The organism is Hydrocarboniphaga daqingensis, assembly GCF_900129825.1.
GTDB classification, from domain to species: domain Bacteria; phylum Pseudomonadota; class Gammaproteobacteria; order Nevskiales; family Nevskiaceae; genus Hydrocarboniphaga; species Hydrocarboniphaga daqingensis.
Genome location: NZ_FQWZ01000005.1, coordinates 114,844 through 343,651, shown reverse-complemented (window position 1 = coordinate 343,651; position 228,808 = coordinate 114,844). Strand labels below are relative to the sequence as shown.

Here is a 228,808-nt window from a genome sequence, read left to right as displayed (position 1 = left end):
CTGAGCTAATCGCGCTAACGTACCGACTCTAAACGAAGATGCGCCTTGCATCCTGCGAACTGGACGGCTATCGTTCAAGCGTTCTGGCCGGAACTTCCGATGCGTCATCTTTCTTTTATTGCTCTGATGGTCTGCTGTCTGCCGACGGTCATGGCAGCGGAGCTGCGCGACCTTCGGGTTTGGGAAGGCCCCGAGAGCACCCGCGTCGTGGTCGATCTGAGCGGCGCGCCCGACCACAAGGTCTTCACGCTCGGCAATCCAGACCGGATCGTCATCGACTTGGCCGGCATGGCCAAGGCCAATACCCGCGTTGTAACCAAGGCAGCGCCCAAGGGCGTCGTTCGCAAGCTGCGAGCGGGCCCGCGTGACGACGGATCGCTGCGTATCGTCCTCGACGTCAGCGAGTCGGTGAATCCAAAAAGTTTCGTGTTGCCGCCGCACGGCCAGTACGGCGACCGACTGATCGTCGAGCTTTACGGCCGGACACCGACGCTGGACGAGTTGATGTCGCAGGGCGAGGTGCCGTCGTCGGTGCCGCCCCCGAGTCCGGATATCGGCGACCTTCCGGTGGTCGCAGCACAAGCAGCGTCTGCTGCGTCCTCGCCGCTGCCGGCCCGTTCCAAGGTGCCGCCTGCCGATGAGATCCGGCTGGCACCCAGCATTCGTTTCGGCGACAAGCCGATTGTGATTGCGGTCGATGCCGGCCACGGCGGCGAAGATCCCGGTGCGATCGGCCGCAGCGGGCTGCGCGAAAAAGACGCGGCGTTGTCGATGGCGCGGCGGCTGGCGAACCTGATCAATCAGCAGCCTGGCATGAAGGCGGTACTGACGCGCGACGGCGACTACTTCATCGAGTTGCGCGAACGCACCGTCAGGGCCAGAAAAGCGCAGGCCGACATGTTTGTGTCGATTCACTGCAACGCCTACAAGGATCGCAGCCTGCGCGGCAGCGCCGTCTATGTATTGTCGGATCGCGGCGCCACTAATGAGCAAGCGCGGTGGCTGGCGCACAAGGAAAACTCGGCGGACCTCGTCGGCGGTCTCGACATCGGCGCCAAAGACAACGAGCTGGCCGCGGTATTGATCGACCTGTCGCAAGCTTCGTCGATGGAGGCCAGCTTTGACGTCGGGGCGCGCGTGTTGCAGTCGCTGGGCCGGGTCAATCCGCTGCAAAAGCCGGTGGTCCAGCAAGCGGGTTTCATGGTGCTCAAATCGCCGGATATTCCCTCGGTGCTGGTCGAGACGGCATTCATCACCAACGATCAAGACGAGAAGCTGCTGGCTGACGCCCGCTATCACGACAAGATCGCGCAATCGGTGCTCGACGGTATCCGCGGCTACTTCGCCAGCTACCGCCCGCAGCAACAGACTCCCCAGCAACAGATCGCCGACGATCAGCCACGCCTCCAGAAGGTCGGCCACGGCACCGAGGCCAAGCGCAGCCGGGCCGGCATCGTCGAGTAAGCGCCGCCGGCTTTATTTGCGCGGCGGCATCGTGTCGGGCAGTGCCGTATCCTTTGCGGCCTGCTGATTTCGTCAATCGCTCGTGCCCATTCGTTTACTGCCCGACACGCTGGTCAACCAGATCAAAGCTGGCGAAGTCGTCGAGCGTCCCGCTGCGGTCGTCAAAGAACTGGTCGAGAACGCGCTTGATGCCGGCGCGACGCGGATCGAGGTCGAGGCCGAACAGGGCGGTCTGGGGCTGCTGCGGATTCGCGATAACGGCCACGGTATTGCCCGCGACGAACTTCTGCTGGCCTTGCAGCGTCATGCGACCAGCAAAATCCTGAGCCTCGAGGATCTGGAGGGTGTCTGCAGCCTCGGCTTTCGTGGTGAGGCATTACCCAGCATTCTGTCCGTGTCGCGGCTGAGCCTGACGTCGCGGCGCGTCGACGAAGACCATGCGTGGCGCGTCCATGGCGATGGCGACGTGATGGTGCAGACGCCGGAACCCGCTGCCTTGGCCGGGGGCACCGTGGTCGAGGTTCGTGATCTTTTCTACAACACGCCGGCGCGCCGAAAGTTTCTCAAGAGCGACGGCACTGAGTTTCGGCACGTCGACCAGGCGCTGCGGCGGCTCGCATTGGCCCGGCGCGAGGTGGCGTTCAGCTGGTCGCACAACGGCAAGCGGGTGCTGGACCTGCGTCCCCTCGACGTACTGGGGAACGGCGAGGAGCGGGTGCGCGAGGTCTGTGGGCCCGACTTCATCGCCAATGCGCTGCATGTCGATGAGGAGCGAGTCGGCCTGAGGTTGCATGGCTGGCTCGGGTTGCCAGCGTTTTCGCGATCGCAGCCCGACCTGCAGTACTTGTACGTCAATGGTCGCGCGGTTCGTGATCGACTGTTGGCAGGCGCGTTGCGCCGCGCATTTGCCGACGTGATGCATTCGACGCGGTATCCGGCGTTCGTGCTGTATCTGGACATCGACCCGCGCGGCGTCGACGTCAACGTTCATCCGCAAAAGACTGAAGTCCGTTTCCGCGATGCGGCGCGCGTGCACGAAATGTTGTTCGGCGTCGTGCACCGGGCCTTGCGTGACGTGCGTCCTGATCCGCAGCAGCATCACCGTGTGGGCGCCGCCGAAGCGGGGAGCTTCGTGCCGACGAGTTTGGTCACTCAGACCCGCCTGCCATACCCGGCCGCGCCTACGTCGACCTCGGCCCCGTGGCGGATTGCCGAGCCGCGTGCCGCGGACTCGGTAGACCAAACCGGTTGGGCCTTGCTGGACGCTGCTCGGTCTGACGGACTAGGAACGCCGGCTCCTGCTCCTGCTCCGGTCGATCCAGTACGCAGTGCACCGCTGGGGCAGGCAGTGGCGCAGTTGCACGGCATCTACATCCTGGCGCAGAACGAGCGCGGGCTGGTTCTGGTCGATGCCCACGCCGCCCACGAGCGCGTTTTGTACGAACGACTCAAGCAGCAGTTGGCTCAGGGACCGATCCCATCGCAGCAGTTGCTGGTGCCAGCCGTTCTCAAGTTCGCAGAAGATCAGGCCGATGCACTGGAGCGACAGCGTGATGCGCTTCGCGACTTCGGTCTTGAATTTGACCGCATGGGGCCGCAGGCGCTTGCGCTGCGTGCGGTGCCACCCCTCCTGGCAGGAGCTGATTTGGAAGCGTTGTTGCGTAGTCTGGTCGACGACGAGAGCCAGGCTCATGTCGATGAAGTCCGCAATGCCCAAGAACGGGTGCTGGCCGAGATGGCGTGCAAAGCGGCCATCAAAGCGCACCGCAGCTTGAACCTTCACGAAATGAATGCCTTGCTTCGTGACATGGAGCGCACCGAGTTTGCCAACCAATGCAATCACGGGCGGCCGACGTGGGCGCAGCTGGACATGAACGAGCTCGACCGGCTGTTTCTTCGTGGACGCTGAGCGCTCCTCGTTGGCGCCTGTGCTGATCATGGGCGCGACGGCCTCGGGCAAGACCGGGCTGTCGCTAGCGCTGGCCGAGCGCGAACCCTGCGAGATCATCAGTGTCGATTCGGCGCAGGTTTATCGCGGGATGGATATTGGCTCGGCCAAGCCGGACGCCGCCATGCAGGCGCGTGTGCCCCATCACTTGATCGACATTCTGGATCCCGCCGAGGCCTATTCAGCCGCGCGCTTCGCCAGTGATGCATTGCAGCTGGTGGATCAGATCCAGTCTCGTGGCAGAAGGCCGCTGCTCGTGGGCGGTACGATGCTGTACTTCCGCGCATTGACGACAGGGCTTTCGGACCTGCCGACCGCCGATCCTGCGCTGCGGGCTCAGTTGGAAGCCGAAGCGCAATTGATCGGTTGGCCGGCGATGCACGAGCGACTCCGCTCGCTCGACCCGGCGACGGCCGAGCGCTTGCATCCCAACGACCAGCAGCGCATCCAACGGGCGCTCGAAGTCATCACGCTCGGTGGCCGTCCGATGGCCGAGCAGTTCGAACTGCGGTCGGCGACGCTGCACCCGCCGTACTTGACGGTCGTACTCGAATCACCCGATCGAGCGCGCTTGCACGAGCGCATCGAGCAGCGTTTCATGCAAATGATGGCGCAGGGTTTTTTGAATGAGGTCGAGCGCTTGCGATCGCGCGGGGATCTACATCTGCAGTTGCCAGCCTTGCGTGCGGTGGGCTACCGGCAGCTGTGGCTGCATCTGGACGGGCAGTGCTCGATCGAGCAGGCGATTGCCCAAGGCGTCGCGGCAACCCGGCAATTTGCCAAGCGTCAGCTGACTTGGTTGCGAAATGAGAAGGGCGCGCGGTTCGACCCCGATGACCCGCAGCTGGTAGCCAAAGTGGTTTCCGCAATGGATTGCTTGCCGTCGCTGACCGCGTGCTAGACTTTTGTCAAGTCTCGCTGTTGGGCCCGGTATTCGGGCGCGGTCGGGATGGATAACTATTAAAGGAAGCAGCGATGTCTAAAGGTCATACGTTACAAGAACCGTTTCTCAATGCCCTCCGTAAAGAGCGCATTCCGGTGTCGATCTATCTGGTCAATGGCATCAAGCTGCAGGGACAGATCGAGTCCTTCGATTCCTTCGTGGTGTTGCTGAAGAATAGCGTCAGTCAAATGGTGTACAAGCACGCCATCTCGACGATCGTTCCGGCGCGCCCGGTCCGCGTCTACGACCCCAGCGAAGGCGAGCCCAGCGACGAAGCGCCGGGCAACAAGTAAGCAATTCAAGCGAGCATCTTGGCATCGACCACGACGTTTGACCGGTCACCGCAGCGGCAGAAAGCGGTACTGGTGCATCTGGATGTCCACAACACCGCGGGTAGCTCGGGCCACGGCCAGGGCACTCGTCACGCCGCGGGTGCATCCGACTACGAAAGCGATCAGCGCGAGTTCGAGGACCTGGCCCGATCGGCCGGTGCTGACGTGCGCGCGATCATCGGGGGATCGAGGCAGCGCCCTGATCCCGGTCTGTTCATCGGCAGCGGCAAGTCTGAAGAGGTGGCCGCGGCCGTGGCAGCCGACGAGGCTGACCTTGCGATCTTCAATCACGATCTGTCACCGAGTCAGGAGCGCAATCTTGAGAAGTTGCTCAAGTGCCGCGTTCTCGACCGTGCCGGGCTGATCCTCGATATTTTTGCATCGCGCGCCCGCTCTCATGAGGGCAAGCTGCAGGTCGAGTTGGCGCAGTTGCGCCACCTGCGGACGCGGCTGGTGCGAGGCTGGACTCACTTGGAGCGGCAGAAGGGCGGTATTGGCATGCGCGGCCCCGGCGAGTCGCAGTTGGAGACCGACCGCCGATTGGTCAGCGAGCGCATCGACACGCTGCGTCGCAGGCTGGAAGAGGTGCGGGCCCGCCGGGCTCAGAATCGCGGAGCGCGCCGACGCAGCGAGATTCCGACCGTGTCCCTGGTCGGCTACACCAATGCTGGCAAGTCCAGCTTGTTCAATGCGTTGACCGGCGACGATACCTTCGCATCCAACCAGCTGTTTGCCACGTTGGATACGACGGTGCGTCGGCTCGACATGCCCGAAGGCGAACCCGTGGTGCTGGCTGATACGGTCGGTTTCATTCGCGACCTGCCGCATGACTTGATTGCGGCCTTCCGCGCGACGCTAGAAGAATCCCGTGATGCCGCACTGCTGCTGCACGTGATCGATGCCGGCGACGGTGAGCGGATGGCGCGGATCGAGCAGGTCAACAGCGTGCTCGCCGAGATTGAGGCCGACGGCGTGCCGCGGCTGCAGGTGTTCAACAAGATCGACCTGCGTGACGACGAGATCGCGCGGATCGAGCGCGATGACGATGGCGTCGCGGTACGCGTCTATGTGTCGGCGCGTGAACGTCTTGGTCTCGACTTGCTCAAGACCGCCATTGCCGAGCGTCTGCGACCGGGAGTCCCCGATTTCGAGATCACGGTGCCTCCGCAGGCCGCGCGGTTGCGGGCTCAGTTGTTCGAGTTGCGCGCGGTTCGTGGCGAGAGAATCGACGACGATGGGGTCGCGCATTTGACGGTACGCCTGCCGTACGAGCGTCTTCGCGGTCTTTGCAGGGCAGCTGGCGTCATCCCGCCGCCGGAGCCGCGTGTGTTTGAGGAATGGGAAACCGCAACCTAGAATCGCGGTCCGAGCTGGCGGCCGCCCCTGGAGCGGCGGGTCTTGCAAGCTGACAGATCATCGCCATTTACCTACATCGTTCTGTTCACCGACTGGAGTATCAATGGCTTGGAATGAGCCTGGGCCGAATCGCGACCCTTGGAATCAGGGGCCTGGAGGCGGCAAGCGGGGTGGCGATGGGCCGCCTGATCTTGACGAGCTGTTGCGTCGGTTAAAAGCGCGGCTCGGCGGCAAAGGACCGCGCCCGCCGTCTGGCGGTGGCGGCGCCGGTCTGCCGGCCGGGCTGCTGGGCGTTGCGATCGCGGTCATCGCCGCGTTGTGGCTGTTCACCGGCTTCTACGTGGTTGACGAACAGGAGCGCGGCGTCGTGATGCGCTTCGGCGCCTACAGCCGTACCACGGTCCCGGGCTGGGGCTGGCACGCGCCGTGGCCGGTCGAGAAAGTCGAGGTCGTCAACGTGACCCAGGTTCGCCAGGTCAATGACCGCGCCACGATGCTGACCAAGGACGAGAACATCGTCGACGTCGAACTGACCGTGCAGTACCGCGTGTCGTCGGCCGAGCAGTATCTGTTCTCGGTCGACGACCCCGACATGACGCTCCGCCAGGCCACGAAGTCGGCGGTGCGCGAGACGGTGGGCCGCAGCGAGATGGATTTCATCCTGACGGAAGGGCGCGAGGCGATCGCCGATCGCACCAAGCAGTTGCTGCAGGATCGTCTCGATGCCTACAAGTGCGGCCTAATCGTTACCGAAGTCAACCTGCAGCAGGCCCAGCCGCCTGAAGCCGTGCAGTCGGCATTTGCCGATGCGATCAAGGCCCGTGAAGACCAGCAGCGCATCAAGAACGAAGCCGAAGCCTACGCCAACGATCGCCTGCCGCGCGCTCGCGGTGCGGCAGCGCGCCAGCTCGAAGAGGCGCAGGCCTATCGTGATCAGGTGATCGCCCGCGCTGAAGGTGATGCGTCGCGTTTCAGCCAGCTGGTGGCCGAATATCGCAAGGCGCCCAAGGTCACCCGTGACCGCTTGTACCTCGACACGATGAGCACGGTGCTGTCGGGCAGTAGCAAGGTGCTGGTCGACACCAAGTCGGGCAGCAATCAGATGTTGTATCTGCCGCTGGAGCAGCTGATGAAGTCCGTTCCCAAGACGGATGAAGCGCCTGACTACTCGATGCCGCAAGGCATGGCAGGGCGTAGCGGCATTTCTACGCCGGTGGATCCGGCGCGTACGCGCGAGCGGGGTCGCTGAGCAATGAAGAACTCACAGATGTTGGGAACGGCGCTGCTGGCGCTGGTGGTGATGTTGATCGGCGGCTCGTTCTTTGTTGTCGACCAACGTGAACGCGTCGTGCTCTTCCAGTTCGGCGAAATCCAAGGCACCGACTATCCGGCGGGTCTGCATTTCAAGGTGCCGTTCATTCAGAACGTGCTGCGCTTCGATGGCCGCATCCTGACGCTCGACAATCAGACTGAAAACTTCCTGACGGTCGAGAAGAAGAACGTCGAGGTCGACTACTACGTCAAGTGGCGCATCGCCAACACGACGACCTACTACCGCGCGACCGGTGGTCAGGACATCGTGGCGATGGACCGGCTGTCGGCGATCATCAATCGCGGTCTGCGCGACCAGTTCGGTTCGCGCACGGTTCAGCAGGTGGTGTCCGGCGAGCGAGACGAGATTCTGCAGTCGTTGCAGAAGAACGCCCGTGATGCGGTCGAGGACCTCGGCATCGAGTTGGTCGATGTGCGCGTCAAGCGCGTCGATCTGCCCAAGGACGTCAGCGATTCGGTGTACGAGCGCATGCGCGCCGAGCGCACCCGCGTCGCGTCCGACTTGCGCGCACGCGGCGCCGAAGAGGCGGAAAAGATCCGAGCCGAAGCAGACCGCGAGGCGCAGACCGCACAGGCCAATGCCTACCGCGACGCCGAAAAGCTCAGAGGCGAGGGCGATGCCCGCGCTTCAGAAATCTATTCGGCCGCTTACGGCCAGGACCAGGAGTTCTACAACTTCTACCGTTCGCTCGGCGTGTACCGCGACGCGTTCGGCAAGAACAAGGACATCATGGTGCTGCAGCCCGATAGCGACTTGTTCAAGTACTTCAACAAGGGTTCTGCGCCGTAACGATTGCGGCCACCCCGATGTGGAACGACCTCGGGCGCGCGGTGGCGTTGATGCTGGTCATCGAGGGGCTGATGCCCTTCGTGTCCCCGCGTCGATTCCGCCGCTCGCTGCTCAACTTTGCCGCGATGGAGGACCGCTCGATGCGGCTGCTCGCGCTGGCCAGCATGGCCGCCGGCTTGGTCGTTCTGCATTTTCTGACCCGTTGAGAGCGGTCTGGCCTGCCAGGCGGCTGGCTTTGCTTGGCTCAGGCGACGACAATAGCCGCCGCTGAACGGCCGCCCGCGGCGGTCCCCCACCTTTCGTTAACGATCCGAACATGGCCATCAAACGCTGGATGCTGCCCGATGGCATGGAAGAAGCGCTGCCGCCGGTGTCCTGGCAACTCGAGGACCTGCGACGCAAGCTACTCGACCATTATCGGGCGGCCCGCTACGAGCTGATCTTCCCGCCGATGATTGAGCATCTGGACGCGCTGCTGACCGGTGCCGGCAGCGACTTGGAGCAACAGATCTTCAAGTTCACCGACCCGGCCAGCGGTCGGCTGCTCGGCTTGCGCGCCGACATGACGCCGCAGGCGGCGCGTATCGCCGCACGCCGCTACGCCGATCAGGACTCGGTGCGCCTTTGCTATCTGGGTACGGTGCTGCGCACGTCGCCGGATAGCCAGGGTGGGCCTCGCTCACCGCGACAAGTCGGCTGTGAGCTATTCGGTGAGCCGGGCATCGAAGCGGATCTCGAAATCCTGCGGCTGATGCTCGACACCATCCAGCTCGCGGGCGTCGCCAATGTGCACCTGGACTTGGGGCATGTCGGAATCTATCGGGCGCTCGCGTCGAAGCTCGCGCTTGACGAGGATGAGCAAGCGACCTTGTTCGATATTCTGCAGCGCAAGTCGCACCCTGATCTCGCTGAGTTCGCAGCGTCCAGCCAGCGGCTCAATGGGCTGGCACCGACATTCTCGGCCTTGATTGATCTCAACGGCGACGTCAGCGTGCTCGAGCGCGCGCGTCATGCGCTGGTCGGTGCCGACGATGGGCTGGCTGACGCGCTGGCCACGCTGCAGAAAGCCGCTAGCGCACTGCAGGCGCAGTTTCCAACGGTCCCGGTGCACGTTGATCTCGCCGAGTTGCGTGGCTTGCAGTATCACACCGGGCTGGTGTTCGCGGCCTTTGTACCGGGCCATGGTCGCGAGATTGCACGAGGTGGGCGCTACGATGGCGTCGGCCATGAGTTCGGTCGTCCGCGCGCGGCCACCGGCTTTTCGGCCGATATGAATGAACTGATTCGACTCGGTGCTTGATCGCACCGAATCCTGCGCCGCCGTGGCGCCGTAACCGCAGCTGAGTAGAGAACTCGCATGGGCAAGTCCGTTGTAGTGATTGGAGCGCAGTGGGGCGATGAGGGCAAAGGCAAGGTCGTCGACCTGCTGACCGATCGCGCACAGGCCGTGGTTCGTTTCCAGGGAGGCCACAATGCGGGGCATACCCTGGTTATCAACGGCATCAAGACCGCGCTGAACCTGATTCCCAGCGGCATCATGCGGCCCGATGTTGCCTGCCTGATCGGCAACGGTGTGGTGCTGTCGTTGCCTGACTTGATCAAGGAAATCGAGAAGGTCGAGGCGACCGGCGCCTCAGTACGCGGACGCCTGAAGATTTCCGAAGCCACGCCTCTGGTGCTGCCGCCCCATGTCAAGCTCGATCGCGCGCGCGAAATCGCTCGTGGCGAGAACAAGATCGGGACCACCGGCAAGGGCATCGGCCCGGCCTACGAAGACAAGGTGGCGCGCCGCGCGATTCGCGTTGGCGACTTGTTCCATCGCGACCAGTTGGCGGCCAAGCTCGGCGAGTTGCTCGCGTATCACAACTTTGTGCTGACCAATTACTACAAGGAAGAGCCGGTCGATTTCCAGACCACGCTCGACGAGTTGCTCGGCTATGCCGAAGTGATCCGGCCGATGGTGGCCGACGTAACGGAACTGCTGCGACTGCATATCAAGCGCGGCGACAACGTGCTGTTCGAGGGAGCGCAAGGCGCACTGCTCGACGTCGATCACGGCACCTATCCTTACGTCACGTCCAGCAACACGACCGCTGGCGGCGCTGCCACGGGCAGCGGTGTGGGGCCGCGCAACCTCGACTATGTGCTGGGTATCGTCAAAGCCTATGCCACGCGCGTGGGCAGCGGCCCGTTCCCGACCGAGCAGGAAAACGAAATCGGGCAGCACATCCGTGACAAGGGTCAGGAATACGGCACGGTTACCAAGCGGCCGCGCCGCTGCGGCTGGTTTGACGCGGTCGCCGCACGACGCTCGATCTTCAACAATAGCGTCACCGGTCTGTGCGTAACCAAACTCGACGTGCTCGACGAACTCGACGTGATCCGGATTTGCGTTGGTTACCAGGCTGACGGCGTGCCGGTCGAAGTGCCGCCGATCGGGGCCGAGGGCTTTTCGAAGATCGAGCCGATCTACGAGGAGCTGCCGGGCTGGAAGACCAGCACTTACGGCGTTACTCGTTATGACGCCCTGCCCGAGGCGGCGCGCCGCTATCTGGAGCGGGTCCGCCAGGTGACGGAGACCGAGATTGCGATCATCTCGACCGGCCCGGACCGCGAGCACACAATCGTTTTGCACAATCCCTTCGATTGATCGTTGAAGCGATATCGAGCCGGCTGCTCCCGACGATCACGTCGCTCGGGGCGGCCGGTACCGGTTCGGTGCCGAATTCGGGCGCACAAACAAAAAAACCGGCTCAGGGCCGGTTTATTTGTTTGGTGCCGAGAAGAGGACTCGAACCTCCACGGTTTTACCCGCTAGTACCTGAAACTAGTGCGTCTACCAATTCCGCCATCTCGGCTTTGCTTGCAACCCCGCTACTGTGTTTCCGCAGCAGCGAGGGCGCGAATTGTGGCGATGAGCGTATGCTTTGTCAATGAAACGAAAGAACCCAACTCAAAATTCTCGAAAGACCTCCGCTACGACCGCTGACTGGCAGTCCCGCGACCCCAACTACACTGCAGAGCAGGGCCGTTACGAGGACCCGGTTCCGTCCCGCGCGCTGATTCTGGAAACGCTGGCGGCACACGAAGGGCCGCTGACGGTCGATGACCTGATCGGCCATTTCGGTCTGAGCAAGCTCAATCAGCAGAGTGCGCTGGAAAAACGGCTCGGCGCGATGATTCGCGACGGCCAGCTGGTGCAAAACCGAAAGGGAGCCTTCGGTCCCGTTGCGCAGATGAATGCCATCGCCGGCGTCGTCCAGGCACATCGCGACGGTTTCGGCTTTCTGATCCGGGACGAGGGCGGTCAGGACGTGTTTCTGCCGCCGCGCCAGATGCGCTCGTTGATGAACGGCGATCGCGCACTAGTGCGCATCACTGGCACTGATTTCAAAGGTCGCCCGGAAGGCTCGTTGGTTGAGGTTCTGGAGCGGGGATCGCGCGAGGTCGTGGGCCGCATGCACGTCGACCAAGGTATTGCCTACGTGATCCCGGACAATCCACGGGTGCAGCAGGATCTGCTGATTCCGCAGGACGCCACGCTCGGCGCGCGGCACGGGCAGATGGTCGTTGCCGAAATCATTGCGCCGCCGGGCAATCGCACGTTGCCGGTAGGCAAGGTGCTGGAGATTTTGGGCGATCACTTGGCGCCGGGTATGGAGATCGAGGCTGCCGTGCGTGCGCACAGCTTGCCTAACGAATTCCCGGACAACGTGCTGGCCGAAGCGGAGGCGATCCCTGACACGGTGCAGCCAGCGCAGATCAAGGGGCGCGTCGACCTGCGCGACCTGCCTCTGGTGACGATCGACGGCGCTGATTCGCGTGACTTTGATGATGCGGTCTACGCCAAGGCCATGCGTAAGGGGCCCTTCGGTACCGGCGGTGGTTGGACGCTGTGGGTGGCGATCGCCGACGTGGCGGCTTACGTGCTCCCGGACTCGCCGCTGGACCTCGAGGCGGCGGCGCGAGGCAATTCGGTCTATTTCCCGCAGCGTGCGATCCCGATGCTGCCCGAGAAGCTGTCCAACGGCTTGTGTTCTCTCAACCCGAATGTGGACCGCTTGTGCATGGTCTGCGAGATGCGCGTCAAGCCCGATGGCAGCGTCGCCAAGTCGACGTTCTACGAGGCGGTCATGCGTTCGCAGGCGCGGTTGATCTATGAGGACGTCGCCGCGATCCTGGCCGATCCATCTGGCCCTGAGGCGTCGAAGGTGCCGCATGTGGTGCCGCATCTGCAGGCATTGGAGCAATTGTTCCAGGCACTGTTCAAATCGCGTGAAGCGCGCGGTGCGATCGACTTCGATACCAATGAGACCAAGATCGTATTCGGCACTGATCGAAAGATTGAACGGATCGTGCCGATCAAACGCAACATCGCGCACCGGATCATTGAGGAGTGCATGGTGGCGGCCAACGTCGAGTCGGCCAAGCGCGTCGCCAAGATGAAGATTGCGGCGCCGTATCGAGTCCATGAAAAGCCCGATGCGATGAAGGTGCAGGCCCTGCGTGAGTTTTTGACGGAACGCGGTCTCAAGCTCGGCGGCAGTGATCGGCCTGAAACCGAAGACTATGCGGCGATGCTGGCGCGGACCAAGGGTCGCCCCGATCAACCGCTGATCCAGACGGTCATGCTGCGATCGCTGATGCAGGCACGCTACAGCGCCGAGAATCTCGGCCACTTCGGGCTTGCGCTGACCCATTATTCGCACTTCACGTCGCCGATTCGCCGCTACCCGGATTTGCTGCTGCACCGGGCCCTGAAGCACTTGATCCACAAAAAGGCACCGAAGGACTTCATCTACACCGTCGACAGCATCGAGAAGAGCGGCGCGCACTGCTCGATGACCGAGCGCCGTGCCGACGAAGCCACGCGCGACGTCGCGACTTGGCTCAAGTGCGAGTACATGAGCCATCGCGTCGGCGAGGAATACGACGGACTGGTGGCCGGCATTGCGCCTTTTGGCTTGTTCGTCGAACTCAGTGGCTTGTACGTCGAAGGCCTGATCCACGTCAGTCAGTTGAAGAACGACTACTACAAGTTCGAGGCTCGCCATCATCGGCTGATCGGAGAGCGCAGCGGCATGGCCTATAATTTGGGCGACGCCGTGCGGGTCAAAGTGGTCCGGGTCAACCTCGACGAACGTAAGATCGACCTTGAGTTGATACAGTTGAAATCGAGCGGGTCACGTTCATCCAAAGTTCAGGGATCGGACACAGAATCGCGCGCACTTCCCAGCAATAAAAAGAAGCGGAGATCCAGATGAAGGTCATCAAGACGGCGTTGGTGGCGGTGGTAGTCCTGAGCGTCGCGGCCTGTGCCGACGACCCCAACCGCAACGCCAAGCGCGGCACCGGAATCGGCGCCGTGATCGGCGGCGTCATCGGCAACAACGTCAGTGGTGCGCGTGGTGCGCCCATCGTCGGCGCCGTCGTCGGCGCACTTGCCGGTGCGGCGGTCGGTAACTACATGGACAAGCAGCGCCGCGATGTCGAGCAGCAAATGGCCCCGGAGATTCAGCGCGGTGAGTTGAGCACGACCACGCTGTCGGACGGCTCGCTCAAAGTCGCCATCGCCTCCGATGTCAGCTTCGACTTGGGCAGTGCCACCCTTCGTCCCGATGCGATGGATGCCTACGCCCGTATCGCAGCCATTTTGCGTAACTACGACAAGACCGTGATCCATGTGGTCGGCCACACCGATACCAGTGGCACGTCGGACTTTAACCAGGGCCTGTCCGAGCGCCGTGCCGCGGCGGTTGGCAGCTTCCTGGCTTCGCAGGGCGTGCCGGGTGCTCGTTTGCGCCAAGAGGGTCGCGGCGAGCGTGAGCCGGTGGTCCGCACCGGCGACAACGTCAAGGAAGCGCGCAACCGCCGTGTTGACATCGTGATCAAGCCGGTGGTGGAAGGTAACGAGAATTCAGCTTGGGTGCCGCCGCCGTATCTCGGTGGTTGATTGCCGGTTGGATGAAGAACAAGGGCGCTTCGGCGCCCTTGTTCATTAATGTGCTTACACTAGCGAGATGGCTGATCAATATATCGGCGGCTTTCATGCCGTCATGGCGGCGCTCGAAGACGGCGCCGAAAAACCCCACGAAATCCTGCTGGCCGATACCCGGGCCGACGAACGCGCGCGACGCTTGTTGGCGGCCGCTCAAGCGCTGTCGATTCGCGTCCGTCAGGTCAGCCGTAGCGACTTGGATATGTACGCGCCAGGGCTTCGCCACCAGGGCGTTCTGGCGCTGATTCCCGAGCGGCAACTCAGCGGCGAAGACGCGCTGGAAGCGCCCGCGACGCCCGATCGCCTGTTTCTGGCACTCGACGGCGTACAGGACCCGCATAACCTCGGTGCCTGCTTGCGCACGGCGGAGGCGGTCGGCGCCACGGGCGTCATCATCCCGAAAGATCGAGCTGCGGGCCTGACCGCTGTCGTCATGAAGGCAGCCGCGGGTTCGGCCGAGCGCGTTCCGGTGATCTCGGTAACGAACCTGTCTCGGACGCTCGGACTGATGAAAGAGCGCGGCTATTGGCTGACCGGACTCGCTGGCGAGGCCGAGGAGACGCTGTTCGAGGCAGATCTGACCGGACCATTGGTGCTGGTGATGGGAGCAGAAGGTGCGGGTATGCGTCGGTTGACGCGGGAAACCTGCGATCGGCTGGTCAAGATCCCGATGCTCGGCAAGACCGAAAGCTTGAATGTGTCGGTCGCCGCTGCCGTTTGCTTGTACGAAGCGTTCCGTCAGCGTCAGCCGGCCAAGCGCCGGTAGGCGTCGGCTTCCACGCCCTCACTGATCGGGCCGGGCTGACGGCAGGCGCGCCTGCCAGGGCGGCACGCTTCAATTCACTGCCAACCAGCGTCCGCCTGATGCGTCGGTGCGACGTGCCGGTCTGCTGGTTTGATACCCGGCAGCCGATCCTATAAGCTGCGCGCCCTCTCGAGGCTGCCGTTTCGGCCGAAGAGCGCTGTCCCACCGCCCGACCGTTTCCGGCGGGGGACTGTCCCGGCCATCCCCGTGGTGGCCGACATCCATAGACAGGAGTAATCCATGCGTCACTACGAAATCGTAGTCATGGTGCATCCGGACCAGAGCGATCAGGTCCCGGCCATGACTGAGCGTTACAAGGCAATGGTGGAAGGCGATGGCGGCAAGATTCACCGCCTCGAAGATTGGGGCCGTCGTCAGCTGGCCTATCCGATCGCCAAGCTTCACAAGGCTCACTACGTTCTGTTGAACGTCGAGTGCAGCGACAAGGCCCTGGCCGAACTGGAAAGCGCGTTCAAGTTCAACGACGCCGTGATCCGCAAGCTGGTGATTCGCAAGGATGCCCCGGAAACGGCGCAGTCGCCGTTGTTCAAGGCGCCGGAAGAAGACAAGAAGCCCGAATACAAGTCCCGCCGCGATGACGCGGCTGCGTCCGATAATGCGGATGCTGACGAAGAAGCCACCGAGGAGAACGTCTAATGGCATTCGAACGCAAAGAAGGCGGCGGTGGTGGCTCCGGTGGCCGTTTCTTCCGCCGCAAGAAGTCGTGCAAGTTCAGCTCCGACAACGCCGCGCCGATCGACTACAAGGATTTGGCGATGCTGAAGGGCTATATCGGCGAGAACGGCAAGATCGTGCCGGCCCGCATCACCGGCACGCGCACCCGTTATCAGCGTCAGCTGGCGGTTGCGATCAAGCAGGCCCGCTTCTTGGCCTTGCTGCCGTACACCGATAAGCACGAATAAGAGCAGGAGCCCGCAAACATGAACGTGATTCTGCTGGAACGAGTCAAGAACCTCGGTGACCTCGGCGACACCGTCAAGGTGACCCCGGGTTACGGCCGCAACTACCTGCTGCCCAAGGGCATCGCGCTGCCGGCGACCGAAGGCAACCGCAAGGTCTTCGAAACCCGCAAGGCCGAGCTGGTCAAGAAGTCCCAGGACAGCCTGAACGCCGCCAAGATTCGCGCCGAGAAGATCGGTGGCAAGTCGGTGACGGTCAAGGCGCTGGCCGCCGAAGAAGGCAAGCTGTACGGTTCCGTCGGCCCTGCCGAGATCGTCCGCGCCGCTGAAGCCGCGGGCATCGAAGTGCATAAGGCCGAGCTGGATTTGGTCGACGGCCCGATCCGCTCGATTGGCAGCTACGACGTGATCGTGCGCCTGCACGGCGAAGTCGAAACCAGCCTGACCGTGGTCGTGGTTGAAGAGAAGGCTGCCTAAGCGACCCGCTTAGAGTCTTCTCCGCTAGACTTGACGGCCCGCTTCACGCGGGCCGTTTTTGTTTGACCTCGAGTTTTATCGCCCAGCGAGCCCCATGTCGGACCCGAAGCAACCTCCGTATTCGATCGAAGCCGAGCAGTCCGTGCTGGGCGGGTTGATGCTCGACAACCGTGCCTGGAACGAGTTGGCGGACCGTCTTGCCGAGACCGATTTCTACCGTGCCGACCACGGTCTGATCTATCGCGCCATCTGCGATCTGATCGGCGCCAACCGGCCCTGCGACTTCGTCACGCTGTCCGAGCACTTGCGCGCTCAGAACAAGCTGGATGAAGCCGGCGGTCTGTCGTACCTGGGTACGCTGGCAGCCGATACGCCCAGTGCAGCCAACATCGTCGCTTACGCCGATATCGTCCGTGAGCGATCGATCTTACGCAGCTTGATTGCGGCAGGTCAGGACATCAGCGACCTGGGCTTCCGTGCCGATGGTCGTGCTCCGCAAGAGCTGATCGACATGGCCGAACAAAAAGTGTTCGGCATCCGTGAACGCGGCATGCGCACTCAGGGCGGTGCGGTGGGCATGCAGCAGATCATGGCCGCGGTGTTTGATCGTATCTCCAGCGTGCGCGACAACCCGGGTGGTTCGGCGGGGCTGGCGACCGGTTTCACCGAGTTCGACAACAAGACCAGCGGCTTGGGCGAGGGCGATCTGATGATCCTCGCGGCGCGCCCATCGATGGGCAAGACGACGCTGGCCGTCAATATCGCTGAGTACGTTGCGTTTGAGCGCAAGGAGGCCGTCGCGATCTTCAGCATGGAAATGTCGGCCGAGCAGATCGGCTATCGCGTGATCTCGTCACGTGGTGGCATCCCGATGCAGAAGCTGCGCAGCGGTGAGTTGTCCGATCAAGAAATGGATCAGCTGACGTGGACGATCAATCGACTACGCGAGGCGCCGATGTTCATCGACGAAACCGGTGCACTGTCGCCGAATGATTTGCGCGCGCGCGCTCGCCGCTTGTCGCAGAAAGAGAAAATCAAGCTGATCGTCGTGGATTACATTCAGCTGATGCAGGTCCCCGGTACCAAGGACAACCGTACCTCCGAAATTTCGGAGATCTCGCGTAGCCTCAAGGCGCTAGCCAAAGAGCTCAAGCTGCCGATCATCGCGCTCTCGCAGCTCAACCGCGGCGTCGAACAGCGCGACAACAAGCGACCGCGCATGTCCGACTTGCGTGAATCGGGCGGTATCGAACAGGACGCCGACTTGGTGGTGTTCATTTATCGCGACTGGGTCTACAACAAGACCAGCGATGAGACCCAGGCCGAGATCATCATTGCCAAGCAGCGTAATGGTCCGCTGGGTAGCATTCCGCTTGAGTTCCACGGCCAATACACCCGTTTCGAGAATGCGCGCATCCCGTTCGCGGGTGGCGAGTACTCCGAGTAGCAGTCCCGAGGCGCTATGAGCGATCGCGTCACCGCGACGGTGGATCTGGCAGCCATTCGGCACAATCTGCGGCAAGTTCGACGGCGTGCGCCGGGCGCTCGCGTGATGGCGGCAGTCAAAGCGGACGCCTATGGCCATGGAGCGGTTCCGGTCGCGCGGACACTGGAGGCGGCTGGCGTGGATGCCTTGGCGGTGGCCTGTATCGAAGAGGCGCTGACCCTGCGCGAGGCGCACATCCGCACCCCGATCACCTTGCTCGAAGGCATTCTGAGCGCCGAGGAGGCCAACTTGGCCGCCTACGAACGTCTCCAGATCGTGCTCAACGACTTTTGGCAAGTGCAGTTGCTGGAGTCGATGCCGGCCAGTGCCAGTCTGCAGGTTTGGTTCAAGCTCGATAGCGGGATGCACCGGCTCGGCTTTCCATTGTCCGCGGTGCCGCGGTTGTCTGCGGTGCTTGAACGCAATCCGGGATGGCAATTCTGCGGCTGGATGACGCATCTCGCCTGCGCTGATGAGATGGACAATCCGATGACGCAGCGCCAAATCGAGGATTTCGACGCCGCTCTACTGGGCCTCCCCGGCGCGCGTTCGATCGCGAACTCGGCCGGGCTGTTGGGGTGGCCGTCGGCGGCGCAACGTGACTGGGTCAGGCCGGGGTTGGCCTTGTACGGAGCTAGCCCTTTGCCGGGCAAGGTCGGTTTGGACCTCGGCCTGCAGCCAGCATTGACGCTGACCAGTCGGCTGATCGCCCGCCGGGATTACGAGGCGGGCGCTGGTATTGGCTATGGAAGTGCTTACCGTTGTCCGGAGCCGATGTCGATTGGTGTCGCCGCGGTTGGATACGCTGACGGAATCCACCGCAGCCTGTCGTCTGGCGCCCCCATTTTGGTGGGCGGTCAACCGGCCCGTATCGCGGGGCGGGTGTCGATGGACATGATCACGCTGGATTTACGTGAGGCGCCTGCCGCCGTTGTCGGTGACGAGGTCTTGCTCTGGGGCGCGGCGCTGCCTGCAGAGCTGTTGGCGGCTCACGCCGGTACGTTGGCTTACGAGCTGTTCTGCGGGCTGACGAATCGGGTGCGCTTTCGCTATGTTGATTCAGCGGGCAGTCGGCTCGACCTGCGATAAAGCGAAGCGTGAACCGGTCCGCAGATTGGCTTGGAGCGTGTTGAAGTCGGCTATCAATTTTGCGGCGAACCCCTTATAACGATTAGAGTTGCTGCCGCTGTTGCGATGCAGCAATCGTGATTATTCACGGGTATTCGCAGCTCGCGTTCGGCTCAAGGGTGCCATCGCTTCAACAGGCATTCTGGATTGGTCGCGCAGCAATATTGGAATTTAGGAAGAAACGAATGGCTGATGCGGACTTCGAGACAACGTTTGCCGAGACGGCGGTTGTCGATGCGGACCCGTTACTCAATGCAGTATCGACAGGTGCGCTGGCATCGCTGAAAGCATCGGTTCGCGACGGCGCAAAGCGGCTGTCCGATATCGTAGGCGCCATATTGCTTGCCATTGTGTTTTCGCCGTTGATCATCGCCATCGTCGTTGTGATTCGGCGTGGTGGTGGCGATGTGTTCTTTCCGCATGAACGCGTCGGTCTCAACGGACGCAGCTTCCGCTGCTACAAGTTCAGGACGATGGTGCCCGATGCCGAGCAACGCCTGAAAGCCCTGCTCGATTCCGATGCGGCACTGGCGGCGGAATGGCAGGAAGTGCGCAAGCTCCGCAACGACCCGCGGATCACGCCGATCGGGCGATTCCTGCGCCGTACCAGTCTCGACGAGCTGCCGCAGATCTGGAATGTCCTGGTAGGTGAGATGAGTTTGGTCGGCCCACGGCCGATCGTGCGCGACGAATTGCATCGCTACGGGCGCAATCTTGGAACTTATTTGGGAGCGAAGCCGGGCCTGACCGGCCTGTGGCAGGTGACCGGTCGCAGCGATGCCAGCTATCGCCGGCGCGTTGCAATGGACGTCTATTACGCTCGCAACCGGAGCCTGCTGCTCGATCTGTCGATTCTGCTGAAAACCGTCAGGGTCGTCGTGGCGGGTAACGGCGCCTACTGAGGCGCCATCGTCAACTGCTGAATCAGTGCGCTCGAGCGGATAGCCATCGACGCAGCCGGTGATGCCACCGGTCTAACGATTCCGTTGATTCGACACGCGCGATGGCCACGGTCACGTTGTCGTGACCGCCAGACGCCAGTGCTTGGTCGACCAGTTGTCGGGCCAAATCTGACGCTGCCATGCGGGGCTGATCCAGAATGCAGCTGATGGTTTCATCGCTGAGCATGTCCGTCAGGCCATCGGAGCAGATCAGAAAAAGGTCGTGCAGACGCACGTCCTCATTTAGGACGTCGATGCGGACGCTGGCCTCAACGCCTAAGGCGCGGGTCACCAGGTTTTTTCGAACCAGACGACTTGCCGTTTCGCGATTGTAGAGACCTTGCTCAATCAGTTGTTCGATTACCGAGTGGTCGCGCGTCAGTTGCGTCAGCCGGTGATCCCGGAGTCGATACGCTCTGGAGTCGCCAATGTGCGCAATCGTCAAGCGATCGCCGTAGATCAGACAGCAGGTTGCCGTGGTGCCCATGCCCGCGCAGTGTTCCGCATCGCCGATGGCGCGCTCGCGGATCCGCTCGTGCGCCGTTCGAAGCGCTCGCTCTAACAGCAACGCGCGAGCCGCGGGCTTTTGTTCTGGCTGTAGTTCGGGGTCGTGCCAGTAGTGACGTACGACTTCCACTGTCGCGTGCACGGCAATACTGCTGGCCACTTCGCCGGCGTTGTGCCCACCCATGCCATCGGCGAGGACAATCAAGCCGAGTTCGGGTGCCTCGGCGACGCTGTCCTCGTTGTTGGTCCGCACTCGACCGGTATGGGTCGCCAATGCGGTCGCCAAGCGTGGTTTCGATTGCATGTGCGCAGTCTAGGTGACTGCGTCGGTGTCGTCTGCGGCCTTGCTGGAATGCGCTTGCGCGTTCAACGTGCAATCCGGGCAGGCCGGCTCGGCAGTCGGCGCGGGCAGGCTTCATACTGACGTCTATGGCAAAGATTTCGAGCAAGCGTTCGGTGCGTTATGTATGTCAGGCCTGCGGGGCGGAATCGCCGAAATGGGCTGGACAATGTGCGGATTGCGGGGCGTGGAATACGCTGATTGAATCGGCGGGTGAGGCGACCACCCCGGACCGGCGCGCCGCCATCGCCGGCGAGGCCCGGATCGAGCGCCTGCACGAGGTCGAAACCGAAGATGCGCCGCGAGTTGCTTCGGGGCTGCCCGAGATGGATCGAGTGCTCGGAGGCGGTATCGTACCGGGCGCCGTCATCCTGATCGGCGGCGATCCTGGCATCGGCAAGTCCACGCTGCTGCTGCAGGTGCTGGCGGCACTCGAAGGGCGACTCGACACTTTGTACGTCAGTGGCGAAGAGTCGTTGTCACAGGTGCGGCTGCGGGCTAGTCGTCTGGGCCTGCCGCGACTCGATCTGCCTGTGTTGGCCGAGACCGGTGTCGAGCGGATCATCGATCAGCTGACCCGGCATCGGCCAGGGCTGGTCGTCATCGACTCCATCCAAACCTTGTACACCGACGCCCTGGACTCGGCGCCCGGGTCCGTGTCGCAGTTGCGTGAATGCGCCGCACGATTGGTCCGGCATGCCAAGGCGAGCGGTACGGCGGTGATTCTGGTGGGACACGTTACCAAGGAAGGCGCCATCGCCGGCCCGCGTGTGCTCGAGCATATGGTCGACACGGTGCTGTACTTCGAGCATGACGCCGGCAGTCGATTCCGTATCGTCAGGGCCGTGAAGAATCGTTTTGGCGCCGTCAACGAGCTCGGCGTGTTCGCTATGACGGATGCCGGCCTGAAGGAAGTCAGCAATCCGTCAGCGCTGTTTTTGTCGCGTCATGACCAGCCGGTCGCCGGAAGCGTCATTACCGTGACCCGTCAGGGCAGTCGCCCGCTATTGGTCGAAGTCCAGGCTCTGGTCGATGCAAGCCACGGCGGCAGCCCCCGGCGTGTCACGCTCGGTCTGGAAAGCAACCGTTTGAATATGCTGCTGGCCGTTCTGCACCGCCACGGCGGGGTGTCATTGGCCGACCAAGATGTGTTCGCCAATGTGGTGGGCGGCATGCGCATTCAGGAGCCTGCTGCCGACTTGCCGTTGCTGCTGGCGGCACTGTCGAGTTTTCGTGGGCGGCCGGTCGCCCATGACACCGTGGTGTTTGGCGAGGTTGGGCTGGCTGGCGAAATTCGCCCGGTCCAGAACGGCGAGGAGCGCCTGCAGGAGGCGGCCAAGCATGGTTTCAAGCGGGCGATCATTCCGGAATCGAATCGGCCGCGTAAGGCAGCCAAGCTCGACATCGAGATCGTGGCCGTTGCCCGGATCGAGCAGGCGCTCGATCAGGCACTGTAGCGTCCCGATCGCTAGAGCAAGCTGGCGACGGCGGCAGGCAGCTTGAACTGCTTGTCGGCCAGGCGCTGGTTCAACGCCACGCCGATCCATTCTCGCGAGCTACTGAAGCTTTTCAGTCGAATGAAGCGCTCGTCACCGATGCGCTCCAATTCATAACGCTCAATCGCCACGGTAATAGGCTCGAGTTCGCCCTTGAGCCGCAGCCGCAGTTGTACACGAGCGCCGGCAGTGTCGACTTGGCAGTCGTCGATGGCGCCGTACTGCGACAGCTTCTCGTTGGCAAAACTTCTGATGAATAGCGCGATGGCGCCATCCTTCATGCCTTTCAGCTTGTTGAGCATCGGCGCGTCTCTACAGCACGTCAGACGCGTAAGCCGCCAGGCGCGATCGCTCACCGCGTGCCAGGGTTACGTGCCCACCATGAGCCCAGCCGCGAAAGCGGTCAACGACATAGGTCAGGCCTGATGTGGTCTCGGACAGATACGGCGTATCGATCTGACCCAGGTTACCGAGGCAGATCATCTTGCTGCCTGGGCCGCAGCGCGTGATCAGCGTCTTCATTTGCTTGCTGGTCAGGTTCTGCGCTTCGTCGATGATGATCAGGCGATTCAGGAACGTGCGTCCGCGCATGAAGTTGATCGACCGGATCTTGATGCGCTTTGATAACAGATCGTTCGTCGCCGCGCGCTCCCAATCGCCCGCACTGCTGGTCTGGGTCAGGACTTCCAGATTGTCCATCAGAGCGCCCATCCAGGGCGTCATTTTTTCTTCTTCGGTGCCCGGCAGGAAGCCGATGTCATCACCCAGCGGGACGGTGACCCGCGTCATGATGATTTCGCGATAACGCGTTTCATCGAGCACCTGTGCAAGGCCGGCGGCGAGCGTCAGCAGCGTCTTGCCGGTGCCGGCGGTACCCAGCAACGTGACGAAATCGATATCGGGATCGAGCAGCAGATTCAGCGCAAAGTTCTGCTCTCGGTTTTTGGCGTGGATGCCCCAGACCGGCGTCTTGCCGGCACGATAGTCACGAATCACACGCAGCTTGGCGGTGTCGCCGTCGATGGATTGCACCATCAGCTCCAGGCCGCGCTCGTTTTCGTCCGGCATAAACACGAACTGATTGACGTGCCAGTCTTTGACGTTGGGGCCTTGCAACTTGTAGCAGGCACGGCCGCGCTCATCCTGCCAGCTTTCCATCTTTTCGCCGTGCGTCTGCCAAAAGTCATCTGAAAGCTGGGCATAGCCGCTGGGCAGCAGATCGAGATCATCGAGAACCTGATCGTTGTGGTAGTCCTCGGTGTGGACTCCGACGATCGCGGCCTTGAGCCGCAGGTTGATGTCCTTGCTGACCAGTGTGACGCGGCGGTTCGGCTGCTGGCCTTGCAGTGCCAAGGCGGTCAACAGAATGCTGTTGTCCGGCTTGTTGCCCGGGAGAATCCCGGGCAACGATGTGGCCGTCGGTTGCGTCTGGAAGAACAGCTTTCCGCTGGCCGGCTCGCCGTGGCGGCCGCCGTTGGGGCCGTTATGCCGCTGCAGGCCCGTCGGAATGCTCAGGCCCTTCTCGATCTGAGCGTGATCCTTTCCGGCAACCAGATCGTCGAGAAGACGGCTGACTTGCCGCGCTGTCCGCGCTGTATCGGTGGTGCCCTTTTTGAGTCCGTCGAGTTCTTCCAGCACCACCATTGGAATGAACAGATCGTGTTCCTCGAAGCGGAACAGACTGCTCGGATCGTGCATCAGCACGTTGGTGTCAAGCACGAAGATTTTTTTCTTCACGGGGTCCTGTTGCGGCGACGGATGGACTGCAGCGCTGCCGTCCTGGCAGCGGCGGTGATGCGGCCCCGGTAGCGCCTACAGCGCTTGCACCGCGGCGAGCACTTCTTCGGCGTGACCCTTGACCTTCACCGAGCGCCATTGGCGTACGAGCTTGCCTTTGGCGTCAAATAAGAAGGTGCTGCGGTCAATGCCCATGTACTTGCGGCCATACAAGCTCTTTTCGACGATGGCGCCAAACGCATTGCAGAGCGTTTCGTCCGCATCCGACAGCAGCGCAAACGGGAAGCCGAACTTGCTACAGAAGTTGTCATGGGCGCGGACGCTGTCTTTGGATACCCCGACGATATCCGCCCCTGCCTTCTGGAACTCGGCATAAAGTCGGGTGAATTCCTGACCCTCCAGCGTGCAGCCTGGCGTGTTGTCCTTCGGATAAAAATAAACCACCAACTTCTTGCCCTTGTAGGCCTTCTTCAACTCGATGGTGCTACCACCGCTGGCGGGTAGTGCCAGATCGGGAAGGGCGTCGCCGATGACGATACTCATCGTGGCTTGGTTCTCGTTTGGGTTCAGGTTTTGATCGGATCGAGCATGCCGTCGGCGTTCAAGTCGTCGCAAAGGTCCATGAATGACTCACGTAGCGCTTGAGGATGCTGGTTGACCGGTACGTGTAGCACCATTTGGACGCTGCACATTTCGGCACCGGTGTAGTTCGATGCGTACTTCTGCGTCGAAATCTCCGCCACCTCGACGTCCTGGCTGGCGAAGAACTCCAATAGATGAACCAGAAGGTCGGGCTGCTGCGGCGCGATCACGTCGGCTGCGTACGGACGGAACTCCGGGTTCTGTTCGCGCGGGCCGCAGCGTTCGAATCGGACCTGCAGATCGAGTTTCTGGGCGATGCCGGGTAGGGCGGTTTCAAGACGGCCCAATGCACTCCAGTTGCCGGACACGACCAGATTGGCCGCAAGACGATCGCCGATGGGCGCGATCCGACAATCTTCGACCTCGCAACCTCGCTCTCTGATGGCGCGGAACAACTCGAGCGGGATATTGGCGCGGGCCCGGGCGAGTACGGAGATGGAAAGCAGGCTGTCTTGGGCGGACATCGTGTCGCAGGTAGGACGGATGGTCGAGTTTAGGCAGGGGCTACCCAAATGTCGAACCTGCGCCGTGCCGGTCGAATCCAGCATTGCCGCCGTCGTTTGAGTGACGTCAGCGGGTATACTGCCGCGCCGTCCGGCTCGCTTCCGGACGTCCTCATCCGCCATCAATTCAGCGCAAATCATGATCAAGGGCAGTCTCGTCGCTTTGGTGACCCCGATGGATGCTACGGGCGCCGTCGATTTTGCGAGCCTCGATGCTCTGGTCGAGTGGCACATCGAGCAGGGTACCGATGGCATCGTCGCAGTCGGGACGACAGGCGAGTCGGCCACGCTGGATCTGGACGAACACCTCGCGGTCATTCGCCGTGTCGTCGACGTGGTCGCCCGGCGTATCCCCGTTATTGCGGGCACTGGTTCGAATTCGACGACCGAGGCCATTGAGCAGACCGTGGCCGCCAAGGCGATCGGCGCCGATGCCGCATTGCTGGTCACCCCGTACTACAACAAGCCGCCGCAACAGGGCTTGTACCTGCATTACCGCAAGATTGCCGAGTCGGTCGATCTGCCGTTGATTCTTTACAACGTGCCGGGACGCACGGGCTGCGACATGCTGCCCGAAACAGTACGTCGTCTGGCTCAAGTGCCCGGCATCGTCGGGCTTAAAGAAGCCAAGGGTGATCCCGAGCGTACGCGGGATCTGCTGGCTTTAGGGTTGCCGGCGGGTTTTGCCCTCTACTCCGGCGACGATGCCACGGCGCGTGAGGCGATTTTGCAAGGTTTCCATGGCGACATATCGGTTACCGCGAACGTTGCTCCGCGATTGATGCACCAACTCTGCGCCGCTGCACTCTCGGGTGATGCCGCGACCGCCGAGCAGATCGACCGCCAACTGTCCGCACTTCACCGCGATTTGTTTGTCGAACCCAATCCAATTCCGGCGAAGTGGGCACTGCACTTGATGGGCCGCGTTCCCGCGGGCATCCGGCTGCCGCTCATTCCGCTGGATCCTGCGCATCACCACACTGTCAGGGCTGCGTTGAGCGCGGCCGGAGCCATCTGACCATGAAGCGGCCGTCGATTTCTTTGCTCTTGATCTTCTCCGGCGCACTCGCGCTTCAAGGGTGCGCCGCCAATCGGTACTGCATTGGCGAACAGCCTTATCAGCGAGCCGAAGACCGTCCGATGTTGGTCGCCGTTGAGGGCCTCAAACTGCCGGAGTCGACCAATGCGCTTCGGATTCCTGCTCAGCCGCCCGCGATCGTTCCGTTCGGCACCCGTGATGCCAAAGGCGATGGCGTCTGCCTCGACAAGCCGCCAGGCATGCCCAAGATGCCATCCTGAAGCTGAAACTGACTTAAAACACTAGCCCGCGGTGACGGGCGTGCCGCTATAATGCGCGCCCGCTAAGCAGGCATCAGCGGAGAGATGTCCGAGTGGTTTAAGGAGCACGCCTGGAAAGCGTGTATACGGGTCAAACCGTATCGCGGGTTCGAATCCCGCTCTCTCCGCCATTTAAGCGAACCGCATCAAATTGATGCGGTGCGATCCGATGGGCCCCAATTTTCCGGGCACGTCTGCGCTGGGCGATCAAACCGCGAGCGCCGCCGATTGTGGTCACGCCCCAGTTTTCGCCACGGCTTCTTCGAATGCCACACGACGTGTGCCTACCGGCTCAACTGCTGCCCCGTTCGGTCTAATTCGGGTGGGATGGCGCGCCCGGCAGGATTCGAACCTGCGACCACTCGCTTAGAAGGCGAGTGCTCTATCCAACTGAGCTACGGGCGCGTACCGACATTTTAGTGGAAGCAAGCGAGTGATGTGGCGAGTCTTGCTTTCCGCGCTAACCCTGAGACGCGATGAATTGCTCACGTCGCCTTGCCGTTCAGGTCCGGTAAATGTGGCTGGAAATATTCATTAAATGGGTAGGATAAGGCTGAGCGCGCAAAGGGTTGGCAACAACTGAGCTTTTAAGTAGAGTGGCAGGCAAGACGTCGTTTCAGGCGTGTTTATCTCTGGAGATCGGAATGAAGAAGCTGCTGGCAGTCGCAGTTGCAGGTATGTTGATCAACGGTAGCGCGATGGCTGCGGAGCAGGGCGCCACCGGTGTTGCTGGCGGTGCGAGCACGGCGGCCACTAATGTCGGCTTGACCTTGGGCGTTGCAGCCGCCACCGCTGCCGCGATCGGCGTGGCAGTGAACGCCGCTGCCGGCGACGACACGGCTGATCTGCCGGCCGGCACGCTGCCGCCGGTGGTCAACCCGCCGACCACGTCGACGAGCACGTCCACGAGCACGGCGACTCGCTAACCTGCGTAAGGCCTCGGATCTCCGAGGCTTGATGTGAAGAAGGCCAGCTTTGCGCTGGCCTTCTTTGTTTACAGAAGTTAGCGGTCGACCTCAGTAACAGGTCGCCGTGCCGGTAAATACTTTGATGCAAGCTGGTCGGGTTCAATGGATTCGGGGGTCATAGGATGAGGGTTGTAGTCCGTTTGCTGCTGTGGTCCCTGATCACGATGATCGGATACGGCAGCCCGGTGTTGGCTCAATCGTCGTTGATCGATCCGTCGGTTCTGTCGCAACTCAGCGACGAGGAGAAAGCCCGTTTACTGGGTGGTCTAGGTAACGGTGATGCCGGGTCTATCGATCAGGATCGAGAGTTGCAGAATCCACAGGTGGTTCGGCCGCGCTCACCCAGTGGCAGTGGCTCGCCGGTTTCCAATGACGACCTCGACTACGACGATGTTCTCGTCGACCGCGAGTCCACGACTGGCTACGCAACCGGCGTCGATGGAGCGGAGTTTGATCGGGGTTCCGTGTCTGCATCAGGACGTGATACGCGCACGGAGTCTGATGCCGCTAACGCTGACCTGGATACGCAAAGCAATCGAATCAGAACCCAGGATCGAGACCGGCCCGCGTTGACTCGGTCGGGCGCAAATCAGCGGCGCCGTGACTCAACGGTGTCGGCTTACGCAAACGACGGCTCTCGAGTCCGCAAGCCATCCCTGAAGATGGAGGGGCGGCTCAAGCCGAGGCCGTTCGGTTACGAACTGTTTGCTGGAGTCCCCAGCACGTTTGCGCCGGCAACCGATATCCCGGTGCCAGGCGACTATGTAATCGGCCCGGGCGACAACGTTCGCGTCCAATTGTTTGGCAACCAAAACCAGACTTTCACATTGCTCGTTTCCCGCGATGGTACGGTCAATTTTCCGAAGCTGGGCCCGATCAGTACCAACGGGATGCGATTCGATGAATTGCAGGCCTTGCTTGAGAATCGCGTCAGCAAGGAGATGATCGGAACCACCGCTAGCGTGACCTTGGGGCGTCTGAGGTCGATGCGGGTGTTCGTGCTGGGCGACGTAACACGTCCGGGCTCGTACACGGTGTCGTCCTTGTCGACAATGACCCATGCGCTGTTCGTCAGCGGCGGCGTTACTGCGGTGGGTTCGTTGCGGCGGGTTCAGCTGAAGCGCTCCGGTGAGTTGATACAGACGCTCGATCTGTACAAGTTCCTTCTCGGTGGTGATTCCAGCGACGATGTTCGCTTGCAGCCTGGCGATGTGATTTTCGTGCCGCCGGTGGCAGCGCGGGTGACCGTTGAGGGCGAGGTCAAGCGGCCCGCGATCTACGAAATCGGGGGCGAGCGGACGCTCAGCGATCTGATCGCGCTGGCTGGCGGCCGGCTTGCGTCGAGTGATCAGACCTATATCGAGGTCGAGCGCGTCACCCGCGATGCACAGCGCCGCGTATTGAACTTCGACATGTCCAAGGCGGCCGACCTTTCGTCGCCCATCCAGGATGGTGATGTGGTTCGCGTGCGCCGCATCGCGCAACAGATTGCCAACGAAATTCGTGTGATCGGGCACGTGAAGTACCCTGGCAGTTATCCATGGGCCGACGGCCGCGACCTGCGGACCGTGCTGGATCAAGCGGGCGTTCGTTCGTCGGACATCGAGACCGAGGTGTATCTGCCGCTCGGAATCATCGAGCGTTCAAGCGAGTTGACGGGCATCCGCCAGTTTGTTGCATTCAATGTCGCGGAGGCGCTTTCGGGAGCGTCTTCGCCGTTGGCGTTGCAGCCTAATGATGTCGTGGTGGTCTTCAGTCGTGACGATGTCGACTACTTGAACTCCTATGAAGTCGAGGCCGTCCTGGGTGGCAAGCCAATCGCCGCGGGTAACCGCTGTGAAGCGCTTTCCGAGCTCGACGAGATGGTCAATAGCCAGCGAGCGGTGCGGTTTCTGCGCGCGCTGTCATCCGAGAATCATCGCTTGGAAAAGACCAGCCGGCGGCGAATGAGCTGCCCTGAAATATTCGAGACGGTTCCACGGGCGCTGCCGTTCCTGTTGGACAAGAGCGTTGCGGTCTATGGCGAAGTCGTGCGTCCGGGAATTTATCCGGTGGCCGATCAGACCGAACTCGAGTTGTTGCTTCGGGCCGCTGCCGGCGTTACGGGTGAGAGCGATTCCCGCAACGTGGAGTACCTGTCGTATGCCGACTCCGTCCGCGATGGCAAATCATCCTATCGAACGCTGGATCTGACGATCGATACGACCCGCAAACAAGCAGTGGCGGCGGGTGACGTGTTCAACTTCCGCCCGGTCTACCTGGACCAAGAGATCGGTTCAGTCCGCTTGATCGGCGAGGTTCGCTTTCCTGGCACGTACGGATTGATTCGGGGCGAAACCTTATCCCAGATGATCGCCAGAGCTGGTGGGTTGACCACCAGCGCCTTCCCCTATGGCGCCGTGTTTACTCGCGACAGTGCTCGCGCCGCCGAGACGGCGTCGTACAAGCGTGCCGCCGACGAGTTGCAGGAGGCCGTGGTCACCATCATGACCAACGGATCGCTGACCGGCGATGTGTCGTCGGTTGCCGCCTTCCTGGATGGTGTCGTCAAGCGCTTACAGAACGCCAAGGCGACCGGCCGTGTTGTGGTCCAGGCCGATCCCGCACTGCTGCGTCTACGGCCGGAACAGGACGTGATTCTGGAATCCGGCGATGCTTTGCTGATTCCCAAGCGGCCTACATCGGTCAGCATTGCGGGGCAGGTACTGAACCCAGGTTCGCAGTTGTTTGTTTCGGGGGATACCGCCGATGACTACCTGCGTCGAGCGGGTGGCGTCGGTGAAGCCGCCGACAAGGACCGGGCTTTCATCATCTACCCCAACGGTGAAGCGCGTCCGCTGAAGCTGGGCGCCTGGCAGTTCCAGAAGCCGGACGTACCGCCCGGCAGCTTGATCATCGTCCCGCGTGATGCGACGCCGCTGAACAAGCTGGTACTGAGTGAACGTCTGCTGTCGATCTTCTCGAACCTGGCGATCTCGGCTGCCGCGTTGGTCACGATCGGAAACAACTAGGTTGATCTCGACAAACGCGCTTTGCGCCGTAATTGCAGCGGCATCGATGGCCTTGGTCGTCGGTGCTGCCTCGGCGCAAGACGCGTCGGTAAACGACTTCGGTGCGGTTGGCCTGATGCAGACACCATCGGCCCGGATGTCGGACGACGGGACGTTCAAGGCGGGTCTTTCGATCGTTCGGCCCTATAACCAGTTGTTGCTTGGCGTGCAGCTATTTCCGTGGCTGGAAACGCAGTTTCGATATATCGAGGTCGATAACCGTCTCTACGGTCCGGTGGATTTCAGCGGCGATCAGACTTACAAGGATCGCGGCATCGACTTCAAAATCAGGCTGGTGGACGAGGGCGCTTACCGACCGGCCCTGGCGCTGGGTATGATGGATATCGGCGGTACCGGGCTGTTTTCGTCCGAGTATCTGGTGGCGAGCCGCCGCTACTACGACCTCGATTGGTCGATCGGCATCGGTTGGGGGCGCCTTGGCGCTCGCGGTGATATCGACAATCCCTTGTCGTTGCTGTCGAGCCGCTTTGATGATCGCGGCACCACCGAAATCGGAGACGTCGGAACCAACCGGATTTTTCGCGGCCGCCAGGTTTCGATCTTCGGTGGCCTGCAGTGGCAAACCCCGCTTCCAGGTATCAGCCTCAAGCTCGAGTACGACGGTAACGACTACCGGTCCGAGGCAATGGACAATGACCAGCCGGTACATTTCCCGGTAAACGCGGCAGTCAACTGGCGCCTCTGGGACTCGATGGATCTGGCGATGGGAATCGAGCGGGGCGATACGGTGATGTTCCGCTGGTCCGCGTTCACCAATTTCAACGAGCAACGCGGTCCGGCCAAGGTGCTGGATCCGCCGCCGAGTTCGTCGACGCTAAAGCGCCCTCCGGTCGAAACCGTTCCTTCGTCCGCACCGATGCCGGCGGCGGTGGATCAAGCACTGCTGACGGCGTTGCGTTCAGAGTTGGGCCGTCAGCGCATCACGCTGATTGCGCTGGATGCGAGCCAAGAACGTCGCGCGGTGACGCTGTGGTACGCGCAGAACTTCGCGCAGGATCCTCACTATGCATTGGGTCGTGCCGGGCAGTCGCTCGCGATGATGATGCCGCCAGGCTACGAGGCATTTACATTGGTCAATGTCGTCGGTGACTCGGAGACGTTTCGGGTCACGCTGCCGCGGCAGCAGATCGACAAGCTGATCGACTTTACCGGCAGCGCCGAAGAGATCCGCGCGACGGCGTTGCTCGACGTGCCGCAGCCGCCGTCGGCGATGCAGCAGGCCGCATTCGGCGACTACATCCGCTACCCCGGATTCTTCTGGGGCATGGGCCCGGCGCTGCGCCAGCACGTTGGCGGCCCCGACGATTTTTACTTCGGTCAGTTGTGGTGGCGCGTCAACGGAACGGCGGTGCTGAGTCCGCGCTGGTCGATGTCGACGACGTTGGGCGCCAATCTGTACAACAACTTCGATGGCTTGGTAGTGCGCGATACCAGCACACTGCCGGAAGTCCGCAGCAATGTCGTTCAATATTTGAAGGAAGGCGAGAACAACCTCGTCAAGCTCGAAACCAACTACATCTGGTCGCCGTCAACGAACCTGTCGACCCGACTGTCGGCCGGCATCTTCGAAGAAATGTACGGTGGCGTAGCGGGCGAAGTGTTGTATGCCAAGCCGTACTCGCGTTGGGCCGTCGGCGTCGACGGCGCTTGGGTACGCAAGCGCGATTTCGACCAGCGCTTCAGCTTCCAGGACTATGAGACGTTCACCGGGCACGTCACCGCCTACGTCGATCTGCCGTTCGGAAACCTGCACGTGAACGTCAGTGCCGGACGGTACTTGGCGAAGGACCTTGGTGCGACCTTGGAAGTGTCGCGCCGCTTCGAAAGCGGCGTTGTCGCGGGTGCCTTTGCAACCAAGACTGATGTTTCTGCCGCCGACTTCGGCGAGGGCAAGTTCGATAAGGGCTTGTTCCTGTACCTGCCGCTCGACATGTTCTTTGCACGCTCGACGCGTCGTTCCACCAATCTGGTGTTCCGGCCTTTGACCCGCGACGGCGGGCAGAAGGTCCGCAACGGCGTTCCGCTGTATGGAGTCTACGAGGCCGGTCGCTTCGATCCAGATGCCGACTGGGCCCAGATCACGCACTAAGCGAGTGGGCGCGCCAGCGGACGCACCCACTCGCTAATGTATTCGTCGGTCGGTCGTTAAGCCGGGCGTTTCAGAACTTCGAGTTCGAGCGGTGGTTGCCCCGGTGTCACGTGCTGAACGCTGCGCCAGGCCAGCGCGCTGCGAAGGCTGAGCCAGTAGCGATTGGTTTGACGCCACTGGCGGTCGCTCGACTGGAAGTCTTCCCGGACTCGCATCGTTTCCACCGCCTGATCCAGGATCGTGATCGTCTCGGTGCCTTCGATCGTGAAATCCGACGTGACGGAGATGCCGAAGCGAGTCCCCGCATCGACGCTGCGCCTCAGCCGTTCCAGCGGCCGATCGGGCCGGGTATGGTTGTACTGCTGCAGCAGATCCGGGCCAAATGACTGCGATCCCGTCATATCGGTCGGAAGACCGACGGTCTTGACGATGCGGCCGTGCATGACGCTCAGCATGATGCGGTTGGCGGATAGCCACTGCAGTTCGTCGCCCTGCTGCTGCGATAGCACCATGATGCCGCGGCTGCCTCGGCCGATGCGGACGCCAAGTTGGGCGTAGGGCGTGTCTTCAACTTGCTGACGCGTACGCGGATAGCCGTCCCCGGTGCCAAGTGTCACGGCCATCGTGTCGCGAACCAGTTCCAGCGTCGGGGTCTGGCTGCACGCCGCCAGCGGAACCGAAGCCGCTGCCAGCAGCAGTTCGCGACGGGATAACAACGGGGCCACGATAGGCGACGACATGGGGTTACAACTCCTTGGTTTGAAGACGACGATCGAGTGACGCCAGGATTGTGCCGTGAATTCAGGGGGCGGCGGTGACGTTGAGAAGTCACCTTGATGGTCGTAGCGCGACCCAGCTCTCGCCGTTGGCGACCAAAATCTCAAGGTCTGGTCATAGGCTGGCGGCCGTCGGTACAATCGGCGGGTGAGTTCCCTATCTATTGTGGCGTTTCCAACGGGGTTTTTGAGTGAACGAAAAGATTTTGAACGAGACTGCGCGCGCGATGGTGGCACCGGGCCGCGGCATCCTGGCGGCCGATGAATCCACTGGCACCATCAAGAAGCGCTTCGACAAGATCGGTATCGACAATGTCGAGGCCAATCGGCAGGCCTATCGCGACATGTTGTTCAACACGCCCGACTTCGAGAAGTACACCTCCGGCGTGATCTTGTTTGAGGAAACGCTGTTCCAGAAGAGCCTCTCCGGCGTTCCGTTCCCCGAACTGCTGGCCTCCAAGGGCGTCATTCCCGGCATCAAGGTCGACCAAGGTGCCAAGCCGCTGTTTGGCGGCGGCGCTGAAGAAACCATCACCGAAGGCCTCGACGGCTTGCGTGAACGCCTGCAGAAGTACAAAGCTGCGGGCGCCCGCTTCGCCAAATGGCGCGCGGTGATCGTCATCGGTGATGGCACGCCGTCCGACTACGCGATCCACACCAATGCTCATGCGCTGGCCCGTTATGCCGCGCTGTGCCAGGAAGCGGATATCGTTCCGATTGTCGAGCCCGAAGTGCTGATGGACGCCGACAACTCGATCGAGATCTGCGAATCGGTGACCGACCGCACGCTCGAAGCGGTGTTCCACGAACTGTACCTGCAGAAGGTGCTGCTCGAAGGCATCGTGCTCAAGCCGAATATGGTGGTCTCGGGTGCCAAGTGCCCGACCCAGGCCGGCGTGCAGGAAGTCGCCGAGCGCACCCTGAAGATCCTCAAGCGTCGCGTTCCGATCGCCGTGCCGGGCATCGCGTTCCTGTCGGGCGGCCAGAGCGACCAACTCGCGACCGCTCACCTCGACGCGATGAACAAGATCGGCGGCTTCACGTGGGGCCTGACGTTCTCGTACGGTCGAGCCCTGCAGGCTGCTGCGCTCAAGGCGTGGGGTGGCAGCAATGTCGAAGCCGGCAAGGCGGCGCATTTGCACCGCGCCAAGATGAACGGCCTTGCTTCGCTTGGTAAGTGGGACAAGTCGCTCGAAGCGGCTTGATTGTTCGCGATGCGGGCCTTCGCAGGCTCGCCGCTTGATCGACGCCCTCGGTGGAGGCGAGTTTCTCGCACTCCCCGAGGGCGTCGCTACTTTGGCGCCCGATCGGCGCGCCACACTCACGAGGGCGATCGATGACCGACATCTCAGGCAAGGTGGTTTGGATCACCGGAGCATCCAGCGGCATCGGTGAGGCAATGGCGATCGACGCCAGCCGGCGCGGCGCGCGGCTGGTGTTGTCGGCGCGGCGAGCACCTGAATTGGAACGCGTCCGTGCGGCCTGTACGAATCTGTCGCAGGTTGCCGTACTTCCGGTGGATCTGACGGACTTCAACGCCGACGACGTCGCTGCACGCGCGGCTGCGTTCTTCGGGCCGGTGGATGTGCTCGTCAACAATGCCGGCATCTCGCAGCGCAGCTCGGTGTTGCAGACCTCTATGGACGTCTACCGCCGGATTTTCGAGCTCGACTTCTTTGCGCCGGTGGCGTTGACCAAGGCGGTGCTGCCGGCGATGGTTGAGCGCGGTGGCGGGCATGTCGTCACCATCTCCAGCGTCGTCGGTTATGTCGGTACGCCGCAGCGCTCGGGTTACGCGGCGGCCAAGCATGCCGTGCAAGGTTTCTTCGACGCGGCACGTGCCGAGTTGTGGCGCGAGAATGTTCGCTTCACGACCGTCTGCCCGGGCTATATCCGGACCAATGTATCGATGAATGCGATCACCGCCGACGGCCAGGCGCACGGTCAGATGGACCGCGGTCAGTTGCGAGGCATGGACGCGGGCGTGTGTGCCCGCAAGATCTGGAATGCAGTAGCGGCCGATCGCGACGAGATCGCCATCGGTAAAGAAGCGCTGATCATCTGGGCCAAGCGCTTCATGCCGGGCGCGGTGGCGTATGGCTTAAAGCGGGCAAAGGTGACCTGATGCCCGTCAGCTTGGACGGCAAGCTGGTCGTGGCGCTGTCGTCGCGCGCGCTGTTCGATTTCGAAGAAGAGAACCAAGTCTTCGAAGGGCACGACGATCGGGCCTATATGAGCGTGCAGCTCGAGCGCCTTGACCGTATCGCCAGACCGGGCGTTGCGTTTCCACTGGTGCGAAAGCTGCTGGCGTTCAACACCGCCGAGGCCAGCCGGGTCGAGGTCGTGATTTTGTCGCGGAACGATCCGGTGTCCGGGCTGCGTGTCTTCCGATCGGCGCGTGCGCATCAGTTGTCGATCGAGCGCGGCGTATTCACTCGCGGACGGCCGCCCTTTCGTTATCTCAAAGCACTGGGCGCCGTATTGTTTCTGTCAGCCAACGAGGCGGACGTCCGCGATGCGCTTGATGCGGGTTTCCCTTCGGCACGCGTCTATCCGGAATCGGCGCGCAATGCCGAACAGTATCCAGACGAAGTTCGCATCGCCTTCGACGGCGATGCCGTGCTGTTTTCCGATGAGGCCGAGCGCGTTTATCAGGCCAACGGTCTGGGTGCGTTCACGACCCACGAAACCGACAATGTCGCGTCTCCGCTGCCGCCTGGACCGTTCAAGCCGCTGCTCCAGGCGCTGCATCGTTTGCAGCAGGCGAGCGAGGGACCGGCTCCGATGCGCTTGCGGACCGCACTGGTCACAGCGCGTAGCGCGCCGGCTCACGAGCGCGCCGTCCGCACGCTGATGCAGTGGGGCCTGGAAGTCGACGAGGCGATGTTTCTGGGTGGCTTGGACAAAGGCGCGTTTCTGCGCGAGTTCGAGCCGGATTTTTTCTTCGACGATCAAACCGGGCACTGCGAATCGGCATCGCAGTTCGTGCCGACCGGCCACGTGGCGTCGGGTATCTCCAATCCGGTCAAGCTCCGCGACTGAGCGACGGGCTCAAGCAGCGCAACGCAGCAGTTCGATCACCCGCGGTTCGGTCCAGGCGTTCAAGGCCCAGTCCTCGATAAAGCCGCAGTGCCCACCGCGGAGTAGGCGATCGTATGCGAGCACCGACCCGGTGGCCCGCAAGCCGTCGAAGTCTTGAATCGGGATCACGCTGTCGTCAACGGCGGTGATCACCGCCAGCGGCGACGCGGCATTAACCAGCATTGCCGGCGTCAGCGTGTAGCGCTCGAAGTAGTCTTCGAGCGTTTCGTACTCGGTGTAGTCCTCTACGAAACGGCGGGTCAGTTCGACGAAGTTTCGCAGCGGCCGATGGGTACTGAAGTCGTAACGACCGGGCCAGGCTTGCGACTTCAGTTCCATCGTCAAGCGCCACTTTTCGAGAAAGTAGCCGTGGAACAGTTTTGGGCCTGCGTCGATCGCCTCCAGCGTGTGCCGGGGATGAATTGCAGGCGAGATGCCGATCGACAGCTTTGGATGTACGCCGTTCTCCGGGCCGTATAGGCCGACGCGCAGTGCAAAGTTGCCGCCTAACGAGAACCCGATGACGAACAGATCGTTGCTGGCATCAAGCTGCCGCGCCGCGCGTATCGCGCCGAGTACCTCGCCGATTCTTGCCGAGTGGAACATCTGCTCGTTGAGCGCATGCGTGCCGGCATGGTCGCGAAGATTCAGCCGAAATACGGCGTACCCTTCGCGGTGCAGCGCGCTGGCCATCGAATATAGATAGCTCGATTCATGGCTGCCTTCCCAGCCATGAATCAGTACGACCAGGCCGCGTGACGATGCATGCGGCGTCAGCATGCCGGTCAATCGCACACCGTCGCCGCAGTCGAGCACGTGCGAGGTCGAGAGCGGTACAAGGTCGATACCGCGGCGGGCCCACAAGCGGCGCGCGGGACGCTTGGTGGCCAGAATGGTCTGCATCAGCGTGCTGCGCAGTCCTAGAGGCGGTTCGAATGCTGGCGTCGTCACGGCCAGCAGCGACTCCCGATCGTGACGGGCGTCGTCCATGTCAGCGGAGCAACCGTTGCAGGATGCCCTCGTAGACCGACGACAGCTTGGCCAAGTCACTGATCTTCACATGCTCGTTGAGCTTGTGGATGCTGTCGTTGATCGGGCCGATCTCGACCGTTTGCGCGCCCCATGGGGCGATGAAGCGGGCATCGGAAGTGCCGCCACCAGTAAAGAAATCGGGCTTGATACCGACTGCGGACTCGATGCTCGCCACCGCCGCATCGATCAATTCGGCTTGAGCGGTCAGGAACGGCTCACCCGACAGCCACCAGTCGGCGTCATAACGCGGGCAGTGTCGATCCAGCACCGCGTGTACCCGAGCCTTGAGTTGTTCTGCCGTGGACTCGGTGCAGTAGCGGAAGTTGAACACGACGTCGGCTTCGCCTGGAATCACATTGTTGGCGCCGGTTCCGCTATGAAGGTTGGATATCTGGAACGAGGTTGGTGGAAAGTGCGCATTGCCGTTATCCCACTGTGTGGCCACCAATTCGGCGAGGGCCGGCATCAATCGGTGAACGGGATTGTCTCCCTTGTGGGGATAGGCCACGTGGCCCTGCTTGCCATGAACGCGCAGGTTGCAGCCCAGTGAGCCTCGACGCCCAACCACAATACGATCGCCGAATGTTTCGTTCGACGATGCCTCGCCCACGATGGCGTACTGCGGCACGATCCCGCGGGCCTTCAGCACCTCGACGACATGCCGTGTGCCATGGCGCGCAGCACCTTCTTCGTCGCTGGTGATCAGAAAGGCGAGAGTGCCCTTGTGCTCGCCGGCGGCGATGAAACGCTCGACAGCGCAGACCATCGCCGCAATGCCGGACTTCATATCCGCTGCGCCGCGGCCGTAGAGAACGCCGTTGCGTACCGTCGGAGTAAATGGATCGCTATCCCAGCGATCCAAAGGACCGGTCGGCACGACGTCGGTGTGCCCGGCGAGAATCATCAAGGGCGCGCCGCTGCCGCGCGTCGCCCACAAATTGGTGATGCCACCGGCGTTGATCCACTCGGCGCTGAATCCGAGCGGCGCCAAGCGCGACATCAGCAATTCGCAGCAACCTCCATCGTCCGGCGTCAGCGAACGGCGTGCGATCAACTCGCAAGCAAGCTCGAATTCCGGCCCATATTCCGGTGTGTTTCCGTCTGCCGCCATGGTCGTGCTCAGTCGTCGCGCAACAGGGCGTTGATACCCACTTTGGCGCGGGTTTGTGCGTCGACGCGTTTGACGATGATGGCCGCGTTGAGGTTGTAGCGACCGTTGTCCTTCGGCAAAGATCCTGCGACGACAACCGCACCAGCGGGAACGCGACCGTAGCTGATCTCGCCGCTGGCACGATCGTAGATGGGCGTGCTCTGGCCGATGAACACGCCCATCGAAATGACGGCACCTTTCTCAACGATGACGCCTTCGACGATCTCGGATCGCGCGCCGATGAAGCAGTCGTCTTCAATGATGGTCGGACTGGCCTGCAAGGGCTCGAGTACACCGCCGATGCCGACACCACCCGACAGATGCACACGCTCACCGATCTGCGCGCAACTGCCAACCGTGGCCCAGGTGTCGACCATCGTGCCGCGGCCAACGTAGGCACCGATGTTCACGTAGCTCGGCATCAGGATGGCGCCCGGTGCAATGTAGGCGCCTTTGCGAACGGCCGCCGGCGGCACGACGCGCGCGCCGAGCTTGCGGAAGTCCGCGTCGGTCCAGCCGTCGAACTTCAGCGGTACCTTGTCGAATCCGCTCAGCTGGCCCATCTCGATCGGAACGTTGTCGTGCAGACGAAAGAACAGCAATACGGCCTTCTTCAGCCAGTCGTTGACCTGCCAGCCCTTGTCGCCCGGTTCGGCAACACGTGCCTGTCCGCTGTCGAGCAGATCAATTGCGGCGATGACAGCGCTGCGGGTTGCCGAATCGGCACCGCTGAGGGTGTCACGGCGTTCCCAGGCATGTTCGATGATGACGCGTAGTTCGAGAAGATTCATGGTTTACGGATTGAAGGTAGCGGGATCAGTACGCGGCGCTGTGGTCTAGCGTCCGTACCAGCACTTCGCGCAGTTCGTCGAGCAGCTTGTCCGATATCGGATTGCGGGCTGAGTCGGTGATGAAAAACACATCCTCCGCTCGCTCGCCGATCGTTCCGATCTTGGCTGCGTCCAACAGAATCGAGCGCTTGTGGAAAACACGGCCGATCATCGACAGCAATCCCGGACGATCGGCGGTGACGATTTCGAGAATCGTCCGGTTGCGGACATGGTCGCGGCTGAAGCTGACGTTGGTCGGTGTGCTGAAATGCTTGAGCTTCTGCGGCATCCGACGGTTGACGTCGACGATCGAGATCGTCGGATCGCCTAAAACTTTCTGCAGCGAATCACGAATCTCGTCGAAGCGGTGCGGCTGGTTGATCGGCGTGCCGTCACCTTCCATGACGACATAGGAGTCGAGTGTGAAGCCGTCGGCCGTCGTATTGATGCGCGCGTCGAGAATGTTCAGGCCCAGCCGCGCCAACACGCCGGTCGACAACCCGAACAGGTGGTCGCGGTCGCGCGTGTAGACGAACACGGTCGTCTCGCGGCCATCGAGCGCACGCACCAGAATCAGCGGCAGATCGGTTTCCTTGGCGTGGACGATCTCCGGGAGATGCCAAGCCAACTCTTCAGGCGAATGGCGCAGGAAGTAGTCGTCTTCGAACCGAGCCCACACTTGCTGGGTCTGCGCGGCTGAAATGTCACCGGTCGCCAGCAGCTCCAGTGCCCGCGCCTTGGCTTCGGCCGCCATATCGTCGCTGCGCAGCGGATTGTCGAGGCCTCGTTCGAGCGCGCGTGCCGTCGACCGATAAAGCTCGGTCAGCAAGGACTCGCGCCAGCTGTTCCACAGCGCAGGGTTGGTCGCTCGAATATCGGCGACGGTCATCAGGAACAGGTAGTCGAGGCGATCGGGCGTGCCGACCTTGCGGGCAAAATCGGCGACGACTTGCGGGTCGCTGATATCGGCGCGCTGCGCAGTCAGCGACATCATCAAGTGGTGCTGTACCAGCCAGCTGATCAGCTCGGCGTCAGCATGCGACAAGCCGTGATTCAGGCAGAACTGCGTGGCTTCGACGGCACCGAGCTCGGAATGGTCGCCGCCACTGCCCTTGGACATGTCGTGGAAGAAGCCAGCGATATACAGCAGTTCCGGCTTTGAAAGCTTCTTGAACAGTTCGCTGCAGAACGGAAGCTCGTGCTGGAATCGCGGCAAGGCCATGCGCCGTAAGTTGCGCAGCACGTAGAGCAGATGCTCGTCGACGGTCAGCGTGTGGAACAGGTCGTATTGCATCAAGCCGACCACCTTGCCGAACGCCGGCAAGTAGCGACCGAGTACCCCGTAGCGATTCATCCGCCGCAAATTGCGTGTAAGGCCGGCGCCTTCACGGAACATTTCGATGAAGAAGGCGCGAGCGCGAACGTCGTTGCGGACATCCGCAGTGATCAGCCGGTTGTCGCGGACCAGCAGCCGCACGGTCTGCGCCGAAATGCCTTCGATCTTCGGGTGCTGTTGCAGCAGCAGGAAGATTTCGATCATCGAGGCCGGATGCTTGCGGAACAGTTCGTCGTCCCGCGCCTCGATGTACTGGCCGCGCATCTGGAAGCGCGAGTTCAAAGGCTGGATCGGCTGGGTCTGGTCGCCATGAATGATCGCGTCGTCGAACAACTGCAGCAGCATGTCGTTCAGGCACGACAGCGACTTGATCGTCCGGTAGTAGAGCTGCATGAACTGCTCGACCGCGCGATTCAGATCGCCGTCCACGTAGCCAAACAGCGCCGCAACTTTGATCTGATGGTCGAACAGCAGCCGGTCTTCGCGCCGCCCTGTGATCATGTGCAGTGCAAAGCGTACCCGCCACAGGAAATCCTGGCCGGCAAAAAGCTCATCGCACTCGGTCTTGGTCAGGAAGCCACGGTCGCGCAGCTCGTGAAGCGTCTGAGCACCGAAGTGCCGCTTGGCGACCCAGCCGACCGTATGGATGTCGCGCAGCCCACCTGGACTTTCCTTGACGTTGGGTTCGAGCTTGTAGCCCGTGTCGTCATACTTTCGATAGCGCGCTGCCTGTTCGTCCCGCTTGGCGCGGAAGAAGTCCGCAACCGGCCAGACTTTGTCTGGTGTCAGAGCGGACTGCATTTGCGCATACAAGCTGGCGTCGCCGATCAACAGCCTCGACTCGATCAGGTTGGTAATGACCGTGATGTCTTTGGCGGCTTCGCTGACGCAGTCGTCGACGGTGCGGACGCTTTGCCCGACTTCCAGGCCGATGTCCCAAAGAAAGGCGGTGAAGCGTTCCAATGCACCGCGGTACTGCTCGAGCGAGCCGGGTACGTGCAGCAGCAGAATGTCGATGTCCGAATGGGGCAACAACTCGCCACGGCCGTAGCCACCGACGGCAACCAGCGTCACCCCGGCCGGCGCCTCGGGTAGCACGCGGAGCCAGGCTTCGCGCAGCACCTCGTCGACGATATGCGAACGAGCGTGGACCAGCGAATCGGCCGGCGCGCCATCGTGGAACAAGCTGTAGAGCCGGTCGCGACCCCAGGCCAGCGTGTCGCGAAACGCGGTGACGGGCTTGAGCCCGTCGGCGCGCAAGCGGGTGCGGATCTTCCGCGCGGAAAACACCGCGGCGGCTTCGTCTTCGGCTAGATCGAGTTCGGCGCCCATCGTAAGGCTGTGGCTGCAACCGTGAGGATGACGGGCGATTGTCTCATGAGCCGACCACGATGGGGCGATCGGCGTTGGCCGCTACTGCGCCCGCTACAAGGATTCGTCGCTGCGCCGTGTCAGGACCTCGACGCCGTCGGCGGTAACCAGCACGGTGTGTTCCCACTGCGCTGACAGCGAGTGGTCCTTGGTGACCGCGGTCCAGGCATCGGGCAGCAGCTTGGTTTCCGGACGTCCGGCATTCAGCATCGGCTCAATCGTGAAGCACATGCCGGCCTCCAGCACCGTACCCGTGCCTGCGCGGCCGTAATGCAGCACTTGCGGTTCTTCGTGGAAGACCTTGCCGATGCCGTGGCCGCAGTACTCGCGTACGACGGAAAACCCCCGCGGCTCGGCGTACTTCTGTATTGCGCTGCCGATGTCGCCCAGCGTGGCGCCCGGGCGCACCTTTCGGATGCCTTCAAGCATCGCCTCGCGCGTGGTCTCGACCAAACGTCGGGCAAGGATGCCCGGCTCGCCCACGTAAAAGGTCTGACTGGTGTCGCCGTGCCAGCCGTCCTTGATCACCGTGATGTCGACGTTGACGATATCGCCGCGCTTGAGCGCTTTGGGTCCCGGGATGCCGTGACAGACGACGTGGTTGATCGAGGTGCAGATCGACTTTGGAAACGCAGGGCGACCTGGGGCCGCACCGTATCCCAGCGGGGCGGGGACGCAGCGCAGGTCGTTGACGATATACTCATGGCAGAGTCGGTCCAGCTCTTCCGTCGTCACACCCGCTTTGACGTGCGGTGCGATCATTTCGAGCACACTGGCGGCGGCACGGCCTGCGGCGCGCATGCCCTGAATTTCATCCGGTGTCCGCTTCAGCGAAATGCCGGAATGCTTGCCAGTCGAATCCATGCCAGTTACGTCCATCCGGATTGTCTCTGCGGGCCGGGCATGATATAAAGCCGCGCTTTTTTAAGCAACGAATCAGGCTGTGAGCCATTGCGCTTGGCCCACTCCTGACCATCCCATCCGTGCCGATCTTGGGTGAGCTATCACTACGGCGCGGTTTGATTAACCCAAGTCCTTTGGAGTTCTACATGTCCAGCATCACCATGCGCCAGCTTCTCGAAGCCGGCGTGCATTTCGGTCACCGCACCCGTTACTGGAACCCGAAGATGGAGTCCTACATCTTCGGCAGCCGCAACAAGATTCACATCATCAACCTCGAGCACACGCTGCCGATGTTGAAGGACGCCTGCAATTACGTCGGCAAGCTGGCCGCCAACGGTGGTCGCGTTCTGTTCGTCGGCACCAAGCGCGCCGCCCGTGAAGCCATTGAAGCTGAGGCAACCCGCGCCGGCATGCCGTTCGTCTCGCAGCGCTGGCTCGGCGGCACGCTGACCAACTTCAAGACGGTCAAGGGCTCGATCAAGCGCCTGCACGAAATGGAAAAGCAGCTGGAAGACGGCACCACGGCCCGTCTGTCCAAGAAGGAACAACTGCTGTTCACGCGTGAGCTGGAAAAGCTCCGCAAGTCCCTCGGCGGCATCAAGAACCTGCCGACGCTGCCGGACTGCCTGTTCATCGTCGACACCGGCTACGAAAAGATTGCCGTCGCCGAAGCTCGCAAGCTCGGCATCCCGGTCGTTGCGATCGTCGACTCGAACAATGATCCGCAGGGCATCGACGTGGTCATTCCGGGTAACGACGACGCCACCCGTGCGATCAAGGTCTACACCCAGTGCATCGCCGACGCGATCATCGAAGCACGCGCCGCCAATCCGGTTCCGTTCCGCGAAGCGCCGCCGGAAGTGACCCGCGAAGAGCGTCCGCGTCCGCCGCGCCGTGCCCCGCGTGGCGGCAAGCCGGGCGACCGCCGCGGCGAGAAGGCCGAGGCCTGATCCCGATGGCCGGAGCGTGCTCCGGCCATTCGTTGCATCTTCCCCCATCAACAGCGACCCCTGTGCTCGAACGAGGACACGGGGTCGTGATTCATTGAGGACCCGATTATGAGCACCCCGATTACTGCCTCCCTGGTAAAGGAGCTGCGCGACCGCACCGGCGCCGGCATGGGCGACTGCAAGAAGGCGCTGGAAGCGGTTGGCGGCGACATCGAAAAGGCGGCCGAAAAGCTGCGCATCGACGGCATGGCCAAGGCCGACAAGAAGGGCAGCCGCACCGCCGCCGAAGGCGTGATCGCCACCGCCAGCAGTGACGAAGCCGTCGCACTGGTGGAGGTCAACTGCGAAACCGACTTTGTCGCCAAGGGCGACGATTTCAAGGCGCTGGGCGAAACCGCCGCCAAGCTGGCGCTGAAGCACCGCCCGGCTACGGTCGAGGCTTTGCTGGCGCTGAAGGATGGCGAGCAGACGCTCGAGGAACTGCGTCGCGTGTTCGTCGCCAAGGCCGGCGAGAACACGACGATCCGTCGTTTCGAAGTGGTCGAGAAGTCGGGCGGGGCGATTGCTCAGTATCTGCATGGCGCCCGCATTGGTGTGGTCGTTGCGCTCAGCGCCGGCGACGCCGACCTGGCCAAGGACATCGCGATGCATGTTGCAGCGTCCAGCCCGCGGTACCTGGATGCGGCCGCCGTTCCGGCTGATGTGATCGATGCCGAGCGCAAGATCATCGAGGCCCAGAGCGCGGAGCAGGCAGCGGGCAAGCCGGCCGACATCGTCGCCAAGATGCTGGAAGGCAAGGTTCGCAAGTTCCTTTCTGAAATCACGCTGGTCGGTCAGCCGTTCGTCAAGGATCCAGACCAGACGGTCGAGAAGCTGCTCAAGTCGAAGAATGCCGGCGTTGCCCGCTTCGTTCGGCTCGCGGTCGGTGAAGGCATCGAAAAGAAGCAGGTGGATTTTGCGGCTGAAGTCGCTGCGGCCACTCAGGTTTGAACATCGGCTGAGTTAAACTGTCAGTAGATCAGTCGGATACAGAAGGCCCCGGAAACGGGGCCTTCTGTCGAATAAGGTCGACAACGTCAAACTGCCACCGAACCGTGAGTAACCCGCCCATGCCTGCCCAGCCCGCCTTCCGCCGCATCCTGCTCAAGCTGTCCGGCGAGGCGTTGATGGGCAAGATGGATTTCGGTATCGCGCCGGACGTGATGGGCTTCTTGGCCCAGGAGTTGAAGGCCGTCGTCGGGCTCGGCGTTCAGGTTGCGCTGGTTGTCGGTGGCGGCAACATCTTCCGTGGGGAAGGCTTGGCCCGCGCCGGAATGGATCGGGTTACCGGCGACCATATGGGCATGCTGGCGACGGTGATCAATGCGCTGGCGATCCAGGACGCGGTTGAGCGCGTCGGCTTGGAAGCCCGTGTTCAGTCCGCGATTCGCATCAACGAGGTTTGCGAGGACTACATCCGGCGCCGTGCCGTGCGTCACCTCGAGAAGGGACGTGTGGTGATCTTCGCTGCCGGCACCGGCAATCCGTTTTTCACGACCGATTCGGCTGCGGCGCTGCGCGCCGTCGAAATGAATGTCGACCTGATCCTGAAGGCGACCAAAGTCGACGGCATCTACACCGCTGACCCCAAGAAAGACCCGACCGCGACCCGTTATGCCGAACTGACGTATGACCAGGCACTGGACCAGCGCCTGGGCGTCATGGACCAGACTGCGATGGTGCTGTGCCGCGATCACAAGATGAACCTTCGCGTCTACGACATGGATCGTCCTGGCGCGCTGATGAGTATCGTCACCGGCGATCTGTCGATCGGCACCCGCGTCCACGTCTGACGCCGCTATTCCGCAGACCTTCCCCGAATCTGGAGCCGCCATGCTGAACGACATCAAAAAAGAAGCCAGCGATCGCATGCAGAAAAGCATCGACGTACTGAAGACCACACTGACCAAGATCCGTACCGGCCGCGCTAGCACGGCGCTGCTCGACCACCTGACGGTCGAGTATTACGGGTCGGAAGTGCCGCTGTCGCAGGCGGCGCAGATCACGGTCGAGGACGCGCGTACGATCTCGATCACGGCTTGGGACAAGAACATGATCGGCCCGATCGAAAAGGCCATCTTGAAGTCCGACCTGGGTCTGAACCCGAACACCGCGGGCACGATCATCCGCATCATCATGCCGCCGTTGACCGAGCAGCGGCGCCGCGACTTGGTCAAAGTCGTCAAGGGCGAAGCTGAAACGGCCAAAGTAGCGGTCCGCGCGGTGCGCCGCGACGCAAATCAGGACATCAAAGACCTGGTCAAGGAAAAGCTGATCAGCACCGACGACGAAAAGCGCGGCGAGCAGGATATTCAGAAGCTCACCGACCAGTTCGTCGCCAAGATCGACGAAGTGGCAGCGCTGAAAGAAAAAGAACTGATGTCGATGTAACGCCGTCCCAGTCGCCGTACGCTCGTGACGCAGCTTCCACCGCTGGTAGTGGCCGACAAGGTGCCCGTGCATGTCGCGGTCATCATGGACGGCAACGGCCGCTGGGCACGGCAGCGACTTCAGCCACGCGCGCTGGGGCATCGTGCCGGCGTTCGCAGTGCACGCAAGGTGGTTCGTGCAGCCCACAAGTGTGGTGTTCGCTATCTGACTTTATTCGCGTTCAGCCAGGAAAACTGGAAGCGCCCCGAGCTTGAAGTGCGGCTACTGATGAAGCTGTTCATCAGCACGCTGACCCGCGAGGTCGATGCACTGCACCGCAATCGGGTCCGGCTGCGGTTCATCGGCGATCACCGCGAGTTTCCGTCGGAACTGCGCGAACAGATGCGCCGCGCCACTGAGTTGACCCGCGACAACGATGGCCTTCAGCTTCAGGTGGCCGTCGGTTACGGCGGGCAGTGGGATATCGTCCAGGCTGCTCAGCAGGTCGTGGACGCCGGGCTGCCGGTCACGATCGAGAATCTGGAAGCGCGTCTGGACACCGCCGGTATCCCGGCTCCGGACCTTTTGATTCGTACCGGTGGCGAGTCGCGCATCAGCAACTTCTTGCTGTGGCAGCTGGCCTACACTGAGTTGTACTTCTGCGACACGCTGTGGCCCGAATTCGTCGACGAGCATTTTGCCGCGGCACTGGCTTGGTTTGCCGACCGTGAGCGCCGCTTTGGTCGCGTCGTTGATGTAGCTTGAACCCCTTTTGCTGCCTGCGTATCGCGCTGATGCTTTCCACCGAGACCTTTCCATGTTGATGCAGCGAGTACTGACCGCGTTGGTACTGCTGCCGCTGCTGCTGGCGGCGGTCTGGCTGTTGCCGACGGTTCAGCTCTACGCTGTGTTCGCGATCGTCGGCGTGCTGATCGCCTGGGAATGGGCTGCGTTGATGAAGCTGTCGGGACGTGCCCGCTTTCGCTATGCCCAGTTCACCGCTTTGTTCCTGGCGTCGGCGTGGCTGCTGAAGGATTACTGGCTCTGGCTGTGCTTGGCCTCGGTGATGTGGTGGATCGTCGCCGCGGTGCTGGTTCGCGGTTACCCGGATAACTTCGAGCGCTCGGCGCCGGGGCTCCCTGCGATGGCGCTGATCGGTCAATTGCTGATCTTGCCGACGATCCTGGCATTGGCGGTGATCCATGCCGGCGGGTCACCGACGCAGGCGCATTCGGGGCCGCTGCGGCTGCTGTTCGTGTTCTTCCTGATCTTTGCAGCCGACACCGGCGCCTATTTCGCAGGCCGGCGGTTTGGCCGCCGCAAGCTCGCGCCGGCCGTTTCGCCGGGCAAGTCGGTCGAGGGTGCGATCGGCGGCTTGTTGCTTTCCGCAGTCTGGGCCGTCACGGGTGGCGTGTTGATCTTTTTCGAAGGCAACTACGGGCAGTTGGGGCGCATTGCCGCGTTCGTTGCGCTGTCGATGCTGGTCGCCGTCGTGTCGATCCTCGGTGATTTGACCGAAAGTTTGTTCAAGCGCGCGGCTGGCGTGAAAGACAGCGGCACGATCCTGCCGGGCCACGGTGGCATCCTCGACCGTACCGACAGCTTGCTGGCCGCGGCGCCGCTGATGGCGCTCGGCTTGTACCTGCTGCAGATCTGATGCGTCGACTCGTCGTCCTGGGCGCCACCGGCAGCGTCGGCCGCAGCACGCTGGACGTGGCGGCGCGACATCCGTCGCGATTGCAGGTTTGGGCGCTGACGGCATGGCGCGACGTGGCGGCGATGGCCGAGCTCTGTCGCACGCATCGTCCCGCGATCGCGGTCATGGCCGATGCAGGCCACGCCGATGCGCTTCGCAGCGCATTGCGTGCCGACCGTATCGACACCGAAGTGCTTGGCGGGCCTGATGCCCTTTGTCAGGTTGCAGCAGCCCCGGAAGCTGATCTGGTGATGTCGGCCATCGTCGGCGCGGCTGGTTTGCTGCCGACGCTGGCGTCGGTACGCGCCGGCAAGCAGACCTTGATCGCCAACAAGGAGCCGCTGGTCATGGCCGGCCGCTTGCTGATGCGCGAAGCCCGGGCCAGCGGCGCCTGCATTCTGCCGATCGATAGCGAGCACAACGCTATTTTTCAGTGCCTGCCGCCTGCTTACCGTTGCGGCCAAGAGCCGCTGGGCGTACGCAAGTTGGTGCTGACGGCGTCGGGAGGCCCGTTTCGTGAGTGGAGCGCGGAGCGGATTGCCGCGGCCACGCCGGCCGAAGCGGTTCGTCATCCGAACTGGAGCATGGGCCAGAAGATCTCGGTCGACTCGGCCACGCTGATGAACAAAGGCCTGGAGTTGATCGAAGCGGCGACCTTGTACGGCATGAGCGACGCTCAACTCGACGTGGTGATCCACCCGGAAAGCGTGATCCATTCGCTGGTCGAGTACGTCGACGGCTCGCTGCTGGCCCAACTCGGACAGCCGGATATGCGGATCCCGATCGCCCATGCGCTGGCATGGCCGGATCGCTGGGAGTCGGGCGTTGGTGGCCTGGATCTGGCTGCCCTGGGCCGCTTCCGCTTCGAAGCGCCCGATCTGGCCCGCTTCCCGTGCCTGGGGCTGGCACGCGCGGCCTTGCGCGACGGTGGACACGCTGCAAATTTATTGAACGCGGCAAACGAGATTGCGGTCGAACGCTTCCTGAACGGCCAGATCGGCCTGATGCAGATACCCGCCATGATTGCTGACTGTGTCGACGCGGGTCTCGGTCACCACGCCGCCGCCGACGACGATCTCGAAACCACGTTGGCCGTCGACGCTTGGGCACGCCAATGGTGCCTTCGCGAACTGCCACGGTACGCCAGCGCTTCTCAACGGAGTCCCAACCCTCATGCCTGACATCGTCTGGTCCGTCGTTGGCTTCATCGTCGCGATGTCGGTCCTGGTTTGCTTCCATGAGTTTGGTCATTACTGGGTCGCGCGCCGCATGGGCGTCAAAGTGCTGCGCTTCTCGTTGGGCTGGGGCAAGCCGTTCAAGACCTTTGTGACCCGTGATGGCGTCGAGTGGTCGATCGCGCCGCTGCCGATCGGCGGCTACGTCAAGATGCTGGACGAGCGCGAAGGCCCGGTCCCGGCTGGGCTGCGCCACCTGGCATTCAACAACCAGTCAGTCGCCAAGCGCGCGGCGATCGTCGCGGCGGGCCCGGTGTTCAACTTTGCGCTGGCGATCGCGCTCTACTGGCTGGTGTTCATCGTCGGCGTACAGGGACTCAAGCCGCTGATCGCCGAGCCGCCTCCGGGCAGTGCGGCAGCGGCGGCGGGGCTGCACGAAGGCGATGAGGTGCTGGCCGTCGACGGCGAAGCGGTTCAAGTCTGGTCCGTGCTCGGTACCGAATTGATCGACCGCGTGCTCGACGGAAAGTCGCTGCAGTTGACGGTACGGGACAAGGGCGAGGCACCTCGCGAGGTCCGGCTCGATTTGACCGGCGTCAGGGTTGATCCGGAGGTGTTGTTTGACGACCTGGGACTGGCGCCGTTCGAGCCCAAGGCCGCGCCGATTCTGCGCGGCCTGGAGCCGGGCATGCCGGCCGAAGCCGCAGGGCTGCGCGACGACGATCGCGTATTGTCGATCAACGGCGAGGTCATCAATGGCGCTGCCCAGCTGGTGAAGTGGGTCAGGGCACGTCCTGGCGAAGTCGTCCAGATGCAGATCGACCGCGGCGGCGAGCGGATCGAGCGCCAGGTGGTATTGGCCAGCGCGGTCGCCGACGGCAAAACCTACGGCCGCCTCGGGGCCGGCGTGGCGATGCCCCCTGACTTGTGGCAGGATTTGCGCGCTGAACGTCGTCTGGATGCGGTGGCGGCGGTTCCAGCGGCGGCCGAGCAGACGTGGCGCATGAGTTGGCTGACGTTGCGCATGCTGGGCCGGATGGTGATCGGTGACGTGTCGGTCAAGAACGTCAGTGGCCCGATCCAGATTGCCCAGGTCGCCGGCGATTCGGCCCGAATCGGTCTGGTCTCGTTCCTCAGTTTCATGGCGATCGTCAGCGTCAGCCTCGGTGTGCTGAATCTGTTGCCGGTGCCGGTACTCGACGGCGGGCATCTGCTGCTGTTTGCAATCGAATGGGTCAAGGGCCGCCCGTTGTCTGAGCGTGCCGTGGCGGCGAGTCAGTACTTGGGCATGGCTTTTATCGGCATGCTGATGGTGCTGGCGTTCTACAACGACATCATGCGTCTGATCTGACGCGACGATTAGGTAAAGACCCAAGAAATGGGCGTCATTCAACATCGCTTCAAGATGAAGCTGATCGCGGGCACCGCAGCGATGATGTGGCTCCCGGCCGCATTCGCCTTCACTCCGTTCACCGTCAAAGAAATCCGCGCTCAGGGACTGCAGCGTCTGGAAATCGGCACGGTGCTCACCTATCTGCCGCTTTCGGTCGGCGACCAAGTCAACGAGCAGACGTCGCGCCAAGCGATGCGGGCGCTGTATGGATCGGGCCTGTTCGAAGACGTGGCGCTCGAGCGGGACGGCGACACGCTGGTGATCAAGGTCAAGGAGCGTCCTGCGATCTCCGGCTTCAAGATCGACGGCAACGACAAGATTGGCGGCGACGACCTCAAGAAATCCTTGACTGAGGCTGGCCTGGCCGAAGGCGAGCTGTTCAAGCGCGACCTGCTCGAGCAGGTTGGCCAAGAGCTGCAGCGTCAGTACTTCGCCAACGGCTACTACGACGTCGAGATCAACACCGAGGTCAAGCCCGAGCCGAACAACCGCGTCAACCTTGAGATCAAGGTCATCGAGGGCAAGGTTACCAAGATCAAGGACATCAACTTGATCGGCAACAAGGCTTTCACCAAAGAAGAATTGCTGGAAGCTTTCAAGCTCAAGCGTACCAATTGGGTTCCGTTTCAGAAGACGGATCGCTACTCCAAGCAGCAGCTCGTCGGCGACCTTGAGTCGCTGACCTCGTACTATCAGGATCGCGGCTACCTGAAGGCCAACATCCATTCGGTACAGGTGCAGCTGTCGCCCGACAAGAAAGACATCTACATCACGGCCAACGTCGAAGAAGGCCAGATTTACACGATCAAAGAAGCGCGGTTCTCAGGCGAGACGGTGCTTCAGACCGACTTCCTGTCACGGCTGCTGTCGACCCGCAGCGGCGATACGTTCTCGCGCAAGCTCGCCACAGAGAGTGCCGACCGCATCGAAGCCGCGCTGTCGGACATCGGCTATGCATTTGCCGAAGTCCAGCCGCTGCCCGAAGTCGACGAGGACAAGCGCGAAGTCAGCCTCAATTACGTGGTACAGCCGGGCAAACGCACCTACGTGCGGCGAGTCAACTTCACCGGCCATGGCGACACGCACGACGACACCTTGCGTCGTGAAATGCGTCAGCTCGAAGCGGCGCCGTTCTCCAAGAGCGCGGTCGAGCGGTCGCGAGTCCGTCTGGCTCGATTGCCATTCGTCGAAGAAGCCGAAGTCGACACCCAGCCCGTGGCCGGGACCGACGACTTGGTCGACATCAACTTCAAGATCAAGGAGCGCGCTCCAGGTTCGGTGCAGTTCGGTGTCGGCTTTTCGGGATCGGCCGGCTTCCTGATCACCGGCAGCCTGACGCACACGAACTTCCTTGGCACCGGCAACCGCGTCAGCCTGGAACTCAATCGAAGCCAGATTTCGCGAGTTGCGAACATCAGTTGGACCGATCCGTACTTCACGGCCGACGGCATCAGCCAGACCGCATCGGTGTTCTATCGCAAGTCCGACTCGGTCATCCGCTTTAGTTCCGGGTTCAATTCGAACATCGTCGGCTTCAACCTGACCTACGGCATCCCGCTTTCCGAATACACCAGCCTGCGCGCTGGTTTCGGTGTCGAGCAGACCGCGCTGGAAGCGTTCCCGGGCGGCACGTCCGACGAAGTGCTGCAGTTCATGCGCGACAACGGCTCACGTTTCAATACGTATCAGCTGCGCACCGGCATCGCCCGCGACACGCGCAACAAGACCTTCTTTGCCACGCGCGGCTCGCTGCATCAGTTCTTCGTCGACGCCAGCGTTCCGGGTAGCGATCTGAACTACTTCACGGCGACCTATCGCGGCGAGCAGTACATCGGCCTGCCGTACAAGTTCGTGTTCACGACCACGGCCAACATCGGCGTGCTCGACAACTACGGCGGCGGCAAGAACGAAGTACCGCCGTTTGAATACCTGTTTGCCGGCGGCGCGCGCACCGTGCGCGGCTACGACGACGGCTCGCTTGGGCCACGCGACACCCCGTTCAACAACCCCTTGGGTGGGCGAGTGCGCGGCACCATCCAAAACGAGCTGATCGTGCCGCTGCCGGTGGAGTCCGACCAGAAGTCGACCCGCCTGAGCGTTTTCTATGATGCGGGCCAGGTCTACACCAGCCCCAACGATGTCGATCTCGCCGAGATCCGCACCTCGGCCGGCTTGGCGTTCCAGTGGTTTACGCCGTTCCTCGGGCTGTTGCAGCTGAGCTACGCTTTCCCGCTGAACGAAGAGCAGACCGACGACACCCGTCGCTTCCAGATCACGTTCGGCAGCGGCTTCTGATTCGCGCTGCCGGGATTTGCCGCCGTACACTTGCCCCAACAACCACACGAGTATTTGTGACCGCTATGCATAACGTTTCCAAGCTGATCGCCTCTGTGCTCGCCGCCGGCCTGATGCTGGCCGCCGGTTCCGCCCATGCCCAGAGCGGCAAGTTCGCCACCATCCGCGCTGCCGAGCTGGTGCAGAACTCCCCGCAGTTCAAGCAGGGCCAGGTGCAGATGAAGTCGGAGTTCGACAAGCGCAAGAGCGACCTCGAAACCGAAGCCAAGAAGCTCGGCGAAGATCTGCAGAAGTTCAAGCGCGAGCAGGACGTGATGAGCGCCGAAGCCCGGTCCAAGATGGAAAAGGACCTGAACACGCGCAAGATCGACTTCGACTACAAGCAGCGCCAGTTCGGCGAAGACTTCCAGAAGCGCGATCGTGAGCTGACCGAAAGCATGATGGCCAAGATCAAGGAAGTGGTCGTTGCCGTCGCCAAGGAAAAGGGCGTCGACGTCGTGTTGCAGGATCCGGTCTACGCGACCGCCGGCATCGACATCACCGACGACGTGCTCAAGAAGTTGCAGGCCACCGGCAGCGGCAAGTAAGCCGTTCGCTTCAACGGCGTTCCCGGCACGATGGCCTCACCGATGTCATACACGCTGGCCGAACTGGCCGAGCGTTTCGGACTTGAAGTCGTCGGTGCTGGCGATACGCGGATCGACGGGGTTTGTACGCTGTCACCGGGCGTTCCCGGGCGGATCGGCTTCCTAGCCAACCCACGCTATCGTGCGGCACTCGCTCAGACCCGCGCCGGCGCCGTCGTCGTCGGCCGGCGCGATGCCGCCGGTTTGACCGGTCCTGGCCTTGTTGCCAAGGACCCTTACCGGGCGTTTGCTCAAGTGGCCCGGCTGTTCGACCGCAATCGTGACTTCGGCGCCGGCATTCATGCCAGCGCCTGTGTCGATCCCGGTGCCACGATCGGCGAGGGCGTGCATGTCGGGCCGCAAGCGGTTGTCGAGGCCGGTGCCGACATCGGTGCCGGCAGCTACATCGGGCCCGCCTGCATCGTGGGTTCCGGTGCGAAGATCGGTGCCGGCTCACGGCTTGAGGCGAGGGTCTACATCCACGCGGGCGTGCAACTGGGTTTGCGCTGCCAAGTGCAGCCGGGCGCCGTCATCGGCTCGCGCGGCTTCGGCAACGTGATGGGGCCCGGCGGTTGGGAAGAAGTGCCGCAACTGGGCAGCGTCGTCGTCGGTGACGACGTCGAGATCGGCGCCAATACGACGATCGATCGCGGCGCGATCGACGACACCGTGATCGCCAACGGCGTACGCCTCGATAACTTGATCATGATCGCCCACAACTGCCGTATCGGCGAGCACACGGCGATCGCGGCTTGTACCGGCATTGCCGGCAGCACCACGGTCGGCGCGCGCTGCATGATTGGCGGCGCGGTCGGAATCAACGGCCACATCCAGATCGCCGACGACGTGGTCGTGCTCGGCCGGGCGATGGTGACGCAGTCGCTGACCGAAAAAGGGGTTTACGGGTCTGGCCTGCCGATTGCGCCCGCGCGTGAGTGGCGAAAGACCGTGGCGCGGGTGCGGCGCCTCGGTAAACTTGAAGACCGCGTGCGCCGGGTCGAACAGACGGTCGGAATCAAGACCCAGGATGAAGGGGACGATGGACAAGAGCAGCTTTGACATCAACGACATCATGGGGATGCTGCCGCATCGCTATCCCTTTCTGCTGGTCGACCGGATCATGTCAGTGGAGCCGGGCAAGTCGATCGTCGGCTTGAAGAACGTCACCTACAACGAACAGTTCTTCACCGGGCATTTCCCGACGCTGCCGACGATGCCGGGCGTGCTGATGCTTGAAGCGCTGGCCCAGGTCAGCGGCATTTTGGCGGTTTTGCAGTCGGGCCTTCGTCCTGATGCGGGGCTGATTCTGTACTTCGCAGGCATCGACGGTTGCCGCTTCAAGCGGCCCGTCGTGCCGGGTGACCAAGTGCTGCTGCACAGCGAATTGATCAAGCACAAGCGCGATTTGTGGAAGTTTGCGACGCGCGCAATGGTCGGCAATGAGCTCGCGGCCGAGGCCGAGATGATGTGCGTACTCAAAGACACCTCGCGTAAGCCGGCCGCGACCAGCGAGCCCATCGTCACGTGAGCGAGCCGCTGATTCATCCGACTGCGATCGTCAGCGCCAAGGCGCAACTCGACAGCAGCGTCCGCGTAGGGCCGTACAGCGTGATCGGCGACGGCGTGTGCATCGGCGCGAATACCGTCATCGGTCCGCATGCGGTACTGGCCGGGCCGATGACCATTGGTCGCGACAACCAAATCTTCCAGTTCGTCAGCCTCGGCGAGATTTCGCAGGACAAAACCGCAAAGGCCGACGATCCGACGTCGGTCGTCATCGGCGACGGCAACGTGATCCGCGAGTTCGTCACGATTCAGCGCGGCACGATGAAGGAGTACGACACCAAGCGCGGCGAAACCCGCGTTGGTGATCGCAACCTGCTGATGAATTACTGTCACGTGGCCCACGACTGCGTGATCGGCAGCGACACGATCTTCGCCAACAACGCGAGTCTGGCCGGCCACGTCGAGATTCAGGACTGGGTGATTCTTGGCGGCTATACGCTGGTGTACCAGTTCTGCCGGATCGGCGCGCATGCCTTTACGGCGTTCTCGGCGGGTGTCGCCGGTGATATCCCGCCCTATGTGATGGTGCAGGGCAATCCGGCCGAACCGCGCAGCATCAACAAGGAAGGCTTGCGCCGCCGCAGCTTTGCTTCCGACGACATCGCCGAGATCGAGCAGCTCTACAAGCTGATCTATCGCTCGGGCAAGCTGATGGCCGAGGTCAAAGCGGAGCTTGCCGAGCGCGCGCCGGCGTCGGCCTATGCGCGGCAGATGCTCGACTTCATCGTCGCCGGCAAGCGCCCGCTCGCCCGCGGCTGATCGCGACCTGCTCGTGGCGAGGCCGCCGCTGCGCTTTGCGCTGATCGCCGGCGAATTGTCTGGCGACTTGTTGGGCGCGGCGCTGATCCGCGGACTCCAGGAGCTGCATCCTGATGCCGAGTTCTATGGCGTCGCCGGCCCTGCGATGGTCCAGGCCGGCTGTCGGCCTCTGGCATCGATCGAAGCGCTGTCGGTCATGGGGATCGCCGAAGTGCTGCCCGCCTTGCCGCGCCTGTTCCGGCTGCGTGCCGACCTTCTGCGTCGTCTCACCGGCGGCGAACGCCCGGACATCGTGATCGGCATCGACGCGCCCGACTTCAATCTGGGTCTTGAACGCCGGCTGCGGGATCGCGGCTTGCTCACGGTGCAGGTGGTCAGCCCATCGGTTTGGGCTTGGCGTCGCGGTCGTGTCCGCGGCATCGTTCGCGCCGTGGACCTGCTGTTGTGCCTGCTGCCTTTCGAACCGGCGTTCTACGACGCGGAGATCCGACGTCACGCGCTGGCAGGCCGTGGTCGCCAGCGGTTTCAGGCCCGCTACATCGGGCATCCGCTGGCCAACGAGCTGGATGATTCGGTGTTGCCCTCACAAGCGCGCGCGCGGCTCGGCCTGACCGCCGATGGCCCGCTGTTGGCAGTGCTGCCGGGAAGCCGTGGCAGTGAAATCGAGTATCTGTCGGACACATTCGTGCAAGCGGCAGCCTGGCTCAGAGTCCGTCTTCCAGGGCTGCGGCTGATAACGCCGATTGCCAAGCCGGCACTGCGGGCCCGTTTTGCGGAGGCCATCGCAACGCATGCTCCGCAGCTCGACTGGACCGTGGTCGATGGTCAGTCGCGCGATGTAATGCGCGCCGCCGATGCCGTGTTGCTCGCGTCGGGTACGGCGACGCTGGAATGCCTGTTGCTCGGGCGGCCGATGGTGGTCGCGTACAAGGGTTCGCCGCTGACCGCGTGGCTGATGCTCAACGCGGGGCTGCTGAAGACCCGCTACGTCAGCTTGCCGAACCTGCTGAGCGCCGACCCGTGCGTGCCGGAGTTGCTTCAGCAGGCCGCGACGCCGGCGGCGCTCGGCGCGGCCCTGCTGCCGCTGCTGCGCGACACGGATGCGCGCCAGCGCCAGCTGCGACAGTTCGACGCCGTGCGCGCCGAGCTTCGGCGCGATGCCGGCGCGGCGGCAGCGCAGGCGATCACCGAGCTGCTGCCGCCTGGTTGATCGAGCGCCGTTGCAGGCGATCGAGCTGTCAAGACTGTGACATTGCGCGCAAGCGCCTAAAATCAGACGGCCGATGAAACGCCGAATCCAACCGTCTTCGTATCCTGTGTCGCTGGTTGCCGGTGTCGACGAGGCAGGGCGAGGCTGCTTAGCGGGGCCGGTCTATGCAGCGGCGGTAATACTCGATCCCGGACACGGCATTCGCGGGCTCGAGGATTCCAAAAAACTCAAAGCGGCGGAGCGAGACGCTCTGTTCGACAAGATCCAGCGTCGCGCGCGCGCCTTTGCGATCGCTCGTGCCGAGTTGCATGAGATCGAAACGCTGAACATTCTGCATGCCTCGATGCTGGCGATGCAGCGCGCCGTTTCGCAACTGCAGCCGACACCGCAGCTTTGCCTGATCGACGGCAATCGCCTGCCGCGCGACTTGCCATGCCCTGGGCAAGCCGTGGTCGGCGGCGACGGTCTACATGCGGCGATCATGGCCGCGTCGATCCTGGCCAAGGTTGCGCGCGACCGTGAAATGCAGCGGCTCGACGTGGAATATCCCGGCTACGGGTTTGCCCGGCACAAGGGGTACGGCACGCCGGATCATTTGAGCGCGTTGCGGCGGCTTGGGCTCAGCCCCTTGCACCGGCTCGGATTTGCGCCGTGCCAACCCAGCTTGTTCGACAGCGCGCTGCCGCTATCGGCGGATGTGACCGCATGAACCCGAACTCGCCGCGCGACTTCGTTCATCTGCGTCTGCACAGCGAGTATTCGCTGACCGACTCCATCATTCGCGTCGAACCGCCCAAGCGCAAAGGCGGCGGTAGCGGTGCGACGCTGACCCAAGCGGTGGCCGCACACCGTCAGCCAGCGGTCGCGCTGACTGACCGGATGAATCTGTTCGCGATGGTCAAGGTGTACAAGGCGGCCGAAGCGGCTGGCATCAAGCCGATCGTCGGTGCCGACGTCTGGATCGCCGAGCGCGCCAAAGGTGATGGCCACGAGCGCATTACCTTGTTGGTGCAGAACGACGCCGGCTACCGCAACCTGACACGGTTGCTATCGCGTGGTTACACCGAAGGCCAAGCGCGTGGTACGCCGCTGGTCGAACGGGCCTGGCTAGCGGAGACCAGTGAGGGACTGATCGCGCTGACCGGCCGCGATGGCGCCGCCTTCCGTGCTGCGGCTGCCGACAACGTCGACGCGGCGCTTGCGGCAATCAATGAGCTCAAGCTGCTGTATCCGGGCCGGTTGTATCTGGAGATATCGCGCTGCGGCCGTCCCGGCGATGACGCCTGGGTTGATGCGGCCGTCGCGCTGGCGCGCCATCGCGAACTGCCGCTGGTGGCGACCAACGACGCGCGCTTCATCGCCCGCAAGGATTTTGCCGCTCACGAGGCGCGCGTCTGCATCGCCCAAGGACGCGTGATCAACGACGACAAGCGGCCGCGCGACTACACCGAAGAGCAGTACGTCAAAAGCACCGAGGAAATGCTGGCCTTGTTCGCCGACCTTCCCGAGGCGATCGACAACACGCTGCAGATCGCGCGACGCTGCACGCTGTCGCTGAGCTTTGGCACGTATTACCTGCCGGACTATCCGGTTCCCGACGGCCACGACACCAATTCCTGGCTCAAGCTGCAGGCGCATGAAGGTCTGACGAAGCGACTGCAGCAGATCACGCCGGCGCAGCCCGAATCGGTGTATCGCGAGCGGCTCGACTACGAGCTGGGCATCATCGAGAAGATGAAGTTTCCAGGCTACTTTCTGGTGGTGGCGGACTTCATCCAGTGGGCCAAGGCCAATGGCTGCCCTGTCGGGCCGGGGCGTGGTTCCGGCGCTGGATCGCTGGTGGCGTACTCGATTGGTGTCACCGACCTGGACCCGTTGCCGTACAACCTGCTGTTCGAGCGCTTCCTGAATCCCGAGCGCGTATCGATGCCGGACTTCGACATCGACTTTTGCATGGACAATCGCGACCGCGTGATCGAGTACGTCGGCCGCAAGTACGGCCGCGAGCGCGTCGGACAGATCATTACCTACGCGACGATGGCCGCGCGCGGCGTCGTCCGCGACGTGACCCGCGTGCTCGGTCACGGCTACGGCTTCGGCGACCGCTTGGCCAAGCTGATTCCCGGTACGCCAGGCGCGACGCTGGCGGATGCGGTCGATGAAATCCCCGAGCTGAAAGCGGCGTACGACTCGGAAGAAGACGTGCGCGCGGTGCTCGATCTGGCACTGGAACTGGAAGGCGTGACCCGCGGCGTCGGCGTGCATGCCGGCGGTGTGGTCATCGCGCCGCGGCCGTTGACCGAATATGCGCCGCTGCTGTGCGAACCCGGCGGCGCCGGCATGCGCACGCAGTTCGACATGAAAGACCTTGAGTCCATCGGCTTGGTCAAGTTCGACTTCCTTGGCCTGAAGACGCTGACGGTGATTCAGGAGGCGGTCGACAACATTGAAAAGAGCCGGCAAGAAAAGCTCGACGTCCTCAAGCTGCCGCTGACGGATGCGCGCACTTACCAGCTGTATGCCAGCGGCGACACGACCGCCGTGTTCCAGATGGAATCGCCGGGCATGCAGAAGGCCTCGCGCGACCTCAAGCCCGACACGTTCGAGGACATCATCGCGCTGGTGTCGCTGTATCGTCCCGGGCCGATGGACCTGATCCCGGAGTACTGCGCGCGCAAGCGCGGCGACAGCGAGGTGAAGTATGCGCACCCGTTGATGGAGACGGTGCTGCAGCCGACTTACGGCATCTTCGTCTACCAGGAGCAGGTGATGCAGATGTCGCAGCGCCTAGCCGGCTACACGCTCGGCGGCGCCGACCTGCTGCGGCGCGCGATGGGCAAGAAGAAAGCCGATGAGATGGCGCAGCAGCGCGCGATCTTCACCGAGGGCTCGAAGAAGAATGGTATCGACGAAGCCGTCGCCACCGAAGTCTTCGATCTGATGGAGAAGTTCGCCAACTACGGCTTCAACAAGTCGCATGCGGCCGCCTACGCGCTGGTCAGTTACCAGACCGCATGGCTCAAGACACATTATCCGGCTGAGTTCATGGCGGCGGTGCTGTCCTGCGAAATGGACCACACCGATACCGTCGTGACGATGCTCGATGAATGCCGGCGGATGAAGCTGACCGTGCATCCGCCGCATATCAATCGCAGCTTTCTGCGCTTCACGGTGCCGGCACCTGGTGAAATTGCCTATGGCCTGGGCGCGATCAAGGGCGTGGGCGAGGGCGCGGTCGAGGGTATTCTCGCGGAGCGCGCGGCCCGCGGACCGTTCACCGATCTGTTCGACTTTTGCAGTCGCATCGATATCAAGCGCGCCAACAAGCGAGTGCTCGAAGCGCTGATCTGCTCGGGCGCGCTTGACGACTTCGGCTTGAATCGGCCGTCGCTGATGGCCACGTTGCCCAAAGCGCTGCAGATCGCCGAGAAAGCCGCGCAAAGTGAAAGCTCCGGTATTTTCGACTTGTTCGGGCTGGGCGACGCCGGTACCGCGGTACAGGATCAGGTGCAGGCCGAGCAGTTGCCGGATTGGTCGCAGCACGAGTTGCTCAATCGCGAGCGCGAGACGCTGGGTTTCTACCTGAGCGGCCATCCGATCGAAGCCTGGCAGGACGTGATCGGCCCGGTCTGCTCAGGCACGATGCGCGAGCTGATCCACCTTCATGCGCAGCCCGCACCGGTCAACGCCGAAGGCAAGACCCAGTGGCAACCGCGCACCAAATGCCTGTTCGGCGCCTGGGTCACCGACCTGCGCTTCTTCAAGGGCGACGGCAAGTTCAGTCGTGCCAGCTACAAAGTGACGCTCGACGATCGCAGTGCCCAGTTGTCGACCTGGATCGACGCCGACAAGTGGGCGCGCTTCCAGAACATCGTCAAGGTCGACAGCCTGATTTTCGTGGTGGCCGAGATCGGTCTGTCGCCCGGCAAGGAGGGGCGTGAGCCCGAGCCGAGGATGTACAACCCCGAGTTCTACTCGCCGGCCCAGTTGATGAACGATTACGCCACGCGCCTGACGCTCAGTTTCAATCGGAGCGCCCGCGACGTGATCGAAATGCGCAAAATGCTGACGCCGTTCCGCAGTGATCGCGGTGCCGCGGTGACGGTCGAATATGCCAACATGCGGGCGCGAACCGTGCTCGATTTTGCCGCCGACTGGCGGGTCCGGGTCGAGCCGGGCAGCCTGGAGCCCTTGCAGAAGCTGCTGGGCTTGGATTGCGTTAAAGTCAGTTACAAGCGCTACATCGCGCCGGTACCCGAGCGTCGCTTCGACAGCAGTCGCAGCTTCGCCGGCGCCGCTGCCGATGACGAGTAAAACCGAACGACCCGAGTGATGGCCGCATGAATCTGAACTACCTGGATTTCGAACAGCCGATAGCCGATCTGCAGCAGAAGATCGAAGAGCTGCGCTTCGCCACCGCTGGTAGCGAAGTCAACCTGACCGAAGAAATCTCCCGCCTCCAGTCCAAGAGCGAGGAGCTGACCCGGCGTATTTTCAGCCAGCTCAACCCCTGGCAGGTGGCCCAGCTGGCGCGGCATCCTCAGCGCCCCTACGCGCTGGACTACATCAAGACCCTGTTCACCGAATTCGAGGAACTGCACGGCGACCGGCACTACATGGATGACCCGGCGATCGTCGGCGGCATGGCCAGGCTCGATGGCCGCGCCGTGATGGTCATCGGTCAGCAGAAGGGACGCGACGCCAAAGAGCGCGTCTACCGCAACTTCGGCATGCCGATGCCCGAGGGCTACCGCAAGGCACTGCGCCTGATGCAGATGGCCGAGCGTTTCAACCTGCCGGTGATCACGTTCATCGACACTCCGGGAGCGTTCCCCGGCATCAGCGCCGAGGAGCGCAACCAGTCCGAGGCCATCGCTCGCAATCTGTTCGAGCTATCCAAGCTGCGGACGCCGGTGCTGGCCACGGTGACCGGCGAAGGTGGATCAGGTGGCGCGCTGGCGATCGGTGTGGCCGACCACGTGATGATGCTGCAGCACAGCATCTACTCGGTGATTTCGCCGGAAGGCTGCGCGTCGATCCTGTTTAAGAGCGCCTCGCGTGCATCCGAAGCGGCGGAAGCCATGCGGATGACGGCCAAGGACCTCTACGAGTTCAAGCTGATCGACGAAATTATTCCGGAGCCGCTGGGTGGCGCGCATCGCGACTACACGACGACGATGGCTTCGGTCAAAAACCGCCTCGTCGCCAATCTGGAGCGTCTGCGGGCGCAGCCGATGACCAAGCTGCTGGCCGACCGCTATCAGCGTTTGATGTCCTACGGCGCCTACGAAACCAAACACTGATACCGGGTCGCGATCGCGGTCACTGGGGCGGCGCAAGCCGGTCCAGTGCGCCGCGCATCTGTTCCAAGGTCATCTGCTGACGCAGTTCGCCGACCTGCCGACCGTTGCGGTCAACCAGGGCCAGCCAACCGGTTGCCGTGTTGTCCATGTACAGCGACAGGATGCCCAGCTCGCGTGCACGTTGTTGTGAATGCGCTTTGCCAGCAGCGTCGGTGACGTCGAGTTTGACGAAGTCCACGCGTGCTTCGTAGTCGGGCTGGACGGCGGCGATCTTCGGCGAAATTAGCTTGCAGTTCATGCACCAATCTGCGTAATACCAAACGGCCATCGGTCGGTCGGCCGACAGCACGCCTGGGCTCCAGACGAGCCCTGATCCGAACAAGGCGACGGTTCCCAGCAGTCGGTACCACCATGGGCGCTGTGCGCGGAGCAGCGCGCTCATTGGCTTCGTCACGATCGGAATCCTGTGGTCGGGCGGTACGGCAAATCGCCGCCGCTTATGATGCACCGATGGACTTCGCCCCGGCATTGATCGACGACAGCGTATTGCCCGCATCGCAGTCGGGACGCTGGTGCGTCGCCTTCAGCGGCGGGCTCGACTCGACCGTGCTGCTCCACGCGCTGCATCGACGCCAGCGGTTGACCGGCGTGCCAGGTCAGTTGCAAGCCTTGCATGTGCACCATGGGCTGCAAGCGGCAGCGGACGACTGGGTGCGACATTGCATGGAGCAAGCCGCCCATCTCGACATACCGCTGCAGGTCTTGCGGGTTGACGTGGCCCCGCACGACGCTGCCGGCCCCGAGGCGGCAGCGCGTTACGCTCGTTACCAAGCCTTGCAGAGCGCGATGCAGCCGGGCGACGTGCTGGTGACCGCGCACCATCTGGACGATCAGGCCGAGACGTTTCTGATGCGGGCCTTGCGGGGTGCGGGCACGCGTGGCCTGGCTGCGATGTCGGCCTTACAGCCGTGTTCGCCGGGTTGGTTATGGCGGCCGCTGCTGGCTTTCGACCGACCGGCGCTCGCGAGGTACGCAGCGTCGGAGCGCTTAGGCTGGGTCGACGACCCGCACAACCAGCATCCGCGCTACGAGCGGTCCTGGCTGCGCACGCAGGTCATGCCGCTGCTGCATCAGCGTTGGCCGAGTGCCGCGCGCAGCCTGGCCCGCAGTGCTCACTGGTCGGCAGACAGCCGCAGCCTGCTCGACGAGCTGGCACGGATCGACGATGCGACCTGCAACCGCGGTGAACGGACCCTGGACTGCGCCGCGCTGGCCGCCTTGTCGCCCGCCCGACGTGCCAATCTGTTGCGGATGCGGATCGAACAGGCGGGCTTGCCGACACCGCCACACCGCGCGATCGAGCAGATCGACAGCCTTCTCAGTGCGGCCGACGACGCACAGCCGCTGCTGACGTGGCCCGGTGCCGAATTGCGACGCTATCGAAGCCAGCTATGGCTGCTGTCGCCGTTGCCGCCCGAGCCATCGGATTGGTCGAGTACCTGGGACGGAACCGGCAGCTTGGCGCTGCCCGAAGGCTGCGGCGCCCTGGAGGCACCGGCCGATGCAGTACCCCGGTCACTCTGCGTCCGTTTCGCCCGCGGTGGCGAAAAAATCAAAGCCCGACCCGACGGCCCGCACCGCTCGCTGAAAAATCTGTATCAAGAGCAGGGCGTCCCGCCATGGCGTCGCCGCCGCACGCCGCTGGTGTTCGAAGCGGGCGAGCTAAGGTGGGTTGGTGCGCTGTCGGGCATGGGTGGCGCAGACTCGCTGTACCAGCGGCTACGCTGGAAGACTGATGGAGATTCGGAGACCGACGTGGTGAGCGGTCCCGATCTATAACAACGCAACGGACTGCACAACAAAAGACGACGAGGAGCTTGCATAGATGAGAGGACAGATGATGGAACAGGCGCTGTTGATCAGCGGCCTGTTGAAGCACGCGGAAAACTGCCATGCCGACACCGAGATCGTCAGTCGGCGCGTCGAGCCTGCCGAGGGCGCTGCGCGTTTTCACCGCAGCAACTGGCAGCAGATCGGCACGCGCGCGCGCCAGATGGCCAATGCGCTGACGCAGCGCGGCATGCAGAAGGGCGACCGCATCGGCACGCTGGCTTGGAACGGCTATCGCCATCTGGAGTTGTACTACGCAATCAGCGGCGCCGGCGCCGTGATCCACACGATCAACCCACGGCTGTTTCCGGAGCAGATCGCCTGGATCATCAACCACGCCGAAGACCGTGTGCTGTTCTTCGATATCAACTTGGCGCCGCTGGTCGAGAAGATCGCCCCGCTGTGCCCGGTCGTGCAGACCTGGGTGGCGATGACCGATGCAGCTCACCGGCCGTCGCAAGCGATTCCGAATCTGGTCTGCTACGAGGACCTGATCAACGAACAGAGCGACGACTACGTCTGGCCCGACCTTGATGAGCGCGATGCGGCCTGCCTTTGCTACACCTCGGGTACGACCGGCAATCCCAAGGGCGCGCTGTACTCACACCGCTCCACGGTACTGCACGCCTTCAGCTCGGCGCTGCCCGACGTGATGAACGTATCGGCCCGTGATGTCGTGCTGCCGATCGTGCCGATGTTCCATGTCAACGCCTGGGGCATCCCATATACGGCGCCGCTGGTTGGCTTCAAGCTGGTGCTGCCGGGTGCTGCGCTCGATGGCGCCAGCTTGTGCGAGATGTTCGCCAATGAGGGCGTGACCTTCTCGGCGGGCGTGCCGACTGTATGGCTCGGCATGATCAATCATGTGCGTGAGCACGCCATCAAGCTGCCGGCACTGCAGCGCTGCCTGGTCGGCGGCTCGGCTTGCCCGCCTGCGCTGTTTGACGCGTTCGAGCGCGAACTGGGCGTCAAGCTGCAGCCGGGCTGGGGTATGACCGAAATGTCGCCGCTGGGCGCGGTCAATTCGCTGAAGAAAAAGCATCTGGATCTGCCGGAGGCTCAGCGCAAGGCGGTGGAGCTGAAAGCCGGCCGGCTGGTCTTCGGTGTCGAGGCCAAGATCATCGATGGCGACGGCAAGGAGTTGCCGCATGACGGCGTCGCGTTCGGTGACTTGCTGGTGCGCGGCCCATGGGTGATCGACCGCTACTACAAGGTCGACGCCAGCCCGCTGGTCGACGGCTGGTTCCCAACCGGCGACGTCGCGACGATGGATCCGGACGGTTTCATCGGCATCACCGACCGGTCCAAGGACGTGATCAAGTCCGGCGGCGAGTGGATCAGCTCGATCGACCTGGAAAACATCGCGATGAGCCATCCGGCGATCGCCGAGGCCGCCGTGATCGGCGTTGCCCATCCGAAGTGGGACGAGCGGCCGCTGCTGGTCGTCGTCAAGCGGCCGGGCCAAGACGTCAGCGCTGCCGAGTTGATCGCGCATTACGACGGACGTATCGCCAAATGGTGGACGCCGGACGATGTCGCCTTCGTCGACGAGCTGCCGCATACCGCCACCGGCAAGGTGCAAAAGCTGAAGTTGCGCGAACAGTTCCGCGATCACCAGCTGCCCGGCTAAACCCGGCGCGCGGGTAGGGCGCGACCCTCGCCGTCATGGCGGGGGCGCGCCCCATGCCGTAAAATCGCGGAAACCCCCTGACTAAATTCCTCATGCCCAGCGTGAGTTCGACGCGTTTTATTTTCGTGACCGGTGGCGTGGTGTCCTCGCTCGGAAAGGGCATCGCCGCCGCCTCGCTGGCCGCCATCCTCGAGTCCCGCGGCCTCAAGGTACGGATGATCAAGCTCGATCCGTACATCAACGTCGACGCGGGCACGATGAGCCCGTTCCAGCACGGTGAAGTGTTCGTCACCGAAGACGGCGCCGAGACCGACCTCGACTTGGGCCACTACGAGCGCTTCCTGCGTGGCAAGACCACGCGCCACTCGAACGTGACCACCGGCCAGATCTACCGCAACGTGCTCGAAAAGGAGCGTCGCGGCGAATACTTGGGCCGCACGGTCCAGGTGATTCCGCACATCACCGACGAGATCCAGGCCAACATCCGCAAGGGTGCCGAAGGCGCCGACATCTGCATGGTCGAGATCGGCGGTACCGTCGGTGACATCGAGTCGCTGCCGTTCCTCGAAGCGATCCGTCAGATGGGCTTCGAGCTGGGTCGCGAAAACGCGATGTACATGCATTTGACGCTGGTTCCGTTCGTCAAGGCATCCGGCGAGTTGAAGACCAAGCCGACCCAGCACTCGGTCAAGGAACTGCGCGGCATCGGCATCCAGCCCGACCTGCTGGTCTGCCGTTCCGAAAAGGCACTGCCGGATTCGGAAAAGCGAAAGATCGCGCTGTTCACCAACGTGCCGTACAACGCGGTGATTTCGGCGATCGACCTCGACGACATCTACAAGATTCCCGCCTGGCTGCATCAGCAGGGCATGGACGATCTGGTCGTGCAGCACTTCGGCCTCGACGCCCGGCGCGCCGACCTGTCGAGCTGGGAGCGCGTCGTTGAGGCGCGCGAGCAGCAAGATGCCGAAGTCAGCATCGCGATGGTCGGTAAATACGTCGACCTGGCGGACGCCTACAAGTCGCTGAACGAGGCGCTGTACCACGCCGGCCTGCACACGCACACCCGCGTTCGCATCCGCTACATCGAATCCGAAACCCTTGAGCAGCAGGGCACTCGCGTGCTGCAGGGTAATGACGCGATCCTGGTACCGGGCGGCTTCGGCGAACGCGGTATCGAAGGCAAGATTCTGGCGGCGCGCTACGCCCGCGAGAACAAGATCCCCTACTTGGGCATCTGCCTGGGCATGCAGGTTGCCGTCATCGAATATGCACGCAATGTCTGCGGCCTGACCGGCGCGCATTCGACCGAGTTCAACCCGTCGAGCGCCCATCCGGTGATCGGTTTGGTGACCGAGTGGATCGACAAGACCGGCAAGGTCGAGCGCCGCACCGAGAAGTCCGATCTCGGCGGCACGATGCGTCTTGGCATTCAGAACTGCCGCCTGCGCAGTGGCAGCCGGTCGCGCGCGCTGTACAACGCCGAAGTCATCGCCGAGCGTCATCGGCATCGGTACGAGTTCAACAACAACTACCGCGACCAGCTGACCGGCAAGGGTTTGGCGATCGTCGGCGTATCCGAGAACGAAGAACTGGTCGAGATGATCGAGCTGTCCGACCATCCGTGGTTCGTTGCTTGCCAGTTCCACCCGGAGTTCACATCGACGCCGCGCGATGGTCATCCGCTGTTCGAAGGCTTCGTGAAGGCCGCCCGTGAGCAGCACCAGGCTCACCAGTCCAAGGCAGCCGCCTCAGTCTGAGTTCAGAGACCGCCGCCGGCGGCGTGTGCCGGTGTAGCGGGGCCGCTGTTGAGGCGCCATCGCCACATCGCAACCGGTACCCAGATGCCCTCGCCACGGCGAGGGCATTTTTTTGCCCGCGTCGCGGAACCGATTGGCGACACGCCTGATCGGGCCCGCGCCGGTGGTCGAATGTCACGGCAGGCGTTTCGGGCCGCCGCCGTGACCTACGGACCACCGCTTGCGGCTAGGCGCGCCGGCGCCGGCGCAGTCCGAATCCGGCGAGCAGCGGCAGCAGCAGCGTGGCGCCAAGCGCACCGCCGCCGCTGTTCTGCGTGACGGGAACTTCGCCACCCGTGCTGCCGCCGCCGGTTCCGCCACCGGAGCCGCCGCCACTGGAACCACCACCGCCGCTGCTACTGGATACGGTGATCGTTCGTGCGTTGATCGCGCTGACCTGGCCCTTGCTGTCGATCACCGTCAGCTTGGCCGCGAACGTGCCGGCCGTCGTGTAGGTGTGGGTGACGGCGGCACTGCTAGCGCCGCTGGCGAAGTCGCCGGTCGCCGACGGCGTGGCATCGCCGAAGTCGAGGCGATAACCGGCGGCGCGGTCGCCGGCATCGGCATCGGTGCCGGACATCGTGAAGTTCACCGTCAGCGGCGCCGTGCCGCTGACGATGCTGGCCACCAGGCTGGCGATCGGCGCCGTGTTGACGGGCGCCGTCAGCGAGCAGAAGCCCAGGCTGAGGTCGTCGACAAACCAACCCACGTTGCCACCGCAGCCATCGTTGCCGAACTCCCAGCGGAACTTGATCTTCGCGTCCTTGGCAGCGCCAAGCTTGGCAATGTCGACGATCGTGGTTCCCCAACTGCCGGTGGCCTCGCCCTGATCGGCGCCCGACCACGCAGCCTGGCCCGCCAACGGGCTGGTGTTGTTACCTCCCAGGCCGACGGGGTCCGGGATGCCCGGTATCAGCGGCGCGTCGGTGAAGGTGCTGCTGTGGGCGTTATAGGTGAATGCGTCCTGCGGAACGATGGCGAACTCGCTGCCGTTGACGCTGTACTTCAGGTTGCCGCCGTCATAGCCGGCCTCGGCCTGCATGAAGTGGGTGAAGCTCAGGTAGCTGGCATCGTCGGGCACATCGAGTTCAGGCGAGTCGAGCCAGAACGAGCCCGAGATATCGCCGCCGGCGGCGCAGGTTCCGCCGGTTTCATCGATCGCGAACGCTGCCTTGCCGGAATGCGGCGCTGGCAGCGCACTGCTGATCTGCCAGTCGTAGACGGCCGGCGTCGTATCACCGGTGGTCAGATGCGCCGTGGTCCAGCCCGACGGAATCGCGCCCGACTCCCAGTTCTCGCTGAACGTTGCCGTCGGGAACTTGCCGGTCGGGCAAAGGGCAGGCGTGGACGCTTCGGGCTGCAGCACGGGAACGTAACCGCACTTCTGTGCGACGGTGGTCGTCTCGGTGTTACGGAACTCGACCGCCAGCGTTGCTTCACGGACGGCCGCGCAATCCTGCGCGGTGATGACTTGGTCGGATACCTTGCCGAACACGTCGTTCAGTGGCATGCCGATCAAGTCGCTGCACGACTGTTCGATCGCATCGGCGTGCTGCGGATAGTTGGTCGTCGGCGTCTGATACACCGTCTCGGCGCGGAAGTAGATGTGCGCGGCCTTGATCAGGCCGATCGCAGGAATCGTGCGGCCGTTGAACTCCTTGCCGTCGACCAGCATCGCGAACGCGTGGTTCGACACGCCCGAGTTGGTGTGCACGCCGCCGTTGTCGCCGGTGTCGCAGTAGTAGTTTTCCGACGTAATGACGCTGCCCGGTGATGGGGTCGGGAACGTGTCCGGGTCCCACATGTCGCGCAGCAGAATCGCAGCGGCCACTTCGCTTAGGTCTTCGCCGACGACCCAGCGGCTGCCGCGATTGTTGTAGGTGGTGCCCTCGGTCAATGTGACGCCCAGCGGGCCTTCAAGCCCGTTCACGAGGTCATACATCTCGCCGAAGATGTCCGAGTAGCTCTCGTTCAATGCACCTGACTGGTACTGGTAGACCAAGCCGTGCGTGAACTCGGTGTATGCGTGGCTCCACTCGTGGCTGACGACATCGTCCGCGTCGAAGCCGGGGCAGTAGTTGGTCGAGGTGCCGTCCCAGTACGCGTTCGGGCAGTTCTGATTGACCAGATACACGCTGCGCTGGATCTGGTTGGCCGCCTCGATGGCGCCGTCGTCATAGCCTTCGCGACCGAACAGATTCTTGTAAAGGTTGTAGGTGCCGCCAGCGAAGATGTACAGATTGTTGGTCGGCAGGTCGAGGCCGCGGCGCGATGCCGGATTCCCTTTGGTGTCGCCTTGAAACTCGGGGTCGGCCGGTGCCAGCAGGCTGCCTTCGGTGAGCAGCGGCGGCACGTCCATCGTCGGGGTGTAGATCGCGCGGTTCAGGACCGCGTGGATTTCATTGATCCGGTTCAGCACGGCGCCGGTGTTCGCGTTCAAGATCACCCGCTCGCGCACGGCGGCGCCGGCTGCGCCGCGCACGATCACCTCGTAGGCCAGGAAGTCTTTGCCCTCGACGCCCTTCAGCAAGCCGCTGCGGTAAATCATCAGTCGTGACGATTCCACGGCCAAGTCGGCGTCGGGATGCAGCTTGCGGGCAGCGGCGAGTGCGCGGTCGCGCAACGACGCGACGCTCATCTGCGGCGTGGTCGACAGCGCCAGATCCTTGAGGAAGACCCCATTGGTACCGGTGATGCCCTGGTCGTTCATGTGCACGACCACTCGGGCGCCGTACACCGGCAAGCCACGGTAATACTGGTCGAGGTGGACATGGCTCGCGCCGGCCGCGTCGCGGGTCAAGCGTTTCTGGCGCAGTTCGGCAATCGGGTCCTGGACGCCGAGCACTGCACCGTAGATCGACAGAAAGTTTTGCGCGCGCTGCAACGGCGTGCTGGCGGCTCCATCGGCCATCAGCACTCGGCCGGGCGCGGCGCTCTGCACGGTCGCGTAGGAATCGTTGAGTCGCTGGTTGCGGGTCAGCTGGCCAGCCGTGTTCAGCGACAGCATCTGCAGCGCTTCGGCAGCCGTTGCCGCTGGACGCGCCGGTACCGCATCGGCGGCGCTCGGGACCGCCGATACCGCCAGGCCGGCGGCAAGTAGCAGACGATGACGGCGTGCAGTGCGCCACGATGACAATGAGGACATGGGCTGGGAAGGCCGGTGGGAGAGGAGGCGAATCGAGTATCAGTTTTTCGGTGGTGCGGTCGAAAGGGTAGAAATCCCCTATCGGCCCCCTCCAAAAGCGCCAAAGCCTGCCGCAACCGTTTGCGTCGGACGCTTTTTGTCCGCAGGCCCGTTTGTCCCCTACAATCCGGGGCTTGGCCCCCAAGTCTTACAAGTTCAGGACGCATGTCGAAAATCACGCAAGTCTCCGCTATCGAAATCATCGATTCCCGTGGCAATCCGACCGTGGAGGCCGAGGTGGTGCTGGAGTCCGGCGCGGTCGGCCGGGCGGCTTCGCCGTCGGGTGCATCGACCGGCAGCCGCGAAGCGGTGGAACTGCGCGACGGCGACAAGAAGCGCTACATGGGCAAGGGCGTTCTGAACGCCGTGAACAACGCCAACACGCTGTTGGCGCGCGCTGTCGCCGGGCTTGACGCTCAGGATCAGGCACTGGTCGATCAGACGCTGATCGACACCGACGGCAGCGCCAACAAGGAACGCCTCGGCGCCAATGCGATCCTCGCGGTGTCGCTGGCCACGGCGCATGCGGCGGCGGCGGAGAACGGCGTGTCGCTGTTCCGTCATTTGGGCGGCCTGCAGGCCGACACGCTGCCGGTGCCGATGATGAACGTCATCAACGGCGGTGCGCACGCCGACAACAACATCGACATTCAGGAATTCATGATCCTGCCGGTCGGCGCTGCCAGCTTCTCCGAAGCGTTGCGCTGCGGCGCTGAAATCTTTCACACGCTGAAGAAGGTGCTGAAGGAAGGCGGCCACAACACGGCCGTTGGCGACGAAGGTGGCTTCGCGCCGAACCTGCCGTCGACCGAAGCGGCGCTCAAGTGCCTCGTCGAGGCGATCGACAAGGCCGGCTATCAGTGCGGCAAGGACGTATTCCTGGGCTTGGACGTGGCGTCCAGCGAGTTCTACAAGGATGGCTTGTACGACCTCGAAGGCGAGCACAAGAAGCTGACCTCGGCGCAGTTCACCGACTATCTGGCCGACTTGGTCAATCGCTATCCGATCATTTCGATCGAAGACGGCTGCGCGGAAAACGACTGGGAAGGTTGGGCGCTGCTGACGCAGAAGCTTGGCAAGCGCGTGCAGCTGGTCGGCGACGATCTGTTCGTGACCAATACCAGCATCCTGTCGCGCGGCATCAGCCAGGGCATCGCCAACTCGATCCTGATCAAGCCCAACCAGATCGGCACGCTCAGCGAAACGCTGGCGGCGATCCGCATGGCGACCGACGCGGGTTACTCGGCCGTGGTGTCGCATCGCTCCGGTGAAACCGAAGACGCGACGATCGCCGACATCGCCGTCGGCACGGTTGCGACGCAGATCAAGACCGGCTCACTGTGCCGCTCGGATCGCATGGCCAAGTACAACCAGCTGCTGCGCATCGAGCGCGAGCTGGGCAGCCGCGCCCGTTATCCCGGTGCTGCCGCGTTTCCGGTCAAGATCGGCTAGCATCCACGCATGTCCCCCGTCCGCCTTGCCACGGTTTTCTTTGCCGCGCTACTGGCCGGCTTGGGTTGGCGGCTGTTCCTGGCCGACGGGGGTATTGCGCAGAGCCAGCGGCTGCGCATGCAGATCGCTGACGCCTCGGCGGAGCTCGACATCCTGCGCGTGCGCAACGCAGCGCTCGATGCCGAGGTTCAGGACTTGAACTCCGGCAAGGCGGCGATCGAATCACGGGCCCGGATCACGCTGGGCATGATCAAGCCCGAAGAAACCTTTTATCTGGTCGTCGAATAAACCAAGCCCGGTTACATCGCCCAGGCTGACCTGCTTGATTCAACACCGCGCATGACGTCTTCCGGGCGCAGCAGCAAAGCTGCCTCAACGCCTCGTTACTGGGCCGTTGTTCCGGCTGCCGGTGGCGGCTCGCGGATGGGTATGTCGCGGCCCAAGCAGTACCTGCCGCTGCGCGGTCGCACGCTGATCGAGTGGAGCTTGGCGCCGTTTCTCGATTGCGGCTGGATCGACGGAATCGTGCTGGTTTTGGCTCGATCGGATACCGAGTTTGCTCGGTTGCCGATTGCTCGGCATCCCAAGCTGATCCTCACTCAAGGCGGCGCCGCACGCGCCGAGTCGGTGCGGGCAGGGCTCGACGTGGTGGCAGCGGCCGCCCAAGGCTTCGCCGACGTGAACGTGCTGGTCCACGATGCGGCTCGGCCCTGCCTGAACTGGGCTGACTTGGAACGCTTGCGTGACGAAGCCGGCGACGAACACGGTGGACTTCTGGCCGTTCCGGTCATCGATACGCTCAAGCGGGCGAAGCAGGGGGTGCGCGTCGAGGCGACCGTCGATCGCAGTCTCTATTGGCGCGCGCAGACGCCACAGCTGTTCCGTCTCGACCTATTGATCGCGGCGCTGCGCGATGCCAGCGCTCGCGGCATTGATATCACCGACGAGGCCAGTGCGATGGAATTTGCCGGCTATCACCCACGCCTGGTGCGCGGGCGTGAGAGCAACCTCAAAGTCACCTATGCCGAAGACCTGGCTCTGGCCGACTTCTGGTTGCAGCAGCAGGCGGGATCGCTGTGAGCGGCCTGCCGTTTCGGGTCGGCCACGGCTTCGATTCGCATCGACTCGAAGCCGGGCAGGGCATGCGCCTGGGCGGGGTCTGGATCGATTGCCCATGGCGGCTGGTAGCACATTCGGACGGCGATGCGCTGATTCATGCGCTGTGCGATGCGCTGCTCGGCGCGATCGGCGGTGGTGACATCGGGCGGCTGTTCCCGGATACCGACGCGCGTCATCAAGGCCAGGATTCCAGCGTGTTTCTGCGCGAGGTGATGCGCCGGGTGCACTTGGCCGGCTACGCGGTCGGCAATGCCGATCTGACGCTGATTGCCCAGGTGCCCAAGATGGCGCCGCACGCACCGGCCATCGTCGAACGCTTGGCTGACCTGCTGAGCGTCGACGTGTCGTGCGTCAACCTGAAGGCCAAGACCAACGAAGGCATGGGCCATCTGGGACGCAAGGAAGGCGTCGCGGCTCACGCCGTGGTGTTGCTGCTGCGCGCAGACCCCGCGCCATCAGCTTGAATCCGCGAGATTTCCGACGGACGTAACTTCAGGGCACCGGTTGTACTGACTATAATATAAGGATGCCCAACCCTCTCCTTAAGTCTGGCCGGCGACGTCCCATCCGGGGCGGCCGCGATACGCGCGAGGAGATCCTGGTAGCAGCCGAGGAGTTGTTGCTGCGGCGGGGGTTCAACGGCTTCAGTTACCAGCACATCGCGGTGCGCCTCGGCATCCGCAACGCGGCGATTCATTACCACTTCCCGACCAAGGAAGACCTCGGCGTGGCGCTGGTGCGCCGCTATCGTCTGAGGTTTCTGGCGTGGACTGACGAAGCCGCTCAATGCGCGTCGGCATTCGACCGGTTGGTGGCCTACTTCCAGACCTACGTCGATCACCTCGATGGTCGCTTGCAGATTTGTCCGGTCGGCATCTTCGGCGCCGAATTCGACGCGATTCCCGACCGCATGCAGCGCGAGGCGCAGATGATGATGCGCGACGTCTATGAGTGGATGGTCCGCACGCTGCACGACGGGCTTGGCGACCGGTCGGTGGTGTTTTCTGGCGATGCCCATGACAAGGCGATGGAAATGGCCGCTGCGATGCAGGGCGCGCTGCAATTCGCCAGTATCGCCGGGCGCGAACGCTTCGAGCAGGTCTTCCGCCAGATCACGCTGGAATTGCGGCCGGCATCGGCCGCCGGCGACACCGGTCCGGCAATCGCCGCCTAGCGCGGCCCTGGGGCTGTCCGGCGCTACAACCGCCGCAACAGCACGTAGACCGCGCCGGTGCCGCCGTCCTCGGGGCGGGCGCTGGCGAAGGCGAGCACGTCGCGGCGCTTGCGCAGCCAGCCGTCGAGCAGCCGCTTCAATACCGGTCCCGAGTTCGGTGATCCATTGCCCTTGCCGTGGATGATCCGCACGCAGCGATGGTCGCGTGCGGCGCAGGTCGCCAGGAATTCGACGATGGCGCGCTTGGCGCCGTCCCGATTGAGCCCATGCAGGTCGAGCACCGCCTGCTGTACGTAGCCGCCGCGCCGCAGCCGCTTCCAGACCGTGTCCTGAATGCCAGGGCCGCGATAGGTCAGCGTGTCGCCGCTTTCGAAAGTTTCCGGGTCGGGGCCGTCGAGCATTTCGGCGAGCACGGCCAGATCGTCGAGTTGCCGTTGCACCGGTTGCGTCGACGGCAGGCTGCGGTGCAGGGGCACATGCTGCGGCGGCGGCTGCAGGCGAATGCCGGCCATCGCGGCGCGGAAGGACAGGCGGTCGTCGCCTTCGTCAGTCGGTCGGCTCATCGGGTTCAAGTCGTGTCGTGGGGCTGCGTTTTAAGTCAGCGGCGGCATCGGTTGCACGGGTACACTAGCGGCTCTTTCGACCTCTTTCGAGGCCCATGCGGATTCTCCTTTCGAACGACGACGGCTGCACGGCGCCAGGCTTGCTGTGCCTGCGCGACGTGATCGGCGCCCACCACGCGGTCACCGTCGTGGCCCCGGATCGCAACCGTAGCGGTGCCAGCAACTCGCTGACGATATCGAACCCTCTGCGCGTGCAGCGGCATGCCGACGGGGTGTTGTGCGTCGACGGCACGCCGGCCGATTGCGTGCACTTGGCGCTCAACGGCCTGCTCGATGAATTGCCCGAGATGGTCGTGTCGGGCATTAATGCCGGCGACAACCTCGGCGACGACACGCTGTACTCGGGCACCGTTGCCGCGGCGATGGAAGGCCGCTGGCTCGGTTACCCGGCGATTGCGATCTCGATGACGGCCGGCTCGCCGCAGCATTACCCGACCGCCGCCCGCGTTGCGCTGGCGCTGGTCGAGCGGCTGCGCGCCAACCCGCTGCCGAAGGACACGATCCTGAACGTCAACGTGCCGGACGTGCCGTTCGAGGCGCTGACGGGCTATGAGGTGACCCGGTTGGGGCAGCGGCACCCAGCGGAAGCGGTCGCGCAGATGAAGGACCCGCGCGGTCGTCCGCTGTACTGGATCAACGCCGCTGGCGCCGGTGCCGATGCGGGCCCGGGCACTGACTTTCATGCGATCGCCCACAACCGCGTCTCGATTACGCCGCTGCTGGTCGACCTGACGCGGCATAGCGCGATCGAGACCTTGCGCGGCTGGGTCGCTGAACTGTGACCGGCATGCGGCACCATCATTCGCGAGGGCTGGGCCTGACCTCGTCGGCGGTGCGCCACCGGATGGTCGATGAGCTGCGCTCGCTGGGGATCGTCGACGAGCGGGTGCTGGCGACGATCGGCCGTATCGCGCGGCATGAGTTTGTCGAAGAAGCCCTGTCGTCGGAGGCCTACCGGAACCGCTCGCTGCCGATCGGCCATGCGCAGACGATTTCGCAGCCCTACATCGTGGCGTTGATGACCCAGGCGGCCCTGGCGGGCGCCGCCCGTCTGACGCGCGTGCTTGAAGTGGGCACCGGCAGTGGCTATCAGACCGCCGTGCTGGCCGAGCACGCGGAAACGGTGTTCACGGTCGAGCGGCTGCGGCCGTTGACCGAGTCTGCGCGGCTGCGTCTGCAGCGGCTCGGTTATCGCAACGTGCACTTCGGCTACGCCGACGGCATGCAAGGCTGGCCGCCGCACGCGCCCTATGACGCGATCGTCGTCACCGCAGCGGCAACGGTCACGCCGCCGGGCTTGGCGGATCAGCTGGCGCTCGGCGGGCGGTTGGTGATTCCGGTCGGTCCCAGCGGCGCGCAAGAGCTGCGGCTGATTGAGCGCACGGCCAGCGGCCTGCGCGAGCGCGTACTGGCATCGGTGACCTTCGTGCCGCTGCTGGCGGGACGTGCATGACAGCGGCGTTCGGTTTATGGCTGCAACAGCTCGTCAGCCAGCTGGGCTATGCCGAAATCGTGCTGCTGATGGCGCTGGAGTCGAGCCTGTTTCCGGTGCCGTCGGAGCTGGTAATGATTCCTGCCGGCTATCTGGCGGCGCGCGGTCAGCTCGACCCGCTGCTGGCAACGCTGGCCGGCGCCGGCGGTTCGCTGATCGGCGCCAGCGCGAACTACCTGCTGGGCCGTTACGTCGGGCGCGCGTTCTTGTTGCGCTTCGGCCGCTACCTGCTGATCGATCAAGCGCGCTACCACGACGCCGAGGCGCTGTTCCTGCGCAATGCGCTGTTGGCCACCTTCGTGGGCCGATTGATTCCGGTTGTGCGACACCTGATATCGCTGCCGGCCGGCGTTTTCGGCATGGGCTGGCTCGCGTTTGCGGTGCTGACCACGCTGGGTGCGGGTCTGTGGTGCGCGGTGCTGGTGGCGCTGGGCTACTACTTCGGCGAGCCGGTGGTTGCGGTGGTCGCGGCCTACACCCATGAAGCAACGCTGCTGGCGGTTGCGGCGCTGCTGCTGTTCGTCGTCTGGTTCATGTTCAAACGGCGCAAGACGCCGGTGCAGGGTGCTTCGCAATGATCAGGACGTGCTTACGCGGTTTGTCGCTGTCCGGGCTGCTGTGTCTCGGGGCTTGTTCCAGCCTGGTGACTTGGGAGCCGGGCCGCGGTACGCCAGAGGTCTCCGTGCAAAACGTCGAGCCACCCGCGCCGGCGCCGGCGCGCGAAGTCGAGATCCCGACGCGTCCCTACGGACCCAACGACCACATGGTCCGCAAGGGCGACACGCTGTATTCAATCGCCTTCCGTCGCCAGCTCGATTACCGCGATCTGGCGCGCTGGAACAACATCGGCCCGGATTACCGAATCTATCCGGGCCAGGTGCTGCGGCTCAGCGCCACGTCGCCGCTGACGCCGCGACAAGGGCAGATCGCCTCGCAGGGCGTCGATCTGAATGACACCGACAAGCCGACCGCGCTGTCGACCCAGCCGATGCCGGTGGTGGCGGGTGCGCCGATGCCGCTTCCGCCGCCGTCTGTGTCGCCGGTGGCTCCTGCCGTTTCAGCGGCGTCGACGCCGGTCATCGATACGCCGGCCGGCGGCGGCGGGCAGCCGGGCTGGCGCTGGCCGGTCAACGGCACTGTCGTTCGCGGGTTCAACATGGATGCCGGATCGCGCGGGCTCGACTTCACCGGGACGCTGGGCCAGCCGGTGGCGGCCGCCAACAGCGGCAAAGTGGTCTACAGCGGCAGTGCGCTGAAGGGCTATGGCGAGCTGGTGATCATCAAACACGACGACCTGCGCCTATCGGCCTACGGCTACAACCAGCGACGTCTGGTCAAGGAAGGCGACGCCGTCAGCGCCGGCCAGCAGATCGCCGAGATGGGCAATGGTCCCGAAAACAAGCCCTTGCTGCATTTTGAAATCCGCGAGCGCGGTAAACCGGTCAACCCGGTGCCGTACCTGCCGTCACGCTGACGGCGGTGGCTGAATCCCGCGTGCCATACTCGGTCCAACCTGCTGCGGCATCCCTTTGCATTCGAACGACACAGGACGCATGAGCGACCATCCTTCGCAGAAGAAATCTCTGATTCGACGCTTTTTCGGCGGCGTGTGGTCGCTGATCGTCAACCTGTATCGCGGCGTCATCATCATCGGCTTTTTCCTGCTGCTGTTTTCGCTGTACTCCGCGTTCACCGGTGGCCCGGCCCAGCATGTCGAATCCAATGTCGCGCTGGTGCTGTGGCCCAGTGGCGCGCTGGTCGACCAGCTCGACAGTGATCCCAGCCAGCGCTTGATCGAGCAGTTCTCGGGCGAGCCGCCGTCGCAGACGCGCTTGCGCGACCTGACGCAGGCACTGGAGGCGGCGGCAACCGACGCGCGGATCTCGGTGGCCGTGCTCAAGCTGGACAACCTCAGTGCGGCCAGCATGCCGCAGCTCGAAGAGTTGGGCGATGCGATGCGCAAGTTCCGCGCGGCGAATAAGCCGATTTACGCGTACGGGCCGTCGTTCGACCAGATCAGCTACTTCGTCGCGTCACAGGCCGATGATGTGTCGATGGACCCGATGGGCAGCATCCTGCTCGAAGGCCTCGGCGTCTATCAGAACTACTTCAAGGACGGCCTGGACAAGCTCGGAATCGAGATCAACGTGTTCCGCGTCGGCGAGTACAAGTCGGCCGTCGAGCCGTTCTTGCGCAATGACATGTCCGAAGACGCCAAGGCCGCCAACCGCGAATGGCTCGGCGACCTGTGGACGCACTACGATCAGACGATCAGCGCCCACCGCAAGCTCGAAGCAGGGTTCTCCAACCGCTACGTCGCCAGCTTCACCGAGCAACTCAAGGTGCATCAAGGCGATACCGCGAAGCTGGCGCTGGATGCCGGTTTGGTCAATCGCCTCGAAACGATCGCCGAGTTCCGCAAGCGGGTTGCCGAGAAAGTCGGTGAAGACGACGAGCACGGCAGCTTCCGCCAGATTCACTTCCACGACTATCTCGGTGCCATCGAGCATGAGAAGCGCAGTGGCGACGCCCACGGCGACAAGAGCCAAGTGGCGATGATCGCCGTGCAGGGCGAGATCGTCGACGGCATCGGCGAACCCGGACAGGCGGGGGGCGACACCATCTCCGATCTGCTCGACGAGGCACGCCGTGACGATGAGGTCGCGGCCGTCGTGCTGCGAGTCGATTCTCCGGGCGGCAGTGTCTGGGCGTCGGAGCAGATCCGCCGCGGCGTGCAACAGTTACGCGCCGACGGCAAGCCGGTCGTTGTGTCGATGTCGTCGGTGGCCGCCAGTGGCGGCTACTGGGTCAGCATGGATGCCGATCGCATCTACGCTCACGAATCGACGATCACCGGTTCGATCGGCATCTTCGGGTTGATCCCGACGCTGGAAAAGCCGCTCGAAAAGCTGGGCATCCACACCGATGGTGTCGGCACGACGCCGCTCGCGGGCGCATTCCGGCTGGATCGCGCGCTGTCCGACGAGGTCAAGGCGATCATTCAGTCGCAGATCGACCACGGTTACCGCCGCTTCATCGAAGGCGTCGCCGCCGGCCGCAAGCTTGACGTTGCCAAGGTCGACGAGATGGCGCGCGGCCGCGTCTGGAGCGGGCTCGACGCGAAGAATCTCGGCCTGGTCGACGAGTTCGGCGGGCTCGATGCCGCCGCAGCCGACGCGGCCCAGCGTGCCGGACTGATCGATGGCGAGTGGAGTTTGGAGCCGTTTGAGCAGGCGCCTTCCGGGCCGCTGTCGATGCTGAGCCGTTTCTTCGGTTCGGCGCAGATTTCGTTGGCTTGGCTGCCATCGAGCGTCCAATCGCCGTTGCGGCAGTGGCTGCAGCAAGGCGACGCCAACCGCGCGCTGGCGCTGCTGACCGACCGCCGCTCCATGTACTCGATGTGCTTCTGCGAGCCGACGCTGAGCAGCCGCGCGCCGCGCTGAGCCGGCGCGCATCGGGCCAAGCGGCATGAACACGCAGCGCCCGATTGGCGTGTTCGACTCCGGCGTTGGTGGCTTGTCGGTGTTGCGCGAGATTCGCGCGCTGTTGCCCGACGAGTCACTGATCTACTACGCCGATAGCGGCTACTGCCCCTATGGCGGCAAGTCGCAGGCCGAGATCCAGGCGCGCAGCGCGGCGATTACCGAGGAGTTGATGGCGGCTGGCGCCAAGCTGATCGTCGTCGCCTGCAACACTGCGACGATCGCAGCCGTCGAGTCGTTGCGCGCGACTTATCCGCTGCCCTTCGTCGGCATGGAGCCGGCGGTCAAGCCAGCGGTCGCTGCGACCCGCACCGGCGTCGTCGGTGTACTGGCGACCGGCGCTGCGCTGGGCGGCAACAAGTTTCACCATCTGCTGGCCCAGCACGCGCGCGACGTTCGCATCATCACCCAGCCCTGTCCGGGCTTGGTCGAGCATGTCGAGCGCGGTGATCTCGATAGCGCCGCGCTACGGCAACGTTTGCGCGGCTATGTGCAGCCCCTGCTCGATGAAGGCGCCGACGTGCTGGTGCTCGGCTGCACGCATTACCCGTTTCTACGCGCTGCCATCGCCGATATCGCAGGCCCCGAGGTCCGTTTGCTCGATACGGGGACCGCCGTTGCGCGGCAGACCCGGCGACTGCTGGAGCGCGAAGGTTTGCTGGTCGCGGCCGGCGAGGGCAGCCCGTCCATCGAATGGCGTTGTAGCGGAGACCCGGATCGGGTTCAGCCGGTCATCAACCGGCTCTGGGGCTGATCCCGCCGAGCCCGCTGGCGCTGCTAGTGGAATCAGCTGGCGCTGATCGCGTCGAACAGCGCGATGTATTCCTTGGTGACGCGGTGCGAGGCGTCGAGGTAGATCATCGGCTTGTGCTGCTCGTGGCTTTCCTTGACGCGGACCGAACTCGACAGCGTCTGGTCGAGCAACGGCCGGCCCTCGGCCTTCAGTTCTTCGACGACGCGTGCCGGCATCCGCGAGCGCGGCTGGAACTGGTTGACGACGATGCCTTCGACGCTCAGGTCCTCGTTGTGATCCGCGCGTAGTTCGTCGATGTTGTCCATCAGCGTATAAAGCGCCTGACGCGAAAACTCGTCGCAGTCGAACGGGATCAGCACGCGATCGGCAGCAATCAGCGCCGAGCGGGCGTAGAAGTTCAGCGCCGGCGGGGTGTCGATAAAGATCGCGTCGTAGCCCTTGAGCTTCTTCAGCGCGTCGCGGAACTTGTAGATCTTCTGCTTGGCTTCGAGCTTGACGGTCAACTCTTCGAGCCGCGGATCGGCTGCGACGACATCGAGGTTGTCGAACGGCGAGTTGGTCGCATAGCTGACGAACGGCGGCGCCTGTAGTGAAAACGACAGTGTCGCTTCGAAGAAGTCGGCGACCGTGCGGTCAGGCTTGGTCGCGCCATTGCCCAGCAGGTACTGCGTCGAGTTGCCTTGCGTGTCGAGGTCGATCACCAGCGTGCGCAAGCCGCGCGACGCGGCGATGGCCGCCAGGTTGCAAACGATCGTGGTTTTGCCGACGCCGCCCTTCTGGTTGAACACGACCCGCTTGATCATCTGCCTTCGTCCTGTGTGATAACGCCTGAAGGCGATATTGTCGCCCGGCGCCGCTGCTTTGTAACGCAGAAACCTTGCCGCCTCGGGACAATGACGGGCGGCGATGCAACAATCGCTGAATGACCGACATGCCCTCCGCCACGCCGTCCGATCCGGTCCTTGCACTGCCCTGGGATGTTGATGCGCCGTTCACGCAGCGCGTCGTCGTCGGGCCCGAGCATCTGGACTTCTTCCAGCACACCAACAACGTCGTCTATCTGTCATGGCTCGAGCAGGTGGCTTGGGGCCATTCGCAGAGCTTGGGTCTGGGCATCGACGACTACCGTCGCCTCGGCGCCGGCTGTGTTGCGCGCCGTCACGAGCTGGATTATCTGGCGGCGACCTTCGAGCACGACGTGCTGCATCTGGCCACCTGGATTGCCGAAACCGATGCGCGCGTGACGATGTGGCGCGCCTATCAAGTGATCCGCGAGCAGGATCGGCGCACCGTGTTGCGCGGGCGCACCCAATGGGTTTGTGTCGACATGGATACTGGCCGCCCCAAGCGCATGCCGCCGGCCTTTGTTGAGGCCTACAAGGTGACGGTGACGCCGGTCAGCCGTTGAGCCACAGCAGTCGCGGCGCCTCGCCGACGCGCGCGGTGACCAGTGCGTTTTGATAAAAACGCTCGCCCATGTCCATGACCCAGACGCGGTCGGCATCAACCAACATGAAGCCAGGTTCGTCGGGCCATTCGCCCGACGGGTCGCAGTTCAGCGCCTGGAACCAGATGCCGCTGCGCGACTCGACTTCGTAGCGAAGCTCGTTGAAGTAGTACAGATTCAGTTCCGAGCGGGCCTGTTCACTGCGCGGATTACACGGGGTGATGATGTACCACTCGCGCTTGAGTCCGGTGGCCCGCTGGATCAGCTGTTCGGCATCGGCGTCGTACTGGCCGATACGCAGCGTCAGCGTGGTGTCGTCGAGCATCAGCTTGTATTCGGCCTTGCGGTAGACCGATTCCCAGCGATCGCGGACGGTGTCGTTCATGGCGTGGTGGCCTTCATGGCGCGATCGAGCAGGGTGCCGAATACCTGGCCCAGTTCCGGCAAGCGGTCGTTGAGCGAGTGATCCGAGGCGAGCAAGTGTAATGCCGCACGGTGGCGTTCGGCGAAGCGCAGTGCGCGCTCGACTGGCACGATGTCGTCGTCCCAGCCGTGCACGACCTCGCACAGCGCAGGCACCTGTTGCGGTTCTTCGTCGAAGCCGGGGAAGTAGAGCGCCGGCGCCATCAGAAACAGCGCGGCCGGACGCAGCGCGGCACAGGCCTGCGCCGACACGTAGCCCCCCATGCTCGAGCCGGCCAGCACCAGCGTGTCGGCCTGCGGGGCCAGCGCCAGCAGATCGGCCAAGCGCTGCCGTGGGTCCATCGTGTGACTATAATCGGGACTCATCACGTCGAAGCCGCGCTGACGCGCCACCTCGGCCAGGTAGGTGATCTTGGTTCCCCAGGGTCCGCTCTCCTTGCCATGGGCAAAGCACACCAGCAGTTTGGGAGTCATGCGCTTGATCGAAAGGGCCAGGGGTGAACGCGCCACATGATAACCAAACGCACTCAGCGCACGGCGCGTCCGCCGGCTCCTCCGCTGGACGTGAAGTTGACGGTGGCCTTCCGCTTTGGCGATGAGCCAGGCGACCGTGTCACCGTGATGAATGATCGTTCGATCCCGCTGGTCGGCACCGTATTCGAATCACGCGACCGGATCCTGCGCGGTTTTACCAAGCTGCTGTTCAAGGCCGCCGCGGTACAGCCCAAAGTAGCCTCCGAGCTGCTGCCCGCCTTGAAGCTGATCGGCGGCTTCGGTCGTCAACACCAGAAGCCGGCCGCAAGCGCGGCCAAGCGCAAGAGCCCCAAGACACGATGAGAAGCCTGCTGTTGATTGCCGACGGTGCGATTGCCGCACTAAGCCTGACGATGGCGCTGGTTCAGGCCGTGGTCTGCGTGCTGTACACGTTCGTGCTCGACATGAGTCCGTCGCTGCCCAAACAGTTGCCGACGCTGGTTGCCAGCACGCTGATCTTTGCCGTCGTCGGCACGCTGTTTCTGTTGGCGCTGCTGCGGATGATCCACCGTCGGCCGAGCCGTTGGTGGCTGCAGGGTGCCGCGGTGCTGAGCTTGATGCCGGCCGCGCTGGTGCTGATCCAGCTGATGACCTGATTCGCTTCTCCCCCTTTCAATAACCGGCCGCTGCGCGCGGAGGCTTCATGTCGATGCAGATTGCGACACCCCGACAATGGGAATGGCTGGCGGCGATTCCGCTTCTGGCGGGACTGTATGCGCTGGCCTCGCACCAGGGATTTCTGTGGTGGTTGCTGGCAGGCGTGCCGGGCACGCTGGTCCTCGGCTCGGCTGTCGCGCTATTGCTGATGCCAGGCGATCCGCGGTCAACGGCCTACATGAGCTTGGCTTCGGTGATCGGCTTGGTGCTTAGCGTGCCCTTGATCCTGGCCGATGGATTCGGCGCCGCCTTGGTTGCCGCACTGCTCTTTGCCGGGTCGTTCCTGGTGGCCGGTCGGGCAGGGCTGCGCAACGAACCGGTGTATGAAGGCGCCGCCGACCTCCATCTGGACGTGCGGATGGACGCCAAGGCGGCGTTGGACGAGGCGGTGCTGGGCTACTTCCTGATCTCGGCCAGTGTTCCCAGCGGCGAGTTGGCGCAGCGCATGTGCGACGACGCGGTCAAGCTCGAAGCCTTGCTCGATTCCAACGGCTGGCAGCAGGACCCGCAAAGCTTCCATAAAGACCCGCCGCCGCCAGAGCGCGTGCAGGTGGTCCGTCAGCGACGCTTTGGCGTTGACTACGAACGGGTCACGTTCGATAGCGGCTTTACGTTGCCGCCCGAGTTGCCCGGCGCCCAGACTTGGATGGGCTACGAAAACAACAACCGTTGCAGTGCCAACATGCTGCGCCACCCCGGTGCGCCGCGTCCCTGGCTGATGTGCATCCACGGTTACCGGATGGGCGAGCCCTGGACCGACTTCGGCCTGTTCTCGCCGGGCTACCTGCATCACCACTTGGGTCTGAACGTGCTGATGCCGACGCTGCCGCTGCACGGCTCGCGCAAGATCGGCCTTCGCACGGGCGACCATTTCCTCGACGGTGATCTGCTCGACCTGCTGTACGCCGAGTCGCAGGCGCTGTGGGATCTGCGCCGCTGGCTGCACTGGCTGCGCACGCTCGAAGAGCGGCCCGCGATTGGTGTCTACGGCATCAGCCTGGGCGGCTATAACGCCAGCTTGCTGTCGACGTATGCCGAAGGCCTGGACTTCGTCGTCGCCGGCATCCCCATTGTCGATCTGGCCGGCGGCTTGTGGCGCTTCGTCCCGGCGATGCACCAGCGCTACCTGAGCTGGCGTGGCCTGGACCAGCAGCGCTACTACGACATCCTGCGGGTGGTGTCGCCGTTGCGGCTGCCGTGCAAAGTGGAAGCCAAGCACCGCCATATCGTCGCCGCGATCGGTGACCGCATCGTGGCGCCGCGCAACCCGGTGCTGCTGTCGCAGCATTGGGACGTGCCGGTGACGTGGTATCAAGGCTCGCATCTGTCGATCCGCGACCAGCGCGAACCGCGTCAGGTGCTGGAAGAGGCGATGAGCCGTGCCGGCTGGCGCTCCAGCGCTTACGCCACGGTGTGAAGCCTCGGCCCGCTACACTGCCAACAACTTTCTGGACAGATCTGCGATGAACTCAGCCCCGACGTCGGTCAGCATCAGCGGTACCGGCCTTTTCACCCCGACGCAGTCGATTTCCAACGACGAACTGGTCGCCTCGTACAACGCCTACGTCGCCGAGTTCAATGCGGCCAATGCCGCGCAGATCGCCGACGGCAGCGTGGCCGCACTGGCCCCGTCGAGCAGCGAGTTCATCGTCAAGGCCTCGGGCATCCAGGCGCGCTACGTCGTCGACAAGCAGGGCGTGCTCGATACGCAGCGCATGCGTCCGCAGATCCGCACCCGTACCGACGAAGAGCCGTCGCTGATGGCCGAGATGGGCGTCGCCGCCGCGCGCCAGGCCTTGGCTGCGGCGCGTCGCGAAGGGCATGAGATCGACTGCCTGCTGGTCGCTTGTTCGAACATGCAGCGCGCGTATCCGTCGATCGCCGTCGAGATCCAGGGCCTGCTCGGTGCGGGCGGCTTTGCATTCGACATCAACGTCGCCTGCGCGTCGGCCGCGTTCGGTGTGCAGTCCGCCGTCGATGCGCTGCGCAACGGCAGCGCGACGCGCGCGCTGGTGATCAGCCCTGAAATCTGTTCGGGCCATCTGAACTTCCGCAACCGCGACTGCCATTTCATCTTTGGCGACGCCGCCACCGCGATCGTCGTCGAGCCAACGCAGACCGCTCGCGGCGAGCGCAACTTCGAAGTGCTCGGCACGCGTCTGCAGACGCAATTTTCGAGCAACATCCGCAACAACGCCGGCTTCCTGAACCCGGCCGAAGTGCCGCCGCGGCCGTGGAACGATATGTTGTTCCGACAGGAAGGCCGCAAGGTGTTCAAGGAAGTCGTGCCGATGGTGTCGGAGCTGATCGCAGGTCACTTGGCCGACCTTCAGCTGGCGCCAACGCAGATCCGGCGCTTCTGGCTGCATCAAGCCAATCTGTCGATGAACGAATACATCGTCCGCAAGCTGCTCGGCCGCGACGCCGAGCCCAGTGAGGCTCCGGTGATCTTGAACGAGTACGCCAATACCAGCTCGGCTGGGTCGGTGATCGCGTTCCACAAGTACCAGCAGGACTTGCTACCCGGCGACTACGGCGTGCTGTGCGGCTTTGGCGCTGGCTATTCGGCCGGGTCGGTCGTCATGCGCCGCATCTGATCGCGTACGGCTCGGGCCAATGGCGGCGACAGCAGCAGCAAATTGACGGTCGACGCATAGATGCGTCCCGCCTCACGCCAGCGGGCGATCGCCGCGCGATCGTCGTCGTGATGCAGCACCTGGTAGTCGCGTCCTTGAGTCCATTGCGTTTCGATCCGCTTGAACGCGCGGAACGCGCTGCCTTTGGCGCAGCACTCGGCCTGGTCCAGTTCACGCAGCGTCAGCCACGCTGCGGGCGATCGGTCGTCATCGAGTTCCATCGCAGCACGTTAAGGCATCCACCGCGATGAAAGACAGTGATCGCCGCATCGACGGCCGTTCGGGCTGGGAGCGTCGCTTGCGCGATGCGCTGGCCGATACCAGCGACGCCGAGCCGCGGCCGATGAGCCGCATGGAACTGCCGCTGAATATCGACAAGCTGATCGAGAGCGAATTCCTGACCACGCTGCGCCGCGCTGCGGTGCTGGTGCCGATCGTCGATCGTCCCGACGGCGCGACGCTGGTGCTGACGCAGCGCTCCGAACAGCTGCGCAGCCACAAGGGGCAGATCAGCTTCCCCGGTGGTCGCTGCGATGACGGCGATGCCGATGCGGTCGATACCGCGCTGCGCGAGGCCGACGAAGAAATTGGCTTGCCGCGCCGCGCGGTCGAGGTGATCGGCTATCTGGACGATTACCCGACGCTGTCGCGTTACCGCGTGACGCCGGTGGTCGGCATCATCCGCGAGCTGCCGCCGCTGCGGATCGATGCGGCGGAGGTGGCCGCCGCGTTCGAGGTGCCGCTGTCGCGCGTGCTCGATCCCGACGCCTACGAGCAGAAGCAACTGCTGCGCGGCGCGGTCAAGCTGCCGTTCTACGAACTGCAGTGGCAGCAGTATCGGATTTGGGGAGCAACCGCCGGCATGCTGTGGGACTTGTGCTGCAAGTTCAACGGCCGCGACGAGGCGGGGGCATGAACACCGACGTCCTGCGTCAAGCCGAGCGTCTGCAGCGCGATGCGGCGCTTCAAGGCTTCGATTGGACCGCGCTGGCCGATTTGTGGCCCAAGCTCGACGAGGAGATCGCCGAGTTGAAGGAGGCGGTTGCACAAACCGCCGATCGCCAGCTCGATGAACTTGGCGACTTGCTGTTCATGGTCGTCAACATCGCGCGGCACTTGGGCCTGGACCCGGCCGATGCGTTGGCGGCTGCCAATGCCAAGTTTGCGCGCCGTTATGCCTACGTGATGGCCGACGAGGCGACGCTGCCGCCGCTGGGTGATCCAGCGCGACTCGACGCGATGGAAGCGCGCTGGCGCCAGGCCAAGCGCGAGCGGCCCTGATCGACGCTGGCGCGGTGACGGTCGCCCGCGCATCGAGCGGTCGCAGGCGGGGCCCCGCAGCGCGCATCAGGCGCTAGCGGGCTGTTGGCGCCGGGATCCGCCGCAGGCAGATCGAAGGCGCATCAACGCGCTGGCTATCGCCTTGCCCGGTTTTTACGTCTTTCGGTGCCAGCTGATCACATGGGTCGCGTCAGCTGGATTGACCAACCGGTGTCATCGCGGGCGCGGCGGCAGATGGGCAGCGGCAGGCGACTTGCCTACACTCCGCGTCCCTTCGACGAGATGCCGCCATGACCCTCCCGACCCAGATCGCGATTCTCGGTGCCGCCGGCCGCATGGGCCGCGCCTTGATCGACGCGTTGCCGGCGCACCCGTCGCTGCGCCTCGGTGCCGCTTTCGACCGCGCCGAGGCGGTCGCGACCGGCCGTGAAGCCGCACCGGGCGTGCCGCTGAGCAGCGATCTGTCGTCGCCGTCGGCGAGCTTCGACGTGCTGATCGACTTCACGCGGCCCGAGGGCACGCTGGCCGCGCTCGACGCCTGCATCGCCGCCGGCCGCGGCATCGTGATCGGCACGACCGGCTTCACTGCCGAGCAACGCAGCGCGATCGACGCCGCCGCGCAGCAGATTCCGATCTGCCTGTCGGGCAACTTCAGCATCGGCGTCAACCTGTGCTTGGCTTTGGTCGAACACGCGGCGCGCGTGCTCGGCGGCAGCGTCGACGTCGAAGTCGTCGAGACGCATCACCGGCACAAGGTCGATGCACCTAGCGGCACCGCGCTGATGCTCGGTGAGGCTGCCGCGCGCGGTTTGGGCACGACGCTGGATCAGAGCGCGGTCTACACCCGCCACGGTCACACGGGCGCGCGCGCCGCTGGGACGATCGGTTTCGCCACGCTGCGCGGCGGCGATGTCGTCGGTGATCACAGCGTGCTGTTTCTGGGCGACGGCGAGCGCGTCGAGATCACGCATAAGGCCAGCAACCGTGCCAATTTCGCCAACGGCGCGCTGCGTGCTGCGGCCTGGCTGCACGGTCGCGCGCCCGGCCTGTACGCGATGAAGGACGTGCTGGCCTGATCGGCGGCACCGGCGTCGTTAGAGCCTACGACGCGTCAAATTGACAGGCGCGCCGTTGGCGGCAACGCTGCAGCTTCGTCCCTGTGCCCGATCGAGCCCGCCATGAAGTTCGCCCTGCGCCGTCTGCCGGCCTGCCTGTTCACCATCGCCGCGGCCTCAATCGCGGCGCCCGTGCTCGCTGCATCGGACGCGGCTGCTTTGCAGCAGCGCATCGACCGCGCGACGGCTGACATCGACGCCAAGCTGATCGCTGACCGGCGCTGGCTGCATCAGCACCCGGAGCTGAGCAACCGCGAAGCGCAGACCGCCGTCTACCTGACCAAGCGGCTCAAGGCGCTCGGCTTGAAGCTGCAGACGGGCGTCGCCCACAACGGCATCGTCGCCGTACTCGAAGGCGGCCAGCCGGGGCCGGTCGTTGCGCTGCGCGCCGACATGGATGGTCTGCCGGTGGTCGAGGAGGTCGATGTGCCGTTTAAGTCGACCGTCAAGACCACGTTCGACGGCAAAGACGTCGGCGTGATGCACGCCTGCGGACACGACGGGCACATGGCGATCCTGCTCGGTGTGGCCGAGGTGGCATCGCGGATGAAGGCCGACTGGCCCGGCACGCTGAAGCTGATCTTTCAGCCGGCGGAGGAGGGTGCCCCTGATGACGAGGAAGGGGGTGCGGCACTGATGATCAAGCAGGGCGTGCTCAGCAGCGCGCCCAAGCCCGAAGTGATCTTCGGCCTGCATTTGTTTTCTCAGTACGACGTCGGCCAGATCGGCGTGCGCGCGGGCGGGGCGATGGCCAGCTCGGACGACTTGGACATCATCGTGCGCGGACGCCAGACGCATGGCGCGCGACCTTGGGCCGGTATCGACCCGATCGTGGTCAGCGCGCAGATCATCGAGGGCTTGCAGACGATCACCAGCCGGCAGATGGATATCAGCCAGGCGCCGGTGATCGTGACCATCGGCAAGATCGAGGGCGGCGTGCGCAGCAACATTATTCCCGACAGCGTGACGATGCGCGGCACGCTGCGCGCGCTGGATACCGGCATGCAGGCCGATCTCCATAAGCGCGTACGCCGCACCGCCGAGAACATCGCCGAGAGCGCTGGGACGACGGCCGAAGTGCATATCGGCGAAGGCCACGCGTATCCGGTGACTTACAACGACCCGAAGCTGACGCAGGCGATGCGGCCGACGATCGCGCGCGTGGTCGGCGATGCCGGGTTGATCGACGTGCCCCCGATGCTCGGCGCGGAGGACTTTTCGTTCTTTGCCCGCGAGATTCCGGGTCTGTTCGTATTTGCCGGTGTGCGCACGCCGGGCGAACCGGCCGATGCCTGGGCGGCCAACCATTCACCGCGCTTCCGCATCGACGAGCGCGCACTCGGTGTCGGGGTGCGCACGCTCAGCCATCTGGCGCTCGATTACGCCCTGGCGCATCCGCCGCGCTAGCCTCGGCGTAGAGGGAGGCTCAGGTTATCGGCGGGGGAGCCGATAAGCGGCCGTGAGGGCATCTGCCAGCACGGAGCGCTCGCTGTCGCCGCGGGCCTTTCTTCACTGACGTTGCCTTGCCTCGGTCGCCGGGGCCGACACGTCGTTGCGTCCGATATACAGACCAAACCGCATGAGTGGGTCCAATCAAGATTCAAAGCCGCCACAACCGCTATCTCGGTGGCTGTGGAGATCGTTTTTGCGCTCGGCCCTGCTGCCGGTGCTGGCCATCGAACTGGCGTTGTTGGCTGCCTACTGGGGCAGTACCTACATTACCTATCAAAACAATCTGGCCGTCATCAGTGCCGTCTCGACTGACGACTTCTCTCGAATGGCGCAGCGTGAAGCCCAGATTGTCGGGTCGCGTCTGGAGTCGATTGGGAGAATGACCCGGCTCTTCGCCGACCAGTCTCTACTGGCGCTGCAGTCGCCCGCGACGGTCGGCGCTGCTGAGCGTCAGCGCTACCGTCTGCTCGACGACGGCCGTTACGTCACCACGCAGGACAATGGCGGTGCCGCTGCGTTCTACAGCGGCGTCGTACCGGTCGGACCGGTTCAGATCGACAAGGCACTGCGAACGGCGCAGCTCGATCCGCTGATGAAAAGCATCGTCAGCGCCGATCCGCTGATCCGGCAGCTGTACTTGAACACCGACGACAGTTTCAACCGGATCTATCCGTACCTCGATGTCAGCACGGCTTATGAAGCCGGCATGCGCATACCGGACTACAACTTCTATTACGAGGCCGATGCGGCCCACAACCCCGGGCGCGACGTGGTCTGGACCGACGTCTACGTCGATCCCGCTGGCGGTGGCTGGCTGCTGTCGTCGATCGCCCCGGTCTACGAAGGCGAACGACTTGAAGGCGTCGTCGGCATCGACGTTACGATCCGCGATCTGGTCAATCACGTGCTCGCGCTAACGCTGCCCTGGAAGGCCTACGGCGTCTTGCTGAGCCGCGACGGGACGGTGCTGGCGCTACCCGAGGCCGGCGAGGCCGATTGGGGTCTGACCGGCAGTGGCGACTTCGATTACCAGCAGGCGATCCTGGCGGATACGTTCCGGCCGGACGACTACAACGTGCGTAAACGCCCCGATCTGGCGAATCTGGCTGCCGCATTGGCGCGGCAACCCGACGGCGGAACCTACGACGATTTGACGATGGCCGGCACGCGCTTGCACGCAACCTGGGCGCGTGTACCCGGTCCGGGTTGGACACTGCTGCTGCTGGCTCCCGAGTCCGAAATCATTGCCGAAGCGGGCAAGCTCAATCAGCGGTTGAACTTCATCGGCGTGGTGATGATTGCGTCGCTGGTGTTGTTCTACATCGTGTTGTTGCTGTGGCTGCTGCGTCGCGCCGCCGTACTCAGCAGCGAGCTCACGCGGCCGATGGTGAGCATCGCCGGGTTGTTGTCCGAGATTGGACGCGGTCGTTTTGTTCAAGCTCAGCCGGAGTTGGCGATCGCCGAACTTGACTCCGTCGGCGGTCAGGTTGTCGGCATGGGTCGCAAGCTCGGTGAGGCCAACGAGGCGTTGTTGCAGGCGCAGAGCCGCCTGACGCAAGCGCTGCTCGACGAGCAGCGTTTGAGCGAGTCGCAGCGTCAATTCATCAGCATGGTCAGCCATGAGTTCCGCAATCCCTTGTCGATCATCGACAGCACGGCGCAGACGCTGGCGCGCCGCGGTGACCGCATGGACCCGTCAGCCCTCGCTGAGCGCGCTGGCGATTTGCGTGCGGCCGTGCGGCGTCTGATGGAAGTGATCGACAGTGCGCTGGTTTTTGCCCGCACCGAATCGGCCGGTGCCACCGGCGAGCATCACTTGGTGGCGTTGCTCGACGGCGTGCGCCTTAATTCGCTGGCGCAGCACCACGGTCGTGGCATGGACCTGGAGCTGGAACCGACGATTCCGGATCACCCGGTGCGTTGTGATCCGTCGATGCTGCGCGTGCTGTGCTCGATTCTGGTCGACAACGCGCTGCGCTCTACCGTCGCCGGCACACCGGTCCGGATCGGGGCGTCGATCTCGGCTCGCGAGTATCGCGTCTGGGTCAACGATGCAGGCCCCGGTTTGGACCAAGCGACGATCGATCAACTGCGGCGATCGCCCCAGGACGCCAGCGGCAGCGTCGGCACCGGATTGAGGCTCGCGCGTGTATTTGCCGATATGTACGGTGGCAGGCTGGACATCGACAGCAGTCCGGGCCAGGGCTGTCACGTCAGCGTACTGTTGCCGGTTAAGCGTCAGGCTGCTGGTCGCGAGGTGTCGCCATGAGCCTGGGCGCTTGCGTGCTTTGCATCGAGGACGAACCGTCGCTGCGTCGCGATTTGGTCGACGAGCTGCGCGACGCCGGATACCGCGTCATCGAAGCGGCCGACGGTTTGCAGGGTTACGACATGCTGGAGCGCGAGCAGCCGGATCTGGTGCTGTGCGACATCTCGATGCCCGGTATGAACGGGCTGGAGTTGCTTCAAAAGCTGCGCGGCTCGCAGCTGGCCAATGCGCAGGTGCCATTCGTATTTCTGACCGCGCACGGGCAGAAGCATGAGTTGATTCGCGGCCACGATCTGGGCGCGGACGACTATCTGGTCAAGCCCGTCGACTTCGATCTGTTGCTGAGCTTGCTGCGCTCGCGACTGCGCGGTGTGCGCCGCGCGCGTCACGACTTGTACTCGGAGCTGCAGTTGGCACTGGAGCAGGTCGATACGCTGAGTCGCGTATCGCTGGCCGAGCGCAGCGATCCGCGTATCGACCTGGACACCGTGCTGGAGCATGCCGTTGCACCGGTGGAACTGCTGCTGGCGGTATCGACCGAGCGCGGTTTCGGCTCGTCGGATCATGCGCAAACCGAGGCCGCCAACGCACTGCTGGCCGCGCTTCCGCCAGCCGAGGCACTGGCCGACCCGCGCTGCTATCGCTTGCCCAGCGGCGCGCTGGCGGTGGTGCTGATGCGTCCGGCATCAGTGGCCCCCGGGGGCGCCGATGAGGCGACACGTTTATTGCGGCTCCAGGCAATGGCCACGTCGTTGCAGAAGACGATCGTACTGGCTCCACTGGTGCCCGGAACCGGTGTTTCGATCTCCGTGTTCGTCGACGAGGCGATGATGGCGCTGCACCAGGCTGTCCGTGATCGCATCAGCGAGTTGCTGGTGCTGACGCCCAGTGCGTCAGACCGGCTGCGTCTGGAGCGGCACATCGAGGCCTCCTTGGTACAGGCGATCGAGCGTGGCGAACTGTTCCTGCAGTACGAGCCCAAGGTGCGGTTGGCAGACCGCCAGGTGCTCGGTGTCGAAGCGCTGGTGCGCTGGCGCTGCGCCGACTTTGGCCTGATCGCGCCAGGCTTGTTCATTCCATTGATCGAGCGCAGCGGTCAGATCGGGCTGCTGACCGACTGGGTCCTCGACGAAGCGCTGCGCGAGCTGGCCGTGTTGCGTCAGCAGAACCAGCCGTTGCTGATGGCCGTGAACATCTCGGCATCGGACCTGAAGGGCAACCTGCCGGCGCGCATCGATGCCGCGCTCGAGCGGCACGGGGTGCCGCCATCGTCACTGGAAGTGGAGATCACCGAGACCGCAGTGATCCGCGACATCGAACGCGCCGCGGACGTGATGGCGCAGCTGCGCCAGCGCGGTGTGCGGGTGTCGATCGACGACTTTGGCACTGGCCACGCCTCGCTGACCTACCTGCGTACCTTCCCGATCGACAGCATCAAGATCGATCGGCTGTTCGTGCAGCACATCGACGCCCAACCGGTGGACCAGGCGATCGTCCGCGGCGTCCTGTCGTTGGCACAAAGCCTGGGTCTGCGGGTGGTTGCCGAAGGCGTTGAGGACCGCAGTCAGCTCGACCGGCTCAGAGAACTGGGCTGCGAGCAGGCCCAGGGCTATTACTTCTCGAGGCCGATGACCGCCGTTCAGCTGGAACACTATCTGCGCAACGACGCCGACGGCGCCGACTGAATCCGTCGGCGCCTGCTCGGGCTAGTCGAGCGCGTGCGCCAGCGGCAGCTCGACGGTGACGCGCGTACCGAGACCGGGCACGCTTTGCAGGTCGATCGTGCCACCGTGCAGCTCGGCCATCTGGCGGCAGATGTACAAGCCCAGGCCGGTACCGTGGATCGCCAGCGTCGTGCTGGCTCTGAAGAAGCGCTCAAATACCTGGCTTTGCTCGGCCAGCGGAATGCCGAGCCCCTGGTCGCTGATCGTCAGCCTCAGACGTTGCTCGACGATCCGTGCGTCGACGCTGACCGGCGTGCCGTGCGGCGAATACTTGACTGCGTTGCCGATCAGGTTGACCAGGATCTGCTCCAGCAGCTGCGGATCCCCAAAGAACTCCTCGGGCAGCAAACCGCGCTGAAGAAAGATCGGGTTGGCCGTTGCCAGTTCCTGCTGCTGCTGGACGATGCGGCCCAGCCACTCGTCGAGCTTGATCGCCGTCGGCCTGAACGGAATGCGGCCTTCATCCAAGCGCGCTGCGTCAAGCAGGCTTTCGCTGAGCTTGGACAGCTTTTGAACCTTGTAGCGCAGCTGCTCGAGCCGATTGTCGATCTCGTCTTCGCTCCAGACGCGCGCGTGGCGGCGCAGCCGTTGCACCGCCGAGTCGATCACCGCCAACGGGGTGCGCAGCTCGTGCGATACGACGGACACCAGCTGCTGCTGGACCCGATTGAGCTCGCGCTCGCGGTCAAGTGCCTCGCTCAGGCGCTGTTCGGTGACGTGCAGTTCTTCCACGTCGAGCACGGACAAGATCATCGCCGGCTCGCTGTCGAACTCGATCAGCCGGCCGGTCAGCATCATGGCGCGACTGTGATCCGGCGTCAGATGCGCCCGAATCTCGATCGGGCCGTAGCGGGTCTCGGTTGCCAGCGCCGACCGGGCCTGTGCGATCGTTTCCCGGTTCAGCGTCACCAGCGTCAGCGCATCGTCGGCGATGCGCTCGGGCGTCGTCGCAAATGCCGTCATCGCCACGGTATTGGCGAACAGCAATCGCTCGCCGATCAGCGAGATGATGATGATCGGGACCGGAGCCGCTTCAAGCGCATCACGCAAGCTGGCGTTGCTGTGATCGGCGCGCTGCTGCAGTTGCCGGAGTTCGCTCAGGTCGGTGAGGTTGATCACCGCGCAAGCGTCACCGCTGACCGGGTCCAGCGTCAGCCGCAGGTTGGCCAGGAACCACGCATGGCGATCACCGCACCGCAGCGCGACCTCGGTTTGACAGCCGGCACGCGACGTACGGGCGATCAGGTCCTCGGCTTCGGCCGGATTGACCAGCACGTCCGAAAGCCGGGCGCTCGGTGCTGCCAGCTGCGGCAGCGTTGCCGATGCGGCCGGGTTGCACAGCAAAATTCGTCCGTCGAGCGCCACCATCAAGGTCAGCGCCGTGGATTGCCGGAAGCTCTCCAGCGAGCGCAGATCGGCCGGCGACAGCGGCGCCGCGTCGTTGCCAACCACCTCGACCATCAGTCCGGGGCGCCCGCCGTCGAGCGGCCACAGCGACAGTGCAACGCGCTCGGCGCGGGCCTGGCCCAGCGGGTAGAACGTCCAGACTTCCTCGATCGACGCGCCGTCCGCCAGCATGCGGTTGTAGTCGACCAGACGCTGGCGACTGCTTTGCGACTGTGGCGCGAAGTCGCGTGCGCGCAATGCGCCGAGCGACTCGGCGCGCCAGAAGCGCAGTCCGGCCGCGTTGGCCCAGACCATGCAGAAGCGGTCGAGGTCATAGATCCAGATCGGCGCGCGGACGCGGCCGGCGGGAATGTCAGATTGCCAGGACATCCCGTTGCAATCGTTTGCACCAATTTCTGGGATCGCGGCGGGTTTGGTTGCCATGCCGCGGATTATCGACCGTAGTAGTTGAACCTGAAAGCCGTCTGTGTGGATTGTTCAACCCATATCCGGTTCATCGGCAGCGCCCGCACCGCCGATTGCGGTTGCGTCATGGACGCATCGCCGACGGGTCGGTAAACTATTCGCCTAATCACGCGAGGGGGGCGAAAGCCCCCTTTGCTTTGTCTGCAACCCGATTAGCGCAACCCCCTGTACCCCTACGAGAGCCGATGACGAATCACAGACCGGCCCTGCTTGCCCTCGCCGACGGCAGCGTTTTTAAAGGTGTTTCGATTGGCGCCGACGGTCAGACCGTCGGGGAAGTCGTTTTCAATACGGCGATGACCGGCTACCAGGAGATCATGACCGATCCCTCGTACCGCGAGCAGATCGTCACGTTGACTTACCCGCATATCGGCAACGTCGGCAGCAACGCCGAAGACTGCGAGTCTGACCGCGTTCACATTGCCGGCCTGGTGCTGCGAGAAGTTCCGCGCAAGGCGTCGAGCTGGCGCTCGCAGCTGGGCTTCAGCGAATACCTGCAAGCCAACCGTGTGGTGGCGATCGCCGATATCGATACGCGCCGGCTGACCCGGCTGCTGCGTGACAAGGGCGCGCAAAACGGTTGCATCGTCGCGGGCGACGCGATCGACGAGGCGGCGGCCATCGCGGCCGCGCGCGGCTATCCGGGTCTCAAGGGCGCTGATCTGGCCAAGGTCGTGTCGGTCAAGCAGGCCTACACCTACACCACGGGTTCGTGGGCGCTGGAGACCAATCGGGAAGTCCCGCTGCAGGTCGAGCGCTTCCATGTCGTAGCGTATGACTTCGGCGTCAAGCGCAACATTCTCCGGATGCTGGTCGACCGCGGCTGCCGGATCACGGTCGTGCCGGCCCAGACGTCGGCTGCCGATGTGCTGGCGCTCAAGCCTGACGGTGTGTTGCTGGCCAATGGTCCGGGCGACCCCGAGCCCTGCGACTACGCAATTGCCGCGGGTCGCGAGTTCATCGCGCGGAAGCTGCCGGTGTTCGGTATCTGCTTGGGCCACCAGATTCTCGGCCTTGCGGCCGGTGCCCGTACGCTGAAGATGAAGTTTGGTCATCACGGCGCCAACCATCCGGTGCAGGACGTCGACACCGGGCGGGTCTTGATCACCAGCCAGAATCACGGCTTTGCTGTCGACGAAGCCAGCTTGCCGCCGAACGTCGTGGTCACGCATCGGTCCTTATTCGACGGCTCGAACCAAGGCATCCGCTTGCTCGATGCGCCTGCGTTCAGCTTCCAGGGGCATCCGGAAGCGAGCCCAGGGCCGCACGACGTGGACTATCTGTTCGACCGCTTCGTGCAGTCGATGACGCCGACTGCGGCGCTGTCCACCTAGGGCTGCAAGTGAATAGCTTCGGCCTCGTCGACCTGCCGACCTACTTGCTCGGCACGTTGATCATCGTGCTGCTGCCCGGTCCAAACTCGCTGTACGTGCTCGGAGCAGCAGCGCGGCTTGGAATCGCCGGCGGATACCGCGCGGCCTGCGGCGTGTTTGTCGGCGATGCCGTGTTGATGGTTCTGGCGGCGGGCGGCGTTGCCTCGCTACTGCGCGCTTACCCCGCGGCTTTCGTTATCTTCAAGTGGGCTGGTGCGGCCTACTTGGCCTGGATCGGTCTGAATCTGCTGCATGGCGCCCTGCGGGCCTGGCAGGCGTCCGGTGCGGAGGTTGCCAGTGGCGCCGCAACCGCGCGCGCCGAGCTTGGCGCAAGCAGCGAACGTCCGTTTCGCCGAGCGCTGGTCATCAGCCTGCTGAATCCGAAAGCGATTCTGTTTTTCATGGCGTTCTTCATCCAGTTCGTCGATCCGGCATACGCGCATACCGCGTTGTCGTTTGCACTGCTCGGCCTGATCGCGCAAACCATGAGTTTCCTTTACCTGAGCACGCTGATCGTCGCCGGCGCTCATCTCGCCGCCGCGTTTAGCCGCCGCCAGCGTCTATCCGCTGTGTTGGGCGGCGGCGCCGGGACCCTGTTTCTGGGGTTCGGCGCCAAGCTTGCGACTGCCAGCCTGAACTAAGAAGCCCGATGCCTAAACGTACAGACCTCAAAAGCATTCTGATCATCGGCGCCGGCCCCATCGTCATCGGCCAGGCCTGCGAGTTTGATTACTCCGGCGCCCAAGCCTGCAAGGCGCTGCGCGATGAGGGTTACCGGGTCATTCTGGTGAACTCGAATCCGGCGACGATCATGACCGACCCGGATATGGCCGATGCCACCTACATCGAGCCGATCCGCTGGCAGACGGTGGCCCGGATCATCGAAGCCGAGCGTCCGGACGCAGTGCTGCCGACGATGGGCGGACAGACCGCGCTCAACTGCGCGCTCGATCTGGCGCGCAACGGCGTGCTGGAGAAGTACGGCGTCGAGATGATCGGTGCCAACGAGCACGCGATTGACCTGGCCGAAGACCGGCAGAAGTTCCGCAACGCGATGGATGAGATCGGCCTGGGCTCGGCACGCTCCGGTGCGGCGCATTCGATCGAAGAGGCGCGCACGATCCAGCAGCAGATCGGCTTTCCGGTGATCTTGCGGCCCAGCTTCACGATGGGCGGCTCCGGCGGCGGCATCGCCTACAACATCGAAGAATTCGAAGAGATCATCGCGCGCGGCCTGGATTTGTCGCCGACCAAGGAAGTGCTGATCGAAGAGTCGCTGCTCGGCTGGAAAGAGTTCGAGATGGAGGTTGTCCGCGATCGCAAGGACAACTGCATCATCGTCTGCTCGATCGAGAACTTCGACCCGATGGGCGTGCACACCGGCGACAGCATTACCGTTGCGCCGGCGCAGACACTGACCGACAAGGAATACCAGCTGCTGCGCGATGCCAGTATCAAGGTGCTGCGCAAGATCGGTGTCGATACCGGCGGCTCCAACGTGCAGTTCGCGATCAATCCGAACGACGGCCGCATCATCGTCATCGAGATGAATCCGCGCGTGTCGCGCAGCTCGGCCCTGGCGTCCAAGGCCACCGGCTTTCCGATCGCCAAAGTCGCTGCCAAGCTCGCGGTCGGTTACACGCTCGACGAACTGCGCAACGACATCACCGGCGGTGTCACGCCGGCGAGCTTCGAGCCGAGCATCGACTACGTCGTCACCAAGGTGCCGCGCTTCACGTTTGAAAAATTCCCGCAGGCCGATTCGCGGCTGACCACGCAGATGAAGTCGGTCGGCGAGATCATGGCGATCGGCCGCAATTTCCAGGAATCGCTGCACAAGGCGATGCGCGGCCTGGAGACCGGCTCCGACGGCTTCGATCCGCAGGTGCCCGATTTTCGTGCCAGTAATCTGGCCAAAGTGCGCGAGGAACTGATCACGCCGCGCGGCAAGCGCTTGTGGTTCGTCGGCGACGCATTCCGCGCCGGCATGAGCGTCGACGAGGTGTTCCAGCTGTCGAAGATCGACCCTTGGTTCCTGGAGCAGATCCATGAGCTGATCAGCGTCGAATCGCAGATCGCCGCGTCATCGCTGGGCGACATCGACGCCGCGGTGCTGCGCCGCTACAAGCGGCTCGGCTTTTCCGACCGCCGTATCGCCAAGCTGACCGGCACGCACGAGAACGAAGTCCGTGCACGACGCCATGCGCTCGGCGTTCGGCCGGTGTACAAGCGCGTCGACTCCTGCGCGGCCGAGTTCGCATCGTCGACCGCTTACATGTATTCCAGCTACGACGAGGAATGCGAAGCCAAGCCATCCGACCGCAAGAAGATCGTCGTGCTGGGTGGCGGTCCGAACCGGATCGGGCAGGGCATTGAGTTCGATTACTGCTGCGTTCATGCCGCGCTGGCGCTGCGTGAAGATGGCTTCGAAACCATCATGGTCAATTGCAACCCCGAGACGGTGTCGACCGACTACGACACCTCGGACCGCCTGTACTTCGAGCCGCTGACGTTCGAAGACGTGATGGAGATCATCGATCTCGAAAAGCCGGTCGGCGTGATCGTGCAGTTTGGTGGCCAGACGCCGCTGAAGCTGGCGCGACAGCTGGAGGCGGCCGGTGCCCCGATCATCGGCACCACGCCGGATGCGATCGACCTGGCTGAAGACCGTGGCCGCTTCCAGAAGCTGGTCGACGAGCTCGGGCTGCTGCAGCCGCCCAACGGCATTGCCACGTCCGAAGCCGAAGCGATGGCCGTTGCTGCGCGCGTCGGTTACCCGCTGGTGGTGCGTCCCAGCTACGTGCTCGGCGGCCGCGCGATGGAAATCGTGCACGACGACGAAGATCTGCTCCGCTACATGACCGAAGCGGTCAAGGTCAGCAATGATTCGCCGGTGCTGCTCGACCGCTTTCTGAATAACGCGATCGAAGTCGATGTCGATGCGCTGGCCGACGGCCAGGCCGTCGTCATCGGCGGCATCATGGAGCACATCGAAGAAGCGGGCGTGCACTCCGGTGACTCGGCTTGCTCGCTGCCGCCGTACTCGCTGCCGGCCAAGGTGGTCGATGAGATCCGGGTGCAGATGGCCAAATTGGCCCGTGCGCTGAACGTGGTCGGCTTGATGAACGCGCAGTTCGCCGTGCAGGACACGACGGTCTACCTGCTCGAGGTCAACCCGCGTGCGTCGCGTACGTCACCATTCGTGTCCAAGGCCACCGGCCGGCCGCTGGCCAAGATCGCGGCCCGCTGCATGGCGGGCCAGAGTCTGGCCAGCCAGGGCGTCGAGCACGAGATCATTCCGCCTTACTTCTCGGTCAAGGAATCGGTGTTCCCGTTCGGCAAGTTCCCGGGCGTCGATCCGCTGCTGGGCCCCGAAATGCGCTCCACCGGCGAAGTCATGGGCGTTGGTCGACACTTCGGCGAAGCCTTCAACAAGGCGCTGTTGGCGGCCGGCATGGAAGTGCCGCGCCAGGGCGCCGCGTTCATTTCGGTCCGCGATTCTGACAAGTCAAAGGCGATTGAATTGGCCCGGTTGCTGGCGGCCAAGCAGTTCCGAGTGACCGCCACCCACGGAACCGCCGCCGCGATTCGCGCCGCCGGCATCCCGTGTGAAGGCGTCAACAAGGTCAAGGAAGGCCGGCCGCATTGCGTCGACATGATCAAGAACGGCGAAATCCACTTCATTGCCAACACGACCGAAGGCAAGACGTCGATCGAGGAGTCGCGTTCGATCCGGGCGGCGGCGATTCAGCACAAGATCTGTTACTTCACGACGATTGCCGGCGCGGTCGCGGCAGCGATTGCGATGGATCATCTTGATGCGCTCGACGTCAATCGACTGCAGTCGCTGCACGGCAGCCTGTCCAAGGCCTAACTTCCCAGCGCCCCGTCGGCTGATGCCGACGGCATTGCCGGCGCATTCATAGGTATCACGCCACACCATGAGCAAGACTCCTCTTACCGTTCGCGGCGCCGACAAGCTCCGCGAAGAACTGCGCCGGTTGAAGACCGAAACCCGACCCCAAGTGATCGCGGCGATTGCCGAGGCGCGTGCTCACGGCGACCTGAAGGAAAATGCGGAGTACGCTGCGGCGCGAGAACAGCAGAGCTTTGTCGAAGGCCGCATCAGCGAGCTCGAGGGTAAGCTTGGCGACTGCCAGATCATTGACGTCACCAAGCTTGATGCCGGCGGGAAGGTGGTCTTCGGCTGCACGGTCACGTTGGTCGATACCACCAGCGAAGACGAATCGCGCTATCAGATCGTTGGCGAGGACGAAGCCGATTCGAAGGCGGGGCTGATCTCGTACAACTCGCCGATCGCGCGGGCGCTGATCGGCAAGCTCGAGGGTGACGTGGTCGAGGTGCGTGCTCCCGGCGGAGCTCGCGAGCTGGAAATCATCAAGGTCGAGTACCTCTAGGTTCCGTCGGAGCTCATCCCATGTCCCAGAAGCGCAGCAACAGCAGCTCGCGCTGGCTGGCGGAACACGAGGCGGATGAGTACGTACTCAAGGCGCGCAAGCTTGGTTACCGATCACGCGCCAGTTTCAAGCTGCTTGAAATCCAAGAGAAAGACCGGCTGATCAAGCCGGGTATGGTCGTCGTCGACCTGGGTGCGGCTCCTGGCGGCTGGAGTCAGATTGCCCGACCGCTGTTAGGCTCCAAGGGCCGGTTGATTGCGCTCGACATCCTGCCGATGGAGCCGCTGAAGGATGTCGAGTTCATCTTGGGCGACTTCCGAGAAGAGGCTGTGCTGCATCAACTCGAAACCGCGGTTGGCGAGCAGGCGGTTGACCTTGTTTTATCCGACATGGCCCCCAACATCTCCGGCATAGGGGCGGCGGATCAGGCGTCGTCTCTATATCTATGCGAACTGGCACTCGACTTCTGCGCCGCTCACCTCAAGAAGGCCGGGGTGTTGGTCGTAAAGGTGTTCCAGGGCGAAGGATTCGACGCTTACCTGAAAGCCGTACGCGACCGATTCGACAGCGTCACGATCCGGAAACCGAAAGCTTCGCGGCCCCGTAGTAGAGAAGTCTATCTGGTGGCGCGAAGTTATCGTCGGGTGTAAGGTTCGAATGCATCGGTTTGTGCGTGTCCGCCGAATAACGTTATGAACACGTTGATGGATAAGGAAATAGCTTGAACGATCTGACCAAAAACCTCCTGCTTTGGGTGGTCATTCTCGTCGTGCTGATGAGTGTGTTCCAGAGCTTCGCTGGCCGTGGACGCGCCTCGCCAGAAATTCGATATTCCGAATTTCTCGATCAGGTCAAACAAGGCAACGTTTCCGAAGCCAAAATCGCAGGCGACCAGATTCAGGGCGAACTCAAGGGCGGCTCGCGGTTCGTCACGACCAGCCCCGAGACCAATAACTCCGGCTTGATCAAGGATCTGATCGAAAATCGCGTCGATTTCACCGGCGAGAAGCCGCGTGAGCCGAACGTCTTGATGCAATTGCTGTTCAGCTTCGGTCCGATCCTGTTGCTGATCGCGGTCTGGGTTTACTTCATGCGCCAGATGCAGGGCGGCGCGGGTGGCCGTGGTGCGATGAGCTTCGGCAAGAGCCGCGCTCGCATGCTGAACGCCGATCAGGTCAAGATCACGTTCAACGACGTCGCCGGTGTGGAAGAGGCCAAGCAGGAAGTATCCGAACTGGTCGACTTCCTGAAGGATCCGGGCAAGTTCCAGAAGCTTGGCGGCAAGATTCCGCGCGGCGTGCTGATGGTCGGCTCGCCCGGTACCGGCAAGACGTTGTTGGCCAAGGCCATCGCCGGTGAAGCGGGCGTGCCGTTCTTTACGATCTCCGGTTCTGACTTCGTCGAAATGTTTGTCGGCGTCGGCGCCAGCCGCGTTCGTGACATGTTCGAGCAGGCCAAGAAGCACGCGCCCTGCATCATCTTCATCGATGAGATCGACGCTGTCGGCCGTCATCGCGGCGCCGGTCTCGGTGGCGGTCACGACGAACGCGAGCAGACCCTGAACCAGTTGCTGGTCGAGATGGACGGCTTTGAGGGCAGCGAAGGCGTGATCGTCATCGCCGCTACCAACCGCCCGGACGTGCTCGATCCCGCGCTGCTGCGTCCGGGTCGTTTCGATCGGCAGGTTGTGGTGCCGCTGCCCGACGTCCGTGGCCGCGAGCAAATCGTCAAGGTCCACATGCGGGCGCTGCCGCTGGCCGAGAACGTCAAGCCCGAAATTATTGCCCGCGCAACGCCCGGTTTCTCGGGTGCCGACTTGGCGAATCTGGTTAATGAAGCGGCTTTGTTTGCCGCTCGCGCCAACAAGCGTCTGGTCGACCACGACGACTTCGAAAAGGCCAAGGACAAAATCATGATGGGCGCCGAGCGCCGGTCGATGGTCATGTCCGAGAGCGAGAAGAAGCTGACCGCGTATCACGAGGCCGGCCACGCGATTGTGGGATTGACCGTTCCTGATCATGACCCGGTTTACAAGGTCACGATCATTCCGCGTGGTCGCGCCCTCGGCGTGACGATGTTTCTGCCGGAAGAGGACCGTTACAGCTACACGCGGGAGCGGCTCAACAGCCAGATCTGCTCGCTGTTTGGCGGACGTATTGCCGAGGAGATCATCTTCGGCATGGACAAGATCACCACGGGTGCCTCGAACGACATCGAGCGCGCGACCGAAATCGCCCGCAACATGGTCACCAAGTGGGGTATGTCCGACAAGCTGGGTCCGCTGGCTTATTCCGACGACAACGGCGAAGTGTTTCTGGGCAAGAGCGTGACGCAGACCAAGAACGTGTCCGACGACACGGCATACGCAATTGATCAGGAAGTTCGTGGTGTTATCGAAAGCAACTACGCCCGTGCCAAGACGATCCTCGAAGACAATCTGGGCAAGCTGCACATCATGGCCGAGACCTTGCTGAAGTACGAGACGATCGACAGCGAGCAGATCGCCGCGATCATGGCCGGCCGCACGCCGGGTCCGCCGGAGAGCTGGACTGACGGCGGGCCGCGCTCCAACCCACCGCCGCGTAGCAGTGGTTCGGGCGCCAGTGCGATGCCGCCGTCAACGACGCCGCGGCCGGCGGGCTCGCCCCCGTAAGTCGTTTTTGCTGTCGTCGTTAGAGAGGCCGGCCCCGAGCCGGCCTCTTGCTTGATGGAGTCGGTCTACTTGCCGCAGAACAAGCCGCTGCAACTGGTATCGCGCGAACGGGTGCTGGACCTCGCCGAGCCTGTGGTCATGGGCATCCTTAACTGCACGCCGGACTCGTTCTCCGATGGCGGTCGCTTCGTTTCTGTCGACCTGGCGCTGGCGCAAGCAGAGCGGATGATCGGCGAGGGCGCTTTGATCATCGATGTTGGTGGCGAATCGACCCGGCCTGGAGCGTTGCCGGTGTCGGTTTCCGAAGAGATTGATCGGGTTCTTCCGTTGATCGAACGGCTCCGCGGGACTCATCCCGTCTGGATTTCGATCGATACGCTGAAGCCTGAAGTTATGGACGCCGCCTGTGCTGCTGGCGCCGACATGATCAACGATGTGCGAGCGCTGTTGGCGCCGGGTGCCGTCGAGGTCGCCGCGCGCCACCGCGTCGCGGTTTGCTTGATGCACATGAAGGGCGAGCCCCAGACGATGCAACAGGCGCCCTGTTATCAACACGTCACCACCGATGTGCGTCGGTTTCTGCAACAGCGACTCGATACCTGTGTCGATGCCGGTATTCCGGTTCAGCGCATCGTGCTGGACCCCGGTTTTGGTTTCGGCAAGACGTTGGAGCACAACCTGCAGTTGCTGGCCGAGCTGCCGGATCTGGTCGAACTTGGCCCGCCGTTGCTTGCCGGCCTGTCGCGAAAATCGATGTTTCAGCAGTTGCTGGGCCTGAATGTCGGCGAACGTCTGCATGCCAGCGTTGCCGCCGCCACGCTGGCAGTCTGGCAAGGAGCGTCTATCATTCGCGCGCACGATGTACGCGCGACGGTCGAGGCGGTAAGGTTCGCCTCCGCCGTAACCCGAGCGACACAAAAGGCAGGATGAGCAGACAGTATTTTGGAACCGATGGCATTCGTGGCCACGTCGGCAAATCGCCGATGACGCCCGAATTTGCATTGAAGCTGGGTTGGGCGGCGGGTCGGGTGCTCGCACGCGACCCCGGCGCTCATGTTCTGATCGGCAAGGACACGCGCCGCTCGGGTTACATGTTCGAGTCCGCTCTCGAGGCTGGTCTGTCGGCCGCCGGTGTCAGGGTCAGCCTGCTGGGTCCGTTGCCGACGCCGGCCGTTGCGTTTCTGACCCGCGACGTAGGGGCTCAAGCGGGCGTTGTGATCAGTGCGTCGCACAATCCGCATCGCGACAACGGCGTGAAGTTCTTTTCTGCCGATGGCGACAAGCTTAGTGATGCCATCGAGCATGAGATTGAAGACTGGCTGGAGCGCGACCTACAGTGTGTTGAGCCCGAGTATTTGGGTCCGGTGCGCCGCTTGGTTGATGCCTCGCAGCGCTACGTTCGCTATTGCACCGACGGGTATCGTGGAGGCGACCTCACCGGCCTGACGATGGTGGTCGACTGCGCCAACGGCGCCGCCTACCAGGTCGGTCCTGAGGTGCTGCGGAAGCTCGGTGCCACCGTGCACGTGATCGGCGACAAGCCAGACGGACTGAACATCAACCGCGACTGTGGCTCGACCCATTTGGCGATGCTGAAGTCCGCGGTGGTCGAGCGTGGCGCGCATCTCGGTATTGCGTTCGATGGCGATGCCGACCGCTGTTTGATGGTCGACGAACACGGGCAGGCCGTCGACGGTGATCAGATTTTGTTCGCGATCGCACGTCACCGGCAGTCTCGTCAGGTGCTAACGGGGCCTGTGGTCGGCACACTGATGAGCAATCTGGGGCTTCAGCAGGCCCTGGCCGCTCTCGGCATCGACCTGCTGCGGGCCAAGGTTGGAGACCGATACGTGCTCGAGCAGATGCGTCGACACGGTGCCTCGCTGGGCGGCGAGACGTCGGGCCACACCCTGTGTCTGGACGTCTCCAGCACCGGGGACGGCATCATCACGGCCCTGCAGGTTCTCGCGGCGATGCGCGACTTCGGCGTGCCTTTGTCCGAACTGGTCGCCGGGCTGCACAAGTGTCCGCAAGTGCTGATCAATGTTCCCGTAACGGGCAAGGCCGCACCGGTACTTGAGCGCGATGATGTACGCCACGCCGTGCAGATCAGTGAAGCCCGGCTCGGCGAGTCTGGCCGGGTTCTGCTGCGGGCTTCGGGCACCGAGCCGTTGATCCGCGTGATGGTCGAAGCCCGTGACGCGAGCGCCGCTCAGTCAGAGGCCGACGCGATTGCCGACAGCGTGCGCAAAGCTTGCAGCGTCTAGTCACAACTTATTGTTTTAACTCATACGGAACTTCAATGACTCGCCAATATCTCGTTGCCGGCAACTGGAAAATGAACGGTTCCCGTGCGGCCAATGCGGAACTGCTTAGCGGCATCGCGGCTCGTGTCGGCAGTGTCGATCGTGTCGAACTGCTGGTGTGCCCTCCGGCGGTCTACTTGGATTCGGTTCGCGCCGCGTTGCCGGTCGGCGTGAGTCTGGGTGCCCAGAACCTCAGCGAGCAGATTAAGCCGGGTGCATTCACCGGTGAAACGCATGGGGCCATGCTGACCGAGCTTGGCTGTCGTTATGTATTGGTGGGTCACTCAGAGCGCCGTTCGTTGTACGGTGAAACGAATCAGCTCGTCGCCGATAAATTCAGCACGGCACAGGCTCTGGGGCTGATCCCGATCCTGTGTATCGGCGAGACCTTGGAACAGCGTGAAGCGGGGCAGACCGAGGCCGTTTTGCGTGAGCAATTGGCTGCGGTCATCGCCAGATGCGGTATCGCATCGTTCGGGGCTGCCGTCGTGGCCTACGAGCCGGTATGGGCGATCGGCACTGGCAAGACGGCGACGCCGGCCCAGGCCCAGACGGCTCACGCGTTCATTCGTGGTTTGCTGGCGGCCCAGGATGCTACCATCGCGGGCTCGACCCGGCTGTTGTATGGCGGGAGCTGCAAGGCGGATAACGCGGCCGAGCTCTTCGCCGGCGCCGACATCGATGGCGGCCTGATTGGCGGCGCTGCTCTGAAAGCGTCCGACTTCATGGCGATCGCGGATGCTGCGCAGGCCTTGTCCGCGTCGCACCGGCCCTAACTCAAGCAGTCAGTTGTCCGCTCCGGCGGACCTTCAGGATGGATCTTTAGCATGCACACGTTTCTCGTTGTCATTCAGGTTCTTGTCGCGGTGGCGCTGATCGGCTTGGTGCTGATCCAGCACGGCAAGGGCGCCGATGCCGGCGCTGCGTTTGGTAGCGGCGCTTCCGGCACCGTGTTCGGTTCCCGTGGAGCGGCCAACTTTCTGTCACGTGTCACGGCAGGGTTGGCCTTCGTGTTTTTTGTGTCCAGCCTTGCGCTGGCCTATTGGGTTGGCGGTCGCGGAACCGCTCCGGCGAGCGTTGTCGACACGGTACCGGCCCAAGCCGAGCCGGCTCAGGTCAGCATTCCGGACGAAGCACCGGTAGCCGCGCCGGCTGGCGATAGCGCTCAGCCCGAGGGCCCGAAGGTTCCTGAGTAAGCGATTTGCAGTCCGCGAGCAGCGGCTCGTCGTCGCTGCTGGCTCAAAGTTTCAAGTTTGATAAAAAAGCCGAGACAAACCGGTTTTGTGACGTTAAGATGCGCGCCCTCACCGGTCCGTGCCGACGTGGCGGAATTGGTAGACGCACTACCTTGAGGTGGTAGCGGGGAAACCTGTTCGAGTTCGAGTCTCGACGTCGGCACCAAGATTTGGTTGAGGTTTGGTTCGCGATTTGGGTCGTATGCTGGTGTTTCAAAGCGGTTTTCAGATTGCAGTGTCGAGCACAAGGCTCTATACTAGTCGTCTGTCTGGTGCGGGGTGGAGCAGTCTGGCAGCTCGTCGGGCTCATAACCCGAAGGTCGTAGGTTCGAATCCTGCCCCCGCTACCAATTTATTGTGTTGGAGCCAGGCCCCTTGTGGGCCTTTTTTTATTTTGACGTCTGGAACATGTGGTGAGGCGTCCTCGTGACGCAGGAGAGCGGGTTTGCTGAGAGATCGTCTGCAGGAGCTTCTGGAACCGGTCATCACGGATCTGGGTTACGAGCTGGTGTTGCTGGAGTTTGCTCCGTCGACCGGCTACGCAATGTTGCGCCTGTTCATTGATTCTCCTGAAGGCATCACCGTCGAAGACTGCACGGCCGTGAGTCGTGAAGTGGCGGGCGTCCTCGATGTCGAGGACCCGATCAGTTCGCCCTACCAGCTAGAGGTCTCGTCTCCAGGGCTGGACCGTCCGTTGACACGTCCGGAACATTTCGTCCGTTTTGCGGGCGAGGAAGCGCGGGTGCAACTACTGGCTCCCGTCAACGGTCGCAAGCGCTACACCGGAGTGATCGCCGGTTCCAGCGATGAGGCCGTCACTCTTACCACCGAACTTGGCGACGTCGTGCTGCCGTACGCGACGATCGAACGAGCCCGACTGATCCCGGATTTTGACAAGGGGAAGCCGTGAACAAAAACATCCTGCTGATGGCCGACGTCGTCTCGAATGAGAAAGGCGTCGATAAAGAGACCATCTTTGCTGCACTTGAGGCAGCCTTGTCGTCGGCGACCAAGGAGCGTTACGGCGATGAGTCGGACGTTCGCGTGTCGATCGATCAGAACACCGGCGACTACGAGTCGTATCGCCGCTGGACGGTGCTTGAGGACGATAGCGAAGACTTCGAGTTCCCCGAGCGTCAAATCAAGCTGAGCTATGCCCGCAAGGACTATCCGGATATCGAGCCGGGCGAGGTCATCGAGCAGAAGATCGATTCAATCGACTTTGGCCGCATCGGTGCACAGCGCGCCAAGCAGGTCATCGTGCAGAAGGTGCGCGAGGCTGAGCGCGCCCAAGTGGTGGAAGCCTACAAGCATCGCATCGGCGAGCTGTTGACCGGTCTGATCAAGCGCCTCGAGCGCGGGGCTGTGATCGTGGATCTTGGTGGCAGCGCCGAGGCCATCATTCCGCGCGAGCACATGATTCCGCGCGAGCCGGCCCGTCCAGGCGACCGTATCCGTGGATATCTGTACGACGTCGGACCCCAGGTCCGCGGCCCGCAGCTGTTCATGTCCCGCACCTTGCCGCAATTCCTGATGGAGTTGTTCAAGCTGGAAGTGCCGGAAATCGCGCAGGGGCTGATCGAACTCAAGGGCGCTGCTCGTGATCCCGGGCTGCGCGCCAAGATTGCCGTTCAAGCCAAGGACAAACGCATCGATCCAGTCGGCGCTTGCGTCGGCATGCGTGGATCGCGCGTTCAGAGTGTGTCCAACGAATTGGCGGGCGAGCGCGTCGATATCGTGCCGTGGGACGAGAATCCCGCGCAGTTCGTTATCAACGCGATGTCGCCGGCTGAAGTGGAAAACGTGGTCATCGACGAAGACGCGCACAGCATGTCGATCGGTGTTGCCGAGGACAAGCTGGCTCAGGCCATCGGACGGGGCGGCCAGAATGTCCGCTTGGCATCCGAGCTGACCGGTTGGACGCTGAACGTGATGACGACCGGTGACCTGGAATCCAAGAAGGACGAAGAGAACCGCGGCATCCTCGATATCTTCATGCAGGAACTCGATGTCGATGCCGAGTTGGCCGGTGTGCTGGTCGACGAAGGGTTCACCAGTCTCGAGGAAGTGGCCTACGTGCCGACCGAAGAGTTGCTGAAGATTGAAGAATTCGACGAATCCATCGTCGAGGAACTTCGCAACCGTGCGCGTGACGTGCTATTGACCAAGGCCATCGCCAAGGCCGAGCGCGCCGCCTCGGTCAAGCCGGCTGATGATCTGCTGGCGATCAACGGTATGGACGAAGAAACCGCCTACCTGCTTGCCGAGGCCGGCATCATCACCGCCGAAAACCTAGCCGATCTGGCGACCGACGAGCTGCTCGAAACCGTGCAGCTCGACGAGAACCGCGCCCAAGCGCTGATCATGGCCGCACGTCAGAAGCTGTACGCCTGACCTGGCGCACCCGATACGAGACGAGGATTCATGTCCATTACCGTTCAAGATTTCGCAGATGAGCTGAAGCGGCCGGTCGCCGAGTTGCTCATGCAGTTCAAGGAAGCGGGCGTCTCCGTCGACAACGCCAAGTCGCCGATCAGCGGCGCCGACAAGCTGGCGTTGCTGGGCTATCTGCGCACCAAGACCCGGGCACCCGTAGGAGCGCCGTCAGTCGGTGCCAGCGGTTCCGCGGTGCCGGGCGCACCGCGTCCGTCGATCACGCTCAAGCGTAAAGAAACCACCGAGCTCCGCCTTGGCGGCGCCCGCGGCGCACCGACGAAAACCGTCAGCATCGAAGTTCGGAAGAAGCGGACGTTCCTTCAGTCGGATATCGAAGAAGTCAGCTCGTCGCACGTTGCCGGTCCAATCGACGAAGCGGTGCAGACTGCAGTTGACGAGGTCGCGCACTCTGACCATCCGACTCCGATCGACGATGTTGCGGTTGCGGCGGACGAGGCGGTTGTTGAAGTCCAGCCGGAGTCCGAGCCCGCTCCAGTAGAGGACCCGGAGGCCAAGGCGCGAGCCGAAGCCGAGGCCGAGGCGCAGAGGATTGCAGCGGCTGCGGCGGAACAAGCCCGTATCGAAGCGGCAGCCAAGGCTAAGGCCGAGCAGGATGAAGCGGAACGCGTCCGCCTCGAGCACCTGGAACGGATGAAGTCGGACCCGATCTACCGTGCCCGCATGGACGCTGAGAATTCACGGCGGCGTGCGCAGGAAAATATCGCCCGTGCGGCCGAGGCGGCGCGTTTGATGGCGGCCAATCCGCCTCCGCCGCCGGTCGCGGCTCCGACAGCGGCTGTGAAGAAAGTGGCCGATCGACCGGCGCCGACGACAACCACCAGTGATCGCGATCGTGATCGCGGTCGCGGTCGTACGGAGCTGCACATTGCAGAAGGCAAGGGCGGCAAGCGCGATAAGAAGAAGCGCAAGCCTACTGGACAGGTGCGCGTCGATAATGCGCATACGTTCGAGCGGCCGATGGCGCCCGTGGTTCGCGAAGTCGAAGTGCCAGAAGCGATCAGCGTCGGTGAGCTCGCCAACCGTCTGGCGGTCAAGGCGACCGAGCTGATCAAGATCATGATGAAGAACGGCGTCATGGCCACGATCAATCAAACGATCGACCAGGACACCGCTGCGCTGATGGTCGAGGAACTCGGCCACAAGGTCCGGCTCAGCAAGGCCACCGATATCGAGGACAGCCTGGTGCAGGCCGTCGCCGGCGTGCAGCTGGACGTACCGCAGGTGATTCGTGCACCGGTGGTGACGATCATGGGGCACGTCGACCACGGCAAGACGTCGTTGCTCGACTACATTCGCAAGACCCGTGTTGCTGCAGGTGAGGCCGGCGGCATTACGCAGCACATCGGCGCATATCATGTGAAGACCGAGAAAGGTGTCATCACCTTCCTCGACACTCCGGGTCACGCCGCGTTTACCCGCATGCGTTCTCGCGGCGCGCAGATCACCGACATCGTCGTGCTGGTCGTTGCGGCCGATGACAGCGTGATGCCGCAAACGCGTGAAGCGATTCAGCATGCGCGCGCCGCAGGCGCGCCGATGGTCGTGGCGGTCACCAAGATCGACAAGCACGACGCCAAAATTGACCGCATTAAGAATGACCTGTTGAAGGAAGAAGTCGTCTCCGAAGACTTCGGTGGTGACGTACAGATCGTCGGCGTTTCGTCGATGACCGGTCAGGGCATCGATGACCTGCTCGACGCGATCCTGTTGCAGGCCGAAGTGCTGGAACTGAAAGCGCCGATCGACGTGCCCGCTCGCGGCACCATCGTCGAATCTTCATTGGAGAAGGGACGGGGTCCGGTGGCGACCGTGCTGGTGCGTGCCGGCACGCTGAAGCAGGGCGACGTGATTCTGACCGGCCCGCACTTTGGCCGCGTCCGCGCAATGTTCGACGAAGCGGGGCGCCCCGTTAAAGAGGCGGGTCCGTCGATTCCGGTTGCCGTACTCGGTCTGTCGGGCGTGCCCGATGCCGGCGACGACGTCGTCGTGGTTGCCGACGAGCGCAAAGCCCGCGAGCTGGCGTTGCTGCGCGAGTCGAAGATGCGCGAGCAGAAGCTGGCCTCGTCGCAGGCGGTGCGCATGGATCAGATCTTCGCGCAGATGGGCGACGGTGCAGGCCCGGATGCCAAGCAGCTGAACCTGATGATCAAGACGGACGTGCAGGGCTCGGCAGAAGCCTTGTCCGACGCGCTGCGCAAGCTGCCCAGCGCCGAGGTCAAGGTCAACGTGCTGACCTCGAGCATCGGCGGCATCAGCGAGTCTGATGTCGATCTGGCGCTGGCGTCCAAGGCGATCATCATCGGCTTCAATGTCCGTGCCGACAGTCAGGCTCGTAAGCGCATTCAGGATTCCGGCGTCGATGTCCGCTACTACTCGATCATCTACGAGGTGATCGACGACGTCAGCAGTGCGATCGCGGGCTTGCTCGGTACCGAGACGCGCGAGCAGATCGTTGGCATCGCCCAGGTTCGCGATGTGTTCCGCAGCTCGCTGCTCGGCAACATCGCCGGCTGCTTGGTCATCGAGGGCTCGGTGCAGAAGAGCCTGCCGATCCGCGTGCTGCGTAACCAGACGGTGGTGTACGAGGGTGTGCTCGAGTCGCTGCGCCGCTTCAAGGATGACGTTCAGAAGGTCGAAGCCGGTACCGAATGCGGCATCGGCGTGAAGAACTACAACGACGTCAAGGCGGGTGACCAGATCGAGTGCTTCCAGCGCATCGAAGTCCGCCGCACCGTCAAGGCCGACGCTTGAGCTGTACGAACCAGATCTGAGTCGAGGGCCGGTGCCGAAGGAATACTCCCGAAAGTCGCGAATCAACATCCAACTTCAGCGTGAGCTGACGGGGTTGATTCGTGACGAGCTGACTGACCCGCGCGTTAGCAACGTCACGGTGACTCGCGTCGACTCGTCGCCCGACATGCGCAACGCCAGCGTGTTCATCAGCGTGATGGGCGAAGACGAGCGCATTCCGGAAGCGGCCAAGGTGCTGAACCACGCGAGCGGGCGTCTGCGTTTCGGCTTGGGGCGTCGTCTGAAGCTGCGACATATCCCGGCTTTGCATTTCGTCGGCGACATGCAGCTGGTGCAAGCCACGCGTGTGAGTCAGGTCATACGAGAAGCGATTCGGAGCGATGAGGGCAATGCCCGCAATCGCGACGGCGAAGACAACAGCGACGCGTGAATCGGCGGCGGGTTCGATCCAAATGGCGGCGTATCGACGGCATCCTGCTGCTCGACAAGCCGTTGGGCCTTAGTTCCAACGAGGCTTTGCAGCGCGTCCGCAGGCTCTACAACGCAGAGCGCGCGGGCCATACCGGTAGCCTCGACCCGCTCGCGACGGGTCTGTTGCCGGTCTGCTTCGGGGAAGCCACCAAGTTGTGTGGCTTGCTGCTCGACGGTGACAAGCATTATCACGCCAGCGTCGTACTCGGTGTCAGCACGACGACCGGCGACGGCGAAGGACAGGTCAGGGAGCAATCCGACCCGTCAGACGTAACGCTCGAGCATATTCAAAATGTGCTTCCGCGGTTTCGCGGCCCGATATCGCAAGTTCCGCCGATGCACTCGGCGCTGAAGCATCAAGGCCAGCCGCTTTATCATCTGGCGCGTGCAGGGCAAGAGGTCGACCGGCCGGCGCGCGAGATCATGATTCATCGCCTGGACGTCATCGACTACGCTTCCGGGCGATTGGACCTGGATATCGTGTGCTCCAAGGGCACCTATATCCGCACGTTAGCGGAAGACATTGCGGCTGCCGTCGGACAGCAGGCGCATCTGGGGGCGTTGAGGCGCATCGGCGCCAGCCCGTTTGCGGCGCCGACGCCGATGCTCAGCTTCGAAGCACTGCATCATGCGGCAGAGCAGGGGCAGTCGGCTTTGGATGCGCTGTTAACGCCGCCGTTGGCCGGTCTTGCCGATTGGCCGCGCTGGCAGGCTGACGAAACCCAGTTGGCGCTGCTGTTGGGAGGGCGTCGCTTGCGGATTCCCGGGCTGTCGCCGGGGCGGATCGCGGTGGTTGACGCACGCGACCGACTTTGCGGAATGGCGCGCGTCCTTGATGATGGCCTGCTGGCACCAGAGCGCTGGCTGCTGCCGACACCTGATTAACGCCGCGACTTGTGACTGCCTCCCAGGGAGGCTACAATTACGGACTTTGTTAGAGCTTTAGACACGTTTTCGGAGTTTTTTAGAATGACCCTCAGCGTTGAACAGAAAGCCAGCGTCGTCGAGAAGTACGCGCGCGGCAAGAGCGATACCGGCTCCCCGGAAGTTCAGGTGGCCCTGCTGTCCGCCCGCATTGCCGACCTCTCCGGCCACTTCGAAAAGAACGCGAAGGATCATCATTCCCGCCGCGGCCTGCTGAAGATGGTCAACCAGCGTCGTAGCCTGCTGGATTACCTGAAGCGCAAGGACGAAGCGCGCTACACCAAGCTGATCGGTGAACTGGGCTTGCGCCGCTGATCCAGCCGGTCGCGTTCCCGCTTCACCCGTGGGGTCATGCGATGCCCGGTCCGCAAGGCGAGTCCATCGCCGCGGGCTGGCATTGCGCATGACCCCATTGTCGTTTCCGCAGTTCCTGGTCGTCCCAGCAGGCGCAGCGCAATGCGCTCCTGAGCTTTCAAACTAGAAAAGTGAGCACTCCTATGGCGATTCCCGCCACCCCCGCGACACCGATCAAGAAGAGCTTCAAGTACGGCTCTCACAATGTGACCATCGAAACCGGACACGTTGCTCGTCAAGCGACGGCCGCCGTGACGATCAATGTCGACGACACCGTTTTGCTGGTGTCCGTCGTTGCCAAGAAAGAAGCCAAAGCCGGTCAGGATTTCTTCCCGCTGACGGTTGACTACATGGAGCGTACCTACGCCGGCGGCCGTATCCCGGGTGGGTTCTTCAAGCGCGAAGGTCGCCCGACCGAGCGCGAAACGCTGACGTCGCGCTTGATCGACCGTCCGATCCGTCCGCTGTTCCCCGAGGGTTTCTACAACGAAATCCAGATCGTCGCGATGGTGATGTCGCTCAATCCGGAAGTCGAAGGTGATATTCCGGCGATGCTGGGCGCATCGGCGGCGCTGGCGTTGTCGGGTGTTCCGTTCCAGGGCCCGATCGCTGCAGCCAAGGTTGGCTATGCCAACGGTCAGTACATCCTCAATCCGACGGCCACGCAGCTCAAGACCTCGGAGCTGGAGTTGGTTGTGGCCGGTACCGCGACGGCCGTGATGATGGTGGAGTCCGAAGCCAAGCAGCTGCCGGAAGATGTGATGCTCGGCGCCGTGTTGTTCGGCCACGCTGAAATGCAGGTCGCGATCAATGCGATCAACGAGCTGGTCGCCGAAGCCGGCCGCCCCCGTTGGAACTGGCAGCCGGCCGCGGAAGCGACCGAGCTGACCACCGCGATCAACGCTTACGAGGCGCGTGTCGTCTCGGCCTACGCAGTCACCGACAAGTCGGCCCGTCACGACGCGGTGGACGCGGTGCGCAAGGACATCATTGCTGCGCTTTGCTCGGGTGACAACGCTCGCTTCGAGGAAGGCGCGGTCAAGGACGCGTTCTTCAATCTGGAAGCGCGCGTCGTTCGCAACCGCATCATCGGCGGCCATCCGCGTATCGACGGCCGCGATACCCGCACGGTCCGTCCGATCAGCATCGGTGCCGGCGTGCTGCCGCGCACGCATGGTTCCGCGCTGTTCACGCGTGGTGAGACGCAGGTGCTGGCGGTCGCGACGCTGGGCACTGGAAAAGATGCCCAGCTCGTCGACAGCATCGAAGGCGAGTGGCGCGATGCGTTCATGCTGCATTACAACTTTCCTCCGTACAGCGTCGGCGAAACCGGTCGTCTGAATGCGCCCAAGCGCCGCGAAATCGGCCATGGTCGGCTCGCCAAGCGTGGTGTTGCCGGTGTGATGCCCGACCTCGAGACGGATTTTCCGTACGTGGTGCGCGTCGTGTCCGAAGTGACTGAATCGAACGGGTCATCGTCGATGGCATCGGTGTGCGGCTCGTGCCTGGCGCTGATGGATGCGGGCGTGCCGATCAAAGCGCCGGTTGCGGGTGTCGCGATGGGTCTGATCCTCGAAGGCAGCCAATATGCGGTGCTGACCGACATCCTTGGCGACGAAGATCACCTCGGCGACATGGACTTCAAGGTGGCCGGCTCGCGCAATGGCATCACCGCGCTGCAGATGGATATCAAGATCACCGGCGTAACCGGCGAGATCATGAAGCAGGCGCTGGCTCAGGCGTTGGAAGCCCGGCTGCACATCTTGGATCAGATGGATCAGGTTCTGCCCGAACCGCGCAAGGAGATGTCGAGCTTTGCGCCGCGCATCACCACGATCAAGATTCACCCGGACAAGATCCGCGAAGTGATCGGCAAGGGTGGCGTCACGATCCGCAGCATCACCGAAGAAACCGGGACCTCGATCGACATCGCCGATGACGGAACGATCAAGATTGCGGCAATCACCAAGCAGGCTGCTGATGCTGCCATCGCTCGAATCGACTCGCTGACCAAGGACGTCGAAGTTGGCGCCATCTACGAAGGCAAGGTCGCCAAGCTGATGGACTTCGGTGCTTTCGTCACGATCCTGCCCGGTAAGGATGGGCTGGTTCACATCTCCCAGCTCGCCGACAAGCGCGTCGAAAAGGTTGAGGATGTGGTCAAGGAAGGTCAGATCGTCAAGGTCAAGGTGCTCGAGGTTGACAAGCAGGGTCGCGTGCGACTGTCGATGAAGGCAGTCGACCTGGCCGAGTAACAGCCGGACCGAGATACGCTAGTCGTTAGAAACCCGCGAATCGAAAGATCCGCGGGTTTTCTTTTGCCGCATGACGTTACCGTGTAGGCGTCGACTGCCGGTTGCACTAGCAGGGCTTACAGGAGCTGGCGCTGATGCTCGGCATAAATGAGCCGAGCTGACACCGCAAAAAATGGCGCACAAAAAAAGAACCCCCCGGAGGCCGGGGGGCAAGGTGCGAGGAAGGCGCGAAGCCTTCCTGGAGGAGACTCTAGACTGGAATCGCGCTCGGACTTGGCCGCTGCTGCAGATGGCGTCTTGTTGCAGTGCAATATACGGATAACTTACCAGTGTGTCAACGACTATCGGGTGCTTTGTCGTTGCTGAAGGGGGCGATTGGCCGAAAAAACAAGCGAATGTGTCAAAAAAGCTTGATTCATCAGTCTGGACTAGGCACAATCATTTCAGCCTATCGCGGGTATCAACTAAATAGATATCTCGGCATTTACCGCACGAGACGCCCGCCAAAAAAAGAACCCCCGGATTCCGGGGGCAAGGTGCGAGGAAGGCGCGTAGCCTTCCTGGAGGAGACCCTTAGCCCGACAACGTCGCCCGATGTTGTCGGGCTTTGGCGTTATGGGCGCTGGTGAATTGAACTGTATCGCTAACTTACCTATCCGTCAATAGAAAAGCGCCACATTGTGTACGACTGTACTGTAGCGCTTGTATTGAACCCGTTCTTTCATCGAATGAAGCACGTGACATGCCAAGCTCAGCTTTGCGGCGGCTTAGGACGGCTCAGGTTCTTCAAAAATTCCTTTCGCACGCTGCGCCAGATGGGCACCTGACGGTCTGCGAGCTCTTTGAGCATCTGCAGCGGTTGCTGAGCTTGACCCAGCATGCCGCGTAGCTGCTCGGTGAAATTGCTTTGCTGATCCAAAAAGAGCCGAATGGATAGCTCCAAGTACCGGCTGATGCTGCCCTGCATCGGGTCGCCGTAGACCCTCAGGATGAATATCAGCAGGTCGGTGGTGAAGATCGGGTCGCCACCTTGTTCCTGCTCGGCAATGACTTGAAGCAGGATGCTCCGCGTGATGTCTTCATGGCTGCGTTTGTCTTCGACACGGAAACGAATGTTCTGGAGTACCAGCTGCCGCACCTCTTCAAGCGTGATGTAGCGGCTGATCTCCGTGTCGTATAGGCGGCGATTCGGATACTTCTTGATGATGCGGACGTCAGTCATTCAGTGACCATGCTTTATGTTGCAGTGCGTGAAGAATAGGCCAGTGCCTCGCTGGCTACAAAGTTCGGGGTTCGATCGCCGCCTGTCGGGGGACCTGAGACAGATCCCAGTGAGCCAAGGCCCAGCCGATGATCAGCCGAGCCGGGTCCTTTTGCAGTGCGGGTGGCGGCGACTGACCGAGCCATTCCAAGCAGCGGAACAAATTGAGCCCTGCGTCGGCGGAGTGAATGGCCAGGGCGTGATTCTGCTTGCTTAACTTGCGCTGCTCGCGATCTACCAAGATCGGCAGGTGGTGGTAGCGAGGCTCGCGTAGTCGTAGCCGCTGCATCAATAGCAGTTGCATGAAGGTCGAGCCCAACAGATCGGCGCCACGCACCACATGGCTGATCATCTGGACGTGTTCATCAACGGCGCAAGCCAACTGGTACGCGATAATGCCGTCGCGGCGCCGCACGATGAAGTCACCGATGTCGCGAGCCAAGTCGCGATGCTGCATGCCCTGACCCGCATCCAGAAACCGCAGTTGTTGTCCGGGCACGATGACGCGCAGTGCCAGATCGCCTTCGACCAGGCCAAGCTGGCGACAGTGCCCCGAGTAAACCGGCCCGTCGGCGCCCGGAAGCGATGATTGGGCGAGCACGGCCCGGCTGCACCGGCAGCCGTACAGCGCTCCCTGACGTTTCAGAGAATCCAGAGCTGCCTGGTACTCCTCGATGTGCTCGGACTGGCGCCGGATCGGGCCGTCCCATTCGAGTCCGTGACTTTCGAGTTGGTGGAGTATCTGCGCCTCGGCGCCAGCGGCGATGCGTTGGGTGTCCAGATCGTCGATCCGGAGCAGCCATCGGCCGCCGTGCCGGCGGGCCTCCAGATAGCTTGCAAGCGCCGTCAGGAGCGAACCCAGATGCAGAGGGCCGGAGGGCGTGGGGGCGAAGCGGCCGCGGTAAGTCGATTCGATCAATCTGTTTTGTTCCTCGGATGGCCGACAGCCGGCGCTGAAACGCAATGGCACAGGTAGACGTGCACGCTACAGAAAAGGCACGGTTAAGCCGATTTGATCTACCATGATCGAATTGTCTCCAGTCGATGTTCGCATGCCTTCCTCTATAGAGGAGTGGAGTACCGTTTTCCGGTTCTCTGCTCCCGCTACTCGCCGCAGTCCGTCGCCGTGAGCCTTCGAGCGCTGTTACTCGATGTCGACGGGACGCTGGCCGACACCGAAAGCCATGGTCACCGACCTGCCTACAACCAGGCGTTCCGGTCGCTTGGCCTGCGTTTCCGGTGGAACAGCCGTTTGTACCGCAAGCTGCTGGCACTGCCCGGAGGCCGTGAGCGGCTGACGTACTACCTCAGGCACTACCAGCCCGAACTCGGCGCGCAGGCCGATGCGGCTCGCCACGACGAAGCGGCGTGGGTCGACCGTGTTCATCAACTCAAGAGTCGTTACTTCCGCGCATTTGTCCGCAAGGGCAAGGTTCCGCTGCGTCCGGGAGTCGCGCGTCTGATCGCCGAAGCCAAGTCGGCGGGTGTCAAAGTGGCGCTGGTGAGCAATGCCAGCCATGACAGCTTGAACGCCGTGCTCAATCATGCGATGCCGGGTCTGGCCGAACAGGTGGATCTGATCGTCAGCGGCGCCGACGTGGCAGCCAAGAAGCCGTCGCCCGATCCGTATCTGCACGCAATGAATCAGCTCGACCTAAAGCCATGGCAGTGCGTGGCCTTGGAAGATTCTGCAATGGGCTTGCAAGCCGCGACCTCGGCGGGCATCTGCACAATCATCACCCGCAACGAAAACACGCTCGACGATGATTTCAGCAAGGCGAGGCTGGTACTCGACGGTCTGGGTGAGCCCGAGGCGCCGGTATCGGTGATCCGCGGCACGCTGGAAGGCGGATGGCTGACCTTGGCGGACGTGGAAGCCATGCTGGCACCGCCGGTCCGCAGCCGCGCCGCCTGAGGCTTGCCCCGCTACCGGGGCAAGCCGTGGTTGCAGCGACTGCTTATTGTTTGCGCCACTCCGCTTCGGGCAGCAGTACCGGCGGTGCCGGCGTCCAGCCCGTCGCACGATGTTCGGCGACCACATGGGTGTAGATGCCGCCGCGGACGCCGAAGTCCGACGTCAGTCGGGCATAGCGCGGCTGCAGCAGCTTGACCAAGTCATCCAAGATCTTGTTCGTGACCGCTTCGTGGAACGTGCCCTGATCGCGGAAGCTCCAGATGTAGAGCTTCAGTGACTTGAGTTCCACGCACAGCGTCTCCGGGATGTATTCCAGATACAGCGTTGCGAAGTCCGGCTGGCCGGTCTTCGGGCACAGGCAGCTGAATTCGGGCATCCGCATCCGGATCACGAAGTCGCGTCCCGGATTCGGGTTGGGGAACGTTTCCAGCTCGGTGCTGGGTCGGGTGCTGTTCGGCGTAAGCGGCATAGGGAGAGGCGCCGGGGTTGCCGGCAAACAAATAGGGCCGCGTAATTTACACTATGGGTCTAACGCCGCGGGTCCGCCGTGCGCTGACTTCATCCCCGACCGATACATTCGATGCGTTTATCCGGTATCAAGCTGGCCGGCTTCAAGTCGTTTGTCGACCCGACCCAGCTGCCTCTGCCTGCCAATCTGACCGGCGTCGTCGGTCCGAACGGCTGCGGCAAATCGAACATCATCGACGCCGTCCGCTGGGTGCTCGGCGAGGCGAGCCAGAAGCAGCTGCGGACGCAAGATTCCGAAGATGTGATCTTCAACGGCTCCAAGTCGCGCAAGCCGGTTGGCCGGGCGATGGTCGAGTTGACGTTCGACAACAGCGACGGACAGATCACCGGACCGTTTGCCGCCTACAGCGAAATCGCCGTGCGACGGGAGTTGTTGCGTGACGGCAACTCCCAGTACTACCTGAACGGTCGCAAGTGTCTCAAGCGCGATGTCACCGACTTGTTCCTGGGCACCGGCCTGGGCGGCAAGAATCAGTACGCGATCATCGAGCAGGGCATGGTGTCTCGGATGGTCGAGGCCAAGCCCGAAGAGCTGCGTACGTGGCTGGAGGAAGCGGCCGGCATCTCCAAATACAAGGAGCGCCGCCGCGAGACGGAAAGCCGCATCCGTCAGACGCGGGAAAACCTGTCGCGGTTGTCGGACCTTCGCAGCGAGCTACACGGCCGGCTGGAAGTGCTGCGCAAGCAGGCAGCCAACGCCGAAAAGTACCGGGAATTCAAGCAGCAGGAACGCACGCTCAAGGCCGACATTCTGGTTCTTCGCGAACGCGCGCTGCTGGATCAGAGCCGAGGCTTCGAAGACTCGATCGCCCAACTCCAAGCCGAACTGGATGCTCGTCGGCTGGCGATCAATGACGCCGACGGCGCTCGGGCACTGGCCGAAACCGCTCAGCGCGATGCCCAAACCCGGTTGTCGCACGACCAGACTCAGGTCTACGAGGCCGAGGCGCGCCTGGCGCGACAGGAGCAAAACCTCAGCCATGCTCGCGAACTGAAGTCACTCAAGCTCAAAGAGCTGGACCAGATTACCCGACAGTTGGCAGAGCTTGATCGCCGCCGGAACGCCGAAAACGCGCGCATGGAGTCGCTGGCCCGCGAAGTTCAGCAACTCGAAGCGCAGGCCGAGCAGTCCGAGCGTGCCTTGTCGGACACGCAATCCGAACTCGCGCGGGCTGAAGCGGAGCAGCAAGAACAGCAGGCCATTTGGGACGAGTTCCAAACGCGTTCCGAAGCGCCGCTGTTCCAGACCGAAGGCGAGCGCGTGCGTCTGCAGGGCTTGGAGCGCGCGCTGGTTCAAGTTGACGAGCGCCTGAAGCGCCTGAATGCCGAGCGCTCGACGCTCGACGCGGCGCCGATCCAGGAATCGGTCGCCGAAGCCGACCTCGACCTCGAAACACTGGGCGCCGAGCAGGCCGAGTATCAGGCCAGGCTGCAGACGGTTGACCGCGAGCTACAAGCACTGCGCGAACAGCGCTCGGGCCTAGAAGCCTCGCTGCACGAAACCCGGCAGCAGTTGCAGTCGGCACGCGGCCGGTTGTCATCGCTGGAAACCTTGCAGCAAGCGGCACTGCGGCAGGACGACGTCGAGCTCAACGGCTGGCTCAAGCAGCGCGGCTTCGATCAGGCTCCCCGTTTGGCCACGGTACTGAACGTAGAGTCCGGCTGGGAAGCGGCGGTCGAACACGTGCTCGAAGGCTGGTTGCAGGCGCCGCTGCTGTCGCAGGCGCAGCGACAAACCGAAAATTCCGCGAGCCTGCCGAAGACCGGCGCGGCCTTGCTGTACGAACACGCCGGCGTTGCGACACGCGATCCGCGTGCGCTAACGGCCCGAGTGCAAGGGCCGGCCGCGCTGCTCGAGTTGCTGCACGGCATCTACAGCATCGAAGACTCCGAGCTGACCGCCGACCGACTCAACGCGCTGGCACCGGGCGAGTCGGTGGTGACTCGCTCGGGCATCTGGGCCGGGCAGGGCTGGAGCCGCTATCCGCGCCGCGATTCGGACCGCGGCGGCGTGATCGCTCGCGAACAGTTGCTCAAGCAACTGCGGTTGCAGGTCGACGAGCACGGACGCCTGCTTCAACTTCGCGAACAGGAACTGCTTGAGCTGAGGGGCCGTCAGCAGCAACTCGAAACCGAGCGGCGCGAGCTGGCACCCCGGTTCGAGCACGCCCGCAGCCGGCATGCGCAGCGCCTCGCGTTTCGACAGGCGCAAGTCGTGCGGCTGGAGCAAACCCAGTCGCGCATCGAGTCACTGGGTCGCGAAATCGACACCTTGAATCAACAGCGCGAACAAGCTGCTGCAGAACTGGGAGCCTCCCGCGCCAAGCTCGGCGAACTCGAGGCGATCGCGCAGCGTCTCCGTGAAGAGCGCGTACAGCTGCAACAGACGGTGGCGCGCGCGCGCGATGGCGTTGGCCGCTTGCGCAATGCAGTCGCGCAAGCCACGCAGTCGCGAAACACGGTGCAAGTACAGCTGGCCGGGCGGCGCAGCGCGATCAGCGCGCTCAACCAGACCCTGCACGACCTGGCCGAAAGCCAGGAGATGCTGCAGCACCAGCGCGGCGGCCGCGAGCGTGAAGCCGAAGAGCTTGAGGCGCCGCTGGGCGAGCAAAGTGCCGAGCTCGACGCTGCGCGCCAAGGCGTTGCGGCCGCGCGCGATACCTTGCGCGTGACACGCGAAGCGCTGGCCGGATTGGAAGCCGCGTTGGTTGCCGCGCAGCAGAAGCTGCGCGCAGCCGAGCAGTCCAAGGACGCGGCGCAGGAAACCCTGCAGCAGGCGCGTCTGGACTTTGAAAACCTGCGCGCCCGACGTGAGGGCATCGAGCAACAGATCGTTGAGGCTTGCACCGAAGGCGGCTTCGAGCGCGACGCAATCGTGGCCGCGTTGGCCGACGATGCGGAGCTATCGGCGTGGGAGGAGAAGCTCGCGTCGACGCTGCGGCGCATCGACCGGCTCGGTGCGATCAATCTGGCGGCGATCCAGGAACTGCAAGAAGCCGAGGAGCGCGAAAAGTATCTCAACGATCAGAACGCGGACCTCAGCGGGGCGCTCGACACGCTCGAAGAGGCGATCCGCAAGATCGACATCGAGACCAAGGACCGCTTCAAGACGACGTTCGACCAGGTCGATACGATCTTCCGCGACCGCTTCCCGAAACTGTTCGGCGGCGGCGAGGCGTATCTGGAACTCACCGGCGACGACCTGCTCGACACCGGCGTGCGCGTGATGGCGCGGCCTCCTGGTAAGCGCAATTCATCGATCCAGATGCTGTCGGGTGGCGAGAAGGCGATGACGGCCGTTGCGCTGCTGCTGGCGCTGTTTCAGCTCAACCCGGCGCCATTTTGCTTGATGGACGAAGTCGACGCGCCGCTCGACGACGCCAACGTTGGCCGCTTCTGCGAGATCGTCCGCGAAATGTCGCAGAACGTGCAGTTCATCATCATCACGCACAACAAGATCACGATGGAGCTTGCGTCGCACCTGCATGGCGTCACGATGCAGGAGCCCGGCGTGTCGCGCTTGGTCAGCGTCGACGTATCGCAGGCCGTCGAGATGGTCGGTTCGGACGGCAAAGCGCCCGCGCCAGAAGTGCAGCCGTTCCGGACCTGACCGGGTGAGTGCCACAATGAACCCCCCAACGACCCAGCATCGAGGCATATGGGAATGAGCGCATTGCAGTGGGCGCTGCTGATTCTGAGCGTCGTCATCGTCGTCGCCGTCGTCGTGATCAGCCGTCGTGATCGTGATGCCGATCCGCTGCCGCGCCGTGCCGCCAAGCCGCGTCCCGCGGATGCCGAAGCGCCGCCGAGCCGAACCAGTGCCGAACCCGTTCGCGAGCAACTCGATATCTTCGACGATGCACCCGTCGACGACATCGGTCCGGCCGAGTCGGTGTCCGAGCCCAGACCCGCCCGTCGCTCGGAGCCGGCACACGATGCTGCGCCGCTGCTGCGCCCGTCGATCAAGCCGGTTGCAGCCGAGCCCACGTCTCCTTCCGCGGCGCCGGCATCGATCGTCGACCCGACACTGGACCCGCTGACCGGCAAGCAGTACGACGAGTTCGGTGTGGGTCGTCCGCGGCGGCGCACGGCCCCGCTGCTTGATGCGACGCCGAGCGGCGCTGACCCGGCCGCTGCGGCGCCGGCCAACGAATCGACGCCTAGCGATGTGGCGCCGCCCGTCAGCGTGCCCGCCTGGGTTCGTTCCGCGCCGTCGGCAACGCCAGCGGCCGCGGGCACCGCCGCGCCGCTTCCACCGCCGGTTGAGCAAAAAATCGTCGCGCTGCTGATCGTCGAGCGCAACGGCGGCGTGATCACCGGCAACAAGCTGCATTCGGCACTGGCGGCACAGGGCCTGGTGTTTGGCGCCAAGCAGATCTATCACCGGCTGGCCCGCAACGAATCGGTGTTTGCCGTTGCCAGCCTGACCAAGCCGGGCGTGCTGCTGCCAGCCGAGGCGACCCAGTTCTCGACGCCGGGCCTGTCGGCCTTCATGGTGCTGCCGGGTCCGGTCAAGCCGCTCAATGCGCTCCACGACATGCTGGCGACGACACAGGCTCTGGCCCGCGCGCTCAATGCCGAGGTCTACGACAGCAAGAAGCAGCCGCTGAGCTCGGAGACGATGCGTGCGCTGCAAGCCGACGTCGAGGCTTGGGCGCGGGCAGCCCAGGTTTGAGCGCAGCTGCGGGATGACGCCCGAGCAACGTGCGCGGCAGCTGCGCCAGCAGCTGAATGAACACAACCATCGCTACTACGTGCTCGACGATCCGAAGGTGTCGGATGCGGTGTACGACGAGCTATTTGCCGAACTGCAGCAGATTGAAGCAGCGCACCCCGAGTTGTTGACGCCGGATTCGCCGACGCAGCGCGTCGGTGCCGCGCCATCCCGCGAGTTTGCCGCCGTCCGTCATCAGCTGCCGATGCAGTCGCTGCGCAAATGCGCCGACGAAGCCGAGCTGCGCGATTTCGATCGCCGTGTCTGCCAGACGCTCGACGTCGACGCCGTCGATTACGTCGCCGAGCCCAAACTCGACGGTCTGGCGGTGTCGCTGATCTACCAGCACGGCGTGCTGGTAAGGGGGGCGACGCGCGGTGACGGCGAGACGGGCGAGGACATCACGGCCAATCTCCGGACGATCCGCCAGATTCCATTGCAGTTGCGTGGCACTGCGCCGGACTTGGTCGAGGTGCGCGGCGAGGTCTATCTGCCGCTTGATGGCTTTCGTCGCTGGGTCGAGGAAGCCAGTCGTCGCGGCGACAAGCCGCCGGTCAACCCACGCAATGCGGCGGCCGGTAGCTTGCGCCAGCTCGATCCGCGCGTCACTGCGCGGCGTCCTTTGGCGTTCTACGCATACGCGGTCGGCTATAGCGAGGGTTGGTCCGCACCGCGTCGGCACGCCCAGGTGTTGTCGCAGTTGGCGGAGTGGGGTCATCCCGTCTCCCCGTTGATTGCCACGGTCCACGGCGTTGATGGCTTGCTGTCGTACTTCGCCGGCATCGGCGAGCGCCGCTCGGGGCTCGGCTTCGACATCGACGGCGTGGTGTTCAAGCTCGACGACTTGGCCGCGCGTGAAGAGTTGGGTTCGGTGTCGCGAGAGCCGCGCTGGGCCTGTGCTTACAAGTTCGCGGCAGAAGAGGCGACGACGCTGCTCGAGAGCGTCGAGTTCCAGGTCGGCCGTACCGGCGCCCTGACGCCAGTGGCGCGGCTCAAGCCGGTGTTCGTCGGCGGCGCCAACGTGTCCAACGCCACGCTGCACAACATGGACGAAGTCGAGCGCAAGGACGTGCGGGCCGGCGACCGGGTCGTCGTCCGGCGTGCCGGCGATGTGATTCCCGAAGTGGTCCGTATTGTCGTTGACGACGACGAGGCGCGCACCGAACACGAGCGTCGCGATCCGGTGCGGCTGCCGGCTGACTGCCCGGTCTGCGGCGGTGCGGTCGAACGCGTCGAAGGCGAGGTCGTTGCCCGCTGTACCAACGGACTGTCGTGTCGCGCGCAGCTACACGGTGCGCTGGTTCATTTCGTGTCGCGCAAGGCCATGGACGTCGAGGGCCTTGGCGACAAGCTGTTGGCTCAGCTGATCGACGCGGGACACGTCAAATCGCCTGCCGACATCTATCACCTCGATGCGGCCGTGCTGATGGACCTGGAGCGGATGGGCGAGAAATCGGCGGCCAACGTCGTCGAGGCGATCAATCGCAGTCGCAGTACGCGCTTCGAGCGTTTCCTGTTTGCGCTCGGTTGCCCGCAGGTCGGCGAAACCACCGCGCGCGATCTGGCCCGTCATTTCGGTAGCCTCGACGCACTTTACGGCGCCGTGGACAGCGATGCCCAGGGTGAGTTCGATGCAGCCCTCAAGCTCAAAGACCGCTATCCGTTGCTGCGCGCAGTGCCCGACGTCGGGCCTACCGTCGCCGCGCATGTGGTCCACTTTTTTACAGAACCGCGCAACCGCGACGTGATCTCGGCACTGGTCCAGGCCGGTGTGCATTGGCCGGCGCCCAAGGCGGTCGCGACCGGGGTCTTCAGCGGCAAGACGTTCGTGATCACCGGCACCTTGCCTGGTGTCAGCCGCGAGCAAGCGTCGGCGCTGATCGAAAGCCACGGCGGCAAGGTGTCGGGCAGCGTGTCGAAGAACACCGACTATCTGTTGGCCGGTGAGGCCGCCGGCTCCAAGCTGGCCAAGGCTGAAAAGCTTGGGGTTGCGATCTTGGGCTGGGACGCGCTGCAGAACCTGATCACAAACCCCTGACGGCGGTCACGATCGCAAGGCTACTCGTCGAGCCTGGGTTCGTAGCGGCGCAGGCTGGCGAGGATGCAACTGCCGATGACGATGGCGCCGCCCAGCATCGACAGGGCATCGATCGACTCGTCCCAGAACCACCAGCCAATCGCCGCTGAGAACAGCACGCAGGTGTAGGTGTACGGCCCGACGCGAGCGGCCGGCGCCAGCCCGTAGGCACGCGTCAGCGCCAGTTGCCCGAGCGTGGCGGTCAGACCGGCGCCGATCAGCGGGAACCAAGCTTGGGCCGGCAACGGCTTCCAAGCCCACAGCAGCGCTGGCAGCGACAGCAGCGTCGAGCAGGCAGCGAAATAGAACACGATCCGCACCGTCGGCTCGGTATCGGCGATGCGCCGAATGCTGACCATGGCCGACGCGGCCAGCAGTCCCGACAAGCCGCCGATGATCGCGGCCGGCGTGGCCTCCGTTGCCAATCCGGGGCGGACGATCAGTGCCACGCCTGCGACGCCGGTCAATGCAGCCGCCAATGCGGTCGCCGACGGCTTCTCGCCGATCCAGAGCCACGCAACGAACGGCAGATACAACGGCGAGGCATAGTTGAGCAGCATCGCCTCGGCCAGCGGCAGCCGCGGAATCGCGTAGAAAAAACAGTACATCGCCGCAACACCCAGCGCCGCGCGCCACAGATGGCCACCAACGCGGTTGGTGCGTAGACCCGAACGACCAACGCGCAGCGCCCACGGCAACAGCACGGCAAAGCTGACGGCGTTTCGAATGAATACGATCTGTTCGTTTCCGGCCGAGACTGCCGCTGCCTTGATGCAGGCCCCGGTTAGCGCGAATGCAGCCGCGCCGGCCACCGCGTTGAGTGCCGCGAGCGAGGTGTGGCCGGGTGAAACTGAGTCGTGATTCACGGAAAAGGACCAACGGCGGCTGGAGAGGCCATGAGCGGTTGCGCGACGATGTTTTATCTAAGGGGATCGGCCTCGGCGGCTGCCTATGATGGCGCCATGACCGGTGTACGGATAGGCTGTTGCGGCCTCGGCTGACGAATCGAATGAGTGTTGTGGCCATGCCTGATGACCTGAACAAACAACAGCCGGTGATCCTTCTGGTGGAGGACAACCCCGCCGACGTCAGGCTCGCTTGCGAAGTCCTTGAAGAAGCTGGATTTGCAGGCCCGTTGCTGATCGCGCGCGATGGTGAGCAGGCACTGAAGATGGTAGCGGGCACCGATGAGTACACACATAGCCCGAGGCCCGACCTGATCCTGCTCGATTTGAATCTGCCACGCCGCTCCGGGCTCGAGGTGCTGACTCAGATCAAGCAAGACCCTGCATTGCGTCGAATCCCGGTTCTCGTGTTGACGACATCGCGCGCCGCCAGCGACGTGGATTCCTGCTACGACGCCTATGCCAACGCCTTCCTGACCAAGCCGGTCGACATCAGCCAATTCTCGAGTCTGGCGAAATTGATCCGGGAGTTCTGGCTCGATTCCGTGCAGTTATCGGGTCGGCCGGGCGGTCACTGACCGATGCCCACCCGCCGTCAACCGATCGGCATTCTGCTCGTCGAGGACAATCTCGCCGACGCGCGACTGATGACCGAAACCTTGCGGGATGTTGCCATTCCGGAATCGGTGATCATCCGCGTGGTCCGCACGCTCGCCGATGCGCTGACCGAGATGCGGCGCTACAGCTTTACTTGCGTGCTGCTCGACCTGAACCTGCCCGATGGACAAGGGGTCGGCAATGTCGAGGCGCTGCGCGCGATCGACCGGCGCGTCGCCATCGTCGTGTTGACCGGCATGGACGACGAACGCATCGCAGCCGATGCGATCCGGCTCGGCGCGCAGGAGTATTTGATTAAAGGGCACTTTGACGGCCCGAAGATCCTGCGGCTGATTCGGCACGCCGTCGAACGCAACAAGCATGTGCACGAACTCGAGGACCAACGCTACCGCGAGTTTCATCGCGCCAGCCACGACAGTCTGACGGGCTTGGCCAATCGGGAGTTGTTGTACGACCGGGTCGGCCAGTCGATGACCCAGGCGCATCTGACCGGCGAGCAGTTCGCACTGTGTTATCTGGATCTCGACGGCTTTAAGGCGGTCAATGACCGCTACGGACACCGTGTCGGTGACGACCTGCTGATTCGCGTGGCGCAGATCCTGCGCGAGTCCGTGCTGCCGGTCGACAGTGTCGCGCGCGTTGGTGGCGATGAGTTCATGGTGCTGATGCGCCAGGTCGAGGGCCGCCTTGATCCAGGGCCGCGCGCGCGGCGCCTGCGCGAACGGGTGATGGCGATCCGTCAGATCGGCGATCACGCTATCGAACTCGATGCCAGCGTCGGCATCGTGCTGTATCCGCAGCATGGTGATGCGATCCATCTGCTGATGGAGCGCGCCGATCGCGCCATGTATGAAGCCAAGCGTGCCGGAGGCGGCGTGGCGTTCTACGATGGCACCTTGGCGCTGCGTGCCTCGGATCGGATCGCCGAGTTTCGTGTGGAACTCGAGGATGCCCTGCAGCAGGATCATTTTTCATTGCTGTACCACCCTTGGGTCGACGTCGAGACGCGTCGCTTCCTCGGAGTTGAAGTGCTGCTGCGCTGGGAGCGCGATGGTGTCACCCAAAGCCCCGACGATTTTCTGCGCGCGGCGGGCGCCAGCGGGCTTGGTGGCGACATCGGCCTGCACGTCGCGAGCAAGGCGTTCCAGCAATGGCGGGAATGGATCGATAGCGGCTTGGACCCGGGCTTGCTGTCGTTGAATTTGGGGGAGCCCGAACTGGCCGATGAAAGCTATCTTGCCGCGCTCGGCGAGGCGGCCTTGGCTATCGGTATCGATCCTCAACACGTCCGCCTCGAAATCCCGGTGGTGCTGCTTGATGGCGAGCGGTCCCACAGCGTTTCCGCGCGAATGCGTCAAGCGCGGGATCTTGGTTTTGGCGTGTTGCTGGACCAGTTCGGTCCTGACGGTGAGGCACTCAAATGGCTGTCGAGCCTACCGCTATCGGGCGTCAAGCTTGGTCGCCACGTGATGCGTGCGCTGCAGGAGGAGGGTGAATGCGGTGCAATGTACCGGTCAATATTGGCGATGCGTGGCGCGGCTGCCGCGCTGGGCTTGCCGCTGATCGTGACCGGCGTCGAGACGATGGAGGAACGTCGTAGTCTGCTCGACATGGGCTGCACGCTGATGCAGGGGCAGTTGTTTAGTCCCGCTGAGCGTGCTGAACGACTGCTGGAGCGGATCTGCCGCGGGCCCGATGGGTTCGAAGCGTTCTGGATGCCCGAAGAAGTGGATAGGCTGAGCTGAGCTTAGGAGAAGCTATGAGCGTTATGGTCGAGGGTGGAAGCTTTCTGCCTCACGGCGTGTGTTACCTGCAGCAGCCCAATCTAATCTTGTTGCACGTGGTTTCCGATGCACTGGTGGCTTTGGCTTACTTCATGATTCCGGTCGCGCTGATTTACTTGAGCCGGCACATCGCGTGGAGGTTGTCGTTCAGCTGGGCTGTCGGCTTGTTTGCTGCGTTCATCATCCTGTGTGGTGCGGGCCACGTGCTCGATATCGTCGTCATCTGGGTGCCGGTGTACTGGCTGCAAGGCTTCCAGCGCGCATTGACTGCCGCGGTTTCGATCGCCACGGCGATTTCGATCATCCCGTTGATTCCGCGGTTGCTGTCGATGCGCACGCCCGAAGAACTCGAGGCCGCCAATCTGCGGCTACGTGAGGAAATCAAGCTGCGTGAAGGCGCTGAGGCGGATCTGCGCCGCTCGCTGACGGAGTACAAGCGCGCCGTCCAGGAACTTGAACAGTTCGCCTACATCACCAGCCACGACTTGCAGGCGCCGCTGCGCAATGTTGCCGGCTTTTCGCAGCTGCTGGTCCGGCGGCATCGCGACAAGCTCAACGGAGATGCGGTCGAGTTTCTCGACTTCATCGACAAGGGCGTGCGCCAGATGCAGTCGCTGATCACCGATCTGTTGGCGCTGTCGCGCGTCGGCCGTAGTGAGGGAACGTTCGTGCGCGCGCCGCTGGATACGACCGTGCGCAAGGCGATCGCCGCGCTGGCGCCGACGCTGGAAAGCCGCGGTGCCAGCGTGCTGGTCGCCGACGCGCTGCCCGACGTCAAGGCCGATCACGGGCTGCTGACGCAGTTGTTCCAGAACCTGATCGACAACAGCAGCAAGTTCCAGCGTCCGGGTGTCGCGCCGCTGGTGCGCGTCAGTGCCTGGCCTGACGGCGGTTACTGGCATCTGATGGTCAAGGACAACGGCATCGGCGTGCCCGCCGATCAGCTCGAGACGATCTTTGCCGTGTTTCGCCGGCTGCACCATGCTGACGAATACGAGGGCACCGGCATCGGTCTGGCGATCTGCCGTAAGATCGTGCGCCACCACGGCGGTGAGATTTGGGCCGAGTCCAAGGCGGGCGAGGGGACCGAGTTTCACATCCGCATGCCGCGCGAGCCGGTCAAGCCGGTAGCCGGCGTCGAACTCAAACTCGACCCGGCGCTGTAATCTCCGCCGCCTGCCCTGGGCGCGCCGCGGGTCCGGCGCGCCTTTTTAAGCAGTATCAGCAGGCAGGACAACATGCAGAAACAGAGCAACTGGCGCCCGGACCTGATCCGCGACGGTGACGACCACGATCAGGACTACGGCCCGAGCAAGACGCAGGTCAAAGCGGCGATGCACGAGCTGCAGACGCTGGGGCTGGCGCTGATGGAGCTGCCGCTGCCGCTGCTTGGCGCCCTTGAAATGGAAGATCGCCTGCGGGAGGGCTTGGCCGAACTGCGTCGGCTGACGTCACGCGAGGCGATTCGCCGCCAGTCGCAGTTTATCGGCAAGCTGCTGCGCGAGGCCGATGCCGAGCCGTTCCGGCGCGCGATCGATGCCTACCGTCGCGGCCAGAGCAAGCTGCTGCAGGAGGCAGAGAGCTGGCGCGAGCGCCTGCTGGCCGACGATGAGGCCGTCACTGACTGGATCGCGCGGTTTCCGGACGCCGCGGTGCAGCCGTTGCGCGCGCTGATCCGCAACACGCGTCGCGAACAGCAGCGGCTGCTGGCCGACGTGACCGACGCCGAAGCGCCGGTGCCCAAGGGGCGGCTCTACCGCGAGCTATTTCAGGTGTTGCGTGCGGAACTGCAAGCCGAGCTCGAGCGCGAGTTTGCCGCGCGAGCGACGGCCGCTGAATGATCGGGGCGCGCTTTAGCCGCCGAAGCGGCGAGGCTTGAAGCGCGGTGGGCGTTTCTCGCCATGCGCCTTGATCGTTTCGCGGTGGTTGGCGCTGGCCAGCATGCGCAGCTGCACCTTGCGTTCTAGCGTCAGCGCCTGCCGCTGACTGCTCATCCAATTGCGATCGAACAGCTGCTTGATGCCGGCCAGCGCATCGGGCGACTGGGCGACCAGCGTCCGCGCAAGGCCTACGGCTTCGGCGTAAGGGTCGTCAGCGACATCGGTGACCAGATTCAGTGCCGCAGCCTGTTCGCCGCTGACGATCTGGCCGGTCATCGCCAGCTTCTTGGCCACGTCGAGCGGTAGCAAGTCGCGCAGCGTGACGGTGCCCGACATGTCGGGCACCAGACCCCATTTGATCTCCATGACCGACAGTCGTGCATCGGGCGTGGCGATCCTGAAGTCGGCGCCGAGTACGATTTGCAGGCCGCCACCGAAGCAATTGCCGTGGATCGCGGCGATCACCGGTACCGGCAAGTCGCGCCAGCACAGACCGACGCGCTGAAACAGGTTCTGCTGGCGCACGCCATAGGTGGCAAAGCTGCGCACCATCTTCAGCGGCTGCTTGAGCACGGCGCCGACGTCAAGCCCGGAGCAAAATGATGGCCCGAGGCCACGGACGATGACCACGCGCAGATCCCGCCGCTTGCGCAGCGTCGCAGCGGCGTCCACCAGTGCTTCGATCATCGCCAGATCAAGTGCGTTGTGCTTGTCGGCGCGATTCAGGCTGACGGTGGCAATGCCATCGCCGTCGACTTCAACGATGACGCGTGGGGGCTGGCTCATCGATGTTCCAGAAGGGCATTGTCATGACGCGCATCGACATGCGCGGTGTGGCGTGGGTCAGAAGCGGTGAGATCGAAAGCCGGACGCAAAATGCGCCCGGCTTTCATCTGGCGATCAGGCCGCCGGCGTCTGCCCAGCCAAGAACAGCCAGGTTTCGACGACCGTGTCCGGATTCAGCGACATCGACTCGATGCCCTGATCGAGCAGCCACTTGGCCAGATCGGGATGGTCGGACGGGCCCTGACCGCAGATGCCGACGTACTTGTTGAGCTTCTTGCAGGCGGTGATCGCCATCGACAGCATCGCCTTGACCGCATCGTTACGCTCGTCGAACAGATGCGCAATCAGGCCCGAATCGCGATCCAGGCCCAGCGTCAGCTGCGTCATGTCGTTGGAGCCGATCGAGAAGCCGTCGAAGTGCTCAAGGAACTGCTCGGCCAGCACGGCGTTGCTGGGCAGCTCGCACATCATGATCACTTGCAGGCCGTTGCTGCCGCGCGCCAGGCCGTTCTCGGCCAGGATCTCGTTGACGCGCTTGGCCTCGCTGACCGTGCGCACAAACGGAATCATGATCTTGACGTTGGTCAGGCCCATTTGGTCGCGGACGAACTTCAGCGCTTCGCACTCCATGTCGAAGCACGGGCGGAAGCTCTCGGAGATGTAACGCGACGCGCCACGGAAGCCGATCATCGGGTTCTCTTCGTGCGGCTCGTAGCGCTTGCCGCCGACCAGATTGGCGTACTCGTTGGACTTGAAGTCCGACATGCGCACGATCACCGGCTCCGGCGCAAACGCGGCGGCGATCGTCGCCACGCCTTCGGCCAGGCGCTTGACGAAGTAGTCGCGCGGCGAGTCGTAGGCGGCGATCATCGAGTCGATCGTGCGGCGGATGTCCTGCGGCTGCTGGTCGAGTTCCAGCAGCGCTTGCGGATGGATGCCGATCTGGCGGTTGACGATGAATTCGAGCCGTGCGAGGCCGACGCCGCGGTGCGGCAGCGCCGCAAAGTCGAACGCCTGTTCCGGCGTGCCGACGTTCATCATGATCTTGACCGGCACTTCGGGCATCTTGTCGAGCGCGATCTCGTCGACCTGGAAGTCGATGTTGCCGTCATAGATCTGGCCGGTGTCGCCTTCGGCGCAAGACACGGTCACGGCCTGACCGTCCTTGAGCACCTGCGTCGCATCGCCGCAGCCGACCACAGCCGGGATGCCCAGTTCGCGGGCGATGATCGCCGCGTGGCAGGTACGACCGCCGCGATTGGTGACGATCGCGCTGGCGCGCTTCATCACTGGCTCCCAATCGGGGTCCGTCATGTCGGTGACCAGCACGTCGCCGACCTGGACGCGCGCCATTTCGTCGATCGACTTCAGCAGCCGCACCTTGCCGGCGCCGATCTTCTGGCCGATCGCACGGCCCGAGGCCAGCACCGCTGCCTTGCCCTTGAGCTTGTAGCGACGCAGCGTGTTGGCGCTGCTGCGCGACTGCACCGTCTCCGGGCGCGCCTGCAGGATGTAGATGCCGCCGTCGACGCCGTCCTTGCCCCATTCGATGTCCATCGGGCGGCCGTAATGGTCTTCGATGATCAGCGCCTGGCGGGCGAGGTTTTCGATGTCGGCGTCGGTGATGCAGAACACCTGCCGTTCTTCGGTCGACACCGGCACGAACTCGACCGTGCGGCCGAGCATCCGGTCTTTGGTGTAGACCATCTTCTTGGCTTTCTCGCCAAGGCCGCGCTTGAGGATCGACGGCTTGCCGCTGCGCAGCGCCGGCTTGTAGGCGTAGAACTCGTCCGGGTTGACCGCGCCCTGAACCACGGCCTCGCCCAGGCCGTAGCTGGCCGTGATGAACACCGCGTCGCGGAAGCCGGACTCGGTATCCATCGTGAACATTACGCCGGAGGCGCCGCGGTCGGAGCGCACCATGCGCTGGATGCCGGCCGACAGCGCGACCTGGCTGTGAGCGAACTTCTGGTGGACGCGGTAGCTGATCGCGCGGTCGTTGAACAGCGACGCGAACACTTCCTTGATCGCCTTGAGCACGTTGTCGATGCCCTGCACGTTCAGGAAGGTTTCCTGCTGGCCGGCGAACGAGGCGTCGGGCAGATCTTCGGCGGTGGCCGAGGAGCGCACCGCGACCGAAATCTCGGCCGTGCTCTCGGCGAGCAGGATGTCGTAGGCGGCGCGAATCTCTTTTTCAAGCTCGACCGGGAACGGCGCCTTCATCACGGCTTCGCGGATCGATTTGCCGGTGACGGCCAGGGCCTGCACATCATCGACGTCGAGCGCGTCGAGCATTGCATTGATCCGGTCGGCCAGGCCTTCGAACGCGAGGAACTCGCGGTAGGCCGAGGCCGTCGTGGCGAAGCCGTTGGGGACCTTGACGCCGGAAGCGGCCAGGTTGCCGATCATCTCGCCAAGCGAGGCGTTCTTGCCGCCGACGATCTCGACATCCTTCATTCCCAGCTGCGAATACCACAGCACGTTGTTGCTCATGGCGCCGAGGTTGTGATCGCTTCCCATGTCTTATGAATGCTCCGCTTTGATTGGCCGGTGGTGGCTCAGGAATGATTCTGTTATCTAGTGTTTCTGATCGATCGCAGCCCGGCCCCAACCCAGACCATGACCAACCAGCGTTACGTATTCTTTCTGTCTGACGGAACCGGCATCACCGCCGAAACTCTGGGTGGGACGATCCTCACGCAGTTCGAAGATATCGACTTCAAGAAGACGACCCTGCCGTTCATCAATACGCCGGACAAGGCCCGCAACACGGTGGACTATATCAACCACCTCGCATCCCAGGGTAGCCGGCCCATCGTGTTCTCGACCACGGTCAGCGATGAGATCCGCGGCATCCTGCGTCAGTGCAAGGCCCAGTTCCTCGATCTTTTCGACACCTATCTTCCCGCGATCGAGGCTGAACTCGGCCTGAAATCGGTCCATCAGGCCGGGCGCGCCCACGGCTTGGCCGACGTGCGCCGCTACAACGCGCGCATCGAGGCGATGAACTACGCGATGGAGCATGACGACGGCCAGAGCACGCGTGACCTGGCCAAGGCCGACGTGATCCTGATTGCGCCGTCGCGCTGCGGCAAGACGCCGACCACGCTGTATCTGGCGCTGCAGCACGGCATCTTCGCGACCAACTTCCCGCTGACCGAGGAAGACCTCGAAGCGCAGAAGCTGCCCGGCTCGCTGGCCGGACTGGCCGGCAAATGCTTTGGTCTGACCTCGGAAGCCGAGCGCCTGCACCAGGTGCGCACCGAGCGTCGCCCGGGGTCCAAGTACGCCTCGCTGCCGCAATGTGCTTATGAGCTGCGCCAAGCCGAGAGCTTGTACCGGCGCCAGAACGTGCCGTTCATCAACTCGGCCAATATGTCGATCGAGGAGATCGCGGCCGTGATCATGCAGGAGAAGGCGCTGCGCCGGTCACCCGGCTAGCTGCGCCGCCGCGCTCACTCTCCAGGCGCGCGCGCCTGAATCGACACCGCGTGGATGTCGGTCTGCATTAGCCCGCCCAGCGCGTCGTAGACCGCGCGATGGCGGTGGATCAACAGCATGCCCTTGAAAGCGTCGGCGACGATCTGCACGCGGAAGTGACCGCGTCCGCTGGCCGCACCGGCATGGCCGGCGTGCAGGTGGCTTTCGTCGTCGACGGTCAACGACACCGGCGCAAAGCGCAGCTGCAAGGCCAGGCGGATCATCTCGACCCGGTCGCGAGCGCGGTCGTTCACGCGGGCAGCACCTTGATGAACGGCTGCACGGTGACCTCGGCGTAGACGCCAGCGGTCACGTACGGGTCCGTATCGGCCCAGGCGCGGGCTTCGGCCAGGCTGGCGAACTCGATCACCAGCAAGCTGCCGCTGACGCCGGCGCTGGTGTCAGCGGCATCGGCAACCGGGAACGGGCCGGCGATGACCACGCGGCCCTGATCTTGCAGATGGCGCAGCCGCTCCAGATGAGCGGGGCGCGCGGCGAGCCGCGCCGGCAGGCTGTCGGGCACGTCGCGACCGATAATGGCGTAGAGCATCGGCTCAATCCTTGGCGGTGTCGGGTTGCAGATAGCGCATCAGGAACGGCGCGTGCGCCAGCATGAACACCAGCATCAGCGCCGTGAAACCGAACGCTTTGAGCTTGACCCAGGTCGCCTCGTCGAAGTGATTCGCCACGTACCAGTTCAGCGCCGCGCAGAAGGCGAAGAACAGTGCCCAGGCGAAGTTGACCTTGCGCCAGACCGGATCCGGCAGGCGGAACGCCTGCTGCGGCAGCCGCGCCAGCAACACGCGGTCACCGAACACATGACTGCCGAGCAGCACCAGCGAAAACAGCGCGTAGACGACCGTCGGCTTGAGCTTGATGAACGCCGGGTCGTGCACGTACAGCGTGACGCCGCCGAGCACGGCCGCGATCAGCGCCGTGGCGATATGCGCCTTGTGCCACTGCTTGAGCCACAGCCGGTAGATCGCGACGACAGCGAACAGCGATACCACCAGCAGCACCGTCGCCAAGTAGATGTCGCCCATCAGGTAGCCCGCGACGAAGGCGATCGCGGGCAAGAGATCAACGAGTACTTTCATGGCGCGCAGTATATCGGTCGTGCCGGCCGGGACGCTGGTATCGTCATCGACGCGCCTTGGTTCCGGTGCGGGCGGGTTACAATAGAGGATGGCGCACTGGTTCGACATTCATCCGCAAAACCCGCAAGCGAGGCTCCTCGCTCAAGCGGCCGTCCATCTCCGTCAGGGCGCGGTCATCGCGTACCCGACCGACTCTTGCTACGCCTTGGGCTGTCACTTGGACGACAAGGCAGCCGCTGAGCGTCTGCGCAAGATCCGCAAGTTCGACAAGGACCACCAGTTCACGCTGGTCTGCCGCGACCTGTCGGAGATCGCCACCTATGCGCGGGTCGACAACTGGCAGTTCCGGCTGCTGCGGCAATTCACGCCGGGCCCGTACACGTTCGTGCTGGCGGCGACCAAGGAACTGCCGCGCCGCGTTGCGCACGAAAAGCGCAAGACCATCGGCATCCGCGTGCCGGACAACGCGGTCACGCAGGCACTGCTGGCGACGCTGGGCGAGCCGCTGATCAGCTGCACACTGCAGTTCCCAGGGGAGTCGCTGCCGGTCAGCGACCCCTACGAGTACGAAGACCGGCTCGAGCGCGAAGTGGATGTCGTGCTGACCGCCGGCAACTGTGGCCTGGACCCGACGACGGTGATCGACTTGTCCGAGGGCAGTGTCCGCATCCTGCGCCAGGGCAAGGGGCCGGTTCACGGCATGCTCAGCGAATAGCCGCCCGACGCCGCGAGACCGAGAGACGATGGATTCTGATTTGAGCCTGCTCCAGAAGTTGGCGATCTGGGCACTGCCGGTACTGTTCGCGATCACGCTGCGCGAAGTCGCCCACGCCTATGCGGCGCGGGCGCAGGGCGACGACACGGCCACGCAGATGGGCCGGCTGTCGTTCAATCCGCTGCGCCATGTCGATCCGCTGGGCACCGTCGTGATCCCGGCGTTGCTGATCAGTCTCGGCGGTTTTCTGATGGGCTGGCCCAAGCCGATCCCGGTCAATTTCTCGCGCATGCGCCAGCCGCGGCGCGGCATTGCACTCGTCGCACTGGCCGGCTTGGGCGCCAATCTGGCGATGGCCATCGGCTGGACGCTGCTGCTGCGGATCGCGCTGGAAGCGGGCGAGGCCCCGGGGGTCTGGATGGGCTTGCGCTACATGTCGATCGCCGGCGTGTCGATCAACCTGTCGCTGTTCGTGCTGAACCTGATCCCGCTGCCGCCGCTGGATGCCGGTCGTGTGCTGATCGGCTTGCTGCCGCCCCCGCAGGCGCAGTCGCTAGCGCGCATCGAGCCCTACTGCTTCTTTATCCTTGTCGCGCTGTTTTTGTTGCCAGCATTCCGTGAGCTGCTGTTCTGGCCGCTGGTGATCGCCCAAGGCCTGTTGTTCGCCGCCTTCGGCATCGACTTCTCGTCGCTGCTGTAAGCCCGTTCTCCCTTCGTAATTCGTCCGCATGACCACGACCGCGCGTCCCATCGTCCTCTCTGGCATCCAGCCCTCCGGCCGCCTCACGCTGGGCAACTATCTGGGCGCGATCAAGAACTGGGTGCCGCTATCGGCTCAGTACGACTGCTACTACATGCTGGTCGACCTGCATGCGATCACCGTGCGGCAGGACCCGGTGCAGCTGCGCGAGCGTTGCTATGAGTTCCTGGCGCTGTACATCGCCTGTGGTCTGGACCCGGCCGACAACGTGCTGTTCGTGCAGAGCCACGTGCCGGCTCACGCGCGGCTGAGCTGGGTGCTGAACTGCTACACGCAGATGGGCGAACTGAACCGGATGACCCAGTTCAAGGACAAGAGCGCCAAGCACGTCGACAACATCAACGCGGGCCTGTTCGATTACCCGGTGCTGATGGCCGCCGACATCCTGCTTTACCAGGCCAAGGCGGTGCCGGTCGGTGACGACCAGAAGCAGCACCTGGAACTGACCCGCGATATCGCGCAGCGCTTCAACAATCTGTACGGCAACGTGTTCACGGTGCCCGAGCCGATGATCCCGCCGGTGGGCGCGCGCATCATGGGCCTGCAGGAGCCGACCAAGAAGATGAGCAAGTCGGACGACGCTCCGACCAACGCGCTGTACCTGCTCGACGAGCCCGACGTGATCGTCCGCAAGCTCAAGCGCGCCGTAACCGACCTGGGCAACGAGGTGCGCTTTGATCTGGGCGAGAAGCCCGGCGTCAGCAATTTGATGTCGATCCTGGCTGCCACCAGCGGCGAGAGCTTCGAAGCGATTGCCGAGCGCTACAACGGCCAGGGCTACGGCAAGTTCAAGCAGGCGGTGGCCGATGCCGTCGTCGGCTGTCTGGAGCCGGTGCAGCAGCGCTACCGCGCCCTGCGCGAAGACGTCGACGGGCTGCGCCGCGTGCTGCGCGACGGCGCTGAACGCGCCTCGGTCAAGGCCGACACCACGCTGCGCCAGGTCCATGACGTGCTGGGCTTCATCCCGCAATGAGCGACACGGTTGCCGACGCCACCGAGGTCGATGCCGAAGCGGGCCTCGTGCCGGCCGGCCTGGCACCGGACAAGCGTCCCAAGGTCAACGGACAGGCGCTCGACAAGCTGCCCGAGGACTTGTACATCCCGCCCGATGCGCTCCAGGTGTTCCTGGAAGCGTTCGAAGGGCCGCTCGACCTGTTGCTGTATCTGATCCGTCGGCAGAACCTGAACATCCTCGATATTCCGGTCCTGAAGATCACCCAGCAGTACCTGCAGTACATCGCGATGATGCAGGAGCTGCGGCTGGAACTGGCAGCCGAGTACCTGCTGATGGCCGCGCTGCTGGCCGAGATCAAGTCGCGGATTCTGCTGCCGCGCCCGATCGAAGCCGAAGAAGAGCAGGGCGATCCGCGGATGGAGCTGGTGCGCCGTCTGCAGGAATACGAACGCTTCAAGACCGCGGCCGAGCAGCTCGACGGCCTGCCGCGAATGGGGCGCGAACTGTACCGGGCTTCGGCCAAGCCCGACTCGATTCCGACCGTCGTGCCGATGGTGCAGCCGAATCTGCGCGAACTGCTGCTGGCGTTTCGCGACGTGATGACGCGCGCGGCGCTGTTCACCCGCCACCAGGTCACGCGCGAGCCGCTGTCGGTGCGCGAGCGCATGACGCGTCTGCTGACGCTGGTGCAGACCGGCCCGAAGCGCTTCATCGAGCTGGTCGATCCGGCCGAGGGTCGCGCCGGCGTCGTCGTCTGCCTGTTGGCGATTCTGGAGCTGGTCAAGCTGTCCGCAATCGATCTGGTCCAGGACGGCCCTTTCACCGACATCATGATCGACACCGGGCGCCCGGTGTCCCACGCCGCGATCGAGGAAGCGGTCGATGACTGATCCGAACGACACCCCCGAATCCCTGCCGACGCCGGACGCTGGTTCCGACTCGGACACCGCCGTCGCCGCCGTTGCCAGCGCCAATGCGATCGAGCCGGTCAGCGCCGCATCGGCCGAGCTGCTGGAGAAGATCATTGAAGCGCTGCTGCTCGCGTCCGACCAGCCGCTATCGATCGACCAGCTTCACCGTCTGCTCGGCGACGACCTCGGCGTTGCCCGCAAAGACCTGCGCGATGCGCTCGACCGCCTCGGCCAGCGGCTCGACGGCCGCGCGTCGGAGCTGGTCGAAGTCGCCAGCGGCTTTCGGATCCAGGTGCGCAGCGAATATGCCGAGTGGGTCGCGCGGCTGTGGCAGGAAAAGCCGCAGCGGTTCTCGCGCGCGCTGCTCGAAACGCTGGCCTTGATCTGCTATCGCCAGCCGATCACGCGCGGCGAAATCGAAGAAGTCCGCGGCGTACAAGTGTCCAGCAACATTTTGCGCACGCTGCTGGAGCGCGGCTGGGTGCGCGAACTCGGCGTCAAGGAAGTGCCGGGCCGCCCGGCGCTGTTCGGCACGACGCCGCAGTTTCTCGACGACTTCAATCTGAAGTCGCTCGACCAGCTGCCGTCGCTGCCCGAGATCAAAGACCTGAACCAGCTCGACGCCGCGCTGGCGCAGCTGGCCGGCGAGTTGCCGGATATCGGTGAGCCTGCGTCCGACGACGACGCCGTGGAAGGCGACACGCTCGCTGACGGTATCGACGCGCCTCGCGCCCGGCCGGCCGACGATCTCGCCGCCGACGGCAACGCCGGTGCGCACGCCGATGCAGGCGATACCGGTGCCGAACCTGCCGGCGACGACGCGGCACACGATGCAGCAAGCGACGGTGCAGCCGCACCGCCGGACGAAGAATCCCGGGGTTAAGCATGTCGGAACGTATTCAGAAACTGCTCGCTACGGCCGGTATTGCATCGCGCCGCGCCGTCGAGACGATGATCGCCGAAGGCCGGGTGACCGTGAACGGGCGTCCGGCCGAAGCCGGCCAGCGGATCGACCACAACGATCATGTTCGTGTCGATTCACGGTTGGTGTCGCTGAGCCGCAAGGCCGAGCCGGCGCGGGTGCTGCTGTACCGCAAGCGGGTCGGCGAGTTGGTCACGCGCGACGATCCCGAAGGCCGCAAGACCGTGTTCCGCAAGCTGCCGGAGCTCAGCTCGGGCCGCTGGATTGCGATCGGCCGTCTCGACATCAATACCTCCGGCCTGTTGCTGTTGACCAACGACGGCGAGTTGGCGCGGCGGCTGATGCACCCGAGCTTCGAGATGCGGCGCGAATACGCGGTCCGCGTGCTGGGCACGATCGACGACGCCGTGCTGCAGCGCTTGCGCACCGGCGTGACGCTCGAAGACGGCTTTGCGAAGTTTGAAACCATCGTCGCTGGCGCCAACGAAACCGACGACGACGATTCGGCCAATCGCTGGTGGACGGTCACCGTCAAGCAGGGCCGCAATCGCGTCGTGCGGCGGCTGTTTGAATCGCAGAATCTGCAAGTCAGCCGCCTGATGCGTGTCGCTTATGGCCCGATCACACTGGGTCGCGGCATCAAGAGCGGCAGCTGCCGCGAGGCCACGGCCGAAGAACTGCAAGCGCTGCTCGAAGCCGTCGACATGGCCGACGAAGCCAAGGCCGTGCGCGCGACCAGCAAGAAGGCGGCGGCGCCGCGCCGCAAGCCGATGCCCGAAGCCGACGCGCGTCCGCAGCCGCCGCTGCGGCGTCGCTCGCCGCGCGCTGCGGCCGAAGCCGAGCGCAAGCGCGAATTCTTTGATCGTGGCGACGATGGCGCCGGCGCCGCCCGCAAGCCCTCGTCAAGGCCGGGCCGTTCCAGCGATTCCCCCATTGAGCGTCGCCGCGAAGCAGCGGCGGGCCCGCGCGCTGCATCGCGCGCCGAGCCGCGCCGTGCAGCGCGTGACGATGCGCGTCCCGAGTCGCGCAGCAGTCGCCGGCCGGATGCCGGCGCGGGTGCCGGCTACCGCAGCGACGCTTCGGCACCGCGCAAGTCGGGTCCGCGTGCGGATGCGCGCAGCGAGCCGCGCCGTGCCGCGCGTGATGATGCGCGTCCCGAGTCGCGCAGCGCGCGCCGGCCGGATGCCGGCGCGGGTGCCGGCTACCGCAGCGAGGCTTCGGCACCGCGCAAGTCGGGTCCGCGTGCGGATGCGCGCGGCGCCAAGCCCGCAGGCGCTCGGGGTGCGGACCGCGGCGACGGCCAGCGCGCATCGCCGCGAGCGGGTTCGCGTACCGATGCCCGCCCGGCGTCGGGATCGCCGCGCGCTGCGGCGCCGGGCGGCAAGCCGCGTCGCGACGGCGCGTCACGCGCTGCGGACGCGCGGCCTTCGACGCGGTCTGCCCCTGCATCGGCACCGCGCTCGGCCAAACCGGATGCCGGCCGTGGACCGCGTCGCAGCGACGGTCCGGCCAAGCCGTCGAAGCCCGCCGCGCGCAAGGGGCCGCCGCGGCGCAAGTAAGGCGTGCGCAAGCGGCGTTGATGTCGATGCCGTAAACCGCGCAGGCCTTGCCGGCGCGTTGAGGCGACGCCGGCTGCGCGCCGCGCTCAGGCCGGGCCGAAGCGCATCGGCTGGTCGAGCAACAGATACTCCTGATCCGGACGCAGCCTTGACGGCACCGGCATGAAGCGGCCGATACGAAAAATCACGGCGCGCGCTTCCTCGTCGAGCCGCGGATAGCCGGTCGGCCGGATCAGCGTCGCGTCGATCACGCGTCCGTCGCGTGCCAGTTTGAGCCGCACCCAAGCGGTGCCGGTTTCGCCGTGCTGCCGCGACATCAGCGGCCATTTCTGACTGGAACTGATCGTGCGGCTGATCACGCCCGCGTACTGGCGGGCGAGGCGGTCGGTCTCGCCATCGCTGAGCGTGGTTCGCTGCGCGCCGATCTCGCCGGGCGCCGGTTCGCGGCTCGCCGGTGCGGCGGCTGCGCTCGTTGATGCCGGTGGTGCCGGCGTATCGGATGCCGCTACATCAGCCGGCGGCGGCTCCGCGGTAGCGGGCGCGGCAAGCGCCACTGGCGCGGGCGCGGTCAGTGCTGTCGGCTTTGGTGGACTCGGCGTGGGTTTGGAGCGGCGAACGATCGGCTTCGGGCGATCGGGGCGTGCCGGCATTGCCGGAGGCGTTGCCGGACGGATGTCGGCTGCCGTGGGCGCGGCGATCGTAAACACCGTCATCAGCCGCTCGCTGACCGGCTCGCGATCACGCGCGACCGGGGCTCGCTCGCTGTGCTGCAACAGCAGCAGCACCACCGCGACGTGCAGCAGCACGACCAGTGTCAGGCCGGCGATCGAAGGGCGGCGCGGTGCAGTGCCCGGTGCTGCAAACCCGCTTGGCGCAGAGGCGGCGAATGCCACAGGTCAGATCCGTCATCGGCGGCGTGCGCCAGATGCTGTAAGCCCGCAGCAGATATCACGCCAAGCCGGAATCGCGTTCAGCGGCTGTCGAATCTGCCAGCCGCCACCGTTGGCGCGATGCTTACAGCGCGCGGCCGGTGATGCCGCGGCTGGCAGGGCCGAGCAGCCACAGCAGTGCAGGGACCACGCGTTCAGGCGGGGAAACGGGCGTCAGCGATTCGCTGGCAAAGCCCTTGCCGCGGATCATCGTGCTCATCGGGCCGGGGTGCCAGGTGTTCAAGCGCAAGCCGCTGCCTTCGCGCGACTCGGCTTCCAGCTCCATGCCCCAGCTGCGGAACATCGTTTCCGCTGCGCTCTTGGTGACGCCGTAGGCGGCCTGGAACGGCTTGGGCGCACGGCCGCCATCGTCGCTGACCCAGACCACGGACGCATCCTGCGACTGACGCAGCAACGGCAGACATAGCCGCGTCAGCGTGTACGGCGCGGTCAGATTGATCTGCAGGCTGTCCATCCAGTCGCGCGGCTCCTGGTCTTCGAGCCGGGTGAAGTTCTTGAAGTGCGCGGCGGCATGCAGCAGGCCGTCGAGCCGACCGAATTCGCGCTCGATCGTCGCGGCCAACTCGTCGTAAGCGGCCCAGGTCGCGGTCATCAGGTTCAGCGGTACGATCGCCGGCTGCGCGCCGCCCGCTGCTTCGATCTGGTCGTACAGCTTTTCGAGCTTGGGTACGCTGCGGCCGACCAGCACGACGGTGGCCCCGAGTCGCGCCAGCGCGATCGATGCGGCCGAGCCGAGGCCGCCGCTGGCGCCGGTGATCAGAATCACACGGTCCTTGAATGCGCCTTCGGGCGGCTGATAGTCGGCGGGAGGCTTCAGGAGAGCGGAATCGGTCACGGGCGGGTCGTAGTCGTCGTTTGATGAGGATGTTGCGGAATCAGGGTCAGCCGAAGTGGGGCAGTTGAAACGCGGTCAGCTCAGCAGCGCAGCGAGATCCGACGGCGCTGCGACCAGCGCGTAGGCGCCCCAGGTGTGCGGGGCTTCCGGTCCCAGGTAGCCCCAAGCCGCGGCGATGCTGCGGATGCCGGCAGCGCGCGCGGCATCGATATCGCGGCGGTCGTCACCGACATAGACGGTGCGCGCCGCGCTGACCCCGACCTGGCGCAGGGCCAGCAGCAGCGAGTCCGGCGCCGGCTTGGGATGCGGAACCTGATCGCCGCTGACACAGCACGCGGCCCGCGTGTCGAGCTTGAGCTGGGCCATCAGCGGGTCGGTCAGAAACGCCGGCTTGTTGGTGACCACGCCCCAGGGTTTTCCGGCCAACTCCAGCGACACCAGAAACGCATTCATGCCCGGGAACAGCCGCGAGCGCCGCGTCAGGTTGGCGCGGTAATGCGCCAGCAGCGCGTCGCGCCGCACCGGGTATTCGGGGTGATCGGGCGCCATGTCCAGCGCGACTTTCAGCAAGCCGCGCGCACCGGCCGAGGCCACCGGACGATAGCCGGCATCCGGCAGCGGCGGCAGCCCGAGTTCGATCCGCACCTGGTTGGCGGCATCGCCCAGGTCAGGCGCGGTATCGACCAGCGTGCCGTCGAGATCGAACAGCACGCAGTCGACGTCGTGAAACGCGCTCATGCGGCGTCGCGGCGGCAGTGCATCAGGTAGTTCACGTCCATGTCGTTGCCGATCGACGCCGATTTCAGCAGCGGGTTGTAGCGCATGCCGCGCAGTTCGACGGCCGTAAGGCCCGCTGCACGTGCCCAGGCTTCCAGCTCCGACGGCCGGATGAACTTGGCGTATTCGTGCGTGCCGCGCGGCACCAGGCCGGCGATCAATTCGGCGCCGACGATCATCAGCGCATACGACTTGGGGTTACGGTTGATCGTGCTGAACACGACATCGCCGCCCGGCTTGACCAGCTTGGCGCACGCGGCGATCACCGAGGCCGGATCCGGCACGTGTTCCAGCATTTCCAGGCAGCACACCACGTCGAAGCTGGCCGGTGCTTCGTCGGCCAGGGCTTCGCTGGCGATGCAGCGGTATTCGCATTTGATGCCCGATTCGAGCCCATGCAGCCGCGCGACTTCGAGCGAGGCTTCGGCCAGATCGATACCGACGGCCGTGGCCCCGCGCACAGCCAGTGCTTCGGTCAGGATGCCGCCGCCACAGCCGACATCGACGACGCGCTTGCCGCGCAAGCCGCCGACCGCGTTTTCGATGTAGCGCACGCGCGCCGGGTTGATGTGGTGCAGCGCGGCCATCTCACCGCGCGGGTCCCACCAGCGCGAGGCCAGCGACGAGAAGTGGCGGATTTCGGCAGCGTCGACGTTGCTCATGGCTCAGTGCTTTCCTGTGATCTTGTGGCGCCATTCGGCGGCCTTGGCGCGCAACTCGTCTTCGACCAGCGTCAGCAGCCGGCCTTCGGCCAGCAGCGGCCGTCCTGCGACCCAGACGTAATCGACCTGTCGGCTGTTGACCGCATAGGCGAGGTGCGAAATGACGTTGTAGACCGGCTGGGTGTTCACCGCCGACAAGTCGACCGCGATGAAGTCGGCGGCCTTGCCGGGCAGCAGCGAGCCGATCTGGTCGTCCCAACCCAGCGCCCGCGCGCCGGCCAGTGTGGCCATTTCCAGTGCCTTGGCCGCCGGCACCGCGCGCGCGTCCAACGTCACGCCCTTGGCCATCAGGCTGGCGATGCGCAGCTCGCCGAACAGATCGAGGTCGTTGTTGCTGGCAGCGCCGTCGGTGCCGATGCCGACGTTGGCGCCGGCCATCTGCAGTCGGTGCACCGGGCAGAAGCCGTTGGCCAGCTTGAGGTTGGACTCGGGGCAATGCGCGACGTGCACGCCGTAATGCGCGACTTCCTCGATTTCCTCGTCGGTCAGCTGCGTCATGTGAACCGCGATCAGATCGGGGCCGAGAAACTCCAGATCGCGCAGGTGCTGCCACGGCCGCTTGCCGTTACGCGCGATGCCTTGCGCCACTTCGTCGGCGGTTTCGTGGATGTGCATGTGGATGCCGATGCCCAGCTCGGTGGCGTACTGGCGCACCTGACGCAGCAGCGGGTCGCTGACCGTATACGGCGCATGCGGCGCGAAGATCGTTTTGATCAGCGGCTCGCCACGCAGCGCGTCATGCAGCGCCAGTCCCTTGTGGATGTACTCGCCGGGCTGCGCCCACGCGCTCGGAAAGTCGATCACGATCAGCCCGACCGCCGCGCGCATGCCGGCCTGCCGCACGGCTTGCGCCGTGGCATCGGGGAAAAAATACATGTCGTTGACGCAGGTCTGGCCGCTGCGAATCATCTCGGCCATCGCCAGATTGACGCCATCGCGGCAGAACGCCGGGCCCATATGGGCGGCCTCGGCCGGCCACATATGCCCTTGCAGCCATTCCATCAGCGGCAGATCGTCGGCGATGCCACGCAGCACGCTCATTGCACTGTGCGCATGCAGGTTCACCAAGCCCGGCATCAGCGCGTGACCGGGCAGGTCGAGTGACTCACGCGGCTGGTAGCGCGCCCGTGCTTCGCGGGTCGGCAGCACCGCCAGGATGCGGCCTTTGTCGATCGCCAGCGCATGCTGTTCCAGCACCACGCCGGCCGGCTCGATCGGCACGATGCTGCCGGCGCTGACCAGCAGATCGATCGCCACGGGAGGAAAGGACGTAACGGGCATGGGCGGACGTTAGACTAGGAGCCAAGAGCGCAGCCGACGGTGGCCTGCGCTGCCAGTTTACCTGCCTGCGTCAAAAACCAAGGGATTCGTTCGAATGACTGCCAGCGTACAGCCCATCGTCTGGGCCGGTGATCACCTGCGTCTGCTCGACCAGCGCGTGCTGCCGCACGAAGAACGCTGGGTCGATTGCCGCAATGCGTTTCAGGTCGCCGAAGCGATCCACGGCATGGCGGTGCGCGGCGCGCCGGCGATCGGTATCGCCGCGGCGTACGGCTTGGTGCTCGACGCGCTGCATCACCGCGACTACGACGCGGCCGAACTGGTGTTGGCCGAATCGCGGCCGACCGCCGTCAACCTGCGCTGGGCGCTGGCGCGGATGCGGGGCGTCTGGCGTGGCGGTGCCGATGCCGCGCGGTTGCTGGCCGAAGCGCAGCTGATTCACGCCGAAGATTTGGCGCAGAACCTGACGATGGGCAAGCTCGGTGCCGCGCTGCTGCCGCGCGATGCGACGGTGATTACGCACTGCAATACCGGGGCGTTGGCCACTGGCGGCCACGGCACCGCGCTGGGCGTGATCCGCAGCGCTTACGCGATCGGCCATCTGGCACAGGTCTACAACACCGAGACGCGTCCCTGGTTGCAGGGTGCCCGTCTGACCGCCTGGGAGCTGACGCGCGAAAACATTCCGGCCAAGCTGATCGCCGACGGTGCGGCCGCGCATCTGATGGCGACGCAGAAGATCGACTGGGTCATCGTCGGCGCCGACCGCATCGCCGCCAACGGCGACACGGCGAACAAGATCGGCACCTACTCGCTGGCCGTGTCGGCGCGCCGGCATGGCGTCAAGTTCATGGTCGTGGCGCCGAGCGGCACGTTCGACTTGCAGATCCGCAGCGGCCAGTCGATCCCGATCGAAGAGCGGGTGCCGCGCGAGCTGACCGAGTTCCGCGGCGCGCCGATCGCGCCGCTGGACATGGATGCCTGGAATCCGGTGTTCGATGTCACCCCGGCAGACTTGATCGACGCCATCGTCTGCGAGAAAGGCGTGATCGAAAACCCAACAGAAGCCAAGGTGCGCGCGCTGCTGGGCTGAGCGTCGCCTGTACAGCGCCAGCCTCAGCGCTGGCGCGGCTCGCGAGCGTAGGGGTTGTAGTTGCGTGGCAGCGCTTCGCGAACTTCGGCGCGTCGCGCCGCCAAGCGGGCACGCTGCGAAGAACTGAGCGAATCACTGCGCAGCCCAGCGTCGAGCTGGGCCAGCGCACCGCCGTAGTCACCCCGGTAGTACAGGTAGTTGGCCATCTCGTAGCTGGCCTCGCCGTTGTTGCCGGCGTCGCGGGCGGCTTGCGCCAGCAAGCGATAGGTTTCCAGCCGCGTCCCGAAAATCTGCTGGGACGCGAGCAGCACCTGGCGTGCGACATCAGGCTTGCCGGTCTCGATCAGCGCTTGCGCGTAGCGCAGGATCGCCGGCGCATAGGTCGGATAGGACTGATAGATTTTTTCGAACAGCGCCATCGCATCGGCGGACTGGCCAGCCCCGAGCTTGAGCTGCGCCATCAGCAGCGCGATTGCCGGCGCATTGCGGTTGGCGTCGAACGCAGGCTTGAGCACCGCCGCAGCGCGTGCGTTATCTCCGGCCTTGCTCAGCGCCAGCGCCAGACCGTAGCGCGTCGGTGCGGTATCGCGGCCGTTTTTCAGTTCGGCGCTGAAGGCTTCGACCGCTTCGCCGGGACGGCTCGATACCAGTACGCGCGTGCGCGCCTTCATCAAGCCGTAGTCGAGTGAATCGGGCACGTTGCGCAGCTTGCCTTTCTCGATCGCTGCCGCTCGCGATCGCGCCTCGGCGATACGGGTGGTGTTGACCGGGTGAGTCCGCAGAATCTCCGGCACGCCGGTGCCGTACAAGCGCGATTGCTGTTCCAGCCGCTGGAAGAAGCCCGCCATGCCTTCAGGGTCGTAGCCGGCATCGGCCATCACCTGGATGCCGATGCGGTCGGCTTCCAGTTCGTTGGCACGCGTGAAGTTGACCTGCTTCTGGTACATCACGCCCTGGCCGACGCCGAGCGCGGCGATGATCACGTTCGGGTCACCGGACCCGGCGATGATCGCGGCCAGCACGGCAGCCCAGGTCGCGATCGTGCCGATGCCACCGGCATCGTCCTGCGACCGCGCGATATGGCGCTGCGTCACGTGGGTCAATTCATGGCCCATGACGCCCGCCAGCTCGCTTTCGGTCTGGCTCGCGATCAGCAGGCCGGCATTGAAGCCGATGTGTCCGCCGGGCAGCGCGAATGCGTTGATGCGCGGGTCGGCGACCATGAACACGTCGAGCGCCGGTGGCTTCTGCTGAGCGGCGGCAACCAGGCGCCAGCCCATGTTGGACAGGTATTCGGTGATCTCAGGGTCTTCCAGCACGTATTCGTACTGATACAGCTCGGCCATCACGCTGGTGCCGATCGCGGCTTCCTGCGCCGGCGACATCGTCGCGTCGGCCGGTTCGCCCATCTGCGGCAGATTCAGTGCGCTGGGTGCGCCGCTGCCGATGCCGTCCGTGGGCACGGGTGCGCTCAGGTCGGCGGCCAGTACGACGCCGACGACGCCAACAGCCAACGCAAGGCTCAGGCCCGCGCCGTATACGGTGCGACGGATGGGTCCGACAGGATTACGGATGGAGGGCATGCGCGGCAGGATCGGCAGACGGTATCGAGTGTACGCGGGTTGACGCGCGGTGGATCGCAGTGCGGCTTGGATCAAACGGCGGCGCTTTAGTTCGCGTCAGCGGCCGGCGACCGATGCATCGACCTTCAGCTCCGGCTGCCTCCGAACTGCTGCAAGGCCTCGCCGGTGAGCCGGAAGATCGTCCAGTCGTCCATCGGCGCGGCACCGAGACGGCGATAGAAGCCGATCGCCGGCTCGTTCCAGTCCAGCACCGACCACTCCAGACGGCCGCAGCCGCGTTCGACCGCCAAAGCCGCGACCCGCTGCAACAGCGCACGTCCCACTCCATGACCGCGATGTGCAGGTTGTACGTAAAGGTCTTCGAGATAGATGCCGGGCTTGGCCAGAAACGTGGAGTAGTTGGCGAAGTACAGCGCGAAGCCGATCGCTTGGCCGCCGACCCGTGCGATCAATACCTCAGCGGCGGGACGCTCGCCGAACAGCGTGGCCTGCAGCGTGGCTTCGGTGGCGCTGACCTGGTCCGACAGGCGCTCGTAATCGGCCAACTCGCGGATGAAGCCGAGTATCAGCGGGACGTCGGCGGCGCAGGCCGCATCGATGCGCAGACTCATGTCGATGGGCGCTGCTTGACGCCGATGGACTGGCCCATCCGCACCGGCTGGGCCGGACGCAGCGCGGTGTCCCATTGCAGGCTGCCCTTGGGCGCCAGCAGGATCACGGTCGATCCCATGTTGAACCGGCCCATCTCGGCGCCGCGTTCCAGATGCACGGGCTGCGACGGTTTGAAGCGCATCACCGGCGAGCGCCGATGCGGCGGCGAGATCAGCCCCGCCCAGACGGTCTCGATCGAGCCGACAAAGAAGGCCCCGACCAGCACCATTGCAAATGGCCCCAGCTCGGTATCGAAGATCGCGGCGACGCGTTCATTGCGCGCGAACACGCCGGGCAGCGCGCGGGCCGTTGCCGGGTTGACGCTGAACAGCCGCCCCGGCACGTAAACCCACTCGCGCAGCGTGCCCGCCAGCGGCATGTGCAAGCGGTGATAGTTGTTCGGAGCCAGGTAGATCGTGCAGAACTCGCCACCGTCGAATGGCGCTGCCAGATCGCGGCCGCCGAGCAGTTCGGCCGCCGTGTAGTGGTGGCCCTTGGCCTGGAAGATGCGCTCGCCGTCGATCGGGCCGAGCTGGCTGATCGCGCCATCGACCGGCGACAGCAGCACGCGCGGGTCCTCGACCAGCGGCCGCTCGCCGGGCTTCAGCGCGCGGGTGAAAAAGTCGTTGAAGCTGCGGAAGTCTTCGGGCCGCTGCAGCTGGGCTTCGTCCAGACTGATGCCGAAACGGTCCATGAATACACGGATGAACGCGTTCTTGAAGCCCGTCTGCTCGATCCGCGTGATCTTGAAGATGCACCAGGAGAGGAATCGGGTCGGCAGCGTCAGCTGCAGCAGCGTGAACAAGCGGTCGCCGAGGCTGGCATCGGTGCTGCGGGTATTCGAGGTCATGGGATCAAGGTGCAGTCGCGCGGACGGGGAATTCGGCCGACAGCGTGCCGTCGGCGCAGTGCAGCTGGATGCGCGTGCGCTCGCCGATCGTCTGGCGAGGCTGCATCAGCATCAGGTGATAGCCGCCCGGTGCCAGCGTTACCCGTTCGCCGGGCGCCACGCTGAGTGCGGCGATGCGTTCCATCCGCATCATGCCGTCGACCATCGAGCTGCGGTGCAGCTCGACGCGGCCGAAATCGGCGCTGTCGAAAGTCGACACGGTGATGGCGGTCTTGCCCTGATTGAGCAGCTGCGCGAAGCCGGCCATGACCGGAGCGCCCGGCGGCGGCTGGCGAACCCAAGGTGCTTCTACGCTCAAGCCCTCGCAGGCGATCGCAGCGGGGGCCAACAGCAGCGCCGCGACGGCGGCGATCGAGTAGGACAGGCGGCGCATCAGCTGGGGCTCCGGATCAGGCTCACCAAGTCGGCGGCCAGTGCATCGAGCCGGTGAGGGGGTAGGAAGTAACCGAAAACCTGGCCTTGAGGATTGATCAGCACCAGTGCCGACGAATGGTCCATCGTATAGCTGTCGGGCGTCGTGCCCGGCACCTTGGCGAACACCAGGCTCATCGACCGCGCCAGCTTTTCCAACTCGGCAACGTCGCCGGTGACGCCGACGAAGCGAGGGTCGAAGTAGTGAACGTAGGTACCGAGACGGTCCAGGCTGTCGCGCTCCGGGTCGACCGAAACGAACACCACCTGCAGCGGCGCCTGCGCCTCGTCGAGCTTGGCTTTCAGGCTTTTGAGCACACCCAGCGTGTTGGGACAGACATCGGGGCAGAACGTGAAGCCGGCAAACACCAACGACCACTGGCCGGCCAAACGGCTGTTGTCGAAAGGCGCGCCGCTGGTATCGCGCAGCGTGAACGCTTCGATGCTGCGTGGCTGCTTGAGCAGCGTGCCGGAGCTGACCTCGATACCGCGGTCGGTGAGCATCAACTGCGCCACGACCAGCCCCGCGAGCGCGGCGAGTGCGGCGATGACACCGATGATGATGGCTTTGGTGGGTTTCATAGGGACTCGATTGGGGTGCAGGCAGCGGCGGCCGGTGACGGAAAGCGGAGCCTTACAAATTGCTGGCAGTGGGGCCTGGCCGCATAATTGATGTCTTCTGCCGCCATTATTTCACGAACGAAGCCCATAAATGACCGATCCGCGCGACACACAAGCCCTGACCACGGTACGCGACCTCGTGCGTTGGGGTGCCAGTGAGTTCGGTCGCCGCGGTCTGGTATTCGGCCACGGCACCGACAATGCGCTCGACGAGGCGTTTCACCTGGTGCTCCATCAGCTGCATCTGAATGCGGAGTTGCCGACGGTCTACCTGGAGGCGCATGTGACGCCGACCGAGCGCGACGCCGTGCTGGCCTTGTTGCGGCAACGGATCGAATCGCGCAAACCAGCGGCATACCTGATCGGTGAAATCCAGTTCTGCGGACTGAGCTTCTACGTCGACGAGCGGGTGCTGGTACCGCGCTCGCCGATCGCCGAGATGATCGAGGCGCGCTTTGCGCCGTGGATCGAAGGCGAGCCGCTGCAGATTCTCGATCTGTGCACCGGCAGCGGCTGCATCGGCATCGCCTGCGCCGATGTGTTCGAAGACGCCGAAGTCGATCTGGTCGACATCGACGCCGGGGCGCTCGAAGTCAGCCGCCGCAATATCGCGCGCCATGACCTCGCCAATCGCGTGACGGCGATTCAGTCCGACCTGTTCGATGCGCTCGGCGCGCGCCGCTACGACCTGATCGTTAGCAATCCGCCGTATGTACCGACCGCCGAATGGGAGGCGCTGTCGGCCGAATACAAGCGCGAGCCCAAGCTGGCGCTGGAAGCCGGCGAAGACGGCATGGATATCGTCGAGCGGATTCTGGTCGAAGCGCCGGATTACCTGAACGAGGATGGCCTGCTGGTCTGTGAGATCGGCGGTTCGCTCGACGAGTTCGAGACGCGCTATCCGACGATCCCGGTCGCCTGGCCGGAGTTCGTTCGTGGTGGCGACGGTGTGTTCGTGATTTCGCGCGCCGATCTGGTCGCCTGGTTGGAGACTCGCTGATGTCCGGCAACACCTTCGGCAAGCTGTTTACCGTCACCAGTTTCGGTGAAAGCCATGGCGTGGCGATCGGCTGCGTGATCGACGGCTGCCCTCCGGGCATGAGCTTGAGCGAAGCCGACATTCAGCCCGACCTCGACCGCCGCAAGCCGGGCACGTCCAAGTACGTCACCCAGCGCAAGGAAGACGACAAGGTCCGCATCTTGTCCGGCGTGTTCGAAGGCAAGACCACCGGCACACCGATCGCGTTGCTGATCGAAAACACCGACCAGCGCAGCTACGACTACGCCAAGATCGCACAGGTGTTTCGGCCCAATCACGCCGACTATGCGTACATCCAGAAGTACGGCATCCGCGACCATCGCGGCGGGGGTCGCAGCTCGGCGCGCGAAACCGCGGTGCGCGTTGCGGCCGGCGCTGTTGCAAAAAAGTACCTAGCCGAAAAGCTCGGCGTGACGGTACGCGGCTATCTGGCGCAGATGGGCCCGATCGTGCTCGATCGGGTCGACTGGGCCGAGGTCAACAACAACGCGTTCTTCTCGCCGGATGCATCGCGCATCCCCGAACTCGAAGCCCTGATCGACCAACTGCGTCGCGACGGCGATTCGGTCGGCGCGTTGATTCGCGTCGTCGCCACCGGCCTGCCACCCGGCTTGGGTGAGCCGGTATTTGATCGGCTCGATGCGGATATCGCGCATGCGCTGATGGGCATCAATGCAGTCAAGGGCGTCGAGATCGGCGACGGCATGAAGGTCGCCGCGATGCGCGGCACCGAACACCGCGACGAGATGACCCCGCAAGGCTTTCTGTCGAACCACTCGGGCGGGGTGTCGGGCGGCATCAGCACCGGCCAGGACCTGGTTTGTGCGCTGGCGATCAAGCCGACGTCGAGCATCACCACGCCCGGCAAGTCGATCGACAGCGACGGCAACGCCGTGGACATGCGCACCACCGGGCGCCATGACCCGTGCGTGGGCATCCGCGCCACGCCGATCGCCGAAGCAATGGTCGCCCTGGTGCTGATCGATCACCTGCTGCGCCATCGCGGCCAGAACGCCGACGTGCAGCCGGCAACGCCACGGATCGCACCGCAAGCCTGAGCGGTGCCGCCGCCACAGACCCGCTTCATGAACCAGAGTTAATCCGGCTGCAAGGCGCCGGATAGACCCGGTCGCGCAATCTGCGGAGAGTCCTCTCCGAGATTGAGCTTGATGAGATCCCGTGTTTTCTCTGGCGCCGGCAGCTTGCGCATCGATGCCGCGTGCTTTCGCCCGCTGTGGTGGATGGCCGGTGTGTTTCTGGCACTGTCGGCCGCCACTCGGCTGATGCTGTGGGGCTGCTTCGGCGTCGAGGCGCATGTGCCGGCGCTGCGCCTGCCGGCGATCTTGTCGCTGGGCGTGCTCAACGACATCGTCGAAGCCCTGTATCTGTTCACGCCGCTGACGCTGTATCTGGCGCTGGCGCCAGTGCGCTGGCATCGCAGTGGAGCAGGGCGGGCGCTGCTGCTCGGTGGCATCGCGCTGATGCTGGCCGGCATGCTGTTCGTCACCGTTGCCGAGTACTTCTTCTTTGAGGAGTTCGACGCGCGCTTCAATCTGGTCGCCGTCGATTACCTGATCTACCCGACTGAAGTCATCGGCGATATCCGCTCCGAGTATCCGGTGGCGCCATTGTTGACCGCGATCGCCATGATTGCGCTGCTGATGACCGCGCTGCTGGCCCGCGGCTTGCGCAACTGGCCGGGCACCGCAGTGATCCCGCGGGCGGCGCGGCTGCGGCTCGCGGCAGGGCTGATGCTGGCGATCGTTGCGGCCATCGCACTGTGGCCCGCCGACCGGCTGTCGTTCTCGCGCAACCGCGTCGTCAATGAACTGGTCGCCAATGGGCCGATGAACTTCTTCGCGGCGTTTCGCACCAACAACATCGACTACCACGCGTTCTATCGCAGCGGCGATCCGACGCAGATGCAGGCCTTGCTGCGCGCCGATCTGCAAGCGGGTGGCGGTGAATTCGTCGATGCGGCCAGCGGTGATCTGACGCGGCGTTTCCCGGCACGTGCCGATGGCTTGGGCAAGCTCAACGTGGTGCTGCTGTCGGAGGAATCTCTCGGCGCCGAGTTTGTCGGCGCCTACGGCGACCTGCGCAAGCTCACGCCGGAATTCGACGCGCTGACGGCCGAGGGCCTGATGTTCACCCATGCGTATTCCACCGGCACGCGCACCGTGCGCGGCCTGGAAGCGTTCAGCGCTTCGATCCCGCCGATTCCGAGCGAGTCGATCGTCAAGCGCGAAGGCAATCAGGACATCGCGACCTGGGGCAAGGTGATGCGCGGCTTGGGCTATCACACCAGCTTCCTGTACGGCGGTTTCGGCGCGTTCGACAACATGAATGCGTACTTCGGCGGCAACGGCTTTGCGTTGTCCGACCGCAGCGACATCGACAATCCGCGCTTCGCCAACATCTGGGGCGTGTCGGACGAAGACTTGTTCCATCACGCAATCGGCTATTTCGATGCGCGGGCCCGCGAAGGCAAGCCGTTCTTCTCGATCGTGATGTCGACGTCCAACCACAAGCCGTTCACGTTTCCCGATGGCATTCCCGGCATCAAAGCCAAGGGCGGCGGACGCACCGCCGGCACGCGCTATGCGGACCATGCGATCGGTGAGTTCTTCCGCGAAGCGCGGCAGCGACCGTGGTTCAAGGACACGGTGTTCATCATCGTCGCTGACCACGGCGCGCGTGCTTACGGCAAGGCCGACATTCCGTTGTACAGCTATGAAATCCCGATGCTGATCCTCGCGCCAGGGCGCTTGCCGCCGGGGCGCATCGACACGCTGACCAGTCAGATCGACGTGGCACCGACCGTACTCGGCTTGCTCGGGCTGCCGTATCAGGCACCTTTTTTTGGCCAGGACGTGCTGCGCTGGCCGGCAGGTGAGCCGCGTACGTTGTTGTTCAACCACAACCACGACGTCGCCTTGCTGCGCGACGGGACGCTGTGTGTGCTGGGCTTACGCCAGCATGTCAGCTGCGAACGCTATACGCGCTTGCCCGGAGCGCCGGGCCCGGCAACGACGCAGTTGTCGCGTCTGCCCAAACCCGACGGCCCGTTGACCGATCTGGCCACGGCCTACTACCAGACCGCGTACGACTTGTTCGAATCGCGTCGCTACCGGTGAGCGCGGTCCATCTGCGGTGGTCGCCGGCCGTATTGCTGCTGTTGTCGGCGCTTGCATTCGAGTGCAGCGGCTTGGATCAATGGGTGCTCGACGTCTGCTTCAGCACCGCCCGGGGCGACTTCATTGCGCGCGGTACGGGCTGGGGCGACAAGCTGCTTCATGATGGCGGCGCGCGGGCCGTGCTGATCGCGGCCATTGCATTGCTGCTGATGAGGGTCGCGGGCATACGCCGCGGTCGCGACAAGCCGTACCGCGACGATCTGATCTACTTGCTGCTGTGCGTCGCGCTAACGACCGGGCTGGTGGCCCTACTGAAGCACTTCAGCCCGGTGCACTGTCCCGTGCAGTGGCAGCGTTACGGTGGCGACGTCGAGGGCATCAGTTGGTTGCAGGTCGGGCAGGGCCGTGTCATCGCCGCGATCCGCGCCGGGCATTGCTTCCCGGGCGGACATTCATCCGGTGCTTGGGCCTGGTTTGGTTTGTACTGGATCGCGCGTCGGCGCCAGTGGTCGCATGCGCTGCCGGTGCTGTGCGGCGTGTTCGTGATGGGGCTGCTGTTTTCGGCAACGCAGTGGCTGCGCGGCGCTCATTTCCCTTCGCATGACATCGTGAGCGCCGCGCTGGCCTGGTCGGTCGCATCGGCGCTGGACGCGCTACGCCAGCCGGCTGTCGATCGCCACCGGCAGACTGAGGATCACGCGAGCCCCGGGCGCGTTGTCGACGATCTGGCAATACCCGTCGTGCAGCAGCACCACGGCTCGCACCAGCGATAAGCCCAGGCCATTACCGGCACTGCTCCGGCTTGGATCGGCGCGATACAGCCGCTGGAAGACCTTGTCACGCTGGTCTTCGGGTATGCCCGGACCATCATCGGCGACGCATAGTTCGATATGTGCATCACGGCGGCGCAACGTGATCAGAATGTTCCCGCCCGCGCGCGTGTACTTGATCGCGTTGTCGACCAAGTTGGCCAGTGCCTGGAACAGTAGATCGCGACTGCCTCGAATCTGCACGCCAACGTCGGCATCGAGACGCAGCGTCTTGTGCTCGGCGCTCGCCATTGGCTCGAACAACTGTTCGGCGTCGTGCACGATTGCGGTCAGATCGACTTGGGTGAAGCTTTCACGCGGCCGGCCTGATTCGACGTTGGCGATCCGCAGCAGGGCACCGAACGTGGTCAGAATCGAATCGACGTCGTCGATCGACTGCTCGATCGCCGATTCGAGTTGTGCGGGCTGGTTTCGATCGGCAAGGCTGGCTTCGAGCCGCCCACGCAGCCGTGACAGCGGCAGGCGCAAGTCATGCGCGATGTTGTCGGTAACGCCGCGGATCGCGTCCATCAGCGTGCTGATGCGATCGAGCATCGCATTGATGTTGCGGCCGAGCATGTCGAACTCGTCGTTGCTCGCGGTAATCGGCACGCGCTGACGCAGGTCGCCGGCCATGATGTCGCGGGTCACGCGGTTGATCGCCTCGATCTGCCTGAGCATGGCCAGCGTTACCAAGATGCCGCCGCCGATCGCCAGCAGCAGCATCGCACCCAGCCCCAAGCCCATCGAGCGCGCGAGTGCCGAGCGCATCTCGCCGACTTCGTAGTCGTTGAGCCCGACCAGAATGCGGCTGCCGTCGGGGAAGTGCGCCACGCGCGCCCGCACCACACCGCGATGCTGGCGCGCGGGCAGGGTCAGGAAGCCATCGGTGTCTGGCGTCGCATCCGGCCAGGGATCATCGTCGCCAGCGAGTCGGCTCCCATCGGCGGCGACATACAAGTACAGCCAATGGTTGCTGCGGTCGGACGCGTCACGGGACTGCACCAGCCCCAGTACGCCGTCGAACCCGTCGACGACATAGTCGGCCTGCAGCATTTCCAGCTCGGACGCGACGAACTCATCGACGTGGCTGCGGACCTGGTTGGCCGCCAGCAGGTAGATCGCACCGAGCAGCGCCGTGATCGACACGCCGAACAACGCGGCATACAGCAGCGCCAGGCGCAATGCGCGCGATCGCAGCAGATCGCGACCGCGCATCAGCTTTTGCTCGCACGCAGGCAGTAGCCGGCGCCGCGTACGGTATGAATCAGCGCAACACTCTGAGCATCATCGATCTTGCCGCGCAGTCGCGAGATGTGGACATCAATGACGTTGGTCTGTGGGTCGAAGTGGTAGTCCCAGACGTGCTCGAACAGCATCGTCCGGGTCACAACCTGCCCGGCGTTGCGCATCAGGTATTCGAGCAGCCGGAACTCTTGCGGCTTGAGGTCGATAGCGCGATGACCGCGTCGCACGCTGCGGCCGAGCAAGTCCATTTCCAGATCGGCGACGCGCAGCACGGTGTCGGTCGCGCCACTGCCGCGGCTGCGGCGCAGCACCGCTTCGAGCCGCGCCAGCAATTCGGCAAACGAAAATGGCTTGACCAGATAGTCGTCGCCGCCGGCGCGCAAGCCGCGCACGCGGTCGTCGACTTCGCCCAGCGCCGACAGGATGATCGTCGGCATCGCATTGCCGGAAGCACGCAAGGTCGAGACGATCGTCAGGCCATCGACGTGCGGCAGCATGCGGTCGACGATCAAGCCGTCATACGGTTCGGATGCGGCCATGAACAAGCCGTCCTTGCCATTGGCGGCGTGATCGACCGCGTGACCGGCCTCGCGCAAGCCCTTGATCAGGTAGCGGGCAGTGTCGGCGTCGTCTTCGATGACCAGGATGCGCATCGGCACATTGTGCCAGCCGGCTGGCGGCCCGCGTCGCGTCGCGCTTGCATCGGCCCGCGGCTGATGGTCCGATGGCTGCAGAGCGGTGCGACCGCCATGGATGATCGCGACAACTGCGGCACGACAGGAGAACGGCCATGTCCGAGTGGCATCTGAACCCCGGCAAGCTCAAGTTGCGCGAGCTGCGCCATCTGCTCGATGGACGCACGCAGGTCTCGATCGCGCCCCAAGCCTGGGCAGCGGTGGATGCGTCGGCTGCCGCGGTTCAGGCCGCTGTCGACCGCGGCGAGCCGCTGTACGGCATCAATACCGGATTCGGCAAGCTGGCCAAGACGCACATCCCGGTCGATCAGCTGGCCGCGCTGCAGCGCAACCTGGTGCGCTCGCACGCGGTCGGCACCGGCGCACCGCTTGATGATGAAACCGTCAGACTGGTGCTGCTGCTTAAGGCCGCGAGCCTCGCGCGTGGTTATTCGGGCGTACGCCGCTGCCTCGTCGAACGGCTGCTGGCGCTGTACAACGCAGGCGTGCTGCCTTGCATCCCGGCCAAGGGGTCCGTCGGTGCCTCCGGTGATCTGGCGCCGCTGGCCCATTTGACGATGGCCCTAATCGGCGAGGGCGAGGTGCGTATCGATGGCTTGGTCGTCCCGGCACGCCAAGCGCTGAGCGAAGCGGGTATCGATCCGCTGGACCTGGCCGCCAAGGAAGGCTTGGCACTGCTCAACGGCACGCAAGTGTCGACGGCGCTGGCCTTGCGCGCATTGATGGAAGCCGAGGACGTCTATGCGGCAGCCGTGGTCACCGGCGCCTTGTCGGTCGATGCGGCGCGCGGCTCCGATGCGCCGTTTGACGCGCGCATTCATCAAGTGCGCGGGCAAACCGGACAGATCGATGTGGCGGCTGCATACCGCCGGCTATTGGCCGGCAGCGCGATCCGCCAGTCGCACCGCATCCATGACGATCGCGTGCAGGACCCATACAGCCTGCGCTGCCAGCCGCAAGTGATGGGCGCCTGTCTGGATCTGCTTCGGCAGGCCGCGCGCACGCTGGTGATCGAGGCCAATGCGGTCAGCGACAATCCGCTGGTATTCGGCGACGAGGTGCTGTCCGGCGGCAACTTCCACGCCGAGCCGGTGGCGCTGGCCGCCGATACGCTGGCACTGGCGATTGCCGAGATCGGCGCGTTGTCGGAGCGCCGCATTGCGCTGCTGATCGACTCGACGCTCTCGGGCTTGCCGCCGTTTCTGGTTCGCGATGCCGGGCTGCATTCAGGCTTCATGATGGCCCACGTCACCGCGGCGGCACTGGCGTCGGAAAACAAGTCCTTGGCGCATCCGGCCAGCGTCGACAGCCTGCCGACGTCGGCCAACCAGGAAGACCACGTCAGCATGGCGACCTTCGCAGCGCGGCGGCTGCTGGAGATGACGGCCAACACGCGCACGATCGTCGCGATCGAACTGCTGGCCGCCGCGCAAGGCATCGACTTTCACGCACCATTGGCCACGTCCGAACCGCTGCGCTTCGTCCATGAAGCGCTGCGGCAAAAAGTGCCGTTCTACGAGCACGACCGCTACTTTGCACCGGACATCGCCGCCGCCGATGATCTGCTGGCGACCGAAGTGCTGACGCCGATCGTCGCCGATCTACTGCCGTCGTGGAGTCAGGACGGCTGAGTGTTGTCGGCCATTACAAACCGTCGCCGACGCCGAGCAGCATCAGCAGGCCGATCACGGCGAATACCGCAGCGGCAATGCGGCGCATCAGGTCGGCTGGCATCCGCCGCGCGAAGCGGTCGCCTAGGAACACGGCCGGCACGTTGGCCAACATCATGCCCAGCGTCGTGCCCGCCACGACGGCCAGCAGGCTGTCGTAGCGCATCGCCAGACCGATCGTCGCGATCTGGGTCTTGTCACCGATCTCCGCAATGAAGAACAGCCACAGCGTGGTCAGAAAGATCGTGCCGCGTCGCGCCGTCAGGCTGTCATCGGCATCGTCGAAACGGTCGGGGACCAACAGCCAGCCCGCCATCGCGATGAAACTCAGGCCCAGTGCCCAGCGCAGATACGTTTCGGGGACGTGCGTCGCTACCCAGGCGCCGAGCCAGCCGGCGAGGCCATGATTGAGCAAGGTGGCAACCAGAATGCCCAGCACGATCGGCAGCGGCTTGCGATAGCGGGCGGCCAAGCACAGCGACAGCAGCTGCGTCTTGTCTCCCATCTCGGCGAGCGCGACGACGCTGGTGCAGACGGTAAAGGCTTCGAAGATCATCAGAGAGAACCGGCCGGGATGGTGGACAACGACGCGCGGCCGCCGCCCGGCATGCCGGCGTCCGTGGTCGTTGGTCTCACCCGAAACCAACGCGTGATGCGCTGGAATCTCTGCACGCCATGCCAGCAATGCGGCAAGTATGTTGACGTGCAAGCCGCGCCGAGCAATCGGCGACGGTGGCTACTCCCCAAAGAGTGCGGCGATTGTAGTCAGGCTCGGGGTGCTCAACAAGCGCGACGTGCGCAGCCGCGGCCCGGCACTAGATCGATGCGCTGCGCAGCGACTCGACCTTGCGGTTGTTTTTGACCTTGTACAACTCGGCATCGGCGCAGCGCCGGAAGTGCTCAAAGTCGTCGCGCTGCGCTGGCACGCCGGTCACGGCGCCGATGCTGGTGGTCAGTACGCCGGTATCCGAGGCTGTGTTGCGAATTCCGGCGTCGGCAATCGCGAGCTGCAGTTCGCGGCACAGCTGCTCGCATCGGGCTCGGTCGATGTCGAACCACACGAGGATGAATTCATCGCCACCGATCCGTGCGGCAATATCGATCGGGCCGACGGCGACGTGCTGAAGCGCACGGCCAAGCTGCTGCAGTGCCGCGTCACCTGCGGGGTGCCCGTGCGAATCGTTCAAGCCTTTGAATCGATCCACGTCGACCAACGCAACGCTGACGGGGCGGCGCTCGCGATGCGCGCGCTGGAACAAGGGACCGACGCGGTCATCGAGGTGGTACCAATTACCCAGCCCGGTCAGTGCATCGCGGAACGCCATCGTGTTGAGCCGTGTCTTCAGCGTCCACGCCACCATCGCTTCGTTTCGCAACATCAGCGAGTTCAGCAGCGCGATGCAGACGGCCACGATATCGAAGTACAGCTCGAAGCCGGCAGCCGGCGTCCAGCCGTGAATCATCTGCACCGCCGTCACGTTCAAACCGAGAAACAGACCGCACAGCGCCAGCGTGTAGCGAGCCGGCAGGCCATCGACCGACAGCAGGCCGACGAAATACAGCGCGGTGTACTCATACGGTATCGGCACGCCGTTCAGTTGCCAGATCAGCAGATCGAAAAACAAGGCCGTGAAGTTCAGCGCGATCAGGGCGCTGGTGCCGCGCATGACGACGGCAGTCGGCCAGGTTGACGCACGCAGATACAGTGTGGCGAAGCACGCCGGCACCATGACGCCCCATTCGAGCAGTGCGGCGCTCAGCGTTGGAAATACCGGAAGGCCAAAGCACAGGGATCGGATGGGCACGATCGCCAGCAGCAGCAAGCCGAAAAACAGATTCAGATAGATCGCGGGCTGGCGCGTCGATTCGAGATAGAACGATCTGAATGCCGTGTCAGGATCGGGTTCGCGGTCGTCAGGCCCCCCGCTGCGTTGCGGTAGATGCGGAAACGCGTCACTCAGACTCGATCGGATCAAATCGGGATCACATTGCGATCTTGCGGTCGGCAGAGTCTGCCGAAGCCGGTTGCGAAAGGATACGGCGTGATGATGCCGCACGTCACACCAATGACGGCGACCGTCCGCCATCAACGCTGCTTTGGGCTCGTCTACATGCGTCAGGCGCGGACTCCGCACTGTGGCAGGCTCAGGCCTGTCGACATCAAGAGTTCGCCATGCCGTACCGCCGCATCGTACTTGCCGCTCATGGCGGCCCCGAACAACTGCATTGGGTCACCGAGCCGCTGTTGCCCACGCCAGGCCCGGGCGAGGTGCGCGTCCGCGTGCTCGCGGCCGGCACCGGCTTCACCGATACGATCATTCGTCGTGGCCGCTATCCGGGCGTCAAGCAGAAGCCGCCGCTGACGCCGGGGTATGACATCGTCGGGGTCGTTGATGCGGTCGGCCCGGGGGTTGATCGCTGGCGCGTCGGCCAGCGCGTCGCCGACATGCCGATCATCGGGGGCTACTCCGAATACCTGCTGCGACCGGCCGCGTCGCTGGTCGCGGTGCCCGATGACTGCGATCCGGCCGAGGCGGTCTGTTTGCCGCTGTCGTTCGTCACGGCCTGGCAGATGCTGACGCGCGTGGCCAAGCTGAGAGCCGGGCAGAGCGTGCTGATCCATGGCGCATCGGGCGCCACCGGGACGGCGCTGCTGGTGCTGGGTCGTCATCTGGGTCTGCGTCTGATCGGCACCTGCAGCGCATCGAAAGCCGGACTGTTGCGCGAGCATGGCTGCGAGGTGATCGACTACCGGCGTGAGGACATCGCCGCGCGCGTTGCCGAACTGACCGGCAACGGCGTCGATGCGGTGTTCGACGCCATCGGCGGACGACATTGGGACTTGTCGATGCGCTGCCTTCGGCCAGGAGGACTGCTGGTCGGCTATGGCGCGCAAAACATCGCCCGCGGCGATGAGCCGCTGATGCCCGTGCTACTCGGATTCGCCAAGCTGATGCTGTTGTGGAAACTGCTGCCGACCGGCGGACGGCGGACGGCGTTCTACAACATCCAGACGCTGCGGCAGCAGCAGCCCGGCTGGTACGCCGACGATCTTGGCCACCTGCTCGACCTGTTGCGCCAAGGCCTGATCCAGCCGGTGGTCGCCGGGCGACTGCCGCTGTCGCAAGCCGCCGACGTGCATCGCCGGATCGACGCCGGTGAGGTCAGCGGCAAACTGGTGCTGGAGCCGTTCGGTACGGGACACCCCTGACCGGCCAAGCCCGGCGCGGGATCGCTGGGCTATCATCCAGACCATTGCGCAGTCCTAGGGCATCAGGCCCTTCGGCTGCGGCGCTGTGATGCCGACAGCGTGCTGCAAACCCGACGAACACATGATCGAAAGGATTCATTCATGAGTCAGAACACCCCGTTGTCGTCGGGCGGTCGAGCGGGGCCGCGCACATCGCGCTTACTGCCGCCGATGACGATGATCGGCTTCGTCATCGCGATCCTCGCCGTCGTGCTGATCGGTTCAGTGTCTTACCAGTCGGCCGAAAGCGCCGCCCAAGCGACCCAGAGCGTCACCCGCACGCTCGATGTCACTCAACGAATGCAGTTGGTGCTGTCACGGGTCAAGGATGCTGAAACCAGTCAGCGTGGCTTTCTGCTGACCGGCGACGAGAGCTATCTGGTTCCCTACAACAGCGCGCAAGCGATGCTGCCCGCCGAACTGGCGGCGCTCAAGACGATCATCCGCGATGATCCCGAGCAACGCCGCCGCTTCGATATCGTCGAGCAGCTGTCGGGCGAGAAGATGGAGGAGATGGCCAAGACCGTCGAACGTCGTCGCGCTGGCGACGTGAAGAGTGCCCTCGACGTGGTGGCCAGCAATCGCGGCAAGACCTCGATGGATCTGATCCGCTCGATCATCGCCGAGATGCAGACCGAAGAGCGGCGTCAGCTGGCACTGCATCAACAGCAATGGCGCGATGCAGCGCAGTTCTCCACGACGTTCACCTGGGCCAGCTCGGCGTTGCTGCTGTTGCTGATCCTGGGTGCGGCGAGTCTGACATCCCGCGACTTCGTCCATCGCGAAGCGCAGGGCTGGGTTCGTGTCGGGCAGATGGGGCTCAGCACCCGTATCCAGGGCGAGCAGCGTCTCGATCAACTCGGCAGCCAAGTGCTGGATTATCTCGCTGGGTATCTCGGCGCGCAGGTCGGTGCCCTGTACCTGGCCGAGTCAGGCGCGCGGTATCAGCGCATCGCCGGCTATGCGCTTCCGCCGGACTCCGCGCTCGATCAGTGGCGCGACGGTGAAGGCTTGCTCGGCCAAGCCGCGCGCGACCGCCGCGCGGTACACATACGGGCGGTTCCCGCCGGTTATCTGCGCGTGCAGTCAGCCACCGGTCATGCCGACGCACGCGAACTCGTGATTGCGCCGGCCATCGTCGACGGACGCATACAGGCGGTCATCGAACTCGGTTTCTTTCGGCACATCACCGCGACCGATCTGGAGCTGCTCGACCGCGTATCGGAGATGCTCGCCATCGCGGTCCGCTCGTCTCACGATCGCAGCCGCCTCGAGGCACTGCTGGAGGAAACCCAGCGCCTGGCTGAAGAGCTACAGACGCAACAGGAGGAGCTGCGCGTCAGCAACGAGGAGCTGGAAGAGCAGGGCAATGCGCTCAAGCAGTCTCAGGCTCAACTCGAAGCACAACAAGCCGAACTGGAGCAAACCAACTCCCAGCTGGAAGAGCAGATGCAACTGCTGGAGACGCAGCGCGATGATCTGGCACGCGCGCAGTCGACGTTGGCGGATAAAGCGGCCGAGCTGGAGCGGTCGAACCAATACAAGAGCGAGTTCCTGGCCAACATGAGTCACGAGCTGCGCACGCCGCTGAACTCGACGCTGATCCTGGCCGGCCTGCTGGCCGACAACAAAGCCGGGAATCTCAGCGATCAGCAGGTCAAATTCGCCCAGACGATTTTCTCGGCCGGCAACGACCTGCTGGCCTTGATCAACGACATCCTCGACTTGTCGAAGATCGAATCGGGCAAAGTCGAGATCGCGCCCGAGACGGTACTGGTGGCTCGTACCATCGACACGCTGATCAAGACGTTCGACCCTGTCGCTCAACAAAAGAAGCTACGCCTGGTCGCGCATGTCGACGCTGCGACGCCCGACAGCTTGCACACCGACCCGCAGCGCCTCGGTCAGATCCTGAAGAATCTGCTGTCGAACGCGCTCAAGTTCACCGATCAGGGTGAAGTGTCGGTGCACGTGGCACCGAACCCCGACGGCGGGCTGTTGTTCGCGGTACGCGATACCGGCATCGGCATCGCCGAGCACCAGCAGCAGATCATCTTCGAAGCCTTTCGTCAGGCCGATGGCAGTACGCACCGCAAGTACGGCGGCACCGGCCTGGGGCTGTCGATATCGCGTGACCTGGCGCGGCTGCTTGGCGGCGACCTGAGCGTGGACAGTGCGCCGGGGCAGGGCAGTACCTTCACGCTGATGCTGCCCCTGCAATGTCCTGTGCAAGGCGACGCCGATGTCGCACCTGCCCGCGTCGACGAACGGCCGACGCTGAGCGCGGTCAGTGCCCGACCCGAGGCGGGCGCCTCGCGTGCTGCGAGCCAAGCCGTCACCAGCACCCTGCTCAAGCCGCCGTCGATCGAAGACGATCGCGCACATCTGGTACCCGACGCGCGCCTGATTCTGGCGATTGAGGACGATCTGCGCTTCTCGGCGATCCTGCGTGATCTGGTCCATGAGATGGGCTTCCAGTTCGTCGCCACGCATTCGGCCAATGACGGTGTCGCAGCGGCCGTTCAGTACCGGCCGAGCGCGATCCTGCTCGACATGAACCTGCCCGATCACAGCGGCTTGGGCGTGCTCGACCTGCTCAAACACAACCCCAAGACCCGGCATATTCCCGTCCATGTGCTGTCAGTGGCCGATTACTCGCAGGAGGCGCTGGAACGGGGTGCGATCGGCTACGCACTCAAGCCGGTCAAGCGAGAGCAGCTAGTCGATGCGATCCGACGTCTCGAAGCCAAGTTTTCGCAGTCACTGCGACGCGTACTGGTCGTGGAAGACGATGAGCGCCAGCGCGAGAGCATCACGCAGTTGCTGGCCGGCGGCGATGTGCAGATCAACGCCGTGGCCACAGCTGGCGAGGCGCTGGATCAGCTCAAGGCGCACACCTACGACTGCATGGTCGTCGACCTGAATCTGCCCGATCTGAGCGGCTATGAGTTCCTCGAGAAAATGGCCAGTCAGCACGAGGTGTCGTTCCCGCCGGTGATTGTCTATACCGGTCGCTCTCTGACCCGCGACGAGGAGCAGCAGCTGCGACGCTTCTCGAAGTCGATCATCATCAAGGATGCGCGCTCGCCAGAGCGACTGCTGGACGAAGTGACGCTGTTCATCCATCAAGTCGAGTCGCGTTTGCCGGCCGAGCGTCAGCGCATGCTCAAGGAAGTGCGCGACCGCGACGCCACGCTTGAAGGCCGCCGCATCCTGATTGTCGAAGACGATGTCCGCAACGTGTTCGCGCTGACCAGCGTGCTCGAGCCCAAAGGCGCGACGATCGAGATTGCGCGCAATGGCCAAGAGGCCCTCGATGCGCTGGCAGCCAGTCGCAGTCCCACAGCGCGACCGATCGACTTGGTACTGATGGACATCATGATGCCGGAGATGGACGGCATCACGGCGATGCGTCAGATCCGCAAGCAAGTCGAATGGACCAAGCTGCCGATCATCGCACTGACCGCCAAGGCGATGAAGGATGACCAGGAGAAGTGCCTCGCCGCCGGCGCCAACGACTACATCGCCAAGCCGCTGGACGTTGAAAAGCTGCTGTCGTTGGTCCGCGTCTGGATGCCCAAGTGATGCGGACGCCCGCATGAGCGCCAGCGAGCTGCAGGATTTCGACATCGAGCTGCAACTGCTGATCGATGCGATCTATTTAAAGTACCACTACGACTTTCGTGGCTACGCGCAAGCCTCGCTGCGACGTCGCATGCGAGCGGCCCTGCTGCGCTTCAACTGCAGCTCGCTGTCGCAACTGCAGGATCGTGTGCTGCGCGAGCCGGCGATGCTGACGGCGATGATGGATTTCCTGACGGTGCAGGTCAGCGACATGTTTCGTGACCCGGCCTACTATCAGGCGCTGCGCCGGCACGTGGTGCCGATGCTGCGGACATATCCGTCGCTGAAAATCTGGATTGCCGGCTGCAGTACCGGGGAGGAAGCGTATTCGATGGCGATTCTGCTGCGCGAGGAGGGGCTGCTCGACCGCACGCTGATCTACGCCACCGACATCAACGGACAGGCACTGCAGAAAGCCGAGGCCGGGATCTATGATCTGGACCGGATCGCCGGCTTCACCGAGAACCATCGTCGGTCCGGTGGCAGTAGTTCGCTTTCGGACTACTACATGGCGGCGTATGGCCGCGCTGTTTTCGACAAGTCGCTACGACGCAACATCGTGTTTTCGGACCATAGCCTGGCCACCGACAGCGTGTTCGCCGAAGTGCAGCTGGTGTCGTGTCGCAACGTGCTGATCTACTTCAACCGCAGCCTGCAGGACCGGGCGATCGGCTTGTTTCGCGATGCGCTGTGCCGCAAGGGCTTTCTCGGCATCGGTGCCAAGGAGTCCTTGCGTTTCTCTGATCACTCGAATGACTTCGTCGATGTCGATCGCGAGTATCGCTTGTATCAGAAGAAAGACCGTGCCGGAGACGGCCTGTGAACCGGTACGAGTCGCTCGAAGGTCGCATCGACGCCGTGGTGATCGGTGCATCGGCCGGCGGCATCGAAGCGCTGACCCAGTTGCTGCCGCAATTGCCGGCGTCATCGAAGCTGACGGTGTTGGTCGTGCTGCATGTGCCACGCGACCGGCCCAGCTTGCTGGTCGATATCTTTCGACCGCGCTGTCGCTTGCACGTCGCCGAGTCGCAGGACAAGGATCCGATACAGCCCGGCACGGTCTACTTCGCGCCACCGGACTACCACTTGATGGTCGACATTGGACCGCAGATCGCGTTGTCGGCCGACGAGCTGGTCAATTTCTCGCGCCCGTCGATCGATGTGTTGTTCGAATCAGCAGCGGATCTGTACCAGCGTCGCGTTCTTGGCATCGTGCTGTCGGGCGGCAATCACGATGGTGCGGCTGGACTGCAGGCGATCGTCCGCGCTGGCGGTCTGGCGGTGGTGCAGTCGCCTGATCAGGCGGCCGTCGACATCATGCCGAGAGCGGCGATTGCCGCCGGGTCGGTCGACTACGTGCTGCCACTGGATCAGATCGCTGAATTGCTGGCCGCACTGTGAGCTGGACCGCAGGCGGGGGCTGACGTGCTCATCGGAAGTCGCGCGATAGCGCCGGCAGGTCGGCGTACCAGCCGGTGATGTCGATGATCTTTTCGACCATCAAATGGACGATGCTGCCGCTGCGCTGCACTTCGCCGGCCACGATCATGATGCGCGCACCGAGTACGACGTCGCGGTTGTTCTCGATGTAGCGTGGACGCACGATCAGATTCACCGAGCCCGATTCGTCTTCGATGGTCATGAACATCACGCCTTTTGCCGAAGGGGGCCGCTGGCGGAACATCACCATGCCGGCAACGCGCACGTGCTCGCGGTCTGCCATCTGCAGCAACTCGGTGGCGGTACTGACCTTGCGTGCCGCCAATCGTTCGCGGAACAGCGACAAGGGATGCTGTCGCAACGACAGCCCGGTGCTGTGGTAATCGTCGAGTACGTCTTCAGCGGTGCTCGGCGGCAGCAGATCGGCAGGTGGTTCCTCGGCACGCGGCATCGACAACGCCGTGTCCGGCGTCTGCGCCGCGATCGCCCAGCGCGCCGCATGGCGATTGCCAGCCAACGACTGCAGGGCACCGGCATCGGCCAGTACGCGCAAGTCGCGGCGCGTCAGCCGCGCGCGCCGCGCCAGATCGTCGACGCTGGCAAACGGCTGCGTGCCGCGCACCGCGGTGATCGTGTCGCCCGCCTCCCGTGACAGCCCGGACACTTGCAGCAAGCCGAGCCGGATCGCCGGCTGGCCGTCGACGTCGCGCGGCTCTAGAGTGCAATACCAGTGGCTGTGCTGGACGTCGATCGGCCGCACGTCGACATCGCAGCGGCGCGCTTCGGCCACCAGCATCGACGGCGGATAGAAGCCCATCGGCTGGCTGTTGAGCAGGCCGGCCGTGAACGCGGCCGGGTGATGGCACTTGAGCCAGGCCGATGCATAGGCCAGCAGCGCAAAGCTTGCCGAATGGGACTCCGGGAAGCCGTAGGAACCAAAGCCCAGAATCCGGTGATAGATCTGCTCGGCGAATTCGCGCGTGTAGCCGTTGCCGAGCATGCCATCGACCAGCCGGTCATGAAAATGCGTCAGGCCACCGTGCCGCTTCCATGCGGCCATCGACCGACGCATCTGGTCGGCTTCGCCGGGTGTGAAGCAGGCGGCCTTGATCGCGATCTGCATCACTTGTTCCTGGAAGATCGGCACGCCCAGCGTGCGGCCCAAGATGGATTCGAGCTGCGGCGGATGGTCAGGCGCCTCTTCACCGTTGCGACGCCGCAGATACGGGTGAACCATGCCGCCGGTGATCGGGCCCGGCCGCACGATCGCGATCTGGACGACCAGATCGTAGAACGTCTGCGGACGCAGCCGCGGCAGCATGTTCTGCTGTGCGCGCGACTCGATCTGGAAGACGCCGACCGTGCGCGCTTCGCGGATCATCTGATACGTCGCCGGGTCTTCCGGCGGGATCGTCGCCAGCGAGTAGTCGTCGTCGGGATTGAAGTTGCGCATCAAGCCGAGCGTGCGGCGGATCGCCGTCAGCATGCCCAGCGCCAGCACATCGACCTTGAGCAAGCCCAGGCTTTCGAGATCGTCCTTGTCCCACTGGATCACCTGGCGGTCGGGCATTGCCGCGTTTTCGATCGGCACCAGTTCGTCGAGCGTGCGCTCGGCGATCACGAAGCCGCCGACATGCTGCGACAGATGCCGCGGAAAGCCGGTCAGCGTCTGCGTCAACGTCACCCATTGCCGCATCCGCGGCGCCTGCGGGTCGAAGCCCTGTTCGACCAGGCGCGGGTCCAGCTCGCCGGCCTGATCCCACCAGGCCAGTGTCTTGCTCAGGCGCGCGATGTCCTCTTCTTCCATGCCCAGCGCGCGGCCGACGTCGCGCAGCGCCGAGCGTACGCGGTAGCAGATCACCGTCGCGGCGATCGCGCAGCGATGACGGCCGTACTTGTTGAACACGTACTGGATGATTTCTTCGCGGCGTTCGTGTTCGAAGTCGACGTCGATGTCGGGCGGCTCGTTACGCTCCTTGGACAGGAAGCGCTCGAACAGCAGATTTTCGTTCTCGGGTCGCACTGAGGTCACGCCGATCGCATAACAGACTGCCGAATTGGCGGCGCTGCCGCGGCCCTGGCACAAGATGCCGATCGAGCGCGCATGACGGACGATGTCTTCCACGGTCAGGAAGAACGGCTCGTAGCGCAGCTCGGCGATCAGCGTCAGTTCCTTGTCGATCTGCCGGCGTACGTCGTCGGGTACGCCATCGGGCCAGCGCCAGCGTAAGCCGGCTTCGGTCAGATGACGCAGATGCGTGGTGGGCGTCTCGCCCGGCGGCACCAGTTCCTGCGGATAGTCGTAGCGCAGTTGTGCCAGATCGAAGTGGCAGCGCCTCGCGATGGCGACCGCCTCGTCCAACATCGCCGGTGGATACAGCGATGCCAGCTCCTCGCGCTGGCGCAAGTGACGCTCGGCGTTGGGCAGCAGATCAAGCCCGCTATCGTGAACCGTTTTGCCAAGGCGTACGGCGGTCAGTACATCGTGCAGCGCCTTGCGCGACGGGTCGTGGAACAGCACGCCGCCAGCGGCCACGCAGCGCAGTCCGCTGGCTTGCGACAGCGACTGCAACCGGGCCATTCGTGGCTCGTCTTCTGCACAGCGGTGCTGGTGGACGGCGATCGCGCAGTCGGCCACTTGCGAGGCCAGCCACAGGCCGTCGTCAACCGAGGGCGCGGCATCGGGCAGCCACAGCGCGATGCACTCGCCGAGCTGATCGCAGTCGCGGCGCAGCAGCCGGTACTGTCCTTTGGGCGAGGTCTGCCGGCCGCGCGTGATCAGCCGGCTGATCTGCGCGTAAGCCGCCCGGCTCGGCGCCAGCAGCACGAATGACGGCCCGTCCTGCAGATGAAACTCGGCACCGACGATCAACTGCACCAGCGGCCGGTCGTCACCGCGTGCCGGCTGGTCTTTGCGCAGCCGGTTGATCGCCTCCCAGGCGCGCACGACGCCCGCCAGCGAGCATTCGTCGGTGATCGCGATCGCCTCGTAGCCGAGTTGATCCGCGCGCTCGATCAGTTCGTCGGCGTGCGAGGCCCCGCGCTGGAAGCTGAAATTGGAGCTGCAATGCAGCTCGGCATAGGCAGGCACGCGGCTCATCGGCGGATCTTCGCATCCCGGCCGGGCGCGGCGCCGTACAGTTTGACCATCACGTCGGTGTTGCTCGTTCTTTCAAGGAGTTCCCATGTCGCAACTGCGTTTGCAATCCCGTTGGCTCTTGGCCGCGTTCGCCGCGCTGGTGGCGATGCCGGTGCTCGCCAGCCTCAAGGTCGGGGCCGATGCCCCGGTGTTTACCGCGCAAGCCTCGCTGGCCGGCAAACCGTTCACGTTCTCGCTGGCCGACGAGCTGAAGAAAGGGCCGGTGGTGCTGTACTTCTACCCGGCGGCCTTCACATCGGGATGCAACATTGAAGCGCGCAAGTTCGCCGAGGCCACCGAGCAGTTCAAAGCGCTGGGCGCACAAGTCATTGGGGTGTCCAAGGATGATCTCGATACGCTGCACAAATTCTCGGTCAGCGAATGCGGCAGCAAATTCGCCGTTGCGGCGGATCCAGGCCTCAAAGTCGCCAAGTCCTACGACGCCACGCTGATGCTGTGGCCCGGTCATGCCGACCGCACCTCGTACGTGATCACGCCCGACGGCAAAGTGCTGTACGCCTATTCGGCGCTGGGTCCTGACGAACACGTGAGCAACACGCTCAAGGCGCTGAAGGCCTGGCGCGACGCGCATCCGCAAGGCTGAGCGCCGCGCGGGCTGCTAACGCCACAGCCCGTGCAGATACCAGTGCCCGTCGCGACGGTCCTGGTAGACCCATGACGTCGGCTCGCGGTAGTAGTCGCGGTCGATCGGCGCGTCGTCCCACCAACCGCTGCTGATCCGCTCCGCGGGCCCGCTGACCGGGCCACGCGGTGTCCAGCGCTGCGGTCGGCGCAGCAGCCACAGGGGTCGCGGTGGCAACGGCGTCGTCGGCGCCTGAGTGTCGCCATTGGGCATCCAACTGCGTTCAGGCCGATGATCGGCGTGCAAGCCGGGTTGCCACAGCGCCTCGTCGCCGAGCCGGGCGCGCAGGCGATCGACCAAGGCATTCCAGGCTTCGCCTTGTTGCTGCCCGTCATCGAACAACTGCGTCTGCGGTGACGGCGGCGTGATGAACTGGTCGGCGCGCAAACGCAGTTCGCTGGCGGCCGCCGTCGGCGGATGCGCATTCCAGCGCTCGCGCAGCAGTCGCAGAAACACGTCGGTGTCGTGCGTCGGGCTGGTGGTGCGCAACACGAAGTGCTCGCCTTCGGTGCGTCGCCGCGCCAGCGTTACGGTCAGCTGCGCGGCCATCACCTGGCGCGCCCGCAAATAGGCCTCGAACTCGTCGAACAAGCGCCGCAGCGGAAACAGCAGCGCCTGCCAGTCGTCGATCTCGGCATCGAGGTCCCAGCGCCGCCGGTATCGTGCCGGGGGCGTGAACCAAGGCCGTGGATCGGGCGCGCGTCCGAGCAGCCGCGCCAGCGCCAGCGGAAACTCGCGGCCGAGCCGTGCCGCCAGGCTTTTGGCATCGTGGCGCAGCACGTCGCCCAGGCTGGCGTGGCCGGTCCCGGCGAGCAGTTCCTGCGCCGGCAGCGGCCAGCGCAGCACGCCCAGCGGCAGCGGCGACAGCCGTGCCTCGAGCGTGTCGAGCGTCGTGACCGGCGTCAGTGCTGCACGCACGGCAACGGCGGCCGCTTCCAGCGTCGGCGCCACGCCGAGCCGATGACGGTAGACCTGCGTTGCCATCAGTGCGCCTGCGCGCTCGAGCAGGGCGTCGAGTCCACCGAACAGTTTCAGGCTCGGCGCGATGTCGACGGCCACGGCCTGGAACGGCCGATCGAACCAGCCGCGCGGCGCGTCGTCGATCAGCACGATGCGGTCGCTCAATGTGTAGGCGAGGCAGCCGATCGCCTGCAGCGCCGCGGCTTCGGCCGCACGGTCGCGCGGCAGCACGCGCAGGTCCGAATAGCGCGCTTGCACGCTGCCGAGCGCTTCGCCAGTGCCGATCTTCGGATGATTGCCGGCCACGACCCAGCGGCGCGCACCGTGCTGGGCGTAGACGACGCAGTGGGCGCCGTCACTGTCCGCCTCGCCAGGCGCGGCGCGTGGTAGCGCCAGCGCTTCCAGCGGCAATGCCGGAAGCTCGATGCACAGCCACAGCGGGCCGCTGCGCAGGTCGCTCACGGCATCACCAGCGACACGCTGTGGCCGACGCGGCCGCCGCGCGACTTGAGGATTTCGACTTGCGTGCCATGAGCATCGGCTTGCAGCGCCAGGCGCAGCGCGGCAACCGATGGCTGCTGACGCGCGGCCAGAGGCCGCAGCAACAGCCCGACGGCGCCGCCGGCATCACCGTTGTGCTCGGCTGCCAATTGCAATCGACGCTGTACACGTTCATCGGCCATTGCCAGCCAGCCGGCCACGGCGCCGACCGCCGGGCAACGCAGCAACTGCTCCAGTGTCCAGATGATGTCGGCGGCCTGGTTCGCATCGACGACCCAGCACTGCGCCAGGTCCACGCCGGCCGCCCGTAGCGCTGGCGCATACGGGATGTGCGGCGGTGCGACCAGCGCGACGCGACGGCCGGCCTGGGTCATCCGCGCCAGCAGCGGCACGATCAAGCCCAGTTCGCCGACGCCGGGACGCGGCACGATCAGCTCGCTGAGCGCGCCGCGAGGCCAGCCATTGCCGGGCAGCAGGCGGTCCAGTGCGGCATGGCCGGTCGGTTCTGCCGCGATGGCAGCCGGCCGCGTCCCGACCCAGAGGTCGCGGCGTTGCAACAGGTGCTCGGGCAGGATGCGGCTGGGCATGGCGGGTGCAGCGGGGATGGGTCGATACGTTAGCGCCGTCGGCGCGCGCCGGGAACCCGCTTTCGTCGAACTCCGCCGAAGCCTTGGATTCGCATCAGGATTCAGGTCAAAGTACTTGAAGGTATTGATTTTGTTGGCTGCGCGGCCAATGGCCTGAGCGACACTTCGGGTACAGTGCGCGGCTTGCCTCCGTTGCTTCTCATGACGCCTCTCAACGCCCGACTCGCCGGCTTCTACTTCTGCTACTACGGCACCGTCGGCGCTTTCATGGCGTACTGGACGCCGTATCTGCTGGCGCGTGGATTGAGCGCGACCCAGGTCGGCGTCGCGTTCGGCTTGATGGGTGTGTCGCGCGCCACGGTTCCCGTGCTGTGGGGCTGGTGGGCCGACCGCCGCGGCGAGCGCATGGTGATGATCCGCCTGGCGGCATTGGCCAGCCTGCTGATCTTCGCGGCGATTCCGCTGGTGCAGACGGTCCCGGCGGTGATGGCGCTGATGCTGGCCTACACCTTGTTTTGGAATGCGCTGCTGCCGCAGTTCGAAGTCGTGGCACTGAACCATTTGCGCGATGGTGGCGGCGAATATTCGCGCGTGCGGCTGTGGGGTTCGGTGGGCTTCGTCGGCGCCGTGCTGGCGGTCGGCCCGCTGCTCGACGCGATCGGCATCCAATGGGAGCCGTGGCTGGTGGCGGTGCTGTTTGCCGGCATGGCCGTGGCGGCCTGGGCCGTGCCCGAACATCGGAGCGCGGCGCCGCTACGCCGCGCCGGTGAGTCAGCCGGCGCCACGGACGCGGCGACGCCGTCGCTGACCGCGGTGCTGCGCCAGCCGGCCGTGATCGCGCTGCTGCTGGTGTGCTTCTGCTCGCAGCTGAGCTATGCGCCGTACTACAACTTCTTCACGGTGTTCCTGGAACGACACGGCTATTCGCGCAGTTTGGCCGGGCAGTTGTGGGCGCTGGCGGTGATCGCCGAGATCGTGTTGTTCGCGCTCGGCACGCGGCTGCTGTCGACCGTTGGCGCGCGCCGCTTGATGAGCTTTGCGCTGCTGACCACGGTGCTGCGCTGGCTGGCGATCGGCTTGGGTGTCGACTCGCTGCTGGTGCTGCTGCTGGCCCAGTTGCTGCACGCCAGCAGCTTTGCCTGTTATCACTTGGTGGCGATGTACTACGTGCAGACGCTGTTTCCACCCGCGCTGCACGGCCGCGGCCAAGCGCTCTACAACTCGGCCTCGTACGGCATCGGCGGCTCGATCGGCTCGGTCGCGTCCGGCTGGCTTTGGGATGCGGCGTCCCCGGAAGCCTTGTTCCTGCTGGCGGCGCTGGTCGGGGCCGTGGGAACGCTGATTGCGTGGCGGTATCTGCCGCGCTCGCCCGGCGCGTAACTCGATAGCGCATGCGACAATTCATCCATTGCCAACCTCGTTGCGTACCGCTACAACGATGCGGCCGCCAACGGTGTTGCGTGCTCGCTTCACGGGCATCCCTGTTTTCGACAACGCTCAACCTGCCGGCCCTCGAGGAGCGCCCTTGCGAACCAAGCTGAAACCCGACCGCAGCCGTCCGATCATCGGGCTGAGCCTGGCGGCGTTGTTCAGCGCAGTATTCGCGACGCTTGAACTGGCGGCTCTGGGCGAAACCGGCATTGCCAGCCTGCTGAGCCCGATCTCGGGCGTGGTGTTCGTCGTCGCGCTCTGTCTGGGACCGCGTGGCGTCATCGCCTCTGTCATCGGTCTGAGCCTGGGCTATCTGCAGTCGTCCTATCTGGGTTGGCCAGTGCAATACCAATCGCCAGTGAGCCCGATGTCGGCGGCGATGGTGATTAGCGGGCAAGCGCTGCAAGGACAATTGCAGTCGCTGCTCTATCGACGATTGCAGCGTCGCTCCGGCACCCGCTTCAATCCGCTGATCGGGCTGTTGCTGGTGGCGCCGCTGAGCTGCGTCGTCAGCGCATCGATCACCACGTGGGTATTGCACTTCGAACAGGGCTTGCCCGGCATCACGCCGCTGCGCTTCTGGGTCGTAACCTACGTCGGCTCGATGCTGGGCGTCACGGTGATTTATCCGCTGGCTTGGCTGCTCGAACGGCGCTTGCGCAACACCAGCAGCCGCTACCGTTCGCCGGGAATGATCGCCACTGCGGCGGTGGTCGCGGCCGGCACTTGGGCGCTGGCCGCGCTGCTGGTCTACAACGCCATCCAGCTTGAACGCAGCGGGGTGCGCGAACGCTTCGCCATCGCGGCACGGCATATCGCCGACGAAGCCGAAGACATCGATCTGATGGCGATCGGCCTGCGCGCGGTTGCGGCGCCCACCGGCATCGACGAGGCGGCATTTCAGGAAGTGGCGGCGACGATGTTGGCGCGGGACGCCAGCCTGGACGCGATGGCGCTGGTCGTTTTCGCGCCCGGTGGAAGCGGCGGCTGGGTCGTCGATGCTGCCGTGCCGGCTTCATCGGCGACACGAATGGTCGGCTTGACGCTCGGCCGCGACACGGGGCTGGGACTGCAGGTGGTCGCAGGCAGTAATGAGCCCCGCGTGCAGATCGTCAGTGGCAACGCGGTGCTGCAGAAGGCCGGTAGCCATGACGACCCTTACCTGATCTGGCTGATACCGATGCCACGTCGGGCACAGTGGCCGCCGCAGTATGTGCTCGTGATGCAAAAGCCCGAGTCGCTGCTGCGCCAGGCCATCGAAGACGCCTCTGGCCTGCCGAGTGGCGCCTGGGTCCAGTTGCTCGATGTCAGCGCGATCTCGTCGCGCCGGCTGCTGTATACCGGCGACGCCAGCGGCAGTCGGATCGCGGAAACTCGTGAGCGCGCCGCCTTTGCCGCCGGCGAGGTCTACTGGCAGCAGAAGATCACGCTGGCCGGGCATCCGCTCGAACTGCGGCTCGGGATTCCGACGGCGACGGCCTACTCGTTTTCGCTGCAGTGGTGGTTCGTGCAGGTCATGGTGCAGTTGCTCGGCGCTGCGTTGGCCGCGGCGATCGTGCTGGCCGGCGATCGGCGTGAAACCTTGCGCGACATGGACCGGCAAGTGGCGGTGCTGAGTCGCCGTTACCTGCATCTTGAGCGCTCGACGATGCATCCTTCATCGGCGGCGATCGCCGCGCCGCGTTCGGCTGCCGCGTCGACGCAGCACGACGCCGCGCTGCTGCGCGCGTTTGAGCGCGGCGAATTCCGACAGTTCTACGAGCCGGTGGTCAATCTCGCCGACGGTCGCATCGTCGGCTTCGAGTCACTGCTGCGCTGGCCGGAGGCGGTGTTCGACATCAACATCCCGGAGATCGTCAGCTGGGCGGAGCGTACGCAGCACGTCCATGCATTGACGCTGGGCGCAGTGAGCGAAGCGGTCAAGCTGGTTGAAAGCTGGGCGGGCTTGCGCGGTGATCTGACCACGCCGTGGATTTCGATCAACGTGTCGCCTGACGACGTCTGCGACATGGAGTTCATCGATCGGCTGCAGCTGATGTTCCAGCATCATCCGCTGGCGCGGCGTCGGATCAAGCTCGAGATCACCGAAGGCGTTCTGGTTCGCGATTTCCGTGGTGTGGCGCAGCGTTTGCGCGGCATGCGCGATCAGGGCATCGGCATCGCTCTGGACGATTTCGGCACGGGTTACTCATCGCTTAGCTACTTGCATCAACTGCCGGTGGATTCGATCAAGATCGACCGCAGCTTCGTCTGCAATCTCGATCGCGACCCTCGCGTGCGCGAGATCGTGCAGACAACGGTCGAACTCGCACACCGGCTCAAGCTCGACGTCGTGGCCGAGGGCGTGGAACACGCCAGCACGGCGCGCTATCTGCGCGATATCGGCTGCGGATCAGCCCAAGGCTGGCTATACGCCAAGGCGCAGTCGGCGACGACGATTTGCGACTGGGTGCGTCGCGACCGTCATTTTCCCTGGCCGATGGCCGAAATCGGCGCCTAGCAGCCGCCGACCTGCCAATCGGCGCCGTCGCGCCGCAGCACTCGGGTCTGCAGCGGCAAATCGCGCGACGAAGCGCCCGCTTCAACGCGATAGCAACCATCGGCGATCCGCCAGCTGCCGCTAGCGACGTCCCAGTACGACAGCGCGCGGGCGTCCAGTGCCAGCGACACACGGCGCGATTCGCCGGGTTGCAGCCACAGCTTGTCGAATCCTTTGAGCACGCGCGGCGGCTGTGGAATGTCGTCTGCTGGCGAGGGCAGGCCCAGATACAGCTGCGGTACGGCCCAGCCGGCGCGCGTGCCGCTGTTGCGGACGCTGAAACGGGCGTCGATCCGGTCGCCGGCGCTGCCGACATCGATCTGAAGTCCGCTGTAATCGAAGCGTGCGTAAGACAGTCCATGACCAAATGGATAGGCGGGCTCCACACCCTGTGCGTCGTGCCAGCGATAGCCGGTCAGCAGGCCTTCTGAGTGCAGCACTTGGTTGGCAACGCCCGGATAGCGCAACGGGTTGGCGGCTGTTGCGGTGTCGGTCTCGGCAACCGGAAAGCTGCTTGGCAGGCGTCCGCCCGGATCGGTGTCGCCCCAGAGCACACGCACCAGTGCAGCGCCGGATTCCTGGCCTGGATACCAGGCCACCAGCAGCGCGCCGATGCGCTCGCGCCACGGCGTCAGCACGGGCGCGGCAACCTGCAGGATCACCACGGTGTTCGGGTTGGCGGCGGCGACGGCGTCGATCAGCCGGTCTTGCGCGCTGCTGCCGAGCAGCGGGCAGTCCAGAGACAGGCAGCGCTTGTCGACGCCTTCGGATGCGTTGTCGGCTGCAAACAGCAGCACGATGTCGGCATCGGCGGCCAGCGCCACTGCATCATCACGCGACTCGCCGCTGGCATAGCGCACCGTGCCGGCGCTGCCGACGCGCGCGGTTATCGCGTCCAGCGGCGTGACGAAGGTAAACGGCATCACGGCCGACGAGCCGCCGCCGTTGGGCAGCCGCGTTGCGGACTCTCCGATGACCGCGATCCGTGGTGTCCGCTGCAGGTCCAGCGGCAGCAGTGCACGCTGATTGTGCAGCAGCACCATCGCCTGTTCGGCCGCATCGCGTGCCACCTCGGCATGCGCATCCTGGTCGATGCGGGTGTCATCGGCGACGAAGTCGGCTCGGTCGAAGAAGCCGAAGCGCAGCAGCGTGCGCAGGATGTTGCCGACGCGGGTGTCGATCAGCGCTTCATCGATCAAGCCGCTGCGCACTTGCAGTTCCAGCAGCAGCGGCGTGTAGAACGTGCCGATCGGCATCTCGATCTCCAGCCCGTTGCGCACGCTCAGCACGGTGTCCTTGACCGCCAGGTAGTAGTCCGACACGACAAAGCCGTCAAAGCCCCACTCGTCGCGCAGCACGCGTTGCAGCAGCGCTGCGCTGGCGCAGGTCGGCGCACCGTTGACCGCGTGATAGGCACACATCATCGACCCGGCGTCGCCGTCGCGGACGGCGCTCTCGAACGGCGGCAGGTACAGCTCGCGCAGCGTGCGCTCGTCGATGATCGCGTTGACCAACTGCCGGCCGCCGATCAGCGCGGTGATCGGTGGCACGCCGATCTGTCCTTCCTGCGTGTACGCGGCAAAGTGCTTGACGTTGGCGATCACGCCTTGCGACTGCGCGCCGATGACCCACGGCGCCGCCAGCTGGCTGCTCAGATACGGGTCTTCACCGAAGGTCTCGAACGCACGACCCGACAGCGGCGTGCGCATCACGTCGACGGTCGGGCCGTGCAGCAGATCGTTGCCCTTGTTGCGGACCTCGTCGGCGATCGTGGCGCCGATGCGCTCAGCCAGTGCGGGGTTGAAGCTGGCGCCGAGTGCCATCGGCGACGGCATCGCGGTGGCCCGTCCTTCGCGCGGGCCAACCGGCCCATCGGACATGAACAAGGTCGGGATGCCGAGTTCGGCGATGCCGTCGACGACGCCGGTCGCCGGCATGCCGTTGATGACGCTGGTCGGGTTGTCGCCGGCCATCAGCGCGATCTTCTGCGACAGCGTCATCGCGTCCAACAGCAAGGCCGTGCGTTGTGCGGCATCGAGCCGGGTGTCGCACCAGGGGCGCTGTTGCAGGTCGGCGCCGCAGCGGCTGGCCCCCAGGCCCGGCGGTGGCGCCACTGAAGGCCCCTGCGGACTGGCCGCACCGCTGCAGGCGGCCAGCCACAGGCTGCCGGCGACGACACTGTAGGTCGCTATGATCCTTCGCATCAGCGTTCTCCCCGTTGTTATGGCGGTGATGCTGCCGACCGGGGCCGGCGCCGGCCTCGTGCGTCCCGACGAGGTCGGCGGCAATGGCGCTTACGGCGCAGTGGGTCGCGGCAGCGGTGGCGAAGGCGAGGCGGGTGCGCGTGGCCGCACGCGAAACGCGATGCTGATGCGTGGAAGCAGCGCAGCGCTCTGTTTGGGAATGCCGTGCAGATACTGCAGTTGCGAGGCATAGCTCATCGTCAGCAGGCTGCCCGCCTGCAGGTCGATGTCGATGCGGTGGCGCGGCGGCTGCTGGCGGCTGATCCGCATCGTCCGCGTCGCGCCCAGCGACAGCAATACGATCGGATAGCCCGGCATCAGGTCTTCGAGCCGGTCGTGATGCGGGGCGACGCTGTCCTGGCCGTCGCGGTAGTAGTTCAGGCCCAGGCTGGTGAAGGCCACGCCACTGGCCTGCTCGACGCTGCGTAGCGCGACTTTGAGAATCGGGTGCAGCGCCGGATCGTCATGACGGTAGTGCGCCATCAAGCGCGGTACGTCGACTTCGCGCTCGTACATCATCCGGCGCTGGTGCTGCCATGGAATCTGGTCGCGCAGCCGCTCGAACCATCGCTGCGCTTGTGCGGCGTCGAGCCAGCCCGGCCGATAGACCACGCCGCCCTGATCATCTTGGATCAGCGTTTGTGGGCCGCTGTCGAACAGTGCCAACGGGTCCGGCGCCATCACCGCGTCGAGGGGCGGTTGCTCAGACCGGCTGCGCCATGCGGCGCACGATCGCGGCGACGTCGTCGGTCCGCTCCAGATGGGCGTGATGGCCGCAGCCGGGCAGTCGCGTCAGGCGCGCGTCGCGCAGCGCTTGGCAGTAGCGGTCGGCGCCGCCAACCGGCGCCATGCGGTCCGCCTCGCCCCAGATGATCTCGACCGGCATCTGCACCCGGTCCAGCGACAGCGGCTGCTGCAGCTCCCCACCGATCAAACGCAGCGATTCCATGTGCCGGCCGATGCGCTCGGCCGTGTAGTGGCGCAGGTAATCGTCGTAGACCGAGGCGTCGACCCGGTCGGGCTCAGCCAGGCAGGTGCGCTTGAAACTTTTCAGGAACTCGGCGCGTTGCTGCGCGGCGTCGAGCGGCTCGCCGAGGCGGCTGGCGCTCGGCGCCAGCGAGCCGTTGCGCACCAGCATCTTCTGCCAGGCCGGCAGCTCCAGCGGCGCCGGGCCGATGACGATGCAGCCGGGGATCGCCCGCGACGCCGCGTCGGCCTGGTGGAGTGCCATCAGCAGCGCGCGGCCGCCGAGCGACTGACCCACCGGCAGCAGCCGGCCGCGTCCGGCGAACTGCTGTAACGCCGCCGCGACCGTGGCGACGAACTGCGGTAGCTGCGGGCCGGGCTGCAGGTCGCCGGCGGCGCCGAAGCTCGGCAGGTCGAATGCCACGATCCGCGCCGGCAGGTCGTCGAGCGCGGCGATCAGCGGCTTCCAGGTATCGGCGCTATCAGCCCAGCCGTGGATCAGCAGCAGCGTCAGCGCATCGTCGCCAGGGCGCTCCAGTACGCGGGTACGAACACCGCCGATCGTGGCGGTATGGGACAGCAGGGCAGAGACGGACATCGGATGGGTCAGGGACCGGGCGGGTGAACGGATAGCGCCTTATGCCACAGCCGCCGTGGCCGAGGCGATCAGCTCTTCGATCAGCGCGCGCGCCGGCGCCGACTGGGTGCGGCGCTGGTGCCAGACCACGCCCAGCTCCCGCTGCAGGCGGAAGCCTTCGACTTCGATCGCGCAGATGCTGTCGTCGAGCATCGACTGCGGCAGCACGCTCCAGCCCAAGCCGATCGCAGCCAGCATCTTCAGCGTTTCCAGGTAGTTGGTGGCCAGCCGCACGCGCGGCGCAACGCCGTGGCGCTGCAGGGCAGCGGTGACGATGCGGTGCGTGTAGGTGTCGCGGTCCGGCAGAACTGCCGGGTAGTCGGCCAGCAGCGGCAGGCTGATCGGGTGTCGCTGCGCCAACTCGTGCTCAGGCGCGACGACCACGGCCAGCGGGTCGGGCCAGATCCGGTGCTGCTCAAGATTCGGCAGCGGCGACAGCGGCAGCGTGACGATGCCCAGTTCCAGCTTGCCGGCCAGCACCGCATCGCAGGCGTCTTCGGAATCCATGAAGTGGATGTCCAGATCGACGTCGGGAAACTGCTGCGTGTAGCGCTTGAGCACCGGTGGCAGCCGGTGCAGCCCGATGTGATGGCTCGTGCCGATCGACAAGCGCCCGCGTATTTCGGCCGACAGCCGCGACACCGCGCGGCGCGCATCCTCGATCTCGTGCAGCACGCGCCGCGCATACGGCAGCAGCGCGATGCCGGCCTCGGTCAGCGTGATGCGCCGGCCGACGCGATCAAACAAGCTGCGGTGCAGTCGCGCCTCGAGCGCGGCAATGCGCTTGCTGATCGCCGGCTGGGTCAGATGCAGCCGCTCGGCAGCGGCCGAGAATGAGCCGCTATCGGCAACTTCGACGAAGGCGCTCAAGTCCTGGGTGTCGATGACGGGCTCCGGCTGGGGTTTCCAGATTCCAGTATGGAATGCTGGATATTCAAACGATTCATTGGAGTTATGGCAAGGCGCCGCCTAGACTGCGCGCCGTCTCTGACCCCTGCGAGCGTTCCATGTCGGCTACCCCGCGCACCCTGTACGACAAGATCTGGGATGAGCACGTCGTCCGCGACAGCGGCGACGGCGCCTGCCTGATCTACATCGACCGTCATCTGGTCCACGAAGTCACCAGTCCCCAGGCCTTCGACGGCCTGCGCCTGAACGGCCGCAAGCCGTGGAGCATCGCCGCCAACCTCGCGGTGGCCGACCACAACGTGCCGACCACCGACCGCGCTGGCGGCATCACCGATCCGATCTCGCGCACCCAGGTCGACGCGCTCGACAGCAACTGCGCCGAGTTCGGCATCACCGAGTTCCGCATGAACGATCGCCGCCAGGGCATCGTCCACGTGATCGGGCCGGAACAGGGCGCCACGCTGCCGGGCATGACCGTCGTCTGCGGCGACTCGCACACGTCGACGCACGGTGCCTTCGGAGCGCTGGCCTTTGGCATCGGCACCTCGGAAGTCGAGCATGTGCTGGCCACGCAGACGCTGGTCGCCAAAAAGAGCCGGACCTTGCGCATCGTGGTCCGTGGCCAAGTCGGGCCCGGCGTGACCGCCAAGGACATCGTGCTGGCGATCATCGGCCGCATCGGTACGGCCGGCGGCACCGGCTACGCGATCGAGTTCGCAGGCGAGGCGATCGCCGCGCTGTCGATGGAAGGCCGCATGACGGTCTGCAACATGGCCATCGAAGGTGGCGCGCGCGCCGGTCTGATCGCGGTCGACCAAACCACGATCGACTACTGCAAGGGCCGGCCGTATGCGCCCAAAGGCGAAACCTGGGACCGCGCCGTGGCGCACTGGCGCACGCTGCATTCGGACGACGGTGCGGTGTTCGACAGCGAAGTGGTGATCGACGCGCAATCGATCCAGCCGCAGGTCACCTGGGGCACGTCGCCCGAGATGGTGCTGCCGGTCACCGCCAGCGTTCCGGATCCGGCCAGCGTCGGCGATGCGGTGAAGCGCTCCGGCATGGAGAAGGCGCTGGCCTACATGGGCTTGCAGCCGAACCAGCCGATCGAATCGATCGCGATCGACAAGGTGTTCATCGGTAGTTGCACCAATTCGCGGATCGAGGATCTGCGCGCGGCGGCCAGCGTGGTCCGCGGCAAGCGCAAGGCCGCCAACGTCAAGCTCGCGCTGGTCGTGCCGGGCTCGGGTCTGGTCAAGGCCCAGGCTGAATCCGAAGGGCTGGACCGCATCTTCACCGACGCCGGTTTCGAGTGGCGCGAGCCCGGCTGCTCGATGTGCCTGGCGATGAACGCCGACCGCCTGGAGCCGGGTGAGCGCTGCGCGTCGACGTCCAACCGCAACTTCGAAGGTCGTCAGGGGCAGGGCGGCCGCACCCATCTGGTATCGCCGGCCATGGCCGCTGCCGCCGGCATCGCCGGTCACTTCGTCGACGTCCGGAGCTTCGTCTGATGCGCGCCTTCACCACCTTGACCGCCAAAGTCGCGCCGCTGGACCGGCCGAACGTCGACACCGACGCGATCATTCCCAAGCAGTATCTGAAGTCGATCAAGCGCACTGGCTTTGGCCAGTTCCTGTTCGACGACTGGCGCTATCTGGACGCCGGTGATCTGGATATCCCGGTCGCCTCGCGCCGTCCGAACCCGGACTTCGTGCTGAACCAGCCCGCTTACCGCGATGCGCAGATTCTGCTGAGCCGCGAAAACTTCGGCTGCGGCTCGTCGCGCGAGCATGCAGTCTGGGCGCTCGACGACTTCGGCTTCCGCGCGGTGATCGCGTCCAGCTTTGCCGACATCTTCTACAACAACAGCTTCAAGACCGGTTTTCTGCCGGTGGCGCTGACGGCTGACGTGATCGAAACGCTGTTCCGCGAACTCGCTGCCAACCCCGGCTATACGCTGACGATCGATCTGCCGGCACAGCGGGTGATCACGCCGGGTGGCCTTGCGCATGCGTTCGACATCGACGCCTTCCGCAAGGACTGCCTGATCCGTGGCCTCGACGAGATCGGCCTGACCCTGCAGCACGCCGATGCGATCCGCGCGTATGAAGCGCGTCGCCGCGAGCAGGCGCCCTGGCTGTTTACGAACCCTGTCTGATCGGCTCAAGCGCGCTGCCGCCGACACTGACGTCTACCGAAATCCCGATATGACCAAGAAAATTGCAATCCTCCCCGGCGACTACATCGGCATCGAAGTGATGGCCGAAGCGGTCAAGGTACTCGACCTGCTGCGCAGCGAAGGCGAGGCGATCGAATACGAATTCGGTGTGCTCGGCGGCGCGGCCTACGACGCCGAAGGTCATCCGTATCCGGCGTCGACGCAGAAGCTGGCACGCGAGGCCGACGCGATCCTGCTCGGTGCCGTCGGCGGCCCGAAGTACGACGCGCTGCCGCGCGAACTGCGCCCGGAGCGCGGCTTGCTCGGCATCCGCAAGGACCTCGGCCTGTTCGCCAACTTCCGTCCGGCACTGGCCTATGAGGAGCTGGCGGCGGCCTCGTCGCTGAAGCCGGAGGTCATCGCCGGCCTCGACCTGCTGATCCTGCGCGAACTGACCGGCGACATCTACTTCGGCCAGCCGCGCGGACGCCGCGTCAACGCCGCCGGCGTCGATGAGGGTTACGACACGATGCACTACGCGCGCGACGAAGTGGCGCGCATCGCCAAGCTCGGCTTCGAGGCGGCGCGCAAGCGCAGCAAGAAGCTGTGTTCGGTCGACAAGGAGAACGTGCTCGAAACTTCGCGTCTGTGGCGCGAAGTGGTGATCGAAGTCGGCAAGGACTATCCCGACGTCGAGTTGAGCCACATGTACGTCGACAACGCCGCGATGCAGCTGATTCGCCGGCCCAAGCAGTTCGACGTGATCGTTACCGGCAACATCTTCGGCGACATCCTGTCGGACGAAGCGTCGATGCTCGGTGGCTCGATCGGCATGCTGCCGTCGGCATCGCTCGACGTGAACGGCAAAGGCATGTACGAGCCGATCCACGGCAGCGCGCCGGACATCGCCGGCCAGAACAAGGCCAATCCGCTGGCGACGATCCTGTCGGTGGGCATGATGTTCAAGTACAGCTTCGACCGCAGCGATATCGCCGATCGTATCGATGCAGTGGTCAAGGCCGTGCTGAAGTCTGGCTATCGCACCGGTGATATCGCGCAAGCTGGCGAGAAGGTCATCGGCACGCGCGAAATGGGCGACGCGGTGATCGCCGCGCTGCGGCGCTAGCGTTTCCCCTCTCCCGCCGGGAGAGGGTGCCCCGAAGGGGCGGGTGAGGGCCTCGCAGTGTCGAGGTCAATCCATTCGCGAGCACCCTGATCCGGTGCTTCGCAATCCTTTCTCCTCAGGGAGAGGGATCACAACATTGCAGGGACTCGTCATGAAGAAAGTCGGATTGGTCGGTTGGCGCGGCATGGTGGGCAGTGTGCTGATGCAGCGCATGCAGCAGGAAAACGATTTTGCGTTGATCGACGCGCAGTTCTTCACGACGTCGAACGTCGGCGGCGCCGCGCCATCGTTCGGCGGCAAGTCGGGCGGCATCCTGCACGATGCCAACAGCATCGACGCGCTGCGCGCGATGGATGTGATCCTGACCTGCCAGGGTGGCGACTACACCAATGACGTCTACCCGCGGCTGCGCGCCAGCGGCTGGAACGGCTACTGGATCGACGCGGCGTCGGCGCTGCGGATGAAGTCCGACGCGATCATCGTGCTCGACCCGGTCAATCTCGATGTGATCAAGCGCGGTATCGACAGCGGCGTGCGCAACTACGTCGGCGGCAACTGCACCGTCAGCTTGATGCTGATGGCACTGGGCGCGCTGTATCGCGAAAACCTCGTCGAGTGGATGAGCGCGATGACCTACCAGGCCGCCAGCGGCGCCGGCGCGCAGAACATGCGCGAACTGATCGCGCAGATGGGCGCAACACATGCGGCCGTCGCCGGTCTTCTGGCCGACCCGGCCAGCAGCATCCTGGCGATCGACACGCAGGTGTCCGAGACGCTGCGATCCAGCGCCTTCCCGACCCAGCAGTTCGGCGTGCCGCTGGCAGGCAGCTTGATTCCATACATCGACAAGCAGCTCGACAACGGCCAGTCCAAGGAAGAGTGGAAGGGGCAGGCCGAAACCAACAAGATCCTCGGCCGCGAAGCCGACCCGGTGCCGGTCGACGGCTTGTGCGTGCGCATCGGCGCGATGCGCTGCCATTCGCAGGCGCTGACGATCAAGCTGCGTCGCGACGTGCCGATGGCCGACATCGAAGCGCTGATCAAGACCAGTAACGACTGGGTGCGCGTGGTGCCCAATGACCGGGACGCCAGCATGCGCGAGCTGACGCCGGCCGCCGTCAGCGGCTCGCTGCAGGTGCCGGTCGGCCGCTTGCGCAAGCTGAACATGGGGCCGGACTACTTGAGCGCCTTCACCTGCGGCGACCAGTTGCTGTGGGGTGCGGCTGAGCCGTTGCGGCGCATGCTGCGGATTCTGCTCGGCGCCTGAGTCTCAGCGGCACCGCTGCGAGTGGTCGCAGCAGTGCCGCTTCCGGACGGCTGGGCAAGGCGCTGATCTACTGGGTCGAGAAGCCGCGCCGGGTCAGCCTCAGGCGCTTCATGTCGAGGCCTTGCTCCAGCAGGGACTCGCGAACGGCGTTCTGAACCGCCAGGTAGCCGATCTGGTCGCCTTGGTCGCGAAGCTGCTGGCTGCCGTCATCGACGATCGTGCACATGATGCCGATCGACTCGGACACGCGCTGCTTCTCCGCATTGCTCATGAACAGCACCTCGGGGCTGTACTGCAGCGATTCGGCGATCTGGTCGCGCACCGCGCGATACAGCGCCGGCGGCGCGTCCTGCTCGTTGATGATTTCCCAACTGGTGACGTAGTACCAGGCCATCACATCGGCCAGATTGCGACTCGAGTAGCCGGTGCCCGACAGCACGCGATCGAAGCGCTGCCAGACGCGGCCGCTGGCCAGTAATTCGCGGATGTGACGTGTCTGCCCCGGGTCGGCGTCGACAACGCTGCTGGCGATCTGTTGGCCCAGCGTTCGGCTGATACCGGGGCTGGCGTAGTAATTCAGATCGGCGACGTAACGGGCCGGGCTGACGGCTTGATGACCCAGAACACTGCGGGTACCAGCGGCAAGGACCGGGCGGCCGATTTTGTCGAGCATGTTGTTGCGGAAGCCGGGCGAGGCAAACAGCGTCGACAGTTCCGAATGGCCGGGCCGATCGATGGGCTCCTGCGCGGCGGCCCGCAGCGGCGTGGCCATCGCCAGCAGCAGCGCGATCAACCAGCAGCGGATCGGCGGAGGTGTGTTGCGGTTTCGGCAATCCATGGCAGCAGCATAGGCAAGAGTGTTGCCAGTTCGATGTCAGCGGTGGCCTCCGCTGCGCAGAGGGCTTGTCCTACATGCGTAGCGATCCGCGTTGGTACGGTCTGAAACGAGCGTCTGCACCGTTGATCCCGTGCTGTCCGCCGCTGATACCAGGCGAGGTGCCCGGAGCCATCGTGCTTGGGGCACTTTGCTACTGTATTGGCGCTGCGGCCAGTCAGGCCCGCGTCGCAGTCTTGACTTCAACACGATGTCGGCGATGCGTTGCGTTGGTTTCAGATTCAGGCCTTCAATCAAGCGTCCCTGATGGCGCGCGGAGAACTCGGAATGCGGCATGGATGGGTCGGTATCGTTGCCCCTTTGTTGACGGTCACCAGCATGGGTGCCCATGCGTTGGGCTTGAGCGATATCGCGGTCGATTCGCGACTGAACCAGCCGCTGGTTGCCACGCTTCGCTTGAGCACGCTCAGTGAGGACGAAGCTGAGAGCCTGCAGGTTCAACTGGCATCGGCTGAAGAGTTTGAAAAGGCGGGACTCACGCTGACCGATTTCGTCGCCGGTCTCCGATTCGCGATCAGCGGCAATCTGGTGCGGATCAGCAGCCAGCAGAGCGCCCGCGAGCCGATGCTGTCGTTGTTGGTCGAAGCGCGCGCCGGCAGCAGTCGCGTGCTGCGCGGCTACACGGTGCTGCTCGATTTGCCGGCGGCGGATGGGCCGGCCGGCCCGGAAGCGGCCACTGGGGATCGTCAGTACGGACCGGTCAAGGCCGGCGAGACATTCTGGAGCGTCGCCACCCGGCTTCGGCCCGATCCCGCTCAGGTTTCGATGGACCAGACCTTGTTGGCCTTGTACACCGCCAATCCGGAAGCGTTCTTTGGCGGCATCAACGGCTTGCTGACCGGCGCCGTGCTGCGAGTCCCGAGCCTTGAGCAGATGCGCAGCGTGTCCGAGGCCGAGGCGCATCGCCGGATTGCCGCGCTGCGTGCCGGTAATACCGCTGCTACACCGGCCCGTCGCCCGCCGCCGGCATCCAAGTGGGTGGCCGTGTCGCCATCGCCGCCGCCTGCGACTGCCCCTGCTGCCGCTCCTGCTGCCGCTCCTGCTCCGGCGACCGAGCCGCCGCCCGCGCCCGTCGACACCGCCACCGTCGTCGCGCCGCCCGCCGTTTTGGCTCCGCCCGCAAACGAGGCGCCGCCTGCAGCCGACACCGCGGGGTCGCCGGCAGCAGAAGCGCCGGCGCAGCCGGTCGACGCTACCGCAGTCGATCCCGTGGTGGCGGGCAGCGATGCCACGACCGTGGTTGGCGATGGCGTCGTCGCGGCCGAACCGCCAGCGGACGAGCCCGTTGCCAGCGCCCCGGTTGCCGAGCCGGTCGTCGCCGCAGCCCCGGTTGCGACGCCGCCCAAGTCGGTCATCGACCGCAGGACGGCCGGCTCGATCTGGGCGCTGATGACGGCCCCGTTCCTGCTGCTGGCCTTGGTCGTGTTGTGGCGTCGGCGCCATACGCAAACGGTGGCGGCTCCGCGCGTCGAACCGTCCGGCGCTGCCGGGGTCGAGCCCGAAACATCCGCGGCCGACGCCGTTCAGACCGCCGACGCCCCGGACCGCATCGACGACGCTGCAACGGTTGGCGAGACGCTCGATGCGGCTGCCGCTGCCGATCCCGTCGTCGCGGATGACGCGCTCGCCAGCGAGTTCGCCAGCGAGGTCGCGCCACCAAACGATCCGCATGTCGAATTCGACGAACCGGCCGACGCGGTGCCGACCCCGTCCGAGCAGGTGCTGATGGATCCCGATCTGCCGCAGGGCGACGGCGATATCGACTTGGCCGCTGACCCAACGACACCGGCGACGCCGTCGTTGGACCAACTCGATCCGCTCGCCGAGGCCGAGTTTCATCTGTCGTACGGCCTGTACGACGAGGCGGTGCGCGGGCTGCTGGACGCCATCGCCGTCGAGCCGGGCCGCGACGACTTGGCGGTCAAGCTGGCCGAAACCTACTTTGCTGCCGGGCGGCCAGACGACTTCGAAGCGCTGGCCCAGCAGCTGCAGTTCCGGCTGTCGGCCGCCGATTGGTCGCGGCTGACGTTCATGGGCGCGCAGCTGTGCCCCGATTCCGCACTGTTCCGCGATCCGTCCCAGCCGCTGTCGACACCGCAATCCCTGCCTCCGGTGTCGACGCTGGAGCTGGAGCCGGAGCCGGCGCATCGCGTCGATTTCTCCCTCGACGCGCCGCCCGCTTGGTCCGCACCGGTGACGCCGCCTGCGGAGGCGACCCCCGCAACAACCGAGCACGCCAACCGGATCGACTTTTCGTTCGGTCCGACGCCAGTCGCCACGGGGCCCACCGCGGCCGCTGGCTCAATGCCGGCGCTGGACCTGTCGAATCCGCAGACGATTCCGGTCGAAGAACTGCTGGCGCTGGACCCGGACGACATCAACTTGTTCGAGCCAGAGCCCGAAAGCGACCTCGCAACCGATGACGAAGTCGGTACCAAGCTCGATCTGGCGCGTGCTTACATCGACATGGGCGATACGCAGATGGCGCGCGATCTGCTCACGGAAGTGGCCCAGCAAGGCACACCGACGCAGCAGGCCGATGCGCATTTGCTGCTGCTGCGTCTGCCGGCGTGAGCGCCGCGGGCCGAGGCTGGTCGATAATGGCGAATGGAAATCACACGTTGGGCCGCGGCCGTTGAATACGTCGGCACGCGCTATTCGGGCTGGCAGTCGCAGCAACATGCACCTTCGGTCCAAGGCGAGCTTGAAACCGCGCTAAGTCGCGTCGCTGCGCATCCAGTGGCCGTATCGGCCGCCGGGCGCACCGACGCCGGCGTGCACGGGCACGCGCAGATCATTCATTTCGATTCGCCGTCGCGGCGCAGTCCTTATGCCTGGCTGCTCGGCACCAACACGCATCTGCCGCCCGACGTGTCGCTGCGCTGGGTGCAAGCCGTCGCGCCGGACTTTCATGCCCGCCATAGCGCGGTCGCGCGGCGTTATCGCTACGTGATCCACAACAGCCGGGCACGATCGGCGCTGCTGTCGGACCGGGCGGCGTGGCTGGCCTGGACGCTGGACGAGCAAGCGATGCATCGCGCGTCGCAATGCCTGATCGGCGAGCTTGATTTCTCCGCATTCCGCGGCGCGCAATGCCAGTCGACGACGCCGTGGCGCTGCGTCACCGACATCGCGGTCTGGCGGCGCAACGACTTCGTGCTGATCGACATTCGCGCCAATGCGTTTTTGCATCACATGGTGCGCAACATCGCCGGCACCCTGATGGAAGTCGGGCAGGGACGTCAGTCAGAGGCTTGGGTCGCCGAGGTGCTGGCCAGCCGGGACCGCACGCGCGCGGGCATGAACGCCCCGGCTCAGGGGCTATACTTCGTTGCTGCCGATTATCCGGCTCATTACGGTTTGCCTGCTGCTGCCGACTTCTGGCTGCCTTAGTCCAGCGAACGCAAGCACCGCGACCGACGCACTCGACGAGATTCCGTTGCCGACCCGCATCAAGTTTTGCGGCTTCACCCGTGCCGACGATCTGGCCCAGGCGCTGAGCTTGGGTATCGACGCCGTCGGCTTGATCTTCGATCCGCGCAGCAAGCGCGCCGTCACGGCTGATGTCGCGTCCGCGCTGAGCCGGCAGGTACCAGCCTTCGTCAGCCGCGTGGCGCTGTTCCGCGATGCGCCGGCCAGCCTGATCGACGAGGCGATCGCCGCCACTGACCCCGACCTGCTTCAGTTTCACGGCAACGAGTCGGCTGAGTTTTGCGAGCGTTGGCAGCGTCCATACCTGAAGGCGGTGCCGATGGCCGAAGCCCAGGATTTGGAACAATGGTGCGCTCGTTATCCGCATGCCCGCGCCTTGCTGCTCGACAGCCATGCGCCGGGCGCTCTCGGCGGTACCGGCCATGCATTCGATTGGTCTCGGGCGCCCCGCGTGTTGAGCAAAAGCTGGGTGCTGGCCGGTGGTCTGAACCCGGCCAACGTCGCCAGCGCGGTTACAATGGCAAGCCCTCCCGCCGTCGACGTGTCCAGCGGCATCGAGTCGGCACCGGGCATCAAAGATCCCGCCCTGATGCGGGCGTTCGTCGACGCGGTTCGCCGCGCCGATCTCCAGTCGTCAAGACCATGAAATACGAACAGTTTCCGGATAACCGCGGCCACTTCGGCCCCTACGGCGGCCGCTTTGTCGCCGAAACGCTGATGGAGCCGCTGCGGCTGCTCGAACAGGCCTACGAGCAGTTCAAAGCCGACCCGAAGTTTCAACAGCAGCTCGACTACGACCTCAAACACTACGTCGGCCGTCCGTCGCCGCTGTACTTCGCTGAGCGGATGACCCGCGCCTGGGGCGGCGCGCGCATCTGGCTCAAACGTGAAGACCTGAACCACACTGGCGCGCACAAGGTGAACAACACCGTCGGCCAAGCGCTGCTGGCCAAGCATCTGGGCAAGACGCGCATCATTGCCGAGACCGGTGCCGGCCAGCACGGCGTGGCATCGGCGACGATCGCCGCGCGGCTCGGGCTCAAGTGCGTGGTCTACATGGGCGCCGACGATGTCGAACGCCAGTCGCCGAACGTCTACCGGATGAAGCTGCTCGGCGCGACGGTCGTACCGGTCACGTCCGGCACTCGGACGCTGAAGGACGCGCTCAATGAGGCGATGCGCGACTGGGTGACCAACGTCGACGACACGTTCTACGTGATCGGTACGGCCGCCGGCCCACACCCTTATCCGATGCTGGTGCGCGACTTCAATTCGGTGGTCGGCCGCGAACTGCTGTGGCAGTCGCGTGAGCAGATCGGCCGTCTGCCCGATGCGCTGGTGGCCTGCGTCGGTGGTGGCAGCAACGCAATCGGCATGTTCCACCCGTTCATCGAACACGACGGCGTGCGGATGATCGGCGTCGAGGCCGGCGGTGACGGCATCGAGACCGGCCGTCACGCCGCGCCGCTGTCGGCCGGCAAGCCGGGCGTGCTGCACGGCAACCGCACCTACATCATGGCCGACGAAAACGGCCAGATTCAGGGCACGCATTCGATCTCGGCCGGTCTGGATTATCCCGGTGTCGGCCCCGAGCACAGCTGGCTCAAGGACCTGGGCCGCGTCGAGTACACGGCGATCAACGACGATGAGGCCCTGGCCGCGTTCCACGAATGCTCGCGGATCGAAGGCATCATCCCGGCGCTGGAGCCGGCGCATGCGCTCGCCTATGCCAAGAAGTTGGCGCCGACGATGTCGGCGGACCAGAACATCGTGATCAACCTGTCCGGCCGCGGCGACAAGGACATCTTCACGGTGGCGCGCGTCGAAGGCATCACGCTGACCTGAGGGCTGCGCCTGGCAGCGATGTCGTGGCGGGTCGCCATTGCATCGCTGCTGCCGGGTTTTGGTGGCACGCAAGCGTCGCCCACGGATGCTGGGGCCACTGCCGGGCGCCGTATGACGGTGCGGCTATCCCCCTACGCTGTAGCCCAAGCTGCGCCCTTGGCGTCACTGCAGGCGCTGGCGTGTTAGAATTTAACGCATATTGCTTTCATCCCTCCCGACTATAGAGGCGGCCCGCCAAGGCTGCCCGAGCTGCCATTGCGCCAATGACTGAATTCGCCAAGGAAGTGCTGTCCGTCAATCTCGAAGACGAGATGCGTCGGTCTTATCTGGATTACGCGATGAGCGTCATCGTCGGCCGCGCATTGCCCGACGCGCGCGACGGGCTCAAGCCGGTGCATCGCCGCATCCTGTACGCGATGAGTCAGCTCAACAACACGTGGAACCGCCCGTACATCAAGTGCGCCCGCGTCGTCGGTGACGTGATCGGCAAGTACCACCCGCACGGCGACACGGCGGCCTACGACGCGCTGGTGCGCTTGGCGCAGCCGTTCTCGATGCGTTATCTGCTGGTCGACGGGCAGGGCAACTTCGGCTCCGTTGACGGCGACCGCGCGGCGGCGATGCGTTACACCGAGTGCCGGATGGCGCGCCTGACGTCGGAGATGCTGGCCGACATCGATTCTGAAACGGTCGATTTCGTCCCGAACTACGACGAAAAAGACATCGAGCCGGTGGTGCTGCCGACGCGCATCCCGCAGCTGCTGGTCAACGGCTCCGCAGGCATCGCGGTCGGTTTGGCGACGAACATCCCGCCGCACAACCTCGGTGAGATCATTTCGGGCTGCGTTGCATTGATCGACAACCCCGACATCGACACCGCCGGTTTGATGAAGCTGATCCCGGCGCCGGACTTCCCGACTGCGGGCCTGATTCTCGACGCTCATGGCCTGCAGGAGGCGTATGAGACCGGCCGGGGTCGCATCGTGATCCGCGCCCGCACGCACTTCGAGCAAGTCGGCAATGACAAGCAGGCGATCATCGTCACCGAGTTGCCGTATCAGGTGAACAAGGCGCGGCTGCAGGAGCGGATCGCCGAGCTGGTCAAGGAAAAGAAGGTTGAAGGCATCGCCGAGATTCGCGACGAGTCCGACAAGGACGGCATGCGCGTCTACATCGAGCTCAAGCGCGGCGAGAACGAAGAGGTGGTGCTGAACAACCTGTTCCAGCAGACCTCGCTGCAGGTAACGTTCGGCATCAACATGGTCGCGCTCGACGGCGGCCAGCCGCGAACGATGTCGCTCAAGGAGTTGCTTGAAATCTTCGTGCGCCACCGCCGCGAAGTGGTCACGCGGCGTACTCGCTACCTGCTGCGCGAGGCGCGCAAGCGCGCGCACATCCTCGAAGGCCTGGCCGTTGCGCTGGCCAACATCGACGAGATGATCGAGCTGATCCGTCGCTCGCCCAACAGCGCCGAGGCCAAGGTGGCCATGATGGCGCGTACCTGGGATGCCGGCCTGGTGACGACGCTGCTCGAGCGCGCCGACGCCACGGCGTCGCGGCCCGAAGATCTGGCGGCCGAATTCGGCATTCTGGACTTGGAAGGCAAGGCGGCCTACCGGCTGTCGGAAGCGCAGGCGAGCGCGATTCTGGAAATGCGCCTGTCGCGCTTGACCGGCTTGGAGCAGGACAAGATCCACGACGAGTTCAAGCAGCTGCTGGAATCGATCGTCGACTATCTCGACATCTTGGCGTCCGAGTCGCGGCTGCTGACGGTGATTCGCGATGAGCTGTTGGCGGTCAAGGAGCAGTACGGCGACGAGCGTCGCACCGAGATCACCGACGCGGCGCTGAACATGGCGCGCGAAGACCTGATCGCGCCGCAGGACATGGTCGTCACGCTGAGCCACGAGGGCTACGTCAAGAGCGTGCCGCTGACCGAGTACCAAGCGCAGAAGCGTGGCGGCCGCGGCAAGCTGGCCACCGCCAACAAGCAGGAAGACTTCGTCGACCGCTTGTGGGTCGCGCACACGCACGATTGGCTGCTGTGCTTCGGCAGCACCGGCAAGGTCTACAAGCTGCGCGTGTTCGAGTTGCCGGGCGGCTCACGCGGCTCGCGCGGGCGGCCGTTCGTCAACCTGCTGCCGCTGGAAGCGGGCGAAAAAATCAGCGCCGTGCTGTCGGTCAAGAAGTTCGAAAACGAAGACGGTTCGCCGCGCTACATCTTCATGGCCACGCGTCTGGGCACGGTCAAGAAGACCGATCTGGCGTCGTTCGCCAACATCCGCAGCAACGGCATCATCGCGCTCGACCTGAGAGTCGACGACTCGTTGGTCGGCGTGGCGCTGACCACCGGCAATAGTGACGTGCTGATGTTCAGCGACGCCGGCCGCGTGATCCGCTTCAACGAGAACGACGTGCGCGCGATGGGCCGTACCGCCACCGGCGTGCGCGGCATGCGACTGGTGCGTCGCGACGACGAGGCCTCGGCCGACGAGTCGGCGGATGCGTCGGTCGCCGACGCCGATGGCGCTGAGGAATCGGCGCCGGCGCAGGCTCGCGTCATCGCGCTGATCGTCGTATCTCCGGAAGAAGCCGGCAGCGCCCGCGCCGACATTCTGACCGCCTCCGAGTTCGGCTACGGCAAGCGCACGCCGATCGACCAGTTCCCGCTGCGTGGACGCGGTGGCATGGGCGTCATCGCCCAGGCGCTGACCGACAAGACCGGGAACCTGATCGGCGCGATCGAGGTCACCGACGGCCATCAGGTGATGCTGATTTCCGAGTCGGCGAACCTGATCCGCTTCAAGGCTACCGACGTCCGCACCATGGGCCGCAACACCCAGGGCGTGCGTCTGATGAAGCCGAACGCGGGTGACCGCCTGGTCGGTGTCGACCGGATCGAAATCGAAGCCGACGACGACGCTTCGCCCGACGACATCGCGGCGCCGCTCGAAGGTCCGGACGACGCCGCAGCCGAGTAGCCTGCGGGCAGTGCCGATATGCCGGCCGATTCCCGATAGCGGGGTCGGCCCGGCGGCACCGTGCCGCGCATTGGCGCAACACCGCCGCTTCGGCTAATCAGCGCCACCAAGGCTCGTCACTCCATCAAAACGCGACGCCCGCGGTGCCCGTGCGGCACTCAAGTCGACGCCGCTGCTGCCGTTACCCGCTGATCGACCGCACAGAATGGCGGCCGTATTGGGCTGGTGGCTGGCGGTGCAGGGCGCAGGATGCGTCGCAGCCGTGGGGCACGGTCCCTTTTTGAGGGAATTTTCATGTCGATCCACGATTGGCGGCCTGCCTTGGGCGGCGCTGGCGTGCTGCTGCTGGCCACGATCCCCGCATCGGCCTATGCCGAGCCCATCAGCACCGACCGGCCGGACTTCGTCGAATCCAGTCTGGTCGTCGGCGCGGGTCGTTTTCAGGTTGAAACCAGCGTCGCGCATCAGAACGATCAAGCGTCGGGGTTCAAGTCGCAGACATTGTCCTCGCCGACGCTGCTGCGATTGGGCCTCGGAGACGTGCTCGAGGCACGGCTTGAAACTGACGGCTACAAGCGCGACCACGTCGACGGCGAGAGCGCGGTCACCGGCTGGAGTGAGATCGCGCTGGGCGTGAAATGGCACACCTCAGATGCGGATTGGCTCGGCGCGTCGAGTGCGGTGCTGGTCCATGTCGATATTCCGTCCGGTGCCTCGGAGTTTCGCGGCAAGGAACTCCGCCCATCACTGCGCTACGTCGCCGAATGGGCGCCGGCAGATCGCTGGTCGGTGGGCGTGATGCCCGGCGTCATCTGGAACACCGATGACGCGGGTGATCGCTACACCGCTGCGCTGATCGGTGCTACAGCGGGCTATGCCTGGACCGACACGTTCCGGACCTTCGCCGAACTGGCGTCCGAAGACATCGGCGGCGGTGATCGCGCGCCGACGCAAGTTCGGTTCGATACCGGCTTTGCCTTGCTGCTGAGTCAGGATGTGCAACTCGACGCCGCGGCTTATGCCGGCCTGAATCGCGACACTCCCGACCTGCAAGTCGCGCTGGGGCTGTCGATTCGCTGGTAGCAATCCGCGCGCTGCTGATGCCGGGTCGCGGCGCAGACTGCGGTCCGCTCAGCGCGGCCGGTTGAAGTTGAAGTAGATCGGATTGCTGAGTGCGATCATGTTCGCGCTCAGCAATGACGATGCAGGCACCTGCGGATAGGGTGCTGGTTGGCCTTCGACCTGCACGCGGTAATAGCTGCGCTCACCCGCGGCGGGCGTGTCGGTGAAACGTAGCGACGGCGATGTGGGCTGCATCGTATAGGTGCCCAACGTGCTGCCGTTCTTGATGACTGTGACGGTGTACGGCAGCAGGGCCACGCCGACACCGACCAGGTCGACGCGAAAATCGACGGCGCTGCCAGGCGGTGCGGCGTTGTCGCCCATCATCATGTCCATCGTGCCATCCCGGTCGCGGTCGGCATACAGCACCACGCGCGGTGCATTAGGGTTGCTGCTGATGCTGACGCGGCCATTCGTGAGTGCGGCGATCACCGCCTCCGAGGTCCGTGCGGTGGCATAGACCCAGGTTGTCGGAGTGCCCACATTGTTCGCGCCCGCCTGGAGGCTGTTCTGCCCGGGGGTATCGCCGATGCCGGGATAGCCGTGATGCGAGTCGCTGCCGCCACGTGCGGTGATGTTGCGGCCGGAGTTCAGCATGTCCTGCCAGATCAGCATCGAGCCTGCGTTGCTGGACCAGATCGCCGAATTCCACACTTCGATCGAATCGACCAAGTCGTAGCTATAGCCGAAGTGGTCGGCGCCGTTGGGGTGATTGGCGGAAAAATGCAGCCCCTCTTCCTTGATGATCTTCGCCAGCGCGGTGTCCAGGCCGTCGCGTGCATCGTATAGGCGCTGATGGTTGTAAGGCGTGGCAGAAAACGGATTGGCGTGGCCGCGGGCCGTCGTGAACTCGGCACTGTAGAGCAACAGCAAGGCGTTGGACCGGAGTTCGGGGTCGGCCCAGGTGTTGTTGGCGACGTCACCGCCGACGTGGTTGTCGTGATCGCTGATGGCCAAGTAGTCCATGCCGACACTCTCGCCGAGCGCGATGATCTTCGATTCGGGGTTGTTGCTGGAGTCGGTGCTATGTCGCGAATGGATATGCAGGTCGCCTTTCAGCCAGACGCCATTGTCGAGGCTGGCGACCGGAGGCAGCGTCGGTGTTGCTGGCGAGGTGGGAGGGTTGGGGGCCGCGTCGTGGTCTCCTGGCGCGCGTCCATCGCAAGCCGCTATGCAGATGCAAATGGCAAGCAACCAGCGGCGGTGGTGGGCGGAGATCAAAGGCGCTTCCTGGTGATGAGGGGCGCGCATGCGTCGATGGAACACGCGCTGAGCCTTCCAAGATGCCCAATGCATGTTTCGGCCAGTTGAAAGTGGAACGCGTGGCGTATCGGCATTGCCTAACATGTCCTGTTATGTTGTAATTCGCGTATGAATTTCAGCCTCCACCTCGACGACGACACGCTTGAGCGGCTGGCTCGGGCTGTCGAAGCCACCGGCACGACGCGCAACCGCTTGATCTCGACTGCGGTCAAGGACTGGCTGGCGCGTTTCGAGGCCAGTGACTGGCCGCCGGAGCTGCGCGAGCACTTCCGCAATCCAGCGCCGGAGCTGGCGGCCGGCATCGCCGATTTTCAGGTCTGGACCCCAGGCGAGGCGCGCTGACATGGGCGTGCTGCTCGATGCGGCCACGCTGGTGGCGGCGGTCAAAGGTCGCTTGCCCGTGGTGCTGGCGCTGGCGCAGCTCAAGCCCGGCGACGTCTGCGTGTCCATCGTCGGTCAGGTGCAGGCTGAAACCGGGCTGCGGCTGCAACCGCGCGCGGTGGCCCGCTACGGTGATCTGCTCAAGCAATTGCTGGCGACGGTGCGGGTCATCGAATTCGGCAGTGTCGAGGCCCAGCACGCGAGCCAGCTGGCCGGTTATCTCGCGCAGCAGCAGGAAAGCCTCGGCGGCTTCGAATTGATCCAGGCCGCCACCGCGCTGGCGCATGGACTGACCTTGGTCACCGAGCAGCCGAATCGTTATCTGTCGGTGCCGGGCCTGGACGTCGACAACTGGCTGCGCTCATCCGGCGCGGCTGCGTCCATCAACGGCTGATCGACGAACCCTAGTCAGCCGCGCGTTCTGCAGTCCCCATTTCACAACTTATTTGATCGACCGCCGGGCCACGCTGCCCGGCCATAACCACCCCCAGGAGACATCATGAGCCGTATCTTCAACTTCAGCGCCGGCCCCGCGACGCTGCCCTTGCCCGTGCTGGAGCAGGTTCAGGCCGAGTTGCTTGACTGGCGCGGCGCCGGCATGGGCGTGATGGAAATGAGCCATCGCGACAAGGAGTTCATGTCGATCGCAGCCGACTGCGAGCGCGACATGCGCGAGGTGCTGAACATCCCGGCCAACTACAAGGTGCTGTTCATGCAGGGCGGGGCCACCGAGCAGTTCGCGCTGGTGCCGCAGAACCTGCTGCGCGGCAAGACCAGCGCCGACTACATCGTGACCGGCGAATGGGGCAAGAAGGCGCACAAGGAAATGGCCAACCACGGCCGCGCCAACCTGGCGGCGACCAGCGAAGCCAGCAAGTTCACCGACATCCCCGACCGTGCGCAGTGGAAGCTCGACCCCGATGCGGCGTTCGTCCACATCACGTCGAACGAGACGATTCATGGTGTCGAGTTCCCGGACGCGCCGGACGTTGGCAGCGTGCCGTTGGTCAGCGACATGTCGTCGAGCTTTGCGTCGCGTCCGCTGGACGTGTCCAAGTACGGCCTGATCTACGCTGGCGCGCAGAAGAACATCGGTCCGGCCGGTCTGACGGTGGTCATCGTCCGTGACGACCTGATCGGGCAGGTGACGCCCGGCACGTTCAACATCCACAACTACAAGAGCGTGTTCGACAACGACTCCATGCTCAACACGCCGCCGACGTTCGCTTGGTACGTCTGTGGCCTGGTGTTCAAGTGGATCAAGGATCAGGGCGGGCTGGTCGCGATCGGCGAGCGTAATGCACGCAAGGCGGCTGCGCTGTACGACTACCTGGACAGCCAGGACTTCTACCGCAACCCGGTCGCCAAACCGGTGCGCTCGAAGATGAACGTGCCGTTCGTGCTGGCCAACACCGAGCTCGATGCCGACTTTCTGAAGGGTGCCAAGGCAGCCGGCCTGCCGGGCTTGAAGGGCCATCGCATCGTCGGCGGTATGCGCGCGTCGATCTACAACGCGATGCCCGAGGAAGGCGTTGCGGCGCTGATCTCGTACATGAAGGAATTCGCCCGGACACACGGTTAAGCCTCACGGCCATCAGCGGAGTTCTGCATGTTCAAAATCAAGACGATCAACAACATCGCCGCGCAGGGACTGGAGCGCCTGCCGGCGCCGCAGTTCGACACCGGCCCGGATGTTGCGCAGCCCGACGCGATCCTCGTGCGTTCGGCCGACCTGCACGCAGTCGAGCTTCCCGCGTCGGTCAAGGCGATCGGCCGGGCCGGTGCCGGTACCAACAACATCCCCGTGGCACTGATGAGCAAGCGTGGCGTGCCGGTGTTCAACGCGCCGGGTGCCAACGCCAACGCGGTCAAGGAACTGGTGTTGGCCGGCCTGCTGCTGGCGGCTCGCAACATCGCCCCGGCGCTGGACTTCGTGCGCAAGCTCGACGGTGACGATCGCGCGATGCACGAGGCGGTCGAGGCCGGCAAGAAGAAGTTCGTCGGCATGGAACTGCCGGGCCGCTCGCTGGGCGTGGTCGGCCTGGGCGCGATCGGCGTCAAGCTGGCCAATGCCGCCATCGAGCTGGGCATGGAGGTCTGGGGCTATGACCCGGCCATGACGGTCCAGAACGCGTGGAAGCTCGATGCGCGCGTCAAGCAGGCGCTGACCGTCGACGAACTGCTGGCGCGCTCGCAGTTCGTGTCGTTGCATGTGCCGTTGCTGCCGGCCACGCGCAATCTGGTCAACGCCGAGCGGATCCGGCTGCTCAAGCCGCGCGGCGTGGTGCTGAACTTCGCTCGCGAAGGCATCGTCGACGAGACGGCCCTGGTCGAAGCGCTCAACGAGAACCGGCTGCACGCCTACGTCTGCGACTTCCCATCGAACACGCTGAAGGGCAATCCGCGCGTCGTCGCGCTGCCGCATCTGGGCGCGTCGACCAACGAAGCCGAGGACAACTGCGCGGTGATGGTGGCCGAGCAGCTGCGTGACTTCCTGCTGACCGGCAACGTCACCAATTCCGTCAACTTCCCCGAAGCGGTGCTGGCACTGTTGCCGGGCAAGCATCGCCTGTGCATCGTCAACGAGAACGTGCCGAACATGGTCGGCCAGATCTCGACCGCGCTGGCGCGTCGCAACCTGAACATCGCCGACCTGCTGAACAAGTCGCGCGGTGATCTGGCCTACACGCTGGTCGACGTCGATACCGCGATCCCACAGACGGTGATCGACGAGATCGCGACGATTCCGGGCGTGCTGTCGACGCGGGTGATCGCGGCTCGCTAGCGCGGCCTGATTTTTATGCAGGAAAAGGCGTTCGGATTGCGGGGGTAGGGGATGCTCGGCGCGTCGAGGCCCTCACCCGGCCCTTCGGGCCACCCTCTCCCGGTGGGAGAGGGCAACTAGCAGCGTGCTGCTGCGTTCTCCTTCTGATTCCTGGTTCGGCCAGAACGCATGCGCGCTTGCCTCTCCCTTCGGGAGAGGTCGGCGCGTAGCGCCGGGTGAGGGCGTCCGGCAATCGCGCCCATCCGGCCGACCCGCACCCGGCCCTTCGGGCCACCCGCTCCCGGTGGGAGAGGCAAGCAAACCGCTGTATTCTTCGCGTCCTTTCGAACCTGCTCTTATGAAACCCACCACACTCGCCCAAGCCCGCGCCCTGATCGATGCGCTGGACGAAAAGGTCCAGGGCCTGATCAACGAGCGTGCCCGTCTGGCTGAGGCGGTACGCGACATCAAAGCTCAGACCGGTGCCGATGGCGACCACTACCGCCCGGCGCGCGAGGCCGAAGTGCTGCGCTTGGCGATGGCTCGCAACACCGGCCCACTTTCCAACGAGGCAATGGCCCGGCTGATGCGCGAGATCATGTCGGCGTGCCTGGCGCTGGAATCGCCGTTGACGGTCGCCTACCTGGGGCCAGAAGGCACGTACACGCAAGAGGCGGTGTACAAGCACTTCGGCCATGCGGTCGAGGCGCGCGCCAAGCGCGCGATCGACGAGATTTTCCGCGACGTCGATTCGGGGCAGACCGCCTACGGCGTCGTGCCGGTCGAAAACTCGATCGGCGGTATCGTCAGCAACACGCTCGACGAGCTGGCGACGGCGAACCTGTCGATCTGCGGCGAAGTGCTGTTGCCGGTGCACCACCATTTGATGGCCAAGGTCGAGCGTATCGATCAGGTCAAGGTGATTTTTTCGCACGCGCAGTCGCTGGCGCAGTGCCGCCATTGGCTCGACGCGACGCTGCCGAACGCCTCGCAGGCCGTGGTCGCCAGCAACGGCGCCGCGGCGCAGCAGGTCGCTGAAACCGGCGTCGGCGCGGCGATCGCCAGCAAGGCGGCTGCCGAGCTGTATGGATTGAACGTGCTGGCGTCGAACATCGAGGACGATCCCAGCAATACGACGCGCTTTCTGATCATCGGCCGCAAGCTGTCCGACCCGACCGGTCGCGACAAGACCTCGCTGGTGTTTTCGGCGCACAAGGGCAGCCCTGGTGCGCTGTTCGAACTGCTGGCGCCGTTTGCGGCCGCCGGCATCAACCTGACCAAGCTCGAATCGCGGCCGTCGCGCCGTGCAGCTTGGGACTACAACTTCTACGTCGACATCGACGGCCATTGCGAAGACCCTTTGATCAAGCCGGTCCTCGACGAAATCCGCCAGCGCGCTGCCTTGTTCCGCGTGCTCGGCTCCTACCCGCAAGCGGTGATCTGATTCATGACCAGCCTGGTTGATAGCCTGACGCAGAATGCATTGCCCGGCGTGCTGTCTCTGCACGCCTACACGCCCGGCATGCCGATCGACGAACTGCAACGCCGGCTCGGCATCAAAGATGTACTCAAGCTGGCGTCCAATGAGAACCCGCTGGGCGCAAGCCCGGCGGTGCGCAAGGCGGTTGCGGCGGCGGCGGCCGACCAGAATCTGGGCTTGTACCCGGATGGCAGCGGCTACGCACTGAAACAGGCGATTGCCCGGTATCACGACGTGCAGCCCGAGCAGATCACGCTCGGCAACGGCTCCAACGACATCCTGGAATTCCTGTCGCGGATCTATGCCGGCCCGGGCCGCGCCGTGATGTTCTCGGACTACGCGTTCGCGGTTTACTCGCTGGCCACTCAGGCGCAGAACGCGGAGGCCGTCATCGTGCCGGCGTTTCCGGCCGATCATCCGACGATGCCGTTCGGCCACGACTTGGCCGCGTTCGCCCGCGTGCTGAAGACGCGCCCGGACGTGAGCCTGGTGTTCATCGCCAACCCGAACAACCCGACCGGCACCTGGAATACGCCGCAGGAGATCGAAGCCTTCCTCGACACGGTGCCGCCGCACGTGATCGTGGCGCTCGACGAGGCCTATTTCGACTACCAGGATGTGGAGTTGCGCTCCAATGCGCGCGCCTGGCTCGACCGGTATCCGAACCTGCTGGTGTGCCGCACGTTCTCGAAGATCTACGGCATTGCGGCGCTGCGCGTCGGCTATTCGTTGTCACACCCGGCGGTTGCCGATTTGCTCAACCGTGTGCGGCAGCCATTCAATAACAACGCGCTGGCACTGATTGCCGCCGAAGCGGCGCTGGCCGACCAAGACCACGTGCGCGAGTCGGTCGAACTCAATGCGGCGGAGCGGCTGCGCCTGCCGCCGCTGCTGCAGTCGATGGGTCTGAAGATCCTGCCGTCGCAGGCCAACTTCCTGACGATCGACTTTGCTCGCAACGCGGCGCCGGTGCATCAAGGCCTGCTCGAGCGCGGCATCATCGTGCGGCCGATGGCCTCGTACGGCTTGCCGAACTTCCTGCGCGTCAGCATCGGCACCCGCAGTGAAAACAACCGCTTCATTGACGCACTGCGCGACGTGCTCGGCACGCAGCGCGGCTGATTCGGCGATGCTGGCTGCGCATCTGGCCGTCGTCGGCCTGGGTCTGATCGGCGGTTCGGTGGCGCGCGCCTTGCGCGCTGCCGGCGTCGTCGGCCGCATCAGCGGCTATGACCCGGACCCGCGTCAGCGCGAAGACGCACTGGCCGCTGGTGTCATCGACACGGCGCACTCAAGCGCAGCCGCCTGCGTGCGCGAAGCCGATCTGGTCATCGTTGCCGTGCCGGTGCTGCGGACCGTCGAAGCGCTGAGCGCGATCCGCGATGCACTGCGGCCGGGCACGATCGTCACTGACGTCGGTAGCACCAAGCAGTCGGTCGCGACCGATGTCGAGCAGGTTTTCGGCGAACTGCCGCCGTGGTTCGTGCTCGGCCATCCCATCGCGGGAACCGAGAAGAGCGGCGTGTCGAACTCGCTGGCCGACCTGTTCCGCAAACATCGCGTGATTCTCACGCCGCATCGGTGTCAGGACGCCGTTGCGCTGTCGACGGTGCGTCGGCTCTGGGAGGCCTGTGGTGCGCGGGTCGTCGAAATGGCGCCGGCGCAGCACGACCTGATCTTCGCCGCCACGTCGCACCTGCCTCACGTTCTCGCCTACAGTTTCGTCGACATGATCGGCAAGCTCGATGACAGCGCCGGGATCTTCCCGAACGCCGGTGGCGGGTTTCGCGACTTCACGCGGATCGCCAGCAGCTCGCCGCAAATGTGGCACGACATCGTGCGCGCCAATGCAGCGGCGGTCAGCGATCTGTTGACGCGACAGATCGCCGACCTACAAGCCTTGCAGGACATGATCACGTCCGGCCGCTGGGATGAAATGAAAGCCACTTTCGAGCGAGCGCGTGCTGCGCGCGAGCATTACCTGACGCAGATCGAATGAGCGCTGCTGCGACGGCATCGTCGTTCCTCGATCTGGCGACAATCCGGAGTGCCCGCGGCGATCTTTACCTGCCCGGCTCCAAAAGCGTGTCGATCCGCGCGCTGCTGCTCGCAGCGCTTGCTGATGGCGAGACGTGCTTAAGCGGGCTGCTCGACTCCGATGACGCGCGCGTGATGCGCGAGGCGCTTAAAGCCTGCGGCGTTCCGCTGCAGCAGCACGGCGATGAATGGCAGGTACGAGGCGCAGCGCGCTTTCCGATCCGCGAAGCCGACATCTTCGTTGGCAACTCCGGCCTGTCGGTGCGCACACTGGTGGCCGTGCTGGCGTTCATGGAGGGACGCTATCGGTTGTCCGGCGTGCCGCGGATGCATGAGCGCCCAATCGGCGACTTGGTCGACGCCTTGCGTCCGCTCGGCGCGCAGATCACCTATTCGCAGCAGGATGGTTTCCCGCCGTTGCTGATCGAGCCAGCGCAGGCGCGATCGACTCAGCCGGTTCGCGTACGCGGTGACGCCTCCAGCCAGTTCCTGACCGGCATCCTGCAGTCAGCGCCACTACTGGCGCGCGAGCACGATTTGATCGTCGACGTGGAAGGCGAACTGATCTCCAAGCCATACATCGACCTGAGCATCGCGCTGATGCAGCGCTTCGGCGTCACCGTTGAGCGCTCGCAAACGGAGTCGGGTACGCCGCGTTTCACCGTCGCGGCCGGCGCACGGTATCTGGCACCCGGCCGCTTCCACGTCGAGGGCGATGCCTCTTCGGCTTCCTATTTTCTTGCGCTCGGCGCGCTGGCCGGCGGACCGGTTCGCGTCCACGGCATGGGCAGCAGCTGCCTTCAAGGCGACGTGCGATTCATCGACGTGCTCAGCGCCATGGGTGCGGACGTGACACAAGGCGAGGACTGGACTGAAGTGCAGTCGGCCGGGCTGGCCGGCGGGTTTCGTCCCGCTGCATTCGACACCGACTTCAACCACATCCCGGACGCCGCCATGACGGCAGCCGTGATGGCGCTGTTTGCCGACGGCCCTTGCGTGTTGAAGAACATAGGAAGCTGGCGCGTCAAAGAAACCGACCGCATCGCCGCGATGGCGACCGAACTCGCCAAGCTCGGCGCCGCCGTTGAAGCGGGCCCGGATTTTCTGCGCATCACGCCGCCGGCGGTATTGAAGACCGCGGCGATCGACACCTATGACGACCACCGGATGGCGATGAGTTTTTCGCTGGCTGCTTGTGGCGTGCCCCTGCGAATCCATGATCCGGGCTGCGTGGCCAAAACGTTCCCGGACTATTTTTTGCGACTCGCGGCGTTGACCTCGGCTTGAGACGCCACCCATGAACAGCAGCAGTGCAGTCCCCGTCATCACCGTCGACGGTCCGTCCGGCGTCGGCAAGGGCACCGTGTCGCGTGGCCTGGCCGAAAAGCTCGGCTGGCATCGCCTCGACAGCGGCGCGTTGTACCGGATTCTCGCGCTGGCGGCCGTCGATGCCGGTGTTTCGCTGCGCGACACCGACGCCGTTGCAGCGCTGGCGCCCAAGCTCGATATCCGGTTTACCGGCGACCACGAGGACAACGAAGCGATCTGGGTCGACGGACGCAATCTTCGCGATCGGGTACGCGCCGAGGCCACGGGCGGGCTGGCGTCGCAGATCGCCGCGGCACCGGCCGTCCGCGCCGCACTGCTGCAGCGTCAGAAGGATTTCCGGGTCGCGCCCGGCTTGATCGGCGATGGACGCGATATGGGCACCGTCGTATTTCCCGACGCCGCCTTAAAGCTGTTCCTGACCGCGAGTGCCGAGGAGAGAGCGCGGCGGCGTTTGCGTCAGTTGAGCGCTGCCGGTCAAAGCGCTATATTGGAAGACCTCTCCACCGAAATAAGCACCCGCGATGAGCGGGACCGCACTCGCAGCGTGGCGCCATTGGTGCCTGCAAGTGACGCGATCCTGATCGACACGACGTTCCTGAGTCCCACTCAAGTGGCTGAACGTATTGACGATTTGTTAAAGGATCGGGGTTTCCTCCAAGCCTGAAAACTTGTTGGACTGTGCTGTTTTGCGTTGCTGGGGTCTGGGCCGTAAACGGATGCGGCCTTTGATATCCAACACGACTGCCGCCTCCGTCCCGGGCAGGATTATGCGAGTCAATGAATGATTGAGTCTTTTGCCGAACTATTTGAAGCCAGCCTGAAAGGTGGCCAGTCCATGCAGCCGGGCACCATCGTCAACGCGATCGTGCTGGAGCTGAAGCCCGACGTCGTCATCGTCGATGCGGGCCTGAAGTCCGAAGGTGTGATCCCGATCGCCGAGTTCATGGTCGACGGAGTCCTCAGCATCGCCGTCGGCGATCAGGTGGAAGTGGCGCTGGAAACCGTCGAAGACGGCTTTGGCGAAACCAAGTTCAGCAAGGAAAAGGCCGAGCGGATCAAGACCTGGGAGCGCCTGCAGAAGGCGTTCGACGGCAAGGAAACGGTCATCGGCATCATCACCGGCAAGGTCAAGGGCGGCTTCACCGTCGACATCGGCACGGTCCGCGCGTTCCTGCCGGGTTCGCTGGTCGACGTTCGCCCGGTCCGCGACACGTCCTACCTCGAAGGCAAGCCGCTCGAGTTCAAGGTCATCAAGCTCGACCGTCTGCGTAACAACGTCGTTGTCAGCCGCCGCGAAGTGCTCGAAGCCGAGTACAGCGCTGAGCGCGACAGCCTGCTTGCCAACCTCCAGGAAGGCATCGTCCTCAAGGGCGTGGTCAAGAACCTCGTCGAGTACGGCGCGTTCGTCGACCTGGGCGGCATCGACGGTCTGCTGCACATCACCGACATGACCTGGAAGCGCATCAAGGATCCGGCGGAAGTCGTTCAGGTCGGCCAGGAAATCGAAGTCAAGGTGCTGAAGTACGACCGCGAGCGTCGTCGCGTCAGCCTCGGCTTGAAGCAGCTGGGCGCCGATCCGTGGGTCGACATCGCCCGCCGCTACCCGGAAAAGACCCGCCTGTTCGGCAAGGTCACCAACATCACCGATTACGGCGCGTTCGTCGAAATCGAGCCGGGCGTCGAAGGCCTGGTCCACGTGTCCGAAATGGACTGGACCAACAAGAACATCAACCCGAACAAGGCCGTTACCATCGGTCAGGAAGTCGAGGTGATGATCCTGGATATCGACGGCGAACGCCGCCGTATCAGCCTGGGCATGAAGCAGTGCGTCCCGAATCCGTGGGAAGAGTTCAGCCAGAACTACCAGAAGGGCGACAAGGTCACCGGCCAGATCAAGTCGATCACCGACTTCGGTGTGTTCATCGGCCTCAATGGCGGCATCGACGGCCTGGTCCATCTGTCGGATCTGGACTGGAACGACGACGGCAGCAACGCCGTGCGCAAGTACCAGAAGGGCATGGAAGTCAACGCCGTTGTGCTGGCGATCGACTCGGCCCGTGAGCGCATCAGCCTCGGCGTCAAGCAGGTTGCTCAGGACCCGCTGACCCAGTTCATGGCAGAGAACGCCAAGGGCGCGATGGTCAAGGGCACGGTCAAGTCGGTCGAAACCCGCGGTGCGGTCATCGAACTGGCTGGCGGCGTCGAGGGCTACATCAAGGCCAACGACCTGTCGCGCGAGCGTGTTGAAGACGCCACCAAGGTCCTGAAGGAAGGCGACACGCTGGAAGCCCGCTTCATCGGTGTGGATCGCAAGAGCCGCATCGTGACGCTGTCGGTTCGCGAGAAGGAAATCCAGGAAGAAGCCGAGATCGTGCAGGAATACTCCCGCAACGCCTCCACCGGCAAGACGTCGCTGGGCGACCTGCTCAAGGATCAGCTGGGCGGCAACGACAACTAAGCTGCTCGCTCTATCTACCCAGAAGTATTGGGAAAAATCGAAGGGCCGCGCTTGCGCGGCCCTTCTTTTTTCTCTATCGTCAACGCTGCGGCCTCATTCCCTTACTGAATATGACGAAGTCGGAGCTGATCGAACGTCTGGCCGCGCGGCAGACCCACCTGATGCACAAGGATGTTGAGTTGGCGGTCAAGTTGATCTTGGACCGTGTCAGCATGGCCTTGGCGAAGCAGGACAGGGTGGAAATCCGCGGTTTTGGCAGTTTTGCATTGCACCATCGGCCGAGCCGGATTGGACGCAACCCGAAAACCGGCGAAGCGGTCACGATCCCGGCCAAACATGTGCCCCACTTCAAGCCGGGCAAAGAGATGCGTGAGCGCGTCAACGACAGCGCATCAGACTGAGTCTGTCGTTACCGAGCGCCTTGGCGGGCTGCCGCAGGTGTCGGCCCGTCCACTGAACAAGGAAGACCATCATGTACCGGATATTCGTCACCGTCGTCCTGGTGCTGGTGTTGTGCGCAGGCGCCACGATCGGCTACTTCAACGCTCAGCCGATTCGTTTTGATTACCTGGCCGGACAGATCGAGCTGCCATTGATCGCGCTGGTGCTGGCCGATTTCTTCATCGCGGTGCTGCTGACGCTACTGGTCTGCGGGGCCCGGATCCTGGCGCTGAAAGGCGAGGCCAGGCGCCTGCGCAAGCAACTGCGCGACGCCGAGACCGAACTGAAATCGCTGCGCAACATTCCGCTGAAAGATGTCGGATAGCGTCGCCGCCTGGTTGATCCTGCCGCTCGGGATCGCGCTCGGCTGGTATATCCGGGGTCGCCCGGGGCGTCCCGGCAGCCCCGGAGCTGCTGACGACGATCGCCCCACGGCGGAGGCCATGGCCGGAATGAGCCATCTGGTCGCCGATGATCCGGACCAGGCGCTGGCAGCGTTGCTGCGTGTCGGTGAGTTCGACAGCCAGGCCGTGGAACTGCACCTGACGCTCGGGGCGCTGTTTCGTAAGCGCGGCGAAGTGGACCGGGCGCTTCGCGTTCACGAGGCATTGGTCGAGCGGGCACCGCTGCGGCCCGACCAATTCGACCGCGCTCGCTATGAGCTGGCACTCGACTATCTGAAGGCCGGCATGATCGACCGGGCCGAAACCCTGTTCGAAGCCTTGAGCCAGCGCGGACTGCACGTGACCTCGGCGCTGGAATCATTGGTATCGATCCACGAGCAGAGTCACGAGTGGCGGCGCGCGATCGATGCCAGCCGGCGTCTGCAGGCGGTGGCTGCCCAGCCGCGCCAGGCGATCACGGCGCAGTATTACTGCGAGCTGGCCGACGAGGCGCGTCGCGCCAAGAATCTCGATGAGGCGCAACGCCTGGCGCTGCGCGCGCTCGACGAAGAAGCGGGTTGCGTTCGGGCCAATCTGCTGCTCGGTTCGGTGCTCGAAGCCAAAGGCGATCGCCTCGGTGCGATCAAGGCCTTGCGCCGCGTCCCGGAGCAGGATCTGCGGTACATCCCGGAAATCGTCGAACCCTTGCTCCGCTGCTCGGAAGCCGAGCATCAACTGCCGGAGTTCCTGGAGTTTCTAAGGGAGCTGGACGCGGAAGATACGGTCAGCGTCAGCGTACTGGCGCAGGCTCGGCTGCTGCGCGAAACCGGCAGCAATCCGGCGCGTTTCCTGGCCGAGTCCTTCGCTGCCAACCCGCGCTGGGCCTTGCTCGAGGAACTGCTCAAGGTCATTGAACCGCCGCAGGACGAAAGCATGGCGCTGGCCATGAACACGCTGCAGGAGGCGTTGCGGATCGCGGCGTCGGCGCGTACCCGCTATCGCTGCACCAGCTGTGGCTTGGCCCCCGGCCTTCTGTTCTGGCAGTGCCCGTCGTGCAAGCAGTGGGGCAGTGTCGTACCAGCGGATGATCGTCTGACGCCGGTCAAAACCTGATGCGCTGAGTTCGTCGCTGGCGCCTAACGTAGCGCCGCTTCAATCTCGCCGCCGCCGAGGCATTCCTCGCCGTCATACAGCACGCAGTATTGGCCGGGTGACACCGCGCGCTGAGCCTGCTCGAACACCACGTCAACCCGCCCGTCGTCATTGATCGTGGCCGTGCACCCTTGCAGCGTCTGGCGATGCCGGATCCGGGCGAGCAACCGCGGCGGTGTCACCGGGGGCCGGCGGATCCATGAAAACGGCACTGTCCGCAGCGCCATCCTCATCAGCAGCGGATGCTGCGGATCTTGGCTCACGTGCAGCTGCTTGCGCGCGCTGTCCTTGGCGACGACGAACCACGGCGCCTCACGAGCACCGCGCACACCGCCGATGTTCAGGCCTCGGCGTTGCCCGAGCGTGTAGTACATCAGGCCTTGATGCCGGCCTATCGTGCGCCCGTTATCGTCAACGATATCGCCCGGATCCGGCTTCAAGTACTGCTGCAGAAACCCGCGAAATTCGCGTTCGCCAATGAAGCAGATACCGGTGGAATCGCGTTTGCGATGGTTCGGCAGCCCCGCCTTGACGGCGATCTCGCGGACCTGCGGCTTGGTCAGGCCCCCGATTGGAAACAACACGCGCTCGAACTGCGCGCGGGCAACCAGCGCAAGAAAGTAGGTCTGGTCCTTGTCCTCGGTCACCGAGCGCAGCAGTCGCGGGCCATCCGGGGCCTGCTGCAATTGGGCATAGTGGCCGGTGGCAACGTAGTCGGCGCCCAAGCGCAGCGCATGCTCGCGAAACGGCTGGAACTTCACCTCGCGATTGCACAGCAAGTCGGGATTGGGTGTCTTGCCAGCGGCGTAGTCGGCCAAGAAGTGCTGGAACACGCGTTCGCGGTACTCGGCCGAAAAATCGACGCGATGCAACGGAATCTGCAGCTCTTCACAAACGGCGCGGGCGTCTTGGAAGTCGTCGGCGGCGGTGCAGTAGCCCTGCTCGTCGTCGGTCCAATTGACCATGAACAAGCCCGACACCCGGTAGCCTTGTTGCTTCAGCAGATAGGCCGATACGGCTGAATCGACGCCGCCGGACAAACCCACGACGACATGTGCACCGGCGCCACTCATCGGCAGATCAGCGCGATGGCGCCAGGTGCCGGATCAAGTCCAGCGGATAGCGGACACCTGCCTGAAAGTCGGTGATGCAGGTCTGCACCGACGGACTGCGCCAGCGTGGCTCGGCCTGAAGAATCTCGTCGGGCGTCATCCACAATGCGCGCTCGATGCCGGCGTCCAGCGGCCGGTCGGGATGGTGGCGCAGCGGCGTTGCGGCGAACGCGAAGCGGACAAACGGGTAGGGCAGGCTGGCGGGCTGCCATTCATAGACGCCCAACAGATGCGTCGGTTCGACGTCCCAGCCGGCTTCTTCCAGCGTTTCCCGCCGAGCCGCCTCGACCAGCGTTTCGCCGGGCTCCCAATGGCCCGCCGGCTGGTTGAGTACGCGCTGCTCATTGATCCGCTCTTCGATCAGCAGAAACCGACCGTCACGCTCGACGACGGTTGCCACGACGATGTGCGGCGACCAGTCGGCATGGGTGGCCGGCATTACGGCGAGGCTCCATCGGTCACAGCCGCTGCCGGTGCTGCGGGTGCTGCGAGCTGTCCGCTGCGACGAATGTGGTAATAGCCCTGGTTGTCGGGTGCGCCCAGGTTCGCCAGCATGTTGACCAGCGGGGGCGGTGCATCGGCCTTGGCCTTGATCTGCAAATGCAGTTCATAGCGCCGATCGGGCAGCAGGCGCGCGTCGCCGCTGGCGTCGAGCGGGCCGCGGTCGGCGCTGATCGTGGCCGTCAGCGCCTGATCCGTTGGCGCAACGACGGCCGAGAAATCGCCGAGCGGCATCGGGTCGCGGGCCAGCTTCCACTGCAGGCCCTTAAGGTCGACACGACCTTCGGCCGTGGTCGGCAGCCCTTGGGCCAGGCTCATCTGCTGTAGGTCCAGGCTCAGGGTGCCGTCGACCGGAACGAACAGCTTGAATGCGGCCAGCAAGGGCTTGATTGAGCCGCTCGCGGTCAGGTCATGAATATGCGTCTGGCCGCTGATGCTCTGTGCTACGCGTCCTGCGAGCAGCAGGCCATCGCCGCTGGCGGACAGGTCGAATGCAGCTCGACCGATCAGCAATTGCAGCGGCAGCATCGTCCAGCGCAGGTCACGCAGCGCCGTTTGATTGCCGACGATCACGCCTGCGGCGCCGCCTTGCTGCAGATTGCCTTCGAGCCCGATCAGATCGAACGCCGCACCGGACGCCGGCTTGAAGTAGCCGTAGATCACGCCCAACGGCGCACGCGTGATTGCCGTGTAGACAAAGACCAACACGCACGACAGAACCAGCCAACGAGTCTTCATGGCGACCTTCAGCTTGCGCGCGTCAGGGACAGCCGCGCATCGACCAGGCCGGCGCCGGGCTGGGCTTCGATGTCGAGCATCTGGACGGTGACGCCGTACTGCGTCTGCAGCAACGCGACCCAGCGCACCAGGCTGTCGAAAGGCACGTCGTCAAACCAGACGCGCACCTCGCGCTCGCCTTCGGGTTGCATGCGCTCGGGCGGCTTGGTCAGTACGCCGCCGCGCGTGGACTGATCGATGGCCGCCAGCAGCGACATGCCGCGACCCATCTGGCCCGCGCCTGACTTGGGTCCGGCGGCAGCAACCGCCGCCGCAGCCGACTCGAGTTGGGTGGCGATCGCCCGCGACGACGCGAGGGCCGCAATACGGCTGGCGTGCGCGTTGACGGCGGGTTCGATCAACCCGAGGTAGATCGATGTCAGCAGTACCGCGGCGCCACCGACGACCAGCAGCACCCGCTCGCGAGGCGCCAGTTGGCGGTAGCGACTGCGGGCATCGGCAATCGCGGATTGGAGGGCAGCATTGGCCATCAGGCAGGACTCAGCTTGAGGCGCACTTGCACGCCATCGTTGCCCGCATCGGCCGACTGCACTTCCAGTGCCGTGCCACGCTGGCTCGCAAACCATTCACGCAAACGTTCGACGACCTGCAGGTCCGTCGCCCGCAGCGCCAGATACAGAGCGCCGTCGCGGTACTGGACGTTCTGCATCTTCAACCCCTGGTTTGCGCCCAGTGCCTGAGCCCAGACTTCCAGTAGCGGAAATACGCCGCCGTTGCGGCTTGCGCCGCTGATGGCGCGCAGCTGCTGGTCGACTTGCGCACTGAGATCGACGATACGGGTCTGACTCGGAAACAGCTGCTGAAAGCGGCTGATGTTGGCAGCGTCTTGAGCGGCGATTTCGCGGGACAGCTGGGCGTTTTGAATCAGGTAAGCCACCGATGCCACCAAGAGGCAGGCCGCAGCGAGGGCGGCGGCCGGTCGCCACGGCAGCCAGTGCCGCTGCAGCGAAGGGCTTTGCGAATACGCGCCTTGCAGCAGATTGATGCTCAGTGCCGGTTGCAGATGGCGGCTGAAGGCATCAAGCGCGCTGGAGTAGCCGGGCCTGAGTTCAAGCGGCCAGTCGATACGGCTGAAGTCGAGATCGGCGCTGGCAAGAGTCAACAGGCGTAGCGGGCGGCTGCGCTCCGGGTCGGCCATCTGCAGGTACAAACTCAGATCATCCGGCGAACAGCTGAAACCGGAGTAGGCGCCGCTGCGCACGACCACTTGCTCGGCCTCGATCAGCGCGGTCCAGGCCCCTTCGTCGACTTCATGCGGCAGCGCCAGCGACTCCGGATAGACCGCGTCGGCTTTCAGGCCGCGCTCCAGCAGCGGTGCGAGCCAACGATCCATCTGGCGACGCGCAACGACGGCCACCGGATTGCTGCCATCGCTCTGCCGGGCGCCGATCGCAAAATGCAGCGTCTCGACGTCGTCGGCGAGCTGGTCTTCGAGCTGGTACGGAGCCGCTGCGAGCACCTTGGCCGGCTGACGCGCCGGCACGCTGACCGATGCCAACCGCACGTCGGCGGCCGGCACGATCAGCACGATGCGACGGCTGCCGGCGTGGTCCAGCGCCTGCGACAAAGGCGCGCGCTGGGCGTCGATCAGCGCCGTCCCTTCGGTCGGGGCGGCGCCGTAGTCCACGGGCGCTTCGGCGAGGTCGCCGGCGGATACGCCGGACGGAAGGCGGATGTAGAAGATCTCGCGCACGTGGATGTGGGGTCTGGGCTTATTCGCTGTCGGTAGTGCGGGACAGCACTAGAGGCACGCCCTGCGAAGGGCGGAAAATCAGCGCATATAGTGCCACACGAGAATTGCCGATAGCGGCCTCGGCACGCAGCTGGAAGAACCGGCTGCTGATGTCGTATCGAGCCGGATCGGCATCTTGAGCAACCAGTACTTGAGTGCTGGTCAGCTCGCTCTTGGTTTCCGCTGGTTTCTGCACGCGCTCGCGAATGAACTCCTCGAATGCCGCGCTTGGCTTGAGCGTCAGCGCCCTTAACAAAGGCTCGGGCGCCGTATTGACGTTGATCGTCGTATCGCTGAGTGGCAGTGCGCTGACGTAGGGCAGCAGCGCCTGATAGATCTCGCGGGTCATGCCCTTGACTGCCATCAACTCGGTGACGCTCATCATCAGTCGATTGGCTGCACGATGCGGTAATGCCGGCGCGCGGGCCGACAGGTACTCATTGTCTTCGGCGCCGTCGTAGGGCGTCGGATCCTGGTCGGTATCGATCCAGTCGCGTACGGCCTCCGAGATTGGGCGCGCCAACTGCGGCTCCAGCTTCAGTTGCTCGAACAGCCGCGTGAAGATGTCCTGCCATTGCTTGAACGTGGCCGGGTCCGCGACCGCGAAATTGTTCAGATTGAAGCGACCCTGAAGATCGACGATGCGGCCGCTCAAAAATCCTTGCTCGACGGGGAGAAAGTCCACCGGCTGCGCCCAGATGTCGTTCAGCGCGTCGTATTTGTTCTGGCGCGCATCGCGCGCCAGGATCGTCGTCACCCAAGACTCGACGCCAACGGCATACCACCAGGACTTCTCGGTTTCCTGCAAGGTCGCCGTACGCTGTATCGCCAGGCTGCCGGCACTGAGCACCGCGGTCGCAGCGATCACGGCCAGCGATACGATCAGCAACGCGGTAATCAGCGCGATGCCGCGTTGCCCGGCGGGCCGCTTATTCGCTGGGCTGTGCATCGGGCGCCGGTGCTGGGTCGGGATCGGAGGGCGGAGGCGATCCGGCGCCATTGCCGGTGTCACCCGTGCCGCCGGTTGGGGGCGCCACGGTGTTAAGGCCTTGTGGAACGGGGTTGGAACCCGGCTTGAACACGAAGCGCAACTCGCCGAGGTCCTTGGTCACCAGCGTCAACTCGACGGCCAGCGGCGGTTTCGGATCAGTCGCGTTGCCCGATGAGTTGCTCGCATTCTGCACCGGCCATTGTTCGACCCACTCGCGCGACTCATCCATATAGCGCAGCTTGAAGTCGTCGATGTTGTCGAGCAGCGGAATGCGGACCGGCTCGGAATCCTGGGCGCGGTCTAGCACCCGGTAGCTGGCGCGTTCGAGCTTATGGTCGGTGAGTCGGTAAGCGACGCGTTCGAAACTGCTGCGCGGCAGGTACAGCGGGTTGCGCCATCCACCTCGCGTGAACTCGACAACGTTGTCTCTCGATCCCAGCAGCGCTGGCTGCGTGTCGCCGAAATTGTCGCGGATCGGGCGAATCGCCAAGTTCTGGAAATCGGTGCGCATGCGCATGTAGGCGCGCTGCAGATCGGCGGTGCGCTGCATCGAGGCTTCGACGGCCACGCGCGTCTTCAGCACGCTGTTCAGACCGCCGTAGGCCATCGCCGACATGATTGCGAAAATCAGCACGACGATGATCACTTCCAGCAGCGTGAATCCACGCTGCCGCGTCGGTGTTCCAGTGGCGCTCATCGTTCGGCCACGAAGCTGGAAACCGATGCGATGACCGCGTCGTTCTGCGTGCTGTTTCCGGCTTTGGGTGCCAGCACTTCCAGGTCCACGCGGCGCAATTTGTCGTCCTGCGTGGTTTTGACTTCGACCTGCCAGCGCCAGGTCGCGCCCGCCATCTCGGTTTCGCCGTTGGATTTGCCGATGTCGGGCCAAGACTTCTGCAACTCGATCTCGGTCAGGCGGTTGTGGGCAACCCAGACGGCGATCGTCTTCTGCCGCAAGTAGCCGGCGTTGCTGGTGAAGCGCGCCATGCCGGTAATGACCGCGCCCAGCGCCAAGGCCAGGACCGCGACGGCGACGAGCACTTCGACCAGCGTAAAGCCGGTGGCGCGACGCGGCGACATCGTCAGCTGCGCTCCAGTTGCCGGTCGAGTTTGCAGCGCGTCAGTACGTCGCAGTCGAGACGATAGTAGCTCGGAAAACCTTTGAGCTTCAGGTCCAGCGTAAATGCGGTTGCATCTCCGCTCGACAGCAGAAAAACCTGCGGTTGCGGGCGATTTTTGGGCTTGCTGTCGAGTTCAAGACGCGCGTCGTCGTCGGCTTGATCGGCGTCCTGTTTGCGGTCTTCTTCGCGCTGTTCGCGTTCCTTCAAACGATCGACGGCGACCGGTGAGACTTTCTGGCCTTCGACCTGCAGTTCGACGTAGAACGGCTCGACGATGGCGCGTGGCCGCAGCATGCCTTCATCGACGCTCTGCCACAGACCGTTGTTGTCCATGGCCAGAAACTCGAATCCCTCGGTGGTCGTGCGGATGCCGATCTCGGTGCCTTGTATCTGCGCTTGTTCGGCCGCGAACTGCACCAGTTGCTGCATCCGGCGAGCTTCAACCTCAAGGCGGTCGTCGATCGCGCGGTTGCCGATTGACAGGCTTAGAAAGGTCGCCAAGATGCCGATCACGACCATGACGACCATGATCTCGATCAGCGTAAAGCCGTGGTCCCGCCTCTGATGCCGCATGCCGGTGACCGAGCCGTGGCCGCGCGCTTAGCCGTCCAGATTCCAGTTGCCGATGTCGGCGGCGGCACCTTCGCCACCCGGGCGGTTGTCCGAGCCCAGCGAGAAGATATCGATTTCGCTTTTCACACCGGGGGACAGGTACTGATACGGATTGCCCCAGGGATCATTCGGCATCTTGCTCAGGTAGCCGTCCTTCTTCCAGTTTTTGGCCAGCGGCTCACCGGTCGGGGGTGCGACCAACGCTTCGAGTCCCTGCTGCGTGCTCGGGTAGACGAAGTTGTCGAGCTTGTAGAGCTTGAGCGCCGATTCGAGTGCGCGAACGTCCTGCTTGGCCTTGACGATGCGGGCATCATCCGGCCTGTCCATAATGCGGGGCACGACGACGGCGGCAAGGATGCCGAGAATCACGACCACGACCATGATCTCGATTAGGGTGAAGCCGTGCATCCGGGTCGGGTGAGCGGAGCGCGCAAGGCGAGAGGCAGGGTTCAGGCGGGCTGCGCCTGAGCGCGTCCGGTCAATGATGCTCATAGAGTGTTTTGCCGTTGAGTCGCTGGAGTTAGCACAGGATGATAACAAAGGCTTCTGACAACGCCGCGATGCCGGCGTTCGCCGTGGCCGTCTGGCGGGCGCCGCTGTTGCTGATGGCCCTGTTGTTGCTGACCGAACTGGGCGGTGCGCCCGTCCGAGCGCTATTCGGCTTTGATCGGACGGCCATCGAAGCAGGGCAGTGGTGGCGGCTGCTGACCGCCAATTTTGTTCACTTGGGCTGGTACCACTGGTTTCTCAACGAACTGGGGCTCGTCGTTCTGGTGTTGTTGTGTCCCGAGCGAATCCGGGTACTGACGCTGCTGGCGCGGGTCGCCTTCATTGGTATCTTGATGTCGCTGTGCCTCTACGGATACACGCCGGGATTGTCCCGCTACGTTGGCATGTCGGGCGTCATCCACGGTCTGTTTGTGCTGGGCTTGTTGCCACAGGTTCGCCAGCGCGACCTGGTAAGTATGGGATGCCTCGCGTTTTTGATTGGCAAGCTGGTGTTCGAGCAGATCGCGGGCGCGCCGCTGTCTGATGAATCGGCGATCGGGGGACATGTCGTCACCGAATCCCACTTGTTTGGCGCTTTGGCCGCCGCGCTGTACGCCGCGCTTGACGCGGGCCGCGCGCGGATTGCGAGACGGCCGGCAAGCTGAGGGCATCGCCAGAATTACGGTAATCGCATTCGATATCGCGGCAACGACCGCTTTGGGAGAGCAAGACCAGATGAAGTATGCGTTGTTGTTTCCTGGCCAGGGTTCGCAGGCCGTCGGGATGCTGGGCAAGCATGCCGTCACCGAAATCGAGCCCACATTCCGCGAAGCCTCCGACGTGCTCGGTTGGGATGTGGCCAAACTGGTGGGCGAAGGCCCGGCCGAAGAACTCAACCGCACCGAGCGCACGCAGCCAGCGCTGCTGGCGGCCGGCATCGCGCTATGGCGCGTCTGGCGCAAGCAGGAGCCGCCATCTCCGACCGCGCTGGCTGGGCACAGTCTAGGTGAGTACACCGCGCTGGTGGCCGCGGGCAGCCTGCGTTTCGCCGACGCCTTGAAGTTGGTCGAACTGCGCGGCCAGTTGATGCAGGCCGCCGTTCCCGAAGGCACGGGCGGCATGGCCGCCGTGTTGGGGCTCGACGACGAACAGATCGAGGCCCTATGCGCGCGCTATCCGGGGGATGGCGTGCTTGAGCCGGTCAATTACAACTCGCCGGGGCAGGTCGTCGTCGCCGGTGATGCGGCCGCTCTGGACTGGCTGCAGGCCAACGGCAAGGCCAATGGCGCCAAATTGGTCAAGCGTCTGCCGGTCTCGGTGCCGTCGCACTGCTCGCTGATGCGCAACGCCGCCGATGCGCTGGCGGAGCGGCTTGATCAAACGTCCGTTCAACCGCCTGCCATTCCGGTCTTCCATAATCTGGATGCCAAGGCGCGCGTCGCGCCGGACGAGATTCGGCAAGCGCTGAAAGAACAACTCTACCGACCGGTCCGCTGGACCCAAACGATCCGCGCGCTGCATGCCGATGGCGTCGGCGCGTTTCTGGAATGCGGTCCCGGCTCGGTGCTGACGGGACTCAACAAGCGGATCGCCGACGGCCTGCAGTCGCTGGCCCTCGACGATGCCGCCAATCTGCAGCAGGCGCTGACGCTTGCCCGCAGCTGATACGACCAAGGGAAGTCAACAATGAAACTACAAGGCAGTATCGCGCTGGTCACCGGTGCCAGCCGGGGTATCGGTCGTGCCATCGCCGAGCGTCTGGCCGCCGACGGCGCCAAAGTGATCGGAACGGCGACCTCGCCATCGGGTGCCGAATCGATCGATCAGTGGCTGGCGCCGCTCGGTGGCGCGGCACGCGTGCTCGACGTTTGCGACAGCGCCGCATCGGCTGCTCTGGTGGCCGAGATCGAAAAGTCGTTTGGATCGATCGGTATCTTGGTCAACAACGCGGGCATCACGCGCGACATGCTCGCCGTGCGCATGAAGGACGAGGACTGGGACGCGGTCATCCAGACCAATCTGAGCGCCGTATTCAAGATGTCGAAGCTGGTGATGCGCGGAATGATGAAAGCGCGCAACGGCCGGATCATCAACATCGGCTCGGTCGTCGGTTCGATGGGAAACTTCGGTCAGGCCAATTACGCTGCCGCTAAAGCCGGCCTGGTCGGCATGAGCAAGAGCCTCGCCGCCGAGTTGGGCGCGCGCAACATCACCGTCAACGTCGTTGCGCCTGGCTTTATCGAGACCGACATGACGCGTGAACTGTCGGACGAAGTGAAGGCCAAGTTGTTCGAGCGCCTGCTGATTCAGCGCTTGGGCAGCGGACAAGAGGTCGCGGCGGCGGTCGCTTTTCTGGCGTCGCCGGATGCCGCTTACATCACCGGCCATACGCTTCACGTGAATGGCGGCATGTTCCTGTCGTAGAATGCGGGCACGTTTGGTAGCTAGCGTCGTACGGGTTCCCGTACACTAGGTGAGGTTTGTCTACTTGTTACTTCAGACCCCAGAGAGGGAGTGTTCATGAGCAGCTTGGAAGAAAAGGTCAAGAAAATCATCGCCGAACAGCTGTCGGTCGCGGAGGATCAGATCACGCCCGGCGCGTCGTTCGTCGAAGATCTGGGGGCCGATTCGCTCGACACCGTCGAACTTGTGATGGCGCTCGAAGAAGAATTCGAAATCGACATCCCTGACGAAGAAGCAGAAAAGATCGTCACGTTCCAGGACGTTCTCAACTACATCCGGTCGCACACCAACCAGCAGGCTTGATGCCTCGCTGACTCCTCCTCCTCACATAAAGATCGCATGAGCCGCAGACGCGTCGTCGTCACCGGCATGGGCATTGTGTCGCCCGTCGGTTCCAGTCTCGATACCGCATGGGCTGCCATTCTCGGCGGTCGCTCCGGCATCCGGCCCATCACCGCCTACGACACCTCGGCCTTCACCACCCGCTTTGCGGGCACGGTGTCGGACGATTTCGTCGCGACCGATTGGATGGGGCCCAAGGAGCTTCGCAAGACCGATCCGTTCATTCATTACGGTGTCGCGGCGTCGAAGCAGGCGATTCGCGATTCCGGACTGGAAGTAACCGACACCAATCGGGATCGCATCGGCGTTCTGGTCGGCTCCGGCATCGGCGGTATCGGCTTCATCGAGGAGGAGTGCCGGAAGCTGCACGAAAAGGGGCCGGGACGCGTCTCGCCGTTTTTTGTGCCGGCTTCGATCATCAACATGGTGGCGGGTTATGTGTCGATCGACCTCGGTCTGACCGGCCCGAGCTTCGCCACCGTGTCGGCTTGTACCACCGCCGCTCACTCTATCGGAGTGGGCATGCGGCTTATTCAGTGTGGCGACGCCGACGTGATCATCGCTGGCGGCGCCGAAGCGGGCTCGGCGCCGGCGGGCATGGCGGGTTTCTGCCAGGCGCGTGCGCTGTCGACCCGTAACGATGACCCGACGCGGGCCTCGCGGCCTTGGGACAAGGATCGCGACGGCTTCGTGCTCGGTGACGGTGCCGGTGTACTGGTGCTCGAAGAGTACGAGCACGCCAAGGCGCGCGGCGCTCGCATCCATGCCGAGCTGATCGGCTTTGGCATGTCGTCCGACGCGTCGCACATCACCTTGCCGCCCGACGACGGCAATGGTGCGCGGCGCGCCATGCAGAACGCGATGCGTGATGCGGGCATCAACCCGGAGCAGGTCGACTACGTGAATGCTCACGGCACGTCGACCCCGGCGGGCGACATGGCGGAAACCGTGGCGATGAAGGCGGCACTCGGCGATCACGTACGCAAGGTGGCCGTCAGCTCGACCAAGTCGATGACTGGCCACTTGCTCGGCGCTGCCGGCGGCATCGAAGCGGTGTTCAGTATCCTGGCAATTCGCGACAACATCCTGCCGCCGACGATCAATCTCGAAAATCCCAGCGAAGGCTGCGATCTGGACTATGTGCCGCACAAGGCGCGTGAGGCGCGTGTCGACACCGTCCTGTCCAACTCGTTTGGTTTTGGTGGCACCAACGGCACTCTCGCATTCGCGCGCCTGAAGTAGGCGCGCAAGGTCGTTCGATGGGCATCAGCGCCGAGCGCAGCGGCGACGTCGACCTGTTCGACCTGCACCGTCGTGATCCGGCGCGCTATCCGTTTCTGCTGCAATCGGTGGCCGGACATCCGGTATCGGGCCGCTACGATCTGCTGTTCGCGTTCCCCGGCGAATGTATCGTCGGAGATCGATTTTTCGAGCAACTGGCCGCCCAGTACGAACGCGACCGCATTGACGCGTCTGCCGACGAGGCCGGCCTGCCGTTTCTCGGTGGCTGGTTTTTGCTGCTGGGTTACGAGGCCACCGGTCAAATCGAGCCCAAACTCAAGCTGCCTGCGTCGCCCTATCGATTGCCCGATGCGCTGGCCGTGCGTTGTACGGCCGTTGCCGTCCACGACCGGCATCGGCGGACCACCCGGCTCTATGCGGAAGCCGACCCGGCACAGCTTCAGGCTTTGCTGGACGATCTCGATGCCCCTGCCAGCGCGCCCGAGCCCACGCCCGAAATCGGCCCCGCCATCGAGCAAGACCCGGAGCTTTATCGAAACGGGGTCCGGCGCGTCCTCGATTACTTGCGTGCCGGCGATATCTTTCAAGCCAATCTGTCACGGCATTGGCGTGCACCGCTGCTCAGCGGCAGCGCGGCCGGCGTCTACGCCAAGCTGCGCGGCGCCAACCCGGCGCCGTTCGCCGGCATCGCGCAGTGGCAGGGCAGCAGCGTGATCAGTTCGTCGCCGGAACGCTTGCTGCAGATCGATCGAGGCATTGCTGAAACCCGTCCGATCGCGGGCACGCGTCCGCGCGGCGGTAATGCCGTCGACGATGCCGAGTTGCGCGATCATCTGATCGGCAACGTCAAGGAACGGGCAGAGCACGTGATGCTGATTGACCTGGAACGCAACGACCTCGGCCGCGTCTGCCAGCCGGGCAGCGTTGAAGTCAGCGAACTGATGACGGTGGAGAGCTACGCGCATGTCCACCACATCGTCTCCAACATTCGCGGCCGTCTGCGTGCCGACGCCAGTCCGGCCGATGCGCTGCGCGCGGTGTTTCCGGGTGGAACGATCACCGGCTGCCCCAAGGTTCGCGCGATGGAAATTCTTGCCGAGCTCGAAGGCGTGGGCCGCGGCCCCTATACCGGTGCCATGGGTTATTTGTCGCGCTGCGGACGCTTGGACACCAATATCCTGATCCGCAGTTTCGTCGTCGAAGACGGCCAGATCAGCTTCCGAGCCGGTGCCGGCATTGTTGCCGATTCCGACCCGGACGCCGAGCTTGCGGAAACGCGGGCCAAGGCGCGCGGACTGCTGCTGGCGCTGGGGGCAGGCTGATGCGCCGCTGGTTGATCCGCATCGCAGTCGCCATCGGGCTGCTCGCGCTGCTGGCGTCACTGACGACGGCAGCGCTGCTGTATGACGGCCATCGCCAACTGCAACAGCCGTTGACGCTGGCCAGCGCCAGCACGATCGAAATCGCGCCCGGAACCCGGATCCGCGACGCCGTGCTCAAGCTGCGCAGCGCCGGGCAGTTGGCGACGCTGCGCCAGGGCCTGTACCTGGAAGCGTACGCGCGCCTTAGCGGCAAGGCGGCGGGCATCAAGGCCGGCGAGTATCGTTTGGAGCCCGGTCTGACCGCCTTCCAGGCGCTGGATCTGTGGCGCTCGGGCAAGGTCATCGTCTACGAATGGCGCATTGTCGAAGGCACGCGCTTCGATGCCGCGATCCAGCAGTTGATGGCGCATCCGCAGATTCGGCACACGCTGACGTCGACCGACCCGGTGCAGGTGATGGCGGCGATCGGCATGCCGGGCCGGCATCCGGAAGGTCGCTTGTTCCCAGACACCTACCAATTCCCGCGTGACACCACGGACGTCTCGGTCCTGCGCCGCGCGATCGAGGCGATGAACCGGACACTCGATGCCGAGTGGCAGGGCCGCGACGCCGACCTGCCATACACCGACGCCGAGCAGGCATTGGTGATGGCGTCGATCGTTGAGAAGGAGACCGGGCTGGCGAGCGAGCGCGCTGAAATCGCCGGGGTGTTCGTGCGTCGCCTGCGGCTGGGTATGCGCTTGCAGACCGATCCCACGGTGATCTACGGCCTTGGCGCGGCCTTCGACGGTAATCTGCGCAAGCGCGATCTGCTCGCGGCCAATCCGTACAACACGTATCTGAACAGCGGCCTGCCGCCGACGCCGATCTGTCTGCCCGGACGCGCGGCGATTCATGCAGCGCTGCACCCCGCACCTGGCAACACGCTGTACTTCGTCGCCAGAGGCGATGGAAGCCACCAGTTTTCGGAAACCTTCGACGAGCACGATGCGGCGGTCAGTCGCTACCAGTTGCGGCGCGGATCGCCGGCGCCTGGGACGTCGCCACCGTGAGTGCACCCGGTCGTTTGATCACGCTCGAAGGCGGCGAGGGTGCCGGCAAGACCACTCATGCGCAGACGATCTGCGACTGGCTGACGGCGCGTGGGCGCCGCGTCCTGCGTACTCGTGAACCAGGTGGTTCGCCTCTAGCCGAGGCGATTCGTGGCGTGGTCCTCGCCGACTGGGCGGAGGGGGTCGATGCGCCGACCGAACTGCTGCTGATCTTCGCCGCTCGCGCAGCGCATTTGCATGCAACAGTACGACCGGCGCTGGCGCAAGGCTGCGACGTGGTCTGCGATCGATTCATCGACGCCAGCTGGGCTTATCAAGGCGCGGGGCGCGGCCTGCCCGGCGCATCGCTGATGGCCCTGCAACAGCTCGTGCTGGGCGACCTCAAGCCGAACCTGACGCTGATCTTCGACATTGCGCCGGAGTTGGGTCTTGCGCGGGCACGCCACCGCGGCGACCTCAATCGGTTCGAAGCGGAGAATGTCGCGTTCATGCAGCGTGTCCGCCAAGCGTATCTCGACCGCGCGGACGATGATCCACAGCGCTGTGCGGTGGTTGACGCGAGTCAGGACCTTGCGCAGGTCGCAGCTGATCTGACGCAGATACTGGAGACACGTCTATGAGCGCGGCTGCGATCCTGCCGTGGCAGCACGACCTTTGGCGCATCGTTGGCG

The 228,808-nt window shown here is 64.2% G+C and carries 208 protein-coding genes and 5 tRNA genes (1 of these 213 cut by a window edge); 150 read left to right on the top strand and 63 right to left on the bottom strand.

What is annotated here, in order from left to right; translation table 11 throughout:
- The first annotated feature begins 99 nt into the window (after positions 1-99).
- From BUB09_RS12175 to BUB09_RS12130, 10 genes are all read left to right on the top strand, one after another.
- Entirely contained in the window at positions 100-1,464 is a 1,365-nt protein-coding gene (locus BUB09_RS12175) for an N-acetylmuramoyl-L-alanine amidase (protein ID WP_072897988.1), read from the top strand.
- An 82-nt stretch (positions 1,465-1,546) separates the two neighbouring features.
- Positions 1,547-3,373, top strand: coding sequence for a DNA mismatch repair endonuclease MutL (gene mutL / locus BUB09_RS12170; RefSeq protein ID WP_072897987.1), 1,827 nt, complete (start codon positions 1,547-1,549; stop codon positions 3,371-3,373).
- 28 nt (positions 3,374-3,401) lie between these two features.
- On the top strand, positions 3,402-4,313 hold the full coding sequence (gene miaA, locus BUB09_RS12165; protein ID WP_072898045.1) for a tRNA (adenosine(37)-N6)-dimethylallyltransferase MiaA: 912 nt from the start codon (positions 3,402-3,404) through the stop codon (positions 4,311-4,313).
- Positions 4,314-4,387: 74 nt separating this feature from the next.
- The gene (gene hfq, locus BUB09_RS12160) at positions 4,388-4,648 is read left to right on the top strand and encodes an RNA chaperone Hfq (protein WP_072897986.1); all 261 of its coding nucleotides are present in this window, start codon (positions 4,388-4,390) and stop codon (positions 4,646-4,648) included.
- 18 nt (positions 4,649-4,666) lie between these two features.
- A complete protein-coding gene (hflX, locus tag BUB09_RS12155; RefSeq protein ID WP_245793271.1) occupies positions 4,667-6,043 on the top strand; it encodes a ribosome rescue GTPase HflX in 1,377 nt (458 codons plus the stop codon).
- Between the two features lie 103 nt (positions 6,044-6,146).
- The gene (gene hflK / locus BUB09_RS12150) at positions 6,147-7,292 is read left to right on the top strand and encodes an FtsH protease activity modulator HflK (protein WP_072897985.1); all 1,146 of its coding nucleotides are present in this window, start codon (positions 6,147-6,149) and stop codon (positions 7,290-7,292) included.
- Positions 7,293-7,295: 3 nt separating this feature from the next.
- A complete protein-coding gene (gene hflC, locus BUB09_RS12145) occupies positions 7,296-8,165 on the top strand; it encodes a protease modulator HflC (RefSeq protein WP_072897984.1) in 870 nt (289 codons plus the stop codon).
- A gap of 17 nt (positions 8,166-8,182) precedes the next feature.
- Positions 8,183-8,371, top strand: coding sequence for a DUF2065 domain-containing protein (locus BUB09_RS12140; RefSeq protein ID WP_072897983.1), 189 nt, complete (start codon positions 8,183-8,185; stop codon positions 8,369-8,371).
- A 110-nt stretch (positions 8,372-8,481) separates the two neighbouring features.
- Positions 8,482-9,465, top strand: a complete 984-nt coding sequence (locus tag BUB09_RS12135) for an ATP phosphoribosyltransferase regulatory subunit (RefSeq protein WP_072897982.1) — start codon at positions 8,482-8,484, stop codon at positions 9,463-9,465.
- 57 nt (positions 9,466-9,522) lie between these two features.
- On the top strand, positions 9,523-10,815 hold the full coding sequence (locus BUB09_RS12130; protein ID WP_072897981.1) for an adenylosuccinate synthase: 1,293 nt from the start codon (positions 9,523-9,525) through the stop codon (positions 10,813-10,815).
- A gap of 123 nt (positions 10,816-10,938) precedes the next feature.
- On the opposite strand, the gene BUB09_RS12125 is transcribed toward BUB09_RS12130, so the two are convergent.
- Positions 10,939-11,023 (bottom strand) — tRNA-Leu (locus tag BUB09_RS12125).
- A 75-nt stretch (positions 11,024-11,098) separates the two neighbouring features.
- Here BUB09_RS12125 and rnr point away from each other — a divergent pair.
- The 9 genes from rnr to BUB09_RS12080 all read left to right on the top strand — a co-directional run bounded on the left by rnr (position 11,099) and on the right by BUB09_RS12080 (position 19,881).
- Positions 11,099-13,429, top strand: coding sequence for a ribonuclease R (gene rnr / locus BUB09_RS12120; protein WP_072897980.1), 2,331 nt, complete (start codon positions 11,099-11,101; stop codon positions 13,427-13,429).
- Positions 13,426-14,118 (top strand): YiaD family glycine zipper/OmpA-like lipoprotein, encoded by a 693-nt coding sequence (locus BUB09_RS12115; RefSeq protein WP_072897979.1) that lies wholly within the window; start codon positions 13,426-13,428, stop codon positions 14,116-14,118. Before rnr ends, BUB09_RS12115 begins: the two co-directional genes overlap by 4 nt.
- A gap of 67 nt (positions 14,119-14,185) precedes the next feature.
- Positions 14,186-14,929, top strand: coding sequence for a 23S rRNA (guanosine(2251)-2'-O)-methyltransferase RlmB (gene rlmB, locus BUB09_RS12110; RefSeq protein ID WP_072897978.1), 744 nt, complete (start codon positions 14,186-14,188; stop codon positions 14,927-14,929).
- A 279-nt stretch (positions 14,930-15,208) separates the two neighbouring features.
- On the top strand, positions 15,209-15,625 hold the full coding sequence (rpsF, locus tag BUB09_RS12105) for a 30S ribosomal protein S6 (RefSeq protein ID WP_072897977.1): 417 nt from the start codon (positions 15,209-15,211) through the stop codon (positions 15,623-15,625).
- Positions 15,625-15,891: a 30S ribosomal protein S18 gene (rpsR, locus tag BUB09_RS12100; protein ID WP_072897976.1), complete on the top strand. Its 267-nt coding sequence runs from the start codon at positions 15,625-15,627 to the stop codon at positions 15,889-15,891. Before rpsF ends, rpsR begins: the two co-directional genes overlap by 1 nt.
- Before the next feature lie 18 nt (positions 15,892-15,909).
- Positions 15,910-16,365, top strand: coding sequence for a 50S ribosomal protein L9 (gene rplI, locus BUB09_RS12095; protein ID WP_072897975.1), 456 nt, complete (start codon positions 15,910-15,912; stop codon positions 16,363-16,365).
- Between the two features lie 94 nt (positions 16,366-16,459).
- Complete coding sequence (dnaB, locus tag BUB09_RS12090) at positions 16,460-17,812, top strand: replicative DNA helicase (RefSeq protein ID WP_072897974.1); 1,353 nt, start codon at positions 16,460-16,462, stop codon at positions 17,810-17,812.
- Positions 17,813-17,827: 15 nt separating this feature from the next.
- Entirely contained in the window at positions 17,828-18,940 is a 1,113-nt protein-coding gene (alr, locus tag BUB09_RS12085; RefSeq protein ID WP_072897973.1) for an alanine racemase, read from the top strand.
- A 224-nt stretch (positions 18,941-19,164) separates the two neighbouring features.
- Entirely contained in the window at positions 19,165-19,881 is a 717-nt protein-coding gene (locus BUB09_RS12080; RefSeq protein ID WP_175550190.1) for a sugar transferase, read from the top strand.
- A gap of 22 nt (positions 19,882-19,903) precedes the next feature.
- Here the strand turns inward: BUB09_RS12080 and BUB09_RS12075 are convergent, their stop codons facing one another.
- A complete protein-coding gene (locus tag BUB09_RS12075; RefSeq protein ID WP_072897972.1) occupies positions 19,904-20,731 on the bottom strand; it encodes a Stp1/IreP family PP2C-type Ser/Thr phosphatase in 828 nt (275 codons plus the stop codon).
- Between the two features lie 125 nt (positions 20,732-20,856).
- Between BUB09_RS12075 and radA the strand changes: the two genes are divergently transcribed.
- Complete coding sequence (gene radA / locus BUB09_RS12070) at positions 20,857-22,224, top strand: DNA repair protein RadA (protein WP_072897971.1); 1,368 nt, start codon at positions 20,857-20,859, stop codon at positions 22,222-22,224.
- A gap of 11 nt (positions 22,225-22,235) precedes the next feature.
- Here radA and BUB09_RS12065 read toward each other — a convergent pair whose 3' ends face one another.
- The 4 genes from BUB09_RS12065 to BUB09_RS12050 all read right to left on the bottom strand — a co-directional run bounded on the left by BUB09_RS12065 (position 22,236) and on the right by BUB09_RS12050 (position 25,190).
- The gene (locus BUB09_RS12065) at positions 22,236-22,565 is read right to left on the bottom strand and encodes a hypothetical protein (RefSeq protein WP_072897970.1); all 330 of its coding nucleotides are present in this window, start codon (positions 22,563-22,565) and stop codon (positions 22,236-22,238) included.
- 10 nt (positions 22,566-22,575) lie between these two features.
- Positions 22,576-23,961, bottom strand: coding sequence for a PhoH family protein (locus BUB09_RS12060; RefSeq protein WP_436232912.1), 1,386 nt, complete (start codon positions 23,959-23,961; stop codon positions 22,576-22,578).
- A 114-nt stretch (positions 23,962-24,075) separates the two neighbouring features.
- Positions 24,076-24,543 carry a peroxiredoxin gene (locus BUB09_RS12055; RefSeq protein ID WP_072897968.1) on the bottom strand — a complete coding sequence of 156 codons (468 nt, stop codon included), beginning with the start codon at positions 24,541-24,543 and terminating at the stop codon, positions 24,076-24,078.
- Positions 24,544-24,566: 23 nt separating this feature from the next.
- The gene (locus tag BUB09_RS12050; RefSeq protein WP_245793270.1) at positions 24,567-25,190 is read right to left on the bottom strand and encodes a glycine cleavage system transcriptional repressor; all 624 of its coding nucleotides are present in this window, start codon (positions 25,188-25,190) and stop codon (positions 24,567-24,569) included.
- A gap of 94 nt (positions 25,191-25,284) precedes the next feature.
- On the opposite strand from BUB09_RS12050, the gene dapA reads away from it, so the two are divergent.
- The 3 genes from dapA (at position 25,285) to BUB09_RS12035 (ending at position 26,614) form a co-directional block, all read left to right on the top strand.
- Complete coding sequence (gene dapA / locus BUB09_RS12045) at positions 25,285-26,163, top strand: 4-hydroxy-tetrahydrodipicolinate synthase (protein ID WP_072897967.1); 879 nt, start codon at positions 25,285-25,287, stop codon at positions 26,161-26,163.
- A gap of 2 nt (positions 26,164-26,165) precedes the next feature.
- Positions 26,166-26,444 carry a hypothetical protein gene (locus BUB09_RS12040; protein ID WP_072897966.1) on the top strand — a complete coding sequence of 93 codons (279 nt, stop codon included), beginning with the start codon at positions 26,166-26,168 and terminating at the stop codon, positions 26,442-26,444.
- Positions 26,445-26,522: 78 nt separating this feature from the next.
- Positions 26,523-26,614 (top strand) — tRNA-Ser (locus BUB09_RS12035).
- 197 nt (positions 26,615-26,811) lie between these two features.
- Here BUB09_RS12035 and BUB09_RS12030 read toward each other — a convergent pair.
- Positions 26,812-26,888, bottom strand: a tRNA-Arg gene (locus BUB09_RS12030).
- A gap of 239 nt (positions 26,889-27,127) precedes the next feature.
- Between BUB09_RS12030 and BUB09_RS12025 the strand changes: the two genes are divergently transcribed.
- From BUB09_RS12025 to BUB09_RS12015, 3 genes are all read left to right on the top strand, one after another.
- Positions 27,128-27,409, top strand: coding sequence for a hypothetical protein (locus tag BUB09_RS12025; protein WP_072897965.1), 282 nt, complete (start codon positions 27,128-27,130; stop codon positions 27,407-27,409).
- 164 nt (positions 27,410-27,573) lie between these two features.
- Positions 27,574-30,462, top strand: a complete 2,889-nt coding sequence (locus tag BUB09_RS12020; protein WP_084083387.1) for an SLBB domain-containing protein — start codon at positions 27,574-27,576, stop codon at positions 30,460-30,462.
- A gap of 46 nt (positions 30,463-30,508) precedes the next feature.
- Entirely contained in the window at positions 30,509-32,611 is a 2,103-nt protein-coding gene (locus tag BUB09_RS12015) for a YjbH domain-containing protein (RefSeq protein WP_072897963.1), read from the top strand.
- Between the two features lie 56 nt (positions 32,612-32,667).
- Here BUB09_RS12015 and BUB09_RS12010 read toward each other — a convergent pair whose 3' ends face one another.
- Positions 32,668-33,351, bottom strand: a complete 684-nt coding sequence (locus tag BUB09_RS12010; protein ID WP_072897962.1) for a YjbF family lipoprotein — start codon at positions 33,349-33,351, stop codon at positions 32,668-32,670.
- 227 nt (positions 33,352-33,578) lie between these two features.
- On the opposite strand from BUB09_RS12010, the gene BUB09_RS12005 reads away from it, so the two are divergent.
- The 3 genes from BUB09_RS12005 to BUB09_RS11995 all read left to right on the top strand — a co-directional run bounded on the left by BUB09_RS12005 (position 33,579) and on the right by BUB09_RS11995 (position 36,429).
- Positions 33,579-34,592, top strand: coding sequence for a class I fructose-bisphosphate aldolase (locus tag BUB09_RS12005; protein ID WP_072897961.1), 1,014 nt, complete (start codon positions 33,579-33,581; stop codon positions 34,590-34,592).
- A 131-nt stretch (positions 34,593-34,723) separates the two neighbouring features.
- The gene (locus BUB09_RS12000) at positions 34,724-35,512 is read left to right on the top strand and encodes an SDR family oxidoreductase (RefSeq protein ID WP_072897960.1); all 789 of its coding nucleotides are present in this window, start codon (positions 34,724-34,726) and stop codon (positions 35,510-35,512) included.
- On the top strand, positions 35,512-36,429 hold the full coding sequence (locus BUB09_RS11995) for a 5'-nucleotidase (RefSeq protein WP_072897959.1): 918 nt from the start codon (positions 35,512-35,514) through the stop codon (positions 36,427-36,429). Before BUB09_RS12000 ends, BUB09_RS11995 begins: the two co-directional genes overlap by 1 nt.
- 9 nt (positions 36,430-36,438) lie before the next feature.
- Here BUB09_RS11995 and BUB09_RS11990 read toward each other — a convergent pair whose 3' ends face one another.
- From BUB09_RS11990 to map, 5 genes are all read right to left on the bottom strand, one after another.
- Positions 36,439-37,458 (bottom strand): YheT family hydrolase, encoded by a 1,020-nt coding sequence (locus BUB09_RS11990; protein WP_084083386.1) that lies wholly within the window; start codon positions 37,456-37,458, stop codon positions 36,439-36,441.
- A 1-nt stretch (position 37,459) separates the two neighbouring features.
- The gene (gene dapE / locus BUB09_RS11985) at positions 37,460-38,611 is read right to left on the bottom strand and encodes a succinyl-diaminopimelate desuccinylase (protein ID WP_072897958.1); all 1,152 of its coding nucleotides are present in this window, start codon (positions 38,609-38,611) and stop codon (positions 37,460-37,462) included.
- Positions 38,612-38,619: 8 nt separating this feature from the next.
- The gene (dapD, locus tag BUB09_RS11980; RefSeq protein ID WP_072897957.1) at positions 38,620-39,441 is read right to left on the bottom strand and encodes a 2,3,4,5-tetrahydropyridine-2,6-dicarboxylate N-succinyltransferase; all 822 of its coding nucleotides are present in this window, start codon (positions 39,439-39,441) and stop codon (positions 38,620-38,622) included.
- Positions 39,442-39,466: 25 nt separating this feature from the next.
- Positions 39,467-42,148 (bottom strand): [protein-PII] uridylyltransferase, encoded by a 2,682-nt coding sequence (glnD, locus tag BUB09_RS11975; RefSeq protein WP_072897956.1) that lies wholly within the window; start codon positions 42,146-42,148, stop codon positions 39,467-39,469.
- Positions 42,149-42,241: 93 nt separating this feature from the next.
- Positions 42,242-43,051 carry a type I methionyl aminopeptidase gene (gene map / locus BUB09_RS11970; RefSeq protein ID WP_072897955.1) on the bottom strand — a complete coding sequence of 270 codons (810 nt, stop codon included), beginning with the start codon at positions 43,049-43,051 and terminating at the stop codon, positions 42,242-42,244.
- 185 nt (positions 43,052-43,236) lie between these two features.
- On the opposite strand from map, the gene rpsB reads away from it, so the two are divergent.
- The 17 genes from rpsB (at position 43,237) to BUB09_RS11885 (ending at position 62,472) form a co-directional block, all read left to right on the top strand.
- Positions 43,237-44,040, top strand: a complete 804-nt coding sequence (gene rpsB, locus BUB09_RS11965; RefSeq protein WP_072898040.1) for a 30S ribosomal protein S2 — start codon at positions 43,237-43,239, stop codon at positions 44,038-44,040.
- 108 nt (positions 44,041-44,148) lie between these two features.
- A complete protein-coding gene (gene tsf, locus BUB09_RS11960; RefSeq protein WP_072897954.1) occupies positions 44,149-45,030 on the top strand; it encodes a translation elongation factor Ts in 882 nt (293 codons plus the stop codon).
- Positions 45,031-45,149: 119 nt separating this feature from the next.
- Positions 45,150-45,872 carry a UMP kinase gene (gene pyrH, locus BUB09_RS11955; RefSeq protein ID WP_072897953.1) on the top strand — a complete coding sequence of 241 codons (723 nt, stop codon included), beginning with the start codon at positions 45,150-45,152 and terminating at the stop codon, positions 45,870-45,872.
- 40 nt (positions 45,873-45,912) lie between these two features.
- Positions 45,913-46,470, top strand: coding sequence for a ribosome recycling factor (frr, locus tag BUB09_RS11950; RefSeq protein WP_072897952.1), 558 nt, complete (start codon positions 45,913-45,915; stop codon positions 46,468-46,470).
- A 24-nt stretch (positions 46,471-46,494) separates the two neighbouring features.
- Positions 46,495-47,214: a polyprenyl diphosphate synthase gene (gene uppS, locus BUB09_RS11945; RefSeq protein WP_072897951.1), complete on the top strand. Its 720-nt coding sequence runs from the start codon at positions 46,495-46,497 to the stop codon at positions 47,212-47,214.
- A gap of 52 nt (positions 47,215-47,266) precedes the next feature.
- The gene (locus tag BUB09_RS11940; RefSeq protein ID WP_072897950.1) at positions 47,267-48,106 is read left to right on the top strand and encodes a phosphatidate cytidylyltransferase; all 840 of its coding nucleotides are present in this window, start codon (positions 47,267-47,269) and stop codon (positions 48,104-48,106) included.
- Entirely contained in the window at positions 48,106-49,326 is a 1,221-nt protein-coding gene (locus tag BUB09_RS11935; protein WP_072897949.1) for a 1-deoxy-D-xylulose-5-phosphate reductoisomerase, read from the top strand. The genes BUB09_RS11940 and BUB09_RS11935 overlap by 1 nt, the downstream gene beginning before the upstream one ends.
- A complete protein-coding gene (rseP, locus tag BUB09_RS11930; protein WP_072897948.1) occupies positions 49,319-50,671 on the top strand; it encodes an RIP metalloprotease RseP in 1,353 nt (450 codons plus the stop codon). Before BUB09_RS11935 ends, rseP begins: the two co-directional genes overlap by 8 nt.
- Before the next feature lie 27 nt (positions 50,672-50,698).
- Positions 50,699-53,008, top strand: coding sequence for an outer membrane protein assembly factor BamA (bamA, locus tag BUB09_RS11925; RefSeq protein ID WP_084083385.1), 2,310 nt, complete (start codon positions 50,699-50,701; stop codon positions 53,006-53,008).
- Positions 53,009-53,073: 65 nt separating this feature from the next.
- Positions 53,074-53,595 carry an OmpH/Skp family outer membrane protein gene (locus BUB09_RS11920; protein ID WP_072897947.1) on the top strand — a complete coding sequence of 174 codons (522 nt, stop codon included), beginning with the start codon at positions 53,074-53,076 and terminating at the stop codon, positions 53,593-53,595.
- 42 nt (positions 53,596-53,637) lie between these two features.
- Positions 53,638-54,693: a UDP-3-O-(3-hydroxymyristoyl)glucosamine N-acyltransferase gene (lpxD, locus tag BUB09_RS11915; RefSeq protein ID WP_084083394.1), complete on the top strand. Its 1,056-nt coding sequence runs from the start codon at positions 53,638-53,640 to the stop codon at positions 54,691-54,693.
- Entirely contained in the window at positions 54,674-55,162 is a 489-nt protein-coding gene (gene fabZ, locus BUB09_RS11910) for a 3-hydroxyacyl-ACP dehydratase FabZ (RefSeq protein ID WP_072897945.1), read from the top strand. The genes lpxD and fabZ overlap by 20 nt, the downstream gene beginning before the upstream one ends.
- Positions 55,159-55,959 (top strand): acyl-ACP--UDP-N-acetylglucosamine O-acyltransferase, encoded by an 801-nt coding sequence (lpxA, locus tag BUB09_RS11905; protein ID WP_072897944.1) that lies wholly within the window; start codon positions 55,159-55,161, stop codon positions 55,957-55,959. The genes fabZ and lpxA overlap by 4 nt, the downstream gene beginning before the upstream one ends.
- 13 nt (positions 55,960-55,972) lie before the next feature.
- Positions 55,973-57,169 (top strand): lipid-A-disaccharide synthase, encoded by a 1,197-nt coding sequence (gene lpxB, locus BUB09_RS11900; protein WP_072898038.1) that lies wholly within the window; start codon positions 55,973-55,975, stop codon positions 57,167-57,169.
- A gap of 73 nt (positions 57,170-57,242) precedes the next feature.
- Positions 57,243-57,878: a ribonuclease HII gene (gene rnhB, locus BUB09_RS11895; protein ID WP_072897943.1), complete on the top strand. Its 636-nt coding sequence runs from the start codon at positions 57,243-57,245 to the stop codon at positions 57,876-57,878.
- A complete protein-coding gene (gene dnaE, locus BUB09_RS11890) occupies positions 57,875-61,483 on the top strand; it encodes a DNA polymerase III subunit alpha (RefSeq protein WP_072897942.1) in 3,609 nt (1,202 codons plus the stop codon). The genes rnhB and dnaE overlap by 4 nt, the downstream gene beginning before the upstream one ends.
- Positions 61,484-61,509: 26 nt before the next feature.
- Positions 61,510-62,472 carry an acetyl-CoA carboxylase carboxyltransferase subunit alpha gene (locus tag BUB09_RS11885; RefSeq protein ID WP_072897941.1) on the top strand — a complete coding sequence of 321 codons (963 nt, stop codon included), beginning with the start codon at positions 61,510-61,512 and terminating at the stop codon, positions 62,470-62,472.
- Between the two features lie 19 nt (positions 62,473-62,491).
- Here the strand turns inward: BUB09_RS11885 and BUB09_RS11880 are convergent, their stop codons facing one another.
- On the bottom strand, positions 62,492-62,914 hold the full coding sequence (locus tag BUB09_RS11880) for a thioredoxin family protein (RefSeq protein ID WP_072897940.1): 423 nt from the start codon (positions 62,912-62,914) through the stop codon (positions 62,492-62,494).
- 68 nt (positions 62,915-62,982) lie between these two features.
- Between BUB09_RS11880 and tilS the strand changes: the two genes are divergently transcribed.
- From tilS to pyrG, 3 genes are all read left to right on the top strand, one after another.
- Complete coding sequence (gene tilS, locus BUB09_RS11875) at positions 62,983-64,311, top strand: tRNA lysidine(34) synthetase TilS (protein WP_175550187.1); 1,329 nt, start codon at positions 62,983-62,985, stop codon at positions 64,309-64,311.
- Positions 64,312-64,357: 46 nt separating this feature from the next.
- Positions 64,358-65,992: a 3-(methylthio)propionyl-CoA ligase gene (locus tag BUB09_RS11870; protein WP_072897939.1), complete on the top strand. Its 1,635-nt coding sequence runs from the start codon at positions 64,358-64,360 to the stop codon at positions 65,990-65,992.
- Between the two features lie 92 nt (positions 65,993-66,084).
- The gene (gene pyrG / locus BUB09_RS11865) at positions 66,085-67,752 is read left to right on the top strand and encodes a CTP synthase (protein ID WP_072897938.1); all 1,668 of its coding nucleotides are present in this window, start codon (positions 66,085-66,087) and stop codon (positions 67,750-67,752) included.
- A gap of 226 nt (positions 67,753-67,978) precedes the next feature.
- Here the strand turns inward: pyrG and BUB09_RS11860 are convergent, their stop codons facing one another.
- Positions 67,979-70,936, bottom strand: a complete 2,958-nt coding sequence (locus tag BUB09_RS11860; RefSeq protein ID WP_072897937.1) for a M4 family metallopeptidase — start codon at positions 70,934-70,936, stop codon at positions 67,979-67,981.
- A 204-nt stretch (positions 70,937-71,140) separates the two neighbouring features.
- Here BUB09_RS11860 and eno point away from each other — a divergent pair, with 204 nt between their 5' ends.
- The 5 genes from eno (at position 71,141) to BUB09_RS11835 (ending at position 74,720) form a co-directional block, all read left to right on the top strand.
- Complete coding sequence (eno, locus tag BUB09_RS11855; RefSeq protein WP_072897936.1) at positions 71,141-72,427, top strand: phosphopyruvate hydratase; 1,287 nt, start codon at positions 71,141-71,143, stop codon at positions 72,425-72,427.
- A 9-nt stretch (positions 72,428-72,436) separates the two neighbouring features.
- The gene (locus BUB09_RS11850) at positions 72,437-72,715 is read left to right on the top strand and encodes a septum formation initiator family protein (protein WP_072897935.1); all 279 of its coding nucleotides are present in this window, start codon (positions 72,437-72,439) and stop codon (positions 72,713-72,715) included.
- 51 nt (positions 72,716-72,766) lie between these two features.
- On the top strand, positions 72,767-73,507 hold the full coding sequence (ispD, locus tag BUB09_RS11845; protein ID WP_072897934.1) for a 2-C-methyl-D-erythritol 4-phosphate cytidylyltransferase: 741 nt from the start codon (positions 72,767-72,769) through the stop codon (positions 73,505-73,507).
- A gap of 5 nt (positions 73,508-73,512) precedes the next feature.
- The gene (gene ispF / locus BUB09_RS11840; RefSeq protein WP_139250273.1) at positions 73,513-74,010 is read left to right on the top strand and encodes a 2-C-methyl-D-erythritol 2,4-cyclodiphosphate synthase; all 498 of its coding nucleotides are present in this window, start codon (positions 73,513-73,515) and stop codon (positions 74,008-74,010) included.
- A gap of 62 nt (positions 74,011-74,072) precedes the next feature.
- On the top strand, positions 74,073-74,720 hold the full coding sequence (locus BUB09_RS11835) for a TetR/AcrR family transcriptional regulator (RefSeq protein WP_072897932.1): 648 nt from the start codon (positions 74,073-74,075) through the stop codon (positions 74,718-74,720).
- A 23-nt stretch (positions 74,721-74,743) separates the two neighbouring features.
- Here BUB09_RS11835 and BUB09_RS11830 read toward each other — a convergent pair whose 3' ends face one another.
- The gene (locus BUB09_RS11830) at positions 74,744-75,283 is read right to left on the bottom strand and encodes a Smr/MutS family protein (protein WP_072897931.1); all 540 of its coding nucleotides are present in this window, start codon (positions 75,281-75,283) and stop codon (positions 74,744-74,746) included.
- 95 nt (positions 75,284-75,378) lie between these two features.
- Between BUB09_RS11830 and surE the strand changes: the two genes are divergently transcribed.
- The 6 genes from surE (at position 75,379) to murI (ending at position 81,071) form a co-directional block, all read left to right on the top strand.
- Positions 75,379-76,125, top strand: coding sequence for a 5'/3'-nucleotidase SurE (surE, locus tag BUB09_RS11825; protein ID WP_072897930.1), 747 nt, complete (start codon positions 75,379-75,381; stop codon positions 76,123-76,125).
- 5 nt (positions 76,126-76,130) lie between these two features.
- A complete protein-coding gene (locus BUB09_RS11820) occupies positions 76,131-76,796 on the top strand; it encodes a protein-L-isoaspartate(D-aspartate) O-methyltransferase (RefSeq protein WP_072898036.1) in 666 nt (221 codons plus the stop codon).
- Entirely contained in the window at positions 76,793-77,413 is a 621-nt protein-coding gene (locus BUB09_RS11815) for a DedA family protein (protein ID WP_072897929.1), read from the top strand. Before BUB09_RS11820 ends, BUB09_RS11815 begins: the two co-directional genes overlap by 4 nt.
- 104 nt (positions 77,414-77,517) lie before the next feature.
- Positions 77,518-78,309 carry a peptidoglycan DD-metalloendopeptidase family protein gene (locus tag BUB09_RS11810; protein ID WP_175550186.1) on the top strand — a complete coding sequence of 264 codons (792 nt, stop codon included), beginning with the start codon at positions 77,518-77,520 and terminating at the stop codon, positions 78,307-78,309.
- Positions 78,310-78,388: 79 nt separating this feature from the next.
- Positions 78,389-80,278: a signal peptide peptidase SppA gene (sppA, locus tag BUB09_RS11805; RefSeq protein ID WP_072897927.1), complete on the top strand. Its 1,890-nt coding sequence runs from the start codon at positions 78,389-78,391 to the stop codon at positions 80,276-80,278.
- A 25-nt stretch (positions 80,279-80,303) separates the two neighbouring features.
- Positions 80,304-81,071 (top strand): glutamate racemase, encoded by a 768-nt coding sequence (murI, locus tag BUB09_RS11800; RefSeq protein ID WP_072897926.1) that lies wholly within the window; start codon positions 80,304-80,306, stop codon positions 81,069-81,071.
- A 32-nt stretch (positions 81,072-81,103) separates the two neighbouring features.
- On the opposite strand, the gene BUB09_RS11795 is transcribed toward murI, so the two are convergent.
- A complete protein-coding gene (locus BUB09_RS11795) occupies positions 81,104-81,871 on the bottom strand; it encodes a ParA family protein (protein WP_072898035.1) in 768 nt (255 codons plus the stop codon).
- A gap of 122 nt (positions 81,872-81,993) precedes the next feature.
- Between BUB09_RS11795 and BUB09_RS11790 the strand changes: the two genes are divergently transcribed.
- The gene (locus BUB09_RS11790) at positions 81,994-82,479 is read left to right on the top strand and encodes an acyl-CoA thioesterase (RefSeq protein WP_245793265.1); all 486 of its coding nucleotides are present in this window, start codon (positions 81,994-81,996) and stop codon (positions 82,477-82,479) included.
- On the opposite strand, the gene BUB09_RS11785 is transcribed toward BUB09_RS11790, so the two are convergent.
- Positions 82,469-82,903, bottom strand: coding sequence for a DUF3293 domain-containing protein (locus BUB09_RS11785; protein ID WP_072897925.1), 435 nt, complete (start codon positions 82,901-82,903; stop codon positions 82,469-82,471). The two genes, BUB09_RS11790 and BUB09_RS11785, sit on opposite strands and share 11 nt — an antisense overlap.
- Positions 82,900-83,415, bottom strand: a complete 516-nt coding sequence (locus BUB09_RS11780; protein WP_072897924.1) for an alpha/beta fold hydrolase — start codon at positions 83,413-83,415, stop codon at positions 82,900-82,902. Before BUB09_RS11780 ends, BUB09_RS11785 begins: the two co-directional genes overlap by 4 nt.
- Before the next feature lie 36 nt (positions 83,416-83,451).
- Between BUB09_RS11780 and BUB09_RS11775 the strand changes: the two genes are divergently transcribed.
- The 4 genes from BUB09_RS11775 to BUB09_RS11760 are packed head-to-tail and all read left to right on the top strand — an operon-like array spanning position 83,452 to position 86,729.
- Complete coding sequence (locus BUB09_RS11775; protein ID WP_072897923.1) at positions 83,452-83,778, top strand: hypothetical protein; 327 nt, start codon at positions 83,452-83,454, stop codon at positions 83,776-83,778.
- A complete protein-coding gene (locus BUB09_RS11770; RefSeq protein ID WP_072897922.1) occupies positions 83,775-84,071 on the top strand; it encodes a hypothetical protein in 297 nt (98 codons plus the stop codon). The genes BUB09_RS11775 and BUB09_RS11770 overlap by 4 nt, the downstream gene beginning before the upstream one ends.
- A 47-nt stretch (positions 84,072-84,118) precedes the next feature.
- On the top strand, positions 84,119-85,549 hold the full coding sequence (locus BUB09_RS11765; protein WP_072897921.1) for an alpha/beta hydrolase family protein: 1,431 nt from the start codon (positions 84,119-84,121) through the stop codon (positions 85,547-85,549).
- A gap of 46 nt (positions 85,550-85,595) precedes the next feature.
- Positions 85,596-86,729, top strand: coding sequence for a beta-ketoacyl-ACP synthase III (locus BUB09_RS11760; protein ID WP_072897919.1), 1,134 nt, complete (start codon positions 85,596-85,598; stop codon positions 86,727-86,729).
- Here BUB09_RS11760 and BUB09_RS11755 read toward each other — a convergent pair.
- Positions 86,693-86,989: a hypothetical protein gene (locus tag BUB09_RS11755; RefSeq protein WP_072897917.1), complete on the bottom strand. Its 297-nt coding sequence runs from the start codon at positions 86,987-86,989 to the stop codon at positions 86,693-86,695. The genes BUB09_RS11760 and BUB09_RS11755 overlap by 37 nt on opposite strands.
- A 26-nt stretch (positions 86,990-87,015) precedes the next feature.
- Between BUB09_RS11755 and BUB09_RS11750 the strand changes: the two genes are divergently transcribed.
- The 6 genes from BUB09_RS11750 (at position 87,016) to BUB09_RS11725 (ending at position 94,570) form a co-directional block, all read left to right on the top strand.
- Positions 87,016-87,684 (top strand): CoA pyrophosphatase, encoded by a 669-nt coding sequence (locus BUB09_RS11750; RefSeq protein ID WP_139250263.1) that lies wholly within the window; start codon positions 87,016-87,018, stop codon positions 87,682-87,684.
- Complete coding sequence (locus tag BUB09_RS11745) at positions 87,681-88,049, top strand: MazG nucleotide pyrophosphohydrolase domain-containing protein (RefSeq protein WP_072897915.1); 369 nt, start codon at positions 87,681-87,683, stop codon at positions 88,047-88,049. The genes BUB09_RS11750 and BUB09_RS11745 overlap by 4 nt, the downstream gene beginning before the upstream one ends.
- Before the next feature lie 290 nt (positions 88,050-88,339).
- Positions 88,340-89,125: a 4-hydroxy-tetrahydrodipicolinate reductase gene (gene dapB / locus BUB09_RS11740; RefSeq protein ID WP_072897914.1), complete on the top strand. Its 786-nt coding sequence runs from the start codon at positions 88,340-88,342 to the stop codon at positions 89,123-89,125.
- A gap of 102 nt (positions 89,126-89,227) precedes the next feature.
- A complete protein-coding gene (locus tag BUB09_RS11735; protein ID WP_072897912.1) occupies positions 89,228-90,571 on the top strand; it encodes an amidohydrolase in 1,344 nt (447 codons plus the stop codon).
- Positions 90,572-90,809: 238 nt separating this feature from the next.
- Positions 90,810-92,885 carry an ATP-binding protein gene (locus BUB09_RS11730; protein ID WP_175550185.1) on the top strand — a complete coding sequence of 692 codons (2,076 nt, stop codon included), beginning with the start codon at positions 90,810-90,812 and terminating at the stop codon, positions 92,883-92,885.
- A complete protein-coding gene (locus BUB09_RS11725) occupies positions 92,882-94,570 on the top strand; it encodes an EAL domain-containing response regulator (protein ID WP_072897909.1) in 1,689 nt (562 codons plus the stop codon). Before BUB09_RS11730 ends, BUB09_RS11725 begins: the two co-directional genes overlap by 4 nt.
- Positions 94,571-94,591: 21 nt before the next feature.
- On the opposite strand, the gene BUB09_RS11720 is transcribed toward BUB09_RS11725, so the two are convergent.
- Positions 94,592-96,385: a sensor histidine kinase gene (locus tag BUB09_RS11720; RefSeq protein WP_072897907.1), complete on the bottom strand. Its 1,794-nt coding sequence runs from the start codon at positions 96,383-96,385 to the stop codon at positions 94,592-94,594.
- A 281-nt stretch (positions 96,386-96,666) separates the two neighbouring features.
- Here BUB09_RS11720 and carA point away from each other — a divergent pair, with 281 nt between their 5' ends.
- The 19 genes from carA (at position 96,667) to pnp (ending at position 117,678) form a co-directional block, all read left to right on the top strand.
- Complete coding sequence (gene carA / locus BUB09_RS11715) at positions 96,667-97,815, top strand: glutamine-hydrolyzing carbamoyl-phosphate synthase small subunit (protein WP_072897906.1); 1,149 nt, start codon at positions 96,667-96,669, stop codon at positions 97,813-97,815.
- Positions 97,816-97,823: 8 nt separating this feature from the next.
- Positions 97,824-98,495, top strand: a complete 672-nt coding sequence (gene leuE, locus BUB09_RS11710; protein ID WP_072897904.1) for a leucine efflux protein LeuE — start codon at positions 97,824-97,826, stop codon at positions 98,493-98,495.
- Between the two features lie 8 nt (positions 98,496-98,503).
- On the top strand, positions 98,504-101,728 hold the full coding sequence (carB, locus tag BUB09_RS11705; RefSeq protein WP_072897903.1) for a carbamoyl-phosphate synthase large subunit: 3,225 nt from the start codon (positions 98,504-98,506) through the stop codon (positions 101,726-101,728).
- Positions 101,729-101,795: 67 nt separating this feature from the next.
- Positions 101,796-102,272 carry a transcription elongation factor GreA gene (greA, locus tag BUB09_RS11700; protein ID WP_072897901.1) on the top strand — a complete coding sequence of 159 codons (477 nt, stop codon included), beginning with the start codon at positions 101,796-101,798 and terminating at the stop codon, positions 102,270-102,272.
- Positions 102,273-102,292: 20 nt separating this feature from the next.
- Positions 102,293-102,922 (top strand): 23S rRNA (uridine(2552)-2'-O)-methyltransferase RlmE, encoded by a 630-nt coding sequence (gene rlmE / locus BUB09_RS11695; RefSeq protein ID WP_072897899.1) that lies wholly within the window; start codon positions 102,293-102,295, stop codon positions 102,920-102,922.
- Positions 102,923-102,993: 71 nt separating this feature from the next.
- On the top strand, positions 102,994-104,925 hold the full coding sequence (gene ftsH / locus BUB09_RS11690) for an ATP-dependent zinc metalloprotease FtsH (RefSeq protein WP_072897898.1): 1,932 nt from the start codon (positions 102,994-102,996) through the stop codon (positions 104,923-104,925).
- Between the two features lie 87 nt (positions 104,926-105,012).
- Positions 105,013-105,855 carry a dihydropteroate synthase gene (folP, locus tag BUB09_RS11685; RefSeq protein WP_072898032.1) on the top strand — a complete coding sequence of 281 codons (843 nt, stop codon included), beginning with the start codon at positions 105,013-105,015 and terminating at the stop codon, positions 105,853-105,855.
- Entirely contained in the window at positions 105,852-107,192 is a 1,341-nt protein-coding gene (gene glmM / locus BUB09_RS11680; RefSeq protein WP_072897896.1) for a phosphoglucosamine mutase, read from the top strand. Before folP ends, glmM begins: the two co-directional genes overlap by 4 nt.
- Positions 107,193-107,227: 35 nt before the next feature.
- On the top strand, positions 107,228-108,007 hold the full coding sequence (gene tpiA, locus BUB09_RS11675; protein WP_072897895.1) for a triose-phosphate isomerase: 780 nt from the start codon (positions 107,228-107,230) through the stop codon (positions 108,005-108,007).
- Positions 108,008-108,058: 51 nt separating this feature from the next.
- A complete protein-coding gene (gene secG / locus BUB09_RS11670; RefSeq protein WP_072897893.1) occupies positions 108,059-108,427 on the top strand; it encodes a preprotein translocase subunit SecG in 369 nt (122 codons plus the stop codon).
- Between the two features lie 120 nt (positions 108,428-108,547).
- Positions 108,548-108,632: transfer RNA gene (locus BUB09_RS11665), tRNA-Leu, on the top strand.
- Positions 108,633-108,739: 107 nt separating this feature from the next.
- Positions 108,740-108,816 (top strand) — tRNA-Met (locus BUB09_RS11660).
- Positions 108,817-108,911: 95 nt separating this feature from the next.
- On the top strand, positions 108,912-109,376 hold the full coding sequence (gene rimP, locus BUB09_RS11655; RefSeq protein WP_072897891.1) for a ribosome maturation factor RimP: 465 nt from the start codon (positions 108,912-108,914) through the stop codon (positions 109,374-109,376).
- Entirely contained in the window at positions 109,373-110,860 is a 1,488-nt protein-coding gene (gene nusA / locus BUB09_RS11650; RefSeq protein ID WP_072897890.1) for a transcription termination factor NusA, read from the top strand. Before rimP ends, nusA begins: the two co-directional genes overlap by 4 nt.
- A 30-nt stretch (positions 110,861-110,890) precedes the next feature.
- Positions 110,891-113,674, top strand: a complete 2,784-nt coding sequence (gene infB / locus BUB09_RS11645; protein ID WP_072897888.1) for a translation initiation factor IF-2 — start codon at positions 110,891-110,893, stop codon at positions 113,672-113,674.
- Positions 113,675-113,705: 31 nt separating this feature from the next.
- Positions 113,706-114,104 (top strand): 30S ribosome-binding factor RbfA, encoded by a 399-nt coding sequence (gene rbfA, locus BUB09_RS11640; RefSeq protein ID WP_072897887.1) that lies wholly within the window; start codon positions 113,706-113,708, stop codon positions 114,102-114,104.
- A complete protein-coding gene (truB, locus tag BUB09_RS11635; protein WP_072897885.1) occupies positions 114,101-115,030 on the top strand; it encodes a tRNA pseudouridine(55) synthase TruB in 930 nt (309 codons plus the stop codon). Before rbfA ends, truB begins: the two co-directional genes overlap by 4 nt.
- Positions 115,031-115,114: 84 nt before the next feature.
- Complete coding sequence (gene rpsO, locus BUB09_RS11630) at positions 115,115-115,384, top strand: 30S ribosomal protein S15 (protein ID WP_072897884.1); 270 nt, start codon at positions 115,115-115,117, stop codon at positions 115,382-115,384.
- Positions 115,385-115,566: 182 nt separating this feature from the next.
- Complete coding sequence (pnp, locus tag BUB09_RS11625; protein WP_072897882.1) at positions 115,567-117,678, top strand: polyribonucleotide nucleotidyltransferase; 2,112 nt, start codon at positions 115,567-115,569, stop codon at positions 117,676-117,678.
- Between the two features lie 751 nt (positions 117,679-118,429).
- Here the strand turns inward: pnp and phaR are convergent.
- Together phaR and gluQRS are read right to left on the bottom strand one after the other, a co-directional pair.
- A complete protein-coding gene (phaR, locus tag BUB09_RS11620; RefSeq protein ID WP_072897881.1) occupies positions 118,430-118,900 on the bottom strand; it encodes a polyhydroxyalkanoate synthesis repressor PhaR in 471 nt (156 codons plus the stop codon).
- Positions 118,901-118,955: 55 nt separating this feature from the next.
- A complete protein-coding gene (gene gluQRS, locus BUB09_RS11615; RefSeq protein ID WP_175550183.1) occupies positions 118,956-119,858 on the bottom strand; it encodes a tRNA glutamyl-Q(34) synthetase GluQRS in 903 nt (300 codons plus the stop codon).
- 207 nt (positions 119,859-120,065) lie between these two features.
- On the opposite strand from gluQRS, the gene BUB09_RS11610 reads away from it, so the two are divergent.
- Entirely contained in the window at positions 120,066-120,854 is a 789-nt protein-coding gene (locus BUB09_RS11610) for an HAD-IA family hydrolase (RefSeq protein WP_072898030.1), read from the top strand.
- A 43-nt stretch (positions 120,855-120,897) separates the two neighbouring features.
- Here the strand turns inward: BUB09_RS11610 and queF are convergent, their stop codons facing one another.
- Complete coding sequence (queF, locus tag BUB09_RS11605; protein WP_072897879.1) at positions 120,898-121,323, bottom strand: preQ(1) synthase; 426 nt, start codon at positions 121,321-121,323, stop codon at positions 120,898-120,900.
- Between the two features lie 111 nt (positions 121,324-121,434).
- Between queF and smc the strand changes: the two genes are divergently transcribed.
- Genes smc through ligA form a run of 3 tightly spaced genes read left to right on the top strand, consistent with a single transcriptional unit; the run spans position 121,435 to position 128,134 of the window.
- Positions 121,435-124,992 carry a chromosome segregation protein SMC gene (gene smc / locus BUB09_RS11600; RefSeq protein WP_072897878.1) on the top strand — a complete coding sequence of 1,186 codons (3,558 nt, stop codon included), beginning with the start codon at positions 121,435-121,437 and terminating at the stop codon, positions 124,990-124,992.
- A gap of 54 nt (positions 124,993-125,046) precedes the next feature.
- The gene (locus BUB09_RS11595) at positions 125,047-126,057 is read left to right on the top strand and encodes a cell division protein ZipA (protein WP_072897876.1); all 1,011 of its coding nucleotides are present in this window, start codon (positions 125,047-125,049) and stop codon (positions 126,055-126,057) included.
- A gap of 13 nt (positions 126,058-126,070) precedes the next feature.
- Positions 126,071-128,134, top strand: a complete 2,064-nt coding sequence (gene ligA, locus BUB09_RS11590) for an NAD-dependent DNA ligase LigA (protein WP_072897875.1) — start codon at positions 126,071-126,073, stop codon at positions 128,132-128,134.
- Positions 128,135-128,154: 20 nt separating this feature from the next.
- Here the strand turns inward: ligA and BUB09_RS11585 are convergent, their stop codons facing one another.
- On the bottom strand, positions 128,155-129,039 hold the full coding sequence (locus tag BUB09_RS11585; RefSeq protein ID WP_084083380.1) for a DMT family transporter: 885 nt from the start codon (positions 129,037-129,039) through the stop codon (positions 128,155-128,157).
- 158 nt (positions 129,040-129,197) lie between these two features.
- Here BUB09_RS11585 and BUB09_RS11580 point away from each other — a divergent pair, with 158 nt between their 5' ends.
- The 4 genes from BUB09_RS11580 to yjgA all read left to right on the top strand — a co-directional run bounded on the left by BUB09_RS11580 (position 129,198) and on the right by yjgA (position 133,321).
- Complete coding sequence (locus BUB09_RS11580) at positions 129,198-129,656, top strand: response regulator (protein ID WP_072897858.1); 459 nt, start codon at positions 129,198-129,200, stop codon at positions 129,654-129,656.
- A gap of 3 nt (positions 129,657-129,659) precedes the next feature.
- Positions 129,660-131,441, top strand: a complete 1,782-nt coding sequence (locus BUB09_RS11575; RefSeq protein ID WP_072897857.1) for a putative bifunctional diguanylate cyclase/phosphodiesterase — start codon at positions 129,660-129,662, stop codon at positions 131,439-131,441.
- Positions 131,442-131,455: 14 nt separating this feature from the next.
- A complete protein-coding gene (locus tag BUB09_RS11570; RefSeq protein ID WP_084083379.1) occupies positions 131,456-132,646 on the top strand; it encodes a sensor histidine kinase in 1,191 nt (396 codons plus the stop codon).
- Between the two features lie 72 nt (positions 132,647-132,718).
- Positions 132,719-133,321: a ribosome biogenesis factor YjgA gene (yjgA, locus tag BUB09_RS11565; protein ID WP_072897853.1), complete on the top strand. Its 603-nt coding sequence runs from the start codon at positions 132,719-132,721 to the stop codon at positions 133,319-133,321.
- Between the two features lie 12 nt (positions 133,322-133,333).
- Here the strand turns inward: yjgA and BUB09_RS11560 are convergent, their stop codons facing one another.
- Both BUB09_RS11560 and ppsA read right to left on the bottom strand, forming a co-directional pair.
- On the bottom strand, positions 133,334-134,146 hold the full coding sequence (locus BUB09_RS11560; RefSeq protein WP_072897852.1) for a crotonase/enoyl-CoA hydratase family protein: 813 nt from the start codon (positions 134,144-134,146) through the stop codon (positions 133,334-133,336).
- A gap of 114 nt (positions 134,147-134,260) precedes the next feature.
- Positions 134,261-136,639: a phosphoenolpyruvate synthase gene (gene ppsA, locus BUB09_RS11555; protein WP_072898029.1), complete on the bottom strand. Its 2,379-nt coding sequence runs from the start codon at positions 136,637-136,639 to the stop codon at positions 134,261-134,263.
- Positions 136,640-136,765: 126 nt separating this feature from the next.
- Between ppsA and ppsR the strand changes: the two genes are divergently transcribed.
- A complete protein-coding gene (gene ppsR / locus BUB09_RS11550; protein ID WP_072897850.1) occupies positions 136,766-137,587 on the top strand; it encodes a posphoenolpyruvate synthetase regulatory kinase/phosphorylase PpsR in 822 nt (273 codons plus the stop codon).
- A gap of 14 nt (positions 137,588-137,601) precedes the next feature.
- Here ppsR and BUB09_RS11545 read toward each other — a convergent pair whose 3' ends face one another.
- From BUB09_RS11545 to ispZ, 3 genes are read right to left on the bottom strand one after another with little or no spacing between them, the layout of a single operon-like run.
- Positions 137,602-137,850 (bottom strand): BolA family protein, encoded by a 249-nt coding sequence (locus tag BUB09_RS11545; protein WP_072898028.1) that lies wholly within the window; start codon positions 137,848-137,850, stop codon positions 137,602-137,604.
- Positions 137,851-137,876: 26 nt separating this feature from the next.
- Positions 137,877-138,176 carry a YciI family protein gene (locus tag BUB09_RS11540; RefSeq protein WP_072897849.1) on the bottom strand — a complete coding sequence of 100 codons (300 nt, stop codon included), beginning with the start codon at positions 138,174-138,176 and terminating at the stop codon, positions 137,877-137,879.
- Between the two features lie 4 nt (positions 138,177-138,180).
- Positions 138,181-138,723, bottom strand: coding sequence for a septation protein IspZ (ispZ, locus tag BUB09_RS11535; RefSeq protein WP_072897847.1), 543 nt, complete (start codon positions 138,721-138,723; stop codon positions 138,181-138,183).
- 88 nt (positions 138,724-138,811) lie between these two features.
- Here ispZ and BUB09_RS11530 point away from each other — a divergent pair, with 88 nt between their 5' ends.
- Genes BUB09_RS11530 through BUB09_RS11505 form a run of 6 tightly spaced genes read left to right on the top strand, consistent with a single transcriptional unit; the run spans position 138,812 to position 144,545 of the window.
- Positions 138,812-139,438 (top strand): L-threonylcarbamoyladenylate synthase, encoded by a 627-nt coding sequence (locus tag BUB09_RS11530; protein ID WP_072897845.1) that lies wholly within the window; start codon positions 138,812-138,814, stop codon positions 139,436-139,438.
- A 28-nt stretch (positions 139,439-139,466) separates the two neighbouring features.
- Positions 139,467-140,138 (top strand): site-2 protease family protein, encoded by a 672-nt coding sequence (locus BUB09_RS11525; protein ID WP_072897835.1) that lies wholly within the window; start codon positions 139,467-139,469, stop codon positions 140,136-140,138.
- 28 nt (positions 140,139-140,166) lie between these two features.
- Positions 140,167-141,171: a tryptophan--tRNA ligase gene (gene trpS / locus BUB09_RS11520; RefSeq protein WP_072897833.1), complete on the top strand. Its 1,005-nt coding sequence runs from the start codon at positions 140,167-140,169 to the stop codon at positions 141,169-141,171.
- Entirely contained in the window at positions 141,168-142,043 is an 876-nt protein-coding gene (locus BUB09_RS11515; protein WP_072897831.1) for a segregation and condensation protein A, read from the top strand. Before trpS ends, BUB09_RS11515 begins: the two co-directional genes overlap by 4 nt.
- Entirely contained in the window at positions 142,036-142,947 is a 912-nt protein-coding gene (gene scpB / locus BUB09_RS11510; protein WP_072897830.1) for an SMC-Scp complex subunit ScpB, read from the top strand. Before BUB09_RS11515 ends, scpB begins: the two co-directional genes overlap by 8 nt.
- 2 nt (positions 142,948-142,949) lie before the next feature.
- A complete protein-coding gene (locus BUB09_RS11505; RefSeq protein ID WP_072897828.1) occupies positions 142,950-144,545 on the top strand; it encodes a pseudouridine synthase in 1,596 nt (531 codons plus the stop codon).
- An 86-nt stretch (positions 144,546-144,631) separates the two neighbouring features.
- Here BUB09_RS11505 and BUB09_RS11500 read toward each other — a convergent pair whose 3' ends face one another.
- The 5 genes from BUB09_RS11500 to BUB09_RS11480 form a co-directional block, all read right to left on the bottom strand.
- Entirely contained in the window at positions 144,632-145,438 is an 807-nt protein-coding gene (locus BUB09_RS11500) for an energy transducer TonB (RefSeq protein ID WP_139250261.1), read from the bottom strand.
- A 121-nt stretch (positions 145,439-145,559) separates the two neighbouring features.
- The gene (locus BUB09_RS11495; RefSeq protein ID WP_084083376.1) at positions 145,560-146,330 is read right to left on the bottom strand and encodes an SDR family NAD(P)-dependent oxidoreductase; all 771 of its coding nucleotides are present in this window, start codon (positions 146,328-146,330) and stop codon (positions 145,560-145,562) included.
- Positions 146,331-146,405: 75 nt separating this feature from the next.
- Positions 146,406-147,068: an HAD family hydrolase gene (locus tag BUB09_RS11490; RefSeq protein WP_072897825.1), complete on the bottom strand. Its 663-nt coding sequence runs from the start codon at positions 147,066-147,068 to the stop codon at positions 146,406-146,408.
- Positions 147,065-147,769, bottom strand: coding sequence for a bifunctional 2-polyprenyl-6-hydroxyphenol methylase/3-demethylubiquinol 3-O-methyltransferase UbiG (gene ubiG / locus BUB09_RS11485; RefSeq protein ID WP_072897823.1), 705 nt, complete (start codon positions 147,767-147,769; stop codon positions 147,065-147,067). Before ubiG ends, BUB09_RS11490 begins: the two co-directional genes overlap by 4 nt.
- 3 nt (positions 147,770-147,772) lie before the next feature.
- Entirely contained in the window at positions 147,773-149,110 is a 1,338-nt protein-coding gene (locus BUB09_RS11480) for a TRZ/ATZ family hydrolase (RefSeq protein WP_072897821.1), read from the bottom strand.
- Between the two features lie 94 nt (positions 149,111-149,204).
- Between BUB09_RS11480 and mtnA the strand changes: the two genes are divergently transcribed.
- Positions 149,205-150,203 carry an S-methyl-5-thioribose-1-phosphate isomerase gene (gene mtnA, locus BUB09_RS11475; protein ID WP_072897819.1) on the top strand — a complete coding sequence of 333 codons (999 nt, stop codon included), beginning with the start codon at positions 149,205-149,207 and terminating at the stop codon, positions 150,201-150,203.
- A gap of 23 nt (positions 150,204-150,226) precedes the next feature.
- Here the strand turns inward: mtnA and BUB09_RS11470 are convergent, their stop codons facing one another.
- The 5 genes from BUB09_RS11470 to BUB09_RS11450 all read right to left on the bottom strand — a co-directional run bounded on the left by BUB09_RS11470 (position 150,227) and on the right by BUB09_RS11450 (position 154,340).
- Entirely contained in the window at positions 150,227-151,717 is a 1,491-nt protein-coding gene (locus tag BUB09_RS11470; protein WP_245793261.1) for a M48 family metalloprotease, read from the bottom strand.
- Between the two features lie 194 nt (positions 151,718-151,911).
- Positions 151,912-152,397: a GNAT family N-acetyltransferase gene (locus tag BUB09_RS11465; protein ID WP_072897817.1), complete on the bottom strand. Its 486-nt coding sequence runs from the start codon at positions 152,395-152,397 to the stop codon at positions 151,912-151,914.
- Positions 152,394-153,287: an archaetidylserine decarboxylase gene (asd, locus tag BUB09_RS11460; RefSeq protein ID WP_072897816.1), complete on the bottom strand. Its 894-nt coding sequence runs from the start codon at positions 153,285-153,287 to the stop codon at positions 152,394-152,396. Before asd (BUB09_RS11460) ends, BUB09_RS11465 begins: the two co-directional genes overlap by 4 nt.
- A 4-nt stretch (positions 153,288-153,291) precedes the next feature.
- On the bottom strand, positions 153,292-153,720 hold the full coding sequence (locus BUB09_RS11455; protein WP_072897814.1) for a copper chaperone PCu(A)C: 429 nt from the start codon (positions 153,718-153,720) through the stop codon (positions 153,292-153,294).
- Positions 153,720-154,340 (bottom strand): SCO family protein, encoded by a 621-nt coding sequence (locus BUB09_RS11450; protein ID WP_072897813.1) that lies wholly within the window; start codon positions 154,338-154,340, stop codon positions 153,720-153,722. Before BUB09_RS11450 ends, BUB09_RS11455 begins: the two co-directional genes overlap by 1 nt.
- A 130-nt stretch (positions 154,341-154,470) precedes the next feature.
- Here BUB09_RS11450 and prmB point away from each other — a divergent pair, with 130 nt between their 5' ends.
- From prmB to BUB09_RS11430, 4 genes are all read left to right on the top strand, one after another.
- Positions 154,471-155,379, top strand: a complete 909-nt coding sequence (prmB, locus tag BUB09_RS11445) for a 50S ribosomal protein L3 N(5)-glutamine methyltransferase (RefSeq protein WP_072897811.1) — start codon at positions 154,471-154,473, stop codon at positions 155,377-155,379.
- Positions 155,379-156,476 (top strand): chorismate synthase, encoded by a 1,098-nt coding sequence (gene aroC, locus BUB09_RS11440; RefSeq protein WP_072897809.1) that lies wholly within the window; start codon positions 155,379-155,381, stop codon positions 156,474-156,476. Before prmB ends, aroC begins: the two co-directional genes overlap by 1 nt.
- 111 nt (positions 156,477-156,587) lie before the next feature.
- Positions 156,588-158,555 (top strand): LTA synthase family protein, encoded by a 1,968-nt coding sequence (locus tag BUB09_RS11435; RefSeq protein ID WP_084083375.1) that lies wholly within the window; start codon positions 156,588-156,590, stop codon positions 158,553-158,555.
- The gene (locus BUB09_RS11430) at positions 158,552-159,328 is read left to right on the top strand and encodes a phosphatase PAP2 family protein (RefSeq protein ID WP_072897806.1); all 777 of its coding nucleotides are present in this window, start codon (positions 158,552-158,554) and stop codon (positions 159,326-159,328) included. Before BUB09_RS11435 ends, BUB09_RS11430 begins: the two co-directional genes overlap by 4 nt.
- Here BUB09_RS11430 and BUB09_RS11425 read toward each other — a convergent pair.
- Both BUB09_RS11425 and BUB09_RS11420 read right to left on the bottom strand, forming a co-directional pair.
- On the bottom strand, positions 159,209-160,582 hold the full coding sequence (locus BUB09_RS11425; protein ID WP_072897805.1) for a sensor histidine kinase: 1,374 nt from the start codon (positions 160,580-160,582) through the stop codon (positions 159,209-159,211). The two genes, BUB09_RS11430 and BUB09_RS11425, sit on opposite strands and share 120 nt — an antisense overlap.
- Positions 160,582-161,265: a winged helix-turn-helix domain-containing protein gene (locus BUB09_RS11420; protein ID WP_072897803.1), complete on the bottom strand. Its 684-nt coding sequence runs from the start codon at positions 161,263-161,265 to the stop codon at positions 160,582-160,584. Before BUB09_RS11420 ends, BUB09_RS11425 begins: the two co-directional genes overlap by 1 nt.
- Before the next feature lie 137 nt (positions 161,266-161,402).
- Between BUB09_RS11420 and hutH the strand changes: the two genes are divergently transcribed.
- Positions 161,403-162,938 carry a histidine ammonia-lyase gene (gene hutH, locus BUB09_RS11415; RefSeq protein WP_072897802.1) on the top strand — a complete coding sequence of 512 codons (1,536 nt, stop codon included), beginning with the start codon at positions 161,403-161,405 and terminating at the stop codon, positions 162,936-162,938.
- A gap of 13 nt (positions 162,939-162,951) precedes the next feature.
- On the opposite strand, the gene BUB09_RS11410 is transcribed toward hutH, so the two are convergent.
- Together BUB09_RS11410 and BUB09_RS11405 are read right to left on the bottom strand one after the other, a co-directional pair.
- A complete protein-coding gene (locus tag BUB09_RS11410) occupies positions 162,952-163,533 on the bottom strand; it encodes a TMEM165/GDT1 family protein (RefSeq protein ID WP_072897800.1) in 582 nt (193 codons plus the stop codon).
- Positions 163,534-163,792: 259 nt separating this feature from the next.
- Complete coding sequence (locus BUB09_RS11405) at positions 163,793-164,953, bottom strand: GGDEF domain-containing protein (protein ID WP_072897799.1); 1,161 nt, start codon at positions 164,951-164,953, stop codon at positions 163,793-163,795.
- A 197-nt stretch (positions 164,954-165,150) separates the two neighbouring features.
- Between BUB09_RS11405 and BUB09_RS11400 the strand changes: the two genes are divergently transcribed.
- From BUB09_RS11400 to BUB09_RS11385, 4 genes are all read left to right on the top strand, one after another.
- A complete protein-coding gene (locus BUB09_RS11400) occupies positions 165,151-166,188 on the top strand; it encodes a medium chain dehydrogenase/reductase family protein (protein WP_072897797.1) in 1,038 nt (345 codons plus the stop codon).
- 141 nt (positions 166,189-166,329) lie between these two features.
- Complete coding sequence (locus BUB09_RS11395) at positions 166,330-169,812, top strand: response regulator (RefSeq protein ID WP_072897795.1); 3,483 nt, start codon at positions 166,330-166,332, stop codon at positions 169,810-169,812.
- 13 nt (positions 169,813-169,825) lie between these two features.
- Positions 169,826-170,674 carry a CheR family methyltransferase gene (locus BUB09_RS11390; protein WP_072897787.1) on the top strand — a complete coding sequence of 283 codons (849 nt, stop codon included), beginning with the start codon at positions 169,826-169,828 and terminating at the stop codon, positions 170,672-170,674.
- Positions 170,671-171,252, top strand: coding sequence for a chemotaxis protein CheB (locus BUB09_RS11385; protein WP_072897785.1), 582 nt, complete (start codon positions 170,671-170,673; stop codon positions 171,250-171,252). Before BUB09_RS11390 ends, BUB09_RS11385 begins: the two co-directional genes overlap by 4 nt.
- Before the next feature lie 28 nt (positions 171,253-171,280).
- On the opposite strand, the gene BUB09_RS11380 is transcribed toward BUB09_RS11385, so the two are convergent.
- Positions 171,281-174,391 (bottom strand): error-prone DNA polymerase, encoded by a 3,111-nt coding sequence (locus tag BUB09_RS11380; RefSeq protein WP_072897783.1) that lies wholly within the window; start codon positions 174,389-174,391, stop codon positions 171,281-171,283.
- Between the two features lie 85 nt (positions 174,392-174,476).
- On the opposite strand from BUB09_RS11380, the gene BUB09_RS11375 reads away from it, so the two are divergent.
- A complete protein-coding gene (locus BUB09_RS11375) occupies positions 174,477-175,034 on the top strand; it encodes a peroxiredoxin (protein WP_217650292.1) in 558 nt (185 codons plus the stop codon).
- Between the two features lie 15 nt (positions 175,035-175,049).
- Here BUB09_RS11375 and BUB09_RS11370 read toward each other — a convergent pair whose 3' ends face one another.
- Positions 175,050-176,495 (bottom strand): Y-family DNA polymerase, encoded by a 1,446-nt coding sequence (locus tag BUB09_RS11370; RefSeq protein WP_072897781.1) that lies wholly within the window; start codon positions 176,493-176,495, stop codon positions 175,050-175,052.
- Positions 176,492-177,121 (bottom strand): translesion DNA synthesis-associated protein ImuA, encoded by a 630-nt coding sequence (imuA, locus tag BUB09_RS11365; protein ID WP_072897779.1) that lies wholly within the window; start codon positions 177,119-177,121, stop codon positions 176,492-176,494. The genes BUB09_RS11370 and imuA overlap by 4 nt, the downstream gene beginning before the upstream one ends.
- A 201-nt stretch (positions 177,122-177,322) precedes the next feature.
- Here imuA and BUB09_RS11360 point away from each other — a divergent pair, with 201 nt between their 5' ends.
- Both BUB09_RS11360 and BUB09_RS11355 read left to right on the top strand, forming a co-directional pair.
- Complete coding sequence (locus BUB09_RS11360; RefSeq protein ID WP_072897777.1) at positions 177,323-178,501, top strand: MFS transporter; 1,179 nt, start codon at positions 177,323-177,325, stop codon at positions 178,499-178,501.
- A gap of 145 nt (positions 178,502-178,646) precedes the next feature.
- Positions 178,647-181,052 carry a sensor domain-containing phosphodiesterase gene (locus BUB09_RS11355; RefSeq protein ID WP_072897776.1) on the top strand — a complete coding sequence of 802 codons (2,406 nt, stop codon included), beginning with the start codon at positions 178,647-178,649 and terminating at the stop codon, positions 181,050-181,052.
- On the opposite strand, the gene BUB09_RS11350 is transcribed toward BUB09_RS11355, so the two are convergent.
- From BUB09_RS11350 to BUB09_RS11335, 4 genes are all read right to left on the bottom strand, one after another.
- Positions 181,049-183,295 (bottom strand): beta-glucosidase family protein, encoded by a 2,247-nt coding sequence (locus tag BUB09_RS11350; RefSeq protein ID WP_084083373.1) that lies wholly within the window; start codon positions 183,293-183,295, stop codon positions 181,049-181,051. The two genes, BUB09_RS11355 and BUB09_RS11350, sit on opposite strands and share 4 nt — an antisense overlap.
- A gap of 90 nt (positions 183,296-183,385) precedes the next feature.
- Complete coding sequence (locus tag BUB09_RS11345; RefSeq protein WP_084083372.1) at positions 183,386-184,015, bottom strand: alpha-ketoglutarate-dependent dioxygenase AlkB family protein; 630 nt, start codon at positions 184,013-184,015, stop codon at positions 183,386-183,388.
- Between the two features lie 22 nt (positions 184,016-184,037).
- A complete protein-coding gene (locus BUB09_RS11340; RefSeq protein ID WP_072897774.1) occupies positions 184,038-184,898 on the bottom strand; it encodes an alpha/beta fold hydrolase in 861 nt (286 codons plus the stop codon).
- Positions 184,899-184,937: 39 nt separating this feature from the next.
- Positions 184,938-185,822, bottom strand: a complete 885-nt coding sequence (locus BUB09_RS11335; RefSeq protein WP_072897772.1) for a LysR family transcriptional regulator — start codon at positions 185,820-185,822, stop codon at positions 184,938-184,940.
- A gap of 122 nt (positions 185,823-185,944) precedes the next feature.
- On the opposite strand from BUB09_RS11335, the gene leuC reads away from it, so the two are divergent.
- The 4 genes from leuC (at position 185,945) to asd (BUB09_RS11315) (ending at position 190,397) form a co-directional block, all read left to right on the top strand.
- Positions 185,945-187,357, top strand: a complete 1,413-nt coding sequence (gene leuC, locus BUB09_RS11330; protein ID WP_072897771.1) for a 3-isopropylmalate dehydratase large subunit — start codon at positions 185,945-185,947, stop codon at positions 187,355-187,357.
- Positions 187,357-188,004, top strand: a complete 648-nt coding sequence (gene leuD / locus BUB09_RS11325; protein WP_072897769.1) for a 3-isopropylmalate dehydratase small subunit — start codon at positions 187,357-187,359, stop codon at positions 188,002-188,004. Before leuC ends, leuD begins: the two co-directional genes overlap by 1 nt.
- Positions 188,005-188,053: 49 nt before the next feature.
- The gene (leuB, locus tag BUB09_RS11320) at positions 188,054-189,130 is read left to right on the top strand and encodes a 3-isopropylmalate dehydrogenase (RefSeq protein WP_072897767.1); all 1,077 of its coding nucleotides are present in this window, start codon (positions 188,054-188,056) and stop codon (positions 189,128-189,130) included.
- A 151-nt stretch (positions 189,131-189,281) separates the two neighbouring features.
- On the top strand, positions 189,282-190,397 hold the full coding sequence (gene asd, locus BUB09_RS11315) for an aspartate-semialdehyde dehydrogenase (protein WP_072897765.1): 1,116 nt from the start codon (positions 189,282-189,284) through the stop codon (positions 190,395-190,397).
- Positions 190,398-190,464: 67 nt separating this feature from the next.
- Here the strand turns inward: asd (BUB09_RS11315) and BUB09_RS11310 are convergent, their stop codons facing one another.
- Positions 190,465-191,235 carry a DUF6683 family protein gene (locus tag BUB09_RS11310; RefSeq protein ID WP_072897763.1) on the bottom strand — a complete coding sequence of 257 codons (771 nt, stop codon included), beginning with the start codon at positions 191,233-191,235 and terminating at the stop codon, positions 190,465-190,467.
- Between the two features lie 324 nt (positions 191,236-191,559).
- Between BUB09_RS11310 and BUB09_RS11305 the strand changes: the two genes are divergently transcribed.
- The 6 genes from BUB09_RS11305 (at position 191,560) to BUB09_RS11280 (ending at position 200,633) form a co-directional block, all read left to right on the top strand.
- On the top strand, positions 191,560-193,866 hold the full coding sequence (locus tag BUB09_RS11305) for a FimV/HubP family polar landmark protein (protein WP_175550182.1): 2,307 nt from the start codon (positions 191,560-191,562) through the stop codon (positions 193,864-193,866).
- Positions 193,867-193,899: 33 nt separating this feature from the next.
- Positions 193,900-194,685 carry a tRNA pseudouridine(38-40) synthase TruA gene (truA, locus tag BUB09_RS11300; protein WP_072897760.1) on the top strand — a complete coding sequence of 262 codons (786 nt, stop codon included), beginning with the start codon at positions 193,900-193,902 and terminating at the stop codon, positions 194,683-194,685.
- A gap of 46 nt (positions 194,686-194,731) precedes the next feature.
- Positions 194,732-195,370 carry a phosphoribosylanthranilate isomerase gene (locus BUB09_RS11295; RefSeq protein ID WP_072897758.1) on the top strand — a complete coding sequence of 213 codons (639 nt, stop codon included), beginning with the start codon at positions 194,732-194,734 and terminating at the stop codon, positions 195,368-195,370.
- Entirely contained in the window at positions 195,367-196,569 is a 1,203-nt protein-coding gene (trpB, locus tag BUB09_RS11290) for a tryptophan synthase subunit beta (protein ID WP_072897756.1), read from the top strand. The genes BUB09_RS11295 and trpB overlap by 4 nt, the downstream gene beginning before the upstream one ends.
- 263 nt (positions 196,570-196,832) lie before the next feature.
- Complete coding sequence (gyrA, locus tag BUB09_RS11285; protein WP_072897754.1) at positions 196,833-199,550, top strand: DNA gyrase subunit A; 2,718 nt, start codon at positions 196,833-196,835, stop codon at positions 199,548-199,550.
- A gap of 294 nt (positions 199,551-199,844) precedes the next feature.
- Entirely contained in the window at positions 199,845-200,633 is a 789-nt protein-coding gene (locus BUB09_RS11280) for a transporter (protein WP_072897752.1), read from the top strand.
- A gap of 48 nt (positions 200,634-200,681) precedes the next feature.
- Here the strand turns inward: BUB09_RS11280 and BUB09_RS11275 are convergent, their stop codons facing one another.
- A complete protein-coding gene (locus BUB09_RS11275; protein WP_139250258.1) occupies positions 200,682-201,893 on the bottom strand; it encodes a CehA/McbA family metallohydrolase in 1,212 nt (403 codons plus the stop codon).
- Between the two features lie 150 nt (positions 201,894-202,043).
- Here BUB09_RS11275 and BUB09_RS11265 point away from each other — a divergent pair, with 150 nt between their 5' ends.
- From BUB09_RS11265 to BUB09_RS11205, 13 genes are all read left to right on the top strand, one after another.
- A complete protein-coding gene (locus BUB09_RS11265; RefSeq protein WP_072897747.1) occupies positions 202,044-202,277 on the top strand; it encodes a ribbon-helix-helix protein, CopG family in 234 nt (77 codons plus the stop codon).
- Position 202,278: 1 nt separating this feature from the next.
- The gene (locus tag BUB09_RS11260; RefSeq protein ID WP_072897745.1) at positions 202,279-202,710 is read left to right on the top strand and encodes a PIN domain-containing protein; all 432 of its coding nucleotides are present in this window, start codon (positions 202,279-202,281) and stop codon (positions 202,708-202,710) included.
- 105 nt (positions 202,711-202,815) lie between these two features.
- The gene (serC, locus tag BUB09_RS11255; RefSeq protein ID WP_072897743.1) at positions 202,816-203,898 is read left to right on the top strand and encodes a 3-phosphoserine/phosphohydroxythreonine transaminase; all 1,083 of its coding nucleotides are present in this window, start codon (positions 202,816-202,818) and stop codon (positions 203,896-203,898) included.
- A gap of 27 nt (positions 203,899-203,925) precedes the next feature.
- Positions 203,926-205,101 carry a phosphoglycerate dehydrogenase gene (locus BUB09_RS11250; RefSeq protein ID WP_072897742.1) on the top strand — a complete coding sequence of 392 codons (1,176 nt, stop codon included), beginning with the start codon at positions 203,926-203,928 and terminating at the stop codon, positions 205,099-205,101.
- A gap of 337 nt (positions 205,102-205,438) precedes the next feature.
- On the top strand, positions 205,439-206,524 hold the full coding sequence (gene pheA / locus BUB09_RS11245) for a prephenate dehydratase (protein WP_072897740.1): 1,086 nt from the start codon (positions 205,439-205,441) through the stop codon (positions 206,522-206,524).
- 3 nt (positions 206,525-206,527) lie between these two features.
- On the top strand, positions 206,528-207,682 hold the full coding sequence (gene hisC, locus BUB09_RS11240) for a histidinol-phosphate transaminase (protein ID WP_072897738.1): 1,155 nt from the start codon (positions 206,528-206,530) through the stop codon (positions 207,680-207,682).
- 7 nt (positions 207,683-207,689) lie between these two features.
- On the top strand, positions 207,690-208,559 hold the full coding sequence (locus BUB09_RS11235) for a prephenate dehydrogenase (RefSeq protein WP_072898022.1): 870 nt from the start codon (positions 207,690-207,692) through the stop codon (positions 208,557-208,559).
- A complete protein-coding gene (gene aroA / locus BUB09_RS11230) occupies positions 208,556-209,884 on the top strand; it encodes a 3-phosphoshikimate 1-carboxyvinyltransferase (protein WP_072897736.1) in 1,329 nt (442 codons plus the stop codon). Before BUB09_RS11235 ends, aroA begins: the two co-directional genes overlap by 4 nt.
- Before the next feature lie 10 nt (positions 209,885-209,894).
- Positions 209,895-210,590: a (d)CMP kinase gene (cmk, locus tag BUB09_RS11225; protein ID WP_072897734.1), complete on the top strand. Its 696-nt coding sequence runs from the start codon at positions 209,895-209,897 to the stop codon at positions 210,588-210,590.
- Between the two features lie 117 nt (positions 210,591-210,707).
- The gene (gene rpsA / locus BUB09_RS11220; protein ID WP_072897732.1) at positions 210,708-212,384 is read left to right on the top strand and encodes a 30S ribosomal protein S1; all 1,677 of its coding nucleotides are present in this window, start codon (positions 210,708-210,710) and stop codon (positions 212,382-212,384) included.
- Between the two features lie 110 nt (positions 212,385-212,494).
- Complete coding sequence (locus BUB09_RS11215) at positions 212,495-212,785, top strand: integration host factor subunit beta (RefSeq protein ID WP_072897730.1); 291 nt, start codon at positions 212,495-212,497, stop codon at positions 212,783-212,785.
- A 71-nt stretch (positions 212,786-212,856) separates the two neighbouring features.
- Positions 212,857-213,150, top strand: coding sequence for a LapA family protein (locus BUB09_RS11210; RefSeq protein ID WP_072897719.1), 294 nt, complete (start codon positions 212,857-212,859; stop codon positions 213,148-213,150).
- A 118-nt stretch (positions 213,151-213,268) separates the two neighbouring features.
- Positions 213,269-214,321: a tetratricopeptide repeat protein gene (locus BUB09_RS11205; protein WP_175550181.1), complete on the top strand. Its 1,053-nt coding sequence runs from the start codon at positions 213,269-213,271 to the stop codon at positions 214,319-214,321.
- A gap of 23 nt (positions 214,322-214,344) precedes the next feature.
- Here the strand turns inward: BUB09_RS11205 and mnmA are convergent, their stop codons facing one another.
- Genes mnmA through gspG form a run of 10 tightly spaced genes read right to left on the bottom strand, consistent with a single transcriptional unit; the run spans position 214,345 to position 221,635 of the window.
- A complete protein-coding gene (mnmA, locus tag BUB09_RS11200; RefSeq protein WP_072897715.1) occupies positions 214,345-215,433 on the bottom strand; it encodes a tRNA 2-thiouridine(34) synthase MnmA in 1,089 nt (362 codons plus the stop codon).
- A 7-nt stretch (positions 215,434-215,440) separates the two neighbouring features.
- Positions 215,441-215,911 (bottom strand): NUDIX hydrolase, encoded by a 471-nt coding sequence (locus BUB09_RS11195; RefSeq protein ID WP_072897714.1) that lies wholly within the window; start codon positions 215,909-215,911, stop codon positions 215,441-215,443.
- The gene (locus BUB09_RS11190; RefSeq protein WP_072897712.1) at positions 215,911-216,711 is read right to left on the bottom strand and encodes a type II secretion system protein N; all 801 of its coding nucleotides are present in this window, start codon (positions 216,709-216,711) and stop codon (positions 215,911-215,913) included. The genes BUB09_RS11195 and BUB09_RS11190 overlap by 1 nt, the downstream gene beginning before the upstream one ends.
- A gap of 8 nt (positions 216,712-216,719) precedes the next feature.
- A complete protein-coding gene (locus tag BUB09_RS11185) occupies positions 216,720-217,241 on the bottom strand; it encodes a type II secretion system protein M (protein WP_072897711.1) in 522 nt (173 codons plus the stop codon).
- Positions 217,241-218,464, bottom strand: a complete 1,224-nt coding sequence (gspL, locus tag BUB09_RS11180) for a type II secretion system protein GspL (protein WP_072897709.1) — start codon at positions 218,462-218,464, stop codon at positions 217,241-217,243. Before gspL ends, BUB09_RS11185 begins: the two co-directional genes overlap by 1 nt.
- A gap of 19 nt (positions 218,465-218,483) precedes the next feature.
- Entirely contained in the window at positions 218,484-219,452 is a 969-nt protein-coding gene (gene gspK, locus BUB09_RS11175; protein WP_175550180.1) for a type II secretion system minor pseudopilin GspK, read from the bottom strand.
- The gene (gene gspJ, locus BUB09_RS11170) at positions 219,433-220,191 is read right to left on the bottom strand and encodes a type II secretion system minor pseudopilin GspJ (RefSeq protein ID WP_072897707.1); all 759 of its coding nucleotides are present in this window, start codon (positions 220,189-220,191) and stop codon (positions 219,433-219,435) included. Before gspJ ends, gspK begins: the two co-directional genes overlap by 20 nt.
- Entirely contained in the window at positions 220,188-220,574 is a 387-nt protein-coding gene (gspI, locus tag BUB09_RS11165; RefSeq protein WP_072897705.1) for a type II secretion system minor pseudopilin GspI, read from the bottom strand. Before gspI ends, gspJ begins: the two co-directional genes overlap by 4 nt.
- A gap of 2 nt (positions 220,575-220,576) precedes the next feature.
- A complete protein-coding gene (locus tag BUB09_RS11160) occupies positions 220,577-221,188 on the bottom strand; it encodes a pilus assembly FimT family protein (RefSeq protein ID WP_072897703.1) in 612 nt (203 codons plus the stop codon).
- Positions 221,189-221,215: 27 nt separating this feature from the next.
- Positions 221,216-221,635: a type II secretion system major pseudopilin GspG gene (gene gspG / locus BUB09_RS11155; protein ID WP_072897701.1), complete on the bottom strand. Its 420-nt coding sequence runs from the start codon at positions 221,633-221,635 to the stop codon at positions 221,216-221,218.
- Positions 221,636-221,787: 152 nt separating this feature from the next.
- On the opposite strand from gspG, the gene rrtA reads away from it, so the two are divergent.
- From rrtA to holB, 9 genes are all read left to right on the top strand, one after another.
- Positions 221,788-222,381, top strand: a complete 594-nt coding sequence (rrtA, locus tag BUB09_RS11150) for a rhombosortase (protein ID WP_245793259.1) — start codon at positions 221,788-221,790, stop codon at positions 222,379-222,381.
- Between the two features lie 70 nt (positions 222,382-222,451).
- Positions 222,452-223,381 (top strand): ACP S-malonyltransferase, encoded by a 930-nt coding sequence (gene fabD / locus BUB09_RS11145; RefSeq protein ID WP_072897699.1) that lies wholly within the window; start codon positions 222,452-222,454, stop codon positions 223,379-223,381.
- A 21-nt stretch (positions 223,382-223,402) separates the two neighbouring features.
- Complete coding sequence (gene fabG / locus BUB09_RS11140) at positions 223,403-224,140, top strand: 3-oxoacyl-ACP reductase FabG (protein ID WP_072897697.1); 738 nt, start codon at positions 223,403-223,405, stop codon at positions 224,138-224,140.
- Between the two features lie 96 nt (positions 224,141-224,236).
- Positions 224,237-224,482, top strand: a complete 246-nt coding sequence (acpP, locus tag BUB09_RS11135) for an acyl carrier protein (RefSeq protein WP_072897695.1) — start codon at positions 224,237-224,239, stop codon at positions 224,480-224,482.
- 36 nt (positions 224,483-224,518) lie between these two features.
- Positions 224,519-225,763, top strand: coding sequence for a beta-ketoacyl-ACP synthase II (fabF, locus tag BUB09_RS11130; protein WP_072897694.1), 1,245 nt, complete (start codon positions 224,519-224,521; stop codon positions 225,761-225,763).
- A gap of 17 nt (positions 225,764-225,780) precedes the next feature.
- Positions 225,781-227,085, top strand: a complete 1,305-nt coding sequence (locus BUB09_RS11125) for an aminodeoxychorismate synthase component I (protein WP_072897692.1) — start codon at positions 225,781-225,783, stop codon at positions 227,083-227,085.
- On the top strand, positions 227,085-228,137 hold the full coding sequence (gene mltG, locus BUB09_RS11120) for an endolytic transglycosylase MltG (protein ID WP_072897690.1): 1,053 nt from the start codon (positions 227,085-227,087) through the stop codon (positions 228,135-228,137). The genes BUB09_RS11125 and mltG overlap by 1 nt, the downstream gene beginning before the upstream one ends.
- Positions 228,134-228,757, top strand: coding sequence for a dTMP kinase (gene tmk, locus BUB09_RS11115; protein ID WP_072897688.1), 624 nt, complete (start codon positions 228,134-228,136; stop codon positions 228,755-228,757). Before mltG ends, tmk begins: the two co-directional genes overlap by 4 nt.
- Positions 228,754-228,808: the start of a DNA polymerase III subunit delta' gene (holB, locus tag BUB09_RS11110; RefSeq protein ID WP_072897686.1), read on the top strand. Its footprint extends 959 nt past the window's final position; the window shows 55 of its 1,014 coding nt (coding positions 1-55); the start codon lies at positions 228,754-228,756; its stop codon lies beyond the right edge, outside the window. Before tmk ends, holB begins: the two co-directional genes overlap by 4 nt.

Bases quoted from the DNA above. Each gene is read 5' to 3' on its own strand.
- BUB09_RS12010 (WP_072897962.1), bottom strand. From the start codon at position 33,351: ATGTCGTCGCCTATCGTGGCCCCGTTGTTATCCCGTCGCGAACTGCTG.
- BUB09_RS11525 (WP_072897835.1), top strand. From the start codon at position 139,467: ATGGATTCTGATTTGAGCCTGCTCCAGAAGTTGGCGATCTGGGCACTG.
- BUB09_RS11940 (WP_072897950.1), top strand. From the start codon at position 47,267: ATGTTGATGCAGCGAGTACTGACCGCGTTGGTACTGCTGCCGCTGCTG.
- BUB09_RS11880 (WP_072897940.1), bottom strand. From the start codon at position 62,914: ATGAGCGCGCTGCTCCGCGCACAGCGCCCATGGTGGTACCGACTGCTG.
- hisC (WP_072897738.1), top strand. From the start codon at position 206,528: ATGACCAGCCTGGTTGATAGCCTGACGCAGAATGCATTGCCCGGCGTG.
- infB (WP_072897888.1), top strand. From the start codon at position 110,891: ATGTCCATTACCGTTCAAGATTTCGCAGATGAGCTGAAGCGGCCGGTC.
- BUB09_RS11380 (WP_072897783.1), bottom strand. From the start codon at position 174,391: ATGAGCCGCGTGCCTGCCTATGCCGAGCTGCATTGCAGCTCCAATTTC.
- rrtA (WP_245793259.1), top strand. From the start codon at position 221,788: ATGCCGGCGTTCGCCGTGGCCGTCTGGCGGGCGCCGCTGTTGCTGATG.
- prmB (WP_072897811.1), top strand. From the start codon at position 154,471: ATGACCGATCCGCGCGACACACAAGCCCTGACCACGGTACGCGACCTC.
- BUB09_RS11345 (WP_084083372.1), bottom strand. From the start codon at position 184,015: ATGGCGCCGGACCCGTTGGCACTGTTCGACAGCGGCCCACAAACGCTG.
- BUB09_RS12000 (WP_072897960.1), top strand. From the start codon at position 34,724: ATGACCGACATCTCAGGCAAGGTGGTTTGGATCACCGGAGCATCCAGC.
- BUB09_RS11750 (WP_139250263.1), top strand. From the start codon at position 87,016: ATGAAAGACAGTGATCGCCGCATCGACGGCCGTTCGGGCTGGGAGCGT.
- carA (WP_072897906.1), top strand. From the start codon at position 96,667: ATGACGAATCACAGACCGGCCCTGCTTGCCCTCGCCGACGGCAGCGTT.
- rnr (WP_072897980.1), top strand. From the start codon at position 11,099: ATGAAACGAAAGAACCCAACTCAAAATTCTCGAAAGACCTCCGCTACG.
- BUB09_RS11725 (WP_072897909.1), top strand. From the start codon at position 92,882: ATGAGCCTGGGCGCTTGCGTGCTTTGCATCGAGGACGAACCGTCGCTG.
- BUB09_RS11835 (WP_072897932.1), top strand. From the start codon at position 74,073: ATGCCCAACCCTCTCCTTAAGTCTGGCCGGCGACGTCCCATCCGGGGC.
- BUB09_RS11390 (WP_072897787.1), top strand. From the start codon at position 169,826: ATGAGCGCCAGCGAGCTGCAGGATTTCGACATCGAGCTGCAACTGCTG.
- dnaB (WP_072897974.1), top strand. From the start codon at position 16,460: ATGTCGGACCCGAAGCAACCTCCGTATTCGATCGAAGCCGAGCAGTCC.
- BUB09_RS11260 (WP_072897745.1), top strand. From the start codon at position 202,279: ATGGGCGTGCTGCTCGATGCGGCCACGCTGGTGGCGGCGGTCAAAGGT.
- BUB09_RS11790 (WP_245793265.1), top strand. From the start codon at position 81,994: ATGACCGACATGCCCTCCGCCACGCCGTCCGATCCGGTCCTTGCACTG.
- asd (WP_072897816.1), bottom strand. From the start codon at position 153,287: ATGACCTCGAATACCCGCAGCACCGATGCCAGCCTCGGCGACCGCTTG.
- BUB09_RS12075 (WP_072897972.1), bottom strand. From the start codon at position 20,731: ATGCAATCGAAACCACGCTTGGCGACCGCATTGGCGACCCATACCGGT.
- secG (WP_072897893.1), top strand. From the start codon at position 108,059: ATGCACACGTTTCTCGTTGTCATTCAGGTTCTTGTCGCGGTGGCGCTG.
- pheA (WP_072897740.1), top strand. From the start codon at position 205,439: ATGAAACCCACCACACTCGCCCAAGCCCGCGCCCTGATCGATGCGCTG.
- BUB09_RS11205 (WP_175550181.1), top strand. From the start codon at position 213,269: ATGGCCGGAATGAGCCATCTGGTCGCCGATGATCCGGACCAGGCGCTG.
- BUB09_RS11815 (WP_072897929.1), top strand. From the start codon at position 76,793: ATGACAGCGGCGTTCGGTTTATGGCTGCAACAGCTCGTCAGCCAGCTG.
- pnp (WP_072897882.1), top strand. From the start codon at position 115,567: ATGGCGATTCCCGCCACCCCCGCGACACCGATCAAGAAGAGCTTCAAG.
- BUB09_RS11780 (WP_072897924.1), bottom strand. From the start codon at position 83,415: ATGACTCCCAAACTGCTGGTGTGCTTTGCCCATGGCAAGGAGAGCGGA.
- BUB09_RS11545 (WP_072898028.1), bottom strand. From the start codon at position 137,850: ATGATCCGCCTGGCCTTGCAGCTGCGCTTTGCGCCGGTGTCGTTGACC.
- imuA (WP_072897779.1), bottom strand. From the start codon at position 177,121: ATGCCCAGCCGCATCCTGCCCGAGCACCTGTTGCAACGCCGCGACCTC.
- BUB09_RS12060 (WP_436232912.1), bottom strand. From the start codon at position 23,961: ATGCACGATCCGAGCAGTCTGTTCCGCTTCGAGGAACACGATCTGTTC.
- BUB09_RS11560 (WP_072897852.1), bottom strand. From the start codon at position 134,146: ATGAGCCAGCCCCCACGCGTCATCGTTGAAGTCGACGGCGATGGCATT.
- cmk (WP_072897734.1), top strand. From the start codon at position 209,895: ATGAACAGCAGCAGTGCAGTCCCCGTCATCACCGTCGACGGTCCGTCC.
- asd (WP_072897765.1), top strand. From the start codon at position 189,282: ATGAAGAAAGTCGGATTGGTCGGTTGGCGCGGCATGGTGGGCAGTGTG.
- BUB09_RS12135 (WP_072897982.1), top strand. From the start codon at position 8,482: ATGGCCATCAAACGCTGGATGCTGCCCGATGGCATGGAAGAAGCGCTG.
- leuC (WP_072897771.1), top strand. From the start codon at position 185,945: ATGTCGGCTACCCCGCGCACCCTGTACGACAAGATCTGGGATGAGCAC.
- rlmB (WP_072897978.1), top strand. From the start codon at position 14,186: ATGGCTGATCAATATATCGGCGGCTTTCATGCCGTCATGGCGGCGCTC.
- BUB09_RS11350 (WP_084083373.1), bottom strand. From the start codon at position 183,295: ATGCGAAGGATCATAGCGACCTACAGTGTCGTCGCCGGCAGCCTGTGG.
- BUB09_RS11215 (WP_072897730.1), top strand. From the start codon at position 212,495: ATGACGAAGTCGGAGCTGATCGAACGTCTGGCCGCGCGGCAGACCCAC.
- BUB09_RS12115 (WP_072897979.1), top strand. From the start codon at position 13,426: ATGAAGGTCATCAAGACGGCGTTGGTGGCGGTGGTAGTCCTGAGCGTC.
- BUB09_RS11765 (WP_072897921.1), top strand. From the start codon at position 84,119: ATGTCGATGCAGATTGCGACACCCCGACAATGGGAATGGCTGGCGGCG.
- BUB09_RS11410 (WP_072897800.1), bottom strand. From the start codon at position 163,533: ATGATCTTCGAAGCCTTTACCGTCTGCACCAGCGTCGTCGCGCTCGCC.
- BUB09_RS11395 (WP_072897795.1), top strand. From the start codon at position 166,330: ATGAGTCAGAACACCCCGTTGTCGTCGGGCGGTCGAGCGGGGCCGCGC.
- glmM (WP_072897896.1), top strand. From the start codon at position 105,852: ATGAGCAGACAGTATTTTGGAACCGATGGCATTCGTGGCCACGTCGGC.
- mtnA (WP_072897819.1), top strand. From the start codon at position 149,205: ATGACTGCCAGCGTACAGCCCATCGTCTGGGCCGGTGATCACCTGCGT.
- BUB09_RS12065 (WP_072897970.1), bottom strand. From the start codon at position 22,565: ATGCTCAACAAGCTGAAAGGCATGAAGGATGGCGCCATCGCGCTATTC.
- bamA (WP_084083385.1), top strand. From the start codon at position 50,699: ATGGGCGTCATTCAACATCGCTTCAAGATGAAGCTGATCGCGGGCACC.
- fabG (WP_072897697.1), top strand. From the start codon at position 223,403: ATGAAACTACAAGGCAGTATCGCGCTGGTCACCGGTGCCAGCCGGGGT.
- BUB09_RS11775 (WP_072897923.1), top strand. From the start codon at position 83,452: ATGATAACCAAACGCACTCAGCGCACGGCGCGTCCGCCGGCTCCTCCG.
- ispD (WP_072897934.1), top strand. From the start codon at position 72,767: ATGACGTCTTCCGGGCGCAGCAGCAAAGCTGCCTCAACGCCTCGTTAC.
- trpB (WP_072897756.1), top strand. From the start codon at position 195,367: ATGAAATACGAACAGTTTCCGGATAACCGCGGCCACTTCGGCCCCTAC.
- BUB09_RS11125 (WP_072897692.1), top strand. From the start codon at position 225,781: ATGGGCATCAGCGCCGAGCGCAGCGGCGACGTCGACCTGTTCGACCTG.
- BUB09_RS11990 (WP_084083386.1), bottom strand. From the start codon at position 37,458: ATGGACGACGCCCGTCACGATCGGGAGTCGCTGCTGGCCGTGACGACG.
- fabF (WP_072897694.1), top strand. From the start codon at position 224,519: ATGAGCCGCAGACGCGTCGTCGTCACCGGCATGGGCATTGTGTCGCCC.
- ispZ (WP_072897847.1), bottom strand. From the start codon at position 138,723: ATGAAAGTACTCGTTGATCTCTTGCCCGCGATCGCCTTCGTCGCGGGC.
- BUB09_RS11455 (WP_072897814.1), bottom strand. From the start codon at position 153,720: ATGCGCCGCCTGTCCTACTCGATCGCCGCCGTCGCGGCGCTGCTGTTG.
- hutH (WP_072897802.1), top strand. From the start codon at position 161,403: ATGTCCGAGTGGCATCTGAACCCCGGCAAGCTCAAGTTGCGCGAGCTG.
- tsf (WP_072897954.1), top strand. From the start codon at position 44,149: ATGAGCACCCCGATTACTGCCTCCCTGGTAAAGGAGCTGCGCGACCGC.
- scpB (WP_072897830.1), top strand. From the start codon at position 142,036: ATGACTGATCCGAACGACACCCCCGAATCCCTGCCGACGCCGGACGCT.
- yjgA (WP_072897853.1), top strand. From the start codon at position 132,719: ATGCAGAAACAGAGCAACTGGCGCCCGGACCTGATCCGCGACGGTGAC.
- BUB09_RS11570 (WP_084083379.1), top strand. From the start codon at position 131,456: ATGAGCGTTATGGTCGAGGGTGGAAGCTTTCTGCCTCACGGCGTGTGT.
- BUB09_RS11235 (WP_072898022.1), top strand. From the start codon at position 207,690: ATGCTGGCTGCGCATCTGGCCGTCGTCGGCCTGGGTCTGATCGGCGGT.
- trpS (WP_072897833.1), top strand. From the start codon at position 140,167: ATGACCACGACCGCGCGTCCCATCGTCCTCTCTGGCATCCAGCCCTCC.
- frr (WP_072897952.1), top strand. From the start codon at position 45,913: ATGCTGAACGACATCAAAAAAGAAGCCAGCGATCGCATGCAGAAAAGC.
- mltG (WP_072897690.1), top strand. From the start codon at position 227,085: ATGCGCCGCTGGTTGATCCGCATCGCAGTCGCCATCGGGCTGCTCGCG.
- BUB09_RS11250 (WP_072897742.1), top strand. From the start codon at position 203,926: ATGTTCAAAATCAAGACGATCAACAACATCGCCGCGCAGGGACTGGAG.
- acpP (WP_072897695.1), top strand. From the start codon at position 224,237: ATGAGCAGCTTGGAAGAAAAGGTCAAGAAAATCATCGCCGAACAGCTG.
- BUB09_RS11195 (WP_072897714.1), bottom strand. From the start codon at position 215,911: ATGCCGGCCACCCATGCCGACTGGTCGCCGCACATCGTCGTGGCAACC.
- rpsF (WP_072897977.1), top strand. From the start codon at position 15,209: ATGCGTCACTACGAAATCGTAGTCATGGTGCATCCGGACCAGAGCGAT.
- ligA (WP_072897875.1), top strand. From the start codon at position 126,071: ATGACGCCCGAGCAACGTGCGCGGCAGCTGCGCCAGCAGCTGAATGAA.
- murI (WP_072897926.1), top strand. From the start codon at position 80,304: ATGAACACGCAGCGCCCGATTGGCGTGTTCGACTCCGGCGTTGGTGGC.
- dapD (WP_072897957.1), bottom strand. From the start codon at position 39,441: ATGAATCTTCTCGAACTACGCGTCATCATCGAACATGCCTGGGAACGC.
- BUB09_RS11310 (WP_072897763.1), bottom strand. From the start codon at position 191,235: ATGGATTGCCGAAACCGCAACACACCTCCGCCGATCCGCTGCTGGTTG.
- rplI (WP_072897975.1), top strand. From the start codon at position 15,910: ATGAACGTGATTCTGCTGGAACGAGTCAAGAACCTCGGTGACCTCGGC.
- BUB09_RS11595 (WP_072897876.1), top strand. From the start codon at position 125,047: ATGAGCGCATTGCAGTGGGCGCTGCTGATTCTGAGCGTCGTCATCGTC.
- BUB09_RS11920 (WP_072897947.1), top strand. From the start codon at position 53,074: ATGCATAACGTTTCCAAGCTGATCGCCTCTGTGCTCGCCGCCGGCCTG.
- BUB09_RS11530 (WP_072897845.1), top strand. From the start codon at position 138,812: ATGGCGCACTGGTTCGACATTCATCCGCAAAACCCGCAAGCGAGGCTC.
- dapA (WP_072897967.1), top strand. From the start codon at position 25,285: ATGATCAAGGGCAGTCTCGTCGCTTTGGTGACCCCGATGGATGCTACG.
- gyrA (WP_072897754.1), top strand. From the start codon at position 196,833: ATGACTGAATTCGCCAAGGAAGTGCTGTCCGTCAATCTCGAAGACGAG.
- BUB09_RS11770 (WP_072897922.1), top strand. From the start codon at position 83,775: ATGAGAAGCCTGCTGTTGATTGCCGACGGTGCGATTGCCGCACTAAGC.
- lpxD (WP_084083394.1), top strand. From the start codon at position 53,638: ATGTCATACACGCTGGCCGAACTGGCCGAGCGTTTCGGACTTGAAGTC.
- BUB09_RS12050 (WP_245793270.1), bottom strand. From the start codon at position 25,190: ATGCTGGATTCGACCGGCACGGCGCAGGTTCGACATTTGGGTAGCCCC.
- rpsB (WP_072898040.1), top strand. From the start codon at position 43,237: ATGTCCAGCATCACCATGCGCCAGCTTCTCGAAGCCGGCGTGCATTTC.
- BUB09_RS12015 (WP_072897963.1), top strand. From the start codon at position 30,509: ATGGCCTTGGTCGTCGGTGCTGCCTCGGCGCAAGACGCGTCGGTAAAC.
- leuD (WP_072897769.1), top strand. From the start codon at position 187,357: ATGCGCGCCTTCACCACCTTGACCGCCAAAGTCGCGCCGCTGGACCGG.
- BUB09_RS11190 (WP_072897712.1), bottom strand. From the start codon at position 216,711: ATGAAGACTCGTTGGCTGGTTCTGTCGTGCGTGTTGGTCTTTGTCTAC.
- fabZ (WP_072897945.1), top strand. From the start codon at position 54,674: ATGGACAAGAGCAGCTTTGACATCAACGACATCATGGGGATGCTGCCG.
- BUB09_RS11425 (WP_072897805.1), bottom strand. From the start codon at position 160,582: ATGCGCGGTCGCGATCTGCTGCGATCGCGCGCATTGCGCCTGGCGCTG.
- hflC (WP_072897984.1), top strand. From the start codon at position 7,296: ATGAAGAACTCACAGATGTTGGGAACGGCGCTGCTGGCGCTGGTGGTG.
- BUB09_RS11210 (WP_072897719.1), top strand. From the start codon at position 212,857: ATGTACCGGATATTCGTCACCGTCGTCCTGGTGCTGGTGTTGTGCGCA.
- BUB09_RS12130 (WP_072897981.1), top strand. From the start codon at position 9,523: ATGGGCAAGTCCGTTGTAGTGATTGGAGCGCAGTGGGGCGATGAGGGC.
- gspK (WP_175550180.1), bottom strand. From the start codon at position 219,452: ATGCACAGCCCAGCGAATAAGCGGCCCGCCGGGCAACGCGGCATCGCG.
- rpsO (WP_072897884.1), top strand. From the start codon at position 115,115: ATGACCCTCAGCGTTGAACAGAAAGCCAGCGTCGTCGAGAAGTACGCG.
- dnaE (WP_072897942.1), top strand. From the start codon at position 57,875: ATGAACCCGAACTCGCCGCGCGACTTCGTTCATCTGCGTCTGCACAGC.
- BUB09_RS11465 (WP_072897817.1), bottom strand. From the start codon at position 152,397: ATGAGTCTGCGCATCGATGCGGCCTGCGCCGCCGACGTCCCGCTGATA.
- serC (WP_072897743.1), top strand. From the start codon at position 202,816: ATGAGCCGTATCTTCAACTTCAGCGCCGGCCCCGCGACGCTGCCCTTG.
- phaR (WP_072897881.1), bottom strand. From the start codon at position 118,900: ATGACTGACGTCCGCATCATCAAGAAGTATCCGAATCGCCGCCTATAC.
- fabD (WP_072897699.1), top strand. From the start codon at position 222,452: ATGAAGTATGCGTTGTTGTTTCCTGGCCAGGGTTCGCAGGCCGTCGGG.
- BUB09_RS11850 (WP_072897935.1), top strand. From the start codon at position 72,437: ATGTCCCCCGTCCGCCTTGCCACGGTTTTCTTTGCCGCGCTACTGGCC.
- rlmE (WP_072897899.1), top strand. From the start codon at position 102,293: ATGTCCCAGAAGCGCAGCAACAGCAGCTCGCGCTGGCTGGCGGAACAC.
- BUB09_RS11995 (WP_072897959.1), top strand. From the start codon at position 35,512: ATGCCCGTCAGCTTGGACGGCAAGCTGGTCGTGGCGCTGTCGTCGCGC.
- BUB09_RS11860 (WP_072897937.1), bottom strand. From the start codon at position 70,936: ATGTCCTCATTGTCATCGTGGCGCACTGCACGCCGTCATCGTCTGCTA.
- hfq (WP_072897986.1), top strand. From the start codon at position 4,388: ATGTCTAAAGGTCATACGTTACAAGAACCGTTTCTCAATGCCCTCCGT.
- rnhB (WP_072897943.1), top strand. From the start codon at position 57,243: ATGAAACGCCGAATCCAACCGTCTTCGTATCCTGTGTCGCTGGTTGCC.
- BUB09_RS12175 (WP_072897988.1), top strand. From the start codon at position 100: ATGCGTCATCTTTCTTTTATTGCTCTGATGGTCTGCTGTCTGCCGACG.
- surE (WP_072897930.1), top strand. From the start codon at position 75,379: ATGCGGATTCTCCTTTCGAACGACGACGGCTGCACGGCGCCAGGCTTG.
- BUB09_RS12025 (WP_072897965.1), top strand. From the start codon at position 27,128: ATGAAGAAGCTGCTGGCAGTCGCAGTTGCAGGTATGTTGATCAACGGT.
- BUB09_RS11885 (WP_072897941.1), top strand. From the start codon at position 61,510: ATGAATCTGAACTACCTGGATTTCGAACAGCCGATAGCCGATCTGCAG.
- smc (WP_072897878.1), top strand. From the start codon at position 121,435: ATGCGTTTATCCGGTATCAAGCTGGCCGGCTTCAAGTCGTTTGTCGAC.
- rpsA (WP_072897732.1), top strand. From the start codon at position 210,708: ATGATTGAGTCTTTTGCCGAACTATTTGAAGCCAGCCTGAAAGGTGGC.
- BUB09_RS11540 (WP_072897849.1), bottom strand. From the start codon at position 138,176: ATGCTCTACGCCATTATCGGTCGCGACGTGCCCGACAGCCTGCCGGCG.
- BUB09_RS12080 (WP_175550190.1), top strand. From the start codon at position 19,165: ATGGCTGATGCGGACTTCGAGACAACGTTTGCCGAGACGGCGGTTGTC.
- BUB09_RS11400 (WP_072897797.1), top strand. From the start codon at position 165,151: ATGCCGTACCGCCGCATCGTACTTGCCGCTCATGGCGGCCCCGAACAA.
- rpsR (WP_072897976.1), top strand. From the start codon at position 15,625: ATGGCATTCGAACGCAAAGAAGGCGGCGGTGGTGGCTCCGGTGGCCGT.
- BUB09_RS12140 (WP_072897983.1), top strand. From the start codon at position 8,183: ATGTGGAACGACCTCGGGCGCGCGGTGGCGTTGATGCTGGTCATCGAG.
- BUB09_RS11505 (WP_072897828.1), top strand. From the start codon at position 142,950: ATGTCGGAACGTATTCAGAAACTGCTCGCTACGGCCGGTATTGCATCG.
- BUB09_RS11820 (WP_072898036.1), top strand. From the start codon at position 76,131: ATGCGGCACCATCATTCGCGAGGGCTGGGCCTGACCTCGTCGGCGGTG.
- BUB09_RS11420 (WP_072897803.1), bottom strand. From the start codon at position 161,265: ATGCGCATCCTGGTCATCGAAGACGACGCCGACACTGCCCGCTACCTG.
- sppA (WP_072897927.1), top strand. From the start codon at position 78,389: ATGAGCGACCATCCTTCGCAGAAGAAATCTCTGATTCGACGCTTTTTC.
- greA (WP_072897901.1), top strand. From the start codon at position 101,796: ATGAGCAAGACTCCTCTTACCGTTCGCGGCGCCGACAAGCTCCGCGAA.
- BUB09_RS11760 (WP_072897919.1), top strand. From the start codon at position 85,596: ATGAACTCAGCCCCGACGTCGGTCAGCATCAGCGGTACCGGCCTTTTC.
- BUB09_RS11450 (WP_072897813.1), bottom strand. From the start codon at position 154,340: ATGAAACCCACCAAAGCCATCATCATCGGTGTCATCGCCGCACTCGCC.
- gspI (WP_072897705.1), bottom strand. From the start codon at position 220,574: ATGTCGCCGCGTCGCGCCACCGGCTTTACGCTGGTCGAAGTGCTCGTC.
- BUB09_RS11265 (WP_072897747.1), top strand. From the start codon at position 202,044: ATGAATTTCAGCCTCCACCTCGACGACGACACGCTTGAGCGGCTGGCT.
- BUB09_RS11375 (WP_217650292.1), top strand. From the start codon at position 174,477: ATGTCGCAACTGCGTTTGCAATCCCGTTGGCTCTTGGCCGCGTTCGCC.
- miaA (WP_072898045.1), top strand. From the start codon at position 3,402: ATGGGCGCGACGGCCTCGGGCAAGACCGGGCTGTCGCTAGCGCTGGCC.
- radA (WP_072897971.1), top strand. From the start codon at position 20,857: ATGGCAAAGATTTCGAGCAAGCGTTCGGTGCGTTATGTATGTCAGGCC.
- alr (WP_072897973.1), top strand. From the start codon at position 17,828: ATGAGCGATCGCGTCACCGCGACGGTGGATCTGGCAGCCATTCGGCAC.
- BUB09_RS11745 (WP_072897915.1), top strand. From the start codon at position 87,681: ATGAACACCGACGTCCTGCGTCAAGCCGAGCGTCTGCAGCGCGATGCG.
- BUB09_RS11575 (WP_072897857.1), top strand. From the start codon at position 129,660: ATGCCCACCCGCCGTCAACCGATCGGCATTCTGCTCGTCGAGGACAAT.
- BUB09_RS12055 (WP_072897968.1), bottom strand. From the start codon at position 24,543: ATGAGTATCGTCATCGGCGACGCCCTTCCCGATCTGGCACTACCCGCC.
- BUB09_RS12040 (WP_072897966.1), top strand. From the start codon at position 26,166: ATGAAGCGGCCGTCGATTTCTTTGCTCTTGATCTTCTCCGGCGCACTC.
- aroA (WP_072897736.1), top strand. From the start codon at position 208,556: ATGAGCGCTGCTGCGACGGCATCGTCGTTCCTCGATCTGGCGACAATC.
- BUB09_RS11720 (WP_072897907.1), bottom strand. From the start codon at position 96,385: ATGTCCTGGCAATCTGACATTCCCGCCGGCCGCGTCCGCGCGCCGATC.
- ppsA (WP_072898029.1), bottom strand. From the start codon at position 136,639: ATGAGCAACAACGTGCTGTGGTATTCGCAGCTGGGAATGAAGGATGTC.
- BUB09_RS11830 (WP_072897931.1), bottom strand. From the start codon at position 75,283: ATGAGCCGACCGACTGACGAAGGCGACGACCGCCTGTCCTTCCGCGCC.
- aroC (WP_072897809.1), top strand. From the start codon at position 155,379: ATGTCCGGCAACACCTTCGGCAAGCTGTTTACCGTCACCAGTTTCGGT.
- BUB09_RS11515 (WP_072897831.1), top strand. From the start codon at position 141,168: ATGAGCGACACGGTTGCCGACGCCACCGAGGTCGATGCCGAAGCGGGC.
- pyrG (WP_072897938.1), top strand. From the start codon at position 66,085: ATGCCCAGCGTGAGTTCGACGCGTTTTATTTTCGTGACCGGTGGCGTG.
- hflK (WP_072897985.1), top strand. From the start codon at position 6,147: ATGGCTTGGAATGAGCCTGGGCCGAATCGCGACCCTTGGAATCAGGGG.
- BUB09_RS11785 (WP_072897925.1), bottom strand. From the start codon at position 82,903: ATGAACGACACCGTCCGCGATCGCTGGGAATCGGTCTACCGCAAGGCC.
- ppsR (WP_072897850.1), top strand. From the start codon at position 136,766: ATGACCAACCAGCGTTACGTATTCTTTCTGTCTGACGGAACCGGCATC.
- dapB (WP_072897914.1), top strand. From the start codon at position 88,340: ATGACCCTCCCGACCCAGATCGCGATTCTCGGTGCCGCCGGCCGCATG.
- BUB09_RS11755 (WP_072897917.1), bottom strand. From the start codon at position 86,989: ATGGAACTCGATGACGACCGATCGCCCGCAGCGTGGCTGACGCTGCGT.
- BUB09_RS11305 (WP_175550182.1), top strand. From the start codon at position 191,560: ATGCGGCATGGATGGGTCGGTATCGTTGCCCCTTTGTTGACGGTCACC.
- queF (WP_072897879.1), bottom strand. From the start codon at position 121,323: ATGCCGCTTACGCCGAACAGCACCCGACCCAGCACCGAGCTGGAAACG.
- BUB09_RS11580 (WP_072897858.1), top strand. From the start codon at position 129,198: ATGCCTGATGACCTGAACAAACAACAGCCGGTGATCCTTCTGGTGGAG.
- leuB (WP_072897767.1), top strand. From the start codon at position 188,054: ATGACCAAGAAAATTGCAATCCTCCCCGGCGACTACATCGGCATCGAA.
- BUB09_RS11870 (WP_072897939.1), top strand. From the start codon at position 64,358: ATGAGAGGACAGATGATGGAACAGGCGCTGTTGATCAGCGGCCTGTTG.
- eno (WP_072897936.1), top strand. From the start codon at position 71,141: ATGTCGAAAATCACGCAAGTCTCCGCTATCGAAATCATCGATTCCCGT.
- BUB09_RS11280 (WP_072897752.1), top strand. From the start codon at position 199,845: ATGTCGATCCACGATTGGCGGCCTGCCTTGGGCGGCGCTGGCGTGCTG.
- BUB09_RS11435 (WP_084083375.1), top strand. From the start codon at position 156,588: ATGAGATCCCGTGTTTTCTCTGGCGCCGGCAGCTTGCGCATCGATGCC.
- BUB09_RS11340 (WP_072897774.1), bottom strand. From the start codon at position 184,898: ATGTCCGTCTCTGCCCTGCTGTCCCATACCGCCACGATCGGCGGTGTT.
- BUB09_RS11935 (WP_072897949.1), top strand. From the start codon at position 48,106: ATGCGTCGACTCGTCGTCCTGGGCGCCACCGGCAGCGTCGGCCGCAGC.
- rseP (WP_072897948.1), top strand. From the start codon at position 49,319: ATGCCTGACATCGTCTGGTCCGTCGTTGGCTTCATCGTCGCGATGTCG.
- BUB09_RS11480 (WP_072897821.1), bottom strand. From the start codon at position 149,110: ATGCCCGTTACGTCCTTTCCTCCCGTGGCGATCGATCTGCTGGTCAGC.
- BUB09_RS11490 (WP_072897825.1), bottom strand. From the start codon at position 147,068: ATGAGCGCGTTTCACGACGTCGACTGCGTGCTGTTCGATCTCGACGGC.
- mnmA (WP_072897715.1), bottom strand. From the start codon at position 215,433: ATGAGTGGCGCCGGTGCACATGTCGTCGTGGGTTTGTCCGGCGGCGTC.
- BUB09_RS12020 (WP_084083387.1), top strand. From the start codon at position 27,574: ATGAGGGTTGTAGTCCGTTTGCTGCTGTGGTCCCTGATCACGATGATC.
- gspJ (WP_072897707.1), bottom strand. From the start codon at position 220,191: ATGAGCGCCACTGGAACACCGACGCGGCAGCGTGGATTCACGCTGCTG.
- ubiG (WP_072897823.1), bottom strand. From the start codon at position 147,769: ATGAGCAACGTCGACGCTGCCGAAATCCGCCACTTCTCGTCGCTGGCC.
- truA (WP_072897760.1), top strand. From the start codon at position 193,900: ATGGAAATCACACGTTGGGCCGCGGCCGTTGAATACGTCGGCACGCGC.
- gspG (WP_072897701.1), bottom strand. From the start codon at position 221,635: ATGCACGGCTTCACCCTAATCGAGATCATGGTCGTGGTCGTGATTCTC.
- BUB09_RS11185 (WP_072897711.1), bottom strand. From the start codon at position 217,241: ATGGCCAATGCTGCCCTCCAATCCGCGATTGCCGATGCCCGCAGTCGC.
- BUB09_RS11735 (WP_072897912.1), top strand. From the start codon at position 89,228: ATGAAGTTCGCCCTGCGCCGTCTGCCGGCCTGCCTGTTCACCATCGCC.
- BUB09_RS11160 (WP_072897703.1), bottom strand. From the start codon at position 221,188: ATGCGGCATCAGAGGCGGGACCACGGCTTTACGCTGATCGAGATCATG.
- tpiA (WP_072897895.1), top strand. From the start codon at position 107,228: ATGACTCGCCAATATCTCGTTGCCGGCAACTGGAAAATGAACGGTTCC.
- BUB09_RS11360 (WP_072897777.1), top strand. From the start codon at position 177,323: ATGACGCCTCTCAACGCCCGACTCGCCGGCTTCTACTTCTGCTACTAC.
- tilS (WP_175550187.1), top strand. From the start codon at position 62,983: ATGGACTTCGCCCCGGCATTGATCGACGACAGCGTATTGCCCGCATCG.
- pyrH (WP_072897953.1), top strand. From the start codon at position 45,150: ATGCCTGCCCAGCCCGCCTTCCGCCGCATCCTGCTCAAGCTGTCCGGC.
- dapE (WP_072897958.1), bottom strand. From the start codon at position 38,611: ATGGCGGCAGACGGAAACACACCGGAATATGGGCCGGAATTCGAGCTT.
- glnD (WP_072897956.1), bottom strand. From the start codon at position 42,148: ATGGGCGCCGAACTCGATCTAGCCGAAGACGAAGCCGCCGCGGTGTTT.
- carB (WP_072897903.1), top strand. From the start codon at position 98,504: ATGCCTAAACGTACAGACCTCAAAAGCATTCTGATCATCGGCGCCGGC.
- map (WP_072897955.1), bottom strand. From the start codon at position 43,051: ATGGATTCGACTGGCAAGCATTCCGGCATTTCGCTGAAGCGGACACCG.